201 protein-coding genes are annotated in these 230,686 nt (G+C 40.9%); 128 read left to right on the top strand and 73 right to left on the bottom strand.

Annotation, left to right across the window (positions count from 1 at the left end):
- Positions 1 to 254 precede the first annotated feature (254 nt).
- The 4 genes from JKG61_RS16775 to JKG61_RS16760 all read right to left on the bottom strand — a co-directional run bounded on the left by JKG61_RS16775 (position 255) and on the right by JKG61_RS16760 (position 3,604).
- Positions 255 to 587, bottom strand: coding sequence for a hypothetical protein (locus JKG61_RS16775; RefSeq protein ID WP_202104107.1), 333 nt, complete (start codon positions 585 to 587; stop codon positions 255 to 257).
- A 514-nt stretch (positions 588 to 1,101) separates the two neighbouring features.
- Complete coding sequence (locus JKG61_RS16770) at positions 1,102 to 1,752, bottom strand: HIRAN domain-containing protein (protein ID WP_202104106.1); 651 nt, start codon at positions 1,750 to 1,752, stop codon at positions 1,102 to 1,104.
- On the bottom strand, positions 1,745 to 2,776 hold the full coding sequence (locus JKG61_RS16765) for a HipA domain-containing protein (RefSeq protein ID WP_202104105.1): 1,032 nt from the start codon (positions 2,774 to 2,776) through the stop codon (positions 1,745 to 1,747). The genes JKG61_RS16770 and JKG61_RS16765 overlap by 8 nt, the downstream gene beginning before the upstream one ends.
- A gap of 51 nt (positions 2,777 to 2,827) precedes the next feature.
- On the bottom strand, positions 2,828 to 3,604 hold the full coding sequence (locus tag JKG61_RS16760) for a MarR family transcriptional regulator (RefSeq protein WP_202104104.1): 777 nt from the start codon (positions 3,602 to 3,604) through the stop codon (positions 2,828 to 2,830).
- A gap of 879 nt (positions 3,605 to 4,483) precedes the next feature.
- Here JKG61_RS16760 and JKG61_RS16755 point away from each other — a divergent pair.
- The 3 genes from JKG61_RS16755 (at position 4,484) to JKG61_RS16745 (ending at position 10,837) form a co-directional block, all read left to right on the top strand.
- Positions 4,484 to 7,912 (top strand): SusC/RagA family TonB-linked outer membrane protein, encoded by a 3,429-nt coding sequence (locus tag JKG61_RS16755; RefSeq protein ID WP_202104103.1) that lies wholly within the window; start codon positions 4,484 to 4,486, stop codon positions 7,910 to 7,912.
- 133 nt (positions 7,913 to 8,045) lie between these two features.
- On the top strand, positions 8,046 to 9,368 hold the full coding sequence (locus tag JKG61_RS16750; RefSeq protein WP_202104102.1) for a RagB/SusD family nutrient uptake outer membrane protein: 1,323 nt from the start codon (positions 8,046 to 8,048) through the stop codon (positions 9,366 to 9,368).
- Positions 9,369 to 9,544: 176 nt separating this feature from the next.
- The gene (locus tag JKG61_RS16745) at positions 9,545 to 10,837 is read left to right on the top strand and encodes a TlpA family protein disulfide reductase (RefSeq protein ID WP_202104101.1); all 1,293 of its coding nucleotides are present in this window, start codon (positions 9,545 to 9,547) and stop codon (positions 10,835 to 10,837) included.
- Between the two features lie 57 nt (positions 10,838 to 10,894).
- Here the strand turns inward: JKG61_RS16745 and JKG61_RS16740 are convergent, their stop codons facing one another.
- The 3 genes from JKG61_RS16740 to JKG61_RS16730 form a co-directional block, all read right to left on the bottom strand.
- Positions 10,895 to 11,203, bottom strand: a complete 309-nt coding sequence (locus JKG61_RS16740) for a hypothetical protein (RefSeq protein ID WP_202104100.1) — start codon at positions 11,201 to 11,203, stop codon at positions 10,895 to 10,897.
- Between the two features lie 43 nt (positions 11,204 to 11,246).
- Complete coding sequence (locus JKG61_RS16735; RefSeq protein ID WP_202104099.1) at positions 11,247 to 11,738, bottom strand: MauE/DoxX family redox-associated membrane protein; 492 nt, start codon at positions 11,736 to 11,738, stop codon at positions 11,247 to 11,249.
- Between the two features lie 262 nt (positions 11,739 to 12,000).
- Positions 12,001 to 12,753, bottom strand: a complete 753-nt coding sequence (locus tag JKG61_RS16730; protein WP_202104098.1) for a helix-turn-helix transcriptional regulator — start codon at positions 12,751 to 12,753, stop codon at positions 12,001 to 12,003.
- A 787-nt stretch (positions 12,754 to 13,540) separates the two neighbouring features.
- On the opposite strand from JKG61_RS16730, the gene JKG61_RS16725 reads away from it, so the two are divergent.
- Positions 13,541 to 14,143 carry a hypothetical protein gene (locus tag JKG61_RS16725; RefSeq protein ID WP_202104097.1) on the top strand — a complete coding sequence of 201 codons (603 nt, stop codon included), beginning with the start codon at positions 13,541 to 13,543 and terminating at the stop codon, positions 14,141 to 14,143.
- 44 nt (positions 14,144 to 14,187) lie between these two features.
- Here the strand turns inward: JKG61_RS16725 and JKG61_RS16720 are convergent, their stop codons facing one another.
- Entirely contained in the window at positions 14,188 to 14,385 is a 198-nt protein-coding gene (locus JKG61_RS16720; protein WP_202104096.1) for a hypothetical protein, read from the bottom strand.
- Between the two features lie 291 nt (positions 14,386 to 14,676).
- On the opposite strand from JKG61_RS16720, the gene JKG61_RS16715 reads away from it, so the two are divergent.
- A complete protein-coding gene (locus tag JKG61_RS16715; protein ID WP_202104095.1) occupies positions 14,677 to 15,078 on the top strand; it encodes a hypothetical protein in 402 nt (133 codons plus the stop codon).
- Positions 15,079 to 15,265: 187 nt separating this feature from the next.
- Here the strand turns inward: JKG61_RS16715 and JKG61_RS23195 are convergent, their stop codons facing one another.
- The 6 genes from JKG61_RS23195 to JKG61_RS16685 all read right to left on the bottom strand — a co-directional run bounded on the left by JKG61_RS23195 (position 15,266) and on the right by JKG61_RS16685 (position 24,341).
- Positions 15,266 to 16,408 carry a redoxin domain-containing protein gene (locus tag JKG61_RS23195; RefSeq protein WP_202104094.1) on the bottom strand — a complete coding sequence of 381 codons (1,143 nt, stop codon included), beginning with the start codon at positions 16,406 to 16,408 and terminating at the stop codon, positions 15,266 to 15,268.
- Positions 16,408 to 17,538 (bottom strand): TlpA disulfide reductase family protein, encoded by a 1,131-nt coding sequence (locus tag JKG61_RS16705; RefSeq protein ID WP_202104093.1) that lies wholly within the window; start codon positions 17,536 to 17,538, stop codon positions 16,408 to 16,410. Before JKG61_RS16705 ends, JKG61_RS23195 begins: the two co-directional genes overlap by 1 nt.
- Before the next feature lie 11 nt (positions 17,539 to 17,549).
- Positions 17,550 to 18,953: a RagB/SusD family nutrient uptake outer membrane protein gene (locus tag JKG61_RS16700; protein ID WP_202104092.1), complete on the bottom strand. Its 1,404-nt coding sequence runs from the start codon at positions 18,951 to 18,953 to the stop codon at positions 17,550 to 17,552.
- Between the two features lie 45 nt (positions 18,954 to 18,998).
- On the bottom strand, positions 18,999 to 22,454 hold the full coding sequence (locus tag JKG61_RS16695; RefSeq protein WP_202104091.1) for a TonB-dependent receptor: 3,456 nt from the start codon (positions 22,452 to 22,454) through the stop codon (positions 18,999 to 19,001).
- 37 nt (positions 22,455 to 22,491) lie between these two features.
- Entirely contained in the window at positions 22,492 to 23,685 is a 1,194-nt protein-coding gene (locus JKG61_RS23190; protein WP_202104090.1) for a FecR family protein, read from the bottom strand.
- An 83-nt stretch (positions 23,686 to 23,768) separates the two neighbouring features.
- A complete protein-coding gene (locus tag JKG61_RS16685; RefSeq protein ID WP_202104089.1) occupies positions 23,769 to 24,341 on the bottom strand; it encodes an RNA polymerase sigma factor in 573 nt (190 codons plus the stop codon).
- Between the two features lie 502 nt (positions 24,342 to 24,843).
- Here JKG61_RS16685 and JKG61_RS16680 point away from each other — a divergent pair.
- The 7 genes from JKG61_RS16680 (at position 24,844) to JKG61_RS16650 (ending at position 35,493) form a co-directional block, all read left to right on the top strand.
- Entirely contained in the window at positions 24,844 to 25,398 is a 555-nt protein-coding gene (locus JKG61_RS16680; RefSeq protein ID WP_202104088.1) for an RNA polymerase sigma factor, read from the top strand.
- 77 nt (positions 25,399 to 25,475) lie between these two features.
- A complete protein-coding gene (locus tag JKG61_RS16675) occupies positions 25,476 to 26,555 on the top strand; it encodes a FecR family protein (RefSeq protein ID WP_202104087.1) in 1,080 nt (359 codons plus the stop codon).
- A 25-nt stretch (positions 26,556 to 26,580) separates the two neighbouring features.
- A complete protein-coding gene (locus JKG61_RS16670) occupies positions 26,581 to 29,997 on the top strand; it encodes a SusC/RagA family TonB-linked outer membrane protein (protein WP_237249518.1) in 3,417 nt (1,138 codons plus the stop codon).
- Between the two features lie 12 nt (positions 29,998 to 30,009).
- Positions 30,010 to 31,887, top strand: coding sequence for a RagB/SusD family nutrient uptake outer membrane protein (locus JKG61_RS16665; RefSeq protein WP_202104086.1), 1,878 nt, complete (start codon positions 30,010 to 30,012; stop codon positions 31,885 to 31,887).
- An 86-nt stretch (positions 31,888 to 31,973) separates the two neighbouring features.
- Positions 31,974 to 33,176 carry a DUF5000 domain-containing lipoprotein gene (locus tag JKG61_RS16660; protein WP_202104085.1) on the top strand — a complete coding sequence of 401 codons (1,203 nt, stop codon included), beginning with the start codon at positions 31,974 to 31,976 and terminating at the stop codon, positions 33,174 to 33,176.
- 11 nt (positions 33,177 to 33,187) lie between these two features.
- A complete protein-coding gene (locus JKG61_RS16655; RefSeq protein ID WP_202104084.1) occupies positions 33,188 to 33,883 on the top strand; it encodes a DUF4998 domain-containing protein in 696 nt (231 codons plus the stop codon).
- 2 nt (positions 33,884 to 33,885) lie between these two features.
- A complete protein-coding gene (locus JKG61_RS16650; protein WP_202104083.1) occupies positions 33,886 to 35,493 on the top strand; it encodes an FAD-dependent oxidoreductase in 1,608 nt (535 codons plus the stop codon).
- 88 nt (positions 35,494 to 35,581) lie between these two features.
- On the opposite strand, the gene JKG61_RS16645 is transcribed toward JKG61_RS16650, so the two are convergent.
- Positions 35,582 to 35,971: a hypothetical protein gene (locus JKG61_RS16645; RefSeq protein ID WP_202104082.1), complete on the bottom strand. Its 390-nt coding sequence runs from the start codon at positions 35,969 to 35,971 to the stop codon at positions 35,582 to 35,584.
- Positions 35,972 to 36,014: 43 nt separating this feature from the next.
- Between JKG61_RS16645 and JKG61_RS16640 the strand changes: the two genes are divergently transcribed.
- On the top strand, positions 36,015 to 36,398 hold the full coding sequence (locus JKG61_RS16640; protein ID WP_202104081.1) for a PD-(D/E)XK nuclease family transposase: 384 nt from the start codon (positions 36,015 to 36,017) through the stop codon (positions 36,396 to 36,398).
- Between the two features lie 79 nt (positions 36,399 to 36,477).
- Positions 36,478 to 36,711, top strand: coding sequence for a hypothetical protein (locus JKG61_RS16635; RefSeq protein WP_202104251.1), 234 nt, complete (start codon positions 36,478 to 36,480; stop codon positions 36,709 to 36,711).
- Between the two features lie 206 nt (positions 36,712 to 36,917).
- On the opposite strand, the gene JKG61_RS16630 is transcribed toward JKG61_RS16635, so the two are convergent.
- Complete coding sequence (locus JKG61_RS16630; protein WP_202104080.1) at positions 36,918 to 37,160, bottom strand: DUF1016 N-terminal domain-containing protein; 243 nt, start codon at positions 37,158 to 37,160, stop codon at positions 36,918 to 36,920.
- Between the two features lie 130 nt (positions 37,161 to 37,290).
- Positions 37,291 to 37,854: a hypothetical protein gene (locus JKG61_RS16625; RefSeq protein WP_202104079.1), complete on the bottom strand. Its 564-nt coding sequence runs from the start codon at positions 37,852 to 37,854 to the stop codon at positions 37,291 to 37,293.
- Between the two features lie 860 nt (positions 37,855 to 38,714).
- Between JKG61_RS16625 and JKG61_RS16620 the strand changes: the two genes are divergently transcribed.
- From JKG61_RS16620 to JKG61_RS16610, 3 genes are read left to right on the top strand one after another with little or no spacing between them, the layout of a single operon-like run.
- A complete protein-coding gene (locus JKG61_RS16620; protein ID WP_202104078.1) occupies positions 38,715 to 42,200 on the top strand; it encodes a SusC/RagA family TonB-linked outer membrane protein in 3,486 nt (1,161 codons plus the stop codon).
- 6 nt (positions 42,201 to 42,206) lie between these two features.
- Positions 42,207 to 43,535, top strand: a complete 1,329-nt coding sequence (locus JKG61_RS16615) for a RagB/SusD family nutrient uptake outer membrane protein (RefSeq protein WP_202104077.1) — start codon at positions 42,207 to 42,209, stop codon at positions 43,533 to 43,535.
- Positions 43,536 to 43,538: 3 nt separating this feature from the next.
- Complete coding sequence (locus JKG61_RS16610) at positions 43,539 to 45,035, top strand: TlpA family protein disulfide reductase (protein ID WP_202104076.1); 1,497 nt, start codon at positions 43,539 to 43,541, stop codon at positions 45,033 to 45,035.
- Between the two features lie 61 nt (positions 45,036 to 45,096).
- Here the strand turns inward: JKG61_RS16610 and JKG61_RS16605 are convergent, their stop codons facing one another.
- From JKG61_RS16605 to JKG61_RS16595, 3 genes are all read right to left on the bottom strand, one after another.
- Positions 45,097 to 45,420, bottom strand: coding sequence for a hypothetical protein (locus JKG61_RS16605; RefSeq protein WP_202104075.1), 324 nt, complete (start codon positions 45,418 to 45,420; stop codon positions 45,097 to 45,099).
- 41 nt (positions 45,421 to 45,461) lie between these two features.
- Positions 45,462 to 45,953 (bottom strand): MauE/DoxX family redox-associated membrane protein, encoded by a 492-nt coding sequence (locus tag JKG61_RS16600; protein ID WP_202104074.1) that lies wholly within the window; start codon positions 45,951 to 45,953, stop codon positions 45,462 to 45,464.
- 259 nt (positions 45,954 to 46,212) lie between these two features.
- A complete protein-coding gene (locus JKG61_RS16595) occupies positions 46,213 to 46,818 on the bottom strand; it encodes a Crp/Fnr family transcriptional regulator (protein ID WP_202104073.1) in 606 nt (201 codons plus the stop codon).
- 296 nt (positions 46,819 to 47,114) lie between these two features.
- Between JKG61_RS16595 and JKG61_RS16590 the strand changes: the two genes are divergently transcribed.
- The 7 genes from JKG61_RS16590 (at position 47,115) to JKG61_RS16560 (ending at position 51,290) form a co-directional block, all read left to right on the top strand.
- Complete coding sequence (locus JKG61_RS16590; protein WP_202104072.1) at positions 47,115 to 47,261, top strand: hypothetical protein; 147 nt, start codon at positions 47,115 to 47,117, stop codon at positions 47,259 to 47,261.
- A gap of 63 nt (positions 47,262 to 47,324) precedes the next feature.
- Positions 47,325 to 48,320: a hypothetical protein gene (locus JKG61_RS16585; RefSeq protein WP_202104071.1), complete on the top strand. Its 996-nt coding sequence runs from the start codon at positions 47,325 to 47,327 to the stop codon at positions 48,318 to 48,320.
- A 79-nt stretch (positions 48,321 to 48,399) separates the two neighbouring features.
- Complete coding sequence (locus JKG61_RS16580) at positions 48,400 to 49,488, top strand: LytS family sensor histidine kinase (protein WP_202104070.1); 1,089 nt, start codon at positions 48,400 to 48,402, stop codon at positions 49,486 to 49,488.
- Complete coding sequence (locus JKG61_RS16575) at positions 49,451 to 50,167, top strand: LytR/AlgR family response regulator transcription factor (protein WP_202104069.1); 717 nt, start codon at positions 49,451 to 49,453, stop codon at positions 50,165 to 50,167. The genes JKG61_RS16580 and JKG61_RS16575 overlap by 38 nt, the downstream gene beginning before the upstream one ends.
- Before the next feature lie 66 nt (positions 50,168 to 50,233).
- Positions 50,234 to 50,644 carry a MerR family transcriptional regulator gene (locus tag JKG61_RS16570; RefSeq protein WP_202104068.1) on the top strand — a complete coding sequence of 137 codons (411 nt, stop codon included), beginning with the start codon at positions 50,234 to 50,236 and terminating at the stop codon, positions 50,642 to 50,644.
- A 179-nt stretch (positions 50,645 to 50,823) separates the two neighbouring features.
- Positions 50,824 to 51,015: a hypothetical protein gene (locus tag JKG61_RS16565; RefSeq protein WP_202104067.1), complete on the top strand. Its 192-nt coding sequence runs from the start codon at positions 50,824 to 50,826 to the stop codon at positions 51,013 to 51,015.
- A 2-nt stretch (positions 51,016 to 51,017) separates the two neighbouring features.
- Positions 51,018 to 51,290, top strand: coding sequence for a type II toxin-antitoxin system YafQ family toxin (locus tag JKG61_RS16560; RefSeq protein WP_202104066.1), 273 nt, complete (start codon positions 51,018 to 51,020; stop codon positions 51,288 to 51,290).
- A gap of 91 nt (positions 51,291 to 51,381) precedes the next feature.
- On the opposite strand, the gene JKG61_RS16555 is transcribed toward JKG61_RS16560, so the two are convergent.
- The 12 genes from JKG61_RS16555 to JKG61_RS16500 all read right to left on the bottom strand — a co-directional run bounded on the left by JKG61_RS16555 (position 51,382) and on the right by JKG61_RS16500 (position 64,813).
- On the bottom strand, positions 51,382 to 52,803 hold the full coding sequence (locus tag JKG61_RS16555) for a TlpA disulfide reductase family protein (protein WP_202104065.1): 1,422 nt from the start codon (positions 52,801 to 52,803) through the stop codon (positions 51,382 to 51,384).
- Positions 52,804 to 52,819: 16 nt separating this feature from the next.
- The gene (locus tag JKG61_RS16550) at positions 52,820 to 54,274 is read right to left on the bottom strand and encodes a PKD-like family lipoprotein (protein WP_202104064.1); all 1,455 of its coding nucleotides are present in this window, start codon (positions 54,272 to 54,274) and stop codon (positions 52,820 to 52,822) included.
- Between the two features lie 10 nt (positions 54,275 to 54,284).
- Positions 54,285 to 55,052 carry a DUF4843 domain-containing protein gene (locus JKG61_RS16545; protein ID WP_202104063.1) on the bottom strand — a complete coding sequence of 256 codons (768 nt, stop codon included), beginning with the start codon at positions 55,050 to 55,052 and terminating at the stop codon, positions 54,285 to 54,287.
- A gap of 3 nt (positions 55,053 to 55,055) precedes the next feature.
- Complete coding sequence (locus tag JKG61_RS16540; protein ID WP_202104062.1) at positions 55,056 to 56,480, bottom strand: RagB/SusD family nutrient uptake outer membrane protein; 1,425 nt, start codon at positions 56,478 to 56,480, stop codon at positions 55,056 to 55,058.
- A 29-nt stretch (positions 56,481 to 56,509) separates the two neighbouring features.
- Positions 56,510 to 59,890 (bottom strand): SusC/RagA family TonB-linked outer membrane protein, encoded by a 3,381-nt coding sequence (locus JKG61_RS16535; protein ID WP_202104061.1) that lies wholly within the window; start codon positions 59,888 to 59,890, stop codon positions 56,510 to 56,512.
- Positions 59,891 to 59,942: 52 nt separating this feature from the next.
- On the bottom strand, positions 59,943 to 61,106 hold the full coding sequence (locus JKG61_RS16530) for a FecR family protein (protein WP_202104060.1): 1,164 nt from the start codon (positions 61,104 to 61,106) through the stop codon (positions 59,943 to 59,945).
- A 61-nt stretch (positions 61,107 to 61,167) separates the two neighbouring features.
- Complete coding sequence (locus JKG61_RS16525; RefSeq protein WP_202104059.1) at positions 61,168 to 61,752, bottom strand: RNA polymerase sigma factor; 585 nt, start codon at positions 61,750 to 61,752, stop codon at positions 61,168 to 61,170.
- A 121-nt stretch (positions 61,753 to 61,873) separates the two neighbouring features.
- Positions 61,874 to 63,049 (bottom strand): ATP-binding protein, encoded by a 1,176-nt coding sequence (locus JKG61_RS16520; protein WP_202104058.1) that lies wholly within the window; start codon positions 63,047 to 63,049, stop codon positions 61,874 to 61,876.
- A 301-nt stretch (positions 63,050 to 63,350) separates the two neighbouring features.
- A complete protein-coding gene (locus tag JKG61_RS16515) occupies positions 63,351 to 63,518 on the bottom strand; it encodes a hypothetical protein (protein WP_202104057.1) in 168 nt (55 codons plus the stop codon).
- A complete protein-coding gene (locus JKG61_RS16510; RefSeq protein ID WP_202104056.1) occupies positions 63,502 to 63,678 on the bottom strand; it encodes a hypothetical protein in 177 nt (58 codons plus the stop codon). The genes JKG61_RS16515 and JKG61_RS16510 overlap by 17 nt, the downstream gene beginning before the upstream one ends.
- 23 nt (positions 63,679 to 63,701) lie before the next feature.
- Positions 63,702 to 64,166, bottom strand: a complete 465-nt coding sequence (locus JKG61_RS16505; protein ID WP_202104055.1) for a DUF5675 family protein — start codon at positions 64,164 to 64,166, stop codon at positions 63,702 to 63,704.
- 11 nt (positions 64,167 to 64,177) lie between these two features.
- A complete protein-coding gene (locus JKG61_RS16500; RefSeq protein WP_202104054.1) occupies positions 64,178 to 64,813 on the bottom strand; it encodes a fibronectin type III domain-containing protein in 636 nt (211 codons plus the stop codon).
- Between the two features lie 194 nt (positions 64,814 to 65,007).
- Here JKG61_RS16500 and JKG61_RS16495 point away from each other — a divergent pair, with 194 nt between their 5' ends.
- From JKG61_RS16495 to JKG61_RS16340, 32 genes are all read left to right on the top strand, one after another.
- Positions 65,008 to 65,487, top strand: coding sequence for a hypothetical protein (locus JKG61_RS16495; RefSeq protein ID WP_202104053.1), 480 nt, complete (start codon positions 65,008 to 65,010; stop codon positions 65,485 to 65,487).
- Between the two features lie 3 nt (positions 65,488 to 65,490).
- Positions 65,491 to 65,997 (top strand): helix-turn-helix domain-containing protein, encoded by a 507-nt coding sequence (locus tag JKG61_RS16490; protein ID WP_202104052.1) that lies wholly within the window; start codon positions 65,491 to 65,493, stop codon positions 65,995 to 65,997.
- 176 nt (positions 65,998 to 66,173) lie between these two features.
- On the top strand, positions 66,174 to 66,533 hold the full coding sequence (locus JKG61_RS16485) for a four helix bundle protein (protein ID WP_202104051.1): 360 nt from the start codon (positions 66,174 to 66,176) through the stop codon (positions 66,531 to 66,533).
- Positions 66,534 to 66,595: 62 nt separating this feature from the next.
- The gene (locus tag JKG61_RS16480) at positions 66,596 to 67,093 is read left to right on the top strand and encodes an adenylyltransferase/cytidyltransferase family protein (RefSeq protein WP_202104050.1); all 498 of its coding nucleotides are present in this window, start codon (positions 66,596 to 66,598) and stop codon (positions 67,091 to 67,093) included.
- A 77-nt stretch (positions 67,094 to 67,170) separates the two neighbouring features.
- On the top strand, positions 67,171 to 68,493 hold the full coding sequence (locus JKG61_RS16475) for a nucleotide sugar dehydrogenase (protein ID WP_202104049.1): 1,323 nt from the start codon (positions 67,171 to 67,173) through the stop codon (positions 68,491 to 68,493).
- Positions 68,494 to 68,499: 6 nt separating this feature from the next.
- The gene (lhgO, locus tag JKG61_RS16470) at positions 68,500 to 69,690 is read left to right on the top strand and encodes an L-2-hydroxyglutarate oxidase (RefSeq protein WP_202104048.1); all 1,191 of its coding nucleotides are present in this window, start codon (positions 68,500 to 68,502) and stop codon (positions 69,688 to 69,690) included.
- Between the two features lie 2 nt (positions 69,691 to 69,692).
- Positions 69,693 to 70,820: a DegT/DnrJ/EryC1/StrS family aminotransferase gene (locus JKG61_RS16465; protein ID WP_202104047.1), complete on the top strand. Its 1,128-nt coding sequence runs from the start codon at positions 69,693 to 69,695 to the stop codon at positions 70,818 to 70,820.
- Entirely contained in the window at positions 70,820 to 71,392 is a 573-nt protein-coding gene (locus tag JKG61_RS16460) for an acyltransferase (RefSeq protein WP_202104046.1), read from the top strand. The genes JKG61_RS16465 and JKG61_RS16460 overlap by 1 nt, the downstream gene beginning before the upstream one ends.
- A 2-nt stretch (positions 71,393 to 71,394) precedes the next feature.
- Positions 71,395 to 72,414 (top strand): Gfo/Idh/MocA family protein, encoded by a 1,020-nt coding sequence (locus tag JKG61_RS16455; RefSeq protein ID WP_202104045.1) that lies wholly within the window; start codon positions 71,395 to 71,397, stop codon positions 72,412 to 72,414.
- On the top strand, positions 72,411 to 73,454 hold the full coding sequence (wecB, locus tag JKG61_RS16450) for a non-hydrolyzing UDP-N-acetylglucosamine 2-epimerase (protein WP_202104044.1): 1,044 nt from the start codon (positions 72,411 to 72,413) through the stop codon (positions 73,452 to 73,454). The genes JKG61_RS16455 and wecB (JKG61_RS16450) overlap by 4 nt, the downstream gene beginning before the upstream one ends.
- 4 nt (positions 73,455 to 73,458) lie before the next feature.
- Positions 73,459 to 74,730: a lipopolysaccharide biosynthesis protein gene (locus tag JKG61_RS16445; RefSeq protein ID WP_262896209.1), complete on the top strand. Its 1,272-nt coding sequence runs from the start codon at positions 73,459 to 73,461 to the stop codon at positions 74,728 to 74,730.
- On the top strand, positions 74,727 to 75,344 hold the full coding sequence (gene hisH / locus JKG61_RS16440) for an imidazole glycerol phosphate synthase subunit HisH (protein WP_202104042.1): 618 nt from the start codon (positions 74,727 to 74,729) through the stop codon (positions 75,342 to 75,344). The genes JKG61_RS16445 and hisH (JKG61_RS16440) overlap by 4 nt, the downstream gene beginning before the upstream one ends.
- Positions 75,344 to 76,117, top strand: a complete 774-nt coding sequence (locus JKG61_RS16435; protein ID WP_202104041.1) for an AglZ/HisF2 family acetamidino modification protein — start codon at positions 75,344 to 75,346, stop codon at positions 76,115 to 76,117. The genes hisH (JKG61_RS16440) and JKG61_RS16435 overlap by 1 nt, the downstream gene beginning before the upstream one ends.
- A gap of 19 nt (positions 76,118 to 76,136) precedes the next feature.
- Positions 76,137 to 77,255, top strand: a complete 1,119-nt coding sequence (locus JKG61_RS16430) for an N-acetyl sugar amidotransferase (RefSeq protein ID WP_202104040.1) — start codon at positions 76,137 to 76,139, stop codon at positions 77,253 to 77,255.
- Positions 77,236 to 78,438: a glycosyltransferase family 4 protein gene (locus JKG61_RS16425; protein ID WP_202104039.1), complete on the top strand. Its 1,203-nt coding sequence runs from the start codon at positions 77,236 to 77,238 to the stop codon at positions 78,436 to 78,438. The genes JKG61_RS16430 and JKG61_RS16425 overlap by 20 nt, the downstream gene beginning before the upstream one ends.
- Positions 78,438 to 79,727: an O-antigen ligase family protein gene (locus JKG61_RS16420; protein WP_202104038.1), complete on the top strand. Its 1,290-nt coding sequence runs from the start codon at positions 78,438 to 78,440 to the stop codon at positions 79,725 to 79,727. The genes JKG61_RS16425 and JKG61_RS16420 overlap by 1 nt, the downstream gene beginning before the upstream one ends.
- A gap of 34 nt (positions 79,728 to 79,761) precedes the next feature.
- Positions 79,762 to 80,862, top strand: a complete 1,101-nt coding sequence (locus JKG61_RS16415; protein ID WP_202104037.1) for a glycosyltransferase family 4 protein — start codon at positions 79,762 to 79,764, stop codon at positions 80,860 to 80,862.
- Positions 80,863 to 80,951: 89 nt separating this feature from the next.
- Positions 80,952 to 81,830, top strand: a complete 879-nt coding sequence (locus tag JKG61_RS16410) for a hypothetical protein (protein ID WP_202104036.1) — start codon at positions 80,952 to 80,954, stop codon at positions 81,828 to 81,830.
- A gap of 5 nt (positions 81,831 to 81,835) precedes the next feature.
- A complete protein-coding gene (locus JKG61_RS16405) occupies positions 81,836 to 82,981 on the top strand; it encodes an N-acetyl sugar amidotransferase (RefSeq protein ID WP_262896208.1) in 1,146 nt (381 codons plus the stop codon).
- On the top strand, positions 82,981 to 83,595 hold the full coding sequence (hisH, locus tag JKG61_RS16400) for an imidazole glycerol phosphate synthase subunit HisH (protein ID WP_202104034.1): 615 nt from the start codon (positions 82,981 to 82,983) through the stop codon (positions 83,593 to 83,595). The genes JKG61_RS16405 and hisH (JKG61_RS16400) overlap by 1 nt, the downstream gene beginning before the upstream one ends.
- A gap of 5 nt (positions 83,596 to 83,600) precedes the next feature.
- Entirely contained in the window at positions 83,601 to 84,380 is a 780-nt protein-coding gene (locus JKG61_RS16395; RefSeq protein ID WP_202104033.1) for an AglZ/HisF2 family acetamidino modification protein, read from the top strand.
- Entirely contained in the window at positions 84,370 to 85,404 is a 1,035-nt protein-coding gene (locus tag JKG61_RS16390; protein WP_202104032.1) for a polysaccharide biosynthesis protein, read from the top strand. The genes JKG61_RS16395 and JKG61_RS16390 overlap by 11 nt, the downstream gene beginning before the upstream one ends.
- 59 nt (positions 85,405 to 85,463) lie before the next feature.
- Complete coding sequence (locus JKG61_RS16385; RefSeq protein ID WP_202104031.1) at positions 85,464 to 86,582, top strand: polysaccharide biosynthesis C-terminal domain-containing protein; 1,119 nt, start codon at positions 85,464 to 85,466, stop codon at positions 86,580 to 86,582.
- A 26-nt stretch (positions 86,583 to 86,608) separates the two neighbouring features.
- Entirely contained in the window at positions 86,609 to 86,968 is a 360-nt protein-coding gene (locus JKG61_RS16380; RefSeq protein ID WP_202104030.1) for a four helix bundle protein, read from the top strand.
- On the top strand, positions 86,961 to 88,142 hold the full coding sequence (wecB, locus tag JKG61_RS16375) for a non-hydrolyzing UDP-N-acetylglucosamine 2-epimerase (RefSeq protein ID WP_237249517.1): 1,182 nt from the start codon (positions 86,961 to 86,963) through the stop codon (positions 88,140 to 88,142). The genes JKG61_RS16380 and wecB (JKG61_RS16375) overlap by 8 nt, the downstream gene beginning before the upstream one ends.
- 2 nt (positions 88,143 to 88,144) lie before the next feature.
- Positions 88,145 to 89,398, top strand: a complete 1,254-nt coding sequence (locus tag JKG61_RS16370) for a glycosyltransferase family 4 protein (protein ID WP_202104029.1) — start codon at positions 88,145 to 88,147, stop codon at positions 89,396 to 89,398.
- Positions 89,398 to 90,309 carry an NAD-dependent epimerase/dehydratase family protein gene (locus JKG61_RS16365; protein ID WP_202104028.1) on the top strand — a complete coding sequence of 304 codons (912 nt, stop codon included), beginning with the start codon at positions 89,398 to 89,400 and terminating at the stop codon, positions 90,307 to 90,309. Before JKG61_RS16370 ends, JKG61_RS16365 begins: the two co-directional genes overlap by 1 nt.
- Before the next feature lie 93 nt (positions 90,310 to 90,402).
- Positions 90,403 to 91,359 (top strand): MraY family glycosyltransferase, encoded by a 957-nt coding sequence (locus JKG61_RS16360; RefSeq protein ID WP_202104027.1) that lies wholly within the window; start codon positions 90,403 to 90,405, stop codon positions 91,357 to 91,359.
- Between the two features lie 128 nt (positions 91,360 to 91,487).
- Positions 91,488 to 92,255 (top strand): polysaccharide biosynthesis/export family protein, encoded by a 768-nt coding sequence (locus JKG61_RS16355; protein WP_202104026.1) that lies wholly within the window; start codon positions 91,488 to 91,490, stop codon positions 92,253 to 92,255.
- Positions 92,256 to 92,257: 2 nt separating this feature from the next.
- On the top strand, positions 92,258 to 94,657 hold the full coding sequence (locus JKG61_RS16350; RefSeq protein ID WP_202104025.1) for a GumC family protein: 2,400 nt from the start codon (positions 92,258 to 92,260) through the stop codon (positions 94,655 to 94,657).
- A 263-nt stretch (positions 94,658 to 94,920) separates the two neighbouring features.
- Positions 94,921 to 95,715, top strand: a complete 795-nt coding sequence (locus JKG61_RS16345) for a tyrosine-protein phosphatase (protein WP_237249516.1) — start codon at positions 94,921 to 94,923, stop codon at positions 95,713 to 95,715.
- A 468-nt stretch (positions 95,716 to 96,183) separates the two neighbouring features.
- Positions 96,184 to 96,633 (top strand): WxcM-like domain-containing protein, encoded by a 450-nt coding sequence (locus JKG61_RS16340; protein ID WP_202104024.1) that lies wholly within the window; start codon positions 96,184 to 96,186, stop codon positions 96,631 to 96,633.
- Between the two features lie 314 nt (positions 96,634 to 96,947).
- Here JKG61_RS16340 and JKG61_RS16335 read toward each other — a convergent pair whose 3' ends face one another.
- A complete protein-coding gene (locus tag JKG61_RS16335; protein ID WP_202104023.1) occupies positions 96,948 to 97,586 on the bottom strand; it encodes an HdeD family acid-resistance protein in 639 nt (212 codons plus the stop codon).
- A 317-nt stretch (positions 97,587 to 97,903) separates the two neighbouring features.
- On the opposite strand from JKG61_RS16335, the gene JKG61_RS16330 reads away from it, so the two are divergent.
- Positions 97,904 to 99,847 carry a polysaccharide biosynthesis protein gene (locus tag JKG61_RS16330; RefSeq protein ID WP_202104022.1) on the top strand — a complete coding sequence of 648 codons (1,944 nt, stop codon included), beginning with the start codon at positions 97,904 to 97,906 and terminating at the stop codon, positions 99,845 to 99,847.
- A 10-nt stretch (positions 99,848 to 99,857) separates the two neighbouring features.
- Here the strand turns inward: JKG61_RS16330 and JKG61_RS16325 are convergent, their stop codons facing one another.
- Complete coding sequence (locus tag JKG61_RS16325) at positions 99,858 to 100,457, bottom strand: RNA polymerase sigma factor (protein WP_202104021.1); 600 nt, start codon at positions 100,455 to 100,457, stop codon at positions 99,858 to 99,860.
- 142 nt (positions 100,458 to 100,599) lie between these two features.
- Between JKG61_RS16325 and JKG61_RS16320 the strand changes: the two genes are divergently transcribed.
- The 7 genes from JKG61_RS16320 (at position 100,600) to JKG61_RS16290 (ending at position 110,422) form a co-directional block, all read left to right on the top strand.
- Positions 100,600 to 101,778, top strand: coding sequence for a FecR family protein (locus JKG61_RS16320; RefSeq protein ID WP_202104020.1), 1,179 nt, complete (start codon positions 100,600 to 100,602; stop codon positions 101,776 to 101,778).
- A 147-nt stretch (positions 101,779 to 101,925) separates the two neighbouring features.
- Positions 101,926 to 105,558, top strand: a complete 3,633-nt coding sequence (locus JKG61_RS16315) for a SusC/RagA family TonB-linked outer membrane protein (RefSeq protein ID WP_202104019.1) — start codon at positions 101,926 to 101,928, stop codon at positions 105,556 to 105,558.
- Between the two features lie 11 nt (positions 105,559 to 105,569).
- The gene (locus JKG61_RS16310) at positions 105,570 to 107,027 is read left to right on the top strand and encodes a RagB/SusD family nutrient uptake outer membrane protein (protein ID WP_202104018.1); all 1,458 of its coding nucleotides are present in this window, start codon (positions 105,570 to 105,572) and stop codon (positions 107,025 to 107,027) included.
- Positions 107,028 to 107,034: 7 nt separating this feature from the next.
- Positions 107,035 to 107,904 carry a substrate import-associated zinc metallohydrolase lipoprotein gene (locus tag JKG61_RS16305; protein ID WP_202104017.1) on the top strand — a complete coding sequence of 290 codons (870 nt, stop codon included), beginning with the start codon at positions 107,035 to 107,037 and terminating at the stop codon, positions 107,902 to 107,904.
- Between the two features lie 19 nt (positions 107,905 to 107,923).
- Positions 107,924 to 108,934: a DUF4302 domain-containing protein gene (locus JKG61_RS16300; protein ID WP_202104016.1), complete on the top strand. Its 1,011-nt coding sequence runs from the start codon at positions 107,924 to 107,926 to the stop codon at positions 108,932 to 108,934.
- 71 nt (positions 108,935 to 109,005) lie between these two features.
- Positions 109,006 to 109,830: a hypothetical protein gene (locus JKG61_RS16295; protein WP_202104015.1), complete on the top strand. Its 825-nt coding sequence runs from the start codon at positions 109,006 to 109,008 to the stop codon at positions 109,828 to 109,830.
- 160 nt (positions 109,831 to 109,990) lie between these two features.
- Entirely contained in the window at positions 109,991 to 110,422 is a 432-nt protein-coding gene (locus JKG61_RS16290; protein ID WP_202104014.1) for a hypothetical protein, read from the top strand.
- A 145-nt stretch (positions 110,423 to 110,567) separates the two neighbouring features.
- Here the strand turns inward: JKG61_RS16290 and JKG61_RS16285 are convergent, their stop codons facing one another.
- Positions 110,568 to 112,181 carry a RagB/SusD family nutrient uptake outer membrane protein gene (locus tag JKG61_RS16285; RefSeq protein WP_237249515.1) on the bottom strand — a complete coding sequence of 538 codons (1,614 nt, stop codon included), beginning with the start codon at positions 112,179 to 112,181 and terminating at the stop codon, positions 110,568 to 110,570.
- An 18-nt stretch (positions 112,182 to 112,199) separates the two neighbouring features.
- On the bottom strand, positions 112,200 to 115,133 hold the full coding sequence (locus JKG61_RS16280) for a SusC/RagA family TonB-linked outer membrane protein (protein WP_237249514.1): 2,934 nt from the start codon (positions 115,131 to 115,133) through the stop codon (positions 112,200 to 112,202).
- 335 nt (positions 115,134 to 115,468) lie between these two features.
- Here JKG61_RS16280 and JKG61_RS16275 point away from each other — a divergent pair, with 335 nt between their 5' ends.
- The 8 genes from JKG61_RS16275 (at position 115,469) to JKG61_RS16240 (ending at position 127,898) form a co-directional block, all read left to right on the top strand.
- Positions 115,469 to 116,041 carry an RNA polymerase sigma-70 factor gene (locus tag JKG61_RS16275; protein ID WP_202104012.1) on the top strand — a complete coding sequence of 191 codons (573 nt, stop codon included), beginning with the start codon at positions 115,469 to 115,471 and terminating at the stop codon, positions 116,039 to 116,041.
- Positions 116,042 to 116,126: 85 nt separating this feature from the next.
- Positions 116,127 to 117,308 (top strand): FecR family protein, encoded by a 1,182-nt coding sequence (locus tag JKG61_RS16270; RefSeq protein ID WP_202104011.1) that lies wholly within the window; start codon positions 116,127 to 116,129, stop codon positions 117,306 to 117,308.
- A 170-nt stretch (positions 117,309 to 117,478) separates the two neighbouring features.
- On the top strand, positions 117,479 to 121,009 hold the full coding sequence (locus JKG61_RS16265) for a TonB-dependent receptor (RefSeq protein ID WP_237249513.1): 3,531 nt from the start codon (positions 117,479 to 117,481) through the stop codon (positions 121,007 to 121,009).
- Positions 121,010 to 121,023: 14 nt separating this feature from the next.
- On the top strand, positions 121,024 to 122,808 hold the full coding sequence (locus JKG61_RS16260) for a RagB/SusD family nutrient uptake outer membrane protein (RefSeq protein ID WP_202104010.1): 1,785 nt from the start codon (positions 121,024 to 121,026) through the stop codon (positions 122,806 to 122,808).
- 39 nt (positions 122,809 to 122,847) lie between these two features.
- Entirely contained in the window at positions 122,848 to 124,536 is a 1,689-nt protein-coding gene (locus tag JKG61_RS16255; protein WP_202104009.1) for a BACON domain-containing protein, read from the top strand.
- Between the two features lie 5 nt (positions 124,537 to 124,541).
- A complete protein-coding gene (locus JKG61_RS16250; protein WP_202104008.1) occupies positions 124,542 to 125,693 on the top strand; it encodes a YdcF family protein in 1,152 nt (383 codons plus the stop codon).
- A gap of 21 nt (positions 125,694 to 125,714) precedes the next feature.
- On the top strand, positions 125,715 to 126,590 hold the full coding sequence (locus JKG61_RS16245; RefSeq protein ID WP_202104007.1) for a phosphodiester glycosidase family protein: 876 nt from the start codon (positions 125,715 to 125,717) through the stop codon (positions 126,588 to 126,590).
- Between the two features lie 165 nt (positions 126,591 to 126,755).
- Positions 126,756 to 127,898 (top strand): Sb-PDE family phosphodiesterase, encoded by a 1,143-nt coding sequence (locus JKG61_RS16240; protein ID WP_202104006.1) that lies wholly within the window; start codon positions 126,756 to 126,758, stop codon positions 127,896 to 127,898.
- A gap of 69 nt (positions 127,899 to 127,967) precedes the next feature.
- Here the strand turns inward: JKG61_RS16240 and JKG61_RS16235 are convergent, their stop codons facing one another.
- On the bottom strand, positions 127,968 to 129,107 hold the full coding sequence (locus JKG61_RS16235) for a metallophosphoesterase (protein ID WP_202104005.1): 1,140 nt from the start codon (positions 129,105 to 129,107) through the stop codon (positions 127,968 to 127,970).
- Between the two features lie 690 nt (positions 129,108 to 129,797).
- Between JKG61_RS16235 and JKG61_RS16230 the strand changes: the two genes are divergently transcribed.
- On the top strand, positions 129,798 to 130,217 hold the full coding sequence (locus tag JKG61_RS16230; protein WP_202104004.1) for a nuclear transport factor 2 family protein: 420 nt from the start codon (positions 129,798 to 129,800) through the stop codon (positions 130,215 to 130,217).
- 70 nt (positions 130,218 to 130,287) lie between these two features.
- On the opposite strand, the gene JKG61_RS16225 is transcribed toward JKG61_RS16230, so the two are convergent.
- Complete coding sequence (locus JKG61_RS16225) at positions 130,288 to 132,753, bottom strand: phosphocholine-specific phospholipase C (protein ID WP_202104003.1); 2,466 nt, start codon at positions 132,751 to 132,753, stop codon at positions 130,288 to 130,290.
- A complete protein-coding gene (locus JKG61_RS16220) occupies positions 132,754 to 133,251 on the bottom strand; it encodes a GNAT family N-acetyltransferase (protein ID WP_202104002.1) in 498 nt (165 codons plus the stop codon). It abuts the gene before it with no gap.
- A 401-nt stretch (positions 133,252 to 133,652) separates the two neighbouring features.
- Here JKG61_RS16220 and JKG61_RS16215 point away from each other — a divergent pair, with 401 nt between their 5' ends.
- Positions 133,653 to 134,249 carry a TetR/AcrR family transcriptional regulator gene (locus JKG61_RS16215; RefSeq protein ID WP_202104001.1) on the top strand — a complete coding sequence of 199 codons (597 nt, stop codon included), beginning with the start codon at positions 133,653 to 133,655 and terminating at the stop codon, positions 134,247 to 134,249.
- A gap of 68 nt (positions 134,250 to 134,317) precedes the next feature.
- On the opposite strand, the gene JKG61_RS16210 is transcribed toward JKG61_RS16215, so the two are convergent.
- The 3 genes from JKG61_RS16210 to JKG61_RS16200 form a co-directional block, all read right to left on the bottom strand.
- Positions 134,318 to 134,653 (bottom strand): phosphoribosylpyrophosphate synthetase, encoded by a 336-nt coding sequence (locus JKG61_RS16210; RefSeq protein ID WP_202104000.1) that lies wholly within the window; start codon positions 134,651 to 134,653, stop codon positions 134,318 to 134,320.
- Between the two features lie 148 nt (positions 134,654 to 134,801).
- Complete coding sequence (locus JKG61_RS16205; protein ID WP_202103999.1) at positions 134,802 to 135,188, bottom strand: hypothetical protein; 387 nt, start codon at positions 135,186 to 135,188, stop codon at positions 134,802 to 134,804.
- A 97-nt stretch (positions 135,189 to 135,285) separates the two neighbouring features.
- The gene (locus tag JKG61_RS16200) at positions 135,286 to 136,671 is read right to left on the bottom strand and encodes a nucleotide sugar dehydrogenase (RefSeq protein ID WP_202103998.1); all 1,386 of its coding nucleotides are present in this window, start codon (positions 136,669 to 136,671) and stop codon (positions 135,286 to 135,288) included.
- Positions 136,672 to 136,860: 189 nt separating this feature from the next.
- Here JKG61_RS16200 and JKG61_RS16195 point away from each other — a divergent pair, with 189 nt between their 5' ends.
- The 4 genes from JKG61_RS16195 (at position 136,861) to JKG61_RS16180 (ending at position 140,626) form a co-directional block, all read left to right on the top strand.
- The gene (locus JKG61_RS16195) at positions 136,861 to 137,055 is read left to right on the top strand and encodes a PLDc N-terminal domain-containing protein (RefSeq protein ID WP_202103997.1); all 195 of its coding nucleotides are present in this window, start codon (positions 136,861 to 136,863) and stop codon (positions 137,053 to 137,055) included.
- 32 nt (positions 137,056 to 137,087) lie between these two features.
- A complete protein-coding gene (gene dnaG / locus JKG61_RS16190) occupies positions 137,088 to 139,082 on the top strand; it encodes a DNA primase (protein WP_202103996.1) in 1,995 nt (664 codons plus the stop codon).
- A gap of 69 nt (positions 139,083 to 139,151) precedes the next feature.
- Entirely contained in the window at positions 139,152 to 139,505 is a 354-nt protein-coding gene (locus JKG61_RS16185; protein WP_202103995.1) for a YraN family protein, read from the top strand.
- Positions 139,506 to 139,588: 83 nt separating this feature from the next.
- Positions 139,589 to 140,626 carry a glutaminyl-peptide cyclotransferase gene (locus tag JKG61_RS16180; protein ID WP_202103994.1) on the top strand — a complete coding sequence of 346 codons (1,038 nt, stop codon included), beginning with the start codon at positions 139,589 to 139,591 and terminating at the stop codon, positions 140,624 to 140,626.
- Between the two features lie 16 nt (positions 140,627 to 140,642).
- Here JKG61_RS16180 and def read toward each other — a convergent pair whose 3' ends face one another.
- Positions 140,643 to 141,254, bottom strand: a complete 612-nt coding sequence (def, locus tag JKG61_RS16175) for a peptide deformylase (protein WP_237249512.1) — start codon at positions 141,252 to 141,254, stop codon at positions 140,643 to 140,645.
- 356 nt (positions 141,255 to 141,610) lie between these two features.
- Between def and ruvX the strand changes: the two genes are divergently transcribed.
- Together ruvX and ybeY are read left to right on the top strand one after the other, a co-directional pair.
- On the top strand, positions 141,611 to 142,024 hold the full coding sequence (gene ruvX / locus JKG61_RS16170) for a Holliday junction resolvase RuvX (RefSeq protein ID WP_202103992.1): 414 nt from the start codon (positions 141,611 to 141,613) through the stop codon (positions 142,022 to 142,024).
- Position 142,025: 1 nt separating this feature from the next.
- Complete coding sequence (ybeY, locus tag JKG61_RS16165; protein WP_202103991.1) at positions 142,026 to 142,460, top strand: rRNA maturation RNase YbeY; 435 nt, start codon at positions 142,026 to 142,028, stop codon at positions 142,458 to 142,460.
- 84 nt (positions 142,461 to 142,544) lie between these two features.
- Here the strand turns inward: ybeY and JKG61_RS16160 are convergent, their stop codons facing one another.
- Positions 142,545 to 142,964 (bottom strand): nucleoside-diphosphate kinase, encoded by a 420-nt coding sequence (locus tag JKG61_RS16160; RefSeq protein ID WP_202103990.1) that lies wholly within the window; start codon positions 142,962 to 142,964, stop codon positions 142,545 to 142,547.
- Between the two features lie 172 nt (positions 142,965 to 143,136).
- On the opposite strand from JKG61_RS16160, the gene JKG61_RS16155 reads away from it, so the two are divergent.
- From JKG61_RS16155 to JKG61_RS16145, 3 genes are all read left to right on the top strand, one after another.
- Positions 143,137 to 143,985, top strand: coding sequence for a 4-hydroxy-3-methylbut-2-enyl diphosphate reductase (locus JKG61_RS16155; protein ID WP_202103989.1), 849 nt, complete (start codon positions 143,137 to 143,139; stop codon positions 143,983 to 143,985).
- A 70-nt stretch (positions 143,986 to 144,055) separates the two neighbouring features.
- Positions 144,056 to 145,084 carry a ferrochelatase gene (gene hemH, locus JKG61_RS16150; RefSeq protein ID WP_202103988.1) on the top strand — a complete coding sequence of 343 codons (1,029 nt, stop codon included), beginning with the start codon at positions 144,056 to 144,058 and terminating at the stop codon, positions 145,082 to 145,084.
- Positions 145,085 to 145,092: 8 nt separating this feature from the next.
- Entirely contained in the window at positions 145,093 to 146,349 is a 1,257-nt protein-coding gene (locus JKG61_RS16145) for a metallophosphoesterase (RefSeq protein ID WP_202103987.1), read from the top strand.
- Positions 146,350 to 146,392: 43 nt separating this feature from the next.
- Here JKG61_RS16145 and pfkA read toward each other — a convergent pair whose 3' ends face one another.
- The 4 genes from pfkA to JKG61_RS16125 form a co-directional block, all read right to left on the bottom strand.
- A complete protein-coding gene (gene pfkA / locus JKG61_RS16140) occupies positions 146,393 to 147,367 on the bottom strand; it encodes a 6-phosphofructokinase (protein WP_202103986.1) in 975 nt (324 codons plus the stop codon).
- Positions 147,368 to 147,532: 165 nt separating this feature from the next.
- Positions 147,533 to 149,245 (bottom strand): protein-disulfide reductase DsbD family protein, encoded by a 1,713-nt coding sequence (locus JKG61_RS16135; RefSeq protein ID WP_202103985.1) that lies wholly within the window; start codon positions 149,243 to 149,245, stop codon positions 147,533 to 147,535.
- Between the two features lie 83 nt (positions 149,246 to 149,328).
- Positions 149,329 to 149,778: a protein-disulfide reductase DsbD domain-containing protein gene (locus JKG61_RS16130; RefSeq protein WP_202103984.1), complete on the bottom strand. Its 450-nt coding sequence runs from the start codon at positions 149,776 to 149,778 to the stop codon at positions 149,329 to 149,331.
- A 110-nt stretch (positions 149,779 to 149,888) separates the two neighbouring features.
- Positions 149,889 to 150,662, bottom strand: a complete 774-nt coding sequence (locus JKG61_RS16125; RefSeq protein ID WP_202103983.1) for a biotin--[acetyl-CoA-carboxylase] ligase — start codon at positions 150,660 to 150,662, stop codon at positions 149,889 to 149,891.
- A gap of 47 nt (positions 150,663 to 150,709) precedes the next feature.
- Between JKG61_RS16125 and rsfS the strand changes: the two genes are divergently transcribed.
- From rsfS to JKG61_RS16105, 4 genes are all read left to right on the top strand, one after another.
- The gene (gene rsfS / locus JKG61_RS16120) at positions 150,710 to 151,084 is read left to right on the top strand and encodes a ribosome silencing factor (protein WP_202103982.1); all 375 of its coding nucleotides are present in this window, start codon (positions 150,710 to 150,712) and stop codon (positions 151,082 to 151,084) included.
- A gap of 168 nt (positions 151,085 to 151,252) precedes the next feature.
- Entirely contained in the window at positions 151,253 to 153,331 is a 2,079-nt protein-coding gene (gene ftsH / locus JKG61_RS16115) for an ATP-dependent zinc metalloprotease FtsH (RefSeq protein WP_202103981.1), read from the top strand.
- Positions 153,332 to 153,442: 111 nt separating this feature from the next.
- Positions 153,443 to 154,090 carry a LutC/YkgG family protein gene (locus JKG61_RS16110; RefSeq protein WP_202103980.1) on the top strand — a complete coding sequence of 216 codons (648 nt, stop codon included), beginning with the start codon at positions 153,443 to 153,445 and terminating at the stop codon, positions 154,088 to 154,090.
- 6 nt (positions 154,091 to 154,096) lie between these two features.
- Positions 154,097 to 154,726, top strand: a complete 630-nt coding sequence (locus JKG61_RS16105; RefSeq protein ID WP_202103979.1) for a rhomboid family intramembrane serine protease — start codon at positions 154,097 to 154,099, stop codon at positions 154,724 to 154,726.
- 1 nt (position 154,727) lies between these two features.
- On the opposite strand, the gene JKG61_RS16100 is transcribed toward JKG61_RS16105, so the two are convergent.
- Positions 154,728 to 156,266: a YifB family Mg chelatase-like AAA ATPase gene (locus tag JKG61_RS16100; RefSeq protein ID WP_202103978.1), complete on the bottom strand. Its 1,539-nt coding sequence runs from the start codon at positions 156,264 to 156,266 to the stop codon at positions 154,728 to 154,730.
- Between the two features lie 268 nt (positions 156,267 to 156,534).
- Here JKG61_RS16100 and JKG61_RS16095 point away from each other — a divergent pair, with 268 nt between their 5' ends.
- From JKG61_RS16095 to JKG61_RS16085, 3 genes are all read left to right on the top strand, one after another.
- On the top strand, positions 156,535 to 156,804 hold the full coding sequence (locus JKG61_RS16095) for a YtxH domain-containing protein (protein WP_202103977.1): 270 nt from the start codon (positions 156,535 to 156,537) through the stop codon (positions 156,802 to 156,804).
- A 91-nt stretch (positions 156,805 to 156,895) separates the two neighbouring features.
- Positions 156,896 to 157,366: a phage holin family protein gene (locus JKG61_RS16090; RefSeq protein WP_202103976.1), complete on the top strand. Its 471-nt coding sequence runs from the start codon at positions 156,896 to 156,898 to the stop codon at positions 157,364 to 157,366.
- A complete protein-coding gene (locus JKG61_RS16085; RefSeq protein WP_202103975.1) occupies positions 157,350 to 157,877 on the top strand; it encodes a hypothetical protein in 528 nt (175 codons plus the stop codon). The genes JKG61_RS16090 and JKG61_RS16085 overlap by 17 nt, the downstream gene beginning before the upstream one ends.
- Here the strand turns inward: JKG61_RS16085 and fcl are convergent.
- Positions 157,874 to 158,803: a GDP-L-fucose synthase gene (gene fcl / locus JKG61_RS16080; RefSeq protein ID WP_202103974.1), complete on the bottom strand. Its 930-nt coding sequence runs from the start codon at positions 158,801 to 158,803 to the stop codon at positions 157,874 to 157,876. The genes JKG61_RS16085 and fcl overlap by 4 nt on opposite strands.
- Positions 158,804 to 159,135: 332 nt before the next feature.
- On the opposite strand from fcl, the gene trmB reads away from it, so the two are divergent.
- Positions 159,136 to 159,783: a tRNA (guanosine(46)-N7)-methyltransferase TrmB gene (gene trmB, locus JKG61_RS16075; RefSeq protein ID WP_202103973.1), complete on the top strand. Its 648-nt coding sequence runs from the start codon at positions 159,136 to 159,138 to the stop codon at positions 159,781 to 159,783.
- Between the two features lie 49 nt (positions 159,784 to 159,832).
- On the opposite strand, the gene trhO is transcribed toward trmB, so the two are convergent.
- From trhO to JKG61_RS16055, 4 genes are all read right to left on the bottom strand, one after another.
- Positions 159,833 to 160,816, bottom strand: a complete 984-nt coding sequence (gene trhO, locus JKG61_RS16070; RefSeq protein WP_202103972.1) for an oxygen-dependent tRNA uridine(34) hydroxylase TrhO — start codon at positions 160,814 to 160,816, stop codon at positions 159,833 to 159,835.
- Positions 160,817 to 160,906: 90 nt separating this feature from the next.
- The gene (locus JKG61_RS16065) at positions 160,907 to 161,143 is read right to left on the bottom strand and encodes a DUF3820 family protein (protein ID WP_021069382.1); all 237 of its coding nucleotides are present in this window, start codon (positions 161,141 to 161,143) and stop codon (positions 160,907 to 160,909) included.
- On the bottom strand, positions 161,124 to 161,876 hold the full coding sequence (locus tag JKG61_RS16060) for a glycosyltransferase family 2 protein (RefSeq protein ID WP_202103971.1): 753 nt from the start codon (positions 161,874 to 161,876) through the stop codon (positions 161,124 to 161,126). Before JKG61_RS16060 ends, JKG61_RS16065 begins: the two co-directional genes overlap by 20 nt.
- Before the next feature lie 6 nt (positions 161,877 to 161,882).
- Positions 161,883 to 162,797, bottom strand: a complete 915-nt coding sequence (locus JKG61_RS16055) for a glycosyltransferase family protein (RefSeq protein WP_202103970.1) — start codon at positions 162,795 to 162,797, stop codon at positions 161,883 to 161,885.
- Between the two features lie 194 nt (positions 162,798 to 162,991).
- Here JKG61_RS16055 and JKG61_RS16050 point away from each other — a divergent pair, with 194 nt between their 5' ends.
- Genes JKG61_RS16050 through JKG61_RS16040 form a run of 3 tightly spaced genes read left to right on the top strand, consistent with a single transcriptional unit; the run spans position 162,992 to position 166,897 of the window.
- Entirely contained in the window at positions 162,992 to 164,443 is a 1,452-nt protein-coding gene (locus JKG61_RS16050) for a lipopolysaccharide biosynthesis protein (RefSeq protein WP_202103969.1), read from the top strand.
- Between the two features lie 5 nt (positions 164,444 to 164,448).
- Positions 164,449 to 165,813 (top strand): asparagine synthetase B family protein, encoded by a 1,365-nt coding sequence (locus JKG61_RS16045; protein ID WP_202103968.1) that lies wholly within the window; start codon positions 164,449 to 164,451, stop codon positions 165,811 to 165,813.
- Positions 165,803 to 166,897 (top strand): CapA family protein, encoded by a 1,095-nt coding sequence (locus tag JKG61_RS16040; protein ID WP_202103967.1) that lies wholly within the window; start codon positions 165,803 to 165,805, stop codon positions 166,895 to 166,897. Before JKG61_RS16045 ends, JKG61_RS16040 begins: the two co-directional genes overlap by 11 nt.
- A 199-nt stretch (positions 166,898 to 167,096) precedes the next feature.
- Here the strand turns inward: JKG61_RS16040 and JKG61_RS16035 are convergent, their stop codons facing one another.
- The 5 genes from JKG61_RS16035 to JKG61_RS16015 form a co-directional block, all read right to left on the bottom strand.
- A complete protein-coding gene (locus tag JKG61_RS16035; RefSeq protein ID WP_202103966.1) occupies positions 167,097 to 167,840 on the bottom strand; it encodes a DeoR/GlpR family DNA-binding transcription regulator in 744 nt (247 codons plus the stop codon).
- 36 nt (positions 167,841 to 167,876) lie between these two features.
- Positions 167,877 to 168,821, bottom strand: a complete 945-nt coding sequence (locus tag JKG61_RS16030; RefSeq protein WP_202103965.1) for a hypothetical protein — start codon at positions 168,819 to 168,821, stop codon at positions 167,877 to 167,879.
- 169 nt (positions 168,822 to 168,990) lie between these two features.
- Complete coding sequence (locus JKG61_RS16025) at positions 168,991 to 169,716, bottom strand: YebC/PmpR family DNA-binding transcriptional regulator (protein WP_021069390.1); 726 nt, start codon at positions 169,714 to 169,716, stop codon at positions 168,991 to 168,993.
- A 2-nt stretch (positions 169,717 to 169,718) separates the two neighbouring features.
- Positions 169,719 to 170,669 (bottom strand): NAD-dependent epimerase/dehydratase family protein, encoded by a 951-nt coding sequence (locus JKG61_RS16020; RefSeq protein ID WP_202103964.1) that lies wholly within the window; start codon positions 170,667 to 170,669, stop codon positions 169,719 to 169,721.
- Positions 170,670 to 170,828: 159 nt separating this feature from the next.
- Positions 170,829 to 172,484, bottom strand: coding sequence for a lamin tail domain-containing protein (locus tag JKG61_RS16015; protein WP_202103963.1), 1,656 nt, complete (start codon positions 172,482 to 172,484; stop codon positions 170,829 to 170,831).
- Positions 172,485 to 172,784: 300 nt separating this feature from the next.
- On the opposite strand from JKG61_RS16015, the gene JKG61_RS16010 reads away from it, so the two are divergent.
- Entirely contained in the window at positions 172,785 to 173,774 is a 990-nt protein-coding gene (locus tag JKG61_RS16010) for an aspartate-semialdehyde dehydrogenase (RefSeq protein ID WP_202103962.1), read from the top strand.
- 305 nt (positions 173,775 to 174,079) lie between these two features.
- Here the strand turns inward: JKG61_RS16010 and JKG61_RS16005 are convergent, their stop codons facing one another.
- Both JKG61_RS16005 and JKG61_RS16000 read right to left on the bottom strand, forming a co-directional pair.
- Entirely contained in the window at positions 174,080 to 175,072 is a 993-nt protein-coding gene (locus tag JKG61_RS16005; protein WP_202103961.1) for a Kelch repeat-containing protein, read from the bottom strand.
- 3 nt (positions 175,073 to 175,075) lie between these two features.
- Positions 175,076 to 176,440 carry a DUF4270 family protein gene (locus tag JKG61_RS16000; RefSeq protein ID WP_202103960.1) on the bottom strand — a complete coding sequence of 455 codons (1,365 nt, stop codon included), beginning with the start codon at positions 176,438 to 176,440 and terminating at the stop codon, positions 175,076 to 175,078.
- Between the two features lie 118 nt (positions 176,441 to 176,558).
- On the opposite strand from JKG61_RS16000, the gene JKG61_RS15995 reads away from it, so the two are divergent.
- The 3 genes from JKG61_RS15995 to pncA are packed head-to-tail and all read left to right on the top strand — an operon-like array spanning position 176,559 to position 179,279.
- A complete protein-coding gene (locus tag JKG61_RS15995) occupies positions 176,559 to 177,983 on the top strand; it encodes a sensor histidine kinase (protein ID WP_202103959.1) in 1,425 nt (474 codons plus the stop codon).
- Positions 177,980 to 178,657: a response regulator transcription factor gene (locus tag JKG61_RS15990; RefSeq protein ID WP_202103958.1), complete on the top strand. Its 678-nt coding sequence runs from the start codon at positions 177,980 to 177,982 to the stop codon at positions 178,655 to 178,657. Before JKG61_RS15995 ends, JKG61_RS15990 begins: the two co-directional genes overlap by 4 nt.
- Positions 178,658 to 178,688: 31 nt before the next feature.
- Positions 178,689 to 179,279, top strand: coding sequence for a bifunctional nicotinamidase/pyrazinamidase (pncA, locus tag JKG61_RS15985; protein ID WP_202103957.1), 591 nt, complete (start codon positions 178,689 to 178,691; stop codon positions 179,277 to 179,279).
- Here the strand turns inward: pncA and JKG61_RS15980 are convergent.
- On the bottom strand, positions 179,251 to 182,007 hold the full coding sequence (locus JKG61_RS15980) for an outer membrane beta-barrel protein (RefSeq protein ID WP_202103956.1): 2,757 nt from the start codon (positions 182,005 to 182,007) through the stop codon (positions 179,251 to 179,253). The two genes, pncA and JKG61_RS15980, sit on opposite strands and share 29 nt — an antisense overlap.
- A 306-nt stretch (positions 182,008 to 182,313) precedes the next feature.
- On the opposite strand from JKG61_RS15980, the gene JKG61_RS15975 reads away from it, so the two are divergent.
- The 18 genes from JKG61_RS15975 (at position 182,314) to JKG61_RS23115 (ending at position 207,381) form a co-directional block, all read left to right on the top strand.
- The gene (locus JKG61_RS15975; protein ID WP_202103955.1) at positions 182,314 to 182,856 is read left to right on the top strand and encodes a TetR/AcrR family transcriptional regulator; all 543 of its coding nucleotides are present in this window, start codon (positions 182,314 to 182,316) and stop codon (positions 182,854 to 182,856) included.
- Positions 182,857 to 183,034: 178 nt separating this feature from the next.
- Positions 183,035 to 184,738: a glycoside hydrolase family 3 protein gene (locus tag JKG61_RS15970; protein ID WP_202103954.1), complete on the top strand. Its 1,704-nt coding sequence runs from the start codon at positions 183,035 to 183,037 to the stop codon at positions 184,736 to 184,738.
- Between the two features lie 296 nt (positions 184,739 to 185,034).
- Positions 185,035 to 186,462 carry an L-serine ammonia-lyase gene (locus tag JKG61_RS15965; protein ID WP_202103953.1) on the top strand — a complete coding sequence of 476 codons (1,428 nt, stop codon included), beginning with the start codon at positions 185,035 to 185,037 and terminating at the stop codon, positions 186,460 to 186,462.
- A 38-nt stretch (positions 186,463 to 186,500) separates the two neighbouring features.
- Positions 186,501 to 187,073 (top strand): RNA polymerase sigma factor, encoded by a 573-nt coding sequence (locus tag JKG61_RS15960; protein WP_202103952.1) that lies wholly within the window; start codon positions 186,501 to 186,503, stop codon positions 187,071 to 187,073.
- 125 nt (positions 187,074 to 187,198) lie between these two features.
- On the top strand, positions 187,199 to 188,236 hold the full coding sequence (locus JKG61_RS15955) for a TlpA disulfide reductase family protein (protein WP_202103951.1): 1,038 nt from the start codon (positions 187,199 to 187,201) through the stop codon (positions 188,234 to 188,236).
- A gap of 12 nt (positions 188,237 to 188,248) precedes the next feature.
- Positions 188,249 to 189,394 (top strand): FecR family protein, encoded by a 1,146-nt coding sequence (locus JKG61_RS15950; RefSeq protein ID WP_202103950.1) that lies wholly within the window; start codon positions 188,249 to 188,251, stop codon positions 189,392 to 189,394.
- A 10-nt stretch (positions 189,395 to 189,404) separates the two neighbouring features.
- Entirely contained in the window at positions 189,405 to 192,806 is a 3,402-nt protein-coding gene (locus tag JKG61_RS15945) for a SusC/RagA family TonB-linked outer membrane protein (RefSeq protein ID WP_202103949.1), read from the top strand.
- Positions 192,807 to 192,809: 3 nt separating this feature from the next.
- Positions 192,810 to 194,297 carry a RagB/SusD family nutrient uptake outer membrane protein gene (locus tag JKG61_RS15940; protein WP_202103948.1) on the top strand — a complete coding sequence of 496 codons (1,488 nt, stop codon included), beginning with the start codon at positions 192,810 to 192,812 and terminating at the stop codon, positions 194,295 to 194,297.
- A gap of 5 nt (positions 194,298 to 194,302) precedes the next feature.
- A complete protein-coding gene (locus JKG61_RS15935; RefSeq protein WP_202103947.1) occupies positions 194,303 to 195,076 on the top strand; it encodes a DUF4843 domain-containing protein in 774 nt (257 codons plus the stop codon).
- Between the two features lie 24 nt (positions 195,077 to 195,100).
- Complete coding sequence (locus JKG61_RS15930; RefSeq protein ID WP_202103946.1) at positions 195,101 to 196,567, top strand: PKD-like family lipoprotein; 1,467 nt, start codon at positions 195,101 to 195,103, stop codon at positions 196,565 to 196,567.
- A gap of 314 nt (positions 196,568 to 196,881) precedes the next feature.
- Entirely contained in the window at positions 196,882 to 197,703 is an 822-nt protein-coding gene (locus tag JKG61_RS15925) for an MBL fold metallo-hydrolase (protein WP_202103945.1), read from the top strand.
- 48 nt (positions 197,704 to 197,751) lie between these two features.
- Complete coding sequence (locus JKG61_RS15920; RefSeq protein WP_202103944.1) at positions 197,752 to 199,068, top strand: chloride channel protein; 1,317 nt, start codon at positions 197,752 to 197,754, stop codon at positions 199,066 to 199,068.
- Complete coding sequence (locus JKG61_RS15915) at positions 199,065 to 199,616, top strand: RNA polymerase sigma-70 factor (protein WP_202103943.1); 552 nt, start codon at positions 199,065 to 199,067, stop codon at positions 199,614 to 199,616. Before JKG61_RS15920 ends, JKG61_RS15915 begins: the two co-directional genes overlap by 4 nt.
- Before the next feature lie 52 nt (positions 199,617 to 199,668).
- A complete protein-coding gene (locus tag JKG61_RS15910) occupies positions 199,669 to 200,775 on the top strand; it encodes a FecR family protein (RefSeq protein WP_202103942.1) in 1,107 nt (368 codons plus the stop codon).
- A 125-nt stretch (positions 200,776 to 200,900) separates the two neighbouring features.
- The gene (locus JKG61_RS15905; RefSeq protein ID WP_202103941.1) at positions 200,901 to 204,464 is read left to right on the top strand and encodes a SusC/RagA family TonB-linked outer membrane protein; all 3,564 of its coding nucleotides are present in this window, start codon (positions 200,901 to 200,903) and stop codon (positions 204,462 to 204,464) included.
- Between the two features lie 11 nt (positions 204,465 to 204,475).
- Complete coding sequence (locus tag JKG61_RS15900) at positions 204,476 to 205,795, top strand: RagB/SusD family nutrient uptake outer membrane protein (RefSeq protein WP_202103940.1); 1,320 nt, start codon at positions 204,476 to 204,478, stop codon at positions 205,793 to 205,795.
- A 194-nt stretch (positions 205,796 to 205,989) separates the two neighbouring features.
- Entirely contained in the window at positions 205,990 to 207,177 is a 1,188-nt protein-coding gene (locus JKG61_RS15895; protein ID WP_202103939.1) for a TlpA disulfide reductase family protein, read from the top strand.
- Between the two features lie 75 nt (positions 207,178 to 207,252).
- Positions 207,253 to 207,381 carry a hypothetical protein gene (locus JKG61_RS23115; RefSeq protein WP_262896207.1) on the top strand — a complete coding sequence of 43 codons (129 nt, stop codon included), beginning with the start codon at positions 207,253 to 207,255 and terminating at the stop codon, positions 207,379 to 207,381.
- Positions 207,382 to 207,667: 286 nt separating this feature from the next.
- Here the strand turns inward: JKG61_RS23115 and JKG61_RS15890 are convergent, their stop codons facing one another.
- Genes JKG61_RS15890 through JKG61_RS15875 form a run of 4 tightly spaced genes read right to left on the bottom strand, consistent with a single transcriptional unit; the run spans position 207,668 to position 211,844 of the window.
- Positions 207,668 to 209,374, bottom strand: a complete 1,707-nt coding sequence (locus tag JKG61_RS15890) for a HEPN domain-containing protein (protein ID WP_202103938.1) — start codon at positions 209,372 to 209,374, stop codon at positions 207,668 to 207,670.
- A gap of 11 nt (positions 209,375 to 209,385) precedes the next feature.
- Positions 209,386 to 209,937, bottom strand: coding sequence for a hypothetical protein (locus JKG61_RS15885; protein ID WP_202103937.1), 552 nt, complete (start codon positions 209,935 to 209,937; stop codon positions 209,386 to 209,388).
- 31 nt (positions 209,938 to 209,968) lie between these two features.
- On the bottom strand, positions 209,969 to 210,547 hold the full coding sequence (locus JKG61_RS15880) for a hypothetical protein (RefSeq protein WP_202103936.1): 579 nt from the start codon (positions 210,545 to 210,547) through the stop codon (positions 209,969 to 209,971).
- 22 nt (positions 210,548 to 210,569) lie between these two features.
- Positions 210,570 to 211,844: a hypothetical protein gene (locus JKG61_RS15875; RefSeq protein WP_202103935.1), complete on the bottom strand. Its 1,275-nt coding sequence runs from the start codon at positions 211,842 to 211,844 to the stop codon at positions 210,570 to 210,572.
- 452 nt (positions 211,845 to 212,296) lie between these two features.
- Here JKG61_RS15875 and JKG61_RS15870 point away from each other — a divergent pair, with 452 nt between their 5' ends.
- From JKG61_RS15870 to JKG61_RS15860, 3 genes are read left to right on the top strand one after another with little or no spacing between them, the layout of a single operon-like run.
- The gene (locus JKG61_RS15870) at positions 212,297 to 212,725 is read left to right on the top strand and encodes a hypothetical protein (RefSeq protein ID WP_202103934.1); all 429 of its coding nucleotides are present in this window, start codon (positions 212,297 to 212,299) and stop codon (positions 212,723 to 212,725) included.
- Positions 212,726 to 212,743: 18 nt separating this feature from the next.
- Positions 212,744 to 213,202 carry a hypothetical protein gene (locus JKG61_RS15865; RefSeq protein ID WP_202103933.1) on the top strand — a complete coding sequence of 153 codons (459 nt, stop codon included), beginning with the start codon at positions 212,744 to 212,746 and terminating at the stop codon, positions 213,200 to 213,202.
- 59 nt (positions 213,203 to 213,261) lie between these two features.
- Complete coding sequence (locus tag JKG61_RS15860) at positions 213,262 to 214,461, top strand: SH3 domain-containing protein (protein WP_202103932.1); 1,200 nt, start codon at positions 213,262 to 213,264, stop codon at positions 214,459 to 214,461.
- 22 nt (positions 214,462 to 214,483) lie between these two features.
- On the opposite strand, the gene JKG61_RS15855 is transcribed toward JKG61_RS15860, so the two are convergent.
- On the bottom strand, positions 214,484 to 214,900 hold the full coding sequence (locus tag JKG61_RS15855; RefSeq protein WP_202103931.1) for a type II toxin-antitoxin system VapC family toxin: 417 nt from the start codon (positions 214,898 to 214,900) through the stop codon (positions 214,484 to 214,486).
- Positions 214,900 to 215,151, bottom strand: coding sequence for a DUF6364 family protein (locus JKG61_RS15850; RefSeq protein ID WP_202103930.1), 252 nt, complete (start codon positions 215,149 to 215,151; stop codon positions 214,900 to 214,902). Before JKG61_RS15850 ends, JKG61_RS15855 begins: the two co-directional genes overlap by 1 nt.
- A gap of 170 nt (positions 215,152 to 215,321) precedes the next feature.
- Between JKG61_RS15850 and JKG61_RS15845 the strand changes: the two genes are divergently transcribed.
- The gene (locus tag JKG61_RS15845; RefSeq protein WP_202103929.1) at positions 215,322 to 216,347 is read left to right on the top strand and encodes a hypothetical protein; all 1,026 of its coding nucleotides are present in this window, start codon (positions 215,322 to 215,324) and stop codon (positions 216,345 to 216,347) included.
- 78 nt (positions 216,348 to 216,425) lie between these two features.
- Here JKG61_RS15845 and lipB read toward each other — a convergent pair whose 3' ends face one another.
- From lipB to hflX, 3 genes are all read right to left on the bottom strand, one after another.
- A complete protein-coding gene (lipB, locus tag JKG61_RS15840) occupies positions 216,426 to 217,127 on the bottom strand; it encodes a lipoyl(octanoyl) transferase LipB (RefSeq protein WP_202103928.1) in 702 nt (233 codons plus the stop codon).
- Positions 217,128 to 217,273: 146 nt separating this feature from the next.
- Complete coding sequence (locus tag JKG61_RS15835; protein WP_202103927.1) at positions 217,274 to 217,624, bottom strand: four helix bundle protein; 351 nt, start codon at positions 217,622 to 217,624, stop codon at positions 217,274 to 217,276.
- A 152-nt stretch (positions 217,625 to 217,776) separates the two neighbouring features.
- The gene (gene hflX / locus JKG61_RS15830; protein ID WP_202103926.1) at positions 217,777 to 218,967 is read right to left on the bottom strand and encodes a GTPase HflX; all 1,191 of its coding nucleotides are present in this window, start codon (positions 218,965 to 218,967) and stop codon (positions 217,777 to 217,779) included.
- Between the two features lie 193 nt (positions 218,968 to 219,160).
- Here hflX and JKG61_RS15825 point away from each other — a divergent pair, with 193 nt between their 5' ends.
- Together JKG61_RS15825 and recG are read left to right on the top strand one after the other, a co-directional pair.
- Positions 219,161 to 220,147 (top strand): hypothetical protein, encoded by a 987-nt coding sequence (locus JKG61_RS15825; protein ID WP_202103925.1) that lies wholly within the window; start codon positions 219,161 to 219,163, stop codon positions 220,145 to 220,147.
- Positions 220,148 to 220,259: 112 nt separating this feature from the next.
- Entirely contained in the window at positions 220,260 to 222,365 is a 2,106-nt protein-coding gene (gene recG / locus JKG61_RS15820; RefSeq protein WP_202103924.1) for an ATP-dependent DNA helicase RecG, read from the top strand.
- Here recG and JKG61_RS15815 read toward each other — a convergent pair.
- Complete coding sequence (locus tag JKG61_RS15815) at positions 222,362 to 223,069, bottom strand: hypothetical protein (RefSeq protein WP_202103923.1); 708 nt, start codon at positions 223,067 to 223,069, stop codon at positions 222,362 to 222,364. The genes recG and JKG61_RS15815 overlap by 4 nt on opposite strands.
- A gap of 130 nt (positions 223,070 to 223,199) precedes the next feature.
- Positions 223,200 to 223,586 (bottom strand): RidA family protein, encoded by a 387-nt coding sequence (locus tag JKG61_RS15810; protein WP_021069429.1) that lies wholly within the window; start codon positions 223,584 to 223,586, stop codon positions 223,200 to 223,202.
- Positions 223,587 to 224,316: 730 nt separating this feature from the next.
- Here JKG61_RS15810 and nagA point away from each other — a divergent pair.
- From nagA to JKG61_RS15780, 6 genes are all read left to right on the top strand, one after another.
- The gene (nagA, locus tag JKG61_RS15805; RefSeq protein WP_202103922.1) at positions 224,317 to 225,429 is read left to right on the top strand and encodes an N-acetylglucosamine-6-phosphate deacetylase; all 1,113 of its coding nucleotides are present in this window, start codon (positions 224,317 to 224,319) and stop codon (positions 225,427 to 225,429) included.
- A 31-nt stretch (positions 225,430 to 225,460) separates the two neighbouring features.
- Positions 225,461 to 227,125, top strand: a complete 1,665-nt coding sequence (locus tag JKG61_RS15800; protein ID WP_237249511.1) for a glycoside hydrolase family 10 protein — start codon at positions 225,461 to 225,463, stop codon at positions 227,123 to 227,125.
- 26 nt (positions 227,126 to 227,151) lie between these two features.
- On the top strand, positions 227,152 to 227,859 hold the full coding sequence (locus JKG61_RS15795) for an N-acetylmuramoyl-L-alanine amidase (RefSeq protein ID WP_202103921.1): 708 nt from the start codon (positions 227,152 to 227,154) through the stop codon (positions 227,857 to 227,859).
- Between the two features lie 70 nt (positions 227,860 to 227,929).
- A complete protein-coding gene (locus JKG61_RS15790; RefSeq protein ID WP_202103920.1) occupies positions 227,930 to 228,331 on the top strand; it encodes a hypothetical protein in 402 nt (133 codons plus the stop codon).
- Positions 228,332 to 228,546: 215 nt separating this feature from the next.
- Entirely contained in the window at positions 228,547 to 229,143 is a 597-nt protein-coding gene (locus tag JKG61_RS15785) for an RNA polymerase sigma factor (protein WP_202103919.1), read from the top strand.
- Between the two features lie 152 nt (positions 229,144 to 229,295).
- Positions 229,296 to 230,477: a FecR family protein gene (locus JKG61_RS15780; protein ID WP_202103918.1), complete on the top strand. Its 1,182-nt coding sequence runs from the start codon at positions 229,296 to 229,298 to the stop codon at positions 230,475 to 230,477.
- Positions 230,478 to 230,686 lie beyond the last annotated feature (209 nt).

The following is a 230,686-nucleotide window of genomic DNA, read 5'->3' as shown; positions in this document are numbered from 1 at the left end:
TTCGAAGAGTTGGCTGGGAAGAATTCCTGATATCTTTGCAAGAGCGCATATTCCAAATGCGAATAATTCTTCATTATTCTTGTTGTTTTTTGAATTGCTGAAATGAGTTTTTGTCGCATTAATAGCTTAGCGATTTCATTATATAAATAAAAGTGCCTATATTTGTATACGAGTTCATCTTTCAATGCTTGTTTACATGGCCGAAAGAAGGAAATCGGAAAACGCATAGCCAAGAAGTTATGCGTTTTCTGCTTTTACAAAGTTTCTGACCATCTTCTTTTGTATTTTCGTTCTATTTTATTACGTTGTGCATCTTTTCCTTCTAACTTATAGGCCGAAAGTAGATAATAAGAAATTCCATTTCTTAAAGGCTCTAGTACCACCACATACTCCTCATCTCGATCATAAATGTAAGTTCGGAACCCTTCGGGTTCTTTAACTGTAAAATGCAACATATTTTCTTTCTTTCTAACCTCTAAATGGTGTCGTACCCAGTGTAATCTGACACTTCTACCTCTGTCAAATACTCTTGCAGGTTTATCCGCGTATTCTTTTTTTGTTGTCAAATGGTTAAATAATGTTTCCATTGTCGTTAATCCATCTAGAGGCGTAGGAGTAATGTTTTTTCTGTTAAATGAAGGAGTTTTCTAGGTGGCAGCTTTCATCACAATAAATGTTATAGGTTTTGTTCATATTCTATTTTAATATGGGTTGTTTGTTTGAAAGCATGGATCAGTGTATTTAATAATCTTCTTCCTTTTATTCTAGTTTTAGCCTAAGTACTTCCTTGTCTGCTTCGGTGGTGACGTATCACTCCTTTATCCAATATCCTCCATTTTTTGGAGCGCCCCTGAATTCAATTTTATCTTCCATCTTTAGTTGTTTAAGCCCCTTTGTTTTCATCTGCCGGTGCATCGCCGATATTCACGTAGCTTGTATTAGCATCCCGTTTTCTATTTCTTCCCTTCCGTGTGAAGGGGCAAGTATATAATTAGGATGCTCTAAGCTGCTAGAGCAAGATTAGGCTAATAACCATCGGTATAGATGTAAGACCGACGTGCGTGTAAAAAACAAAGCAGCATTTGTTGAATGCTGCTTTGTTTACGTTGATATCTTTATAAATATTTTCCTAATCACGCCATTTTGTTCGAGAGCTTTTACGGTAAGGTTCAGGTTGTCAGCGTTTTTAAAAATTCTACAGTGCACCTTTTTTATATACCCCAGTTTGGTCCCGTTAAAGCTGACCAATACCGCCTCGGGATCGTATACGTTATCTTTTTCAAGAGCATACTGTAATGAGTCGCCATTTTTTACAAAATCTTTTGGGATCTGGTAATGAGAGAGCCCCGAGAGATCTGTTAAAAAAGAAAGGTCATCACCATCTTGGTACTCCGCTAAGAATTCGAAGTTATCCGTTGCCGTTAACCCTTGCGTTTTACCTAACAGGTAAAATTTATCATCTACTTTTTCAGCAGATACTTCCCAGAAATCCAAAATCCGTTGAGCGTCTGGACGATCCGTTTTTATGAGTCTATGGGCAAATATGGAAAGTACGTTGATATCATATACCTTATCCAAGTTTTGAAATTCCACATAAGGGATAAAACCTTCTGTTGATTTTAAAGTTTTGGCTTCGGGGAGATATCGGAATGTAATATTATTATCGGTGTCTCTTTCCAAAAGTCCAACAATATGCCTACGGGATCCAGATCCCTTACGCCATGCAAGATATATTTTTGAAAACTCACTCATTGATAATAGTTGTTATTGTTTTGTACCGCAAAGTTAGCAATTTTAATATCAACTCTTTCCTAGAGGCGGATAATTTGTAAAACGAATGCTTTTCTGGCAGTACATTGTCTATATTGTTTATAATTTCATCTACTTTCTGCAAGTCCCAGTTGTTTAAGAATACTGTTGTACGTTCAAATTCGTCTTTGTCTACCGATTGTTTAAATTGACGTATTAAATCAAAATGTTGAATCTTACGTTTATCTCCCCCGTGTAGCTCCGAAGTACCTCTGCGAATATAGGCCTCCATCATTTGGTTATCTTTCAACATCTTATTGATTTTATCTTCAGTAAGTTCGCGACCTAATGAGCTCCCGCTATCATAAATCGGTGCCATCTCTCTTATGTTCAACTTTCTTAGTTCAAATTCTCTATTTATTAAAGCTTCATTATATTTGAAATCACCTTCCTTTTGTATTCTTGCGAGCATGGGTTCTATATCAACATCTTCTTCTGAATTGAACGAGTCAGATATGAAAGCCCAGTTCTCTTGATGTCGGTCAGAGTTACCGATTAACGCATCGAAAATCAATGTCTGTATAAAATCCCGTTTATATTTCCCTAAGGCGAAATGCTGTAATGTATTTTCAAGAAGCTGGTAAGTGTATTCATTTCTAGTTTCATTTTTTTCTGGGATAAACTGCGGATTGAAAGTGACCATATATCTCCCTACTTCGACGAGTTGCTCATTGTCCCGTTTTATCATAGACCGACTGATACAGCCTATCTCTCCCTTACTTGTTGCCACATCATATCTTAGCACATTGAGTTTGAGTAGTGTCCCTATTTGATAGGCTATGATTTCAGACCAGAATTCGTCTTTATAATATTTCTCTTGGTTGTTCTTTCCCGCTTTGCGTTCAGAACGTTTGAAGAACCACAGGTCATCGTTTTCATCTTGCAAGATATGTTTTTCGCGTGTCCCCCCACTTTGAAACCAAAAAGTTTCTTGCCAAGACGAAGCGTCAATAAATTTTACATCCATAAGGTTTTTCTAAATTGGCCAATTTTAAATATTATTTACACCGACTTCATATTATTCTTTTTTGCCCTTATCGACCACCTCCCAGTGGCCACCTTTCGTGGGGCCGATGTGTTTTATTAGACCGGCATCTTTTAGCTTCTTTATATTTTTCTGAATGTTAGCGGAATTAATACCGACTGCCGCCGATAGCTTTTCGACAGTCGTGTATTTATTCTTGATGATCTCTTGTAGAATTCTTTCTTGATTAGGAGATAAGTTTATTGTATCTTTTATTGTATCTTTTTGTGGTTGATCTTCTTCTTTCGGGACATATAGCTCTAGTATCTTTAATGCCAGATCATAAGTTGTATGCTTCGCTTCCTCAAAAAAATGTTCAAAAAGAACCAATGGTTCTACGCCGATGGCTACTGCGATTCCGTAAACTTCGTCTGCATATATTTCGTCTAATCTCCCAAGTTTTAATATCCTGCTAAATCTGGTTTTTTCTATGTCTGCCGAAGCGTAAAAGGTTTTTTGTGAGTTTAGAAATGGACTAAGAAGCAGAGTTAATCGATTAGTGGAATCCGTTGAAGATATTATCATTTTAGCTTTAGATGCAATAAAAACACTTTTGCAAAATGAATTTAAGTCAAAACCATACTCTTTGTATAGGTTATAAAATAACTTTCCGAATAAATATTTTTTTCCCTTGAATAACGCTTCAATTTCATCTATTTTTTTAGATACACTACAGACCTCAATATCATTAGCCTTAATGAACTCTATTAATGCTGTAACGAATTTTAAGATGTATTCTTTTTTTCTGGGGTCAATTTCCGGCTCTTTCATTTATTTAAGAGAAATTTGTTGCATATTATTATTTCTATTGTTACCTTTGTTCTAGATCAGTTAATCTGGTCGAGTCTCGGATATGGAAACGACGAAATTTCAATGACGCGAGACGTAGGGTTTGCGAACCCCCATTCTTTTTGTATTTTTACAAAGTGAAGGGGTAAGCCTCCCTATTTGAAACTGCGTCATGGGTTATTCGTCGTACCTCATATTCAGTCGAAGATAGCGGGGCTTACCTCTTTTTATATAGCTCCACTTTTCTTCCTCGAGATTCTTAAAATGTGTAACCAAATTTTATAAACTATGACGACACAAGAGTCTTTCACCCACACTAATGTACAGCATGCGACCCAAGGTCGAGACTGCTACCCAGCGCTACGCGTACTGATAAAGAACAAGCTTTGTCCCCCCGAGTAGTGTTTCAAAACATTAAAAACCAAGAAGGGGTACATAGACTACGGTCTATTTACACAGTACATATTAAGAGCCTGTAAATGGTCAATAATCAGTACTTCTCTTTTGGTTTTTCCGACTTGTACCGATACGAATCCGGCACAGGACAGACGTATTTTCCACACATATGGACTTAAGCAATCTAAAAGTAGGAAAATATAAATGCACTTGCAAGGATACGAATCAAATTAATATAGATTTTCTATAAATAAACAGGTCGGTTTTTATTCATGCGCAGATGAGGCGTCACCAATTATTAGACCCTTATGAGATAACCCAATAATCCTCGTCTGCCTTTCAACATTATTTTATGAACCGTGTGGCTTGGCTAAGGGCTGTATAGTTTTTAGACCCGTTCGACTCCTCTGCGTTCCGCTCAGGGTGACGGGATAATATATAGGTCACATCAAAAATAACCGAAAAATGAACAATTTTTTAAGGGGTGGGAGAGGACTGTCCTATTGGCAGCCCTATGTCCAATCCATAAAACAAAAAAAGAAGCGTGCATTACTTCTGTTTTGCACAATACCTATCATATTCTGTGTGTTGTTTAACAATGCCTTTGCGCAGTCCACTGGGGAGCAGGCTGCCGTAAAGGCGCACCAGGGTGAGCCTGATCTTCGTATTGCAATCCCTGTTTCAGGAATAGTTGTGGACAATGTTACAGGTAAGCCCTTTGCTAAAGAAGACGGAAAACGAATGCCGTCCGTTACGATTATGCCTACGGATGTTTTTTTAGGTGTTAACGATAAAGGAGAGTTCAGTTTTAGAACAGTATATTTAAGTAAGGGATTTATAAGAGTCTTTCGCGAGGGGTATATGATCGAGGAAATACCCTTTGATTTAAAAAATAGAGGCCCTTTTACTGTTCGCCTGAAGCCGCTTGCGGATACATTATCACAAATGGATTCAGTTAGGACCATTGAAGAGGTATCGGTTGTAGAGACTGGTTATTTTCGAGTACCCGAGGAGCGTGCTACTGGTTCCTTTGTGCATATAGATAATAAATTGTTGAACCGTACCGTTGGGTCGAATATCTTGGATCGTTTGAATGGGGTGACTCGTGGATTGATATTCCACCAGAGAAATATGGGAGCAACAACCTTTAATAATGCACCTTCAATGTCTATTAGAGGTTTAAGCACGATCCATGCAAGTAAAGAGCCCTTGATTATTCTAGATAATTTCCCCTTCGAGGGCGATATCAATACCATCAATCCCGAGAATATCGAATCCGTTACCGTACTACAAGATGCCGCTGCCTCGTCCATTTGGGGAGCACGAGCCGGTAATGGAGTCATCGTCCTTACCTCCAAGAAAGGGCGCTTCGAGCAGCCTTTAAAAGTTAGTGTACGCTCGGATATCTCGGTGAGCGAAAAGCCCAATTTGTATTACAACCCTACAATACCTATGAATGAGGTCATCGAGATAGAACGCTTTCTATATAGTGAAGGTGCTTGGAATGGTGCCATCAACCAGGTCTACCCGTATATCACGCCTACGATCGAAGCCCTGTTGGCTTATAGAAATAACCATATCGATACGATCGAGCTGGAGCGACGTATCGCGCAACTCAAGACGCAGGACGTGCGTCATGATCTGAACAAGTATGTGTATCGTCCTGTACAATTGTACAAAGGGGCGATCAATTTTCGAGGAGGTGCCAAGCAACATAACTATTACTTCTCCGCAGGCTATGACAAGAATCTGGGTAACATTTCCGGATATAACGATGAACGTATTACACTACAGGGTAGAAATACTTATAAAATGTTTAAAGACAAGTTAATTCTTGGTGCGCATTTGGAATTTGCTTCTGACATTAATAAAGCTGGAGGTGGAGCTCTTTTTCAGGTTCTTTACGACCGATTTGCAGATGACAATGGTAATCCTTTATCAATAGGTGGCGGGTATTCATCCACAGGATTGAGGCAAAGCTATATTGACACTGTCGGTAATGGGTTGCTTGAAGATTGGAACTATTATCCATTAGACAATATAAATCAGATCAAGGTGTATACTTCTAGGATGACCTATCAGGTACGTCCAAGTATTACTTATAAACCACTTCCATGGTTAGATCTAGTCGCCAATTATCAATATATGCGGCAGTATAGCGAGACCAACAGCTTACGCGAAGTAGAATATTTTGATGTTCGGGATCTCTATAATCGATATAGCAAAATTAATTATGCAACCAATACCGTGGCGCATTCAATGCCTTACGGCGGCATCTTCAATCAATCAAATCAAGGGCTATCTACTCACTTTTTTCGAACGAATTTTACTATAGAAAAGAATTGGAAAGATCTCCATCAGATCAATATTTTAGGAGGTATGGAAGTAAACAGTCGCCATACTCTGAATAGCGACTTCCCAGTTATGGTGGGATACAATTCAGAGACAGAAACTCATGTCCCATTTGATATGAGTAAAAGTTATCCTTATTACCTAACAAAAAGCGATAGGTTATTTTCCGGATTATCTCCACAATATGCAGCACGAAACACTACGCTTAATCGGAATATTCTATACTTTGCAAATGCTTCCTACACCTATGACAAGCGCTATACGGCTACATTTTCTGCACGCAAGGATGAAGCTAATATTTTTGGGGTGGATATCAACAAGCGGGGGCGTCCATTCTGGTCTGCAGGTTTCCGATGGCAGTTGCATGAGGAGGGGTTTTATAAGATAGATTGGCTATCCAAATTGATCATGCGCGCTACCCATGGCTATACCGGAAATGTGAGCAGAGCATCGGCTTATATTACTTCTAGAATAGAACCTTTGCCGTATAATCGGACAGGAAGAATGTATCAAACGATCACGAACCCGCCTAACCCCCAATTGAGCTGGGAGAATGTACGCATGAGCAATCTAGCGCTAGATTTTTCCGCGTTTAATAATCGCTTATCGGGTTCTGTCGAGCATTACCGTAAAAAAGCAACGGATCTTTTGAGCTCGCAGCCTATTAATCCATCTTCCGGCGTTACGAAACTGACTGGCAACTGGTCCTCCCTCAAAGGCTGGGGCTGGGATGTCAATCTGTCGAGTAGGAATATTGTGTCTAAAGATTTTTTTTGGCAGTCGGATTTGATTCTTTCCTATACCAATGAACAGGTGACGGATTATAAATTCAAACCAAGTTCGGACTTAAATTATTTGACCAGCAATTTGGGAGATTATCCTATTGAAGGTAAACCGCTTTATGGTATTTATTCATTTGCCTCGGCAGGTTTGGATGTTAACGGGCAGCCGCAGGGCTATCTGGACGGTGTTTTATCACAAGATTATACGAATATTTATAATAATACCCGATTGGACGATTACGTATATCATGGACGAGCCACGCCTAATCTCTTTGGTTCTATTCGTAATACTTTTCAGTATAAAGCTTTGGAGCTTTCTTTTAATATCTCGGCGCAGTTCGGTTATTACATCCGGCGATCAGGTTTAAATTATGGGACTTTGTATAATATACAATCTTATACCTGGGCTCCCTTTCAGCACGACTACATAAAACGCTGGCGGGAGCCCGGTGATGAAGCGCGTACACATGTGCCCGCGGCAGCCTATCCTGCAATAAGCAATCGAGAATCCTTTTATAATATGACCGAACATCTAGTAGAGCGTGGTGATCATATCCGATTACGGGATATCCGATTGGCGTACACGTTGAAGTTGCCACAGATAGGATTACATTCGGTGCAGATTTATGGCTATGCCAACAATCTGGGGGTGCTATGGGCGGCAAACAAATTGGGTTTTGATCCTGATGCGGTATATGGTAATAGGATGGTGTATCCTGCCGTGCGGACCTATTCTGTTGGGGTTAATATTAATTTTTGATCAAGAAGTGTATTAGTATAGTTCATATATTTTGCTTCGCAGAGCCCTTCGGGGTTCTCCGCTTCGGTTCCCGATAAAAGTTCGGGACATGGCGAAATAACGAAAAAGGGAGACTAGAATTAACAATAAAGAAATGAAAAAACTTATTATATTTTTTATCGTCATGGGCTGTATGTCCTGTGGAGATCAGTTTTTGGATGTCAAACCGAGTTCCGACACAGTGGTGCCGACTACGCTGGAAGATTTCGAGCAGTTAATGAATTATGGTAATCTGGCTTATTCTTATCCTGATATGTTGGATGTGCTGGCTGATGATTATTATTTGGAGGAGACTTATTGGAATTCCATATACAATATTTTACCAAAGAATTCACATATCTGGGCTGATGATATTTTCGAGACTATCGAATCCGATTATCAGAATTGGGAAAAGATGTATGCACAGATTTTCTATGCCAATGTCGTCTTGGAAGGGGTGGAGAAGGTTCAGCTAAGCGATAGAAACAAAAAACAGCATAATCAGGTACAAGGTACGGCGTTATTTTTGCGTAGCTGGGCATTGTACAATTTGGCTCAGTTGTATGCGCCAGCTTATAAAGAAGCTACAGCTACGCAGGATTTGGGGGTACCTATACCCTTATTATCCGATGTCAATGAGAAAGTAAAGCGTAATTCGGTAGCCGAAGTGTATAGTCGGATTTTGACGGATTTAGAAGCTGCTCTGCCGTTGGTGCAGGCCGAGGTAGATTTTGGACGTTCGTCTAAAGCTGCTGTTTATGCACTGCGTGCAAGAGTCTTTCTAGCAATGGGAAGGTATGAAGAGGCATTAGACATGGCTACGAATTCTTTAGCTACGCATGATGCACTGGTGGATTTGAATGTCGGGACATTGGATTATAAGAAGTCGCTTTATATGGGGTTAGAGGCGAGCGGTCCTTTTATTCAATCGAATAATCAGAATATTCAGATCAGACAAGATCTTTTCGAAAGTTATGATTTGAAGGATTTCAGGCGATCATTTTTTAAGCTAAACGCACAAGGGAAGCCCTATTATGTCACTCAGTATAAAATCAGTAATTACTTTTTTCGCGGGCTTGATTCGGATGAGCAGTACCTGATCAAAGCGGAGTGCGAGGCTCGGTTAAATGACAAAGATGAGGCGATGCAAACTTTGAATTATCTGTTGAAGCACATGCATAGCGATTATGTAGACCAAGTTGCTACGAACAAGGAGGATGCTTTAGCGATTATCTTACAGGAGCGTCGCAAGCAATTATTGTTTCGTGGCTTGCGCTGGTCGGACTTAAAGCGCTACAACCGCGATGGCGCAAATATTACTCTGATACGTACATTGGGAAATAAGATTTATAGACTAGAACCCAAAAGTAATAACTGGTTATTTCCTATACCTACTAACGAAATCAAAGCTTCAGGTCTTACTCAAAATCCTCGGTAGCAAACTAATTAGACATGAGATCAACAATATTTATCATATATTTTCTATTTATCAGTTTAACCTGTAGAACGCAGGTTAAACTCACTATTGAGGCGCCTTATCTCCAAAAAACAGATAGCCTCGAACTAAGGCTCTGGGATGATTATATTGGCTATCGGTATAATGTGAACCATCGTATGTTAAAAGCAGGTAATGAAAATGGAAAATATCATTTTGAATTTAGAATAAAGGGATTAAGTTGGTTGGACTTGCATTTGGATTATCAAAAGAGCAATGGCAGTCCTCATAAAGGTCTGATGGAAAACTTTCTGATGGCAGAAAATGATTCTGTACATATAAAACTAGTACCTAGGGAGTCTCCCATACAAAATGCATTAGGGCAGTATGATAATGGAGACCCCATAATACCTGACACTTGGATTGTAACGGCAAGTGGTAAAGGTTCAGATAAATATAATGCGAAACAGTTTTTGGATAGTTTTGTTGACACTACTATTGCTGTTTACAAACGGGGTGACAAATCTGACCTAGCTAATCTCGGCAAGCTTAGTTTCTCTGAAATAACGAAACAGCTTAATGCAATGTCTCTTGGAGATAGTGCATTTTGTAGTGAGCAGGCATCGGGTGTTTTGGTAGCAAATGCTTTGGGAAAGATTAAAATGCGTATGGCTAAAGATTTACGGAATGGAAACTTTACCGATATTCCTGAATATCTAGAAATTGTCGAATTTAGTGAAAAAGACTATACATCAACAGATCTCCTTAAGTTCGCCAAATCACCGATATTTCAACAATATCTTGAGGCTTATTTCTTAATGAAGCTTCAATTTCAACAGCAATCGAAGGATTTAGCAGCTGGGTATTTTTTAATTAAAGAAAATATTAAATATCCGGAACTTCGCGAAAAAGTTATTACAAATTTTCTCATGCATCGATTTCATTTTGATCCATCTGCGAAAATTCTCGAGGATGCTCGCTATTGGATGAATGATACGCTGTGTGTACCTGTTATAATTCGTTTAGGAAATACAATTAAAGGTGAAAATATAGAATTTTCATTGCCAGATTTGGCAGGCAAGATGCATTATAGGAAAGACTATCAGGGTAAAATTGTACTTATTGATTTTTGGTTTATGTCCTGTGCGCCTTGTAAAGCATTTATGAAAAATTATTTGAGACCATTAGCGGAACATTTTAAAGATGATGAACGATTTCAAATTATTACAATTAGTATAGACGATAGACACATTTTTGAGAAATCAGTAAGGCTCGTTGATTTTCTTCCAGTTCCTGGGTTACACTTATATACAAATGGTCTTCGAACAAAACATCCGTTGATAAAGAGTTTAGAAATCCATTCTTATCCACGGCCATTTTTATTAGACAAAGAAGGACGGATAGTGGCAACTAAAAATGACTTTAAAGAATTAGGGTCAATAATAAAACTAGTGGATCAATACTTAAAGTAATAAAGAAGGGGCATTGCCCCTTCTCCATCATAAAGCAATGGCTCTATGATGCTTTAATTACTCTTGGTAGTCGCCGCTACACTTTATCCATCTGCCATTTGGATTGTTTGTATCAGGGGACATATACACGTAATGACATATTTCATCACTCGCTGCGCAATCGAAATCTAAACCAAATGTTTTTGGCGTAGATAATCCTGCTTCGGAAGGATTCAATGGTAATGCCGGTTGAGCATTAGGGCCGCCATAAGTGTAACCCGTATGCCCATCTTGCACGCATATCGGATCATCTTGCATTGTTAATGCTAAGGCGGTTCCTCCGCCGATTATTAAAATTGGAATTAAGAAAATTAAGATCTTTTTCATTTTAGTAAGTATTGTGCAGTGTTTTGAGACTGCGGGTTATGTATCATCGAGACGCTATTACAAAATCAATGAGCCCATTGAGTTGTTTTTCTTCATTATTTTTTTTCATAAGTTTCCGTGTTCTGTAGTGTAGGATAATCATACTCAACGCGAGTATGGCTAGCCCAGCATTCAATATGTAATGATCTGTCCAGGCCAGCCGGTCATGCACGCCCTTGCAGGAGCAGGGAATGAAAAGAGGCAGGTTCAAGACATGATTCACATAGAAGGTGTATACCAGCATCAGGGGTAGGATCAGTTTCCATCCCCACACCTGTACACGGGTTATCGGTACTAGCAGTAGGAGAGCGATGACGATTTCGGCTATGATAACAAGGTATGCGGCATGGTAAGCTATAGGGGCTGATAAAAATTTGACATCGGCGATATGTGCCACATGGGCAGTATAGTCTACTATCTTGCGTACAGCTGTGTAAATAAATAGCAGGCCCAATATATAGCTGAAAAAGTATTGTATGTATATTCCGTATCGCATGGCTCTTCTGTTATGACGGTATGCTTCATGATTTTTTTAGTTTATAATTGCTCGGTACAGCATATCCCCTGCTGCTATCCGATGGTCGTCGCTCGTATACGGCACTGCCGGAATAGAGCGAATTTTCTTTTATGCTGTTCCATACCTTTAATCTTTATAAGCCAAAGGTATAATAGAAAACAAAGCGGCTGTTAGGCCAAAACTGATATTAGATATAGACCAAAACTGATGTTGTGGTTTGTCGTTCAGGTGGTTATCGGAGTTAGCGTAAGTTCTCCCGGTATTGGAATGGCGTGGTGCCTGTTTGCTTTTTGAAAAACTTGGTGAGGCTGTTGGAATCACTGAACCGACAGGTCTCACTGATCTCGGCCAGTGTGCCAGGGGCTGCCAATAGGAGTTTGATCCTGTCGGCGAGTAATTCATCCCGGTAAGTCAGTGGCGTTTTTTGGTGTATATCTTTATGTAGCCTACAGAGATGTTCGAAGCTGGTGTTGAGTTGGCTTGCTATATCTTTTAAGAGGAATGAGGCACCGTCTTGGTCTACACGCTCGGCTATGCGCTGGCGGAACCGTTTGATGAGCTCCTCCGGATCCGATGTGCGCTCGTACTCGTCATATACCTTGGTGCGGGAGAGCTTGATCATATCCATAAACTGCCGGTGCACAAAATCCTCACTGTCAAAATCGCCCATGCGTGCATTTTCCATCAGTTTCCTGATATGCTGCTCGGTCCTGGAGCATACGCTAAAGTCTACACTGGCCAGTGACTTGGTAGACCCTTCCCGCTTGGCCTGTAGCAGCTCGTGCAAAAACCGGAAAGGGCGCTCGCTATTGTTGCGGAATAGTTTCGCACGGAAGAAAAAGCCAAACAGCTGCGTCCTACCTGCCGGTAATTGTAGGGTATAGTGGCGTGCTGGTAGGTAGAAGTAGCGTGCCCGCTTCTGGTATAGGCTGTAGGGAGCAGGCTCTTTGGGGTCGAGGAGCTGTATAGCAGCATGTGCTTGGAGTGAATACATGACGTGCAGTTCGGCTCTGCTGCTCGCAATATCCAAGGCGATTTTTTGGGATAGGTGCAGCTCCAGGTGATAGCAATAGCCCATCAGTCCGTTAAATTCTTGTAGTATCGCTTCGCCAAGGGGGCTTTTCCAGCAGGTGATCAGTTCGGTCTTCATTTTTATGCCAGGCTGCATACGGAGGTTGTCCATAGGGCAGGGTGCCCCGAAGAGTGCGTTCAGTTTAAAATCTAAGGATGCGATCATAGTCTTCAGTAAATAGATAGGCTATACCTCATGGACGACAGCCTGTGGAGCTTGTGTTTGTGCTGTTATATTTCTTTTTACAGATGGGTGTTCCAGTGCCATGGCATACAGAGAGCAGCTTGAGGCTGTATGCCCATGGCCTAGAAGCGCCGGTGCTATAGTCGTAGGTAGTACGGTTTATTATTGATGTTCATCGCATAAAGGTTTAAAAATTGTTTTCCCATTATCAAGATGGCCTGCGCATGGTGCATATCGATGTTGGGTAAACTTGATATAGTTAATAATCTATTGGTATACCTGTACTAAAGATAGGTGCAATGGCAGTTGTTACAAAGGCTTAAAAATCGAATGGCTAAAGGCCAGATGTCGAACCGGCTCTTAACATGCCTTTAAAGTGTTGTTTGCTTACTTTGTTAAAAATGAACACATTATATTTTTTTTCGAACTAAGTTCTGTATCGTTAAACAGCCTGTACAAGGTGGGCTGATGGCCTATTGTTGTTTTTAAAATGTAACTTGAGGATTTAAACTAACAGGTAAACCTTATGGATTCAAAGGAAAAAGCAATGCAATTGAGCGAATTTATGAAAGAATTGGTCGGCTTACTCCGGGGCACGTTCGATTCTCCCATTAGTACCGCAGAGGTAGGGGTGCTGCTCAAAAAACTACAGTTTGTCATGGAAGATACGCCGATCGAAAAGCTTTTGGGCTGCGAGCTTACAGGCTGTCATGAGCTGAATTATTTTAAGCTCATGTATACGCAGCTGGATGATGATATACTTGTGGCCAAGAAAGGCGAAGAGGACGAAAAGATGAAAGTCAAGCTGCGTAATATTCATAGTATGAAGCACTATGACCGTGAGAACACCGGATTTAAGGAAACTATGGTGCGGATGATCAATGGCGAAGAGTATATACTCTGCAAAGATAATCTGAGTACTATACAGCGCAAATATCCAGTCGCCTTTATCACCTACTCCCGCTGGGAGCTGCTCTCTCTGACGGCTACATCCGAGATCCATATTACAGATAAGGAAGGGTATGTGCGCATGCATGGCTGGGGAAATGAACTGTATACTTTTTCGGCAGAAAAGCTGAAGGTTCTCCAGCGGGCAAAGAAACAGTACGACCGTTACCTTAACAATTGACAAATATGCTGGATCCTTTTGACTCCAGCATATTTGTTCTATAGCTACCGCAGCTGGTTATATATATCCTCTACATCTAATCCAAAATAATCGGCAAATTCTTTGAAAGTGAGCTCCTGGTGCGGTAATCGACCTAGAGCGTCCTTAGCCTGATTGTACCTGCGGCTTGCTTGTTTATAGCTCATACTCATGATGATGCTTACATCCTGAGGTCTGATTATTAATCGAGGTTTTCTTTTCATGATGACTGGGGTTGTACAGCACAGCATACCATAGCAGCTGGTGTGCAGACTGTGGGTCCTACCATTGCTTTGACATCGTTGCCAAGAAGCTCCTCTAAGTAGTCTTTATAAAATGACCACATCCTCCTGATGTGCAGCGCGTTAATAAACTTCTCTTAAGATAGCGTTATTTTAAGGTTTTCTGAAATCGGATAGATTGGACATTTTAGGACATTTCTGCCCATTATGGACATTTTGGACAGTCCTTGCTTTTTCTTCTGCCATATTCGTATAAACCTTTAAATTATTATTATGATAGTAGAATCAAAACACCATGGGGGTAAAAAGACGGACTACCTGCTCCTACAGACTGTCATTCAGATCCGTGATCTGTTAGAAATGCTGGTATCGGATAAAGGGGAGAAGCCGGTCGGGCAAATAGTGGAGGTCAGCACTGTTCAGCAGGACGCCGCCATCTCCAAGCGGCGTATTGTACATATCCGCGACCTGGTACTGGCCGAGGGCGACTGGCTGATGGATACCGTCGAGGCGCTCGATGTACTGGGGATATCGCGTGGCACATTGGTGACACACCGGGACGAAGGATTGCTCACCGAAGTGCGTATCGGAGCCAAAGGAGGTGGCGTACGTTTTATCTCCAGCGAGGTAGCGCATCTGCGGGAGTGGTATTCGGTGCCGAAGGGGAAGGTGTAGTTTTTGGGTTATCAAGTGATCAAGTGATCAAGTGATCGAGTTATCTTGTTAACTAGTTAGGGAGTTATGGGGGATTAGAGTTATAGAGTTATCTTGTTAACTGGTGATGGGTGACTCGTGACAAGTCTGATTTAACAAGTCATGCCCGAGGCAGTGTTTCTCGGGCATGTTATGTGGGGCCAAGTCCCTATTTTATGAATTCAAGGAGTGTTTTTTCCAAATGGTCTCCTCTTAGGTTTTTTGCGACAATTTTGCCATCCGGCGATATCAAAAAGTTCTGGGGTACACCTACTATTCCATAGTTTTTGACCGCTTCGGTACCCCATGCTTTCAGGTCTGAAAGATGGACCCAGCTTAGTTGATCGTCCGCTACAGCTTTCAGCCAGGCATCCCGTTGCTTGTCGAGGGATATGCCGATGATTTCAAAGTTTTTGCTTTTATACTTTTTGTAGAGCTCGACCAGAAAGGGGCTTTCTTCTCTACATGGGCCGCACCATGAAGCCCAGAAGTCTACCAGTACATACTTTCCCTTATAGTCTGACAGTCTGACGATACGGCCATCTTGATCCGGCAATGCGATCTCGGTAGCCTCATCACCAACCTGTGCAAGCATTCTGCGATCCAGCTGCTCTTGAAAGGATTTCCCCTGTTTGCTCTGTCTGAGTTCGGGAGACAGTCCGTCAAATAAGGCTTTAGGGATGCTGACGTCTTCATATACATTGATGATCTCGGACAGTGCCCGGAGACTGAAAATAGAATTCGGATTTTCGCGGATGTATTTTTTCTGAAGCTCGATCAGTTCTTGCTCTACTTTGTAATAGGCTATATCTGTCTGGCGGATATACTCAGGGTCATTTTGCTCCTCCGCACTCGCGTGAAAAAATTTTGTATTGATAACTCTGATTTTTTCGATAGTGGGTTGCAGCGGGGCTTTATAGCGCTCATGTTCTCTGTTGATGGCCGAGTTTTCTATAGTCGCCTGCTTAAAAGTAGAGTCACTCGCGAGCATTATGGTTTCGCCATCCAGGTAGAACATCTTTTTGTCCGACTTGGACGAATACTCCTGAAAACCTTGATTGTTGCTGTCCAGCAACAGGGTCGCTAGCTGTGGTCCATCAATGGTGCCTTCAAAACGGAATTTGCCATGTTGTGAATAGAGGGAGTCCAGCACGTCACCCTGTGTAGAATTGTAACTGAAATATATCTTTTGACCATGGGTCTCTTTGCTCAGCTGTCCAATGACCGTAAATTTTTGTTCCTGGGCCTGAGCATCGTTGAGGTGGCAGACGGTGAGTATGCCGATAGCTACGGTAGCTAGTTTGTTTAACATTATTTTTTATTTAGTATACGTTGAAATGCTTTTTCCATACGCTCTCCACGAGCATCATTCTCCACTATGGTACCATCTCTGTCTATGAGAAAAATATGGGGCACCCCACTGATATTATACTCTTTTGTGATCGGTCCCTGCCATGCTTTGAGGTCGCTCAGTGCCAGCCACGGGTAATTTTCTTTGTTCAGATCGGCCTCCCAGGCTTCCTTGTCCTTGTCCAGCGAGATGTAGATAATTTCTAGGCCCATATCCTTATATTTATCATAGGCAGCCTGTAGATAGGGCTTTTGCATTTTGCACCAGTGGCACCATGAAGCACCAAAATCAAGCAATACCATCTTTCCTTTGAAATCGGACAGTTTGTACGATTTGCCATGTCTGTCGCTCAGGGTAAAGTCGGGCGCTTTCTCGCCGATAGCCAGCTCTGCATCTTTTTTTATGTTATGGTACAGAAACTGTACATAGCATGATTCTTTGACTCCGTCATCGAGCAGATCCAGTGTTGCTTTCAGCTTTTCATTGTCCTGCAGGATGGAGCCGATATGGTTATAGACGATAAATGCTGCAGGTATACTTTTGGGGTAAGCCTTGTCTGCAGTAAGGTAATTGATGGTCTCGTCAAGTAGCTTTTTGCGCTCTTCCTGCAAACTGTCCACATCCGCTTGTCTTTGTTCTTTCATCGCCATCGAAATCTTTCCAGACAGCTTTTCAAGGCGGTCGAATAGGTCGGTGCCTTGGTACAGTCGCTCAAATTCGCTATGGTTTTTACTGCCTTTTATCTCAGCTTTCTTGAGGTTCTTAAGGTCAGTCTTAACTTTTATTTTACTGTTTTCCATAAAGATCTGAAAACCATAAGAAGGCAATCGATCGTGGAGCCCTTCAAAATAGAAATAGATCATTTTGGGCATATCGACCTCCCCTTTATAGGTGAACTTGCCATTTTTGACCATTATCGTGTCCATCTTGTACAGATCGTGATCGGGACCGGTAAACATGGTGAGTATCCTTCCGTCTTTCATGTTTGCTACCTCACCTTGGACCTCAAAGCCGCGGGATTTTTTCAGCGAAGTGAACAGTACGGTGCCAAGTAGGCACAGTACTGTTATCATAATGTTTGTTTTGTTCATTGTATGAATTGTTATCGTATATAATAAGGGTTCTGTCTAGCAAGGATATTGTACGAGATCTCGGCGCTGGGGATAGCACATACCCAGCGGTTGGGGTCTGTGATAGCAGGTTTAAACTCGGCTACCTTATTCATGCGGACCATAGCATACCATTCGTGTCCGATTTCAAAGGATAGCTCGTGGAATATTTCGTTCAATAGTTCCTCCTGCATCGTAGATTGGTTGGTTACGGCCACACGGTCGGGGCGGCCTGCTCTTTCGCGCAGGATATTGATCATATCGGCAGCTTCGGAAAGGTTTTGATTGCTGCGGATCAGGGCTTCCGCATAGATCAGGTGCATCTCGGCAAGCCGGATGAATACGGTGCCAAAATCTGCCTTGTCATTCCATGTTTTTAGGGTCTTCATACCATAGAATTTCTCTTCGCCTGTGTAGTAGTCTTCCATGATCGCGCTATCTGTATTGAGCTTATAGCGGGGGTCATCTTTAAGAAGTTGTACTGCTAGGTCAGACAGAACAAGACCCGCGTTCTGGAATGACCATTTTTGATTATCGTATCGTTTGGCTTCTGTATCTAGTTTTCTACCAAAAATCATCTCTTTCGCGGTAAGGTTTTTTTTGAAAACCTCCGCGTAGTTGCTCTCCAAGGCTACACCATCTGTATTGTCCAGTACCGCTTTGGCATATTTTGCAGCTAACTCAAAATTGCCCATATAGAGATGTGTGCGTGCCAGTAGGGCTTTGGCTGCAAGGCGGCTCCCTCTATAATTGTTTTCTGACGCATACTCGGGCGCATGTTCGCTGGCATACATCAGATCCTCGAGGATAAATTCGTACGACTCCTTGACACTCGATCTTTCTTTGGAGAGATCTTTGGTGCTGGAGGCCTCTTTTCGGAGAACAATGCCCAGTGGTGCGTTCATATCCCAGAAATAACCAAAGTAAGTCAGGAGATACAGGTTGGCGTGTGCCCGTAGAAACCGGGCCTCTCCGAGCATCCGTTTTTTTGCTTCTTCCGTTACCGTTTTGTCATCCGCAGTGGCCAGGGCCTTCTCGAAATAATTGACATAGTTTACCGTTTTGGACATCCCTGTCCATAGGTGTCCTGTTTGCGTGGTCGAAGCGGAGATTTCATTCCCCATAAAGCTGTGTTCGCCCACAAAAGACATGTTATCTCTTACGCCCTCTTTAAAGAAGCCTGCGGCACAGGACGGTGCCCACACCAGTGCATCGTTGTAAGCTCTGCCACGCATTTCTGAATAGATTCCAATCAAAAGCTTGTCGGCGCTCTTTTCATCATTAATAACATTTTCTGGCACTAGGGCATGAGGCGGAAGTTCATCCATTACATCCACCAATGAACAGGAAGATACCACTCCTGCCAGCACTATTAGTATATATTTAAAGTAGTTCATATATTTCGTTGTTTGGTAATCCGTGACTTGTGATTCGATTTGTTGTTATAGTTCAGCTTTGATACCAAAGGACCAGGTTTTGGTCATCGGGTAGTCTGTATAATCGATAGATCCGTTGTAAAAGGCCCCATCGTATGACGCCGAGAACCCTTCGGGACTCATACCGGGATATTTGGTAAAAGTGACGATGTTACTCACGCTGGCATGAAGCATGAGATTGCGGGTTTTGAATTTTTTAGCGATGTTCGCAGGTAGCTTGTACGACAGATTGATGTCCTGTATCTTGAAATAGGAGTAATCATGAAGCCAGAATGTAGATACACGTGCGTTGTTAACACGGTCGCCTATCGAGAGCCTCGGAGCGTCATTTGTCGGATTATCTACTGTCCATCTGTCCAACATCAGATGGGATTGATTTTGATCATAGAAGGTATAGGCCGTACGCTTTGCATTCCACAGTTTTTTTCCACCTATGGAAAAGTTGGAATATATATTCAGCGAGAAGTTGTCCAGAAATGTAAAGGTATTCGTCAAACCACCAGTCCATTTTGGAGAACTGTTGCCTATCACTTGCTGATCTTCGAAGTCTACCTTGCCGTCTCCGTTGACATCGACAAAGCGAATATCTCCAGGTGCCGTAAACTGTTCTTGGTAGTAGGCTTTCGGATTGCCCGTTTTTTCCCGTGCGGCCTGGTTGTATTGATCGACCTCGGCCTGTGTCTGGAATATGCCAGCAGCGACATAGCCCCATAGTGTTCCCGCGGGTTCGCCTTCGATAAATCGGTTGTCCTCGTAGTATGAGCCCACATCTTTGCCGTCATTCAGTTTTTCAATTTTCGCAATGTTCTTTGCGGCATTGGCTCCTATGTACCACTTGAACTTGTCCCGTTTGAGTAGGTATCCGTTCAGATCCATCTCAATACCTTTGTTGGAACTCTCCGATACGTTGCGCGTGACTGTATTGAACCCTGTGCTTGTGGCTATGGTCGTACTCTGCAAGAGATCTTTTGAGTATTTAGAATAGACACCGATACTACCATTGAGCTGATAGTCGAATAGTGAAAATTCAAGCCCTGCGTCAAACATGCTCGTGCGTTCCCATTTTAAAGCAGGGTTTTCGAGGTTTTGAGGTATTATCCCAGGTAGCCCAGCATATCCACCGGAGGTATACTTGGTCCGCCATCTATAGGTTCCTAAGCTCGATCCCCCTACGATACCATAGCTCGATCTCAATTTGAGCTGATCTATCCATTCGGTCTGTTTTAGGAAAGATTCTTGATTGATTTTCCAAGCGGCGGCTACGGATGGGAAGAATCCATAGCGATTGTCGCTGCCAAATTTAGACGAACCGTCCAGCCTGGCGGTAAACGTCAATAGATAGCGATCGTCATAGATATAGTTCATCCTGGAGAAATACGACGCTAGTCCTACTTTTTCCTTATCACCGGATACGGCGTAAGCATTTGCTGCACTGGATAGATTATTTAGGACATAGTCATTGGGATACCCTGTGCCGATCCCGGTAAAGAATTGAGCGGTCAGCTGCTCAAAGGACATACCCAACAACGCATTAAAGTCGTGCTTTTCGTTGAAAACGCGGTTGTAATTTAGTGTGTTGTCAAATATCCTATTCAGATTCTCGGAATGGCTTTGTTCGCCTATGCCACCTTCTCGACTGCCTTGTATGGTGGTGGTTGGAAAGTATAACCGGGTTTTGCTCAGATCATAGCTAAACGAAAGGGCACTTTTCAGGAATAAGCCCGGCAGGACCTTCAGTTCTAAATACCCTGACCCGTTAAGGGCTGTCGTAATTGCATTATTGATCTGTGTGCTTGCTGCAAGTGGGTTGTCACTGTTTTCATACGAATAATAGGAGCCATCTGCATTGTATATGGGGAGGTCGGGTCTCCAGGTTATCAGATTGGTGAGCCCACCATTTTTAATGTCTGTATCGGAGCTAGATACGTTTATATTGGCACCCATGCGCAAGTTGGGGTTGATATAGGCATCGAGTTGTGCTTTTCCCGAATTTCGGGTCATCCCACTGCCTTTCAGTACACCGTTGTTTGAATTGTTGGAATAGGAAACATAATACGTAATATTATCAGAACCACCTCTGCTGGAGATATTAAAGTTCTCTGCGGAGGATTTGTTATTGGTCATCAACTTGAGCCAATTGTTGTCTTCTGTTCCAAAATACTCGTCGGGCTTGTCCAAGATAAGCGCCATGTGCGGGTATACCATCGACCACCATCCCTGTAGGCTGGGGCTTCCATTAGTTGCTGCCTCGGTCATGATTTCTCTAAACTCCGCAGTATTTAATGGACGGTATGCGTTATGCATTTTCTGAAATCCATAATCATAGCCTACGTTGATCAATGGTTTCTGTCCCTTGATGCCTTTTCGCGTCGTGATGATGACTACTCCGTTGGCCGCGCGCGACCCATAGATCGCCGAGGCTGATGCATCCTTTAGGACATCGATACTTTCTACATCGGCTATATTGATGTTTAACAGTCCAGATAGATTTTCCCGGATATCTCCGCCTGTAGTCTGGTTGAAAGCATAGTTGCGATCTGTGATCACGGGTATACCATCGACAACATAGAGTGGCTCGGTATTGCCGATCAAGGAAGAATTGCCTCGGATACGTACTTTTACAGCGGCACCAGGCATGCCCGAACTTATCATGACATCGACACCTGCTACTTTTCCCTGTAAAAGTTGATCCACTGAGGAAACGGAAGTATTTTCAATGGTTTCGCGGCCGATAGAACCGATAGCACCAGTCAGGTCTTTCCTTTTGACACTACCATAGCCCATAGCGACTACGGCCTCAATTTCATGATCAGTTTGGATCAAGGTAAAATCATGGTTCTTTTTGTCCTTGGTGAGGTTGATTTGAAATTCTTGCGTGTTATGACCGACGCAGCTTACGATTACTTTATAGTTTCCTGGAGGCATGCGGTCCAGTACGAACGAGCCATCCTTGGCGGAAGAGATATCACGTTTTGTGCCGTTCCCCTCCACGGTGATCGTGCTTCCGGCAATTGGTTTTCCTTCCTTGTTTTTTACCTTACCGGTCAGTGCTATAAGCTCTTGCAAAGGCGTCTCTTTTGCTGTGGGCTTGGTGTTTTCTTTTTGACGGATTACAACCGATTTATTGGTGATACTGTAGGTAATCGGCAGTGATTTGGCAAGCTGATCCATGGTTTCCTGGATACTTGCATTTTTTACATTAATACTCGCTGGCAACGTTCCCAGGTCATTACCTTTCCAAAAAAAACGATAACCACTCTTGTCTTTGATGGTATTCAACAATTCTTCGAGATGAACATTCTTTCTTTCGAGGGTGATTGTTTGTGCCTCAGCGAGCAAAATACTGCTGTTGCTTACGAGCATACTCAATGCTAGTAAGGACATCTTGAGCCTACGGTTTTTGGGTATGCGACACACTAGGGCAATCCCTCCTTTTAAGGATAAGATCAATTTTTGTTTCATGATATTTATTTTAGGTTAGTTAAATAAAGTGCTATAGTTAATGTGGGTTATTCTTATTGCTTACGACAATCGTGTTTTTGCCATCTATCCGAAGGAGCTTGGAGGTAAGTCCACTCTGTTCAAGTATCTGCATGAGTTCTTTTAGGGAGTTGCTGCGTTCGATTTCTCCATTAAATACCTCTTTGAAATTGGCATTTTGATAGATGACTTCGACGTCATACCACCTTTCGATAGTGCTCATCAATTCCTCCAGAGGGGTATTGTTGAAATAAAAGACATTATTTTTCCATGCCGTTATGGCCTTCGTATTGGCTTTTTGCAGTCTTACGATTTGTTGTTTCAGATGATGAATGGCTTCTTGCCCAGGAATCAGCTTTTTGCTGTCGACCAACTGATTGGTGTTTTTGTCCCGTATTGTCAGTGCTATCGATCCTTTTATCAAGGTTGATCTTGTCATGCCCATTTCAGGGTATGCGTTGACGTTAAATGCAGTACCTAATACCCGTATCTCCTGTGTGCCGGAGGTTACAAAGAATGGCTTTGTCTTGTCATGCGCAACTTCAAAATAGAGCTCGCCCTGCATGTTTACCCTGCGCTCATTGCCCCATTTTCTGGGATAGGTAATTTTACTTTTTGCATTTAGCCATACCTTCGTCCCGTCGCTCAGCTGGAGGGTGTAGGTGCTACCTGCCGGAGTGATGACGCTGATGGAGTCGGTCGATAGTAGCGCTTCATCAATTTGTTCGCCGTTAGCATAGCTTATGGACTGTTCGTCGACGATCAACTGTTGATCCTTGCGTAGCGGGATAGACTTATTGTTTGCCAACTGGATATAGGCTGTCCCATTCAATGGGACGACATCGTCCAACGGCTCGACATGGACTAAGGAAGCTGATGTGTGTTGTGCTAAAAACCAGGCGTATCCTGCAAAACCAATGGCGATCAGAATCGCTGCATATTTAATCCAGCCCCATCGTAATTTCCGAACCTTACCGCTGTCGGTGTCCTGCTGGCTGCTGATATATTGATTTAGGTTCGCCTTGACATGTAATAGTGTGTTGTGATCCTCTGCCTGTGTATGGTCTGTGCTGTTTTCCGCTTTGGTTAGCTCATCGTAGATCAGGTTGTTGAGCTCGCTCGTGTCTTCTGTTCCAAATAGAATGAATATCCGAAGTAATTCTTCCTTTGTGCAGGAGTTGGTTATAAATTTATGATACAGTTTTTTATTCACGGATTTCGGCAATTAAAAAAAGATAAATACACCCTATATACGGTTGGGAAACCGTAGGCATCTAGTCCGGTGCGAAAAAAATATTATTTTAGTATAGAGAGCAATAATAAACTCCATATGCCGGAGTTGGAAAGGTATAGTTTTACCTTTTTTGTAGCCGATACAATCTGTGCATTCACCGTAGATTCGGAGATTTGTAGGATCTCGCTGGCTTCTTTGTATGTTTTACCTTCAATTTTGCACAGTTCAAAAATGAGACGCTGCTTAGGAGGGAGTTGCTGTATGGCTAGATCGATATGTTCCTGGACTTCTTTGTGCAATATAGTGTCGTCCTGAAAAGAGAAACCCATGTGCACCGTGATTTCCTCTTGTGCTCTATGATCTAAGGAAACTCGCCGGTAATGGTCATATACTTCGTTCTGAGCGATACGGTATAGATAGGATTTAAAAGATTTGTCTTCTTGTATTTGCGCTCTTCTGTCCCAGATTTTAATAAAAACATCCTGTAATATATCTTGGGCTATGGTATCTATTTTTACCAGACTGCGAATTCTTTGATAAAAGAATAGGCTGTACCTATCATAGAGAATGTTGTAGGCATCAGTATCTCCACTTTTGAGTCTTACCAGGAGTTCTCTTTCAGCGTTCGTCGTCAAAATCGGATAAGTTAGTTGTGTTGAAGGCAAATATAGGGTTTTACTTTTTAATTTGTTGTTGGGGTATCGTGAGTTAGAGAGTTATCCAGTGATCGAGTTATCCTGTTAACTAGTGATGGAGCTAAGGGGTGATGAGTGACGGGAATGTAGATAATAATACATAATAAATCATTGTCTTTGTAATGGCCATTAACTTAATGGCGGTTAAGTTAATGGTTGCTGGATTTTGAGGCAGTAAGGGTGAAAATGAAATTGATATTGTCGCTCTAAACCAATTGGATAGAGTGGCTATATTGGGAGAGGTAAATACGCTATCTAGAAAGTATAAAGTTTATTAATTGTATTCAATTGCTGTTGATTATGCTTGGAATATAAAATTAAGTCGTTAATTTGGATAAACTAATCATGGCGATATAGCAATTCTATAATCTATATTTAACAGTTATTTAATCTCAAACTAGCTATTTTTACAATGTCATACTAATTACAAACGCCTAAAAACATGAGTTGGATAGATTTTATAAAGGGAAATACGAAAGCATTTGAGCTAATCTACAGGCAATACGTGGATGACCTTTATCTATATGGCCAACACTACCATAATGACAAAGAACAGATTTTAGACTGTATTCATGATCTTTTTGCTGACCTATTCAATAATCCGAAGATAGCAACAGAGGTACAGGTTAAATTCTATCTGTTCGCTTCCTTAAAAAGACGTTTATTTAAGCTAAAGGAAAATGTACAAACAAGTGATATTAGTCAGCTGCCTGACGGCTTACTCTGGATAGCTAGTCATGAATTAGAAATGATTAAAAATGAGAATCACGAAATAAACTTAAAACTTCTTCAGCAAAAAATAGAACTGCTTCCTAAAAAACAAAGAGAGGTAATCTTCATGCGCTATTATTTGGATTTTACTTATGAAGAGATCGCATCTATGCTTGATATCTCCGTAGAATCATGCCGTACTACCTCTTATCGGGGCATTAAAGAACTACGTAAAACTTTGCAACCGGCCGAATACCTGATTTTATTCTCAATATTTTGGTATTAAAAGCTAAGTAAAAAGATATTTTATTTTTTGTCTATGCTAAGGTCATTATTTGCTCTACATAATAAAGAGCAATCTAAATGACTAATTATAAAGATAGATTACGTTTGGTATTAGGCCTATTAGAAAAGGATAAGCTTACCAATGAAGAAAAAGATGCACTGTATGCAAGAGCCCTTGATACGGGGTTAAGAGCCAGAAAACATAAAATTAAAAGATTAGTGTTTCAGGTAGCGGCATCCATTGCCCTCTTTGTGGGTGTGGGGATCTATTTTAAAAGCCAAAACAACGATGTCAAGACATTAGATCAGAATACGTGGACAGCTAGCGCTTTAAAATCTGAAGGTTATGGGGCGATACTCACCTTGGCCGATGGTTCAAAAATTGACCTTGCAAAACGCAGTACAGATCTTAACAGAACGGACAATAATAATATTATACTCAGTTCGGACAGTATGCTGCTTTACAAAAAGCCTGATAATACCGCTATCACCGATAATCACATGAATACGCTGGAGGTTCCTAAAAAATACACCTTCAAGGTAATTTTGGCAGATGGAACCAAGGTGTGGCTAAACTCAGATTCGAAGTTACACTATCCTACCCATTTCGTGGGCAACGAACGTAAGGTAGACCTATCTGGGGAAGCTTATTTTGAAGTAGCACCAAATAAACAAAAGCCATTTATTGTACAGACCGATAGGCAACAGATACAGGTGCTAGGTACGCATTTCAATGTGCAAAGTTATCCAAACAAGCCTGTTGTTACATCTCTCTTGGAAGGTATGGTAGCTGTTAATGCACTAGCTAGCAACAAGACTAAAGTGCTGCTACCAGGAGACCAGTCGCGGACCAGTAGTGTAGGGGATATTGATGTAAAGCATATGGACAATATTACGGATTATATCGCCTGGAAAGACGGATATTTCCAATTGAATGCAACCCCTATCGCAGAGATAATGGATCTCTTGTCTAGATGGTATGACTTTGAATACAGTACCGTAGGAATTAAAAAAAGCAACATCAAACTCTATGGAAAGATACACAAATCTGCTACGCTAGACCAGGCCTTGCAGATATTGAGTCAGTTTGATATTGATTATAACATAAACAAAAATAATGCTGGATTGATACAGATCACGCTAAAACCAAGCAAATAGTAACATATACCATTAAAATATAATTATGAAAGGAAACCAATTTTGGAAACTGCTTCTGTTTCTAGGCCTTTTCTTTGTGGCGCACAGTAGCTTTGCCCAGCAGATCAGTGTCAACAGAAACAAGAGCAGCTTAAAAAATGTATTTCAGGACATTATGGATCAGACAGACCATGTATTTGTCTATAACGATCCTAAAATCGAAGAAATATGGATCAGTTTAAAGATATCCAATTCTTCACTGGAGAATGTCCTTAAGCAAATTTCTAAGGCCGTACCCTTGGAGTTTAAAGTAATACAGAAAAATATAACGGTCAAGTATACGCAGGCGATAGTAGAAAAAACACCTATTGTAATCGATAATGCACAACAGCAGCTCATAAGTGGTACGGTTACTGACAGTCTAAATCAACCCATAATCGGGGTTTCTGTAAGTGTCTTGGAGGATAACAGAAAAGCGACTGCAACAGATGTAAACGGTCGATTTGTGATTGAAGCCACTATAGGACAGCGAGTTGTGGTAAGGATGGTCGAGTATAAGGATAAAAATATATCGATCTTGAATGACCGACCTCTCCTTATTCAACTTGAAAACACGTCAGATAATATTGAAGAAGTCGTGGTAGTGGCCTATGGTACTCAGAAAAGGAAGGAGATGGTGGGCGCTATCACTACAATTAGGCCTGAGGAGCTTAAAGTGCCGTCTTCTAATCTTACTACTGCGCTGGCAGGTCGCTTGGCAGGGGTAATTGCCTATCAAAGAAGTGGAGAACCAGGACAGGATAATGCCGAATTCTTCATACGCGGGGTGACGACATTCGGTTATAAAAAAGATCCATTAATATTAATCGATGGTGTAGAATTTACATCAACGGATCTTGCACGTCTCCAACCAGATGATATTGCCTCATTTTCGATTATGAAGGATGCATCGGCCACCGCACTATACGGAGCACGTGGCGCTAATGGGGTCATACTAGTGACTACTAAAGAAGGAAAGGAAGGCCCAGCTAAAATTAGCTTCCGATTGGAAAACTCTCTTTCAACTCCTACGAAGGATGTAGAAATGGCGGATCCAATTAGGTATATGGAGCTGAGCAATGAAGCTATCCGCACACGTGACCCATTGAGCCCTGTGCTATATAGTCAGGAAAAAATAGATATGACGCGCCGTCAGGCTGACCCGATACTGTATCCAGCTACGGATTGGCGGAGCACTTTATTCAAAGACTATACCATGAATCAAAGAGCAAACTTGAATGTATCGGGCGGTGGAAGTGTTGCACGTTATTATTTTGCAGGTACTTTTAATAAAGATAATGGCGTGTTAAAAGTGGATCCTCAAAATAACTTCAACAATAATATTGACCTTAAAAGCTATCTGCTACGCTCCAATGTAAATGTTAATCTCAGCAAAAGTACGGAGGTAGGGGTGCGCATGTACGGTAGCTTTGATGAGTATACGGGGCCTATCAGTGGCGGGAAGGAAATGTACGAAATGGTGATGTTCTCAAACCCAGTCGTGTTTCCCGCTTATTATCCGAAAGATGAAAATAGTAGCCATATACAGCATATCCTTTTTGGGGGATCGGATAAAGGTAATTATGTCAACCCTTATGCGGAGATGGTCAAAGGCTATAGAGATTACTCGCGTTCGGTAATTATGGCTCAATTTGAGTTGAAGCAGAAACTACATTTTTTAACCCAGGGACTTACTTTCCGGGCTATGGGGAATACAAATAAATCCTCGTATCACTCTGTCAGCCGTTTTTATAACCCGTTTTACTACCAGGTACTGAATTACGACAAATTGAACCAGACCTATACGCTAGCAAATATCAACGAAAAAAGTGCCACAGAATATTTGGGGTATAATGAAGGAGATAAGACTATAAAGTCTACTTTTTATCTGGAATCTGCATTGAATTATAGCCGGACGTTCAAAGACAAACATGCCGTCAATGCGATGCTGGTCTATATCATGCAAGAAAGCTTAAATGCTAATGCAGGTAATCTTCAGTTGTCCCTTCCGTCGCGCAACCAAGGGCTGTCCGGTCGCTTTACCTACTCCCTAAACAGTAAATACTTTGCAGAATTCAATTTCGGGTATAATGGCTCGGAGCGCTTCGACAAAAACAATCGGTTTGGATTCTTCCCGTCCGGGGGGATCGGATGGCAGATTTCTGATGAAAAATTCTGGAAGCCTCTGCAAAATTATATCGATGTATTTAAAGTGAGGGGCACCTATGGAATGGTCGGAAATGATGCCATTGGTAGTGCTTCCGATCGGTTCTTCTACCTATCCAATGTCAATATGAATGACGCTGCACGGGCTTCTTCATTCGGTACGGATTTTAATTATACGCTCAATGGGGTCTCTATCAGTCGATATGCCAACCCTGATATCACTTGGGAAGTCGCTTATAAAGCAAATCTAGGGTTTGAGATGACACTCTTTAAGGATATTCAGATCCAGGCAGATGTTTTTTCGGAATACCGAAAAAATATTCTGATGACACGGGCCGCTATTCCGAGTTATTTGGGATTTTCATCGGCCTTACGTGCCAATGTAGGAGAAGCCTCCAGCAGAGGATTGGATATGTCTATTGACTATTCGCATAATTTTGAAAATGGATTATGGCTTTCTGCACGAGGTAACTTTACGTATGCTACGTCAAAATTCGAGATTTACGAAGAGCCTGATTATGATGCCAATAGTAGACTATCACGTGTGGGGTATAATATCAATCAAACCTGGGGATACTTGGCTGAGCGCCTTTTTATCGATGACGAAGAGGTATATAACTCCCCTGAACAAGGATTTGGAGTAGCCGTACGGGGAGGTGATATTAAATACCGGGATGTAAATGGTGATGGGATAATATCTTCACTGGACCGGGTGCCTATTGGAAATCCAACCAGCCCTGAAATAGTATATGGATTTGGTATATCCACAGGTTATAAAAATATTGATTTTTCGATGTTTTTGCAAGGGCTTGCCAATGAATCCTTCTGGATTAACCCGCGATCTACCGCTCCTTTTGTGAGTTACGCTGACGCTTATCCTAGCCGTGATGCGGTGGGTTATGCAGGTAGTAACCAGATGTTGAAAGTGTATGCGGATAATCATTGGTCGGAAGCAAATCCGGACCCACTGGCTCTATGGCCACGGCTCTCGCCCAATATAAATGAAAACAATACGCAGACCAGCACGTGGTTTATGCGTAACGGCTCTTTCCTGCGGTTGAAAAATGTGGAGTTAGGTTATAGCCTTCCGAAAAGGACGATATCTAAGTTGAATATGGAAAAATTACGTTTGTATCTAAACGGAACGAACCTGTTGAATCTAAGTCAATTTAAATTGTGGGATGTAGAAATGGCGGGAAACGGATTGGGCTATCCTGTGCAAAGAGTGTTTAATATCGGTGCACAGGTGTCATTTTAATCAATGTCAATTATGAAAAAGAAACTATTATTAATACTTATGGCAGGCCTCACGCTCCAGGGCTGCAACTACCTAGATGTGGTTCCCGACAATGTTGCCACTATTGAATATGCATTCCGCACACCACTCACTGCCGAAAAATATTTATTCACCTGTTACTCTTGGCTTCCAAATTATGCAGATCCTTTTTCGGGAAATCCTGCTATCGCTGGAGCAGATGAAATATGGTTCGATCAGGTCCAATACAATTACAACTCTGGCCTATACGCACGTGGACAGCAAAATATTCAAAACCCACTCATGGATTTTTGGCAGGGAGATAGGGGTGGGACGCCATTATTCAGAGGTATACACGAATGTAATATATTTTTGGGTAATGTAGATAAGGTACATGGTTTGTCGGATTTTGATAAGGCTAAAATGAAAGCGGAGGCTAAATTTCTAAAAGCCTACTACCATTTCTACCTGCTGCGTATGTATGGTCCCATTCCCATCATGCATGAAAATTATGCGGTATCGACAGAGATAAGCCAAATAAAGGAAATAACCCGCGAACCGGTAGACGATGTATTTCAATACATCGTCAATCAGCTTGATGAAGCCATCGTGGATCTGCCGGAATCGGTACTGTTTGAATCGACAGAACTGGGGCGTATTACCAAGCCGATCGCCATGGCCATCAAAGCAAAAGTATTGCTTACTGCAGCTAGCCCGCTATTCAATGGAAATACGGATTATAGTAATTATAAAAATAGCCGTGGTGAGGTATTGTTCAATCAGACAGCAGATCCTAATAAATGGACACAGGCTGCCGAGGCGGCAAAAGAAGCAATCGAATATTGCGAGTCCTTGGGCTATGCATTGCATAAAAAAGCAGCATATGACAGGCCTGTCTCAGACACGACCAAAATCGAACTTAACCTGCGTACGACTATTACTGAAAAGTGGAATAAAGAACTGATCTGGGGGGCAAGTAACAGTGCAGCAAATTCCATTCAAACGGCTTCTTATCCTCGTATATTTGGCGGTGACGCACTGTATTACGGTGGTTACTTTTCCGTGCCTCTAAATCTTGTGGAACAGTTTTACAGTAAAAACGGCGTGCCGATTAATGAAGACAACACATTTGATTATATGGATCGGTATGGGACAAAGGTGGGCGCTAAACAAGATAAACAGTATATCAAAACGGGCTATACTACCGCGCGGCTCAATTTTGATAGGGAACCCCGCTATTATGCATTTCTGGGGTTTGACGGTGGCAGATGGTATGGACAGGGCTTGTTGAGCGACGACGAAAATTTTTATATTGAAGGGCGGCTCGGAGGAATCTCCTCTGGCCATGCCTTTGCTTTTTCCTTAACGGGATATCTACCTAAGAAGTTGGTCAACTATCAGAATACAGCATTGGCAAAACAGTGGGTGGTACAACGCTATCCCTGGCCGATCGTAAGACTGGCAGACTTGTACCTGATGTATGCCGAAGCGCTGAATGAAGCTAATGGACCGTCGGACGAAATTTTTATCTACTTGGACCGTATCCGAGAACGGGCTGGCCTCAAAGGTGTAAAATATGCTTGGAACAACTTCTCGAATCAACCCGAAAAAATACTGTCTAAAGCGGGGTTGCAAAGTATAATCCGACAGGAGCGGACAATAGAGCTTTGCTTCGAAGGACACCGATTTTGGGATCTACGCCGGTGGAAGGTGGCTCAGGAGGTGTTGAACCAGAATATCACCGGGTGGGATGTGCTTAACGCCGATGCGAAATACTACTATATCCCTAGAACTATAGTACGTCAAAACTTCCAGGTAAGAGATTATTTCTGGCCAATACAGGAGTCGGAATTCATTAAGAACAAAGAAATTATACAAAGCCCTAATTGGTAAACGCAAGCCTTATGAAATACTCACGTTTAGCAAAGCACACACACATGAGTATTCCATATGACCATTAAAGAAAAAATAATACACATATGAAAAATAAAATAATACTATTTGGTCTGCTGGCAATAGGTTGTATATGGAGCTCATGTAGAGAGCAGGATATCATGTCTATCATCGAAACGGATGAGACTATACCTCCTGCTTTGAAAGCGGTTAATGCTAAGGGGCTGCCCGGTAAAATTGAATTGTCCTATACTGTTCCAGCGAACAGTAATATCATGTATGTAGAAGCGGAGTGCACTAAAAATGATGGAAAGCGCATTCAGGCGCAGTCTTCTTATTATAATAATAAGTTGTTGTTAGATGGTTTTGGAGATACCTCGATTTACTCGATTAAACTTTATACCGTAGGTAAAAATCTTAAAAAATCTACACCTATAATGGTCGACGCAAGACCTGCTATGCCTCCTATCTGGAAAATTTATGAATCAATGTCTATTGTGGAAGATTTTGGGGGAATAACGATCAACTTTGAAAATCCTCAAAAGGCGGAAGTATCTATTCCCATCCAACGGAAAAATGTGAAAGGGGATTGGGAGACCGTAGAAACAATCTATACACAGGCTGGTGAGGGACCATTGAGTGTTCGTGGGCTGGAAAATGTGCCTATGCAATTCAGGGTATCGGTACAGGACCGTTGGCTAAATCAGTCGAATTTAATAGACACGATCTTGACGCCTCTTTTCGAAAGGGAACTGGATTATGCGTTATTTAAAGAGCTCAGACTGGTCAATGATCCAAAGCCATTTGGCGCTAATAAAGTCAGTTTTCTCTGGAATAATAATTTGACCTCTACGGGATCAGGAACAGGGGGATGGTATCGGACTGATAATGGTACCGGGGTGCCTAACCAGGTTACAATCGATATGGGGAAAAAAGCAAAATTGAGTCGTATCAAAGTCTTTCAAAGAGGAACCGTCAGCGAACTCAATCTGCTGTATACAGCAGGATCTCCTCGTGAATTTGAAATATGGGGCAGTAACAGTCCTTCTGCTGACGGTTCGTATGATAGCTGGACGCTACTGTATTCCGGCGAAATCAAGAAACCTTCCGGATTGCCGCTTCAAAACAATACAGCAGAAGACATTGAATTCGCCAAAAATGGACATGAATTCAGAATTCCATTAGAAGCGCCTCCGGTACGTTATTTCAGATTCCGGGCGATGTCAACTTTTGGTGTAACTAATTATTTTTGGCTAGGTGAGATTGATTTTTTTGGACAACCTGAATAACACTTGATAACATGAAATATTATTTTTTAAAACATACATACTTTACCAAATTTACCGTATGGACTGCCGTACTCCTTATTGCAGTGACGGCATGTAAAAAACAGGATAGTACCTATAGAGATGTCCTGGAGGGAAAATTTCCTTCATATGCAGGTAGACCGGACTCTATGAATTTCCATCCGGGCAACAATAGGGCGCAGATTAGCTTCCGTATAAAAGATCCTTCGGTGAATAAGGTTATTTTCTATTGGAACAACCGCAAGGATTCAACGGTGTATGCTATAGATCAACCGTCTCTAACTATACATCATGTAAATATTGCACCGCTGGAAGAGAAGTACCACAATATTGATTTTTATACTTTCTACCCCGATGGTACGTCTTCTATTAAGAATACTCAGATGGGAAATGTATACGGGAATGCGTATCAATCCAGTCTATTGAACCGACTAATAGAAAGTACAGTCCTGCGTAATGACAGTCTTTTCATTAATTGGTATAAAGCCTATCCGGATCTGGTAGGCATGGAAGTGCGGTACATTGACATGGTAGGTGATGCCAAAACTATCGTGACCGATGCGGCAGAAGAGGTGATGGCACTTCCTAAATTTCAAAAAGGAGGAGAATTGAAATATAGGTCTATTTATTTGCCGGACTCACTGGCGATAGATAGTTTTTACACGGAATTTAAAAATCTAAAAATATAATTATGACTAAAAAAATGATGCATTTGGTTTTGATAGCCTGGCTATTGCTCTTAAATGTTGATGTACGTGCGCAGCAGAGCCAATCTTATGATATTGTGATCTATGGAGCTACTTCTGCTGGTATAATAGCCGGATATACCGCCTTAAAGATGGGTAAAACTGCCGTGGTAATCGGTACAGATGAGCATATTGGTGGGCTATCGTCGGGCGGATTGGGACAGACAGACATTGGTAACAAGGCGGCTATCGGTGGCTTGTCCCGCCGGTTCTATCAAGACCTAGGTCAATATTACGGCAAAGCGGAATCCTGGACTTTCGAGCCTAAGGTAGCCGGTAGCATGTTTGAAAAATATATACAGGAAGTGCAGTTGCCTATTATCAAAAATCAACGGATCGGTAAGGTAAAAAAGAAAAAAGGTACCATTACCGCTGTATTGCTATATCCTACATACGGTAAGGGAAAAGCTACTCAGGAAATTACGGGTAAGGTGTTTTTGGACTGTACGTATGAGGGCGATCTTATCGCGTTGGCAGGGGTGCCGTTTATGCTTGGGAGAGAGGATAACTCCCAATTTAAGGAGACATTAAATGGTTTTCAGCTTCCTACCTATCAAAAGCAGTCGGGATGGCATCAGTTTCCTGATCATGTATCGCCCTACAAAACCATCGGAGACCCCCAATCTGGCTTGCTTTGGGGGATCTCTAAAGATAAGCCTTCGCGGGTAGGTACCGGCGATAAGCGTATACAAGCGTACAATTTCCGGATTTGTCTAACGGACTCGGCAGAGAATCGGATTCCGATAGAAAGACCGACGAACTATGATCCCCAAAAATATGAGCTGCTAGGACGATTGATAGAGGCTCAGCCTCAATATACGATGGTTAAAAATTATTTTATATGGAGTAAAATGCCTAACCGAAAAACAGATATCAATAACCGTGGGGGCTTTTCGACGGATATGATCGGGGCAAATTACGATTGGGCTACTGCTAGCTTTGATAGACGTAAAGCCATATATAATGAACATCTAGAATATACAATCGGGTATCTGTATTTTATGCAAACCGATCCACGGGTGCCCGAACATATTCGGTCGTATGTAAAAAACTGGGGCCTGCCAAAGGATGAGTATGTAAATAACGGACATTTCACCCCTCAGCTATATATTCGTGAAGGTCGGAGAATGCTGGGAGCCTATGTGATGAGCGAACATAACTGTACAGGAAAAGAAACGGCAATAGACCCGATCGGCTTGGCGGCGTATACTATGGATAGCCATAATACGCAGCGCATTATTGTAGATGGAATGGTCAAAAATGAAGGAAACGTAGAGGTTGGTAAATTCTCACCTTACCAAATCGCATATAATTCTATTACGCCGAAAGAAAGAGATTGCACCAATTTATTGGTGCCTGTGTGTTTGTCCTCTACACATATTGCATTTGGATCCATCAGGATGGAGCCTGTATTCATGATATTGGGTGAAAGTGCTGCTGTAGCTGCTGTACAGGCTATTGAACAAAAGAAATCTGTGCAGAAGATAGACAGGGGGCAACTAAGAGAGGAATTGTTGCGCCGTCAGCAGATCTTGGAGTGGAAGAAAAACTAATTAGGGTGATAAAGGTGACCCGTGACAGAAGGATGGGACGGGGATAAAAATATACGCCTGAAGGGATGTACTTCAGGCGTTCTTAGTTTTAAAATCCTTTTCTCCAGAGGTAATAGATCCCTAGAGATGCTACCGCTAACACCACGATGAGATAAACATACCAGGGGAGCTGCTTTTTGCGAACCACTTTTTGTTCCTTTAGTGCAGCATGCGCTTGCAGGGCGGTGCTGTCCCTATGGCTTATATTGGACTGTAGGAGCTTCTCGTGTATGGACTGCTCCGCCGCATACAGCCAGCCACCTAGTGCCCAGAGGCCTGTGTCCGGGTGGAAGTAGAAAATGGAGTCACTTACAAAGTGCCAGTAGCGTACGGTGCTATCCTGCTGTAGGTACTGTTGCCATTCGTGGGATTCCGAGCGATGTACCTGCCGTGTGGCTATTTGTTCTTCCAGTCTGTACTTGCTGGTACGGCAAGACAAGGTGAGGAGGGTGAGGAGGATGATACTGCGGTAAACCTCACGGTTGATTAATAAGCAGCTTGCCAAAGGGAAGAAAGGGAATGATTATCATCTGCCGGAAGTTTACTTCGTCGGTATTTTAGAATTCGATATGAATGGTGGCTCGAATGTTGCACTGTCCCGAACGACCGATCGCCCGTATTTTTATGATGTTGCGTTATGTGATAAGCATACCCATGAGGTCTTTTACGACAAGCTGGGATATAAGATGGTCTCCCTTCCTGTTTTTAATAAACAACCCGAAGAATTGGATACGGTAATGGATCAATGGCTCTATCTTCTTAAGCATCTGAGTACCATGGACAAGCTGCCTTCATTTTTGGACAAACGGATATTTGGTCGTATGTTTCGTCCAAGAGTTTGTTTTTCAATGGCGGATGAGAATTAACAAAGCTTTCTTTCTTTAAGGAGAAATCTTTGTTAATTTTGCTATAGGTGAGATAGGCAAATTAAAAGAGGAGGATCTGATGTCATACGAAGCAAGTTTAAAACAAAGGCGTGACGCCGAAAGCGTTTTTAATTCAGCTATGCGAGCTGGTGAAGCCAGAGGTGGGGCAAGAGGCCGGGCAGAAGGTTTGGCTGAAGGAGCGCGTAAAAATGCTCTTGAGACAGCCAAGGAGATGAAAAAAGCTGGGTTAAGCATTGAGCAGATTGTAAAATTCACCAAACTGTCTGTAGAAGAAATCGAAAAATTGAAATAGATTCTAAAAATAATTATTGAGGAGCTGTTCTAAATTTATTTTGGAACAGCTTTTTTTGCTTTCCACTGCTAGTGCTTTTATCTCCACCACAAGAATTGTGGCGCCAACAGAGGGTTTTCCACGCGCATTATTGTGCGGTGATGCGTCCAACTCAATTTGCTACGCAGTGCGTAGCATTTTTGAATATCGGGGTACGTCAAGTAAAACTATCTGAAATTCCGCAAGTTAGCAGGCGAGTAACCATTGCCTAGTTTTTCGGAAAGCTTCTTGGATAATGTCTTTAAAAGAGAGTCGCCATAGACGGCTTTCGATTGTCCTTGCTGTTCGTCCTCTACGATCCGTTTGCCAGCTAGCCAATAAGCTTCGATCATAGAAGTATTAATGGCCTGATAGGCTTTTTGGCGGCCCTTTTCTATAATATTGATTATATCGGAGACTACAGATTCCATCGTTGCTTAGTGTTTTTAGTTTATACTTCTTGACCTAGACTAGGCTCTTTCTTACCTATTTTCCTTACATCTCTTCCGCAGGTGGTACCAAACCTATAATAGGGCGATCGAATTTATTTATAATTGTCCTTTACTTTTTATCCTCTTTTGGCTTTCTTCTTGAATTCGCTTCTTTGTTTATGTCTCGCTGTTTTTTTAAGAGCTTTTCGTATTCTTCGTCCGAGTTAAGTTTTACGTGAGAAAAGAACATATCACAATAAAAACCTATTTCTGTACCGCTGGCTATTTCCAACTTTGTTATCTCATCTATTTTGATTGATTCGTAATTCTTTGTTAATATGTAATCAAGCCGGCTTGATACAAGTTTGGTTGCGTCAACTACTTTCTTTTTTGAGAAAACTTCGTAATGATAAGTTTCCTTAAAATAATCTCCCATAGCATTCAAATTATTATCATCTGCAATGGCTTTGACATCTTGAAAGTAATCTTTTCCAAATATTGTGGATAGGAAGTCAATATGTTTCTTTTCTAGCAATAGCTTAAGTAAAATGAATTGTGAGCAAAGGAAGCTCTCATGTAGATTATTCTGCATGTTGCTAATCGTAGTCGTAGAAATTCCTGTGCGAGCGTGTATTTCGATAGCACTAAACTTACATTCTTTTAGAGCTCTAGCTAAATTGGATTTCCAACACATCTTTATTTTTAATTTTGATAATTAATTAAGTGTTTGTATATTTGTTTTAAATCAGTTCACTGATTGAGTCTCGTTAGTAAAAACTAGCAATTTTAAAGGCGCGAGACCACTAGGAGTTTTATCCCAACTTTGCATATATTTGCACTGCGGGATAGGCTCCTGCTGGATGCTGCGTCAGGGTATTGCTAGTACCTTACTAACAGCTGAAAGCAGGAGCCTATCCTTTTTTATTAGCTCCGTTTTTCTGCCAGAGACTCTTTAAAGTGTGTTACCAATTTGATAAACAACATGATAAAGAGAGAGTCATTAACCAACAACAGTGTACAGCATTCGACCCGAGGTCGAGACTGCTACCCCGCATTACGCGTACTAATCAAGAACAAGCTTCGGCCACCAGAATAGTGTATCAAGACATTAAAAACCAAAAGAGGGCTATTTAGACCTTGGTCTATAGCATATGTACATATTAAGGGCCTTGCAGGTCAATAATATGTACGACTTTTATTGGTTTTTCCGACTTGTACAGATACGAATCCGACACAAGGCAGACGTGTTTTCCACACCTTTGGACTTAAGCAACCTAAAAGTAGGAATAATATCAATGTCTTGCAAGGAAACGAATTAAAATGATATAGATTTTCTATATTTTAACAGGTCGGTTTTTTATTCATGCGCAGATGGGGCGTCACCAATTATTAGACCCTTATGAAATAACCGAGCAATACCTCATCTGCCTTTCAACATTATTTTATGAACCGTGTGAGCTAGTTAAAGACTATATAGTTTTTAGACCCGTTCGACTCCTCTGCGTTCCGCTCAGGGTGACGGGGTAAAACTAGGTCACACTCAATGAACCAAAAATGAAACATTTTTTTTGGGGTGGTAATATATTGCCTTATCGGCGAGACAGTGACTGCTCAATAATTAAAAAAAAGAAATTACCATGTAGGCGTGCTTTAAGTCTGCTATATGTGTTTAGCTACCTCCACTTCGGTCGGCATGACGCAACAAAAGTAGGAGGAGTGCTTTTAATAATATTCTGTGTGTTGTTTAACAATGTCTTTGCGCAGTCCGCTGGGGAGCGTGCTGCCGTAAAGGCGCCGGAGATCAGTAAGGTGTATCGGCCGTATCTAAAAGGTAAGGTTGTGTCTTTAGATACGGCTATTTCCTTAAATGCAACGGTTAAAATTGAAGGAACTGATATTTTGACCTATACCGACCATGAGGGAAATTTTAACTTTCGTGGTGTATATGTGGAGTCAGGGTTGCTACGAGTTGGGCATCGTATGATGGATAAACCGATATATGTAGCATTTGACACCATCAATCGTGGACCTTTTACCGTGTATTTACAGAATTCAACAGGCAATGCTAAGCAAGATAAAAAGATTTCTGCACTAGATACCACACAGCAGATAGAAGAGGTGTCAGTAGTAGAAACGGGCTATTTCCGAGTGCCCGAAGAGCGGGCTACCGGCTCCTTTGTGCATATTGACAATAAATTGTTGAGTCGCTCTGTAGGGTCAAATATCTTAGAACGTTTGAATGGGGTGACCCGGGGACTGATATTTAACCAACGTATTATGGGTGCTACCACATTTGCTGGGCAGCCGTCAATGTCCATTCGGGGTATTAGTACGTTGCATGCTAACAAGGAACCCTTAATTATTCTAGACAACTTTCCTTTCGAGGGGGATATCAATGCCATCAACCCCGAAGATATAGAGTCTGTCACGGTGTTACAAGATGCTGCCGCCTCGTCCATTTGGGGTGCTCGGGCAGGTAATGGTGTCATTGTACTCACGTCCAAAAAGGGGAGGTTTGAGCAACCGCTTAAAGTCTCGGTTCGCTCGGACGTATCCGTCAGCGAAAAGCCCAACCTCTATTACAACCCTACAATACCTATGGATGAGTTTATTGAGATCGAGCGCTTTCTATACGGTAATGGCGCTTGGAATGGCGCTATCAATCAGGTATATCCTTATATCACACCTACTATAGAAGCCTTATTGGCTCATAAGAATGGGCATATCGATGAGGCCGAGATGGAGCGACGTATTGCCCAGCTCAAGACACAGGATGTACGTCGAGATCTGACTAAGTATGTGTTTCGGCCTGTACAGTTATATAAAGGAGCTGCCAACTTTCGAGGCGGTGCCAAGCAGCATAATTATTATTTCTCCGCAGGCTACGATAAGAATTTAGGTAATATCTATGGATATAACGATGAGCGTATTACACTACAATCTCGCAATAGTTATCGGATGTTGAATAATAAATTGATTTTTGATACAGATCTACAATTTTCTTCAGACAAAAGTAGAACCGGTGCTGACGCTCCATACCAAGTGCTTTATGATAGAATAGCCGATGAGCATGGGAATCCGCTTTCTATTGGTGGTGGTAGAAGCTCATCTGGCTTGCGGCAGAGTTATATTGATACCGCAGGTATGGGATTGCTGAAAGACTGGAACTTTTATCCGTTGGAGAATATTCATCAATATAACATAGCAGTAACACAGACTAGCTATCAGGTACAGCCCTCCGTTAGTTATCGACCTTTCGACTGGTTGAGTGTGTCGGCCAATTATCGGTATTCGCGAAGTTATTCAGAAACCCAGGGATTGATGGATGAAGATTATTTTGATATGCGTGATCTCTATAATCGTTTTACGCAGATTGACTACGCTACCGGTATTGCTACTTCTTCTATTCCAAAAGGAGGTCGGATGAATCAAACGAATTCGGGGATGAGTACACATTATTTCAGGGGCAGCTTGAATGTGGATAAAACTTGGAGCGTTGTTCATCAATTTCACTTGGTAGGAGGGATTGAAGTGAATAGTCGTACGACCTTATACCGCTCGAGTCCTGTTATGATGGGTTATCAGGAGGCTACTGAGAGTTATGTGCCTTTCGATCCAACTATTCGTCGTAGGCAGTATTTGACAGGTAATTTATCGACGATGACTAATATTACACCCGTTAATATGACGCGTCGTACAACAATCAATCGTAACCGTCTATTTTTTGCAAATGCTTCTTACACCTACGACAAGCGCTATACGGCTACATTTTCTGCACGCAAGGATGAAGCCAATATCTTTGGGGTAGATATTAATAAGCGCGGCCGGCCATTCTGGTCGGCAGGTTTACGTTGGCAATTGCACGAGGAGGATTTTTATAAGGTCGATTGGTTGTCCAAGTTGGTGCTACGTGCCACCCATGGTTACACGGGAAACGTCAGTAATGGATCAGCATATATTACGTCGCGGATTGAGAAAGATCCATATACTCGTACTGGTAGAATTTTTCAAACCATTACCAATCCACCTAATCCGCAGCTTAGCTGGGAGAATGTACGCATGAACAATTTGGCAATAGATTTCTCTGTTTTGAACAATCGCTTATCGGGTTCTATAGAGCATTACCGTAAAAAAGCAATGGATCTTTTAAGCTCGCAACCTATCAATCCTTCTTCGGGGGTGACTAAGCTATCGGGAAACTGGTCTTCGTTGAAAGGTTGGGGTTGGGATGTCAATCTGAATAGCAGGAATATCTTGACTAAAGATTTTTCTTGGCAGTCCGATTTGATCTTGTCCTATACAAACGAAAGGGTGACGGATTACAAATTGAAACCAAGCTCGGATTTAAATTACCTGACTAGTAATCTGGGCGCTTACCCCATAGAGGGAAGGCCATTGTATGGCATCTATTCTTTTGCTTCGGCAGGATTAGATGTTAATGGACAACCACAGGGCTATCTGGACGGTGTTTTATCACAAGATTATACGAATATTTATAATAATACCCGATTGGGTGATTATGTGTATCATGGACGAGCCAACCCTAATTTGTTTGGTTCTATTCGTAATACTTTTCAGTATAAGGCTTTGGAGCTTTCTTTTAATGTATCGGCCCAGTTTGGTTACCATATTCGCAGGACTGGTTTGAACTATGGCACATTATATAGTGTTACATCTTATTATAGTCTACCATTTCAATACGATTATTTGAATCGCTGGCGGCAGGCGGGGGATGAGCTGCGCACCCACGTGCCAGCAGCAGCTTATCCTGTTATAAACAATCGGGAGACCTTTTATAACATGACCGAACATCTGGTTGAGCGAGGCGATCATATCCGTTTGCGGGATATCCGATTGGCGTACACGTTGAAGTTGCCACAGATAGGATTACATTCCGTGCAGGTTTATGGCTATGCCAACAATCTGGGGGTGCTATGGGCAGCAAACAAATTGGGTTTTGATCCTGATGCGGTGTATAGTAATAGGATGGTATATCCTGCAGTACGAACCTATTCTTTTGGGGTAAATGTTAATTTTTAATAAATCATGAAACAACTTATTATATTTTTTATCGTCCTAGGCTGTATGTCCTGTGGGGATCAGTTTTTGGATGTCAAGCCGGGTTCGGATACGGTGGTACCTACTACGTTGGATGATTTCGAACAGTTGATGAATAATGGAGTAATTGTGTATGCTTATCCCGATATGCTGGATGTGCTTTCTGATGATTATTATATTGATTATAGCTATTGGCAATTATATCAGGCTTATAATCCTGTGATTGCTAATGCGCATGTCTGGGCTGATGATATTTTCGAAACCATCGAATCCGATTATCAGAATTGGGAAAAGATGTATGCACAGGTATTCTATGCTAATGTCGTTTTAGAAGGGGTGGAGAAGGTTCAGCTAAGCGATAAAAATAAAATGCAGCACAACCAGGTGCAAGGTACAGCCTTATTCTTGCGTGCTTGGGCATTGTATAATCTAGCACAGTTGTATGCGCCTGCATACAAGGAGTCTACCGCCCATACTGATTTAGGCGTTCCGATACCACTGCTATCCGATGTCAATGAGAAAATAAAGCGTCAATCGGTAGCAGAGGTTTATCAGCAAACTCTGACCGACTTAGAAGCCGCTGTTTATTTGGTGCAGGCCGAGGTCGATTACGCACGCCCTACCAAAGCTGCAGTTTATGCACTTCGTGCAAGAGTCCTTCTAGCGATGGGAAGGTATAAGGAGGCATTAGACATGGCTACGCAGTCTATCGATACGCATGATGCGCTGGTGGATTTAAATGTAGGTGAACTCGATTACAAGAAGACTTTATATATGGGATATGAAACTAATGGCCCTTTTATTCAGTCGAATGATCAGAATATTCAGATCGAACAATATCTTTTTGATAGCTATGAATTGAATGATTGGAGGCGGTCATTTTTTAAATTGAATGAGCAGGGTAACCCCTTTTATCTCAGTCAGTATAAGATCAATTTTTACTTCTTTCGTGGCCTTGATTCGGATGAGCAGTATTTGATTAAAGCAGAATGTGAAGCACGTCTAGGTGATTATGATGAGGCGATGAAGACTTTAAATCATCTTTTGAAGCGTGTACATAGTAATTATGTAGACCAAATTGCAGCGAACAAAGAGGATGCTTTAGCGATTGTCTTACAGGAGCGTCGTAAGCAATTATTGTTTCGTGGCTTGCGCTGGTCGGACTTAAAGCGTTACAATCGGGACGGAGCCAATATCGCCCTGACTCGTGAGCTTGGAGGTCAGGTCTATAAACTGGAACCGAATTCGCCAAAATGGCTCTTCCCGATACCAACTAATGAAATAAAGACGTCTGGTCTACTTCAAAATTTAAGATAAATTATGAAATCTTTTTTTATAACAATATTCTGTATAATCAATCTGGGATTGGTTAGGGCTCAGGATAAAGCATATATTACGGTGTACGCTCCCGTACTAGCACCGAATGATACTTTAGAACTATACATGCAAGATGAACGTATTGGTGAAGCTGTACTTAACCCATCGAAGTTAATCACAGCTCATAATAATGCGGGTTATTTTCACTTTGTCATTTCAGATTTGGTTAAACCAAATTGGATCGGCGTTAATATTTCTTTTCAAAAATCTTCGGCTACACCTATGCCCTACCTTATGCATGATTTTTTAATGGAAGCGGGGGATAGTGTTAGTATCCATCTTTCGCCTCGCATGGGTAAATATCGCTCCTTGCAAGAAGGTTATGATGGCGATATCCCTATAATAATGGAGGGGTGGGATGCAGAATTCTCAGGTAGGGGTGCGGCAAAGTACCAAGTGCTGTGGGATAAAAAGCGTCTGTGTGAAACACAAAGCAAAGAGGCAATCTTAGGATCCTTAGAAAAAAACAACCCACTTAATATTTTATACATGTGGAATATAATTAACCAAAAAGCGATGGCAAAATTGGACGAAACTAGAGCAGAGCTCTCACCACTTGCTTACATGCTTTTGAAGGCACAGATCAAAGGTGAATTTGGTTTGAAATCAGGTAGATCGATTGATGGATTGCTCTATGCTGCTAAAGATAAAAATTGGAAAGCACAAGTAAAGGAAGAATTAAATAAATTTATAACGTCTAGGGAGGCTGAAGTTGTTCGCTTTTCTGATGATTATGCTGACGCTCCTAAATATGTTGATTATCTAGCGCAATACACATGGGTAGCTTTATTAAATACGACACAGAGTAGGGATGTGGAACTATGGTATAGCTTTACCAAAGATCTGTTAAGAGACTCTAAAGTTCGAGATCGTGTGTTAGCTACCTTATTAAAAGAACGGTTTCAGTTTAAATCGAGTCATAAATTACTTAACGACGCATTGAGTATAGTCAGAGATTCACTCGCATATTCTCATATTTCCTTATTACGAAATGCGCTCAAGGGGGAGAAGGCTTTTGCATTTTCGCTACCAGATGTAGAAGGTAAATACCACAAAATGGAAGATTTCAAGGGGAAGGTGGTGTTTATGGATTTCTGGTTTGCATCTTGTACACCCTGTAGGCAGTATATGTTAAATGTGGTAGGGCCAGTAAAAAAGCACTTTAAGAATAATCCTGATGTAGTTTTTATTACAGTGTCTATCGATAAAAAAGAGGTGTTTTCTAAGATGCTAAAACAAGCGGAATTTTTGCCCGAAGGAGGTGTTCATCTTTACACGGACAATCAATATACCAGTCATCCGATCATTACTCATTATCAAATCATGTCTTATCCTTATCCATTGCTTGTGGGCAAAGATGGTAGGTTAATCAATGAAAAGGCTACATTGTCTAGTCAAGAGGAGCTGATTTCTGCTATAGAGGCAGGATTGAGGAAATAAAAGAGCGGGCTTTAGGCCCGCTTCATATACGTGTTTTCAAGAAAAAGTTGTGAAGAATTTCTTAATTTCTTAAGATTCTTCCTTTACATTCTACCCACTTAGCCTCTTCATTTTCCGTTGCTGGAACATACACATAGTGACATGTTTCAGGTATGGGTGTGGTACAGTTGAAGTTTGTTCCAAACTTTCCTTCGTCAACCATACCAGTAGGTAGGGTTGCTTCGGGATCAAATGTTGACGCATCTGGGAGTAATGCATCATCCTCCAATGTATACCCCGTATGCCCATCTTGCTTACATATCGGATCATCTTGCATTGTTAGTGCTAAGGCGGTTCCTCCGCCGATTATTAAAATTGGAATTAAAAATATTAATATCTTTTTCATCTTAAAAAGTATTGTGCAGTGTTTAGACTGCGGGTTATTGATCATCGAGACGCTATGACAACATCAATGAGCTCGTTGAGTTCTTTTTCTTCATTATTTTTTTTCATGAGTTTCCGTATTCTGTAGTGCAGGGTTATCATACTCAGTGCGAGTATAGATAGTCCGGCATTCAATATGTAATGATCTGTCCAGGCCAGCCGGTCATGCACGCCCTTGCAGGAGCAGGGAATGAAAAGAGGCAGGTTCAAGACATGATTCACATAGAAAGTGTATACCAGCATCAGGGGTAGGATCAGTTTCCATCCCCACACCTGTACACGGGTTATCGGTACTAATAGCAGCAGAGCGATGGCCATTTCGGCTAGGATAACGAGGTATGCGGCATGGTAAGCTATAGAGGCTGATAAAAATTTGACGTCGGCGATATGTGCCACATGGGCATTATAATCTATCATCTTGCGTACAGCAGTGTAAATAAATAGCAAGCCCAAGATATAGCTGAAAAAGTATTGTATATATATTCCTATGCGCATGGCTCTTCTGTTATGACGGTATGCTTCATGATTTTTTTAGTTTATAATTGCTCGGTACAACATATCTGGTGCTGTGATCCGATGGTCGTGTCTCGTATACGGCACCGCCGGAATACCGTAAATTTTCTTATATAGTGTTTCATTGTACTCATCTTTCGTGTCCCCAATATTGCTTGTGTTTTTCTATGGTACCAAGTTACATCGGGATACTCCAGCGGTTTCGTGCCATAGATAATGCTAAATCGGCCGACCTAAACCATCATAACAGGTGTTTTTTTGCGAAAGCGACTGTGGCTCTGGATATTTCCAGGTATTCGGCTTGTTCTTTTTGGATGGTGGCTCGGTAGATTTCGGGAAGCAGCTGCGTGAATTTGACAAACCTCTTGGAGGGCGATTCTTGTTGGAGTAACTCGGTATGGATACGCATCTGCTTGAGCTTCTTTTCGCGCAGTACATTGAGGTAGTTTACGAATACGGGATCAGTGTCTTTATAGGGTACCATCTTGCTATGGGGCGTATACAGTAACATACTTCGCTTCAGTGCTACGATATCGCTATTTAAGGGGGTTCTGCTCTCCATGTTGCTGGTGTTGAGTAGCATATTTCCGGGCAGGCAGATCGATATGAGCTTTCGCTTGTTATTTTCCTGTACCGTACTACGGGCCATCAGTCCCTCGATAAGGTAGAATGCAGCTGGTACAAAGTCGTGCAGCACATCCGTTATTTTTTGTCCTTTTTTTAGTTCTAATAGTTCAGCATGTCTCCAGATCCACTCTTCGTGAAATTTTTCTGTAGCAACATACTTGTTCCATTGCGTCATGGCAAAGGTTACCGCTCTGCGGCATTTTGGGCTTTTTCTGTTCATAATCGGTCATTTAAAAAATAACCTAAGTTACCTCGGACATCCTCGTACGACCAACTTTTGGGACATAAACCCCTGTTTTAGGGACGAAATGGAATTTTTTAGGGACGAGTGCCCTTGGTCATAAACTTTGTGTCTTCCTGTCACGGTTTCCCGCCTTTAAGTCCCCCAATGAGGCACAGCTAAAAGTTATTTTTCACCTTCGTTATCGATAGCTATCACCTCTGGCCAGAGGAAACTCAAGGTGGATGTCCTTACCTCGTAAACGGACACAATGGTTTTAGTTAAATGAAAAAATTATGTTACAGCTAATTATAGATTTTGCATCGTCATTTGGATCTTTCGGTGGCGAATATATGGACTCGGATACGATGGGTCAACTATTGAATAATGTAGTAGAGGCACAATCAAAATGTGATTTCAAACCTTTAGATCCACAAAATTAGAATATATCCAACACGATTAAACAGGGGAGGCTTCTTATAGCCTCCTTTCTTAAACCCTTTTTTATGAACGAGCTACCTACTACCCCCGCGCTGGGCGATACCATCTTTGCCCTTTTTTGTGCTAATCTTCAATACTTTTGTCCTCATATTCCTGTTTCAACTTATCGTAATTTTTATACCGATTTTATGCAGTGGAAATCTACTGTGAGTGCCGATCAATTGTTGGATGATATTTCGTCCTATATTCAGCTCAGCCCAGGGCAGCACACACAATTGGAAGCGATGAAACAAAGGCCTGGTATTATTCTTACCTTTCATACAGGAGCTTATCGGGTTTTACCCCGGCTATTGTGTGAATTGGGCTTTAACATTGCTCTTTTGGTCTCGTCCAAGGTACGTGCCGAGCAAATGGGCATGATGCACACACAGCATAGGGGGCTACAACAGCTCGATGCTAAAACCGGTGATTTCATCCTGTTGGATGCCGAACAAGAAAGTAGCCTGCTACAGGTCCGTAAGGCTTTGCGGGATGGATATCATGTATTGGTATATGCAGATGGCAACACCGGCAGCCACTCCCCTCAAAAGGAGAGCAGGCAGAATCTGTGCATTCCTCTTTTCAAAGGACAAATAATACAGCGTACGGCTATGGCGGTATTATCCTACCGTTGGCAGGTACCCATATACCCCATGCTGGTACATAAAGTAAATATGCATTTCAATTGGACTATTGCAGAAGCATTAATGGCCGATTCCGCAGAAGACAACCAACAGTACAGTAAGCGTGTATACAATAAGCTATATGGACTCTTAACACATTCATTGGCAAAATACGGTATGATGTGGGAAGGGTGGGTTTACGCATGGTGCAGAGTAGAGCAGTATACCTCTGCTGGTACTAAGTGGCAGATTTTACGCCACATCCAAAACCTATGGCCAGTTCAGATCGGTAACAGCCATTACCTGATACATAGTCGTTACTTGGATAGCCGATTGTTAAGTAAAAAAGCGTATCAATACATCTGCTTTGCAAAGAGGCTTCATCTTCATTTGGGGTAGTGTAGCCTCCGAACCAAGGGATAATGGTTAAAAAATAATTGTATATTAGCTATTAATCCTAACTGAGACCGGCTACACTATGAATACGAAACCTTTCTACATAGAAAAGTATAAGCATCATTTTACTATACTTTTTTGGACATTAATCTGGATACTTTTATCCTGGGTCAACTTTGATTTTTACTCAGGGATTTCTTTTTTCCTAAGTATTTTTATCGTTTTACTATATGTAGCTTTTGGTTATACGATATCCTATGGAATAGATTGGTTTATAATAAAAAGAAGAGCACTGTGGATACTTGCCTTTATCGGGATTCTATTTCCGATTGCTTTGCTTGTCGTCTACTTTTGGATATATCACATTATGCCAAAATTTGGTCTTTACGCTTTCAAAAGAGGAGCTGCGTTTGATTTTGAAGAATTTCTGACAACCATAGGTACAGAATATGGAAAGTTACTCTTGTTTTACGTAACTCCAATCTGGTTGTTTGGTTCGCTCGTACGTACACTGCATAGTTGGCAATCGTACCGACGGGGCTTTGGCCTATTGAATGAGCAGGTAAAACGTAGCAGAATGTCGATGCACTTGGAGCGCAATACATTAAGCTTTATTCTTTATGTAACCCGTATCGGACAATCCGTGCATACCGCTACCTTGCTGGAAATGTACCTAGATGTCAAAGTTTATATTGAAGAGGTATCACAACTATCGTTGCCTTTCAAACCCATCAAAACCGAAATGGCCTATGTAGAGAAGATGCTTGATTTCTACTGCCTAAGATATCGAAGGCAGGATGCCGTGCGACTTCAGGTAGCTGGGCGGTATTCGGGACAGATTATACCGGCGCTGGTGTTGCTTACCATCATCGAGAATATAGGTACCTATGCCGATCTTACCTGCAGTGCTGCGGTGCGCATTGAACTGGAATTGCACGATGATGGATATACGTTTCGTAGCTGGAATATCAAAAAGACTGGGGCTATAGCTATTACCGAACCTACTGGTAGGGGGATGCAGTTTGTGCACGAACAGTTAGATACACACCTTGCTGGCAAGTATGACCTACAGGTAGAAGACCTAGAAACAACATATCAATTGGAACTAAACGTTAATCTAAATAGTGAACAACATGCTAGAGACAACGAAGAAAGTACTACTGCTGGATGATGAGCCTGCTATATTGGATACACATGCTGATCTGTTTAAATTAATTCTGGGTTATGAAATTAAGACGGAGACCAACAGCATCCGCGCCATTGACTATATCAAAAAAAATCAGGTGGACCTGTTGGTTTTTGATGTGGAAATGCCGGGCCTCAATGGGCTGGAAATGCTTCCGTTGCTAACTCCTAGGCCTAAACTCTTAATGGTGACAGGATATGCAAGCTATGTAGTACCGGGCTATCTGGATGATGTGGATTACTGCTTGACAAAGCCGCTCCTAATACCGCACTTGATAAAAGCGCTGAGCGTAATATTTAAAGAGGAGCCTCAAAGCAGCAAAGTGTTACGCCCCAAGTTGGTAATCAAAGATAAAGAGACTCATGTGGAGCTGATACTCGCCCCGGATGAGATCTCGGTCATCGAATCTGCTCGTAATGATATTTATATTTACCTTATTGACGGCAGCAAATATACACAACGCAAAACCTTGGAAAAAATGTATGATCACCTGCCGAAGGACCGCTTTGTGCGCATACATCGTAGTTTCATTATTCATATCGACAATCTAATAACCTTCAATACCAAATCATATAAAATACAAATGCGTGGGTACCGCGGATCGATAGGTATCACGGATATTTACAGAGAAAGTTTCCTTGCGCTTTATAAACGCTTTCAATGATGTTCTTTGATGATGCCTGTTTTTTTCTATGCTAGTCTAAATCAAACACACTAAATCATTGCAATTATGGATTCGTTAGTAAATAGTAGTAATCAAAATGACCGTTTGTATTTTTTATTGTTAGAATTGTTTATGTGGTTGAAAACACGGTTTTCGCCCAAAGCCAGTTGTCCTGCCTGCCTGTCTCGCTACGGCGCACAGACCATGCATGTGCCCACGTCCGACTGTGAGATTCATGTCGATAAACGCCGTGTCATCCACATCCGTGACCTGGTGCTGGCCGAAGGTGACTGGCTGGTGGATACCGTTGAGGCTTGCGACATGCTGGGCATATCGCGGGTTACGCTGGGCGTACGGCGTCGTGAAGGCTTGCTTACCAAGGTAGAGATCGGCAAGAAGGGGGGCGGTGTGCGCTATATCGCCAGTGAGATCAGGGAGATGCGGCAGTGGTATTCGGTACCAAAAGGAAAGGTTTGAATTGGATTTTAACTTGGAAGCTGGAACCTTTCCCTAGGGAAAGTTCCTAGGCTTCCGCCGTCAAAATCCAATTCTTGTGGGGTCTTGTTAAAAGGGGAAAGTTGCTAATAAAGAGGAGTGTATTTTTATTAAACTTAATTTTTGTAACTTTGATTCAGAGCTAAATAAACTTTACGGATATGGAAATTACTTTAAAACTTGATGAACGAAGTAAACAAGCAAAGGCCCTATACGAGTATCTTAAGACACTTCCTTTTATTGAAATAGAAGAGAAGCGTTATAATAGTACAACTGAAAATGCTATTAAAGAGGCGAAATCTGGTAAAACAAATAAGATATCGCTTGCTGATTTTCGTAAACAACTTGATTAAAGATGTTTTCGCTTGAACAGACCGGTCAATTTAAAAAGGATATAAAATTGGCAAAAAAGCGTGGACTAAATTTCATTTTGCTAAATGAAGTTGTTACCACATTAGTTGAAAGCGGTGAGCTAGGGCCGAGGTATAAAGCTCATAAGTTGATTGGGAATTATAAAGGCTTTTGGGAATGTCATATTCAGCCTGATTGGCTTCTGATTTGGGAACAGAATGATAGCATTAAATTAGTAACATTAATCAGGACGGGCAAACATACTGATCTTTTTTAAAAATATATTTGCCTGAGGTATCAAATCTCAGGCAAATATATTTTATGTAGTTAACTCTTTTTCCCTAGGCTTCCGCCGTCAAAATCCGATTCTAGTTACTTTTTTTAACCATTTCTATTTTATAAGAGATCTCATCTAGAATTTCCTTAACTACTGGCGAGCTTCCTGAAGATTTAAAGCGTACTCGGCCATTTTTGTCAATGATGATTTTTGTTGGTATACCTTTTATGCCATATTTTTCAACCAGCGCATCACTTTCCATGGTGTCAAATACGACATGGAATCGGTAGCCTTTTTCTTGGATAAAGGATTTTACTTTTGTTTTATAGTCAGCACCACGCTCCCAGGTGTTGATAAATAAAAATACTACTTCCGGATCCTCCTTATACTTGTCTACTGCGGCCTGCATGCCAGGGAAAGAGTTCACACAGGGGCCACACCATGTTGCCCAAAAGTCGATAACTATAATTTTTCCTTTGTAGTCGGATGACTTAACACGTTTACCGTCCATATCCACCAAGTCAAAATCAATAGATTCCTCACTGATCATCGCGTTTTTCCACTGCGTTTCATTTTCCTTGGTTTTCTTCTGCTCTATACGCTGTTTGTAAGCCTCCCATTGAGCTGCTGTACTACCAAGATTTTTAAAAAGTGTAGGGCCTTCCTGTTCTTGGATAGGCGATAATGCGGTCATTGCAAATCGGGCATCCAATAGTAAAAAGGCATCAAAGTTACGTCCTGTCTGCATGAGTGCCTGAAACTTGATGTCCTCTAGCGGGATTTTTTGTTCTTCTATAAGGGTTAAAGCCTCTTTCCATTTCTGTTGCTTGCTATAAAGCTGCGCCTGTAGGGTATACAATTGCTGTGCAAAATACTTGTTATTCTCTAGCACGCCCGGGTACTGCTGGATAATCTCTTCAACCAGCCTTACACTAGTGGCCTGATCGCCCTTTTCATAAGCCTGCTTTGCATAATTATACGCGAAGGTTGCTTTTGGTGCTTCCTTCGTTATCCGTGCAGCATACTTCTTAGCAGCAGCAACAGCATCGTTGGCTAATAGTTTATTGCTAATCTTAGCATAGCTTGCATCCGCAAAGGAAGCCTGCTTTAATAGGGTTTTGTATCTCTTTGTCCATGTTGCGATATCCTTATCCAGACTGGACGGCTCCGTATAATTTTTTAATATGTCATCCAGGCTGGCGCTTGCGGCATAGTCACTTTTTGGGAATTGCTTTAACAGGTTCTGGTGGGCCAGATCCACCGATTTGCTATCACCCAAAAAGTTAAATACAGATTTACCATGCTTGATATACTCTTCATTTTTGGATTCTATTAAATGGGAGGCCTCCCATTTAATAGAATCTTTAGCTAGCGGATCTTTGCTTTCCAGCAAGGTGTTGACGCGGTCCTGAATTTCTTTGAAAGTCAGGTTATCTTTTTTAGCAAGCTGGGCATGGGCTGACTGCGATACGAGTACAACTCCCAAACAGATCGTTAGTTTTCTAAAATTCAAACACATATTATATAAATTAATTGTTCGGATTTCTGTAATCAATATCGGCAATCTGACCAAAGCCAGCGTAAGCCTTTAATGGAGTCGGCTCCAATGTGCCATCTGCATGAACAGTATGTATACGAATTTCACCCTTATCTGCCTTATTGATTGCTAAGACGATCTGCTTATTATATTCCGGTTGTTCTATACTTTCCCAAACTTTTTTATGATGTACCTGCACGTCCGCCAGTTTTTCATCCGACGATAGTTGCAATACAAGTTTTGAAGTCGAAGTCCTTAAATCATATAGGTACAATTTATTTTCTGTAGCATAGTATAATAGAGGTCGATCTGTTACAGCCGAATAGTATCGGGCTTTATCAAACTCGGGTACCTGTTGCAGATCAATATCCTGCTTGCCCTTGGCTACTGCTGCGATATATTGATCTATCGTGTAGATACTTAGCTTATTGTTTGTCGGGTCTTTCATGACATAATATACTTCGTTACCCTGTCCAGGGATTGCCGCGATCACTGTTTTTCCTACGTTAGAAGGGTCAAATTGATTAGCTGCATTACTTGTCATTTCTAAAAGATTACGTGTAGAGTAGCCCATCCTTAAGAATTTTTTGCCTTTATTATCATAAAATAGAGATGCATAGGAGGCCGTTGTGGCGACAAATGGAAACATCTCATATTCCTGATCGTAAGATAATGGATCCGAGTATACGCTAGACGATCCGCCAAAGTCAGGGCCAATATTGGCATACGGCTTGCCCGCGTTGATTAAGAATATATCCGTGGGATAGGAATTGGGTATATAATTCATTCCTGCATAAAAATCTGTACCTACCGATATTTTTGAGGGAAACATATTGCCGCTATTCCCATTTGCAAAAAGGTTATCACCGTGTAGGCGGTAGATATTATCTTCCGTTGAAATAAAAATCAAGCGTAAGTTTTTACTGATCGTCGTATATACTTTATTGATCTTAGACTGCAGTTCGATCTTACTAAACCCTTTTTCAACATCATAAAACACTTCACCATCTTTCCTCACAAAACCTAAACTTCCTTTCCCATTCCTATTATATGCTACATAATAGCCATTATACAAGGTGCTGTTTACCGTTAAGGCCATGGTCTTATAGCTTCTGACTTTCGTTTTTTGGTCGGTTGCTGTCAGCAATAACGTATATTTCCCAGGGATGGCATCTATTTTTTCCTCTAAAGTCGCCGCCGTACTCAACACTGACTCTTCCGTCTCCGATAGCAGTTTCCATTCGAAGTCGTATACCGCCGAACCGTCTATGGTAGACGTTAATTTTGGTTGAATTTTTAGTGTTTTTGTCTGCTCTACCTGATACGACTCTGCATCTGTTTCTATTTTTAATGTATTAACATCTTGCTGGTCGTAATTATTGTTGTCTTTGTAGCATGAGCTAAATAAGCATGCTGTTGCAATTGCTACTAGAAATATCTTCTTCATAATAAAATGCTTATCTAAATATAATCTCCTGATTATTTTCATCTTTCTTTCTATACCCATATTTATCTTCAAAAGCATTTAATGCATCGTTTAACTTTTGAGTCATGTTTAGAATATCAGCATAGATAAATTTGCCCCCATACGGTACTGTTCTAAAATCATTAATTCCCAGTACCTCTATCATAAATGCCAGCTTGGCGTTGGAGTACGCTCCAAAGTAATACGTGATATCCGAAGTCCAGGTCGCAGGCATACTCATTTTGGACGTAATATTTAGTTTAAAAGAGTTATAGCTTGTCGCTCCTACTGGGAATGTGTAAGAATCGATTTTAATGTAACGCCCCGCGGCACCTTTGCTAAATGATTCATTTGTAGCAATTGCAATCTTAAGCTGATATACCTGTTTATCCATATTTTCGGTTTTGTACACGATGATGGGATAAAGGTGCGAGACCTTATTTGCCGGAAATTTCATCGGGGTAAAATCATAATGTACGCCTGCTTTGGCTGTCGACATTGGATCTACCTCCAGTACAAATTGCCGTTCCTGATCACTCGGCCAACCCGTTAACAGTAGCGGTATGTATACAGTATCCTTGGTTTTTGGCACCACATTGAGTGCGAAGGTATAATTTAAACTATCCGCCGGAACATCCAATGTCTGATCAAAAGTAAGTCCCGACCCCTCTTCGTATAGAGGAAGTTGATTTTTTTTACAGGCCTGTGTGGTTGTCATGATCAACATGGCAAGACCGCTATATATTAAGAGTTTTTTCATGGTTTAATACGTTGGATTAAATTCTAACTCAGTTAATGGAATATCCACCTTATAATTTTGGGGTTGTATCGCAGCAGAGCGAAAAAGCATGGTTGGCGCCCCGATACGTTTATAATAAAAGAATGTTTGCCCTTCTGCATAAAATTCCTTTTGGTATTCTTTGGTAATCTCTGCGCGCAATAATTCCTTCGTGCTGATGGTCTGCGTGGTGAGATCGGTAATTAAACCACGATTTTTTCTAACGGTATTGAGATAAGAAAGTGATTCCTGTATAGTTGATGCACCTTCAGCCATAATATAATACAATTCAGATAGCCTGAATAGAGGGACCATTTGGTCCAGTCTGTAGCTACCAGAAGCTCCAGCCCAGGTTTGCCAATATTTTGATGGAAAATAAGTGGCTCCATCAACTTCTATCAGGTTTTTAAAACGATAATCCTTCGTTTCGTTGGCTACAGTACTTTCATATAAAGTTCTAAAGTTGGCTATAGACCTCGTCATCCTGTTGCTAGGGTTGGTCCCTTCGTAAAAGTAGACATTATACCCTCCGAGTCCCGTTTTTACCCATCGCTCCATATCATAGACGCGAAGCGCAAAAATCAGTTCATCTGAAAATAGCCTATCTTTTATTTTAACATCCGAAGTCGTAATTACAGCTGGCTTTACAAAGTTAAATTTACCGTCGTTAAGGATCTGCTCGGCCACTGCCTTAGCTTCAAGCGGTTTGTTGATATATTGAAGAATCCGGGCTTTTGTAGCTAGTACCGCATAAAAGTTCATTTTGTTCTTTCTTGCCGCGCTACCATCCTTTATCGGGTCATTTTTTAATAATTCTGTGGCCTCGGCCAGGTCAGCTAGTGCTAGGCTGCAAATTTCATTTGTTGTAAGTGCAGGTTCGGTATTGGTATCAAAATTCTTTCGATACGGGATAGCCTTTTGATTTTCTCCAGTCTCAAAGCGAGGCCCGAATAACCGTAATAAATCAAAATGCAGGTATGCTCTTATCCCTAGCGCTTCGCCTTTGATCAGGTTATAATTGTTGTCGCTAAATACAGATTTAGATTGATCAATATAGCTAAGCATATTGTTTATGGTCGCTATGCTGAAGTAGCCTTTATTCCAAATATCTCTCATATATGCATTGTTTGCATATAGAAAGTTGCTCGTGTTGTAATAGGAATGGAGCGTAGATAGGGAGTAATTTTGAGCCATAGCGCTGAGCACCCCCATCGTTAAATAATCACCATATAGTTGCGGCAAAGCCATATTAACATATACCCCGGTAAGTCCTTGTTTGAATCCTGCTTCATCCGAGTATAAATTCTGGTCTGATACGCTTGATTTTGGTTCTACCTCCAAAAAATTTGAACAGCCACTCAGTATAAATATTGAGGCTATTATGTATATCAAGTAGTTATGCTTTTTCATTTTTATTATTTTAAATAAGATTACCGCGATTAAAAACTAGCCCTTAGCGATAGAGTGTAGTTTCTAAAATAGGGGTTTTCTATACCTCGTTCTATTTGGATCGAACTGAAACGCGCCATATCAGTCGACGTTGCCGTTACTTTAAATGTTCCTAATCCCATCTTTTTTATAAATGGTTGATTTATAAAAGTGTACCCAATAGATGCTGACATCAAATTGAGGGTATTTTCGTCCTGTACAAATCGCGAAGTGGAACGTGTCGGTGAATTGGTATTGTAAATACTTATAAATCTGTATGTACTTTGGTCACCAGGCTTAGTCCATCCGAAATCATAAGCTCTTCTATCCACGTTGTTGCTGACATTTGCATTTTCGATACGGTCGGCCAGTGTTTGGTTATATAGCTGTCCTCCAAATTTATAGTCAAATAGAAGGTTTATATCGAAACCTTTGTAAATGAAATTTGATCCAACTGTACCTCTTAAAATAGGATCAGTTACACCTAAAGCAACTTTATCTGTCGAAGACCATGTGGCGGTCGGGTTTCCGTTGATATCCAAATAAACCTCTCTGCCCGTAGCAGGATCAATTCCTAGCGATCTCACAACATAAATAGCATTCATAGATTCACCTTCTTTAAATTGGATGTTTGGAATCGTTTGCTTCGCATTTTCCGTCGTGCTGGCATTTAGTTTATCATTGGTTATCTTCAATGTATTCGAAATCTCTACTAAAGTATTTTTATTATGAGCTGCATTAGCAAATACACTCCATAGTATTCCCTTTTCTTTTTTGTCTAGTAGCTTGTATCTAGCATTGATTTCATAGCCCTCATTTTTTATTTTTCCAAGGTTATCATAATACGATCCCAAACCTAGAGATGGAGCTAAGGAAATAGGTATTATCGTATGGTTGGTAACTCCACGGTAGTGGTCCAGGCGCACGTCCAGGCGTTCTTTGAATAGGGAAAGATCCAAACCAATATTAAGCTCGCGTTTCTCCTGCCAGCCCAAATTTGGATTTCCTATATTCTGTAGCATGGCCCCCATTTCACCATCATATATGTATTGACCTAAAAAGGAGTATCGGGTTTGAGATGAATAGGCAGGTATGTTTAATGAACCGGTACTACCATAGCTGCTGCGCAATTTAAGACGATCGATAGATTCCATATTTTTTAGGAATTGTTCATGATGCAAATTCCATCCAGCTCCAATAGACCAAAAAGTACCGAAGCGTTCATTTGTGCCAAATTGGGAAGAACCGTCGCGTCTTAAAGAGACATCAAATAAATAACGATTGTCAAAACTATAGTTGGCATTAAATAAATAGCCTAATCTATTTACCAGACTTTCTGCTCCCGTTGGTTTGACATTGGGCTCATACTGTGTACCATATAATAAATGGTCGAGTTTGTCATATGCAAAACCGACTGCTTTCACATGGTATGAATCAAAACGACGACTTGCGAGGTTGGCGCCGATGGTTCCTAAAACAAGGTGTTGCCCAAATCTTTTGTTATAATTAGCCATGAAATTTGCCTCATAAGAGAGGGCTTCGCTACTTGACTTGCTATAAGAACCCTTTAATTTTGGATCGGTAACGAGATCAAAGGAAGTGTGTTGCGCTGGTAAAAATTTATCAGATTTACCTACCTCTTTACCTAAACTAAGTTGCCCTTCAAGAAATAAGCTTGGCATCACATTATAACGCATTTGAAAATTATTTTGAAATCCAAATAGACCTTGCGAGTCGACGGTGTTTAAGGATGAGTTAAAAAGTGGATTCAAACGAGTACTACTGTAATTGTTATCAAATACGATGTTCTCCAAGTAAAACTTTAATTTACCTTCATTGTCATAAGGACTCCAATATGGATTCATTTGAGCATAGGTCATAAAGCTGCCGTAATTAGACTCGTTAGATTTGGTCTCGTACAGGCGGATAGAGTTACTAAACAAGACTTTATTTGTGCGGAATGAAAAGTCAAATTGTCCCGAGTAGTTTTTTCGGTCCTGATTTTTCATAACACCATTCTGAAAGCCAGCAGTAGCGTGAATACCATAGCGGATCACTTCATCCCCGCCAGATAGGTATACGGTTGATCTGTTATTTACACCGGTCTGAATAGGTATTCGCAGCCAATCCGTATTAATGCCACCATTTACGGCTTTTAATCGTTCGTTGTAAATCTGATCCTTTTGAAGCCTACTAATAGGCGAGTCGGCGGTATAAACCATGGCTCTTTGTTCAAATTCCAATTTTTCAGCGGCATTCAAAAAGTTGTAAACAGACAGATCTGGTGTGTTTAAACCAAAGTCATTTGTAAATACTACTCTTAGTTTTCCTTTATCTGGAGATAATGTAGTAACAATCATAACGCCATTTGCTGCTCTAGAACCATATATTGACGTCGCTGATGCATCTTTAAGAATCGTTATTTCAGCAATAAGGTTCATGTCTAGATCGACAATTCGTTCAATACCTACTTCAAATCCGTCTAGGATAAAAAGTGGTTGGTTTGGTTTTTGAGAAATTTCACCACTTAAATTTGGAAAACTATTTTGACCGCGGAGCTGCACTTCGGGTACTTGATTGATATTTCCTCCAATTTTATTATCCAGTACGATTTGAAATGATGGTTCATAAGCGGAGATGGCTTTGAATACATTTGTTGGGCTTACTTTTTTTAGATCTTCACCTTTGATGACGGTTGCTGAACCGGTAAAATTTTCTTTTGGTCTACTAAATATTCCGTTTACCACCACGTCCTCAACCTGGACCGACTTAGGTACCAAGGCTATTTTTAATATATTGGTGTTTTGTACGTTTACTGTTTTACTTTCAAAGCCCATCATCGTGATGGTTATGTTGTCCGGTAGTTCTACAGCGATCTTAAATTGTCCATTTTCATTAGTGCGCGCTACGATATTTGATTTGCTTGCTTTAATGGTCGCATTGCTTATTGGGGTTCCGTCAGCGTCTACAACGGTACCGCTGACTGTGGCTGTCTGTTGGCTTATCGTATTGTTTTCAGTACGTCCGGTACTCCGGTTGCCTTTGGTCAGCACGATCTCCTTCCCTTTAATCTGGTACTCCAGTTGCTGCCCTTTGGTCACTTCCTCCAGCAGCTCAGCGACTGTTCTATTCTTCTTCTGTAGATTAATAGCGGCTGCATTATCCAATAGATCTTTGCGGATAAATACTGAATAGCCGGATTGCTTTTTAATTTCTTCAAGTACCTGCTTGAGCGACATGTTTCTTCCCTCGATTTTGATGACCTGCGCTATGCCCATAGACATAAACATAACAGATGAAATCAGAAGTAGAAATTTTGTTCTAGACAAGAGCCTGCCCGATTTTTGCAAAGCAGAGGCCAGCCCTCTTAGAACTCCTAAATTTTCCTTCATAAAAAAAATTATTAGTTGTTAGTTATTTGTTAGTTATTATTCAGTTGGATAGTCAATAGACTAAAAGCTTGTTTCCTTTAAGTTGTAATTTTACCCCAGAGTTTTCAAAGACTTTCAATACATAAAGTAGTGAGTTCTGCCGACCTATTTCACCATAGAATTCAATATCGGGCACTTCATTTTGGTATTCCACTTTTACGTCATACCAGCGTTCGATCTGGCTCATGATTTCCTCAAATCGTAACCCTTCAAAGTTAAATTTGTTGTTTTTCCAGGCTATGATATTATCGGTGTTTACTGTGCCTACAGTTATTGTAGATCTGTTTTTCCTTTGAGTCGCCTGTTCGTTGGGCTTCAGTGTTACCGTTGTCTTATCTGTGGATACCACTTTTACACTTCCTTCTAGCAGGGTGGTTTTTATCGATGGAAAATCGGAATAACTATTAATATTAAAATGCGTACCCAGTACTTCAACCTGGTGTCCATTACCCAGCTGTACAATAAATTTGGATCCTTGCCTTTTCGCTACCTCAAAATAGACTTCTCCTTCGACGGATACGGTTCGGTTATTATCATCAAATCGTGACGGATAGCTGATTTTGGATTCCGCATTCAGCCATACATGTGTGCCATCAGGCAATAGGACTTGATATTGGCATTTGCGGGGTGTCGCCAGTGTCAGGTTGTAGACCGAATCCTCCAGCGAAAGCACATTCTTGCCACCGTCGTATTTTAGCGCACCTTCCTGGCTTACCAGTTGTTGCTGTGTCGAGTCCAGTACAATCGTCTCTCCATTAGACAAGGTTAAGACTGCATTATTCCCTCCGGGAGCGATATCTTGTACGGTAGCTTGTTGGTTGGTTGTAGCTGGTGTATTTTGGTTTGTTGTTTTAAAGTATTGTATAGCTAGCCCACCGACCAGGATTAGCGAGGCTGCCCACCATACCGCAGGTCGATAGATGCTTCGCGACTTGCCTTTTATTGTCGGGCTGGTTCGTGCCATGATGTTGTTTCTGGCTTTCGATGCGATATCCTTTACCCGTTCCGTGTCCTCCAATAATGTAGGTTGCTTTAGCTCCAACTTTATCTTTTGGATCAGATCATTATCTAGGTTTTGTGTATCGAGAAGAATTAATAACCTACTTAGCTCAGGTTTTGTGATTGAACCATTAGCTAATTTGGCAAATAGATCCTCAAATTCTTGGTTAGTATTCATGCCTAATTACTGCTTGTATAGTAGTAATACACGCATCGATGCAAAAGCAGGTAGATAAATTTTAAGAAAAATGAAAAAAAGTGATTAACAGCAATAAAAGATCTGGGCGGTTAGCAATAAGATCTCTTAAGGTACGGTTAGCTTCCCGTATATGTACGTTGACGGTACCCTCGGCTATCCCCAGTAATCGGCTTACTTCCTGATAGCTTTTGTTCTCCAATTTGCACAGTCGGTATACGGTGGCTTGTTGTGGCGTCAGTTTTGATAATAGGCTATCGACTAATGAGGCATACTCTTTGCGGAATATGCTGTCCATAATAGGGGTGTAGCTTTCTTCAAATGTGGTCAAAAGCTCGTCTCTAACTTTTAAATCAGATACGGACTTTCGGAAAATATTTTTGGTTTTGTTTGCTGCAATCGTATAGAGATAAGGTTGCAACGGCTTTGTGTCGTCGATACGTTCTCGTGTTTCCCACAAGGTTACAAATGTTTCTTGAATGACTTCTTCGGCCAGTTCCGAGGATCTTAATAGTCTTAATACGCTGGCGGTCAGCTGTATTTTATGCGTATCATAAATCTTTTCAAATGCACTATGGTCCCCTTCCCGTATTCGAGTCAATAAATGATATTCCGAATGACTATTCACTTAAGTTAGTAGTGTAATTGTTTATGAATCTGATTTCTGATTCAAACCTACGTAAATTCGACTTTACAAGCAATGCTCTTCATCTATTTGGAATATTTTACAGTTTCTAGGCTATCATTGGTCAATCTGTCTCTTTGGTATCTATCATCTTCCAGGATAGCACCGTCACGCCACTGCGTATAAGATTTTCTTCACCGCCATATACCAAATGTGGATTGACAAGCTGGGGCTCGGCCAGATCTGCAAAATGTTTTAAATTTTTAAATAAGCCAGCACTTAAGGTCTGTGTAGATTTTATCTCGTATACTTCAAATTCATTAGCTGTCTTGAGGAGGAGATCAAGCTCTATCCCGTTGTGATCCTGCCAAAAATAATATTGAAGATGCTGGTACCGATTTTCGTTAAATTTTTGAAAATTAGCAATAACGAAATTCTCAAAAATATTCCCTTTAGCCCGGTTATTGGCCAATTCCTCCTGCTCCCTGATTTGTAATAAATGAGTTAATAGTCCCGCATCGTAAAAATAGAGTTTAGGTGTTTTTACTAAACGCTTATTAAAATTCTCGTGATAAGGGTAGAGTTGGAATACAATATAACTGCTTTCTAAAATGGATAACCATGATTTAGCCGTCGGCTGCGAAATATTACATTCATTGGCCATTGCGCTAAGATTCAATAGCTGTCCGGCTCGTGCAGCGCATAGACCTAAAAATGTCCTAAAGCTATTCAGATCACGGATATTAACTAATTCAGTAACATCCTTTTCAATATAGGTGCGTATATAGTTCGCGTAGAAGTCCGTTGGATTAAGACCTCGATGATAAACAGCAGGGTATCCCCCCTTTATGCAGGATTCTAAATAGTTTGCTGGCAATTTGCCCGCTTGTTCCAGCTCTTGGGTGTCCAAAGGCAATAAGCGAAATAAAGCCACTCTTCCAGCTAAAGATTGGGTAATGTTCTTCATTAAATGAAAATTTTGAGAGCCGGAGAGTATATATTGTCCCATTTTACCTGATTCATCTACAATGGTCTGCAAATAGGAAAAAAGTTCGGGAGCTCGCTGTACTTCATCCAAAATTACGGGACTAGCATATTGAGCGAGAAAGCCATTTGGATCTTCAAGGGCAAATGAGCGGATGTCTGGATTTTCAAGAGAGACATATTTATAGTCTGGAAAAAGCTCTTTCAGCAAGGTTGTTTTTCCTGATTGCCTAGGACCTGTAACAGCTAAAATAGGATATTGATAAATTCTTTCTCTAATCTCCTTTGCTATCGTTCTCGAAATCCAATTTTCCATATTTAACATGTTTTATATTAGACAAATATATTGATTAACTTTGAAATATATGAGCATTAACTTTGAAATATCTGAACATTAACTTTGAAATATCGACTCATAAAATTAATCTCACCTTAAAATATGTTGTTTTTTAAGACGAAGTTACATTAGCCTCAAACGCTGGAATATTTCCCTTGGGAAAGCTCCTAGGCTTCGTCTGCTCAATCTGTCTCTTAAAAAAATACGCCTGAAGTGATGTGCTTCAGGCGTTCTGGTTTTTAATAAGAAAATAGCGCTAGGGGTCTTAGTCAGCCACGGGTTACTTTTTGTTTACTCGGTTCAGTGTCGCGCTGATGGCGTAGGAGACCAATGTCCCTATGGCTGCCATGATCACCGTATGGAGCAGATCACCCCAACTTACCGAAGCCCATACCGAGCAGAGTGTACCGCCTAGGGTTCCTACTTGTAGCTCATTTGTCTTGATCACCGCCCTGCTCTCCTTCTTTCTCCTTGTCCAGCACGGATTCGATAATCCCAAGCCCCAGTGCTACATATTTTATGATATTCAGCACCTTGCCGGGTAGCTTTACCGGCGCTAGTAATACAATCTGCAATGCTGCCTTTGCTTTTTTAATTATTTTGTTCATCCTATTGATTTTTACACTTTTTTTCACGCTACAGTGATCAAATTTGACTTACCCTTCACTTCAATCTCCGCTTCCCCTTTTGCCACTGCTTCAATTACTAACTCGTATAGCATCATGTATGCCTTGGCCGATCCGCGCAACTCGTAGTCTGTACCATCGTACTTGACGGACTTGCCTACCAATAAACAGCCTGCGGTATGCGAAAAATTGTTCCCTACATGGATATACACGTGGCTGTAATTGGGGACGTTCATGATTTGGATCATACCGCGGTGTATAGCAGGGTAGTCCCTTTTATACCTGCCGTTCATCGCCCCGTAGATATTGATGCCCAATTTATACCTCCCTGCGGGAATAGCCGTACTGCCCTTTATTTTGACATCGCGTACCGTGTCTTCCAGCCCATAGCATATCAATCTGCCATCCAGGTATATTTCCGAGAGCGTACTGTTCTCTCCTTTTTTTATACGTTTTACAGTTAGCACCATAGTAGCTTGCTTTAACGTGCGATGAGTGATACGGCGTCCGACCAATTGCCATAGCCAAGCCTATTTTTGCCACGCACCCTTACGTAGTAAAGTGTACCCGGCGTCAGATTGTCCATGTAGTTTTGCGAACTGGTCGTTGTTATTAGCGTTTTGCCCCAGTCAATTTCCTGCCGTACCGTATCCATGGTGCCGATCTGGATTTCATACTCGTAGGTCTCGGGTATTTTATCAAAGTCTGTCCGCATCATTCCGGACACAGGGCCGTCGCGCAGCACTACACGGAGCGTTGTGCCCGGCAAGGAGACAGGTACATGCTGCTTTTGAAGTATCAGTCCTGTGCTGCTCAGTGCTACAGCGTTACCCTTGGCTTCAATGTTGATAGCGTGCGCCATGTCCGAAAGCATATCCAAGAGCTTTGTTTTACTTTCTTTCTTAAGCTGCTTTTCGTGTTTAGATCCCCCGTTTATCGCTACCTCATGTTTTATGCGGTAGTCTTCGGCGGCTGCCAACAGCTCGGCGGCGGTAGGTTTTAAGTCATTACTGAAGTTTGCATTTCCCTCCATCTGTGCAGCTACCTTACCAGCTAGTATGGCTAGTTCGCTCTCTTTTATTTTTGCGTAGTTTGTTATTACTTTATCTCTTCTCATGATTTTTTTAGTATTTTAATTAACCCTTAATAATTAACCACCAATCGTTACCGACGGAGGTCCTCTGATCTGTGTATTTGTTCGTTCCATACCCCTAAATTGGGGTGAATAGCAGGGTGAAAAGATTTATTTTACAACGTTTTACAAGGTTATACAGACGGTTTACACGCGCTTTACAAGCTGGCCTGATTTGGATGGATAGGTTGCAAATTCCTTCCTGTTTTGCAGCAGGGGAGATTAGCGCTGGCTCATGGCAAGAAGGTCGTGGTGCAATGAAAGATAGCATTGTTGCAAGGGAAGTGTCCTACAGTCTGCGGGAGGATGGCGATACCTCAGGTGAGTTTTGTATTGGTGCAAAGGAGCATCCTACCGTCTGTGGGAGAATGGCATTGGCTCAGGAGCAGTTTATTTGGGTGTACGGGAAGTCTTCTGTAGTCTGTGGCCGGATGGCGATGGCTGAGGTGAAGTTTGCATTGGCTCCAGATAGGTCTCCTGCGGCCTGCGGGCGGATGGCGATTGCTCAGAGGAGGGCTATATTGGTGCAAGGGAAGTTGCCTGCATGCTGTGGGAAGACGTCGCTAGGTCATTTCAAGTTGGCGCTGGTTCATAACTATAAGAAACTTTTTTTGTCATTCTTATTTTTATCGAGTACTTTTGTTGCTCAACACTATTAGCCAATGTTGCAATCATTGATCACGTCTAAGACGAGACTTAAGCTTTTAATTAAATTTTTTGTTTCTGCGAGCAATCGCGGGTACCTGCGGGGTATTGCCGATGAATTTAATGAATCGACCAATGCAATCCGCAAGGAGCTCAATCAGTTGACCGAGGCGGGGTATCTTATCCGTGAAGAAGGTGAGCAGAAGGTTTTCTACCGCGCGAATGCCGGGCATACATTATTTGGCTCGCTTCAGGGATTAATCCATAATTTTTTGGGAGTCGACCAGATCGTGGATCAGGTATTGGAGCGGGCGGGCGATGTAGAGCAGGTTGCGCTATTGGGCGACTACGCACAAGGGTTGGATTCGGGACATATCGAGCTGTTGGTGCTGGGCAAGGAATTGGATTCGGCATATTTATTGCAGGCAGCTGGCAAGGCCGAGAAGTTGTTGAATAAAAAAGTGAGCTTATATTTAAAAGCTCCCGATCCACTGAAGTCTAAAATAGTACTATATAGTAAATAGGAAGATTCGCACATACGCAGATAAGCAAATACGCAAATTCGCAGATAGGCAGATACGCAAATTCGCAGATAGGCAGATACGCAAATAGGCAGATTCGCAAATAAGCAAATAGGCAAATTCGCAGATACGCAAATAGGCAGATACGCGAATCCGCAAATAAGCAAATACGCAAAAATATGAGACAATTCTATTTCGAAAAATTGGAAGTATGGCAAGAAGCTCGGGCATTAGTGCGCGAGGTATACAAGCTTACACAGATTTTTCCGGTAGAAGAACGTTTTGGGTTGACATCACAGTTGAGACGAGCGGCTAGCAGTATTGCTGCTAATATTGCCGAAGGAATGGCGAGATCTACAGAAAAAGACAAAGCCAGATTTATTAATCAAGCATTTGGTTCTGCCATCGAAGTTATAAATTTTTTAATTTTAGCAAGCGATTTAGAATTTCTCAGCGACCAAGAGTATATACAGACAAGAGAACGGGTGGAAAAGATAACCAACCAACTCAATAGTTTATATAATAAGTTTAACAAATAAGCAGACATGCGAATAAGCAGATACGCAAATCCGCGAATAGGCAAATAAGCAAATAAGCAATTATGAAAAACAACGAATCAACGAATCAGCAAATCAGCAAATCAGCGAATCCACGCCAAGATTACAATCCTGGACCACGGGTAGGGATTACCTTCTCGACCTTTGATCTGTTACATGCCGGACACATTATGATGTTGGCTGAGGCCAAGCGGCAATGCGATTATTTGATCTGTGGCCTGCAGATGGACCCCACATTGGATAGACCCGAAAAAAATGCGCCAACCCAGACTGTGGTAGAGCGTTATATACAATTGCGCGGTTGTCAATATGTAGATGAGATTGTGCCTTATTCTACCGAGCAGGATCTCGAAGATATCTTACGTTCCTTCAAGTTGGATGTTCGTATTGTTGGTGACGAGTATGAAAATAGAGATTTTACAGGACGCCAGTATTGCGAAGAAAAAGGTATCGAACTGTATTTTAATAGCCGTGATCACCGCTTTTCGAGCTCCGGACTGCGCAAGATTGTAGCGGATAAGGAAAACTCGAAGAATGGATAGGGGTAACAGTTAGGTGTAATTGTTGATATATTAAAATAAGAACTGTTAAAATAATAATAAATAAAAAATCCATTAATATGGGCAAAGCTTTAAACAACAACAATGGCATCGTGAACAATGCGAAAATTGCCGTTATAGGATTGGGATATGTGGGGTTACCTTTAGCAATAGAATTTGCTAAAAAATACGATGTACTAGGTTTTGATATTAATATAGACCGCGTCACAGAGTTAAGTGCAGGCAGAGACCGTACTCAGGAGGCCAATGTTGAGGATCTGAAAAGTGTAATAGAAGTTAAAAAAGACAAACGAACTTCGGGCCTTTCCTTCTCCTCTAATCCAGATGATCTAAAAGCTTATAACACATTTATAGTAACAGTCCCCACACCAATTGATAATTTTAAAGCACCTGATTTACGTCCGTTGCTTAAAGCTTCTGAGATGTTAGGAAGAGTGTTAAATGTTGGTGATGTAGTTATTTATGAGTCAACAGTATACCCGGGCTGTACAGAAGAAGATTGTGTGCCTGTTTTGGAAAGCGTGTCCGGTTTAGTCTTTAATAAAGATTTTTTTGCAGGATATTCCCCTGAACGCATTAATCCAGGAGACAAGATTAATACCCTCACCAAAATAAAGAAGGTGACTTCAGGTTCAACTGTAGAAATTGCTAACCGCGTGGATGATCTCTATCGCTCAATAATTACTGCCGGTACGCATAAGGCTCCTTCAATTAAGGTCGCAGAAGCATCAAAGGCAATCGAAAATGCACAGCGCGATGTGAATATTTCCTTTGTTAATGAATTGTCCTTAATCTTTGATCGTATAGGAATCGATACGAATGACGTGATTGAAGCTGCGGGCACAAAATGGAATTTTCTGAAATATCAACCTGGACTAGTTGGTGGACATTGTATAGGTGTTGATCCTTATTATTTAGCACATAAGGCGCAAGCCTTAGGTTATCATCCTCAAGTTATTTTATCTGGACGACGAGTAAATGATAATATGGGGCCTTTTGTGGCAGATAAAGTGGTGAAGTTGATGATTCAAAAGGATCATAAGATTAAAGGTTCAAAAGCTTTGATTATGGGAATCACTTTTAAAGAAAATTGTCCGGATGTTCGTAATACCCGTGTCGTAGATATTTACCATGAACTAGTTAACTTCGGTTTAGATGTTGAAATTTATGATCCATGGGCTGATGCACAGGAAGTAAAACACGAATATGGGTTAGATATCATCAACAAATTGGATGAATCTGTTGTATATGATGCGGTAATAGTAGCAGTAGCCCACTCTGAATTCCTGAAATTTGATTATAAGAAAATTAAGCGGAATAATGGTGTTATTTTCGACACGAAGGCATGTTTAGACCGCGCTTTAGTAGACGCAAGGTTATAGTTCGTGATGCAGGAATTTGACTTATTAATTATAGGAACCGGTTTGGTTGGGTTAGCGACAGCATATCAAGCCAAATTAAAATCACCTGCTTTAAGGATAGCTGTTTTAGAAAAAGAAGCAGATGTTGCGGTGCACCAATCTGGACATAATAGTGGTGTCCTACACAGTGGAATCTACTACAAGCCTGGCAGTCTAAAAGCAAAAAATTGTATTGAGGGATACACATCAATTGTAAATTTTGCTCAAGAGCATGGAATTGCGTACGATTTATGTGGTAAAATAATAGTTGCTACAAGTAAAGAAGAGCTCCCGCTACTAGAGAATATCTATAAACGTGGTGTAGATAATGGACTTCAGGATCTTAAATATTTAACAAAAGAGGAGTTTGAAGAGATAGAGCCGCATTGTGCGGGGGTACGTGCAATAAGAGTTCCACAGACAGGTATTATAGACTATCCTGCAATTGCAAAAAAAATGCATGAACTTTTTGAAGAGCTGGGGGGTGAGGTTTTCTTTAATCACAAAGTTGTTAATTTGAAGAAAGATGGTCAACGCTGCGTCGTGCTTACGGATAAAAAGGAATTTTTAGCTCGTAAAGTGATTTCTTGTGCGGGATTGCATTCGGATAAGGTAACTAAAATGACCGAACTCAAAAACGATGTTCAGATTATTCCCTTTCGTGGGGAATATTATGAATTAAAGCCCGATCGCGAACACTTAGTAAAGCATTTAATTTACCCCGTGCCCGACCCCAGTTTTCCATTTTTAGGGGTGCATTTCACGAGAATGATTCATGGCGGTGTTGAAGCAGGGCCAAATGCAGTTTTGGCTTTTGGAAAGGAGAGTTATAAGTTTTTTGATATCAATATTGGTGAGTTAGCACAAACCTTATGTTGGCCGGGTTTTCATAAAATTGTTGCAAAATATGGCAAAACTGGAATGGGAGAGATGTACAGATCGTTGTCGAAATCTGCATTTACAAAGGCGCTGCAAAAATTAATACCAGAAATCCAAGAGAGTGACCTAAGAGCGGGAGGAGCAGGAATTCGTGCACAAGCTTGCAGTCGTGACGGTATTTTACTGGATGATTTTGATATCGTTCGCAGCGGACAGATTATCCATGTACGCAATGCCCCTTCGCCTGCAGCAACATCGTGTTTGTCAATAGGTAATACAATTAGTGATTTAGTTTTATAGAAATGAATAATATACAAATGGTTGACCTTAAGCGTCAATATGAAAATATAAAAACGGAGATTGATAAAGGAATTCAAGAAGTAATTGATACTACAACCTTTATAAATGGGCCTCAAGTTAAAATATTTGCAACAAATCTAGGCGCTTATTTAGGGGGAACACATGTCATTCCTTGTGCGAATGGTACTGATGCTTTACAGATTGCACTTATGGCATTAGATCTGCAACCAGGAGATGAGATAATTGTTCCTGCATTTACATATGTAGCTACTGCCGAAGTTATAGGTTTGTTAAAATTAAAGCCTGTGCTCACAGAAGTGGATCCCGAAACGTTTATGATTACTCCCGCCGAAATTGAAAGGGTAGTAACTCCTAGATGTAGGGCTATTGTTCCAGTTCATTTGTACGGACAATGTGCTCCCATGGAGGAAATCCTTGAGGTAGCAAAAAAGCATGACCTGTACGTAATAGAAGATACAGCACAGGCTATCGGTGCAACCTACACTTTTTCGGATGGGCGCAAGGCACAAGCTGGAACTATGGGAGATATAGGATGTACATCCTTCTTTCCATCTAAAAACTTAGGTTGTTATGGTGATGGCGGGGCTATGTATACCAATAACACAGAGCTGGCTGGAAAATTACACATGATCGCTAACCATGGACAAGCTAAAAAGTACCATCACAGTGTGATCGGGTGTAACTCGAGGCTGGATACCATACAGGCAGCAGTTTTGAATGTGAAGTTACAAAATCTTGATACTTATTCTGCTGCCAGAAATACTGTTGCGGATGCATATGATAAATCTTTTGCAAATTTGAGTTGGTTGAAAATTCCAAAGCGTGTTTCTAATTCATCTCATGTCTATCACCAATATACAATACAACTTACGGATGCTACTGATAGAGATAAACTGAAAGCATATTTGCAAGAAAACGGGGTGCCAAGTATGGTGTATTATCCTGTTTCTTTACATTTGCAAGAGGCATTCAAAACGCAAGAATTTGGAGAAGGAGACTTTCCTATATGCGAAGATTTATGCACACGCGTCTTATCCCTCCCTATTCATACTGAAATGGATCAAGAAACACTAACCTATATTATTGAAACTGTTAAAAGCTATAAGTAATGAGTTATTTCGTACACGAAACAGCCATTGTTGATGATGGTTGTCAAATAGGAGAGGGAACAAAAGTCTGGCATTTTTCTCATATCATGCCTAACTGTATTATTGGGGAAAAGTGCAATATCGGTCAGAATGTGGTTGTTTCCCCAGAGGTTGTATTGGGTAATAATGTGAAGGTGCAGAACAATGTTTCTATTTATACCGGGGTGATCTGTGCTGACGACGTGTTTTTAGGACCTTCTATGGTATTTACTAATGTTGTCAATCCCAGGAGTGCTATCAATAGAAGAGATCAGTACACAAGAACACATGTGGGTAAAGGAGCATCTATTGGTGCTAATGCTACCATTGTGTGTGGACATGATATAGGTCAGTATGCTTTTATTGGCGCTGGTGCTGTAGTTACTAAGGCAGTCTCCGACTTTGCTTTAGTGGTAGGAAATCCGGCACGCCAATTAGGATGGGTTGGTGAATATGGGCATAGGTTAGAGTTTAATGAAAATGATGTTGCCATTTGCCCAGAGAGCCAACAAGAATATAGACTAGAGAATAACCAAGTAATTCGTATTAAGTAATCATGGGAGAGAATAAAATAAAATTTGCTGTAGTCGGTTGTGGTCATATTGGAAAGCGACATGCTGAGATGATTTCCCGTAATGAAGAATCAGAGTTAGTGGCATTTATAGATGTTAAAGACAAAGTTCAACTGGGGATTGAATCTTATTCTGTTCCATTATTTTCGAATCTAGAGGATTTTTTTAAATCTGGAATCGAATGTGATGTAGTAAATGTAGCTAGTCCTAATGGATTTCATGCAGAACAAGGAATGAAAATTCTCGATGCTGGAAAGCATTTGGTTATTGAAAAACCCATGTCACTGACTAAGCAGGATTCGGAGTTGTTGATTTTTAAAGGTTTACAGAAGCATAAGCAAGTGTTTTGTGTTATGCAGAATCGTTATTCACCACCCTCTGTCTGGTTAAAAGACTTAATAGAATCAGGTAAGCTTGGAAAGATATTTATGGTGCAGATTAATTGTTATTGGAACCGTGATGATCGATATTATAAACCGGAATCGTGGCATGGTAAGAAAGATCTTGATGGAGGAACCTTATTCACCCAGTTTTCTCATTTTATAGATTTGATGTATTGGTATTTCGGAGATATTACTAATATCCAAGCAAAATTTGCTGATTTTAACCATGGAAACTTAACGGATTTCGAAGACTCTGGCTTTGTATCATTCGATTTTGTAAATGGAGGAATGGGATCTTTAAATTATTCAACCTCAGTTTGGAATAAAAACTTGGAAAGTTCGATTACAGTTATTGCGGAGACTGGATCGCTAAAAGTAGGCGGTCAATACATGAACGAAGTGGAGTATTGTCATATTAAAGATTATGAAATGCCGGATTTGGCGCCGACAAATCCAGGTAATGACTACGGTGCTTATAAAGGATCAGCTGCCAATCATCATTATATTATTGAAAATGTGGTAGATGTTTTAAAGGAAAGAAATGTAATTACTACTAATGCCCTTGAAGGATTAAAAGTCGTAGATATTATTGAAAGAATTTATAGTTTTAAGAATATATGAAAAAAATTATAGCTATTGTAGGAGCGAGACCACAATTTATTAAGCACTTCCCTTTTGAGAAGGCTTGTGAAGATAAGATTGATTTGATTACTATCCATACGGGGCAGCACTACGATGAAAATATGAGCAAAGTCTTTTTTGATCAATTAGGGATGTCCCGACCTCGGTATGTCTTGAATAATGGAGGTGGTAATCACGGCGAACAAACAGCTAAAATGATAATTGAGATTGAACGTATACTTTTGGACGAAAATCCAGAGGCTCTAGTTGTTTATGGGGACACAAATTCAACTTTAGCCGGAGCACTGGTAGCCGCAAAGTTGCATATACCTGTTTATCACATCGAAGCTGGATTGAGAAGTTTTAATAAAAAAATGCCAGAAGAGGTAAATCGAGTATTAACAGATCATATTTCGACCAAGCTTTTTGTTACATCAGAAGTTGCTATAGATAATTTAGAAGATGAGGGTATAACGGAGGGTGTGGTTTTAGTTGGCGACATTATGAAAGATGTTGTTAATATGGTAATTCAAGATGGCCATATTGGTAAAGCAAAGTATGATTTTTCTTATTTCTATACCACTATACACCGACCTTATAATACGGATGATCCCAAAAGACTTATGGCTATTTTTGAGCGGTTAAATACATTGTGTTATAAAGTCGTTATAGCATTGCATCCAAGAACGAAAAAACTATCACTAGATTACGGTATTAATATTGAGCAATATACCAATCTCGTAGTGATAGAACCACAAAGTTACTTTGATAACCTGAGCCTATTGTACCATTCATCGGGATTGATTACTGATAGTGGGGGAATGCAAAAAGAAGCATATTGGCTCAATAAGAAGTGCGTAACCATCAGGACGGAGACAGAGTGGTTAGAAACTGCTGAGTTGAATGGTAATATTCTAATGTTCGATAATCTTGATTCTTTAGAAATGGAACTACTTAAAACTCCAATCGAGTGGGATAATAATTTGTATGGTCAAGGTGATACTGCTCAACGGATTGTTAAAACCATTATAGCAAAATAATCAAATGGGCGTTTTCACGAGATATATAAAGTCAGAGTTCGTAAGAAATGTTGCTGTTGTTATGACAGGAACAGCGGCCTCACAAGCAATTGCTTTGGCTTTAACTCCAATATTGACGCGACACTATTCACCTGAAGATTTTGGGTATTTTACTACATTCATGGCGATTTATGCTGTTCTTGGTGCTTTTGCTACAGGGAAATATGAAAGAGCAATTTTGATACTTCAAGATTTGAAAGATTTAAAGGCAATTTCTACATTGATTTTAGTTATTTCCTTTCTGTTTTCATTACTTGTTTTGTTTAGCTTGTTATTTATTAAGGGGATAGGTTTGTCTACCTCATTGGTTGATAACGGTAATTTGTTTAATTGGTTGTTTTTATTGCCCATCCTAATTTTTGTTACCGCAATAAATACTGTTTTTGTTTCCTATTTAAACTATCAAAAGGAATTTAAAGAATTATCTAGAACAAGGGTTGTAAAAACTATTGTAACAATTGGTTTTTCACTACTTGCAATTTTCTTTTGCAATAATTTAGGAGGATTAATCTTGGGAGAGGTCTTAGGAATGTTATTTTCAACATTATATTTGTTTCCAAAACATCGAATATTATTTGATTTTTCAAAAGAGACAAAAAATAGAATCAAGGTGTTATCTCTGCGATTTAAGAATTTTCCTATGTTTACTATACCAACAGATTTCTTAAATCAACTTTCGTATCAAATTCCTGTTTTTTCGCTTAATCTATTGTATGGTGCGAACATTACGGGACAATATTCCTTAACAAAGAGGTCTTTGGATGCTCCTATGTCGTTGTTGTCTTCTTCTATATTAGAAGTTTTTCGACAAAAATCAGCAGAATTGTTTTTTTCCATAGGAAATTGTAGACCGTTATTTATTAGGACCGCAAAAATATTATTATTATTAGCAGTATTTCCTTTTTTAATTATTTTTTTATGGGGAAGTGATATTTTTAAATTTTTCTTTGGAAGTGAATGGGCGCAAGCGGGAGAATTGGCTAGTATTTTTTCTTTATTTTATTTGTTTCGATTTGTTTCAAGTCCCTTGACTTATATATTTTTTATAGCAGAAAAGCAGAAGGTCGATTTTTTTATTAATCTTTATATGTTATTATCAACGGTTTTGATTTTTATTCTACCGAATTATTTTCAACTTTCTTTAAATGCTATTATGTGGGTTTTTAGTTTAAACCTTGCTTTTATTTATATCGTTTATTTTATTTTTTCATACAAGTTTTCATTAAGAAAGATATGATATTGATTTTTGACTATGGCGTTGGTAATCTCGCCTCAATAGCTAATATGCTGAAAAAAGTAGGAGTCAAAAGTAAAATTTCTAATGACGAGAAAGACTTAGTTGAGGCTGATAAAATTATTTTGCCGGGAGTAGGCTCTTTTGAATATGGAATAAAAAAACTAAGATCTTTATCTTCGTTTCCACGTCTTGAACATGAAGTTATAGTTAATAAGAAACCTCTGTTAGGTATATGTTTAGGGGCTCAGCTTTTGTTTGAAGAAAGCGAAGAAGGTGGTATAGAAGGCTTATCATGGATAAAGGGAAATGTAGTCCGCTTCGAGGAAAGTAAGCTTGTAAATAATGAAAAAGTTCCTCATATGGGCTGGAATTATGTCACAGCATTGAAAGATAGTAAGCTTTTAAATGGACTCGGTGATAAAGCGCGTTTCTATTTTGTACATAGTTATCATTTTAAGGTCTTTAATCTGAATGATAGCCTATTGTTAACAGAATATGGCTATGAATTTGTTGCCGCAGTTGAGAAAGACAATATAATGGGTGTGCAGTTTCACCCTGAAAAAAGTCATAAATTTGGATTAAAATTATTACATAACTTTGTTAAAAATTACTAATGAAGCGTATTATACCAGTGCTTTTGGTTCATGAGGGCGGTTTAGTCAAGTCGATTAAGTTCAAAAATTACAACTATGTTGGGGATCCAATTAATGCCGTGAAAATTTTTAATGAAAAAGGCGTTGACGAAATCGTCATATTGGACATTGCTGCAACAAAAAAAAAGCAATCTCCGGACTTGTCTTTGATAAAAGAAATAGCAAGTGAGGCTTTTATGCCTTTGGCTTACGGTGGAGGTATAACTTCCATCGATCAGGTGAAAGATATTTTATATCAGGGAGTTGAAAAAGTTGTGTTTAATAACAGTGCGCTTCTAACCCCTAGACTGATTGAAGAGACGGCACACAGATTTGGGAGCTCAAGTACTGTGGTTTCGGTTGATGTAAAAAGTAATCTATTTGGACGACAATACGTTTATAGCGATTCAGGTAAAGTAAATGCGAAATTGGATGTAGTAGAATATGTCAAAAATATGGAGAAGTTGGGCGCGGGTGAAATCTTTTTAAATTCTGTTGATAGAGATGGCACATATAAGGGGTACGACTTAGCATTGATAAAAATGGTTAGTGCGGCGGTTTCAATACCTGTAGTTGCTTGTGGTGGAGCTAAAGATGAAAGCGATTTAATAGATGCAATCAACATCGGTGGAGCTTCAGCTAGTGCAGCTGGAAGTTTGTTTGTGTATAAGGGTGTTCATAGGGCGGTATTAATAAATTATCCCGATTGGGAGGATATTCAATCAAAAATAAGTATAAAAGATGGACGAAGTTAAAATCTGTAAGAGATGTGTAATGGATACCACAGATCCGGTAATTCAATTCGATAAGGAAGGACATTGTAATTATTGCAATAGCTATTTATCTCATGATTTTACATACAATGAAGAAAAGGAACTGCAATTGCAAAAAGTCATAGATGAAATTAAAGCGGCAGGAAAAGGAAAGAAATATGACTGTATTATTGGGGTAAGCGGAGGTGTAGATAGTACTTATGTTGCTTATGAAGTCAAGAGAAGAGGTTTACGCCCACTAGCTGTGCATCTTGATAACGGTTGGAATTCGGAACTTGCTGTTTCAAATATTCAAAAGTGTTTAGATAAATTGGAAATCGACTTATTTACATATGTGATTGATTGGAAGGAGTTTAAAGATTTGCAGATTTCTTTTTTAAAGGCTTCTACCCCAGGGATGGAAATACCTACAGATCATGGCATTATATCTATTCTTAATCAGACAGCCATAAAGAATAACATCCGATATATAATAAATGGATCAAATGGCTCATCTGAATTTATCATGTCTCCGAGATGGTCTGAAGGTGATGCACAGCGCGATTGGTTGCTTATTAAAAATGTACATAAGCAATTTGGAAGTGTAAAATTGAAGAGTTTTCCTAGGACAACTATTTTTGACAATTTTAAAAATAAATTAATACATAAATTGTCTACCGTAAATATTTTAAATTATGTTGATTACTCTAAGGAAAAAGGTAAAAAGCTTATTGAAGATGAATTGGGGTGGGTTTACTATGGGGGGAAACACTATGAATCTATTTATACTAGATTTACTCAAGCCTATATTCAACCACAGAAATTTAATTTAGATAAAAGAAAGGCACATCATTCCAATTTGATTTGTGCTGGAGAGATGACTAGAGAAGAAGCTTTGATAGATCTTCAACTCGATCCTTATCCTAATCAGGAAATGAAGGAAGAAGATCGGGTTTACTTTATGAAGAAACTAGGTATGTCTGAGGCTGATTTTCAGGGTATGATGAATGCAGAAGTTAAAAGCTATCTAGACTATAAAGGATATTATAATAGTAGGTTTTATAAGAAACTTTATGATTTTGCTTTTGGTGTTCATAATTGGTTGAAGTCAATTAATTATTATGGGAAAAGAGCAGATTAGAAAGGATGTTTTGTTAGTAACAAACGTTTGGACTGGAGCGGCACCATTCTTTTATGAAGGACAGGAAAAATCCAAAGGAATGCCAGCGTTTAACAACGTATTCTATAAGATACTAGATGATGATAGAATAGGAACGATTCATGTTATTGTGTGGCAACCAGAGTATGTGATCTCTATTCCGCCCAAGTATAATAAAAAAATTCAAATTTATACTGTTGGTGAGAGATCTACTAATTTATTTCAAAAGTTCAAGTTGATTTATACAGCAGTATCTTTAGGAGTGCGTATTGTGCAAAATAATTCGAATATCCAACAGTTAGTTGGATTTGGTTCTTTGGGAGGAGTTACTGCTTTAATTAGCCGTAAAACTTCAGTTCCTGAATTTCGTCGTTTATATGGGACATTTTTAATTAATGAGATTTCAGAACCTAAATGGAAGTTGTTTTTAAAGCATCCACTGGAATATTTAACTTTTAGTATGAAAGGAAAAGGACTCATTATTACAAATGATGGTACCAAAGGGGATATTGTTTTTGAGAAAATAGGCAATAAAGATCTGCCATTACATTTCTTATTGAATGGAGTGGATAAAAATATAGCTACAAATATAAAGAGACCAAAAAATATTTCTTTACCTGATAATTTCATGACGTATGTTGCTCGACTAGATCCTTGGAAAAGTCAACATTTGCTTATTGAAGCTCTTCATTGTATTCATACCAAGGGTTTGGATTTTCCGGTTACCTACATAATTGGCGCAGCTTGGGATAAAGAGTACGTAGCTCGACTATCAATGATGGTAAATAAATTTGGACTAGAAGATAAAATCAAGTTCATTTATGGGTTACCTATTCAGGAAGTTCATTATATGTTGCTGCACTCCGATATTACTTTCTCGTTATATCATACTTCTAATTTAGGAAATGTATTTATTGAAGCAGTACAATTGGGAGTTCCAATGATTGCATTGAATGATACTGGATCATTAGACTTGATAGACTTAAACGCATTCTTCGAAATTAAATCTAATAAAATTGAAGTGATAGAAGATGCAATATTAAATCTGCTCGAAAATGATGAATTAAGGCATCAAATTTCTGAAAATGCAAAAAAATTTGCAAATAGAACGTTTTTATCTTGGGAAGAGCGGGCAAAGCGTGAAATAGATCTTATTATAGAATAATGGGAGTGCCAATAGAGAAAGATGCAGAGACTATTGGAAAGCTAACGGAATGGATGATTGTCCTTTTGTGTTTTGCGTATCCAATCTCCACTATTTTATCCCTGTTTATCGGTATGTCATCTACCGCATTTAACACTGGATATAGAATAATTGGAGTGTGCTTATCTATTTTTATTATTATAAAAAGTGTCAATTTTGCGCCGAATAAATATTCGCAAAATTTATTGTTTTTGTTTTTAATTGTATATTTTTTTAGGATATTAATTGACTTAGGTATTTATGATGTGTTTCATGAAAAAAGTGGATTAGAGGTTTTTGGCTTTTATATTGGAAATATCTTAATTCCTCTTATCGCAATGTCTAGAGGGATAAATTATGTAAATACGGCGTCGTTAGCCAGAAAGTCATTTGTTTGCCTTCTAGTAGTTAACTTGTTTAGCTTAGCGGCATATTTAATTCAAAATAGATTTCAAATATCTTTTGATATACTTTTGCAACGAGCTGAAATTTACGGTGTAGATCAAATTTCTCCGATACTCAATTCAATTTCCTACAGTCTTTATGGAGGATATCTATTGCTTATTTCTTTTAGTGGTTATCTTTTTTTGAAGAATTCATTAAATGGAAAAGGAAGGGCTTGGCTGTTATTTGCTATATGTTTTGGTTTGCTCAATTTAATTCTTGGAGCGTCAAGAGGACCAATGTTAATAACAGTTATTTGTACTATCCTGATACTCTTTATTTATCATACGAAAGTTAGGAAAACATTAGGGTATTTTTTTAGATCTATTCTTTTTTTTACATCAGGCTTTGTAGTTTTTGGTTACCTTATAGATTATATTATTCTAAATAATATCGAAATAGGAGGTGTTACAAGAATTATTAATTTTTCGACTCAAATAAAGGGGGGACAAAAGGAAATTAGAGACTATCTTTTTGAAGAGGCGTGGGAAATGTTTCTTAATAACCCTATAATTGGTGATCAATTCGTTTTACGATCAAATGGTGGATATCCGCATAATATATTTTTAGAGGTTTTAATGGCTCTTGGATTTGTAGGGATTTTTATATTTTGCTTACTCATAATTCGATTGTTTAATAAAATTAAATCCTTTAGAAGTTTTGATATATATTTTATTGTATTTGTTCCTTTATTACTGTTGTCATTTGGTCTGACTCTTACTTCTGGTAATATTTACCAGAATGTTGATTTCTGGAATTTATTTGGCTTAATTTTATTTTATCCTCGAAATAATCAATATGAAAATCGTTCATCTATGTCTTTCTAATTTCTATATAGACAATTATTCATATCAGGAAAACATGTTACCAAAGTATCACCAAAAGCTAGGGCATGAGGTTTCTGTGATAGCTTCATTGGTTTCATTTGATAAGAATGGAAAACCTTGTACTTTACCTAAAGCTAATACTTATTTTTCGACAGATGGTTATAAGGTAATTAGGTTAAATTACAGAAGATGCTGGAAAAAAATTAATTCATTTATTAGAAGATATGAAAATCTTTCCGAATCACTAAAAACAGAGAATCCAGATATTTTATTTATACACGATTATTCGTTTGCGGATATTATTCAAGTAATGAGATATGCAAAAAGAAACAATATACAGGTTTTTATTGACTGCCATACAGATTATATAAATAGCGCAAAGAGCTGGATCTCGAAGCATATTTTTCATCACGTTGTGTGGCGATTTATAGGACGTAAAATTTTACCTTATGTAAGTATGTTTTACGGAGTAACTCCTCTTCGTTGTGATTTTTTACGAAATGCATATAAAATACCTGAGGCTAAAGTCGAGCTACTGTTGATGGGGGTAGATGATGATTTATTACAGCAAAAGTTGAACCTTGGCGCAGGAGAGAGATTAAGAGAAAAGTTATGTTTGTCAAAGGAATTTGTGATTTTGACTGGAGGTAAAATAGATATGTTAAAAAATATACACCTGGTCTTGGAAGCCTTTAGAAATATTGAAAGTTTTTCAAAAGAAGTTACTCTGGTTGTATTTGGTACAATTGCTCCTGAGGCAAAAGAAAAAATTAATGAATTATTAGTGCATTCAAAGATAAAGTTTGTGGGTTGGTTGTCATCAGATGAAATTTTAGATTATTATATTATGAGCGATCTAATAGTATTTCCTGGGACACATTCTGTCTTATGGGAACAAGCTGTTGGTACAGGTACTCCAGCTATTTTTAAATATTGGGAAGGGATTACACATGTCGATGTGGGGGGGAATGCTCTATTTCTTAAACACGATAGTGTAGAAGAGATAGAATCAATTTTAACTCACGTAATAGATAAGGAAGGGGTTTATGAGGAAATGCTCAAATCAGCCCAACAAAAGGGATGTACAGAATTTGCTTACACTAATATTGCCAAAAAATCGCTTGGTTGTGAGTAATCTGTTCTTGATTGGAATTATAAATCTTATTATTTACTAAATAGTAACATATCATGAGCGGGTTGCATCAAAAGTTTATTTTTTTATTGATGTTATTTTTCTTTTCTTTTCTATCACTGATAGCTCAAAAGCAGCAACAGTTGTTTTATTACTTCGACTTTGAAGATGTCAAGTTATCTATATATTTAAAGGATAATGGCATTCAGAAGGTGTTATTTATTGATGAGCATGCATTTGCTACTGGGACTTATTTCGGATTTAATGAGCAGAAGCTTAGGAAGTCTGTAGAAGAGCTATATCCGGATCCATTAGCAACCGGATTTTGTTATATAGATTTAGAAGCACCCTATATTGATGAATTAGTTAATGAGCCGTCAGATACGGAGACGTTTAAGAGGTCGTTGTCATATTATTTACAGATACTAAGATCTGTAAAAAAACTAAGACCCAATGTTAAATGGGGTTATTATGGGATTCCTTTTACTACGTACTGGAATTTGGATGAAAGTGATTGGTTTGTTGAGAATATACAAAAAATTGAGAGTTTGATTATAGAAAGTGATGTGTTATTTCCGTCCATGTATTTCTTTTATTCGGACGAAGAGTCAAATGGATTTCAAAATGATACCTATGTTAAGCAAAATATTGAAAATCTTATAAAAATAAGTGCAAAATATAATAAAATGTTGTTGCCTTTTGTAATGGAGCGATTTCATCCTAGCAATAGAAAATTGGGTTTACAAAAAATTCCAGAACAGCAATTTTTAAGACATATTAGGAATATGTTGGAGGTAACAGTGGAGCAAAGAAGAATAGATGGAATTGTTTGGTGGAATGCAGATAAATATTTCTATAATAACAAAACAACCAAAAACATCGGTTATTCGAAAGATGTAAAAAGATTTTTACAAGATAATTCAAGATCTCATTTGAAATTAATGAAGAAAATATTAGTGCTATTAAAATAAATTAGATGAAAAATAATAGGCCATATCAAATATGTACAAAAACGATAATGGATACGACAGATCCAAATATCATTTTTAATGAAAAGGGAGAAAGTGATTATTATACTAACTATATCGAAAATATAAAGCCAAATTGGCATACAGATCAGAAAGGCTTCGATGAGTTAATGAAAATCGCCGATAAAATCAAAAAAAATAGCCGCAATAAGGACTTTGACTGTATCATAGGTTTAAGTGGGGGGCTAGATAGCTCTTACGCAGCCTATGTAGCAAAAGAAATAATGGGAATACGCCCTCTAATCTTTCATGTGGATGCAGGTTGGAACACGGACAAAGCTGTTGGAAATATTGAAAAATTAATTAACGGCTTAAACTTAGACCTATATACTGAGGTTATCAATTGGGAGGAGATGAAAGATCTACAGGTTGCATTTTTAAAGTCACAGATAGCTGACCAAGACTTACCACAAGATTATGCTTTTTTTTCAGGTTTGTACAAGTTTGCGAAGAAGAATAAAATTAATTACGTGTTAACTGGTGGTAACTTCTCTACCGAATGTTGTCGTGAACCAGAAGAATGGGGTGGATTTCCCGGCATTGATTTAAGGTTGGTAAATGATATTCATGGTAAATTTGGTAAACGTCCATTGAAGACTTTTCCTTTGGTAGATATCTTGTCTTATAAGATATATTATAAGTATGTGTATGCCATGGAAGTTTTTAAACCATTAAATTTAGTTCCATTTGTGAAGACAGATGCAGAGAAGTTATTACAAGATAAATTTGGTTGGCAACCTTTTCAACATAAGCATCATGAATCAAGATTTACTCGTTTTTACGAAGATTATTGGCTGCCACGTAAATTTGGATACGAAAAACGTAGAGCACACTTTTCTTCTTTAATTCTTACAGGACAGATGACAAGAGAGGAAGCTCTAGATCGGATTTCTAGACCAGAATTGTCGGAGGAATTTTTGCAAAAAGAGTTTGAGTATGTGGCACATAAACTTGATTTGACTCGAGAAGATCTTCAAGAGATATTTAATGGGCCGAACAAAACCTACAAAGACTATAAAAATAAAATGGGTATTATTAAACTTGGTGCACAAGTGATGCAAAAATTTGGAATGGAAAAGCGATTATTTAGATAATGATAACAATAATTGATTACGGAGTTGGTAATATTAACGCTTTTGTAAATGTATACAAGAGGGTTGATGTTTCTGTAAAAATCGCAAGGGCCGAAGCGGATCTCGAAGGTGCTGAGAAATTGATTCTTCCTGGCGTAGGACATTTTGATCATGCAATGAAACAGTTAAATAACTCTGGCATGAGAGGGGTATTGGATGAACTGGTATTAGAAAAGGAAGTCCCGGTTATTGGTATTTGTGTTGGTATGCAGATGATGGCCAATAATAGCGATGAGGGCTGCATGGAGGGATTAAAATGGATTAATGCCTCAGTGCGTAAGTTTGATGAAACTAAGATTGATCAGGTTACACGATTACCGCATATGGGGTGGAACGATGTAACTCCGGTGAAAAATATTGCTTTATTTGATGGGTTAGAAAAAGATGCTATTTTTTATTTTTTACATACCTATTACTTTGAATGTAATAATAGCGATGATATAATGGCAACAACAGAGTATGGAGGAGAATTTGCTTCTGCTGCGCATCATGAGAATAAATATGGTATTCAGTTCCATCCCGAAAAAAGTCATCATTATGGTGAAATTTTATTGCATAACTTCGCTAGACTATAATTGATATGCTGAGACCAAGAATTATTCCAAGTTTATTGATACAGGACCATGGATTAGTGAAGACCGTAAACTTTAAGAATGCGAAGTATGTCGGCGACCCGATTAATGCTGTTAAAATATTTAATGAAAAAGCTGTCGATGAATTGGCAATCTTTGATATCGATGCAACTGTTAAAGGATATGAGCCTAATTATAGTTTGATAGAACGTATAGCAAATCAATCTAGAATGCCTTTATGTTATGGAGGGGGCGTAAAAACAGTTGAGCAAGCTCAAAGGATATTTGGATTAGGTATAGAAAAAATAGCGTTATCATCGGCTGTACTGCATAATCCCAATTTGATTACGCAGATTGCGGATAGGGTAGGAGCTCAATCGGTAATTATTGTGCTTGATGTCAAGAAAAAGTTATTTGGTGGCTATGAAGTTTATACACATAACGGTAAAAAAGCTACCGGAATTAACCCTTTTAAATTTATACAAGAAGCTCAAAAGCTAGGAGCAGGAGAGATTGTTATTAATTCGATTGATCAGGATGGTGCTATGAAAGGTTTTGATCATGCGTTGATTGATAAAGCAAGAGAGCAGAGTTCTTTGCCCATGACAGTATTGGGAGGAGCAGGTTCGTTAGATGATATTAAAGATGTAATTGATAAACACAAAATCATTGGTGTCGCTGCAGGAAGTTTATTTGTGTTTAAAGGTGTATATAAAGCAGTGTTGATTAATTATCCTTCAAAAGAACAAAAGGAAAATTTGTTTAAAAAAGTAAAGCATGGAGATTAAAGATAAAGTCCTTTTAATAACAGGCGGTACAGGCTCATTCGGTACAGCCGTGCTTAATCGTTTTTTGACCACAGACCATTTTAAAGAGATACGTATTTTCTCTAGGGACGAAAAGAAGCAGGATGATATGCGTAATCTGTATAAAAATGATAAAATTAAATATTATATAGGAGATGTGCGTGATTATGCTTCTGTCGAGCCTGCTACTAGAGGTGTAGATTATATCTTCCATGCTGCTGCCCTGAAACAGGTCCCCTCATGCGAATTTTTTCCTATGCAGGCGGTTAAGACCAATGTAGAGGGGACGCAGAACGTTATCCGTGCAGCTGCTTCGAATGGGGTTAAGAAAGTGATTTGTTTAAGTACAGACAAAGCTGCTTATCCGATCAATGCGATGGGAATCTCTAAAGCCATGATGGAAAAAGTAGCGGTGGCTGAAGCTCGTAATTTGACGGATACGGTGGTATGTTTGACACGCTATGGGAATGTCATGGCATCCCGTGGTTCGGTAATTCCATTGTTTTTAAATCAGATTCAAAAAGGAGAACCAATCACCGTTACCGATCCCAACATGTCGCGTTTCTTTATGTCTTTGGAAGATGCAGTAGATTTAGTATTATTTGCTTTCAAGCATGCCAATCCTGGTGATTTATTTGTCAATAAAGCACCGGCCGGTACTATTGGTGATCTGGCTCAAGCGTTGATCGAATTGACGGGTAAGGAAGTTCCGGTTAAAGTAATCGGTACACGGCACGGAGAAAAGCTCTATGAAACACTATGTACCCGTGAAGAGATGATAAAAGCGGAGGATATGGGGGACTTCTATCGTGTGCCAGCTGATAACCGTGATCTGAACTACGCGAAGTATTTCTCAGAGGGAGAGCAAGATGTTTCCAAAATAGAAGATTACCATTCGCATAATACAGAACAGCAAGGCGTAGAAGGGTTGAAGAAGTTAGTGTCAACTTTGCCTTTGATTCGTAAAGAGGTATTTGGTGAAGATGTTATGCAATATCCTTATTAAGGGAAATAAGTTTAAAGATAAAAGGGTAAAGTAGAAAAGGTAACGTATATATGCTACATATGAAACGAGTTGGTATTACGGGGCAGAATGGGTTTGTGGGGAGTCATTTATATAATACTTTGGGGTTATTCTCTGAGGAATTTGAACGTATTGATTTTAACAAAGAGTTTTTTGAGTCAGAAAATGACTTAGATGCTTTTGTGGCGTCTTGTGATGTAATAGTACATTTAGCAGCAATGAATCGGCATGAGTCCGAACAAATCATTTATGAAACGAATGTTGGCTTGGTTCAAAAGCTGGTTGATGCATTGAGGAGAACTGGTTCTAAAGCTCATGTGCTGATGTCATCTTCTACGCAAGAAGAACGAGACAACTTGTATGGTCGCTCCAAACGTGAAGGGCGTGAACTTTTGGTTAGCTGGGCACAGGAAGCAGGAGGTAAATTTACAGGCTTAATCATTCCTAATGTTTTTGGTGCTTTTGGCAAGCCCTTTTACAACTCTTTTGTAGCGACCTTCTCCTACCAATTGACACATGGCGAAACGCCCATCGTTAGCAACGATGGGGAGGTGAAATTGATTTATGTACAGGAGCTAGTGGATACTATCATTCAGGAGATTCGATCGGACAAAGGTAATGCGAAGCTTTTAGTTGAACCGACCGCTGTAAAAAAAGTTTCAGAAGTGTTGGATCTGCTAGAAGATTATAAAACTAAATACTTGGAGGGTGGGGAAATCCCTGTTATCAAGGATAGCTTTGAGCATAATCTATTCAATACATATCGTACCTATATCGACCACAAATCACATTATCCGGTAAAATTCGTTCAGCATACTGATCCGCGTGGCGCCTTTGTCGAGGTGATTCGATTGGGCATTGGCGGACAATGTTCTTTTTCTACTACAGTTCCGGGGATTACGCGTGGGAATCATTATCATACACGCAAAATTGAACGTTTTGCCGTTATTAAAGGTAAGGCTCTGATTCAATTGCGTAAGATCGGTACGGATGAGGTATTAGATTTTTATTTAGATGGGACCGAACCTGCTTATGTAGATATGCCTATATGGTATACGCATAATATAAAGAATATCGGTGAAGAAGAATTGTATACTATATTTTGGATCAATGAGCCATTTAATCCCGAAGATGCTGATACGTATTTTGAAGTAGTATAGTAGTTATTTGTAATTGGTGATTAGAAATGAAAACACATAAAAACTTAGATTCTTGGAAATTTAGTGTGGATTTAGTAACAATCATTTACCAATTAACAAGTGCTTTTCCGAAAGAAGAGGTGTTTGGTTTAACGAACCAGATGAGAAGAGCTTCAGTTTCTATTCCCAGTAATATAGCTGAGGGTGCTGCAAGACATTCGAAAAAGGAATTTATACAATTTTTGTATATAGCGTTAGGTAGTCAACAAGAATTAGATACACAGCTACTGATTGCAAAAAATCTCAAATTTATCCTTGATGAGGATTTTGATAGATTGGAGAACGAAATCCAAACAATAGGTAAGTTGTTAAATGGATTAATAAAATATTTAAAAGGAAATGATTAGTAATACACAACAAATAACAGGAAACCAATCACCAATAACCAGATTGAAAGTAATGACGGTGGTTGGTACCCGTCCAGAAATAATACGATTATCACGCGTGTTGTCAGCTCTTGATGCTTCCGAAGCGGTTGAACATATTATCGTCCATACCGGACAAAATTACGATTACGAGTTAAATCAGATTTTCTTTGAGGATCTAGGGTTACGTAAGCCAGACTATTTCTTAGAGGCAGCCGGTAAAACAGCTACAGAAACGGTTGGTAACATCTTAATCAAAATAGACCCTCTGTTGGAAGAGTTGAAACCGGATGCTTTCTTAGTATTGGGAGATACAAACTCTTGTCTTTGTGCTATTCCTGCTAAAAAACGTCATATCCCTATTTTCCACATGGAAGCAGGCAATCGATGTTTTGATCAGCGTGTACCGGAAGAAACAAACCGTAAGATTGTAGATCATACTTCGGATATCAACCTGACCTATTCCGATATAGCAAGAGAGTATTTATTGCGGGAAGGTCTTCCTGCAGATCGTATTATCAAAACAGGATCTCCTATGTACGAGGTGCTAACGCATTACCTGCCGCAGATTGAAGCTTCCAATGTCTTGGAGAAACTGAACTTAAAAAAAGGTGAATTTTATGTGGTATCTGCACATCGGGAGGAAAATATCAATTCCGAAAAGAACTTTAGAGGTTTAATGACTTCATTAAATGCGATTGCTGAAAAGTATCAGTACCCAATTATCGTATCGACGCACCCACGGACAAAAAACATGATCGACAAGATGCAAATTGAAATGCGTCCTGAAGTACAATTCTTAAAGCCGTTAGGATTCCATGATTATAATGCCCTGCAGAAGCATTCTTATGCGGTGCTGTCTGATTCGGGAACAATATCAGAAGAGTCCTCGATCCTAAGTTTTAGAGCTTTAAATATCCGCCAAGCACATGAGCGGCCAGAGGCTATGGAAGAAGCGTCGGTTATGATGGTGGGCTTATCACCAGAGCGTATCATGCAAGGTTTGGTACAGGTACTGCAACAGGAAGTGGGAGAATCCAGAAATTTCCGGCCTGTTGCCGATTATTCTATGCCGAATGTATCGGCGAAAGTGGTGCGGATAATTATTTCTTATACCGATTACATTAAAAGAACCGTTTGGTCGGAAGAGATTTAATAATGATCAAAAAAAAGAAGATTCTAATTCATAGTATTGTTTTCAGTCCGGATGGAGTGTCTACAGCTTACTTGTATAACGATATTGCAAAAGGGTTTAAAGGTATTGGTTATGAGGTTGTTGTTTTGACCACTACACCCCATTATAATGTGGTTAAAGAGGAACTCGAAAAGCAACCCATATCTAAAAGGTGGGGTGGTTTATTTGGAGAAAGTAATTATGAAGGCATTCGGGTTTTACATGTGCCACAGAAGAAATTTAAGTCTTCTTTGCTTCGTATGCTTGGTTTTGTGTACTGGCATATGGTGTCTTTATTATTAGGTCTCCGTGAAAAGAATATTGATGTAATATTATCACCCTCTCCACCATTGACAATTGGATTTATTAATTTAATTATTGGAAAGATTAAGAAATCAAAAGTCGTTTATAACGTCCAGGAGATTTATCCCGATTTTTTAATAGAACAAGGTGGTCTTCAATCAAAATTTATAATTAATGTATTGAAATGGTTGGAGCAATTTGTATACAATCAATCAGATGCGGTGACAACCATTGATGACGTTTTCTATACAACAATAATGGATAGATTTCATAATAAAGCTAAATTGCATGTTATCCCTAACTTTGTAGATACGGAGTTGTATAGGCCATTGTCCACGAACGTGAATTTGGATTCATCGTTATTTATAAACAACGATCATATTAAGTTGATGTATGCCGGAAATATCGGACATGCACAAGATTGGGAGCCATTGTTGCAGACAGCGGTACTGCTCAAAGATGAGCCGTTTGATTTTTATGTAGTCGGCGAGGGAGTGATGAAAGGTTATGTACAGCAAAAAGTACAAGAGTTTGGATTAAGTAACGTTCATATTCTACCTTATCAGCGAAGGGAGTTAATGCCTGAATTATTAGCTTTTGCGGATCTACAGTATATTTTTATGTCCAAGGAAATGGAGAAACATGGGTTCCCTTCAAAAGTGTATACGATAATGGCATGTAGTAAGCCATTGTTGGTATGTTCGGGTGAAGGAACGCCTATTATCAATTTTTTGAAACATCAAGGGTGTTCTAAATTGGTAACCACTATTATTTTTCAGGATAAGGTCAGTGAGCTCGTGAACTTTTTAAAGGGAATTACAAAAGAGGAACTTAAGGCCATGGGGGCAAATGGACTGCAAGAGATTAATAAAAACTATTCTAAAGAAGTCGTGGTAAAGAAATATATTTCCTTAATAGATAGCTTAGTTAATTGATGAAGATTATTATAACAGGAGCGTCTGGTTTTGTTGGACAGAATTTACAGCGACATCTAGAGGGTAGAAAACACGGTACCCAACAACTATCCTTACGTCAGGAAAATTGGACTGATCATATGGAAAAAGAGGGGCTTGCCATTGTGCATTTAGCAGGAAAAGCCCATGACACGTCGAATACTTCTGCAGACGACGAATACTTTAAAGTAAATAAGGATTTAACGATTAAATTATATAAAGAGTTTCTAAAATCCAATATCCGAGATTTCTTTTATTTCTCTTCCGTGAAGGCCGTAGCGGATACGGTAAATGGCGTATTAGACGAAGCTATTGTTGGTACACCCCTAACTCCTTATGGTAAATCGAAGCTGGAAGCTGAACGGTATTTGTTAAGTCAGACTTTACCAAAAGGCAAACGTCTCTTTATAGTGCGTCCGTCCATGATTCATGGTCCAGGTAATAAAGGGAACCTGAATCTATTATATAAAGTAGTGGAAGGGGGGATTCCTTGGCCGTTGGCCTCTTTTTATAACCTACGTTCTTTTCTAAGCATTGATAACCTTAATTTTCTTGTTGAGGGAATGATTGGCAGTGAGGAGCTGCCTTCTGGTGTGTATAATTTTGCGGATGATGAGGCTTTGTCTACCAACGAGCTAGTGGCTTTAATTTCTGAGACATTAGGGAAGAAGCCAAAACTATGGTCTATACCGGCAGGTATGATAAGGATGGTGGTGAAAATTGGAGATATCTTGCCGTTACCGCTTAATTCGGAACGACTAAAGAAGTTGACAGAGTCGTATGTAGTGTCCAATGAGAAGATAAAGAAGGGACTGGGGATAGAGAAATTGCCGCTGACAGCAAAAGAAGGTTTGGAGAAGACGATAAGGAGTTTTGAAAAAGGATTAAATTGACAACAAAAGCTGAAACCTTTTCATTCGAAAAGTTTCTAGGCTTTCTTTTGTCAAATTTGAATCCTTTAGGAGTTAATTGGAAGTAAAGAGAAAATGATATACGCATTAGTTTTTGTAGTTCTGTTTGTACTGGAGCTACTTTATTTTAAGATAGCGGATCGCTTTAACATTATCGATAAGCCGAATGAGCGATCATCGCATACCACGATAACACTACGTGGTGGTGGAATTATTTTCTATTTCGGGGCTCTGGCATTTTTTATCCTCTCGGGATTCCAGTGTCCTTGGTTTTTCTTGGGGCTGACACTAATGACCGTAGTGAGTTTTGCTGATGATGTGATGACCTTGTCGAATAAGGTGCGTCTTTTGATCCACTTTGCTTCGGTGCTGCTCATGGCTTATGAGCTTAACCTCTTTGACATGCCTTGGTATTTTCTGCTGCTCGCGTTCATAATTGTAGTCGGCGTCATCAATGCCTACAACTTTATGGATGGTATCAATGGGATCACGGCCTGTTATAGTTTGGCTGTGGGAGGGTTATTGCTTTGGATGAGTCACTCTATTGATTTCATCAATCCGGATTTGCTGATCTATACCTTATTATCGGTATTGGTTTTTGCGTTTTTTAACTTCCGGACAAAGGCAAAGTGTTTTGCTGGTGATGTAGGCTCTGTTGCGATTGCTTTTATCTTGCTTTTCGCGTTGGTAGCATTGATTATTAAAACACAGAATCTGATTTATATCTTATTCTTGGCGGTCTATGGCATAGATGCCATATGGACTATCATAAGGCGCTTGTCTAAAGGAGAGAATATCTTTAAAGCGCACCGTTCTCACCTCTATCAATACCTCGCTAATGAGGCGGGTGTTAATAAACTATTGGTTTCATTTCTGTATGCTGCCGTGCAGTTCTTGATTGGCGTATTGGTTATTCGGATGGCACAAGAAAATTTAAATATGCAGGTGTTTTTCGCTGTTGGGCTCTTATCGGGAATGTCGCTATGCTATCTGCTAGGAAAGAAGTACCTGATTAAGAAATATGTGAATTAAATAAAAACATACCAAAGGCATAAAGGAATCTGTATTTGTGTTTTATTATTACTATTAATATTTTACTTTTGTGGTTGGTTGATGAAAAATTGGAGTGATTTTTGCCTTTACGACTTAAAATTATTTGCATGAATAAAATTTACCTTGCTTTCGTATTATTACTGCTATTTGCTTCCTGTGCTTCGCGCAAGAATATTGCCTATCTGCAGCCTTCGCACCTCGAATTGGAGAAGACCTATCTGCAATATGCGCCAAAAATACAACAGGAGGATTTATTGACTATTACGGTATCGGCAGCTGATATAAAGGCAACAATGCCTTTTAATCAGCAGAATGTCTATCAAGCTGCGGCAGGTACGGCTACAGATATGGCGTTTAAACCTACGTATCTAGTCGATGCGAAAGGTGAAATAGAATTTCCAGTTTTGGGAAAAGTGAAAGTAGGAGGATTAAGTCGGGTCGAGGCTACGGAGCTATTACGTTCTCAGTTAAAAAAATATATCGTCGAGCCTGGTGTGAATCTAACATTTGCGAATTTTAAGGTTACGGTATTAGGCGAGGTGGCCAAGCCCGGAACCTACACCTTGCCGCAGGAGCGTGTCACCGTATTAGAAGCATTGGGATTAGCTGGAGATATGACGATAAAAGGCCTGCGGAACAATGTCTTATTGATAAGAGAAAAGAATGGAGAAAAGAAAATGGAACGGTTGAACCTTCTGTCCGATTCTATACTGAACTCACCCTATTATTACCTAGCCCAAAATGATGTGATCTATGTGGAGCCAAATGGCTCACAGGTACGAAACTCGAACCTCGGTCAGAATACGAATGTATGGATCTCGGTGAGTTCGATCATCATTTCGATTTTAACTCTAGTTGTAACCAGTAGAAGATAAGAATGACCGATAACCTAAAAAAATATAAAGCTGCTGAGGCAGAGGAGCAAGAGATTGACCTGAAGCAATTGGTCGAACAATATGCCTATTATTGGAAATGGTTTGTTGTTTCGATGATACTAGCCGTGCTAGCCGCATTTCTGTATTTGCGCTACAGTACCGCAGAATATAAGGTCGATGCCAAGATTCTGCTGGAAAAGGAGGATAAGGCAGGAGGCGAATTGTCTGGACTGGCCGAATTATCAAGTTTGACGGGTGGTTCGGGACAGTCGGCCTTTGTGATCGACCAGATCGAAGTTATTAAATCGCGCCGCATACTGCGTAAAGTAATCGAGCAGCACAACTTACAGAATAGTTATTTTGTAAAAGGAAATATTAAGGAGACGGAAGTGCTCCTTAAGAACTCGCCCATTAAGGTGCTGGCTACGAATATTAAAAATCTTCAGAAGACAGGGGATTTTACATTGAAGATACTAGACCATACCACTTTTTCCTTAATCGAGAAAGACGGACTAGACCAAGGCAAAGGAGAGTTCGGAAAGGCTGTCACTACTAATTTTGGTGAGATTATTATTACCCCTAATGTAGACTTTTCCAAGTCTATCGGGCATACGGTAAAAGTGATTATGCAATCCGTAGATAAAACAGTAGATGGATTGCAAAAGGCGCTCCAGATCAATCCTAGCGCAGAGAAGCAGTCTTATATTGTTTCCTTCTCTATGACTGGGCCGATCAAAGAAAAATCAGAGCTTATTATCAATAGCCTCATCGAGCGGTATAATAATGATGTGTCTGATGACAAGAATAAGGTTACTGCGGCGACATCCAAATTTATCTCCGCCCGATTGGAGTTGATTTCGAAAGATCTGGATTCTGCGGACCAAAAGGTAAGAGACTTTAAGTCCAACAATAACCTGACCGATCTGATGGCGGAGGCGGAGCTGAATCTCAAAACCATGTCGGAAGCGGACAAAGATGTGCTCGAAAAACGGACCCAACTGCAACTGGCCGATTATATGAAGGAATCGATCAAATCGAATTCGGATCTGCAGCTGTTGCCATCTAATGTGGGATTGCAGGACTTGTCCATTGAGAGATCGTTGATCGAATATAATAAGATGGTGCTAGAGAGGGAGGATATGTTGAAAAGTTCAACCGCAGATAACCCTGTCGTGAAGAACCTGACGGAGAATATCCGCTCGATGAACCGGAACTTGATGACATCGCTGGACAACTACCAGTCGGTATTGAAACTGTCACTGAATAGTGCCCAAACCAAGAAGAATCAGCTACAGAGTCGTATCTCGGCAGTGCCCCGTCAGGAGCTCGGCTTTAAGGATATTAGCCGGCAGCAGCAGATCGTGGAGTCTATCTATCTTTTCTTGTTGCAAAAGCGGGAGGAGAACGAAATTAAAGCTGCAGCGAGGCCGGATATCCTGAAAGTGATTGATTCAGCTTATGGATCGGATATACCTGTAGCGCCCAAAAGAATGATTATTCTGTTGGGTGCGCTGATTGCTGGGGTTCTCCTTCCTTTTGTAGCTCTATATATCAAGTTCTTGTTGGATAATAAGGTGCAGTCCCGTAAGGATATTGAAGCGGTACTGTCAGCGCCAATTCTCGGAGAGGTACCCACCTCACCGGATCCGATTGTACGCGATAATGACCGCTCTTCGCTGGCAGAGGCTTTCCGTATCCTGCGGACGAATATTTCCTTTATGCTGGGTGCCAAGAAGGATTCGGCAGTGATCTTTATAACCTCTACGACATCGGGTGAAGGAAAATCCTTTGTATCGACGAACTTGGCGCGTATCCTGTCCATGTCGGGCAAGAAGGTATTGCTCGTAGGAGCAGATATACGTTCGCCTAAGGTATTGGATTATCTGGGGCTGTCACATCTACAGCATACCAATGTGGGGATCACGCAGTACTTGATCAATCCGGATATGGATATTGATAATATTATTATTAAACAGCCGGATAATTACCGCTTTGATATTATCTACTCTGGCTATATTGCGCCTAATCCGGCGGAGTTGCTGATGAACGGGCATTTCGATGATATTATAAAGTACGGACAGGAGCACTACGACTATGTACTGGTGGATACAGCTCCGGTGAGCTTGGTCACGGATACCTTATTGATTGCACATAATGCGGACCTGACGGTCTATGTGTCGCGGGCCAATTATCTGGATAAACGCTTGCTCAATGTACCAAAAGAACTTTATGCCGATGGTAAATTGAAAAATATGGCTATAGTAGTGAATGACGTCGACTTTGCCAAAGGCTACGGCTATGGTTATGGCTACGGTTATGGCTATGGCGATATGGGTAATAAGCCCTTGAGAGCCCGATTGCTGTCTAAAGTAAAAGGCTTGTTCGGTAAGAAATCGATATAGCTATTCCTAACTATATATATAGAAGCACTGCCCTGAAGGCGGTGCTTTTTTTGTATAGTAAAAATGATGCAATTTTGATTGAATATTAAGGGAATGTTAATTACCTTTGCGCAATCTAATATTGTATTGTGGTGGTGTGGCATGGGGTTTGTTACAGATCCGCTGAAAAATGTAAGATTCATTTTTTAGATCTATCATTGTAGCGAAAAAACAAAGTATTACGTTTTGATGTTATAATCATAAACTTATTTTTATAGGATATAATGGGAATTTTTTCAAATCTATTCGGTAAGGCTCAACGCGAAACTAAAGTAAGGACACTTGGTAAACTGGCTTTTCTAGAAGTGGATATGCACAATCATCTGTTGCCCGGTATCGATGATGGTAGTCAGTCTGTAGAACAATCTATGGCATTGATTAAAGGTTTGCATGGTATAGGCTTTGAAAAATTTATCTGTACGCCTCATATTATGGAAGGGGTACATCCCAATACGAAATCGACTATAGGTGCTGCGCAGCAGTTGCTGAATAAGGAATTGCGTGCTGTAAATAGCAAGGTGGAAATATTTGCGGCTGCAGAGCATATGATCGACGAGGGATTAGAAGCCTTGCTAAAGAAGGATAATCTCTGTGTAATGCCGGGAGGCTATGTGCTGATCGAAATGTCTTATCTTTCGGAATCCAAGGCCTTGTTTCAAACTATATTGGATATCCAAAATCTAGGCTATAAGCCGATATTGGCCCACCCCGAGCGCTATAATTACTACCACTATAACTTTGATATGTATAAGCGGATCAAAGATGCGGGCTGTCTACTACAATTGAATCTGCTGTCGATAAGCCGCTACTACGGTACGGAGGTAAAGGTCGCGGCACTGACCATGATTAAATCGGGAATGTATGATTTTGTTGGTACGGATACGCATCATGAGAAGCATTTGGCCGCCCTACAGGAGGTGGTGGCAAAATATCCGGTCCGGGATCTCTTAAAAACCTGTCCGGTAAAAAATCCAAGTCTATTGGATCACATGCAGGGTAATACTATAGCTGTGGGGTAGTGGGCAGTATTCAGTGATCAGTAGTCAGTATTCAGTGGACAGTGTATAGGGAGTTAGTAGTCAGTGTATAGGGATTAGTCGGGCAGTGAATAAGTAGTCAGTAATCAGTGGACAGGGATTAGTAGTCCGTGATTATAGCTTTCTTGGGCAGATTTGCAAATCCGCAGATTCGCGATCAGTAGCCTTCAGATTCTGTGGGCTATTTTTTGTGCTCCTTATAGACCTAGATATAACAAGGAAAAGAATAGACCGGCGGCAATAATAAATAAGCCGAAGGCCAGAGCAAAGACACGGGCCTCATTGGGCAGGGTTCTGAATATTAAGGTAAACCTGTTCATAGTAATTTCAAATAAAATAGGTAAAATGTAGAGAATATACTGCAATATCCTTGCCAAACTTTTAAAAAGCAAGAATGGCAAGAAAAATAGTATCTTTATAAGCTAAATAGGGAAACAAAATTAACTAGAAATGATAGGTAGTATTCAAGGAGGCATAGCTTCGGACCATAGGGGAGCCATTCGTTTTGTCAATGATTTTGACATGACACCGATCAAAAGATTTTATATTATACAGAATAAGGACACTGAACTGGTCCGTGGATGGCGTGCCCATCGCATCGAACAGCGCTGGTTCTATGTGTTGTCGGGTGCTTTTACTTTGGATACGGTGAAGATCGATGATTGGGCAAATGCTTCTCCGGATTTAAGGATAGAAAGGCGTGTCATCAAGGCTGAGGATAAGCAGGTGATCCATGTGCCCGTGGGCTACGGTACAGCGTTCCAGGCTATGGAGGAGGGATCGGAGCTGTTGGTATTTGCAGATTATGGGATAGAGCATGCGCCCCACGATGATTATACCTGGCCGTCGGATTTTTTTGTGAAGAGGGAGGGAAGTGAATCAGTAGTCAGTGATCAGTAGTCAGGGGGCAGTGATCAGTAGTCAGTGGATAGTGATTAATTGACAGTTATTGTAGCTTTCTTGGGCAGATTTGCAAATCCGCAGATTCGCCATTAGTAGGGAGTAGTCAGGGGGCAGTGATCAGTAGTCAGGGAATCAGTAGTCAGTGTGTTAGTGATTAATTGACAGTTATTATAGCTTTCTTGGGCAGATTTGCAAATCCGCAGATTCGCGATTAGTAGTCAGTGGGCAATAGTAGTCGGGGATCGGTGGGATATTATGGAAAAGGTCAGCAAGTGGTTAAATAAACTTGCTGACCTTTTTTAATGGAAGAATCAGTCTGTCCTGTGGTTATAGAATTCGTCTTTTAGGCTCTGGTATTTGGCTTTCCATTCCTCAGACATCGCGGAGGTTTTGTTTTTGATCCCTTTGAGCTGGAAGGCTAAGAAACAGGCCGAAAATCCGATGGCGATAATAGCCATACCGGTCCAGATAACTAAGGATAGCCCGGCAAAAGCAGGATTCCATAATAGGATAAAGCTAAAGATCAGGCCCAATACGGCCCATACGGTGATCCACCCCCAGTTCTTGCTACCGTAGCTCTTGAGATCAAACGAAAACGCCATGAGCTGTATGGACCGGAACAGCACGTAAAAACCTACAATAAAAGTTAGAGAGATAGCTGATACCGCCGGATTGCTCCATAGCAGGATGCCGAATAGGGTGTACAGTATACCACCGGTGAGGTACCAGCCCCAGCCCTCGATCTCGTCCTTGTTCTGTATAGCAAAGATGATTTCTAAAAGACCGGAAACAATAAATGACCAGGAGAAAAGAAGTGTCAGTGCTATAAAAGAGGCGACAGGGGTAGTGATGGTGTAGAAGCCCAAAAGGATAAGGAGGATCCCAATGAGGAGTGGAATGTACCAATGTTTGACAGAATTACGGATGGTTTTGAAAAATGAATGTTGCATAATAAAAATATTTAAGGTTATTCGATTTTGTTTTTCTGAAGCGATACCGCGCCTTTCTCCTATAAACAAATTCTATGCCTATAGGTTTTAATTAAATGATCTCGCTCTTTAATACATGGATTTGATGCAAAAACGATTGAATATTTTGTATATCTTGCCTGTTATTCTGCACAGCTAATAAACGTGTACCCGCTTTTTGGTACTCTTTTTGTCTAAGTGTACCATATTAATCGAGAGTGTAGAAAAATTAACCGGAGAGATAGCTCATGGCTTTTTTAGGCTGTAGATGGGATTAATATTTAGTAGGTAATGTATACATGGTGAACATTTGGAGAGAAGGATTACGGATGGATAAGCCGCGTTGGCTAATTCTGTTGGTCGATCTGGTACTGATGTCTGGAGCGTTTGCCTTCAGTTTTGTACTTATTTTTAAGGAGCGTAATGGTCTGGAATTGCCGGATATGGGTGGGGGACAGCTCGACCGGTTGCTCGGGCAGCTGGCTATAGTGGGATCGATCTATCTATTGTGTTTCTGGATATTTCAGACGTATAGGAGTGTTATCCGGCGTACGGGCCTGCGGGATATACAACAGTTGGCTATAGCCATTGGAGTTGCTTTTGCACTGTCGGTACTGGTATCGCATCTTATCCATTGGAAAATTGAGTATTTACCCTATTTCAGAAGTATTATTCCTTTCTCGGATACCCAATTGCTTTTCCATGCCTTTGTCACGGGGTTCTCCATGTCCTTTGCACGTGTACTCTACCGGGCGCTGTACCACGAACTATTATGGAACCGCAAGGACAACCGTATACCGGTCATCTTGTTCGGTGCGGGCAATATGGGGAATACCACTTTTCATTTTATACAATCGACCTCAAGGAATAAATACCGTATAGTCGCTATAATGGACGATAATCCAACAAGGATAGGTAAACGTATCCAGGGATTTAAAGTGCATGATGTGGCTCGGTTGAATAAAGATTTTGTGCAGCAGTACGGCAATCCACACGAGCTGATCATTGCTACGGATAAGCATACTCCCGAGCGTCTGCAGCGGGTAGTAAAGCTGGCGGAGCCGATTCCGCTGATCGTAAAAATAATCCCTGATTCGGCGAGATTGCTCGCCGGTGAGGTGGCTACGCGGCAGATCCGTAGCCTGCGTATCGAGGATCTGCTGGGCAGAAAGGCAATCGATCTGGACAACCCGGCTATACAGGAGGAGATGCGCAACAAGGTGGTGTTAGTCACGGGTGGTGCGGGATCTATAGGGTCTGAATTGGTGCGGCAAATAGCGGCGACAGACTGTAGGCAGCTTATTGTGCTGGATCAGGCAGAATCAGCCCTCTATGAAATACAGCAGGAGATACTGGGGTATCGCAATCCTATGCGTTTTAGATGTGTCGTAGGAAATGTCCGGAATGAGGCCTTTATGCAACGGGTTTTTGAAAAATACAAGCCTGAGTATGTCTTTCATGCCGCGGCGTATAAGCATGTCCCGCTCATGGAGGAAAACCCCTATGAGGCCGTAATGACCAATGTATGGGGGTCCTGTAATGTGGCGTGTCTGGCGGATAAGTACGGGGTAGAGAAATTTGTGATGGTGTCGACGGATAAGGCCGTAAACCCAACCAATGTAATGGGTGCAACCAAACGGGTGGCCGAGATAATCGTCTCCTGTATTAATAAAGAATCAAAAACCAGCTATATCGTGACCCGCTTTGGAAATGTACTGGGCTCCAACGGTTCGGTCATTCCGCTGTTTGAGAAGCAGATGGCTAAGGGCGGTCCATTGACTATTACGCACCCAGATATCACGCGTTATTTCATGACGATACCCGAAGCCTGTCAGCTGGTGCAGGAGGCTGGGGTAATGGGCAGAGGCGGGGAGGTATTTGTCTTTGATATGGGGCAGCCGGTGAAGATCATGGATCTGGCTATACAGATGATACAGCTCAAAGGCTACAGCTATCCGGAGGATATCGGGATCGACATCGTGGGATTGCGGCCGGGAGAAAAGAAATTTGAGGAGCTGCTGGCCAATGACGAGAATACGGAAAAGACGCACCATGAAAAAATCATGATCGCTAAGGTCAGTCCGCAGGATATGCTGGTGAAGAAGGCCAAAATCGAAGAGCTGTGTGACTTAGTAAAGAGCGCTGACCCCGAAGATCATAAAATGGAACTGGTGCGCCTGATAAAAGAAATAGTGCCGGAGTATAAGTCGCAGAACTCGGTCTTTGAGAAGTTGGATAGCTAGGCTTTGAGACCTAGCGCTGTCGGAGCTGCTCTAAGAATAAGCAATACAGCATAATCTCTTTTTGATGCTGGATAACAAATTGCCGTAACGATTTCATCGCCAAAACCAGTTGATTGCTGATCGTAGCGGTCGAAATAGACAGGACTTCGCTCACTTCTTTGTAGCTCTTGCCTTCGATCTTGCAGAGCCTGAAAATCAAACGGCGCTGCGGAGGCAGTTGTTCAATGGCTGATTCTAATATCTGCCACTCTTCTTTACTGATGTAGTTTTCCTCAACCGAGCAGATGCTGTCATCGTCACCGCTACGTCCGATCTTATCGTGTATGGCCTGTGTACGGATGTTTTTGCGCAGCTGATCAATGGACATGCTGTTGGCAGCCTGCATAAAATAGGCGAATAGATTTTTATCCGGATCTATCTGATCATGTGAAGACCAGATCTTGAGAAACAGATTGTGGAGAATCTCGTCCGCCTCATCCGGATCTTTGACCAGGTAAAGGATACGACGGTACAGCGGACGGGAAAAGGCACGATAGATATGCTCAAATGCCTGTCGCTCCCCGCGGATAAAAGCATGTTGTATAGCGCTATTTATAGTGTCCTTGTACATCCTAGTGGTTGGCATAAAAATGGTTATGTGAATTTAATGTATTTAATCAGTTAAAAAAAATATATTTTTTTTTGCGGATGGAATAGTGAGTTTGTGATGGTGGTGCGTATATATACTAAAGACTAGCCAAAAAGAAGCGTATATGACGAACCCAAGGTTAAAAGTTTTAGTAGAGAAATACCTTTCGAATACCCTGACGAGCACAGAACGTACAGCGTTGATGGCTATGCTGGATGAGTTGCCGGATGAGCAGCTCGCGCTGTTGCTGCATAATATAGAGACACCGGATACCTATAGACCGGAGATTCCGGAAAATGAAATCTCGGATCGTTTGGACAGAATCAAAGAAAATTTGTTTGAGCAGTCCCCGGTTAGAATGTTGAATACAGATAAACCTAGGAAGGGAAGTAGCCCGGTCTTGTGGAAAGCCCTCGTGGCAGCCTGTCTATGTGCGGCTATAGGCTGGACACTATATCAGTGGAAAGGGCAGCCGCAGGAGGAGATACAGATCGTAGAAAAAACAGATGTGGATCCGGCAGAGCCTGTAGCATTGATCACACTGGCTACAGGGGAGACCATCCGCGTCGATTCGACCCGTGTCGGATTGATATACAGTAAGAATGGGCTGCATGTATATAAAAGTGAGGAGGGCGAAATTGTATACAAAGATAGTAGCATGGTAGATCAGGAACCGACTTACCTAACTATACATACGCCGAAAGGTGGTTTTACCAAATTGAAATTGGATGATGGAACGCTTGTCGAACTTAATGCGGCTTCCTCTATCCGGTATCCGACGAGTTTTGAAGGGGATAAACGTGATGTATTTGTAGAGGGAGAAGCTTTTTTCAAGGTACAGCATGATAAGGAGCGCCCATTCAGAGTGCATTCGCAGAAGCAGATGATCGAGGTATTGGGCACTTCATTTAACCTGATATCAGATGAAAAGTATGCAAAAACAACCCTGATAGAAGGAAGTGTGAAAGTTGTAGCAGAAGGCAAGGATTATTTTTTGAAGCCCGGACAACAGGCAGTGGTCTCGGATAAGGTGGTGGTTAAAGACGTGAAAGCCTCCAACTCGGTGGCCTGGAAGGACGAGAAATTTGTCTTTGACAACAGTTCGTTTAAAGAAACACTGAAGGAAGTGGAAAACTGGTATGATGTACAGATGGTGTTTTTTGACCCGGATATAGAGAATGTGCAGCTATCGGGGACGGTATCGAGGAATGTAAAGCTGTCTGAACTTTTAAAAGTACTAGAAATGAATACCAATTATAGGTTTGAAATTAGAGAAAGGAGGGTTCTTGTAAGACGATACTAGATACGGTAATAAAACAATACTGGAGGTGTTCCAGCACCCCCAGTAGACGGTTTAAAAACGATGAATGACTAATTACAAAAATTTTTAACCAGTACAAATATAAGGATTGTATACATAACTCCTTATAGATGTGCTTAAATCACAATTATGAAAAGACGAAAAGTGATTGTGTCCGCCTGTGGATTGGAAAATAGGCAGTGGACTATCTTCGCTCTAAGTTACCCAACACTTTTAGCAATGAAATTAACTACAATACTTGTGCTCTTGTTTTGTATACAGGCTTCGGCTAGTAGTTTTGGGCAGCAAGTGACGCTACATTTAAAAAAGCAGCGTCTGGAAGTTGCTCTGAATGAAATTCAGAAACAGACGGGGTATAGCTTTTTGATGAATTCGAGTCATTTTAAGAATGCAAATCCCGTGACAATAGAAGCAAATAAAACGCAGATGCGGAAGGTGCTCGACGAAATATTTGCCGATCAGCCTTTTAATTATATTATCTCGGATAGGATCATCACGGTAAATCCAGCTTCATTAAAAGAGGAAGAAATCCAGCAGCAGGAAATCTCCGGAAGAGTGGTTGATGCGGACGGTAGAGGTATAGCGGGCGTAACCGTTATGGAGGTCGGGACGAATAAGGCCACAAATACCAATGCTGATGGTCACTTTAAGCTTGTGGTAGGTACCGGAAACCTGAGGTTTTCCCTGATTGGACATCGCTCTGTAGAAAAAAGTGCGGTTAACAATATGGTGGTTACGATGGTATTGGACGATAAGGATATCGATGAGGTAGTGGTCACGGGTTTCCAAAGGATTAATAAAGAAAAATTTACCGGCTCGGTAAGTTCGGTGGATAAGAAGAATATCGATCGCTCGGGGGCTATCGACGTATCCCGGATGCTACAGGGAGCGGCCGCAGGGGTGTCGGTACAGAATACCTCGGGTACATTTGGAGCCACCCCTAAAATCCGTATACGGGGTAACTCGTCAATCTCGGCCAATCAGGAACCGCTCTATGTGATCAATGGGGTGGTTATTACCTCGCCATCGAATGTGTCGGTCAATCAGCTGTACAGTGGAGATCCGGCTTCGGTGTTAGGATCGGCTATAGCAGGGTTGAATGCCCAGGACATCGCTGACATACAAATCCTGAAAGATGGGGCAGCGACGGCGCTATATGGTACCCGTGCGGCTAATGGGGTCATCTCGATCACCACAAAGAAGGGCGCGTATAACACCAAAAATATCAATCTAAGTACGGCCCTGTCGGTGGGTGTAAAGCCAAATGTAGGCGAGTTTAACTTGATGAACTCCGCGCAGGAGATGCAACTGTATAAGGAAGTGTATGACCGGGGGTATTTTTCGAATGCCAACTGGCCGACCTTTACAGGCGCATTTACAGAGACCTACAGGCAGCTGGCATTACGGAATATTACGCTGGATGAGGCTTACGAGGAGTTGAATAGATCGGCTAAAGCGAATACAGACTGGTTTGATGTCCTATTCCGGAATAACTTGGTGCAGGAGCATAATTTGTCTTTTTCGGGAGGTGGCGATAAGCATACTTATTATGTGTCGGGAAGTATGGCCGATGATAATGGACAAGCGATCGGATTTGGAACAAAGAGGTATACAGCAGATATGCGTACTACACTCAACTTGACCTCTAAGCTAGACCTAGATATTAACTTGAACTGGAATACACGCGATCAGTCTACACCGGGTACCAATGAGTCTAAACAGTTGGCTTCCAGCAACTTTTTTGAGGTAACACGGGAGTTTGAGATAAACCCGTTCTTGTATGCTATGCGGACGAGTAGGACAAAATACCCGTATAACGCGGATGGATCGTACAGATACTACCTCGAAAATCTGGCTCCTTTTAATATCGTGGAGGAACTGGCGGAGAACTTTAATGATATCAAAGCACAGGAGATAAGGGCTATTATAAAACCGACGTATAAGATTACAAAGAATCTGACCTATAGTGGAACGTTTGCGGTTCGCAAGAATTCAAATCAGATCAGTCATATCGTAACCGAAAGATCAAATATGGCTAATGCATACAGGGTGGATTATAACAATGTCTTAAAAGGCCAAAATTCACTCTTGTATAGAGACCCGAATGACCCTTTTGGCTATAACGAGACCATTCTTCCGGAAGGTGGATTCCGCTATCTGTGGAATAATACGCAGTCTTTCTGGAGTGTGCGTAACCAATTGGCATACAACAAAACGGTGTTGGATCACAAATTTGATGTGTTGGTGGGATCCGAAATTGAAAAGACCTATGTGGATAGGGTGTATTCTAAAGCGTACGGTTATATGTACTATGGCGGAAGGATCGCGTCACCCTCTAAAATGTCGATGATCTATGCGATTAATAGGGATGATCCGACCTATGTGGAGCAGTTTCAGGATAGAAGAAACGTGGGTTTTTATGCGAATCTGCAATATACCTTCAAAGACAGGTATAACTTGGATATCTCGGGAAGACAGGATGGTAGCAATATGTTTGGCCGTATGCAACGGAGTAAGTTCTTGCCAAACTACGGCTTGGGATTCGCTTGGAATATAGACCGGGAGCCATTTTTTGAAAAGATAAACCGAAACCGTACTATCGATTACTTGAAATTTAGAGTGAGTCACGCCTTACGTGGAAATAGCTTCGAAACTTCACCAATGTTGGATGCCTCTATTTTCAACCTGCCACGGCTGGATGCCTCAAACAATGCCAAAGGGATCAATATACTAGCTCCTGAATTACATAACCTCGGGTGGGAGAAGGACTATACCACCAACTTTGGACTAGACGCTTCGCTATTCAATCGCCTCACACTGGCCTTAGAATATTATACCCGAAGAAATGTTGACCTAGTGGTTCCGTTTAATATCTCGCAGGAAGATGGCTTTACCTCCAAAAAAATCAATTTTGGATCCATGACCAATAAAGGGGTGGATATCACAGTGGGCTATAATAATGTGCTTAATAAGCAGGAGTTTAAATGGGATGTAAACCTGATCTATGGCTATGTGAAGAATGAGCTGGTGGATGGCGAGCTGCAGTCGGCGCTACTGGGCGAGATTACTAATCCTCTCGGTTATCCACTAACAGGGTATCCTAAGGAGGCTTTGTATGGGTATAATTTTGCGGGCTTGAATGCGGATGGTAGACCGATGTTTAATGGAGAGAATGGTCCCCAAAATGGACTTGTACGGTCATCGCGTGATAGGTCGTTAATTTCCTATCTGGGAACACGACAGCCCACCGGAACGGGATCTATCGCAAACTCATTCCAATACAAGGGACTGGAACTCCGTGTATTTATGACCTATTCGTATGGGCATAAGGTGTTTACCAGCCCTGTCGCAGAACGAACTTACAATGACTCTGGATCCAAATCTGGCGATCTAAACTACAGATGGCAGACGATCGGTGATGAAAATTATACGAATATACCGGGATTGGTGGGTACGATACAGCGTGTCTATCTGGGCTCTGTCGATAATGTCGATGAAATGGCTTATAACCGCAGCGATTTCCGTGCGGTCAATGCAAGTAATCTCCGGCTGAGCGAAATACTATTGGCCTATGACCTTGGTAAGACGCTGGGCAGACAATATCCATTTGTCAAAAATGCAAGGGTGATGCTATCGGCGAATAACATTTACTACTGGTCCAGCGGCAGGTTAAGAGGTGTGGATCCGGACTTGTACCTGAGTGGTGGTACGGCATTGCCGAACCCGAGGTCTTATACCATGCGTTTAATTTTTGGCTTTTAGAAGGAATGTACATGAAAAATTTTAATAAAATTATACTGTTTACTACACTATTGATAGGATTCAGCTCCTGCGAAAAATTCCTGGATGCCCCTTATGATAATCGTGTAGAACTAAATGATATAGATGATATTGATCTCCTTGTCAATAACGCGTATCCGATGCGTGCAGATTTATTTACAGAGATCATGACCGACAACCTGCACCATTATGCTACCACTATGCAGGCGAGTAACGGGGCGACTTATATTCCGTTATTTAAATGGGAAGATGAGTACTCGGACGCGATCACTACGGCGACTCCGACACACGCTTATTCCCATTATTACAAGAAAATATATGAAGCAAATCTGATTATAGAATCGGTAGCAGGTGTAAATGGTAATGAACTGCATAAAGATGCCTTACTGGGTGAAGCATTGGTGCTACGGGCATACGGTTATTTTTCGTTGGTCAATCTATTCGGGATGCATTATAACGAAGCTACGAATGAGACCAACCTGGGGGTGCCCTTGATTATAGAAGTGCCCAAAGAAAATAGAGGATTGTACGACAGGGCATCTGTAAAAGCGGTGTATGACCAAATCGATAAAGACGTGGAACAGGGACTTGCCTTGATGAAAAAGGGATTCTCGTTCTTGTCCCGTAGTCCATATCGCTTTAGCCTGGCAAGTGTGCATGCTTTTATGTCCCGAATCAATCTGTATAAAGGAAAATGGGAAGAGGCGGCGAAGTATGCCGATCTCGTAGTCGCCGATAGAGGGGTGGTGGTACGTAAGATGGCAGATGACGTATACCGTAAGACGAGTACCACAGAGCAATACTGGGCGCAGGAAATTATGAATCCGAGTATTCACCCGAATTTATTGCTCGTCAATCAGGTGACCTCGACTTTCCTTTGTCGGCCATTTGGCTATCGCTTGGGTGGTTTTTATATTGCGCATGATATTTTCTACAGTACACCGTCTACGGATTACCGAAAAGATCATTTTAGCGCAGGCGGAACGGTAATCGATAGTGTGGCACTGGTCGTCAAATATGGTAACCAACCTAATAACCCGAATGCACTGCAGGTGAGGTACGACTGCTTTACGATGGAAGAGGTGTTGCTGAATCGCGCAGAGGCCAATCTGCGCAAACCAAGCCCGGATATCGCAAAGTCTATGGCGGATATCGAAGCAATCCGTAAACAGCGGTTTTCAGCAACCAACTATAGTCCGTTGCCTACGCCAACGAGTGTAGACGATGCGCTAACAACGGTAATTAAGGAAAGAAAGCTGGAGTTATTGGGGCAGGGGCACCGCTGGTATGATATCAAACGATTGGGTATCGAGGTGGAGCATCGTACGATACGAACGGACGGTAAGACCGCCGTAATACTGAAGCCTAATGATAAGAGGACAGCCATACAAATACCGGTACAGGCGCGTGTAGGTAATCCACTATTGGAAGATCAATTAAACCCTAGATAATACGAAGATGAAAAATATTATTTATTTAATAACGGCGCTATTCCTGGTTACAGGATGTAAAAAGGATAATTATCCATTAGGGGATATCGATGAAACGGTCGATTATTTTTCGAAAAAACAGGTCAAACCGAAATCACAATGGAATGAGTTGGATTACTTATGTGATTCTATACAAAAGGCATACGGTGTAGAGATTATCTATGAGTATACGCCTAGAATAATTGCGGGAACTACATTTTTTATGCCTCCGCAGTATGATAAGGCATTGCCCTATACCAAGGTGATGCTGGACAAATTATGGTTAAATCTTATCAAAGAAAAACATCCGAAGTTCTTTAATAAGGAAACACCTATAGAATTTATTCTGGCGGGAGGGTTTGTGCATTTTAATGACCCAACGACGACAGCAACAGCAGCGGGTGCGGGGATGAATGCTCAATATTACCGACTTGGAATGGGGGGCGTCAATAACTTCTCGACCAGTAAAAGCTGGCTGTGGAATCATATTGTGACCTTATACCACGAACATGCCCATCAGATCGATCATAAGTATGGAAGAGGGGATGATTTTGATCGGGTGTCTCAAGGGAGGTATTATGGGATACCAGGCTATGCATCAGTTAACAATACAAATGCGCGTAAGGATGGCTTTTGGACAGGCTATGGTGGCTACGCACCTGAGGAGGATTTTGCAACAACGGTGGAGTATATGCTGAGACTTACTAAAGCGGAGCATACTGAGGAGATTAGAAAAAGCGGCAGTGCAGACCTAGAGGATAAGTATAAAATGATACACCAACGGTATGTGGATATGGGGGTGGACCTGCACGAGCTACAGGTACAATTGGACTCGGTGGTTTATAAAGTGAATTATTAATACAGTTAGCATAAGTAATATGGAAAAGATTATAAAATTTTTAGTTTTAAGTCTTATGGCTACGGTATTATATAGCTGTGAGAAGGACAACATCACTAACGCCTATTTTGAGGAAAATCCCGAGCGGATGGATAAAGTAGCGCAGGATTTGAAGTCTAAACTGGCATCATCACCGAATGGCTGGGTAATGATGGTGAAAACCTCGCTTAGTGCGGATGTATATACACCTATCGTCTTAAAGTTTGATACGGTCAAGAATAAGGTCGATGTGACGACTGTATATGGTGTTACAGCATCCACGGACTCCTACTTTCGGATAGCGAATGGAACAGGAGCCCCACAGCTTATATTTACCACGGGATCCATTATGTCTACCCTGTACCGCGTGGGGGTACAAGCGTCGGATATAACTGACCATATCTATAATGTAGTCAGTGTATCGGCAGATACCATAGCGATAAGGGGATATCGGAGTGGGGCGGTATATAAGCCTGAAGGAGGAGTGATTTTTAAAATGTTTAAACGACCCGAGGACTGGAAATGGGCTGAAAAGCCGATTACATTCGATTGGACATCGACAGAATTTACAAACAATGTCAATAGTGTGGTGGGAGAAATGAAATTAGAATATCTTAATGATAACACTACACTCACTACGCCATGGCGTTTTTGGAGTTGGGCTGATCCGACGGTGTATCGCATCCGTGACCCCTTCTCGATAGGATATAATATTGGTACAGGTGGATTTACGCCAATGAATTATTTCATTGTAACGGGCATCACTGCAACCGGAATTACGCCGACGACCAATATGACTGTCACTAATGGTCATAATGCAATATCGATGTATCCTATACCCTATAATACGGGCACTAATCAGTCTGTCGTGGCACTTGGTAAGTACTTAAAAACCCATTACCTGATCCTCAAAAACCAAACCCGTACGGGGAATAAGGTGAAAATGGAATTTGAGGCTTATGACAAAAAAGGAAAAGTTATTGTGAAGGCAACGTACGATAATTTGAGATGATTTATTTAATTTAAAAATGTGTTGTGTGAAGGGCCTGATGATCCGTCGTCAGGTCTATTTTAAAAAGTTTTATGCGCGTACTTCAGCTACTATTTATCCTGGTTTTTTGTCATGCCTGTGGTTTTAAAAGTGTAGACACGAAAAAAAGCAGGGAAGTTGTCATTCAGTTGACGGGATTGCCGGTGGACTCCTGTTCGTTCAGGATCAATCATATAATTACAGGGCAGGAGATATTTGTTAAAAAAGATGTCGATCTATCAAAACCGATTATAATTCCAGCACTCGAAGATGATATGTATATCGCTGTGTTTTCATGGCCCAGGACGTTGGTCTCTCATCAGGTTTTTAAGAGTAAGCAATTTGATAGAGACGAGGGCGTGGATATGTTTCAGCTGACGAAACCTTTATATGTAAATCAAGAACAGGGAAGCAGCTACCGTATCGACGTGGCTGGGGAGGTCGAGCTCGATCAACTGGAGCGGCAAGGGGCATCTATATTGCAATTTAAGAACGTCGACTGTAGTGAATGTGATCTCGCAGATCAGTATTGGAAACTGTTTAATGAATTCTTTGATAGGAAAGCCTTGTTAGTAGATAGTCTGAAAAAGGTGTATTATCACCATATCGATAAAAATGACCTGCAAAAAGGGAACAGTGCTTTTTTGGAACTGGAAGAGATGAAGAACCACCTGATGAAGGATGACCTGTTGGATGAAGAGTTAAAACAATTGATAGCTACGCATGTGGAGAGTAAGGTTTCTACCTTTTTTCTCTTTTATCAACTTTATAACTATAGGGAGTTTGATAAGTTTGAAAACGCCTTTCAGCTGTTGAAAAATGATGCCCGACAAAGCAAGTACTATGAGATGGTCAAAAAACAATACGATGCATTATAGCAGTAAGGCGGTAAAACTAAAAATTTGTTTCGTCTGGTTTAAAATGCTGATTTTTAGTCTTGTAATTTGTTTTTTATCTGGAGTCTATCAAGAATGTTTATGGACTGACTAAATATGGTCTAATAATTGTTTAGATACCCACATAAAAAATGAATAAACGATGAAAAGATTGATGAAACGCAACAGCTTATTAGCTGCATTATTTTTTGTATGCGCCGCTGTTCTATTGGCAAGTTGTAGTAAGGACGAAGACAAAGCTCCTGAAGGTGGGAGTATTGACGCTGCTGTAGGTACCTATGTAGGTACAATAGATATGTTGAATGCATCGGGAACGAAGTATTATGATGCGGAGATTATAGTGTCGAAAGTTGATGGTAAACACCTGAAAGTAGAAGCAAAGGCTGGTCAGCCTTATTCCAATATTACTGCAAAGACATTACAGGTGTCGGCGAATGGAAATATATCGGTACAGGCAAATGCTGACCCCAATGGTATATTGATATACACTGTTGCTGAAAAGAATCTTAAAATCGTAACGAAAGATACGAAAGCAGATGATATCGTATACAGCTTCGATGGAAAAAAACAGTAAGAAACTTAGATTTAAATAATGAGAACAGGTCGTGGCTATCTCAGGACCAAAAAGCATCAGCTTTATACTGATGCTTTTTTATTGTGTTATAATGAAATAGAAAGGTTGTATCATTGTGATCTGATATAACCCTAATGTCGAGAATCTAGTAACCGGGATTTTGCTTTAACCCAGGCTCTACTTTTAAGCTGCTCTCATGAAACGGCCATAAGTAGTTGAATGATTTGAACGTGCGGTCTTCGATTTTTAAAGACTCCAATTGTCCGTTTACTAATCTAGTATGTCCATATACAGGCTTATTAAGTACGTCCTCAGCAATTTTCCAGCGGATAATATCATCATAACGTACGCCTTCTCCAGCGAGTTCGATACGGCGTTCGTTGCGAATGAGATCTATCCACTGCTGTTGCGATTTGCCACTTAGTGTTACGTCGGCCACGGTCATATCCAGACCTCCTCTGCGGCGGATGTCATTGATACATTTTTTCGCTAATTCGTCTACATCATTTTGCATTATTTTAGCCTCAGCATAGGTCAAAAGAACTTCTCCATAACGTATGACACCAAACTCCATCTCTCCGGATGCACGGGAGTAATCTGCAGGGTCTACGAATTTTTTAAACCAGTAGCCCGATTTTCCAGCGCGGATTTTTTCGTAAGAGTAGGTACTGTTGGGGTCATAGATGTTGATAACTTCTCCATTGAATGTGTCGCCATTGGAAATAATACTTGCTGCAAATCTGGGATCCCTGTTTAGTTTCGGATTCAACTCGTATTCTTGCTTGGTATGTAGTGGACACTGATCAATGGGTCTACCTTGTAGGGTCCAGTATGAATCAACCAGGGATTTGACGGGAACCAGGTAGGCCTGTCCGGAGCCTGTTTTTGACTGGGGAGCTAGGTTTGTGAAAGAGAAGGTGGCAGCGGACGGATGACTTTCCTTATTGAACCGGAGAATATATTCTTTGTTGATTTTGTCTCCGGAATAATTGAATAAATTGCCATAATTACTGAAGAGCTCATACTTCTTGCTGTCCATAATCTCTTTGGCCAAGCGGGCAGCACGCTCGTAGTCACCATTGTATAAGGCATATCGCATAATAAGAGCTTTGAAGGAATACCTGTTGAACATGTAAGCATTTGTGGTATACGTGTCTTCGGGCAGACTGTTCGCAATTTCTTCAGCCATAGGAAAGAGGGTGCCTAAAATTTCTGCTTTCGATTTAGCAGGTTGCAAAGCAGTAGATAGGTCTGCTGGCTCTAAAAAGAAAGGAACATTGGCGTAACGACTGGTCAATTTGAAATAGTGCCAGCAACGTAGTGCCTCCAGTATCCCCTTGTATTTGACACGTATCGATTCGTCTTCCACAAAAGGCTTGTCAATGTTAGCAATAAAGGTATTCAACCGTCCAAGGTGTTTCATGTGAAGGTTGTAGTAATAACTTACGGTACTGGTATTGGAATTAAGGTTGCCATTGGCGATGGATTGATGATTGTCCCCCGCAGAACGGCTATAGGCATTGTCGGATTTGCCTTCTTCCATATAGAAGAAATTGGAACGAACTGTAGCGTTGTTGGCCGTATTGCTAAATACATCTAAATAACTACTATAGACCACCCGTAGAATATCAGCTTCGGTGCTAAAAAATTCTTCGAAATTAGTTGCTGTAGGATCGGTTTTATCTAGAAATTTATCACAGCTAGTCAAGCTTAGACCAGCTGATGCCATTAGTATATATATAAGTTTTGATGTTTTCATTTTCTTACAGTTCAAAGATTAAAATATAGAAGTCTTGATTCCAAAGGTATAGGTCGCCATACGCGGATAGCTTCCGTTACCGTCATATTTCTCAGGTCCGGTTGTGATTCCTACACGTTCTGGCTCAAGTCCTTCCCATTTGGTGAATGTAATAGCATCTTGAATATTGATATAGAATCTGGTGTTTTTAAAACTCTTGCCGATGTTTTTGACAGTATACCCCAGTTGAATCATTTTAATACGGAAGTACGAAGCATCACTCAGCCAGACGTCGCTGAGGTAGGTGTTGGTACTGGTACCTGTCCAGACACGTGGAAAACGGCTGTTGGGAGTGTCTGGTGTCCAGCGGTTGTCTGCATAGTATTGCATAGGTGCACCTAAGGCATTGGTCGCGTTGTCTACTAATACCGGAAAACCTTCTTGGCCCCGAATCCACCCCAAACGACGGCCTACACCTTGCCCAAGTACCGAAAAATCCCAGTTTTTGTAGCTCAGGTCTAAGCTGATAGAATAATTAAGGTGTGGAAAGGGATCCCCAAGATTGACCCGGTCTGCATCGTTTATGATGCCATCTCCGTTTTGATCAACATATTTGATGTCACCGGGAAGTGTATTGGCCATTTTGGCTGAAGTGTTGTTGACGTCATCGGCGTCACGGAAGAAACCATTGCTTTCGAATCCGTAATAGTTGTCGAGCGTAATGCCTTTATACCATATTTTATCATTGGTATCGCTGAAGATTAAGGTATCGGTGGGGTTGTGCCCTGCTTTAAGTACCTCATTTTTGTTGTCAAAGAATGATCCGCCGATACTGTAATTGACATTACCGATTTTATCACTCCATTTGGCAGATAACTCATACCCTTTATTCCTGACTTCTCCGATATTGACAGCTGTAGTTAAGGTGTGTGAACCGGTAAGTGGAGGCACAGGGAATAGATCGTAGATCAGATCATAAGAGAACTTGTCATAGACCTCGGCAGTGAAGGATAGACGATCTTTTAGCGTGCTGAGATCAAGCCCGATATTCCATTGTTTTTGCTTTTCCCAGGAGAATTCGTAGTTGGGTACCCGCATAGTCCAACCATACTGATTGACGATTTCTTCCCATAGGTATGGATCGACATTCTCATTACCGATAAGGCCATAGGATGCCCGGATTTTTAGATTGGATAGAGCCCCGCTGTTTTTGAGATCAGCTAAAAAAGATTCGTTGTGCGCATTCCACGCTATAGCGGCAGAAGGGAAAAATCCCCATTTGTGTTTGGGAGCAAATTTGCTGCTTCCATCCGCCCGGGCAGTAGCTTCTAAGATATAACGATTATCAAAGGAATAATTAAGCTTACCAAAGAAAGAGGCTTTTGAAACCTCACGATAGTCTGTGTAGGTATAATTCATAACTTCGGTACCCGCAGTAAAATAGATCTTGTCCTGTCCGTCGCGTAAATCATCGGTATAATTGACCAAAGCCCGTGCTGTCAATTGACTCTCACTGACCCCTTGTGAAGCTTCCACAAGGTTAGTCGCTATAGATATGGGTTTGCCTGTAATATCCAGATATTTGAATGTTTTGCGTGCTCTCTTGTTTGCTGATTTGCTGATCATATAGGAAATATTACCTTCAACATTCAGCTTACTGTTGATATTATACCTCGGACGGAGGTTGATGGTGCTCTGGTCACTCATATAGTTTTTTATACCCCCACGATTAATCCGCGCAACCGGGTTCAAATCGTTGTGCAGAATGTAGTGTTCCGGAAGATCGGTGTCGTAATACACTTGCTGGGTGGGATTCATACGCCAGGCAATTTTATATAAACCATGCCCATCGTCATTGTCTAATAAACGGTCATACTGGTATTTTTTTACATAGAAATCCGCTAAAAGAGAGAACTTGTTGGCGATATTGATATTGGTATTGAACCGTGCCGAGTATTTTTGGCTACCTTCAACCGCATTAAGTCCAGTCTCCTGAAGGTGACCGAGCATTAGGTTGAATGTACCTACACCGCCGCCGCCAGAAATATTAGCGCTTTGATTATGTACCATAGATGTTTTTGGCATGACTTCCTTCACCCAATCGACTGTTTTGATCGCTCCAGATACCGCTTTCTGTATGTCTTCGTCGCTGTATAAAGTGTTTTGCCCTTGGTAGGTTCTTCCTTCGTTGTTGAGGCGCATATAGTCGGCTGCATTAACAAATTCGGGTAAATCCACAGGTTTATTGAAACCGGACCAGGCATTGATGTTGACTTTGAATTGGCCCGTAGTACCTCGTTCTGTCTCGATGATAATTACACCATTGGCGCCTCTGGAACCATACATTGCGGCAGAAGCAGCATCCTTCAACACTGTCAGGCTTTTGATTTGATTAGGATCAAGGTCTTCTATGGATTGCTCCATTCCATCGACGATAACCAAAGGATCAGCATTTTGTAAGGTGCTTATTCCCCGGATGTTAATGCCTCCAAAAGTACTGCCCGGTAATGAGGTTCCTTGAAGCATGGTGACACCAGGTATGGTTCCGCTGAAAGCTTGCTGCATTTTTAAAAATGGACGGGTTTTGGCCTGTTCCATATTAAGCTGTGCTACAGAGGAGGCAACGTGTTGCTTGTCTACGCTGTTGTATCCCATGACGATTACTTCATCAATACCTACATTACTCTCGGCTAGGATAATATTCAGTTTCTTGTTCTCTTTGACAGGAACCTCTTGAGTTTCATATCCGACAGCACTGATAATGAGAATAACATTTGATGAGTTTGACTTAATATCGAAATTTCCTCCGGCATCAGTCTCTGCACCGATATTCGTTCCTTTGATTAGGATCGAAGCATTGGGAACTGGACGATTGATGTTGTCCTTGACAATTCCGGTCAAAGTCAAACTGGTCTGCGCATAAGCTCCTATAAATGAGCATACCATCACAAAAAAGAGTAAAAATCCTCTCATAGGTAAATAAATTAGATTAAAATAATTTAGATAATTATGTAACATATATGTTATATATATATTGCATAGATAGTAAAAACAAAGCGTAAAATAACAAAACGGAATATACTTTATTTAAAATTTAAGCTTTCTGATATTTTTTTATTGATTTTTTGCGTGTTTTAGCGAAGTTTACTTGACGTTATGTTTTGATTAAATTTCATTTTGTAACAAAATGAAGGGAGATATAATATTCTCTTAACATTGGTGCTGTATCTTTGGGCAGATTGGATTTTTAGATAAATGTCTATACCTTTATCCAAAATCTAAATTGGCAGCGACAATCGCCAGAACTCATGACTACAGATGCACAAGGTATATTGCTACGGATAAAGCAAGGTGATCGGCTCGCCTTCCGTTCGTTGTATGATGCTTATGCGCCATGGTTGTATGACCTGGGCTTTAAGTTGCTCAAAGATACAGCAGCAGCGGAAGAGTTGGTACAAGACTGTTTTGTGAAACTATGGGCCAATCGGGAGGAAATCCGTGAAGATCGGGATATATGGCCGTGGATTTATGTGATGGCCAAGCGTTTATGTTTTAATCAATTGAGGCATGCCCGTGTAACAAAAAAATATCTGGCACAGGTTGCTGATGTATTGGTCAACGATGTGGAACAGCGGCTGTATGTGCGGGAGCTGGAGAGCCAGTTGGAATATTCGATAGAAAGCCTGCCAGAGCAGCAGAAAAAAGCATTGCGGTTGAGCCGTTTGGAGGGATACAGCCACCAACAGATCGCTACGGAAATGGGCATATCGCCCAATACAGTGAAAAATCATATCACACAAGCACTCAAAAGTCTCAGAAAGACGCTGCCCCAAGCAGACTATAATTATTTGGTGCTTTTATCTCTTCTATTTTTGCACTAGTATCCAGGATCAATAATTTTTTTTACTTACCGACTAGTCGTACCCCACGAGTTAGGTGTACTAGGTATGATTAAGGTTAAGAAAATTGGATAAAAATAGATTACAATTACTTTTTGATAAATACTTGAATGGTACGCTGACCGAAGCAGAGGAGCGGGAATTGGATGTGATGATGGAGGGAATGGAAGAAACCGAGTTTTCTGATTTGGTGGATCGATCACTTGAATTGAATGGTAATAGTGCTTTTCAACAGGATATACTATTTGAGTGTATTATTAGTCGAACGGAAGATTTAGAGCCTGTTGTACGTATACCGTTATACCGCAGATGGAAGCAGCTAAGGCAAGTAGCTGCCGTTATTTTATTGGTGGGGTTGGTTGGAATAGTAGGTTATCAGTTATGGAATGATGGAGAAGAGAAGGGATTGGCAGAGTCTACAGTGCTGCAGCTATCTACAGATATCGAACTACCGAAGGACGATGCGCTGATAACACTAGCGGATGGAAAGCGACTGTCTCTGGCGGATGTTGGGCAGGATACGCTCCATTACAAAGGCTTGGCGCTGTTGCGCAGGGGCGATGGTACGATCATTATGCAGCAGAGCCAGAATAGCGATTTTTTTCAGGCCAATGAGAAACACCGCTTTGTAGCCCCGAAAGGAGTGACGCTACGTCTTATGTTGCCAGACGCATCTGTCGTCAATCTGAATTCAGATTCACAGGTAGAAATCTCTAGTTTATTTGGTAAGAAACAACGCGAGGTGACACTCTCGGGTGAAGCTTTCTTTGAGGTAGCCCACGATAAGGCTTTACCTTTTGTCGTGCATGCCAAGAATGCGGCGGTAACGGTATTGGGGACGCAGTTTAATATGTCGGCCTATAAAGCGGATAAGGGTGTGGCAACAACCTTGGTGTCGGGGTCGGTACAAGTGGATGCTGCACAAAGGCAGGTGCGTATCAAGCCAGGACAACAGGCTATGGTGAGCCACTCGGCGGTCATTGAATTGAATGAAAGAGTAGATATGGGCCAGGTGCTGGCTTGGAAGGAAGGTTACTTCCGATTTAAGGAAGAGTCTATAAAAAATATTATGACCGACTTGGCGAAGTGGTATCCTATTGCGGGAGTTGAGTTTAAAGCAGGGTCTACGGATTTATTTACAGGGAGTTTCAAGCGATCCAAAAAGCTGAGCGAGGTCTTGGCAAATATAGAACAAGTATCTGATTTACGTTTTGATATTCAAGAAGGGAGGGTAGTCGTGATGAAATAAGGACGGTTATCAGAACAGGAGAAGAGGGGATGCGCCAACACCCTCTCTTCGATAGTACCTGGAAATAGCATCAGTTTTGAATTAATAATATTTTACCAAATACCTATCAAATGTATAAAAATATTACCGCAATCGGAGGAGCTCACCGTCGATTGCTAACATGTTTACTCATGATGAAGTTATATTCATTTTTGTTGCTGGGTCTTTTCATGCAGGCAAATGGAAATACCTATGCACAAAAAGTAAGTCTGTCGGTAAAGCGAGCAGAGCTCGCTGATGTACTGACACAGATCCAAGAGCAGACCAATCTTGATTTTTTCTACAATAGCAGCCAACTGAGAGAAGTGGAGAAGATTGATCTGCATGTCAAGGATATGGACCTTAGGAAGGTTTTAGATGCTTGTCTGACGCCAAGGGGATTGTTCTACGTGGTGCAGAACAAGACGGTGTTAATAAAAAAAGCATCGGAGATGGAGGTTGCTAATTCAGAATTGAATGTACAGCAGAAACAGATAAAAGGAAAGGTGATCGATGGCAATGGTGCTCCACTAGCAGGGGCTTCGGTACGTCTACAGCAGAGTAATATTGCCGCAGCGTCACTGGCCGATGGTTCTTTTACGGTACCTGTTATACAGGACGAAGGGCAACTCCTAATTACAGCACTAGGCTTTGAGGACCAAGTTGTCCATTACAGCGTAGGAAAAGTAGTCGAGGTGCGTATGGTAGAGGTAACTAGTGATCTGGATGAGGTAGTCATCGTTGGGTATGGTGTTCAAAAGAAAGCCAATCTGACGGGGGCGGTCGCTCAGGTCAATGCAGAAGATATTGCATTGCGTCCGGATGCTAATATAGCTTCGACATTGCAAGGATTGATGCCCGGTCTGAATATCCAGATTAATAATGGAGACCCTGGGGCAACTCCAGATATCAATGTGAGGGGCTTCAATTCCATCAATGGTGGAAGCCCATTGGTACTGATCGACGGTATTGAGGGAGATATCACACGGGTCAACCCCAATGATATTGAATCGGTGACGGTGCTGAAAGATGCTGCTTCGTCGGCTATTTATGGAGCGAGGGGAGCTTTTGGGGTGATCTTGATCACAACTAAGAGTGGTAAAGCAGGTAAAACTGAAATCAACTATTCTAATAATTTTGCTTGGACAACGCCTGCGGCACGTACGGATTTTATAACGGATCCTTACGTTTATGCGAAGACGGTGGATGCAGCTATTTCGGGTTATAATGGAAGTAGCTATAGCCGGTATAATGAGATGGATTGGGAAGCGATCAAGATGGTGTCGAAAGGAGAAATAGCGCCGTTTTACGAGTTGCAGCCTGACGGAACTAACAAGTTTTTCTACCAGACGGATTGGTGGGATTATCTATTTCGTAAGTACCAAGCCTCTAACTTTCATAACGTATCGATATCAGGTGGTACCGATAAACTGAAAGGTTATCTCTCTGGCCGGGTATACGATAGGCAGAGCATCAATAATATCAATAAAGACGCTGGAATAGCACGCCAAAATATGAAGGCCAACTTGGTGTTTACGCCTTATGATTGGTTGGAAGTCTCCAATAACGTGCAGTTTATCAATGAGAATGATAAAGACTACGGTGGTTTTTCAAACGGGTTTGGTGGACTGTGGAGTACCACGACTTGGTATAACCTGATGCCTTTTTATCCGAATTTTGTCGATGGTATCCCTACGGATATAGGCACAGGCTCTGGCGGACAGGGCGGTAATGCCGGACTGGTATCGGGCAAGAGCTGGAGAAATATCGACACCGAAGAGTTTACCAATACGTTCCGTATCGTAGCGCGGCCACTGAAAGGGTTGGAATTCAACTTTGATTACAGTAATAGGATAGAGAACAAGAACCTGGCGTTGCGCCTGAATCCTTTTACCTATCTGGCTGGAAATAGGCTGACTCCACTCACGGTGGGGTTGAATCGTCTGGAGGAGCAACGTTCAAAGGACAAGTATAATGCGCTCAATTTTTTTGGAACCTATAATAAAACTATAGCGAATCAACACAATCTCCGGTTATTGTTAGGTTTTAACCAAGAAGAATTTGACCGGGATTTTATCAGTGCGAAGGGGGATGATCTGCTTTTAGAGGATCTATCCAACCTGTCGCTGTCTACCGTGATGAATGCGATGACAGGAAGTGCGAAAAATTGGGCCGTCCGTGGTTTCTTTGGCCGTTTTAACTACGATTATGAAGGTAAGTATCTGATGGAAATCAATGCGCGCTATGATGGATCATCGCGGTTCCCTAAAGATAGTCGCTGGGGCTTTTTCCCATCGGTATCTCTAGGATGGCAGATGGACCGCGAAAACTTTTGGCAAGATATAAAACCTTATGTGTCTTCTTTTAAGCTGAGGGGGTCGTATGGTAAACTTGGAAATCAGACGGTAGACGTGAATACATTTAAAGAACTGATGAAAGTGGAACGTGGTGGATGGTTGAATGGGGGGGATAGACTAACCGTTGCACAGATGCCAGGACCACTGCCGAGTGTGGTGACATGGGAGCGTACCAAAAGTTTGAACCTAGGAGCGGATATCGGGGTACTCAATAATAAATTGTTTGTCAATGCAGATTGGTACCGTAAGAATGTAGAGGGGATGTACCTTCCTGGAGAGCCTCTGCCGGGTGTATTCGGTGCTAAGGAACCTCGTGAAAACTATGCAGCACTGCGGAATGATGGATGGGAGGTCGCTGTATCTTACCGTGATAAATTTGACGTGGCGGGAGCACCTCTGCACTTTAACGTAACGGCGAATGTATCCAATTTTAAAGGTACAATCACTAAGTACAACAATACAAAAGGCCTGTTGAGCAGTTATTATGAAGGACAGCGCTTAGGTGAAATCTGGGGATATCGAGTAGCAGGGCAGTTCCAGTCCGACGAGGAGGCTGCGGCTTATCAAAGTCATTTTGATATACCAGGCGGAGCGCAGGCGGCAGTCAATCTGGGGCAGGTATATGACGATATACTAAACGTGATGCAGAATAGCGAATGGAGTCACCTACGAGCTGGAGATATCAAATACCTTGATCTGAACGATGACAGGAAAATTGATAAAGGAGACAATACATTAGACAATCATGGGGATCTGCGCCGTATAGGTAATGCTATGCCTCAATATCTCTTTGGGCTTAATCTGAATGCCAAATGGAAAAGCTTTGATTTTTCAACAGCACTGTCTGGTGTAGGACGTCAGGATTGGTATCCTACCGGTGAGCTGTTCTGGGGTACTTATCAAAGGCCTTACTTATCCTTTATCCGTAAAGATCTGATCGATAATGCATGGACACCAGATAAACCGGAGAACACCTATCCTCAAATCTATAGAGGCTACTCTTCGTTACAAGGTCGACGGTCGTTGTATGAAGTCAATGATTATTATCTGACTAATCTAGGCTTCTTGCGTGTCAAAAATATGACAGTAGGCTATACACTTCCACAGGAATGGACGCAGAAAGCTAAAATTGAGCGACTACGTGTATTTTTCAGTGGTGAAAACATGTTTACCTGGAGTTTTGGCAAATTGACGAAATACATTGATCCCGAGCAGGCAGGAGCAGGTGTAAGTTATTCGGCTCCAAAGGATGCAACACAGCGGGGAGACCAACGGGTATACCCTATGGGGAAAACGTATTCTTTTGGGGTAATGATAGGGTTATAAATAGGAGGAATATCATGAAATTTAAAATAATAATAGTTGGATTAGGAATCGTATTGGGCGGTATGATGGCGTCCTGTAACGATGACTTTTTGGATAGACCATCGGAAGATCAGGTCGAGGCCCCTTATTTTTTTAATACAGCCAAAGATCTGGAGGTTGCTACCAATGATTTTTATCGCGCGTTTTCTAGAAATTCTGACGAGAAAGAATGGACAGATAGTTATACGGACGATGCAGGATCGGATAACCTGATGCCGCTGAATCCATCAGCCAAGGTCCGGGGATCAAGGGTGGTGCCGGTAGCGCGTGGATCCGGCGGCTGGAATTGGGACGATTTACGAAAGATTAATTATTTTTTAGTAAATTATCACAAAGTGAAGGATGAGGCCGCCAAAGCAAAATATGGAGGCATCGCACGTTTCTTTAGAGCATTTTTCTACTATGACAAAGTGAAGACTTTTGGTGATGTACCTTGGTATAGTGGGGTATTGGATGCCAAGGATCCTGAATTATATAAGGGAAGGGACTCGCGTACGCTGGTCATGGACTCGGTGATGGCCGACCTTGACTTTGCCATAGCGAATATTCCGGCAGAGAAACAGGTCAATCTGATAACACGATATACTGCTATGTTGCTGAAAGCTCGCGTAGCCTTATTTGAAGGTACCTTTCGGAAATACCATGGCTTAGATGATGCAGATAAATACTTGACACTGGCGGCAGCGGCAGCGCAGGATTTGATAAGCTCCAATGCCTATACCTTATACACGGAGGGGGGTGTCGAGAATGCATATAGAAACCTTTTTGCACGAAACAACCAAGATAATATCGAAACTATCCTGGCTATAAATTTTGAATTGGGGCTTAAAGTGCACTCTTTGGGATCTTCGTTTACATCGGCCACACAGGGATCCTACGGTATACCGAAGGACCTCGTAAACAGCTATCTGATGCGGGATGGATCTCGATTTACCGACAAAGCCAATTACCGGACAATGGGCTTTCTTGAGGAAATGCAGAACCGGGACCCCCGGTTGACACAGACGACGGCAGGTCCAGATTTTAGAGTGATTGGAGAATCTAAAAATGAACCGGTTAATCTATCGATTACTACCACTGGATACCGATTGATTAAAGCATTGCCTGATCGTAGTCAATGGGCCACATCAGGAGCCTATTTTGATATTATATTATTCCGTTATGCAGAAGCGTTGTTAGTCTTTGCGGAAGCAAAAGCTGAACTTGGAACCTTGACCCAAGGAGACTTGAATATCTCGATCAACAAACTGCGCACCAGATCGGGAATGCCGAATCTGGATATGGCACAGGCAAATGCAAATCCTGATCCTTACTTATTAGCTATGTACCCCAATGTAAAGGGGATGCAGGGTGTAATATTGGAGATCAGACGGGAGCGTCGTGCCGAGTTGTTTAATGAGGGATTTCGTTGGGACGATCTGATGCGGTGGAAAGAAGGACTGAAAGTAAACCAACCTATCGTAGGAGTGTATTTTCCTGGTGTAGGAGCATATGATTTTACAGGCGATGGACAAGCGGATGTTTTCGTCCATACAGGTAGTACTGCAGGAGCACCTTCTTCGGTCACTTCTATGGTGAATATTAAACAACGTACACTATGGGACCCGCTCACGGGACAACAAGGTGCAAGTGCAGGAAACATTGATCCCTTCCCTAATAGAGGTGGGTTTAGAGAAGATAGAGATTATTTTGCACCTATCCCTTCGGAGGAGCTACTGTTGAATCGAAGTTTGGAACAGAATGATAAATGGGACGAATAAACTCAAGCAATACGTAGAAATTATTAAAAGATATGTTAAATGAATAATATAAACTATATACTGCTGTGCGTGCTCCTAGTGTTGGCCAGCTGTAAAAAAGAAAAAGATGACTTTGAAGAAAAACTGTTGATGGATATCGACTATATGGAAGTCAGTAGTAAGACAAATACCTATAATTTTGAGGTATTATCCAATACAACGATAAAGGTAGAAACAGATGCAGATTGGATCGTTTTGGACACCAATGCTTATGAAAAAGGAAAGCGAAGGATTGGATTTGCTACGGTAACCAATGCCGATGATGAACGATCTGGAATCATTTCTGTCCGTATCAATCATGAGGAGTCTAAGCAGGTACTGGTTATACAGGAATCGGGTAAGGTGCCCGTATTCTACGTGACGGTAGATGGTACGGGAGATGGCAAGTCCTGGAGTACACCTACAGATATAAATACAGCCGTAGAAAAGGCAACTACGAATAGTACGATTTATTTGACAGAAGGTGTTTATCGACCGTCCAAAACAATCCGAAACGGAGATGCTAACGAAGATTCGGATAAGACCTTTGAAATATCAAAGAATATCACACTGATCGGCGGCTTTGCCAAAGATGCATTACCAGGAGCTAAACCGAATGCCGCATTGTATAAAACCGTGTTGGATGGCAAACTGGCCTCCGGTAAGGAGGTGTTCCATACGGTGACGATTACGGCCGCATTGGATACGGAATCTAAGGTTCATTTGGAAGGGTTGACTATTCAAGGTGGAAATGCAACCGATAGGGCTACGAATACAACGATCAGTAGTGTAAAGTATAGCCGTGGACATGGTGGAGGCTTATTGATAGCTAATGCTATAGTGTACCTCAAGCAGATCGAAGTGGTGGGAAATAAAGCAACCAATGATAAGGGGACTGCGGGCTTTGCCGCGGGTATGTATGTATTTGCTGGAGCCCGTGTGACCATGGAAGATTCGAAAGTTAATAATAATGCAAATAATAATAACAATGGGGGGGGACTATGGGTGGCCGACGCCACGTTAACAGCATACAGCTGTCAGTTCAACGATAACTATGCAAAAGGTACTGCCGGTGGTGTACATGGATATCCAAATGCGAATATCTACCTGTATGATTCGGAAGTAATGAATAACAATAATACATCGTATGGCGCAGGTGTGTACATGCGGGAAAACTCGAATGCAGTCCTTGTAAACTGCTTGGTGGTTGGAAATAAAAGTACATCGGCCAACGGCGGCGGCGGGGTGATGCAGTACGGGGGTACCAAGGTCGATATCATCAGTTCAACGATCACAGCCAATGAAGTCGTTGGACCTGGTGGAGGTGTGTATCGAAGAGATAAAGTAAATAATCTGACTGTTGTGAATTCGATTATATCCGGCAATAAGCAAGCTGCTACATCAAGAGATATAGATGCCTATACGGATAATGCAAGCATAATCCCGAGTCTTAAGAATTCGATTGGCGGAACGTCTACTTACGGAGATGCCGGTACAATTATGAATGGTGCTATTTTCGCCCCGTCTTCGATGTTGAATACCGAATTTCTACCCATAGGTACCAATAATCCGGCATTGACCTATGGTCTCACAGGGACAAGTCTTGGCGCTGTCGGACAGGGGTACAATCCGCAGTTGGATAAGCGAATTGAGAAAGATATCAATGGTGAATCCAGGGGCGGAACAGTGATGGGAGCGAAAATAAGATAGCGGTTATGAGAAAGCTTGTTGTAATTGTATTGTATTTTGCCTTAGTATTTAAGGGGAATGCTTCTGTAAATCCCAAGACCATTATGTTGGTCTTGGGATCGGCTGATGCCGCCGTTTTAGAAGAACGGGTAGCCATTGCGGTACGGTTGTACCGTACACAGCCGATTCAAAAAATAATCGTAAGTGGTGGCTGTGGTGCACATGGATCGGGTATCTGTGAGGCTACGGCTATGCGAGACGGATTGATCAGGGGAGGAGTGAATGACCAAAAGATATATAAGGAAGAGAATGCGAAAACAACGGTACAGAATTATGTCTTCAGTAGAGTATTAAGGGATGAGTCGGATCAAAAGATTATTCAGCCTGGGGATACTGTTTTTGTTGTTTCTAATCATTGGCATGCGATCGCTGTTGCTGCCCGTCTACAAGAATATGATCGGGTAGTAGGACGCTTTTATATCGAAGGTAGTATCACACCTAAAGCTACGGATAAATTGGATTATGTGGGCATTTTCAATGGTCAGCCTGACAATGATAAATTTGTGCTGCGGGGCTCGTGGTTGACTCCAGAGACTTGTTGGTCTGTCGGTGATAGCCTGTATTATCTTCAAAACAATATGGTCTATGGTACCGATAAAGACAATAGGTCTTTTTCTTCGAAACGAGCGGAAGATGTGTTGCCTTTTTTGAATTTATTGGACGCTTCGCATTCGAGAGCATTTATCGATGGGGGTAAATTTTGGTGGGTGCGCCATGGTGACCGCCTATGGAAAGTAGAAAAGGACTCAAAAAAGGTATCTGATAAACTGGTATGGTCGAATTGGATTACAGGGATGCCTGAGGCTTGGAAGAAGGGAGCCTTTAATACAGGAGTCCTTTGGAACAATACTCTGCTACTGTTTGCTAATGAAAAGATACTGGTGGCTAGGCTTGAAAAGAAGGGATTTGTATTCGTCAAAGAGACAACTGCAGCTGAATATTTCAGAAATTGGCCCTTCGCTTGGGGAAAAAGTAATGTCGCGTCAGCTATGGGGGATCCTTCTACGGGTAATCTGATACTCTATCGAAACATGGAACGTATGGCTATAGATCAGAATTTGCAAGTAATAGCCCCACCCGTTGCTAATAAGTTAAAATGGATTGAAGATCCCAAGTGATAACTTTATAATTTAATAAGAATGAACAAGAATTTTCTATATAGTTTAATGTTGCTTTTCCTCGTTTTTTCATGTAGTAAGAAAGAGGAAGGCACACAGTTGCCTTACGACTACTCGAACGTTGAAAAGGCCGGCCTTAAAGAATTACTGGAAAAGGCCGATTGGAAAAAGAAGGACGTGGCAAATGGCGTGGTTTGGAAATATTACCAGTTTTCACAGATCTTTGATTCGAAACAGTACATCAACATCCTAGAGGTGGATCTGAAGAAAGGACTGCATATAGAAATCCCTTACGTAAAGACCGGTTTTTTGAAAACTAGCTCGGCAGCAGAGACAAATAATGCGCTGGTAGCTTTCAATGGAAGTTATTTCAATACCTCTACCGGGGGATCAACAACTTTTTTTAAGTATGATGGAAATATAGTGAACAATACCGTGTCGGGATTCAGTGCGTACCGAGAGAATGGAGCTGTGGTATTGGACAACAAAGGCGGAGCTAAGGTGATTGCTAAACCTGGTTCTGGTTGGGCTGCAGTAGCAGAGCCTGTTGTATTGGCTGGAGGACCGTTGCTGCTATTGGACGGCAAACAACAGTCTCAGTTGAATGTAGATTTTAATACTGCGAGACACCCCCGGACTGCGTTTGGGGTGACGGCTGACAATAAAATGATTGTTGTCGTGGTGGATGGTCGATCCTCACAATCCCAAGGACTCACGATTGCGCAACTTTCTGAACTGATGGCTGCACTGGGCTGTACGCAAGCACTTAACCTCGACGGAGGGGGATCTTCTACAGCCTGGGTGAAGGGTGAAGGGGTGGTCAACTTTCCCTCAGATAATGGAAAATTCGATCATGAAGGCGAGCGTGGTGTAGCCACTGTCTTTACTGTTAAGTAATATAATCAACCTAACCATTAGACATTCCTGGATATAGCCTAGTCTTATCCAGGAATTGTTGTTATTAGCCCAAGAGGATTTCACTGAAAGACTTTCTTGGTTTAACACAGGCTTAATCTACGCTGTGTATCTTCGTGCCGATCTAAATAAGCAGTATATTATAATATGAACAAAACGTTATTTTTCATTGCCGCAATATGTGCACTTGCTGGTCAGGGTATTGCACAGGAAGATATGGGGATTATGAAGCTCGATGAATTTCGCTACCCAAAACAGCGGAAAATAATTGATATACCCAATGTCAATGGCTTGCAGGTGTTAAAATGTGATTTTCATATGCATACCGTCTTTACGGATGGACATGTATGGCCTAACGTACGGATACAAGAAGCCTGGAAAGAGGGCTTGGATGCGATAGCATTTACGGAGCATGTGGAATATATACCGCACAAAGATGATGTTAAACCTGGGAATTTGCGGCCCCATGAATTAGCGAAAAATCAGGCAGCAGAACAAAATATCCTTCTAATAAAAGGAACGGAAGTAACGCGAAATACACCTCCGGGGCATTTTAATGCTTTGTTTATTCAGGATGACAAGAATCTTGTGGTATCTAGAGATTCGGAGTTAGACAACCAAGCGATACAAGCTGTCGTGGATCAGAAGGCGTTTATATTCTGGAATCACCCTGGATGGAAGGCGGCACAGATCGAGGGTTCATATGAATGGATACCGTTTGTCGATAAGATGTATAAGGACAAAAACCTTCATGGTATAGAGGTAGTCAATGGATTTGGATTTCATAAAAAAGCACTGGACTGGGCGTTGGATAGAGGCCTGACTATTATAGGTAATACAGATATTCATAATCTTATTGCCCATGAGTATGATATTGATCGAAATGGTATTCATCGGACAATGACGCTTGTGATGGCCAAAGATCGTTCGGCAGAAGCTATACGTACAGCTTTGGAAAATGGAAATACAGTAGCTTGGTCAAGTAAATATCTCTTTGGGAAGGAAGAACACGTGCGAAACCTATTCCACGCCTGCGTAAAGTTGATCCCGGTTTTTTACGAAAAAACAAATGCAAAAAAAGCTGCTAGTAGATATTACGAGCTGCAAAATAATTCGGATTTGTATTTTGAATTGAAGTTGGTCAATGGTAAGGCAACAAAAAGTATGATTCTTTATCCAAAGTCTTCGCAGATCCTTATTGCTGATGCTGGACAGGGTAAATTAGTATATGAGGTTGTTTCTACTTATGTACGTAGTGATAAGCATTTGCAAGTAGAATTGAGTTTGTAAGAGAAAGTAAATTGAATGAACGGAATAAAAAGAGGAATGATGCTATTGAGCACGGCATTCCTCTTTTTGCTAGATCCGGTCTTTTTTTTCCGGATTATCATAGATGAGGTAGCGTTTGTTTCCTTTGATCAAGAGTCCGCGACTGGTTCCTTTTTCTCGGTTGGATCGGTTGGCGACGTTGACGCCATAAACTTTTCCATTATAAAAAGTGGTGACCTCCGGAAAAATGGTATGGCCTACAAAAATGTGTTTTACATCATACTGTTTCAGGATCTTCTCCAGGTCGCTGGAAGCTAGCGGATTGTACTTTTCATCTGTCCGTACCATACCACGATACCACAGCGGACCGTTGCTGCCAAATAGAAATCGAGCCGCAGGAGAATGCTCCCGTTCTTCCTTGCTCTGGTGCACATGTGCTCGTGTCGAATCATTGATGGCATTTATGGTCCAGACATCACCGATAATATCGGCACTCAATCCTGCATGGACAAATAGGTGGTCACCAATTTTTTCTATCGTATTTCGACTCAGTAGCCATCGCCCCAGTTCGGATTCCATGCCCCAGAGTTCTTGGTAATTGATGCCCAGCTGTTGGGCCAAGGTTGTATATTTTTCTTTAGCGTATTTGAGATTGCCGCGTAAAGTCATTTCCTCGTGATTGCCCAGTAGAAAATGAACCGTTCCGCCTGCTTGAGCCGCTTCGGCCTCCAGTTTATAAAGTAACCAAAATAGAGGAAGCACGTCTTCGCCCCGATCAAAGATATCACCAATCACAACAAGGTGCTTGTTTCCAAAGGTCCATTGATACTGTTCGCCTATGACTCGGTGAGCTTTCAGTATCGAATGAAAGGAGTCGAAGTCCCCATGTGGATCGGAAAGCACAAGGATGTCGCTGTTGTGTTTGTAGGTCGCTTTAGGAGTTTCTATAGGGTGTAAGGTAACATGAAACCGGTGATCGCCTTTCTCGGAGACAACCTCAAACGTCGGGGCACTCTCTTGCTGCATTTCTAATTGTCCGGCAGTAACGCTTATTAAATTACGCTGCTCGGACGTGTATAGAATATAAGGACCATCATGTTGGGACAACGTGTTTTGCTGGGCAGTAAGGCTGCCGATACTGAATAAGCTAAATAAAAAAGTAATCCATAAGGTATGTCTGCTATAGGTGGAACGAACATACCCTTGGATGATTTGTCGAATAATCATCATTCTGTTTTATGTTTGGGTTGGCATCGATCTCGCCACGAGGGATAGCCATCACAGTCTTAAAATAAGTGCGGTCAAAGGATTTGGACTCTGCCCGAAGTAGGGGAGAGTTATGCTACGCTGCCTTTCGCACTATTTTGATATTGTTGTGCATGGTATCAAATAAGCACTGACTCTCGCCAAAAAGCTCTTTGCGGCACTCTTCCAGAAAGTCTAAAATAGAAAAGTCTTTCTATATTCCCAAACGAAAGCATTAAACTTCGTATCAGATTGATATGGAAGGTGTCGATTAACGCTTTGAATAATGTATCTGAAGAATAGAGTTGGTACCATCCGATCAATATTGAACAGTCCTGTGTTCAATATCGTACAGTTATAGTATTATCTTGTTTTGTATTTGTCAGTAAGTCAGTAGTTTATGTTGTTGGTGTTAAATTTGGTAAAAGTGGCATGACTGGATCGGGAGATGTTATAATGTCGATTATCGGTAAATGCAACACAAGAAAACTGACCGATAGATGAAATAGTTTCACCGAGAAAATTGATGTCCTGGTCTAATCACCGTTTGGGTGCTGACGATATGGATCTACCTTTGGTGTAACAAAACATCTAGGAAATATAAGGACTTAGATACCTATAGTGGATGCAGAACGGATAAATCACAGAAGTAAAAAAATATCAAAAAATAAAACAATGAAAAAGACAATCGCAACAATCGCTATGGCATTTATGATGATGCTATCTTTCAACTCATTTGCAATTGCAAATCCTCTTAAGGATATGAATACCGCTAAAATTATAGTGACATATCTAGAAGCTGCAACTTCGGGAAGTGCAGACTTGAACAAGTATCTATTTGCAGATGACTTTCAGTACATGAATGCAGTGGATCGTAAAAGCTATGGGAAAAGAGAGTATACGACATTTCTAAAAGCTAATAAAGGACTAAAATACGATTGCGAAACAAGCTATGAAATATTGGATGAGTGTGGTAAAGCTTGTGTAGCTAAAGTAACTATGAAATTCAAAACCTTTACTCGTGTCGACTATGTCACCCTAAGTCAGGAGGTGGACAGCTGGAAGGTGAGTAAAGTAGTAACGACCTACCCATAGGAACTGGGTAATTTTTGTTCAAATTGTGTAAGAGCCTGCACCGTAATACGGACAGGCTCTTTTTGTTGGCTTATAAACCCATTAATGGGTCTGTCGTACTAGCTTCTCCGTTTTCTATTCTCCCTGCATAGCGTCTGTTATATGTTGTTAATGGAGAACTGCATTTTATTTCTACATCATACCAGCGCTGTGCTTTCTTTGTACTGATCTTGACGGTGTGTTGGTTAGAAGGTGCAATCTTTATGAACTTATTTTTTTCGTTTTCATAATGGTCGACAAGTTCCAGCGTCAGGTCTTGACGGCTTTTGTTTTTTATGGTAAGTAAAAGCTCGGAGGAGGCAATTGCATAGCTTTGTTCTATCACAATTGTCCGTGATATCTCATCGCCTCGGTATTCTCTGTAGTAACCATTAGGGCCATGTAAGACAAGATGATAGATGTCTTTTTCAAAGTTGTGCAGATGCCAGTCATAAGATACCTTTGTGCCAGCTGATACAGCAAAAGACCAGTTAGCCCGTGCGGCCTTATAACCGTAAGCATATATATTGAAACCTGCGCCAGCAGCTTTTTTTCCAAAGTATGTGTTGCTCGCTTCTAAATCTAAGCAAAAGAGGTGTTTACTGGTTTTTTCTTGCGTATATAGTTCATAGGGGAGTGCATTAGAAGGTTTAGTTCCTTTTTCCTGTTGGGGGAGTAAGTGTTTTCCTGTTCCTTGCTTAATGCTATTGATTTCGCTATCGGTCAGTTTTTTGAAATTATTGGGAGCAGGTTTTTCCCGAGCCTTGTTGATCTGTAAAATTTGTTGGTTGCGGTCTAGAAAGTCAGGCATTGTATTTGAATCCTCATAAAATGTCCTAAATGCAGAAGTCAGGTCTCCTGTAATACCTCGGCGCCAAGAGCTGATATTATCTTCAATAAGGTTAATGTTGAACTTTTTTTGTACAAAATGTTCAATAAATTGAATGGTTGAGGTGATGTCGCAAACTTCAGAGTTGACCCAGCCGCCACGTGACCAAGGGGAAGCTATGACCAAAGGGACGCGATATCCTAAACCTACAGGACCTTCTGTCGCATAACTAGGATCAATACCATAGTTAAGCTCTTGTTCTTTGGTGACGTATTCAGTTGTATAATCGAGATCAGGGCTGCATAGACCTGTTGTGGTATCTCCAGGCTTCGGAGCGACAAAAGGCGGCACGTGGTCAAAGTAACCGTCATTCTCATCATAGTTAAGAAGGAAAATTGTTTTTTTCCATATTTCAGGATTTTCAGTGAGGATCTGTAGAATTTCTGATACATACCAAGCTCCATACATAGGGGCGCTAGGGTGGTCTGAAAAATACTGTGGAGCAACTAGCCAGGATACTGTTGGCAACTGGCCCTTTTTTACATCGGATCTGAACTGATGTAACACATCCCCCTTCGGAACAGTAATCTCTTGTCCTTCGAAATCTATAGTTTGGATTTCGTGATAATTAGGGTCTCCCTCATTGGTCTGGAAAGCACGTTGGTGTATTGATTTGGTAAAGTCATCAAGAGCTTCGAATTTTTCTGCATTATAACTAGCATATTCTCTTTGGAAACTTACTAGCTGTTGTTCTTTCTGTTGGATTTTTTGTTTTAGCTTTTGTTCATTCCGGTTTCCCAGTTCTTTTTTTAATTCTTCTATTTCAGTTGGTAACTCTTGGATACGGCGGTTATAAAAATCTATATGGCTTTTTTTGAAACGTATTTTGTATTGACTGAACCACTCTAGGTTATTGTCTGTAAAGTTACCAAGCCAGCTTTCAGCAGGACCATTTAACGCTGTTTGTATACTGACTTCATTTTGATATACTTTCCAGCTTATTTTGTGTTTTTCAAGCAACTCCGGAAAGGTACGCCACTGGGCCTCTTTGTTGAAGTACACTTCAGAGTTCCTGACGAGAGGTTTTGCTCCTTTCTCTGGAATACATTTACCTGTCCAAAAGAAGTGTCTGTTGGTTGTAGTGCCGGTTATGGATGAGCAAAAATGTTGGTCGCAGATAGTAAAAGCATCTGCAAATGCATAATAGAAAGGAATATCTTCGCGTGTGTAATAACCTAATGTTAAAGGTAGGTCTCGGTAAGCTTTGTTGCCAGAGCGTTTTGACTCCAACCAATTATCGAATCTACCGTGGTTCCATGCGCCAATTTGGTTTTCCCAAGAATGAGGTAGGTCTTGGGTCCAAGCGGCATTTGAATTCTTGATATCTAACCGAGAAGGGCTATAAGTACGACCATCTTTATAAGACTGAAGCCATACCGGATTTCCGTTGGCCAACCTTAACGCTCTTGGGTCATTAAATCCACGGACACCTCGGAGACTCCCGTAGCTGTGGTCGAAAGAACGATTTTCCTGCATGACCATAACAATGTGTTCTGCATCCAGATAGGTGCTTCCGGAAGTCGGATCTATTTTTAATGCAGCCTGTATCGACTGGGGGAGGCTGTTAATGAGCCCAAATGAGCCTGCCAATAGGCCGGCTTTTCTTATAAAATCTCTTCTACTTTCCATCTAAATTGGTTGTTCCATAATAAAATCTTCCATCAAGAAGCCGTCTCCTATGGCAATATCTTGTTCTCCTACAATCTCGAACCCGATCTTTTTATAGAAATGAACGGCGGTATTGTCTCGATTAACATTAAGGGAAAGCGTATGGTTATCATGCTGTAGAGCTATCTGCTTTACCTGGTTGAATAGTTTTTTTCCTAGACCACGTCCCTGCGTTTTGGGTAATAGGTATATTTTGTGAATTTTTGTTTTCCTATCTGATTTATAGTTAATTTCAAAAGAAAGGTAACCTACTGGGCAGTCGTCTTCTTGAGCTAATAGAAATCGATGTCCGTGAGAGGTCATCTGATCTGTGAGAGCTTTATCAGAATACATCATCTCCATCATATAGGAGATTTGATCTTGAGATAGAATCTTATCGAAAGTAATGGGCCATATTTCTGTAGCAAGAGCTTGTATAATTGGGATATGGTTGGGATTTGCTTCTACTATTTTAATCATAGTTCTATTTTTCAATATAATAAAAATAAGACTTTTAAACGGGAAATATTTTTTTGATGAAAAATATAATAAATATGGTATAAGTAACGTTATCATAATGATAAGTCAGAAATTTCATAATTTAGGTTAATAATTGGTTTGTATAGTCTTGAAACGCTAGTTTCAGGACTATCTTTTTTACAAAAGTCATTTTTTTCTGATCGAATGGGCCAAGCATCTGTCAAACAATTACCCTATAATTGAATTTTATTATCCTAAATATAATAAATAATTAGTGCAAATAAGGGAATTGACCTCTTATGAAAATTAACGAATAAATCTTGGTTTAAGGGCAATTGTATACATTTTTGACGAAATCTGAAAGGTGTTGGTAAAAAGATATTTAGTAGTATATTTATGTTATGAAAGTAAATAAAAAGACGCTGCAATCAGAATCAACGAAGCGCAAACTGCTTCAGGCTGTGGAAGATATATTGGCTAATGAAGGCTTCGTCGCTTTGAAAGTCGAAAATATCAGCAAGGTATCTGGAGTAGATAAAAAATTGATTTATTTCCATTTTGGCGATCTGCAGGGCCTTTACAATGCTTTTTTGAGAAGTAAGGACTTTTGGCTCTCGGACGCGTTTGATGATATACCTGAAGAGTTAAATTGGGAAGCCGTTATCGAAGTGTTGAAAAGGCAGTTTTCAGAGATGAAAAGTAATAAACTGTTGACACAGTTACTCATCTGGGAATTGAGTGAAAAAAATAAAATTCTGTCCAAATTGGCAGATGAACGGGATGAAGTCGGTAATGGATTGCTAACTAAAATCGTACAACAGGAAAGTTTTAAAGAAGATGTACAGCCCCTAATAGCTCTTTTGGTTAGTGGTATTTACTATCTCTCCATGCACGCCACTATTAATGGTAGCCTTTTTTGTGGTTTAGACATTAATCAAAAGGAAGATGCAGAGCGCGTAGTGGCTACTTTGGACCGTGTGCTTAGAAATGTTAAATAGTAGAAATCAGCTAACTGAATTATATTACGTTTTTTCTTTGTTGTAGTAAGAGCAAAGGAAAAACGTGATTATTCTCTTGATTTCTTATAAAGATCTTCTACCAATTTTGACGAACGATAACCGAAATCCGCTCCAAAACTGTTGATGACAAGCCCTTTGATAGGGTGCTCTTTTGAGGCTATGGCAAAAACAATGCTCTCATCTCCGGGATCGGTCATTCCTTCGAAGCGATATATTTCGTCAATTTGAAACTCTTCCGGAGAAAGCTCAAGGGAGTTTGCTATACAATAAATGCATTCTTTTTCGTCTGGAATCAGAAAATCGTGCGTATAACCTCTTCTTTGCAGATCGTTGACTGCTTGACTCAATGTGTCATAGGTATATCTTTTTTTATTGCTGTCCATGATAACTAGATTTTAAATATTGTGTTCACTCTTTTGCATTAAACCTACATAAGCCTAGGAAAAGAATCCGTAGCGCTGTTCCGTATAGATTTTATAGAGGAAATATAACAAATTTAGTCCAAAATATCTAAATACGAAATATTTAGGGCTATACGGAAGTCTTGGTTTTGTTGATGTAATTGTTCTTGATTTTGATAAGGTCTTGGCTTTTACTGAGATATTCGACTTTCCTTCCTTTAAATACCATTTTTGAAGCTATACGTTCACTATCTTTGACAAATTGGAGAAAGGTTTTGAAATTCTTTTTTCGTTGTTCTTTATCGGATTGTGTCTCCTCTCCTATAAGCTGTGCGAGTTCTTCGTTTGTGTGAAGTGAGGCGGTATCAGTACCCTCACGCTCGAACCAGATCAGAGGGCTACTGTGATTATCAAGAAAAATACCGAAGCAGACTTCTTGCTTGTCGTTCTCGAAAATAAAACATCGGAAAAGGAAAATTCCTATATGAGAGGAGTCAACAAAAATAATATGCTTCATAAGCACTATTTATTGGTTCGTAAGTCATAAATATACATAATATCATTGTGATATACAATGGTATTATGATAGAATATCTATGCAGCGTACTTTAGATCTACTCGCCTATAGCATAATATATAAAGCCTAGATCTTCCAGTTGTTTTCGATCAAGCAGTTTCCGGCCGTCAAATACAAAAGCAGGACTTTTCATATGACGCTTTATTTTAGACCAGTCGTATTCTTTGAACTCGTCCCATTCCGTAAGGATAGCTACAGCATGAGCATCTTTACAGGCTTCATACGGGTCTTCGCTCACCGATACAAGGCGCCGCGTTTCATCAAGAGGACGGCTATTCAGGTGCTCCAAGTCAACAAATACTTTTTCTGCAGGTACCTTTGGGTCATAGACATGAATATCAGCTTGTTCATTGAGCAGATAGTCTGATACATAGATTGCGGCAGACTCGCGGGTGTCATTTGTGTCTTTCTTAAATGCCCAACCCAAGATTGCTATTTTCTTTCCGTTGACGGTGTTGAACAAGGTCTGGATGATATTGTCCGCAAAACGTTGCTTCTGATGATTGTTCATGACGATCACCTGCTCCCAATAATCCGCTACTTCCTGAAGGTTGTAAGTCCGTGCAATATAAACGAGGTTCAATATATCTTTTTGAAAACAGGAACCACCAAAGCCTACAGAAGCTTTTAAAAATTTAGATCCTATCCTCGAGTCCATCCCTATAGCGCGAGCTACCTCTTGCACATCAGCACCTGTTTTCTCACAGAGCTCAGAAATAGAGTTTATGGAAGAGACCCGTTGTGCAAGGAAAGCGTTGGCGGTCAGTTTTGAAAGTTCGGACGACCACAGATTGGTCGTCAAAATACGGTCTGTCTCTACCCATCTCGAATAGATATCCACGAGTGCTTGGATAGCATCTTTATTTTCTCCCCCGATCAATACGCGGTCTGGATTGAGCAGGTCTTGCACGGCCGTCCCTTCGGCCAAAAACTCAGGATTGGAAAGGATATGGAAGTTTACTGCTGATCCCGTGTTATGTAGAATGCTTTTTAATGCAGCAGCAGTACGGACCGGAAGTGTAGATTTCTCTACGACGATCTTGTCCGATGTGGCAACAGCTGCAATCTGCCGTGCACAGAGTTCAATATATTTTAGATCTGCTGCCATTCCTTTACCTTTACCATAGTTCTTGGTAGGTGTGTTGACAGAAATAAATATCATGTCAGCTTCTTCAATAGCGGCCTCTACATCTGTCGAAAAAAAGAGGTTCCGGCCGCGTGCTTCTTCGACAATGGCAGAGAGACCGGGCTCATAGATAGGAAGCCTGTCCAGATCAGGATCATTCCAGGCTGCAATACGTTCCGCATTCATGTCTACTAGGGTAATCTGTATATCGGGACATTGTTGTGCGATGACCGACATCGTAGGACCACCTACATAACCAGCACCAATACAGCATATTTTTTTTATTGTAAAAGCCATCTCTCACCAAGTTTTAGAAGGACAAAAATAGCTAATTTATTGCGAAATAGTAACGTCCTGAAATCGTAAAGAAGTAAAACCGTTAATTCGCTTCTTTATAACCTTACCTCTTTATGCTTTTACCTCAAATATGAGAGATTCTAAGTTTTAATTTTTAATTTTGATGAGAAGTCACTTTAGTCGTTGAGTATGGATGTACAACAGATTTTTACTTATTTGTTTGGAATAATAGTTGTTCTTGTGCCACTCTTCGCACTGTACAAATGTATGGTGAATGTAAGTATCAAGAATAGAAATAAAGTGCTTTGGATGTTAGGAATTATAATAATTCCGGTATTCGGAGGATTGGTATATCTATTTATGAATGAAGTAAAAGTGGATTAGTCTAGAAGGAACATTAAAAAGGGGGAGGATAGTTGATTACAAAAGAAACCATAGATAAGGTCTTAGACTCTGCACGGATTGAAGAGGTGGTGGGAGAATTTGTCGATCTTAAAAAACGAGGAACTTCACTTATTGGTAATTGCCCCTTTCATAACGAGAAAACACCATCTTTTCACGTATCGGTCGCCAAGGGTATTTACAAATGTTTTGGTTGTGGGGCAGGAGGAGATTCTCTCAAGTTTGTCATGGAGCTGGAAAAGTTTTCCTATCCGGAGGCGATACGCTATCTGGCTGCTAAGTACAGTATAGAGATCGAGGAAGTCGAAAGAACTCCTGCACAGATGGCTGCGCAAGACAAACGTGAAAGTCTCTATGTGTTGAGTCAGTGGGCTGGCAAGTTTTTCAAACAGCACCTTTGGGAGACCGACCTGGGCAAGTCGATAGGTTTGTCTTATTTTAAGGAAAGAGGGTATCGCGAAGACATCATTAAGAAGTTTGACTTAGGCTACTCCCCAGACCAATGGACAGCCTTGGTCGATGCGGCAAAAAAAGATGGATTTCAGGAAGGCTACCTCTCGGATATAGGGCTGGCTATAGAACGCGATGACAAAAGTTTATACGATCGGTTTCGAGGGCGTGTCATTTTTCCGATCCACAATCTGACAGGAAGAATCATCGGCTTCGGAGGACGGACATTAAAAACGGAAAAATCGGTTCCTAAATATGTCAACTCGCCTGAAAGTGAGATCTATCACAAATCAGACGTTCTATACGGGTTGAATCACGCTAAGAAGGCGGTGATGGATGCCGACTTATGTTACTTGGTAGAAGGATACGCTGATGTTATCGCTATGCATCAGGCGGGTGTGGAAAATGTCGTGTCTTCTTCGGGGACCTCATTGACGACAGGGCAGATCAAACTTATATCTCGTTTTACCAAGAATGTCGTAATCCTCTATGATGGGGATGCAGCGGGAATAAAAGCCTCTCTCAGGGGGACGGATATGCTGCTTGAAGAAGGGCTCAATGTAAAAGTGCTCCTATTCCCAGATGGGAATGACCCGGATTCCTATATCAAGCAGGTGGGGTCTACCGCGTTTATGGAATATCTAGCGGCTCATCAAGAGGATTTTATCTTCTATAAGACTCATATTCTGCTCAAAGATGCGCAAGATGATCCGATCAAACGTGCAGAGGTAATCCGAGAAGTGGTGGAGAGTATCGCTTTGATACCGGACGAAATCAAAGTATCTGTCTTTATACGACAGTGTAGCTCTTTGCTGGATATAGAAGAACGGGTGCTGTTGACCGAGCTGAATAAAATCCGGATCAATAGAGCAAAAGCACAAGATAAAAAGGCGGCAGCCGCTAGAGCACCGTCTTCGCAAGGATCATTTGGCCCCGAGGGCGATATGCCTCCGGCAGATTTTTTCTTGACTGAGCAGGAGCGCTCTGATGCAGGGCTGTCTGATGCCGTCGTCGAGGCGGCGATTACGGCAGAGATATTACAGGAAAGAGAAATTGTTCGGATTTTGTTGAACTATGGAAGAGAGCTGGTGAGTTGGGAAGGTAATGGAGATATTCCGGTAGCGCCTTATCTGCTCGGAAGTATAGAAGATCTGACATTTGACGATAAGGCAAGTGCCAAGATTGTCGAAATATTTAAGAAGCAGGCGGAGAAGTTTGAGGTTCCGGAAGCGAAGCTTTTTATTGGGCATGAGGATAGTGACGTGGCCAAACTTGCTGTGGACTGTATTGCTTCGCGCTATGAGATCAGTCCCAATTGGAATGATGATAAGCGAAAGATCTATGTGACCAGGGAGATAGAGCATCTGAAAGAGCTTGTCATACAAGCGATATACCGGATCAAAAAGCGGAAATTTGCCTCCGAGATGCACAAGATCAGGGAAGAATTGAAACAACCTCTAGGGCCTGAAGACATGGAAATAGCACTGCATAAATACCAGAAATTAAAAGAGGGGGAGCAAATGTTGGGAAACCTCTTGGGAAACACCATTGTCAAATAAAATCTTTTCCTAAAATCATTCTTCAAAACAAAGCTTTTTTTCTAAGTTTATACTATGTAAATCTCGAAAATGGCACAGCATCTTGTATCCGGACAACATGGCGAGGGACTAGCGGTCAGTTATATCTGCAAGCAGGGGTATAGCGTATTGCACCGAAATTGGCGATATAAGTACTGGGAGGTAGACATTGTAGCAATGGATGCCGAGACATTGGTGTTTATCGAAGTGAAGAGCCGGACAAATACTTCTTTTGGCGAACCGGCTGAATTTGTCGACTGGAAAAAAAAGCGAAATTTGGTTAAAATCGCCGAGGCCTACTTAAAGATAATGAACTTTGAGGGAGAAATACGCTTTGATATTGCAGCAGTCTATCTAGAGACACAGCAGGTAGAGTTGATTAAAGATGCCTTTTGGAGCAGTTGATATAGGTTAAAAGCAGATAAAAATAGGTTATTCCATCCCGACTGGTCGGGGCAAGTTAATGACCATTAAAGGATAATACACATATGAAAAATAAATCAATACTAGGATTAGTGGTCACGGCGGCACTTATGGCAATGGGCTGTAAAACGCAAAAGGGAAAATTAGAATTCGTCCATCCCGATTCAGGGAAAAGAATTGCCTATGGGGAGGAAGTCAAGTTGACGCTCAACTTTCCGAGTGCTGTGGTTGATTCGGTTGTGTATTCTATTGACGGGAATATTTTAGAGACAAAGCGTGATACGGGTTCGGTGGTATTTGATACCAAAAAATACGGATTAGGAGATCGATCATTGTCGGCGAAAGTGTATGCCGAAGGAAAAGAAGATATCGCTTATAGCAATGTCATGGTGTTGCCTCCGAATGCAAAGAACTACGGGTTTGAGGTGGTGAATACTTTTCCTCACGACGATCAATCATTTACCCAAGGGCTTCAATATCAGGACGGTGTCATGTATGAATCATCGGGTAGGTATGAGAAGTCACAATTGCGGAAAGTGGATCTGAAGACAGGTAAGGTGTTGCAATCTATAGCGTTGGAGGATAAATATTTTGCTGAAGGGATGACAATTGTCGATGATAAGATTGTGCTGTTGACCTGGTTAGAACATGTGGCTCTAATATATGATAAACACAACCTGAAGCAGACGGGGGCTTTCAATTACGGAAGCAGTAAAGAAGGATGGGGATTGACTTACGATGGTGAAAAAATGATTAAGTCTGATGGAACCAACCGTCTTTACTTCCTGAATGCAAAGACCGGAGCGGAAGAGTCATCTATTGCAGTATACGATGAGAATGGCGCTGTTGACAACCTGAATGAACTGGAGTATATCGATGGTAAAGTGTATGCCAATGTATATCAGCAAGAAGTTATTGTGATCATAAATCCAGTGAGTGGAGCGGTTGAGGGCCGTATCAATCTGGTGGGTATGTACAACGAGAATAGAAAGCCTGTTGACAACGAATTGAATGGCATTGCCTACGACCATAAAGCCAAACGGTTATTTGTAACCGGAAAGCTGTGGAGCAGTCTATTTGAAATTAAATTGGTCGAGCGTTAGCCCGACCTTTTTTCGTTTAAGGGATTAGTGTGTTTTTGGGTATAGAAAAAGGAATTTTTTCATTCAGTTCCACCTGTTCGGAATCCTCCTGTTCTACTAAGCGATCTGGGTAGAGAATTCCGTAAAGATGATCCACCTCATGTTGGAATATCACCGCAGTGAATCCTTCAATGTTCTCTTCTACGATTTGCCCTTTTTTATCTTGATACGTAATGCGGATAGCGTAGCTCCGCAATACATCTTCTTTGCGGTCAGGAATAGAAAGACAGCCTTCTATGCCCTGGCGCGTGAGTTTTGATTTCCATATGATTTTGGGATTGATATAGAACTCGAAAGGTTCTCCTTCTTTGTCAAAGCGCTGTACCCATATCAGATTTCTGTTGATTCCTACTTGAGGGGCTGCAATGCCTACCCCAGGGTGGCTGGGGTTTTGCACGGTCTTTAGCATACGTTCTTCAAGAACAGGGAGCAGTGGAACTGCATAGTCTATATCTATAGAGGATTTTTTTAAAACCTTGAGTTCTTTTTTGTCTGTGATTAGATAAACAGGTAGTTCGCTGTCACTTTGTCCACCGAGGATAATGTCTTTTTCGAGTTTGTTAAACCCGCTTGTTTTAGATTTTCCCATTTGATTGTTTTTCATTGTAGATGCTGCAGGCTCTTGCGAAAAAGAAGGCGCTGCGGACGTTGTCAGTGCGAGGCACCAGAGTATTGTATGTATGGTTTTTGCCGTCATCTCAAAAATAAAACGAGACTAAATCTACACTTTTTTTCTGAAAGTAGAGGACGAGATAGTTTACAATCGGTCAGTGATCAGTAGTCAGTTGACAGTGATCAGTAAACGTCACTTCGCCCGCAAAGACGAGTTAGTCTACAATCTGTCATTGGTATCAATAAGTTTTTTAACAAACACAGCGGAGTTTTAATGATAGGAAATTTTCAGTAACCTCAAAAAGGAATTGTACCTTTACCGAAAAAAAGACAATGCGGTTGATGGCTTTTGATTATGGAACCAAGCGGATTGGAATTGCCGTTTCAGACCCGTTGCAGATTATCGCAACGGCCTTGGATACTGTACACCCCGAAAAGGTATGGGACTTTTTAAAAAGCTACCTCGAGACGGAACAGATAGAAACTTTTGTAGTGGGGCAGCCCTTACAGACAGACGGTACGGCATCCGAGTCCGCGCAACATGTCGTGGGTTTCATAAGACGATTGAAACGAACGTACCCAACGATACCTGTTGCCGAAGTGGATGAACGGTTTACGTCAAAGATCGCTTCCGCAGCTATTGCGCAAAGCGGAATAAAAAAACACAAGAAAAGGGATAAAGGATTGATAGATACAATATCTGCAACGCTTATTCTACAGACTTATATGGACACTCAAAAATACTAGTATGGCAATAAAGGATATTTCTTTTTTCTCAGAAGATATAGATTACACATTAAAAGAAAAAGCGAAGGTACGTGAATGGATTAACGCAGCGGTCCTGGGTGAGGGATTCAAAAGAGTGGGTGAGCTCAATTTTATTTTTTGTTCTGATGAATACTTGCTGAATATTAATAAGGAATATCTGAATCACGATACCTACACGGATATCGTAACCTTCGATTCGTCAGAAGACGAGGACGTAATAGCAGGAGATATTTTCATATCGATAGACCGGATTCGGGAGAATGCTGCAAAGTTTGATGTTTCTGAACGGGATGAACTGCATAGGGTCATCATTCATGGCGTAATGCATTTATGTGGTTACCTGGATAAGAAGAAAGAAGAGAAGGAAGGTATGACGGCCAAGGAAAACGAATACCTGCTCAAACGGGCCTTTTAAGGAATAAAGACTTCTGTTGATCGTTGAAAAAGAAACAGCCCGAAGATGCATATCTTCGGGCTGTTTTAATTTTTGCTGATTCGATTAGTATCTTTCGAAATGAGAAAAGAAGAAACTTCCTTCGATAGCTGCATTTTCGTCAGAATCCGAACCATGGATAGCATTCGCATCGATAGATTTCGCGTATTTATTTCTGATAGTACCTGCTTCAGCTTTAGAAGGGTCAGTAGCTCCGATCAATGTACGGAAATCTTCTACAGCGTTATCTTTCTCTAAAATTGCCGCTACGATAGGACCAGAAGTCATAAAGTCAACCAACTCTCCGTAAAAAGGTCTTTCTTTGTGAACAGCATAGAATGCGCCAGCAGTCTCTTTTGAAAGTTGAATGTACTTCATTGCAATGATTTTGAAGCCACCTGCAATAATATCATTCAAAATAGCTCCGATATGTCCATTTGCTACTGCATCTGGCTTAATCATCGTGAATGTTCTGTTTGTTGCCATTGTAATTATAAATTTTTTGCAAACCTACATAAATTCACCATTATACGCAATATTTGATGTTAGTAATCAGTAGTCAGTGATCAGCAGTCAGTGATCAGTAGTCAGTAATTTGTTTTTCTCACAACGCTCTGCTCAATACTTATATCTCAATTCTAATACTTAACTTTGTACTATGTCAAAAAATCTGCAGGTGACCATCGATAAAGATTCCGGCTTTTGCTTCGGAGTCGTTTATGCCATTGATATGGCCGAAGAGATTCTGGAAGAAGAAGGATACCTTTACTGTCTTGGCGACATTGTTCACAATGACGAAGAGGTAGCACGTCTGAAAGCAAAGGGACTCCGTATTATCAATCACGAAGCGCTTCCTGATTTGCAGAACGAAAAAGTATTAATCCGGGCACATGGTGAAGCCCCCGAAACGTATCGTATTGCCTTAGAAAATAACATTACGCTGATTGATGCTTCTTGTCCGGTAGTACTCAAGTTACAAAATAGGATCAAAACCTCTTATGATGACTCGGAGAAAATTCTGATTTTTGGTAAACATGGCCATGCGGAAGTGATTGGACTTCAAGGGCAGACTAACAACGAGGCACTTGTTTTTCAAGACATCGATGAGCTTGATAATATCGAGCTGCCATCATCCTTTACGCTTTATAGCCAGACGACCAAGAGCGTCGATAAATTCTATGAAATCAAGAAGGAGCTTATCGATAGAGGTTATGAAGTCAAAGCCAATGATACGATATGTAGACAGGTGTCTAATCGCTATGAAGATCTGGGCGATTTTGCCAAACAGTATGATCGTGTCGTGTTTGTGTCTGGAAAGAAATCCTCGAATGGGAAAGTCCTATATGATGTCTGTAAGGCAGCCAATCCAAATTCTTATTTTATTTCAGAAGTAGAAGAGCTCGACCTTGCTTTGTTTAGAGATGGAGAAGCTATAGGTATCTGTGGTGCGACTTCTACCCCTATGTGGTTAATGAAAGAGATAAAGGCCGCGCTCGAAAGTCTATAGTAGGTCATGTTACTTTCATATTAAGCCCGCCTTCGCGGGAGAGTCTATTTTTTTGTATAATTTTGTCTTAATGAACAAAAAGGCTAAAAAAGGTGTTTTGTTGGTACAATTAGGTACACCCGACGCACCTGCTACCTCTGACGTGAGAAGATACCTTACAGAATTTCTGATGGATGGACGTGTGATGGATATTCCGTATATGGGACGTACATTATTAGTAAAAGGTGTTATAGTGCCTAGAAGGGCACAAAATTCGGCAACAACCTATAAAACGATATGGGATGAAAATACCGGATCGCCTTTGATGTACTATAGTCTATTACAACGGGATATGCTTCAAGAGCAATTGGGCGAAGACTATCATGTCGAGCTAGCTATGCGCTATCAGAACCCATCGATAGAGTCTGCACTCCGTAAAATGGAGGGTATGTTTCTTGAATCTATAAAAGTAGTGCCTTTGTTTCCGCAATACGCCTCTGCAACTACGGGCTCAGTGATCGAAAAGGTAATGGAGATTATGCGCAAGTGGCAGTATTTCCCCAATGTTTCGTTTGTTAATAGCTATTGCCAAGATGAGGATATGGTGACTGTGTTTGCAGAAAATGGAAAAAAACACAATATAGACGAGTTTGACCATATTTTGTTTAGTTATCATGGACTTCCGGTCCGTCAATTGGGTAAGGTAGATCCTACGGGGCAGTTACAGTGTCCCGACAGCGGATGTGAAACCTGTAAAATAGAGTTGAATTCATTCTGCTACCTTTCGCAATGTTATGCAACGACTAGAGCGATTACCTCAAAATTAGGTCTGGCTACAGATCGATTTACCGTGTGTTTTCAATCTAGATTAGGGAAGACGCCTTGGATACAGCCCTATACGTCGGATGTGTTGCATGATTTAGCCCAGAAAGGTGTTAAAAAACTATTGGTATTCAGCCCTGCATTTGTAGCTGATTGTATAGAGACATTAGATGAGATACAAGTGGAGTATGCCGATGAGTTTAAGGCACTCGGAGGAGAAGAGGTGGTCATGGTGGAAAGCTTAAATGGTAATCCCAAATGGATCAACACCCTCAAAAGACTCGTACTCTCAAATTGATATAAACTATGTTGATTTTCAACGCAATTTTCTTATTCATATTAGATTTTTATATATTCTTTGCACTACGTGGGACTAAAATCTCTTTCGTGCGAAAGAAATGGTTTACCATCGCCTGGTGGTTCTATTCCATTAGCCTGTTGGTTGGTGTATTGGTGGCGTTCAAGTTTAATATACCTCTTATGTATCGCTCCATCATTCTGGTTCTTTTTTTTATGACTGCCGTCAGCAAGTTTATCTATGTAGTGGTTGTCATGATTGATGATATAAGACGTGGAGGGGTCTGGTTATCACGGGTATTTACGTCTAGAAAAGGACAGTCTATCGAGCAGCGTGTGGAGGAGCTGGATAGGCCTCTTCCGGAGAAAACTAAAAACGGGATTACCCGATCTGATTTTCTTTTGAAATCGGGTGTGGTGGTGGCCTCTTTGCCGATATTTCCATTGGCATGGGGTGTCATATCTAGCGCCTACGATTATCGCATTAGAAGGCAGCAATTGGTGCTGCCCAATCTTCCAAAAGCTTTTCATGGATTTAAGATAGCACAGATTTCAGACGTACACTCAGGCTCGTTCTATAATCATAAAGCCGTCTTGGGAGGAGTAGAAATGTTGTTGGGAGAAAAGCCAGATGCTATATTTTTCACAGGCGATCTTGTGAACAATGTGGCGTCCGAAATGCGTGATTACCAAGATATATTTTCCAAATTACACGCTGATTTTGGCGTTTTCTCAACACTGGGTAATCACGATTATGGAGATTATTACTATGGAAAGGAAGACAGTATGGCCAAGCGTAAAAACTTGAAAGATCTGATAGATGTACATAAAGTGATGGGATGGGATCTATTGATGGATGAGAATAGAGTAATAAAAGTAGATAATGAAGAGTTGTCCATAATAGGTGTGCAGAATTGGGGCACAGGACGCTTTCCGAAAAAGGGAGACTTGAGCAAGGCGCTCCTAGGTACGGAAGACAAAGCGGTAAAATTATTGTTGTCCCACGATCCATCGCATTGGCGTGCCCAGGTATTGGATACGGATGTTGATGTCATGTTCGCTGGGCATACCCACGGTATGCAATTTGGTGTCCGTGGCGAACATTTTCAATGGAGTCCGGCAAAGTATATTTATAAGGAATGGGCTGGATTGTATACAGAAGGACAAAAACAACTTTATGTTAATACCGGTTATGGTTTTCTAGGTTATCCCGGAAGAGTTGGGATATTACCAGAGATTACCATATTTGAATTGGTGACATCATAAAAAACAATTAAGCCTGCGGATATCCGCAGGCTTAATTGTTTTGTTATAGGGATAGTATCTCTACAATCCGAGTGAGGTTATCATTGATCTTATCGATATGCTTGATCGCTTTTCCAAATGGAGTGAATTGAATCTGGCCACAGATTAATCCTGCCATTTCACCTCGTCGACCTTCCAATAGGCCCTCGACGGATGCTACGCCTAATCTGCTGGCAAGTACACGATCCATACAAGAGGGTTTACCTCCACGCTGGATGTGTCCTAGAATGGATACACGAACATCATAGTGCGGAAAGCTTTCTTTTATTTTTTCTGCTACGACCAGGCCGCCCTCATTGTCTCCTTCAGCGACAATAATGATACGGGACGATTTGTTTTTTCTCGTTTGATCGAGACGTTTCATGATCGCCTGATAGTCTACGGTTAGTTCTGGAATCAAAACAGCTTCCGCTCCAGTACTAATGCCCGAGCGCAGTGCGATAAGTCCAGAGTCACGCCCCATCACCTCGACAACGAAAAGGCGGTCGTGTGACTCAGCCGTATCTCTGATTTTATCTACAGCATCTACAACTGTGTTGATAGCCGTATCATAGCCGATCGTAAAGTCGGTGCCTGCTAGATCATTATCGATAGTCCCAGGTATACCGACAATGGGGATATCAAATTCTTCGATAAATTTGGATGCCCCAGTAAAGGTACCATCGCCACCAATAACGACCAAGCCATTGATGCCTAGTTTTTTTATGTTTTCGTAAGCTTGTTTACGACCTTCTATCGATTTAAATTCCTCGCTTCTAGCTGTTTTCAGAATAGTGCCGCCACGTTGGATAATATTTGCTACAGACTTAGCATCCATAGGTATAATCTCTCCATTAACAAGACCATCATAACCACGACGTACGCCAAACATATTGGCTCCGTGGTATATACCTGCCCGAATTACAGCACGTATTGCAGCATTCATTCCTGGAGAATCTCCTCCCGATGTTAAAACAGCTATATTTTTAATTTCACTCATATGTCCAAACCTAGATAAATTTATTTTTAAGTGCAAAATAATTGTTAGTGACCTTTAAATAAACGAATGTAACATGCCAGTTCATCTTTACAATCCAGCAGAATACAAAAATAACAACATTTATGTTCAAATGTTGTTATTTTTGTATTAAAAAGTGAGTTCTGTTTACTTTGCTTTGAATGCATCGATTCCGGATTGTAGGAATGCTCCATACTTCTCGATATCGTAGATGGCACCACTGGTCGGAACCAGCATTTCGCCTTCATTATCCAGGATTGCATATAGTGGCTGCGAATTGCTCTGGAACTTGGTGATCTGAAAATCAGCATTTCGCTTACTCACGGTATTGATCTTCTTACCGGTCTGTTTTGAAACATAATGCTCGCTTTCCGGAAGCTCTAGCACCTTGTCATCAACATAAAGTTCGACCAGAATAAATTCATTGTTCAGCATGGCGCGGATTTTAGGGCTGCTCCATACCTCAGCCTCCATCTTACGGCAGTTAACGCAGTTCCATCCCGTAAAGTCGACCAATAATGGCTTTTTCTGTTCCTTGGCTGCTGCCAAAGCTTCATCGTAATCGTAGTAAGGATCCAGTCCCTTGATTGTTGATTTGCTGTGGAAATAGGTATAGTGCTTACGGCTGTTGGCATCCGCTCCGCCTGTATGCGCCGGACCAGCTGCGTTCAATGTCAGGTTATTCAAGTCAAAATCCTGTGTTCCGATCGGAGGAAGGAAGGCCGAAATCGCTTTCAATGGCGCTCCCCATAATCCAGGAACCATGTACACCACAAAAGAGAAGACCAAGATGGCGATCATCGTGCGCGGAATAGACAGAAACTGTAATGGACTATCGTGTGAGAACTGGATCTTGCCGATCAGGTAGAGTCCCAAAAGTCCGAATATAACGATCCACAGAGCCAGGTACACCTCACGGTCCAGGAAGTTCCAGTTGTAAGCCAGATCCACGTTGGAAAGGAATTTAAGTGCTAACGCCAATTCCAGGAATCCCAAAACGACCTTCACACTGTTCAACCAACCGCCCGATTTAGGCATAGACTTCAACATCGACGGAAACATCGCGAACAGGACAAAAGGTACAGCTAGGGCAATGGAAAAACCCAACATACCTATCGCAGGACCAAGACGCTCCCCTCTTGTGGCTGCTTCGACCAATAAAGTACCGATGATCGGTCCTGTACAGGAGAATGATACCACTGCCAGACTCGCCGACATAAAGAACAGTCCGATCAATCCGCCCTTGTCCGACTGTGCATCGATCTTGTTGACAAATGAACTCGGAAGTGTTATCTCAAATGCACCTAAGAAAGATGCCGCAAAAACGACCAAAAGTAGGAAGAAGAAGAAGTTGAAGATACCGTTTGTAGACAGCTCGTTCAGGGCTTCAGGACCAAATGCAATGGTGATCAACATGCCCAATGCGACATAGATCACAATGATAAAGACACCATATAGGAAGGCCTGTGATATCGCCTTGGAGCGTGTGCCGGATTTCTTGGTAAAGAAACTTACGGTAAGTGGTACCATCGGAAAGATACAGGGCATAAAGAATGCTGCAAACCCACCCAGTAGTCCTGCGATAAAGATACCCCACATAGACTTATCATCCGTAGTACCGTCCATAGTTACGTCTGCGGTAGCATTCACTTCTGCAGTACTATCGACGTGGGCAGCACTGTTATCTTGCCCATCGGAGAATACGAGGTCATCAGGGATTTCGGTTCCTTGGGAACTGTCGGAAACACTGCCATCTGTAAATGTCACATCATCAAAGGAAACCAAAGAATCCTGTGTAGAGGCCGTTAGTGTCGTAGCAGAGAAAATGAATAGTAAAAAAGAAAACAGATAAGTCTTCATAAAATTGAAAAAATGTTGTTGAAATATAAAAGTATAAAAAAAGGCAGTAAAATACTGCCTTCTCTATCTGGGTTGTGTAAAATCTATTTTACAGTAACAGTAAAGTTATATTCGTCAGGAGGAAGACACTGTGATTTGTCACACGCTTGCCATTCTACGGAACCTTTAACCGTAGCAGTTCCCTTGTTTAATTTAACTTTTTGTTGGAATACGACCTCATTTGTGAAGTAAGGTACATTCATTTTGAATACCTCTTCGTATTTTGTTTTAGCTGTAGGTTCTGTAGTCTTGCCATTTAAAGTATACTCTTTAGATGATTCGAATTTGAAAGATGTCGGGATTGGACCTCCGTCACCAACATTTTGTGAATAAATGTTCCATCCGTTCTGGATTGTCGCTTTGATGAAGACAACAGCCTCATTTTTACCTGTTTTTTTGTGTGCAACACTCCATTTTACAGGTTGGTGAATCTGTGCAAAAGCACCTGTGACTGTCATTAAGACTGCAACGATTAGTAAGCTAAACTTTTTCATAATAATATTTCTTCTATAACTTGTATTTTGACTTTATGACTCTCCCAAGTGCCATAAAGTTTAATGCTAAGGTACATTTATTCTTATCGTAAGAGCAAGTAAATTTTTTGTTATAACTGATAAATGATACCCTTTAAGTCGTATTTCTGGATTTCATGACCCTGCAATACCGATAATATTCCGTCAGGACCGACACCCTGTATCTGACCGGTAATAGAAGCCCCATTCACAATAAAGTTACTATCTATCCCCCTTAGAAATAGCCTGTTGTTATATAGTTGGAGAAGAGCATCGAAACGGTCTTTCTCAAAGATAGTCTGGTAGTAAAGAAGACGTTTTTGTATTCTTTTTACCAAATCGAGAATTGTTAGGTCTATATCAGGATGTTCTAAAACTAAAGATGTTGTCTTGTGAGCAATCTCTATTGGGAATTCTTGCTGATATACATTAATACCGATGCCGGCAATTACTGTTTTAATGAGCTGTGCCGATATTTTATTTTCTAATAATATACCCGCTATTTTTCTCTTACCTACCATAATGTCATTTGGCCACTTGATAAAAATATCTTTTTGTAAAATTTCTTCAACGACATCATAAACTGCTAAGCTGGAATGTACAGTCAACGCAAATTGTTTGGAAATCGATAAAGAGGGGGGGGCATATATAAAGCTAGCTGTCATGTTTACACCAGCAGGAGTAAGCCATGATGTGCCTCTTTGACCACGCCCATCGAATTGATACTTTGCCATAATGGCAGTAAAGTCTATCTGTGGCTTGAAATTTGCCAATAATTGTTTTGAATAATCATTTGTGGAAGCCACCGCCTCCAAAACAATTATAGGTAGTGGCTGAGAATGTCCGAAAAATGTATTATTTTGCAAAAGGAAAAAGATTTTAAAGTTTTTGAGTAAAACTATAACATTTCTTAATGAGTAAAAAGAAAAATTCAGAATTATCCAACAAACTGGCAGAAGTTGTCGTATTGGGGATGCAAGAGAAGAAAGGTAATGAGATTGTGAAGTTGGATATGCGGGACATCAATGCCACTGTTTCTGACTATTTTGTAATCTGCCATGCTGATAGCAATGTCCAGGTAAATGCGATAGCACAGAGTGTAGAAGAGGAAGTATATAAAGCGTTTGGCCAAGACCCATGGCACAAAGAAGGGCAGGGAAACGGAGAATGGATTTTGCTCGATTTCGTAGATGTTGTTGTTCATATATTTAAGACAGAGACCAGAAGTCGCTACCGTATAGAAGATCTTTGGGGAGATGCCAAAGTCGAATCCTACCAAAGCGCATAATAAGAAATATCTATTTGGCACGGGCTGTACAAACAAGCATGGAATACTTTGAATATTCCATTCCGATAAACCGACGTAAGTAGATCGTCGAAGACAAACGGAACAAGGTAAGCGCCATTAGAGAACAAATTATTTACATTTGAAATTCAAAAGACAGGTAATATTGTAATGAAGAAAATTCCAAGTAAAAAGATAACCCCAACTCCTCCTAAATTTAATATGATGTGGCTCTATATAGCCATGATATTAGGTTTTATAGCATTAAATTTTTTGTATAACAGCAGCAGTACTCAAGAGACTTCTTATGAAAATTTCGAGAAGAATATGCTTCGTACAGGTGATGTCGAAAAACTGATTGCTTATAATAAAGGGAATATTGTTGAAGTGGAAGTCTACATAAAAAGTGACAAGCTTCAAAATGACCCTAAATATAAAGACTTAGCACCGTCTGGAAATAGTCTAAGCTTTTCGGCAAATAAAGGACCTCAGTACGTGTTTTCGGAGGGCTCTGCAGAGATCTTGAATCAAAAATTGATCGAATCTCAAAAAGACATGCCTGAAGATATGCCTAAGATATCTGCTAAATGGGAAGAACGCTCGAATGCATGGGGCGGATTTTTTATCTCCTTTATCCTGCCATTGATTATCATTGTAGCATTATGGATGTTCCTAATGCGCCGTATGGGTGGTGGTGCTGGAGGCGGTGGCGGACAGATTTTCAACATCGGTAAATCCAAAGCACAACTTTTTGATAAAGAGTCGCAGATCAATATCACTTTTAATGATGTTGCAGGCCTAGAAGAAGCGAAAACTGAAGTGATGGAAATAGTGGATTTTTTAAAAAATCCAAAGAAATACACCGATCTAGGAGGTAAGATTCCTAAAGGTGCGCTATTGGTAGGGCCTCCAGGTACAGGTAAAACCTTATTAGCCAAAGCCGTTGCGGGAGAGGCACAGGTTCCTTTCTTCTCGCTGTCAGGTTCTGATTTTGTTGAGATGTTTGTCGGTGTAGGAGCATCACGGGTACGTGACTTATTTAAACAAGCAAAAGAAAAAGCACCATGTATCATTTTTATTGATGAAATTGATGCTATCGGTAGAGCACGCGGCAAGAACTCAGTGATGGGCGGAAATGATGAGCGTGAAAATACATTGAACCAGTTATTGGTAGAGATGGATGGATTCGGAACGAATGTAGGCGTTATTATTCTAGCGGCGACTAACCGTTTGGATGTATTGGATTCGGCATTATTAAGACCGGGACGTTTTGATAGACAGATCTCGATTGACAAGCCAGATTTAATTGGTCGGGAGCAGATATTCAATGTGCATCTTAAGCCGTTGAAACTGGCGGAAGAAGTGGACGCTAAAAAGCTGTCGGCACAGACACCGGGCTTCGCTGGAGCCGAAATTGCTAACGTCTGTAACGAAGCAGCATTAATAGCTGCCCGTAAAAATAAACGGGCTATTGAGATGCAGGATTTCCAGGATGCCATCGATCGTGTGATCGGAGGATTAGAGAAAAAGAATAAGATTATTTCACCCGAGGAGAAGAAGATTGTTGCTTACCACGAAGCAGGTCATGCTATTGCAGGATGGTTCCTTGAGCATGCAGATCCATTGGTCAAGGTCTCTATCGTACCGCGTGGAGTAGCAGCATTAGGTTATGCCCAGTATTTGCCTAAAGAGCAGTTCTTGTATACAACAGAGCAATTGTTAGACAGTATGTGTATGACTATGGGCGGGCGTGTAGCCGAAGATATTACATTTGGTCGGATCAGTACTGGAGCACAAAACGACTTGGAGCGTATCACAAAACTGGCCTACGCAATGACTGCCGTGTACGGTATGAATCACAAGGTTGGGAATGTTTCCTTCCGTGACAGTTCCGGTGAATCCCAGTTCCAAAAGCCATATTCAGATCAGACCGCAGAGTTGATTGATGAAGAAGTAAGGGTATTAGTTGCAGCTGTCTATGAGAGAACGAGACAATTGTTGCTTGACAAACAGGATGGTTTGATCCGTATTGCTGAGAAGCTATTGGAAAAGGAAATCTTATTCCAGGCAGATTTAGAGGAGATTTTAGGCAAGCGCCCTTTCTCTAACCGCACCACTTACGACGAGTTTGTCAATGGAGGCGTAGATGGAGGAGGAGTTCCTCAGACAGAATTGCCCATTCCACCGATACCAGAAGAAACTCAAAATTCGGAGCCATCGGAAAAATTGAACGAAGATAACGTATCATAAAAATAGAGGGGTTAACCCCTCTATTTTATCTTTCAACATGGCCCATATTGAATTTTCGACATGGATTTGTACTAACTTGGGGACACCCATTAGAGGATATACTATTTATAGATGAATATCAGGAATACTACCGCAAAGGAAAAAATGCTTAAAAGGATACGGCAGGCCTTACTTCAAAAACGGGATAACCCACATCCGGATTTTGAAGACTCTGCTTTGTACAAAGACGAAGAGGAATCCTTAGATGTGACTTTTGCACGTGAGTTGACAGATATTGGAGGACAATTTGTGTACTGTGATGGCGAGATTTCCGTTATTGAAAACTTAATTGGACTTGTCGAAGAATTGGGTGTAACCAAAATCTATGCTTGGGAGCCAGCGGTACAAGTCTTATTGAAGCATTATGGATTTCCTTATTTTGCTACTGATAAAGATTTCGAAAATGCAGAAGTGGGTATTACAGCCTGCGAAGCATTGATTGCCCGTAATGGAAGCGTCATGCTGTCCAATGCAAATGCAGGGGGACGTCGACTGAGTATCTATCCGCCGATACATATCGTCTTAGCCAAAGCTTCTCAGCTCGTAATGGATATAAGACATGGTCTAGCACAAATAAAGGATCGCTATCCAACTTACCTCCCTTCTATGATAACAACGATAACAGGGCCTAGCCGTACCGCAGATATTGAGAAAAAAATAGTATTGGGTGCGCACGGACCAAAGCAACTCTACGTTTTTTTGATTGAAGACAGATTCTAAAGACAAATGATTCAACAATATATATTACAGACACCAGTAGCTTCTATCCTATTCGCTGTTACGATAGCCACCAGTATATATGCTTTTTCAAACCCACAATTGTATTCTTCAATGATGCTGCACCCCTATAGCATCCATCGCGATAAGCGCAAGTGGTATACGGTATTTACGAGCGGAATCATACATGCCGATTGGGGCCATCTACTTTTCAATATGATTACCTTTTACTATTTCGGTTTCGCGTTGGAAAGCTTTTTTGTGCAAGTAAGTGGTGATATAGGTCACCTGTATTTTGCGCTTTTGTATATTCTGAGTTTGGTGTTGAGTGATATTCCTACCATCCTACAACAGAAAAACAATCCCGGTTATTACAGTCTAGGAGCCTCTGGGGCTATATCTGCTGCTTTGTTTGGCTATATTCTATTCCAGCCCAAAGCTATGCTTGGTATATTTATGATTATTCCCATGCCAGCATATGTGTTTGCAGTGCTCTACATAGGATACTGTATTTGGGCATCTAAGAATTCCAACGACCGTATTAATCACGATGCTCATTTATTCGGAGCGCTTTCGGGAATACTGATTACGATTCTATTTTATCCTTGGATATTTAGACACTTTATCGATCAGTTCTAAATTAACTCAGCCAAGACTGTCTATCTAAATTGCGGAACTGTATAGCTTCGGCTAGGTGTCGGTTCAGGATATGTGATTCATTGTCCATATCAGCTATTGTACGAGCTACCTTTAGGATTCGATCATATGCCCTAGCTGATAAGTTGAGGCGTTCCATGGCATTCCTTAGTAGATTTTTACCGGATTCATCCAAAATACATAGTTTTTGTACATATTTCGTAGACATTTGTGCATTACAGTGGATTAGCTTTTCGGTCATAAATCGCTGTTCTTGAAGTGTTCGGGCTTGCATAACACGCTGTCTTATCGTTTCGCTTTTTTCTGCTTCATTTCTATCTGTCAATTCATTGAACGCTACCGGGGTAACTTCGATATGTAAATCGATACGGTCCAATAGCGGACCCGAAATTTTACTCAAATAGCGCTGCACGGCGAGCGACCCACAGAGGCACTCCTTGTCAGGATGATTATAATAACCACAAGGGCAGGGGTTCATAGCAGCTACTAGCATGAAACTCGCTGGATAATCGACCGTGAAGCGAGCTCGGGAGATGGTAATACTTCTTGATTCCAACGGTTGGCGCATGACCTCCAGTACAGATCGTTTAAATTCTGGAAGTTCGTCCAGAAATAGCACCCCATTATGTGCCAGTGATATTTCCCCAGGTTGAGGGGTGCTCCCTCCACCGACTAATGCGATATCTGAAATTGTATGGTGCGGAGCACGAAAAGGCCGGGTTGTCATTAATGACTCCTTATGCGATAGATTCCCAGAGACCGAATGGATTTTGGTCGTCTCTAGAGATTCTTCAAATGTCAGAGCGGGAAGTATGGAAGGAAGACGTTTGGCTAACATTGTTTTTCCAGCCCCCGGAGGGCCGATCAAAATAATATTGTGGCCACCAGCGGCGGCAATTTCCAATGCCCTTTTAATGTTCTGCTGACCCTTTACATCCGCAAAATCCAGTTCAGTTGTGACGGAATCTGTGAATGTGTTTACTGCAGAATCTCTTTTTGTTTGCTTTAGCTGCGTCTTTTCATTAAAAAAATCAATAACCTGTTGTATGTGTTCAATACCGAATACATCAATACCGCTGACGACAGCGGCCTCGGCCGCATTAATATGAGGCAATATAATACCTTTGAAACCATCATGTTTTGCTTGTATAGCGATAGGAAGAGCACCTTTTACAGGTTGTACGCTGCCGTCTAAGGATAGTTCGCCTAAGATGATGTAGTCGGCCAATTGTCGTTCCGTAATCTGAGACGAAGCTGCGAGTATGCCGATAGCTATGGCTAGATCATAAGCTGATCCCTCCTTGCGGATATCAGCAGGTGCCAAATTGACAACTATTTTCTGTCTGGGCATACGGCATCCAATTGACAATATGGCGCTTTCTACACGTTGTAAGCTTTCCTTTATAGCATTGTCAGGTAGGCCCACGATATAATATTTAGTGCCAGTAGACACATTTACTTCCACGGAAATAGTTGTAGCTTCTATTCCGTAAACTGCACTACTAAAGGTTTTTACGAGCATAGATTTTTAAATTGGTTACACTAAAGATAATGATAATAACTTAATAGAAGACGTTAGTTTGGACTTGTTTTTGCTGTTTGTTGATAAATGTATTATATTATAACATAAAAGATGCATTTGGCTTATTTATTTTAAACGATTTGGTCTTTTTATTGTTAATATAATAGCGATAGAATGATGATAAAGGTTGTGAAATAGGTAGTTTGGATATTCCATTCCGACAAGTCGGGACAAATAAAAGATAGATAAAAAATAAAATCATATACAAATGAAAGATAGCGGTAAAGTTGTAGCGGCATTGTTCGCGGGATTGGCAGCGGGAGCTGTACTAGGAGTATTATTTGCACCAGAAAAAGGCACAGAGACGAGAGAGAAAATTAATGAGTCATTAGCAGATTTAGGAGATGCACTTAAAGAGCGTGCGGAAGAACAACTTGACCAGCTTAATGACTTTAAAGAGAAAGTCCTGGCAATGGTAAAATCGAAAGTTTCAAAAGCAGAAGATTTTATGGATGAGGAGATAGAAGAGCATGCGTAGTACGGATAGCAATTCATGCTAGGGTATCAAGATTTATAATAGGATATGAAGTGCAAGAAATACCCATTCATATTCGTTTAAATAAAATAAAATGAGTGATCAAAAATTTTCATTTTCAGGAAGTTTCCAAAAAGCGAAAGAATATGTCGATACACAGGTAGAACTGTTGAAATTAAAGGCGATAGCCCGTGGGGGACGCCTTATTGGTACCTTGGTATTAGATGCGACTAAATTGTTGTTGACCCTAATCGTAATATTTTTCTTTTCCCTAGCGCTTGGTTTTTTTCTTGGTGAGCTTTTAGGGAGCTATGCATTAGGTTTTTTGGTGACGGGAGGAGTCTTCTTAGTTATATTACTAATAATTCGTGCATTTGAACCGAAGTTGGAAGCTAAGTTTATGGACTTGACCATACGTAGAGTTCTTGGAAAATGGCAGGAGGATGAAGCCCTGTTCGAGGAAACTCAGCACAGGCAGGCCCCGTACAGCGAAACAAGTGCGTTTGAAGGACAAAATAACCATTCAGAAAACAAAACTACACAGGAAAATGAAATCAAAAATTAACAATATAGGAGATCTCAGATTAGAAATAGCACGGCTTACCCAACTTAAAAAAGAACAAGAAGGATATCTAGTTGACCAGTATCAGCTTCTTAAGCATAAAGTTGAAGCTCCGGTTCGATTTATGAACAGTCTTGCCTCAAGTATACCGGGGGTTGATCTGGTTAAGGGTATCTTTTCTGCTTTCGGAAAATCAGGAGGAGAATCCAATCTAGAAGCTTCTAATCAAAGTAACTGGACAGCACGCATATTACAGTTGGGTCTACCCTTAGTTTTAAATAGAACATTTCTCAAAAATTCAGGATGGCTCAAAAAGGCAATTGTATTGCTTGCATCAGAAGGAGCTGTTTCACAGGTTACACAAGGAAAGGTAAGTTCATTGGTGTCTAAATTAGCAAAGTTTGTGAGACCCAAAAAGTCTAAAAAGAAACATAAAGAAGTGGCCCCGTTAGAAGAACTCGAAAATCAAGATACAGTCAATTTTGGAATTCCACCAGATAGCGAAACCTATTAACAATGTTTCGCTATGAAATCCGCATAAGCAAGGTGTATCCCTTCTTCTAGGCCGATTCGATGCTGCCAGCCCAACTGGTGCAATTTGCTTACATCCATGAGTTTGCGTGGCGTTCCATCAGGCTTATTGCTGTCAAATTTTAACTCCCCTTCATAGCCAACAATCACCTTGATCATAAGAGCGAGGTCTTTGATGCTGATATCTTCGCCGACACCGATATTGATAAATTGCTCTTCATCATAGTTGTTCATCAAGAAGACACAGGCATCAGCAAGATCCGTTGAAAATAAAAACTCTCTTAAAGGAGTTCCGGTACCCCATATCACTACTTCTGGTACATCATTGGTTTTGGCTTCATGAAACCGGCGAATTAAGGCAGGCAGTACATGTGAGTTCTCCGGATGGTAGTTGTCATTATAACCATACAGATTAGTAGGCATTACCGATATAAAATTATCCCCATACTGGCTTCTGTACGCTTCACACATCTTTATACCCGCTATCTTAGCGATAGCATACGGTTCGTTGGTGTGTTCCAACGTACCTGTCAATAGATAATCTTCTTTCATAGGCTGAGGAGCAAGCTTAGGATAGATACAAGAAGAACCGAGAAATAACAGTTTCTGGACTTTGTTGACATGTGCCTGGTGAATGACATTACTTTGTATGGCGATGTTTTCATAGATAAAATCCGCCCTGTAGGTGTTGTTTGCAATGATACCGCCTACTTTGGCAGCAGCCAAGAAGACATACTCAGGCTTTTCTGATGCAAAGAAAGTCGCTACATCATCCTGGTTGCGAAGATCCAATTCCTTAGAAGTTCGAGTAACCATATTGGTATAGCCTTCGCGCTTTAATTTCTCGTATATCGCAGACCCGACCATACCCCTATGGCCGGCTACGTAGATCTTAGCATTTTTTTCCACGTCAATGTATTGAATATTACTGCAAACCTACATAAAATCGGCATCGCACGCAATATAATCCGGTTGTAATATAAAATATCCACCTGCATACATAACGACAGACAACGAAGCCGTATACAGGCCATTTCGCATCAGAAGCCTACATGCTATAATACGAGGCATTCCATACCCATATACGCGCTGTAAGGGCCACATCGAAGACAATAGAGAAAAAGCGAATAGCTGTGGCAAACTAAATTATACACCCATAAATCGATTTTTATACCAGTCCACTTCCAATAATATTTTTTATAGAGAAAATATAAGTTTATTTTTGCGACTTAATATTTGTTATGGGTAAGGATAAACTGAGAAAATTCGCAGAGATAGCGACTTTTAAAAATGTGGTACAATTGGATGCTGGTAAAGCATATAAAGGTAAATGGTCCAGTGCGTTCTTCGGAAATAACAAGCCATTGATCCTCGAATTGGCCTGTGGAAAAGGAGAATATACTGTCAACTTAGCCCAGCTGTTCCCAGAAACGAACTTTATTGGAATCGACTATAAAGGTAACCGTATTTGGAGAGGTGCCAAGACAGCACTGGAAGAAGGGATCGATAATGTTGGTTTTTTACGTATTCAGATCGAAACTATTTTGGAATACTTCGAAGAGAATGAGGTATCCGAGATTTGGATCACTTTTCCCGACCCCCAACCCCAAGACAGCAGAGAGAAAAAACGGTTGACAAACCCAACCTTTCTCAACCGATACAAGATTATTTTGAAAGAAGGAGGTATTATGCACCTAAAAACTGATAATGACGGTTTTTATAACTATACCGTAGAGCAGATACAGCAGCAGAGCCTTCCTGTGCTTAAGGAAACAACAGACCTGTATAAATCAGACCTCGTTGATCAGGTGCTTTCGATAAAGACCTATTACGAGAAAAAATACCTGGCCGTAGATAAAAACATCAACTACGTCGAGTGGAAGTTCTAAAATAGCTCCCGTAAAAAAGCCTTAAGTGTACACTTAAGGCTTTTTTATATTAGTTGCTTTCCACTTTGGGAGCAAAATTCTTGTGCTTGCGCTTCGAGATCTTCTCTATGTTTACAGGTTGTGGAGTTTTTACATAGTAGCCAGTACCATCATATTCTCTCTTGTTGGGACTCTCCATACAAGCTTCTGAGCAACAGCCATCCAGCTTTTCACCACAGGCGTCACACTGGGTGAAATGCTCATTACAGGTAGGATTGGCACAGTTGATCATTTTTGGCGTGGTCTTACCACAGTTCTTGCATGTCGAGATGACGACAGGATTGGTCGAATTGACTTCAACGGTGACACGGTTGTCGAAAACATAGCATTTTCCCTCAAAATCCTTTCCGCCCGCTTCCTTGCCATATTTGATAATACCACCGTGCAATTGGTATACATCTTCAAATCCTTCCTTCAATAACAGTGCAGAGGCTTTCTCACATTTGATTCCACCGGTGCAGTACGTAAGGATCTTTTTACCTTTATATTGTTCGAGTTCTTTTACTTTTTCCGGGAATTCTCTGAAATTCTCGATGTCCAACGTGATCGCATTCTTGAAGCGGCCTACATTATGCTCGTAGTTAGAACGTACATCCAGAATAACAACATCCTCGCGGTCTTTCATCGCCATAAAATCCTTCGGCTCCAGGTGTATGCCTGTCTGCAGATTGGGATCGATCTCCTTGGGATCACGAAGCCCCGAGTGTACAATCTCCGGTTTATAGCGGCAGTGCATTTTAATAAAGGAAGGCTCCTCGACATCGTCAATCTTAAATTCGGTGTGATTGAATCGTCCATCCGCATATATGGCGTCCATATAAGCCTTACAGGCTTCTGGTGTGCCCGATACAGTGCCATTGAGGCCCTCATCGGCAACAATGATCCGTCCGACTAGATCGAGAGATTTACAGAATTCGAGGTGTTCGGAAGCAAATTGCTCCGCATTTTCGATGGGGCTGTAACAGTAATACAGCAACGTTTGATAGTTTGTCATATGTGCATTGATACCGCTGCAAACGGCGTTTAATGTTTCAATTAATGAGGCAAAGTTAACTAAAAAGCAGAAATCAAAAAATGACGAATGTCACTTTTTGACCAAAGGATGTAATAAATATTCAAGACCATTGACTTTGATCTCGTAGAGGGTGGCCAGCAGAATGCCCATCTTGCCCGCTGGAAACCCTTTCTGCTTGTACCAAGCGAGGTATGGTTCGGGAAGTTTATATAGCGTCCACCCTTGGTATTTACCATAGGGCATCTTATTGTTCGCCAATTCGATAAGAAGCTCTGGGTTGAGCATACTATTCTCTTGTTTTGCCATGTTTTAGTCTATGTTTGATCAGTCGCAACGCGATAATACCATGATTGATCCAGTTAGAAAATACACCATAGTGTTTTCGAAATATGGCATAGCGCTCTTTTAGGCTTTGGCGATGCCGTTTTTGAGACATGCCTCCGACAAGATACCGAGCCACATAATGCTGTACATTTTGCGTGGATTTCGCTTTTTTTGCAGCACGTATTACCCAATCGATGTCAGCACTTAACTTATATTGAAGATCATAAGGATCTGCAATCTCCCTTTTGACATAGATAGCCTGATGGCAGATATTCATCCCATAGCGAAAGGACTTCCAGTCAAAATGCGCCGGTGCTTTGTGCCTGCGATCGGCGACAATATGCCGCTGTTCGTCCACCAATTTCGTCTCGCCATAAATGATATCAGCTCCCTTGCCCTTTTCAACAATACACTGGATGGTGTCACGGTCATAAAGCTCATCCCCCGAGTTCAGGAAAAGAACATAATCGCCAGTTGCCAAGGTCAGGCCCTTATTCATCGCATCATAGATGCCTTCATCCTTCTCGGAAATGATCGTCGAGATACGGTCCGCATAACTACGGATGACCTCCATAGTACCATCTGTAGAAGCACCATCTACAATAATATATTCAATATTAGGGTAAGATTGCTCCAATACGGAAGAAATCGTATAGGTAATATCCCTTACATTATTATAGACGATGGTAATTATTGATATTTTGACGTTGTTCACGGTTTTCTAACGTTTGTTCCAATGTTTGCGCAGGTAGCGGACTATGCGCTTGGCAAAGGATCCCTTACGGGTCTTATAAAAATGTTTGATAGCCTCGTAAGCTTCTCTATGCTCTATGATCTCTTTTGGAAAGTCGGATACCTTCTGGTTGGCTAGCGTGATCTGATAGGCTAGATCCGCATCCGAATGCGTGCCCGATCCGTCTGTTCCGATATTCTGAATCATGGACGTTCTTGGATATAAAGCCAATCCGTTCTGATTAAAAATAGACAGGTACCAACGAATAGCCCAGGAATTGATCTTACCGGCTTTAAATTGTTTGACCTGTTTCCAAAAATTCTCACTGTGGTCGATGCTGAAGCGCTTGATGTCGTCTTTTGAGAAGTTAGCCGTCAGTTTATCGATATCGGTTTCGAAGTGCTGCCATGCACGGCTCCATGTAGCCCAGCCCCAGCTGTTGGCTACTCTGAAAAAGAAACTCTCGGGCAGCTGCTCGGCATGGTTTACCGGATACATATAGCCACTGATTTCCATCACCTGTTCATCTTCTTCATAGCAGGTAAGCGCATCATTGAAGTATTGTAATCCGAACTTCGAAATCTCCAGGTCATCTTCCAGCACAATCGCTTTACCATGTTTGGCGATAACTTCCGTGACGCCTTTTATGATATTGTTTGCAAGGCCAAGGTTCTTGGCTCTTTCGATAATATGTATGCTCTTAAATTCCCAGGGTTCGCGAATGAGCGCCCGTACGGTATTGACAGATTCGATTTCTTCTCCACTTTTTGCACCATCCGAATAGATATAGATATCGGTATCAGCTGCACCTATGCTTTTTTCCAAAGCCTGTAGTGTCTTTTTAGTATGTTTGGGCCTGTTATAAACAAATAAGATGACCGGTGCTAAACTACTATCCCTCAAACGAAAAAAATTAAACGGTTGTTGCTAAACTATTTTCCAGCCATAAATTTCGACATAACCTTTCACATTCACAAGTGCGATGGAATAGTACTGCTCCGTTGTCGGGGTGCGACATTACGCCAGATCGGCTTGTGAAGGTTAGTTTGAGGTTGTGTATACAGGTGAATTTATGTAGGTTTGGAATCAGATTACTTATGAGTGAGAATATAAAAAGCTTAACACTAAAGGGCCTGTTTTGGAATGCCTTAGACCGTGTGGGATTCCAGTTGGTCGCCACGGTAGTTGGTATTATTACGGCACGGGTGTTAGATCCAAGTGATTTTGCTGTGATGGCGGGTTTGGGTATTTTCTCTGTTATCGCCACATCGATAGTAGACAGTGGATTAGCAACTTCTTTGGTGAGATCAAAGGTTGTGGCAGATAAGGACTACTCCAGTATGTTTGTTTTTAACTTAGTAGTTTCTGCAGTCATCTATTTAGTGCTTTTTATCGCCGCTCCGTATATTGAAAAGTTTTATGGTGTTGCACAACTTGCACTGTATGCTCGTGTACTCTTCTTACAACTGTTAATCAACGCTTTTGGTATCGTGCAGTATGTTAAGGTGCTCAAGCGTGCGCAGTTTAATATTACGGCGCGTGTCAATGTGTTTTCCGTGATTCTTTCAGGAGGGATAGCGGTGACTTTAGCGTCGACAGGCTTCGGAATCTGGGCATTGATTATGCAGCCTGTGTTGTACACTACCTTTAGGACGACCCTGTTTTGGATATGGGGCGACTGGAAAATTAATTTTTCCTATAGCGCTTCCTCGATAAAAAAACATATGGAGTTCTCATTGTCCTTCATGACCGCTAATCTGCTGGGAAAGACGCTCTCCCAATTGTATGGGAGTGTAATTTTGAAATATTATAATCCCGTACAAGCAGGACATTATTTTCAGGCAAATCGATGGGGAGAGACGCCGAATCTATTGATTTCTTCCATCGTACAGGGAACGACGTTGTCGACTTTAGCCCCTATTCAGGATGACTATGCGAGGTTTTTAAATGCTTGTCGCAAAGCTTTTGCCACCTTAGCTTTTGTGCTGTTCCCGGTGAGCATGCTTGCCATCACCGTAGCTTATCCTGGCTTTATGTATGTCCTGACCGATAAGTATGAGAATGCCGTGGTGTATTTCCAGCTGTTATGTGCTGCCGGTATCTTTATCTCTTTTACGGATATGAACGTCAACTTCATCAATATCAAAGGGAAATCCAGATATGCATTGATTCTAGAGATTATAAAACTAGTTTCGGCTGTGGTTGCATTATTCCTGACGGTAGATCACGGTTTGATGACCATTATCTATGGCCAACTGTTGGTGAGATTATTATGTTATATATTGTCGACCCGTTGGAGCAAAAAGACCTATGGATACAGCTTGTTCCTACAACTTCGGGATCTTGCTCCTTACTTCTTGAATAGTTTGGTAGCGGCATGTATATCCTATCTCCCCTTGTACTTTTCTGTTGTTAATAGTTATCTTGTCCTGCTTATTATACAATCGGTTCTGTTCGTATCTATATATATAGGGCTTAACCACGTGTTTAAGAATCCGATATGGGTAGAAGGTATACAGATGATAAAAGTTAAATTTAAAAAGGCATAGTCTACATGGAAATAGCCAGAGGAAATTGGGTTGGATTTGATACTGTTTTCTATAATGAAAGCACTGGGAAACACAGTTTGTCCATCAATGAGGTGATTGATTTCTCCAATTTAGAGATTGATCCCGAAGGATTAGCGGCCTATCTGGATTTTGGATACTGTGTATTTGGACGTACGCCCGTAAAACATGTCCATTACCTTTTACCCCATCAGGCATTAAAAAAAATCGATGGCAAGTTAGCGGTAGAAGAGGGGACAGACACCACATTGGCTTATCTGGATAAAGAGATCCATGAAGAAGATGTACTGGAGCTGTTGCGTCAGCGCGTGCAGCATTGGGAGTCTTCCTTTACCGAGGATATATTGATTCCCACAAGTGGAGGCTTTGATTCCCGCTTACTCAACCTGTTGGTTGCCGACAAAAGTAGAATTCATGCCTATACCTATGGGACCTCAAATAATCAAGGCCGATCAAGAGAAGTCGTGTATGCAAAAGAACTTGCGACACGCCTAGGGATACATTGGCAACGTGTCGATCTGGGATCATTTAATGGTTATCAAAATGATTGGTTCGATCTATTTGGCTGTTCGGTCGGAGCAGTAGGAACCTATCATATGGAGTTCTTTGATAAGATTCAAAGCCTAGAAAAAGGGAAACCACTCCACATGTTGAGCGGTATTATAGGTGATGCCTGGGCGGGAGCCGTAGCGGTCAGGCCTATTACAGCCCTAGCAGATTATAAGATATTGGGGCATACCCACCAAATGACGGCCGATTCCCAAAGAGCGACCGGAGTGGATTATCGTAATTTGATCGAATCTGTGTATGATAAACAGAAAGATCTCTTGCGCGAACCCAAATACAGGATCATTACGGCGATGCGAACCAAAATGATGCTGTTGAAGTCGCTGATCAGCATACCGCAGCACTTCGGATATCCAGGGTATTCTCCTTTTATAGAAGAAGACATTGCATTAGCCATGCTTAACCTTCCTGAAGACCGTAAAGTCAGTAGGATATGGCAGCGTGATTACTTCAGAAAGAATAATGTTCTTTTTGAAGAAGAGAAACATGCCTATACCTATCAGAATTCCTTAAACTATTATGCACTTACCCAGCATAAGCTGGAGCTATTGGATATTAACGTGCTCAAGGAGGTCATCCACATCGATTATCTCCAATGGATTAACGCCAAGTTGCAGCGAATAGGCAGTTTTCAGCGGATCTATCAAACGTTGATGCATACCCCTAAGGTAAAAGGAGTGATGAAGATGATGGGATTTAAAAACGAACTGATACAAGCCTATTTTGCCTATACAACGTTAAAGCCTATTGAAAAACTTTTAAAGCAGCGGAACTATGGTACATAAGTTCGTCTTTGTTGGTGATGTGGTCATGAATACAAAGCCACAGTTTTCGCCTGATGTTCAAGCGGCGTTACAGGATGCTTCGGTTGTCTCTTGTAATGTGGAAGCCCCATTAAGGGGGTATGGCCAGGCTAGTATCAAGACCGGGCCCCTTGTCGATCAGCATCCCGATGCCGCAGATTGGCTGCTTGGATTAGGATTCAACTTATTTTCCTTAGCGAACAATCATATCGCAGACTTCGGCCCTGAAGCATTATTGGCAACAAAAAATGCCTTTCCAAAGGATACAGTCATAGGTGCGGGATCAGAGGAAGAAGCGTATGCTTTACTGGTAAGAACAATTGACCGTGTTCGATATGGCTTTTTAGCCTATGGAGAAAATGGATATGGCGCGCTGAATGGAGACCGATCGGTCGGACATGCATGGGTCAATAGGCCGGGATTGGATCGGGATATCCGAACTTACAAAGAGCAGGTAGATATCCTAATCGTACAGGTCCACGCCGGTGTAGAGCTACTGGATGTGCCGATTCCCGAGTGGAGAGACCGATTCCGGCAAATTATAGATAGTGGAGCCGATTTACTGGTCGCCCATCACCCACATGTGGTACAGGGGGTCGAATACTATAAGGATAAAGCAATCTGTTACAGCTTGGGTAATTTCTATTTTGACTATCCTAGTAACCATCCCGAATGGAATAAGGGCGCTATATTGACGGTAGATGTGGTAGATAAAAAAATACAGACCATTCATTTCGATATCGTCGAAAAGAAGGGAGAGCATATTGGCTATTGTACAATCGAACAATCGAGCAAGAAGATGAAGGCATTGAATGAAAGATTGTTGGGAGAGGGGTACCAAGACTATGTCGATCAGCAGGCGGTCGTGTTATGGAATCGCTATCATAAAGCTTATTATGCGAAAGTAACGAATGGATTGGTCGACTATTCCCTAAAGGGTATACTCAAACATATTAAAAGAATCCTCTTTAATAGACGAGTAGACTATAATATGCTATGGCACAATCTTTTCATTGAGAGTAATATTTGGTTGGTACAGCGTGCCGGCAATCTACTGAAGAAATAAAAAGAGGTTGTATCAAAAGTAGACTTTATCGTCATTTCGACTGTAGCGTAGCGAAATGGAGAAAACTAAAGGTTTGAAATTTAATTTTTTAGATTTGCTTCGCAGAGCTCTTCGAGGTTTCTCGACTGCACTGCGTTTCGCTCGAAATGACGGGAGAGTTTGGAGTATGATACAACCTTTTTATAGTGACGTATAGTTCTTAGATAACTTTAATACTGCTTGCAAAATCTTTTAGCGATCTGTCATTTGGTGCAAGATCAGTAATAAGGTAAGTTACTTCCTTAAGCGGAACTACCCGCATCTTCTGATTGGAGTTTAATTTCTCTGCAATACTCAGGATAGCGAGGCTCTTGGAGCATTTGATCATAGCCCGTTTGATCTGAACAACTTCCCAGTCCGAATCTGTAATTCCCTCCTCAATAGAGAGACTATTAGTCCCCAATAAGCAAAGGTCTACACGGATATCAGCCAGTTCATTGACTACTTGTGAACCCGTTACGATGTTCGTGTTACGGGACAATTTTCCACCCAGTAAAAAAACATCAATATTGTCCTTTTCTGCTAGTTCCAGAGCTACTAATGGGCTTATAGTGAAAAAAGTACATTGTAGGTCATTGGGTATTAGGCGAGCCAATTCGATCATGGTCGTACCGCCGCCAATCAATACGCTCATCCCATTGACAATCAAAGAAAGTGCCTTGCTGGCTATTTCTTTTTTTCCTTCTTTGGCATATACGTTTCCCTCTTGAAAGGGGAATTGAAAAGATTTTGATAGTGCACCGCCATACACTTTGATAACTTGACCGTTTTCTGCAAGTTCATTCAGGTCGCGGCGTATAGTATCCTCCGATACATTTAATTGTATGCTCAGGTCTGATGATAATACTTTGTTGTGAAGGTTTATTTGATGAACAATATAAGCCTGTCTTTCTTCTTTTAACATAATTTTAGCGAATTATATGAGGTTGCTTGTTTATTGCTATGTGTTGTCAGTAGGAGGGATGTTTTTAGTAACTCCAGCCTTGAACCTGGGTTTGAATCCTGTCGGTTTATTGCTCGGTTCCGGCGTAGTTTCGATATGCTCGGGAGTTTCCTGCTGTACTTTTTGCTCGGTTGCCGCAGCTTCTGTTGGAGCTTTTTTGGTAACTCCAGCCTTGAACCTGGGTTTGAATCCTGCCTTTTTATTACTCGTCTCCGGCGTAGTTTCGACATGTTCGGGAGTTTCCTGCTGTGCTTTTTGATCAGTTGCCTCAGCCTCCGTTGGAGCTGTTTTGATAACTCCGGCCTTGAACCTGGGTTTGAACCCTGTCGGTTTATTGCTCGGCTCCGGCGTAGTTTCGACATGCTCGGGAGTTTTCTCCTGTGCTTTTTGATCAGTTGCCTCAGCCTCCGTTGGAGCTGTTTTGGTAACTCCTGCCTTGAACCTGGGCTTGAATCCTGCCGGTCTATTGCTCGGCTCCGGCGTAGTTTCGACATGCTCGGGAGTTTCCTGCTGTACTTTTTGCTCGGTTGCCTCAGCCTGTGTTGGAGCTGTTTTGGTAACTCCTGCCTTGAACCTCGGCTTAAATCCCGAAGGAGCAGGAGCAGAAATCGACTGGCTTTCCTGCGTTTGTTCCTCGTTTGGTTTAACTAAAGGTTTAGAAATAGATTTTGGTTTGAAACCCAAGGTACTCACCTTGGTTGCCGGTTCCGGTGTTTTAACGGAACTCTCTTCGCGTACAGCAGTAGGCGTAGCAGCTACAGTATCCGTGAGTAAGTAACTTTTTCTGAGTTTGTTGAACCAAAATTTTTTGGTGTGGTCAAAACTCTTTTCACCCATGGAATTATAATGAACCCTAAATTCATTATACAGCTCTTCGTTTGCAGATTTCAATGCAAAAAGATCTATTTTCTTTTTTATAAAAAATTCTTCAAAACTGAGCATATTCAAACTTAAATAAAATGCTTTGCATTCGCACAATCTATCCTTGAAAAAATACCATAACCTGATCGCTGTCAGCAGTTCAATAATTCAAGTACCGTTGGCTAAGTAATTAAAAACCTTCATACGTATACGTATGAAGGTTCATATAATACAATTTTATTGCCTCTGTTTATTCCATATTGTGATACACGGCCTGCACATCATCGTCTTCTTCGATCTTGTCGATAAGTTTTAATACATCGGCTGCTTGTTCCTCGCTGAGTGCGGTATGTGACAGGGAGATACGCTCCAACTTGGCTGATGTTGTCTCTATGCCTTTCTCCTCTAAGAGGCGCTGCATATTACCAAAATCTTCGAAAGAAGTCTGAACGACAAAAACATCATTACCTTCTTCGTCAGACTCTACGTAGAGTTCTTCCAGTCCACCGTCGATAAGTTCAAGTTCCAACTCTTCCTCATTCATCTCATCAGTAGCCAGAAAGCGAAAGATAGATTTACGTTGAAATATAAAATCTAAGGATCCCGTTTTACCCAATGAGCCACCCGATTTAGTGAAATAACTCCGAATGTTTGCAACGGTTCTATTGGTGTTGTCTGTAGCGGTTTCGATCAATACAGGAACACCGTGAGGGCCATACCCCTCATATACATATTCTTCATAACCTTTTGAATCCTTCTCAGAAGCACGTTTTATAGCTGCTTCTACGCGGTCTTTAGGCATATTTACAGCCTTCGCATTTTGGATGGCAGTACGTAAACGTGCGTTGTTTTCAGGGTGAGGGCCTCCTTCTTTTACAGAAATTGCGATTTCTTTCCCTAAGCGTGTAAATTGAACGGCCATTTTGGCCCAACGCTTAAATTTTCTTTCTTTTCTAAATTCAAAAGCTCTACCCATTTTTAATTGTTTGTTTTAAGATTTTTGATCATGTCCTTAGTCATGGCTTCCAGGTCATAAGCTATCTCCCAGTTCCAATCCTTACGGGCATATTCATCGTCAATACTTTGCGGCCAAGAGTCGGCAATAGCTTGGCGAGGATCTCCCGAGCTGTAGGACATCCCAAAATTAGGAAGAATTTTTTTAATTTCTTCGGCAATCATCTCCGGAGTGAAAGAAATACCTGCAAGATTATAACTTGAGCGGATACTCAGATTCTCTGCAGGGGCGTCCATCAGCTGTATGGTGGCGCGTACGGCATCGTCCATGTACATCATTGGGAGTGCTGTCTGTGCAGAGAGAAAACTTTCATAGCTTCCTTTTGCCAATGCTTCAAAAAAGATATGCACAGCGTAGTCTGTAGTACCGCCGCCTGGAGCTGTTTTCCAGGAAATGATACCCGGATAGCGGATGCTGCGTATATCTAGGCCGTACTTCTCATGATAATATTCACAAAGGCGCTCGCCAGCTAATTTACTGATACCGTAGATACTGTTGGGATCCATGACACAATACTGAGGGGTGTTCACCTTTGGAGAGTGTGGACCGAAGACAGCAATGGAGCTCGGCCAAAAGATTTTCTTGATATGCCCCAATTCGACAGCTAGATCCAACACATTCAACAGACCGTTCATATTCAAGTCCCAGGCTTTTTGCGGATATTGTTCGCCTGTCGCGGATAGCATAGCTGCCAAGAGATATACTTGTGTAGGCTTATGTTTCTCAAAAAGTGATTTCAATGCTTCTTTATCAAGAACATTGATCGTCTCGAAATTTTGAATAGGGGATGGCGTCTGAGGCTCTCTAATATCAGTTGTGATAATGTTCTCTGCACCAAATTTACTTCTTAAGGCTTCGGCTAATTCTGTGCCGATCTGACCGTTGGAGCCTAAGATTATAATAGTTTCTTTCATTAAATAAATATTTACGAGAGCATAGCTTTTAGCAGCGTCTATGGTACTCGGTTTTCTTTTTAAAGCAATCTAGATATTAGTGCTGTTTTCTTTTGTTTTCATCCAAATAAAAACACCCTATTCTTGCCTTGCAAAGATAGGTGTTTTATAGCGTTTTTGTTAATATTGATGTGATTTATGAATGATAACAAAAGCGCCCTTGAATATCTCCCTATCCCCATTTTTTCGGTATATTTCTACCCAGTAAATATAGTGGCCAGCAGGCGCTTTTTGCAGCTTTTCGTCCTTACAATCCCATTTGATTTTTCCATTATATCCGCTGCTCTCTTGTCGAATCAACCGGTTGACTAAACTGCCCTTTTCCGTATAGATATTTAGGTTAAACATGTAGCCCGGATCGGTCAGTATATAATTTATTTCGAGCTCATCTTCAAAACCATCGTTGTCTGGCGAAACAGTCTTTGAAGTTAAAAATATCTCGTTTTTTTTATTTGGATTGTCCGTATGTATTGAATTTCGAAAGCCGGGTGTCGATCCACCTGCTATGGTGGCGGCGGATTTAAAGTTTTCCGGAAGGTTGCTGTCTTCTTCATAAGATTGACGCTCTAAAGATACTCCTTTAGGATTTTTGATCAAGGGGGAGTGCATGCCGGCATGATAGTATACAGAGTCTACTAGACCCGCAGGCGAATATAAGGTTACGACCCCCTGTTGGTTTGGGTAGGTAGGTAGACTCGTCATCTCGTGGATACGGTCGGCAAGTGCATTCGGATGGGTATTGATAATTTTTTCCCTTTCTGCGGTTAACACTAGAAACTCCTTAGGTGGTAATACAAGTAATTGTTCTGATATGCTGCGATTGCCCAACTTCCAATTCTGTAGATTGATAGGCAAATCAGTTCTGTTATATAGTTCGACAAAATCACTACCTTCCTTCTGTGGATTGAATAGGACCTCATTGATGACTATGTCATTATAACGGGGCTCCGGTTGATTAAATATTATATATTCCGGAATTTGGAATAAGGTACCACACATGTTGACCTTTCCTACTGCTATTGTATATGTAGTCTGTGGATTTAGCTCGCCATTAAGACTTAGGATCAAACAATCGGCATCATCATCCCATCGCACTGCTTGTGGAATGAGTTCTCCTTGATTGATGTTAAAGTCTTTTTTTTCAAATGGAGGAAGGTATTTCCTCTCGATATTAAAGCTGATATGGATTGCTTTCTCTTTCGATACAGCGGATATTATTTCAACTTTGGGTAAATACCCTCTATTGGCGATAGAGTTGGGCCCTCCGGGAGTGCCTCCTTTGCTGGCAACCGAAGATGACCAGTTGGTCTTGAAATTGCATTTCCAATTTAAATTTATCCGCTCTAAACTCCACCCACCATTTTTTTTTGCACTAGTCTGATGCCAGCTGTCCTGGTACAAGACCTCGTCCACCAAACTGTCCTTCCGATACAATTGAAGCGTAGCACCCAAATTAGTCAAAGTAGGCCAGCTCGGGAACGAAACAACATTGCCGTAAGCTGACAATTTATCTGCTCCATCTTGAGCACATAGAATAACATATTGTTGGGGAGCAAGTAAATAGGAGGGGAACTGCACTTTTTTTTTATTCACAACTAAATAGAACGTTGCTAGATTCTGGACTGATGAGGAATTGTTCATCAGTTCGATATATTCAACATCCGGTAATTGACCATTTTTTGGATTGGCCATTATTTCGTTGATTATAACATCTTGGCTATACGCATTTATCATTGCCACTAGCCATATGCACAGCATATAAAACTTGATTTTCATCTGGTTTATAAATGGTTTTTTCCTATAAAGGCATAACTTCGTTATCCAGCACAATATAAAGAATATATTTTGCTCAAATACAGCCTAGGTATAGCAGATATTCGGCAAAACAGCTGTTTTTATTGATAATTTATTAATTTAATTGCCTTAAATGTTGGTTTTGTGTCAATGTTTGATACTATAAAATAGGAAAAATGTAATTTTTTGTATAAAATACTCCTGTTTATTTATTATGTTTGGCATCGTGAAATTAAAAAAGTAAAATTCACGTGATGTACTAAACAGTAAAATTATACAATAATGAAAGTAGCAGTAGTTGGCGCAACAGGTCTTGTTGGGTCAGAGATTTTGACGGTATTAGCGGAAAGAAACTTCCCCGTAACAGAATTGATTCCTGTAGCCTCTGAAAGAAGTAAGGGCAAGGAGATTGAATTCAAGGGTAAGAAGTTTAAGACGGTAACGCCAGATGAAGCTATTGCCATGCAACCTGATGTCGCATTATTCTCAGCGGGAGGAAGTGTGTCGACCGAATATGCTCCTTTATTTGCATCGGCAGGAATTACTGTGGTCGACAATTCTTCAGCTTGGCGCATGGATCCGTCAAAGAAACTTATCGTACCCGAAGTCAACGGAGAAGTGCTGACTTCCGAGGATAAAATTATAGCGAATCCAAACTGTTCGACGATTCAGATGGTAGTCGTATTAAAACCTCTGCATGAAAAGTATAAGATTAAACGTGTAGTTGTGTCTACTTATCAATCGGTAACAGGTACCGGTGTCAAAGCCGTACAACAATTGAAGGATGAACGGGCAGGTGTAGAAGGAGAGAAGGCTTATCCTTATCAGATCGATTTGAATGTGATCCCACATATTGATGTGTTTCAGGAAAACGGATATACCAAAGAGGAGATGAAGATGATTCAGGAAACCAATAAAATCATGCAGGATGATTCTATTAAGGTTACCGCTACTACCGTGCGTATTCCAGTGATGGGCGGTCATTCCGAGTCTGTCAATATAGAATTCGAAAATGATTTCGATGTACAGGAGCTACGCCATGCGTTAGCGGCTCAGGAAGGCGTAGTCGTAGTGGATGACCCGAGTAGCTTGGCCTATCCAATGCCCAAAGATGCACATGGTAAAGATGAGGTCTTTGTAGGACGTATACGTAGAGATGAGTCGCAGGCCAATACCGTAAATCTTTGGATCGTTGCGGACAACCTGAGAAAAGGTGCGGCCACTAATGCTGTGCAGGTTGCAGAATTATTGAATAAAAAAGGCTTAATATAACGAACTAACCGTAATCATATATATACCCAAAAAACGCTCTCCTAGGAGGGCGTTTTTTTATTGCAGGCAATTGTTGGCAGATCGCTTAGTCTTTTCAAAAGCCTTCCCGTTGCTCAACCTTTGGTGTAAAATGAGGCCGGTTGGGATACCTGCTATATAAATCACATTTGATAATAAAGCCTGGCATTAAGAAAACTTAAGGATACTGTATGCAGACCTAGATATGTATTAGCAAAATCGCATCTTCATAAAAAAAGCGGATACTGCATGCAGTATCCGCTTTTTAAAGAATATTGTAATTTGAACTATCTAACTTGCGTGAATACCCAAGTATCGTCAAACTTCGTAGCACTGTTCATACCAGTTGTAAGATAACCTTTACCACCGATAGAAAATGAAACAGCACCTTCTCTTGCGTTCTGAGGCAATGCCTGGTGTTTACTTTCCCATTTGTTAGCAGCTATATCGTATTTCCACACATTACCCAATACAGATCCTTTTTTGCCACCTACTACATAACCAAAGTTGCCGATCACAAATGTAGAAGCCGATTGACGGGTCAGATCGTAGGTATTAGAAGCATCTTTTAATGGAGCTACTCCTTCGTTCCAGTTTTTTCCGTCAAAAGAATAGAAGTCTTCAGGGAACTGGTTATTATCCATACCACCACCGATATAAGCTTTGCCATTCACTACAAAAGCAAATGCGTTAACCCGTTTGTTTTTCAACGGAGAAGTTACGTTTGCCCAAGTATTTGTTTTAGGGTCGTACTTGTAAAAATCTTTAAGTGTCTTTTGAGTTTTTGTAGCGCCTGTACCTACATAACCAGCACCATCTAATGTAAAGGCAACCGCACCATAGCGAGCTTCACCAGGAAAGTCAGCAACTTTTGTCCACTTATTAGCAGTAGGGTCATACATCCAAAAATCGTTCAAAACATCTGTACCGTTGAATCCTGTACCTACATATCCTTTTCCATCAATACTGAAACCTACAGCACCATTACGTGCTTCGCCTTCAAATTCAGCGATCTCCTCCCATAGATTATTCTTAAAAGACCATGCATCTTTTGTTCTTTCGTTTGTTGATAAGATACCTGTTGCCAAATATCCCACTTCGCCGATCTGGAAAGATGCAGCAGCAGATCTTGGATCTCCGTCAAAAGCAGAGGCTTTTACCCATTCCGTAGGACCTGTATCCGCTCCAGAATCATTATCTTTGCTTTTTTTACATGAGTTGAAAGCAGTTAACGAAAAAACACAGGCCACAACTACAAAAAGCCAATTTTTCTTATTCATAGATTATTTGAATTTAGTATATACAATGTTTAATTTAATTTTCGGTTTGCCGTTTTCTGTCGCAATAATAGTATTATTTACCGTTCCAAACAAGGCCGGTGAAGCAACAGATAACAATAATGAAGTGCCGCGATAATCTGATTGATTAATGTTTTTGGTATAATCGATAAGATTAAAGATATAGCGTCCATTCACACCAGAGTCATTTCCAGGAATAAATGTTGCCTGCTGGACTGTTGTAGAGAATGGCGTCCGTACATAAGAGATAGGAACTCCATTACTATTTGCAATCAAAAGCATCAAAGCATTAGGTACAGGGTAATGCCCAAAGTTGTTACCCTTTGTTTCTACAATCAACTCCACTTTATTTATTGCTAGATCTTCTTCATGCATAAAGTCATTTAACGAAGGGATATTAATTTTCGCTACAAGTCCTGATCCTGCATGCAGCAGTACTTCACCATTCGATGCCGAACTTTTTAGTTCTCTGTCGATCGAGTTTATACTTGCATAGGCTGTACCGGTACGATCATATTCAATATTGTTATATTGGAATGCTTTGTGACTTGAAGTTATCACTTTTGCTCCTTTTTTGATAAAACCATCCGACCCCATATAAGAGTAGTTGATATTCATTTGCAAGGTGTCATTCAATCCCAATATTGCTGTGTTTTGGTTTCCTGGAACTAAAACAAGACCTTTAAGGTACTGTTGGAAAGACTCATTACTTGTTACATTGTAATCATTTGCCTTGACCATGTCATAGATTTCTTGCCCAAAAGCCTGGTCAAGTCTGATATTGATACTATCCAAAGAATTGATTCGAGGGAAAAACGTTTTTTCTCCTAAAGCTGTAGCATCAAAATCAAATTTTTGGTCGTTAAAAATAGTAGGACCAGTCACATAAATCGGTGTGTTATATTGATCTATGCTATTGGTGATGTCTTTTAGAGCGATAGTCTCCATTACACGGTGCACAGCTATGGTCTGAGCCTTCGTCGTGTCGCCATAAAAATACTTGTTGATGCTAGGTCTTAATACCAAATTAACAGAATCAAATACAGCATTTGAAGGAATATCGTTTATCAATGTTTGTAACTGTACTCGAAAATAGGACGATGAAGTTATTGATCCGCTTTCAGGTTGAGTAGATTTACCAACCAGCATAGAGCCTGTACTGGCCGAAGGAAGATGCATCAATTGATAAGTCGAGGTGTTGATAGTCATGGAATCAAGAACGACGACACCTAAATTATCATTGGAATCATCCAAAGAAACACTCATATCTTTATCACAGCTAATGAAAGAAACTGTTGTAGCAAGTAGAGATAAAAAGAAAAGGTATCTAAAACGTAATAATTGCCTCATATATATTCGTTGACATGCAAATGTAAGTAATACGTATTGTTAATATGTGTTATAATTTGTTAAATATGACCCTAAACAATTCGTGGTGCAAATCTAAGAATTTAAATTTGTTTTAATCATGTTAAAAAAGTATAAAATATTGGTTGTGACGATTGTTCTTTCCCTTCTAGGAATAGGAGCGATTGTCGCCGTGTGGCTGTATGGTGGCTACGTCAATAAGCGTGAAATCTTCGTGACGGAAGTAGAACGTAGCCTGTTTAATGCGATACAGTCTTATTATGATGAACACCAAAACATGATCAACGAAAAGCGCGATCAGAACATTTCGAAAGAGGGACGTTTGTTAGCAAAAAGGATAAAGTCAATCTACAGCAATGTTGACGAAGAGCGGGTGCAGGCGCTCTGGGACAGTCTAGTCCAAGAGCGTATGTTGAGATATAGTAAACGTCGGGAGGCAAAGAAGGAAGCCGGAGAGCCAACGGCAATTATGCCTTCTTTTATGCTGCAGAATATTACGTTTAGTGAAGCCACTATTGCCGAGATCAGCTTATTATTGGAAGAAACCCTGACCTCCAAAGGTATAGAGATACCGGTTCATATAGTGGTCAAGAATATAAAAGACGCACATCGTGGACAGGGAAAATACCGGATTAAAGTAGCAACAGATGGAACGATATCGACACGTCCAGTATTGGTCGATCCTGGGGAAGATGAGTACCTCATAGCCAAGTTTGAACAACCTCTTTTTTATCTTTTAAGTAAGATGGCTGTTCAGATCGCAGTATCTGTACTGTTGATTTTAGCATTGATAGGCGCGTTTATATACCTCTTATGGACTATCAATCGGCAGAATAAATTGGCGCTATTGCGCAAATCCTTTGTTAATAACATGACGCACGAATTGAAAACTCCTGTGGCTACGGTAATGGCCGCTGTCGAGTCCATCCAACGCTATGGGGCAAGAGATGACAGAGATAAGATGGAGCAATATCTACGCATTTCACATAGAGAGCTAGAGCATCTAGCAAATATGATCGAAAAAGTACTACAACTGGATATAGACGAAGTGACGGGAGTTAATTTACGAATGACAGAAGTGGATCTCGCCAAACTGTTGGAGGAAGGTGTCGAAATAGCCGAGTTGGGAGCAAAAAAAGAGGTAAGTATTGATTTTGTAGGTCGGTTGCCAAAGTTGTCCCTGATTGCCGATGCGGGACATTTAAAAAATGTGATCAATAATCTCTTTGATAATGCGATAAAGTATTCCCATGATTCCGTTAAGATACAGGTTGGGTTAAAAGAAGAAAATGGAACTGTCGTATTATCTATTGCCGACAATGGACTAGGTATAGATCCAATTTATTTTAAAGATATATTTGAAGTTTTCTTTCGCGTTCCCAGTGGAAACTTACATCCGGTAAAGGGGTTTGGCCTTGGTTTAGCTTATGTAAAGCAAGTCGTCAAACAGCATGGTGGGACTATTAAAGTGGATAGCATTTTAGGAAAGGGGACAGTATTTATTCTAACAATTCCAACACAATGAATAAGGTAAAAATACTATATGTTGAAGACGAACAGAGCTTAGCACTGATTGTTGCCGATAGCTTAGAAGATCATGGTTTTGAAGTGGTGCATCGTGAAAATGGACAAGAAGCATTGAACTATTTTAAAAAGGAGAATGCAGATGTTATTGTTTTGGACGTGATGATGCCTTTGATGGATGGTTTCACGACTGCAACAGAGATTCGTAAGACGAATCCACATGTGCCCATATTATTCCTTTCGGCCCTTACCCATACGGAAGATGTGGTTAAAGGATTTCGTTTAGGAGCAAACGACTACATCCGTAAGCCATTTAAGATAGAAGAACTGATCGTACGCATTGAGGCATTATCTAGGCGGGTAAAACGACCTGTTCACGCCTACTATGAAATAGGAGATTATGTGCTTGATACGAATAAAAATATTTTGAAGCATAATAAGGCCGAGGAAAAACTTTCTTACCGCGAAGTTGAATTGATCCGTAGACTCTTTGAAAATAAGGATAATGTGGTTCCACGTGAAGATATTATCAAGACCTATTGGGGGGATGATACCTATTTCACGGGGCGTAGTCTGGATGTATTCATCAGTAGGATCAGGAAGTACCTATCCTATGACGACCGGATCAAGATAACAAATGTAAGGGGTATTGGTTATGTAATGAATATTGACTAACTTAATGCTGTTAGGATAAAAAATTATACAGATGAAAGCATTACTAATCGTCGATATTCAGAACGATTTTCTTCCGGGAGGATCGTTAGAGGTTCTCAGCGGAGATCAGATTATTCAGGTGATAAATAGTCTCCAATCCAAATACGATTTAGTTATTGCTACACAAGATTGGCATCCCGCCACACATAAAAGTTTTGCTTCACAGCATATAGAACGGCAAGTTTTTGATCGGATAAACTTAAATGGTATAGATCAGATATTGTGGCCCGATCACTGCGTTCAAGGGACAAGAGGAGCGCAGCTGGCAGATGGCTTGGATCAGGCAAGGATCGAAGCTATATTTAGAAAAGGAATAGAGCCGTCTATAGATAGCTACAGTGGTTTTTTTGATAATGATCGGCTTAGGAATACAGGTTTGCACGGCTACCTACGGGACCGCTCAGTTACCGAAGTACATGTGTGCGGTTTAGCCGCAGATTTTTGCGTGCATTTTACAGCGATGGATGCATTGAGCTTGGGGTATAAGACCGTAGTGCTGTCCAAAGCGACAAAAACCATAAACAGAGAGGAATATCTGGCTAAAAAACAAGCCTTTATTCATGCCGGGGGCCTCTTTGTTTAATATCTCTCCCTCCCATTACTTTTCCCCCGAACTGCCGCAGATTATACGTGAATGATAGTAAGAAGTAACGGTTCAATGTATTGGATGTTACATCTGAAATGTTGTTTTCATTTACTCTCCTGTTTACATTCTGAGCATTGTTCAACAGATCGAATCCTTTCAGTGCCAGCTCTCCATTTTTTCGCTTCAGCAGTTTATAACCCACAGAAGCATTCCACAGCGTTGTCTCAATACCTGGTGACCCCATAATACCGCCATTCAGCAGGTACATAAATTGAGAAGATAAAACCAGCTTTTTGAAAAGCTCAACTGTAATGTTGTTGTTTATTCTATGGGTAAAGACTTCATATCGTGGTACCCTGGATATAGGATTGTGGGTATACCTTCCGTTGATGTTATAACTGAGCCCCACTACGTATAGTTTGCTGAAATTTGAATTAATACCGATACTCTGTCCAAAACCATAAGATCTGCTACGGACTAAATTCCCGTTAGTTTCAGCAAGGTCATTGTCAAAGAACAGTCGGGTATTACTATGAATATTAATCTTTAGCGGTTTAATGGGAAGACCATAGCTATTGTTTATACGGAAATTGTAGGCCCCATTCACGTTTATTGGGGCGCTATATTGTCCTCCTGCACCTAAGATAACTTCGCTATCTTTAAAAATTAAAGTAGTATCCTTGTCTGTCATTAATACCGAGTTAATGATCTTGTCATTGATATATTCAAAACTCATGTTTGTCGTTAAGGTACGGCCAGTAAGCTTGTTTACATCTTTATATTGTAGACGTAGTGTATGCGCATATTCCTGATCGAGATTGGGGTTCCCGTTAGTGATACGGAGCTCATTTCCGTCATTGATAAAGTCTTGTAATTGATTGATATTTGGTGTGTTAGTCTGCGTATTGTAATTAAATTCTAGGTTCCGGTCCTTCGAGAATTTGTATACTGTGGTAAATTCCGGAAGCAGGCTGCTAAAGTCTGCCTTCGTTTTTAGATCGATGGGGACGGTACGGTTGTTTATCCGGATACCATGTTGATAATTGAGACCCGCCTGTATACGGAGCACATCTTTTTTGTTGAAAGAATAAGACAATCCGCCGCTATGATAGTTGTAATCATTTCTGAACTCATTGGAAAGCCGATCTTTTAGTTTGCCCAGTTGTCCAGTCTCCGCTAAAAATTCGAAAGTCTCCCTGTTGGAGTAATTTGCTGTGTTTCTAAAGCTGTAATTCGCTTGCAATCGACTATATTCCGATATAGATTCTGTAAAAGACAGCCGGCTATTTAGTCCTGACCCATATCCCTCCGTTAGGCTTTGGTTGTTGTTGGTATCTATACGATTCAGCCCAGAGTTTTTATAATAAGAGGTTGTCGCTAAATTGAGTCCGAGCGCATCATTGCTGCTTTTATTTCCCGTTACGTTTAGCGATAATGACCGACCTTTCTTTTTGAATCTATGCATATAGGTCAGTGCGCCTCCGATGTTGAAATTTTTGCTGTCATTGTCATTGGAGCGGATAGAGTGGTTGATAAGCTCTGTGCGGCCTCTGTTTGTTTCACTATTAGAAGAGTTTGCTCTGACGCCTTGTGTATAACTTATGTTAGGGGAAAAATCAATTCTATTTGTCGAGTCGATGTTCCACTTTATTCGACCGTTAAACTTATGTTCTTTGCTTAGATTGTCTGATAGTTGTTCTTGTGTCCGGAATTGATTGGCCTGTTTCTCATTGAGATATTCAATATTTGATAAGGTATTGGTCACGGTAGACAGCGATTTGAAGTTGTAGTCTGCGCTCACTTCCATCTTCTTGTCCAAGTAGGTATTGGTAAAATTTATTGCCCCAGCATAGGTATCCGAAAGTCCTCGTTCTGTATTATTGTTTCCTCTGCGGCCACCGCCACGCCCCTGTTCTGCAAAGTTAGTTTCATTAATGTTGTTCGCCATGAGGTTGATAGCGTATTTTTTGTCCCCCGCAAAAGCGTTGATTGATGAATTTATTCCAAATTTGTCGCCATCACCTTTTCCGCCGCTCGCCTTCCCGAAATAGCCATGCCGCTTGTCTGCTTTGGTGACGATATTGATGACCTTATTTCGCTTCCCGTCGTCAAACCCAGAAAATCGGGCCTGTTCTGATTTCTCGTCAATCAATTGGATTTTAGCAATAATTTCTGCAGGTAGATTTTTAAGGGCAATACGGGGGTCGGAGCTGAAGAACTCTTTACCATCTACGATAACACGTGTTACTTTTTCACCATGTGCCTCTACATTTCCTTCCTCGTCGATCATCACTCCAGGAATCTGAGCGACCAGCTCGTCTGCGTCAGCATATTCACGTGTAGAAAAATTTTTAGCATCAAATTCCATGGTATCTCCCTTCAGTACAATAGCTGGAGAGGCCATGATTTCGACCTCTTCTATCGCAATTTCCGATGGTTCCAAACGAAAGAACAAGTATACTGGCTTCGATTCCATTGTAATTGCCCGTGACTCCGGTTTAAAACCCAGATAATTGGTGCTGATCGTATAGTCTCCTTTTTTGAGTTCAGCTTGTGAGAAAAGACCGTTGATATTGCTGGATAAAGTGATTGTAGAAGAATCCTTTTTATTCATCAAACGTAAAGTGACTCCAGACAAGGGTTTGGAGGTCGTTTTATCGACAATGTTTCCAGATAATTGATTTTGGGCATAGGTAGCCTGTAGTACGATAAGAAAACTTATCATAACAAAGAGAAAACTTAGTGCGCTTGGTTTCACGGGTTTGGTTCTTGATGTTTTGGTACAATATTAAGTGTTTTATTTGTTAATTACTGTTACAGTGTATTAAACTTGCACTAACTTTTTAAAAAAAAATTCCCGTCCGCTCTCAGATGATTATCGAGACAAGCAAGGTGGTGAGATAGTTAGCAAGCTTGTCATTGGGATAGAGTTAATCTTTTCTTAAAATGGGGTAAAATGACATTTTGGTTAAACCCCGCTATCGTATTCTGGGTCTAAAATCAATATCTTTGTGCTGTTCTAAACTGTAATATGAAGGAAACCACGTTAAGTAGAAAGGAGAAAATTTTGCAGACCGCATTAACGCTGTTTGCAGAAAATGGGTATGCGGCTACTTCTACTAAGGAAATTGCTGCACTTGCAGGTGTTTCAGAAGCCTTGATTTTTAAGCATTTCGGGAACAAGGATACCTTGTTGGCCCACTTGATAAAGTCGGGGTACAGAAGAGTATTGCAACATCATAGAGGGATGATGACCTACAAAAATGCAAAGGATTTTTTAAGAACGATGATATTTCTTCCCAGCAAACTGGTCTCGGATGAACCCCTGTTCTGGAAGTTGCAGGAACGATTATCCCATACGCCATTTTCAAGGCAACAACACGAACAGTTTATGAAGCCAGTGCATCCTATTATACAGCGTGCTTTTGAAGAACTGGGATATACAGAGCCAGAATTAGAAACACAGTTTATGCTTCTTATCATTGATATGTTATGGAAAAAAGAAGCCTGTGGTGATATAACGAATGCCCTAGATCTGGCGATTATGCTAGAACATAAGTATAATCTAATTTAATGCGTTTTTGTGCGCTATTTGGTAAAACTTTTGCAAATTTTGCGCTACTTGTGTATAAAAGTATTATTTTAGAGCCTTAATAAAATAAAGTTATAATGGTGGCAAAGTTTAGCAAAGAATACGCCATAACTTATTAGTACTTTTATAACTTCTATAACTTTTATATAAAACAAATAATATGTTGAAGTCAATTATAACCAGTGCATTTTTGTGCGGTTTAGCAATGGTAGGATTTGCACAGAAAAAACCTGCTTTTGTTCCTTTTATCAATCAGCAGCACCAGTGGGTGGATTCGGTTTTTAATAGTTTAACCCCCAAAGAACGTATTGGACAATTGTTTTTGGTTCGTGCGCATACTAATTTGGGCCAAAAATATATAGACTCTGTAGCAACTGTGATCCAAAAGGAGCAACTTGGTGGATTAGTCGTTTTTCAGGGTGGGCCTGTACGTCACGTGGATATGTTTAATCGATACCAAAAGCTTGCAAAGGTACCTTTGTTGATGACATTTGATGGAGAATGGGGCTTAGGGATGCGTTTGCCGGACTCAACACAATCTTTTCCCTATCAGATGACATTGGGGGCCATTCAGGACAATAGTCTGATCTATGATATGGGCCGTGATGTGGCAAAGGACTTTTTACGTATTGGTATGCATTTCAACTTTGCACCTGTAGTAGACATTAATAATAACCCTAAAAATCCGGTGATCAATTTCCGGTCTTTTGGAGATAATAAAGAAAACGTTGCGCGCAAGTCCAAAGCGTATATGGATGGAATGGTCGATGGCGGTATTATTGCGTCTTTAAAACACTTTCCAGGACATGGGGATACCGATGTGGATTCACATCACGATCTGCCGCAGCTTAATTTTTCTAAGAAGCGCCTAGAAGAACTGGAGATGTATCCATTCAAAGAATTGATCAAGCAAGGAGCTCCAGCAGTAATGGTGGCACATATGAATATTCCTGCATTGGACAACACGCCTAATATGCCTTCTTCGATATCACGTAAAGTCGTTACAGATTTATTACGCAATGAATTAGGATTCAAAGGGCTTGCTGTGACTGATGCAATGGATATGAAAGGGGTGAAGAAATTTTTCCCCAACGGCGAAGCCGATGTAATGGCGATCGAAGCTGGGCATGATTTGTTGGAAGTTTCGGAAAATAGTGCCCGTGCTATTGATCTGGTAGAAAAAGCAATAAAAAGTGGAAGGATTAAACAGGCTGAACTTGATGCCCGTGTAAAGCGCGTGTTGGCTGCCAAATATTGGTTGGGTTTGAATAATTACCGCCCGACAAATCGAAATGGCTTAGTTGAAGATCTGAATAGACCGGCGACAAAGTCGTTGATTCAGCGAATGGCAGACGCTTCAGTAACCGTTTTAAAATCGAACAAACGTATACAGTCCTTTGATCCCCAGCAAGAAACAGCTGTGGTCAGTATCGGAGTAGATAAGGCTCAGGATTTCGAAAAAGGATTAGGTCTGCAATTGACACAAGGGACAAACTATTATATTAAAGGTAGTGAGACACAAGAGGAGTTGGACAGCTTATTAAAAGTAGTCAGAGATCATAAACAGATTATATTAGCGATCCACGACAATCGTTCCCGCCCGCGCAGCGAGTTAGATGTAAAAGAGCCGGTAAAGAAATTTATTGATAAAATAGCCGGTAGACGTACCGTTACTGTTATGTTTACCAATCCATATGCCATCAATTCCGTTGACGTAGCACGTAGTGCATCGATCATTCTAGCTTACCAAAATGATGATTTTATGCAACGTGCGGCATTAAAAGTATTGTTGAAGCAGATCAAATCAACAGGAAAATTGCCCGTTACAGTTAGCAAAGAATTCGCTTACGGAAAAGGTATTTAGATCGTAAAGTCATTAGTTTATGAAACCGTAAAATTGTTAAAAGAATAACAGTTTTACGGTTTTCTTCTTTTACCCCCTAACCTAATCCAACTTCATAACTTGTTAACACGATCACTCGATAACCTCCACAACTCGTTAACATGATAACTTACCTCCCTACCGAAAGAATTCTCAAAGACCAGCTCCAAAAGCACCGTATTGTAAACATTTTCTTCTTTTGCTAGTGCTTCTTTTTATTTCATTCATATTAATGATAACTTTGAACCTGATTTATAAAATAGACTTAAGTTATCGTAATGGCACAAGAGCAAATTTCTGTATTTGATATGTTTAAAATAGGTATCGGCCCGTCGAGTTCGCATACCTTAGGCCCTTGGAGGGCAGCACAGCGTTTTGTACAGAAACTTGTAGATACCGCTGTTTTTGAAAGCGTGCAACAGGTCAATATTCTTCTGTACGGCTCTTTAGCTAAAACAGGAGTAGGGCACGGTACAGACATTGCTGTTTTGCTGGGCCTCAGCGGGGATGATCCGGTGACCTTTGATGTGTCGCAGGTAATGCCCAAAGTGGATCGTATAAAGCGTGAAGGAAAACTGGTCCTAGGCGGTAGCCGTCAAATAGATTTTAGCTATGAAGAACAACTACTTTTCTTATTTGATCAAAGCTTACCCTTCCATCCGAACGCAGTGACATTTCAGGCCTTTTTAAACGATGGTAAAGCGGTTTCAGAGACCTATTATTCGATCGGTGGAGGTTTTGTGGTACAGGAGAATGATTCTGAAACCGTACTGTCCGAAGTCGATCTTGCCTTTCCGATAGAGTCCGCACAACAACTCATGAGTGCCTGTATGCGCACCGGATTGAAGATTTCAGAGATTGTATTGGAAAATGAGTGTGCGTGGCGCTCGGAGGAAGAGACAAAAGCAGGGATTTTACGGATTTTCCAGACTATAAAAGAATGTATCTATAAAGGTTGCCATACTGATGGCGTATTGCCTGGCGGGTTGCATGTGGAACGTCGGGCCGCAAAGATGAATAAGCGTATGCTCAAAGGACGTGAGTACAACAACTATGAGACATGGATAGAGGCTATACGGCAAGGAGGGCGAGACTTTGGCTATATTTTAGATTGTGTAAGCTGTTTTGCATTGGCCGTCAATGAGGAAAATGCATCCTTCGGAAGAGTAGTTACAGCGCCAACAAATGGGGCAGCGGGAGTTATACCAGCGGTATTGCAGTACTACATTACCTTCCATGATGCATTTGCCGATGATAAAGTTATTCAATTCGTCGCTGCAGCATCAGAGATAGGTTCTATTTTTAAAAAGAATGCAACGATATCTGCAGCTATGGGAGGCTGTCAGGCCGAGATAGGCGTGTCATCAGCGATGGCGGCAGGCGCATTGACCGAATGTTTAGGCGGCTCTCAGCGTCAGGTATTGATGGCAGCAGAAATCGCTATGGAACACCATTTGGGGCTTACCTGCGATCCTATCGGCGGATTGGTTCAGATACCATGTATCGAACGTAATACGATGGGTGCTATTAAGGCTATTACGGCTGCACAACTGGCATTACAGTCTAATCCTGATAAAGCCAAAGTAAGCTTGGATGCGGTGGTCAGTGCCATGTGGGAGACAGCACAAGACATGAATGTCAAGTATAAAGAGACTGCAGATGGTGGCCTGGCTGTAAAAGTACCGCTGAGCTTGCCAGAGTGTTAATGTAAAAAAAACTATATTTGCTCCATTGATACAATTATATGTCTAACCTGGAGCATTTATTGGATGAGGAGCTGTACGCTTTAATGTTGGAAGACAAGCGTGCAGCTTTTCATGTTATATACCAGCGCTACAAGGCTGCCATGTTGATATATGCCGCAAAGCGGGTTCCCCTAGAGATAGCCGAAGATCTCGTTCATGATGTTTTTATTCGCATCTGGAACAATCGCAACGAGATCGAAATCAGTGAAAAATTTGCCGGTTATCTTTTTAAGTCGCTGCGACATATGATTATTGATCATATGGCCAAAGACGCTAATGCCCAGAAATATCTGGATGCATTGAGTACATTTGCCGAGACCTATTCCATGGATAGGGCAGACGACAAGTTAAGAGAAGCACTCTTTCTCGAAGGAATCCAATTATTGTTACAGCATTTCAATCCACAGTACCTGGAGATATTCAAATTGCGTATAGAAGGATATAGCAATCCCGAAATTGCAGAAAAACTAGGGCTGTCCGAAAAAACTGTCCGAAACCAGTATTCTATTATTCTAAAGTATCTAAAAGATAAACTGCCGTTCCTGCTTATTTTACTGTTGACAGCCAGATAGTCGTCCTCCAACGACAAAAAAATATTTTCTTTTTTTCGGGACAATCTTTTCGCTGTCCCGTTATAGTATATAGAGCGTTTGGTAAAAACCTCTAAAACTAATCAAATGAAAAAAAACCGTTTATAATGATTCAACTTTGTCGATTTCTACTCCCAGCTGTATTTTGCTCGCTGTTTTTTTGTTCTCAAGGGCAGGTTTTTGCGCCTTTCATCATAAATGGAGTAGGCAAATCGGGAGATGAGAAAGTTTACTTGATGTATTATGCTTTTGACGGAGACAATCAGATGATTGACTCTACAACAGTAACTAATGGTAAGTTTTCATTTCATGGACAGATAGAAGGGCCATGTTATGGAGGCGTATTGTTTGGATCTGATTTTAATACGGCCTCACAAAGATGGGCCGATAAGAAAAATAAATGGTTTACGCTGTTCAAAGGAGAAACGCTTATTTCTTTTGAGGATGGCAAAAATCAAATACTCGGTGCTAATAGAGGTTTGGAATCGGAGCGTGCTTTTGAACAATTAAAGAAGGAGAAGGGAAAACATAATGCCTCTCTGCTGCTAAAGGAATTTATCGCGGAACATCCAGATGATGTGTATAGTTTGTACAAATTTAAAGAGTATGTAGGCCATAGTAAGAATTATGACGAAGCAATTGGTCTGTATAATCTACTGGGAGCAGATCTGCAGCATTCCAATGTAGGAACAAAATTAAGACACCTCGTGGAGACTTTTAAAATAATGCCTGGCGTTACAGCAGAGAACTTCAGCCAAGAAACACCGGACGGTAGATCCATAAGCCTGACCGATTATAGAGGCAAATACGTATTGATTGATTTTTGGGCGTCTTGGTGTGTGCCCTGTCGTAACGAGAACCCTACGCTCGTGAAAGCTTACAATCGATTTAAAGCTAATAATTTCGAAATATTGGGTATTTCGCTGGATAATAAAAAGGAAAATTGGTTGGCAGCTATTGAGCAGGATGGCTTAAGCTGGAAGCATGTTTCCGATTTAAACGGCTGGAAAAACAAAGTAGCGATTCAATATGGAATAAGGGCTGTGCCTTCCAACTTTCTGATTGACCCGACAGGCAAGATTATTGCACAGAACCTAAGAGGAGAAGAGCTGCTCCAATTTTTAGAGAATATATTGAAAAAGTAGATTATCCGCTAGATGAAGATAGATAATGATATTCTGAAAAGATACGCAGAAGGGAAGTGCTCTTCGCGAGAACAGGCATTGGTCGAACAATGGTTTGAACAGTACCAGCGAGAAGGAGCAGGAGAGGTGTCTGGAGAAAAATTCTTGGAAAGACTGACATCGTTAGATCGTCGTACCCATGGTGTCAAAGTCAGATCGCTTTCTTATTGGAAGTGGGAGGCTGCCGCCGCAGCTGTTTTGCTCGTTGGGATGTTGACTATGTTAAAGTTCAATTTTTTTCGAATCGAAGAAGTTCAGTTTTTTGCATTGGAGGAAATTAAAGCCCCTCTCTCGTCCAACGCTATCGTCGTATTGGAGGATGATACCGAATATAGTTTGGACAGTATACGTGTCGGAGATACGCTGTCTGCAAAAGGATATTTGATTACCAAGTTGGCGACTGGAGAATTGCATTATATTACGAATGCAGGGGAGACAGATGCCGTCGTTTACAATACACTGCGGACCAAATCCGGAGGTATTGCCTTTGTCAAACTGTCTGACGGTTCTTTGGTGTGGTTGAATGCCAATTCCGAGTTGGTCTATCCAATAGATTTTAAGGGGAAAGAACGTGAGGTACAACTGAAAGGGGAAGGCTATTTTGAAGTAGCTAAAGTAAACACGGATGCTGGACAGCGAGAGCCATTCTATGTGAGAGGAGATAAGCAGAGTATAAAAGTCTTGGGAACTCGATTTAATGCCAACTTTACGGATGAGCATATAACAGCTTTATTGGAAGGCCATGTGGCTATTGCAGATAAGGGAACTAGCGTCGGTGGAACCAAAGATATTCAATATGCGACCCAATTGAAGGCCAATCAACTCTATCAAAATGGAAAGGTCCGTACCGTGGATCATATCGAAAAGTATATCGACTGGAAGGAGGGGTATTTTGATCTCAATGGGTTGACACTATATGATCTGGCAACAAAGTTATCCAGTTGGTATGGTGTAGAGATAACGGTCGACAGTGGATTGGAAGGTCACCGTCTTTTTGGAGGAATTAACAGGAATAAAGATTTAAAAGAACTATTGGAGTTGGTCGCTCAGACTTCTCCTATAGAGTTTTATTTAAAGAATAATAAGGTATATATCAACAAAGCTAACACTAACAAATAATCTAATCTGAATGAAGAAAAATTTTTACCGCTATAGCCTAAAAAATGGCTGGCGGGAGCTCCAAAAAGACATTGGAAGAGGTACTGCTATGCTTCTGTTTAGTGGGGTTTTTATGGCAAATGTTTTAGGCGGTGCCCTTGCGCAGACTGTTACATTGAAAGAACAGAAAGCATCATTGCATCAGGTTCTGGAGAAAATCCGCAAACAGGCGAATGTCGATTTAATTGGTGACATGACACTCCTACAGGGAGCAAAGCCGCTTAACATTGACATCAGGAATGGAGACCTCAAGGCTGTCCTGAAAGAAATATCGGCAAACCAACCTGTAGAGCTTTCCTTTCAGAACAATACAATCATTGTAAAGAAAAAAGCGACTGCTCCAGCAAAGACTGTCAGCAGTGTAGAGGCTGTACAACAGACAACAGTTCAACAGGAGTATAGCTTAGTAGGTACGGTGACTGATGAGCAAGGCAAGCCACTAAAAGGTGTGTCCGTAAAATTACTCAACTCTAGCAATTGGGCGAGTACCACTGGAGAAGATGGTACATACTCCGTGCGGACAAATAAACAAGCACAGGTACAGTTTTCGATGCTGGGCTATGAACCTCAAACTGTAAAAGTCGATGGACGAAATCATATCAATATCATCCTCAGGCAAAAAGATAACGAAATCGAAGAGACAGTTGTAACAGGGTATACTAAGGTAAGACGAGAAAATTTTACTGGAGCTGCAACAGTGGTGACACGAAAAGAGTTAGAGAAATTTAACTCAAACAATATCTTCACCGTCTTACAGGCGCTTGACCCTTCCTTTAAAGTGGATGAGCGCGTAGATGTAGGATCTAACCCCAATGCATTGCCTCAGATTAATATCCGCGGTGTTTCCAGTGTAGGAGAATATTCGAACAGTAAACCGTTGATTATCATGGATGGGTTTGAGGTACCTATTACTACTTTGTATGATATAGATGTGAACCGTATTGAGTCTATTTCGATTCTGAAGGATGCCAGTTCGACGAGTCTATATGGCTCTAGAGGGGGGAATGGTGTTGTCGTTATCGAAACACGCTTGCCCAAAGATGGGAAGTTTACGGTGACTTATGATATGAAGCCCTCTTTCAGTATGGTTGACCTCTCGGATTATAATTTAATGAATGCCCGGGAAAAACTGGATTATGAAAAATTTGCTGGCCTTTATCGGTCGAAGGGTATAAATCCTGACTTTAATCATATTGAACAGGAGTTCTACGATAACCTCTTGACAACCCGAGAAAGAAACATACAAGAGGGAGTAGATACCTATTGGTTGAAGCAACCCGTCAGAAATACCTTTTCTGTCAATAACAGTTTACGTATGGAAGGTGGTGGTGCTGGAGTGCGCTATAGTCTAGAGGGAAGTTACAACGATTTTAAAGGAGTGATGAAAGAATCTGGAAGGAAGAGAGGTAACGCCGGTTTTACTTTGATATACCGTATTCCAGATGTTATCACTTTTAGAAATGTAGCTACTTATATGAATACCAAGGAGTATAATAGCCCATATGGTAGTTTTGCCGCCTATACGGAGCTCAATCCCTATGAACGAATTTATGATGCAAATGGAGGTTACAATATTCGTTTTGGCGAACTGGGACCTTGGTATAGCTGGGGGGCGACATTATTCAACCCCTTGTACAATGCCAGTCTAGGTTTTAGAAACGTAAATCTAACACAAACACTACAGAATAACACGATGGTGGACTGGTATATTTCACCCAATTTTATTCTACGAGGATCGGCGATGATGTCCCGCGCGACAATCCAAAGAGATAAATACACTTCCCCCTTTCATACCCAATACGCTAACATTGTTGATGCCAGTCAAAAAGGACAGTATGTATTCGGAAATGATGCGCAGACTAAGTTTGAAGGAAAACTCGATATGCAGTACTCTAATATGTTTGGAAAACATCAAATCGTTGCCAATGGTATAGCGGAGCTGCGTACGCAAAATGAGGAAGGTAACTCCGTGACAATGAATGGCTTTATCGATGATCGTTTTATGACACCACAAATGGCCTTGCAGTATGCCGCAGGGTCGCTGCCAGAGTCCACTTCGCGTCCTGTACGTTCGGTAGGGTTCTTGGGGTCACTTTTTTATACCTACGATAATCGGTATAATGTAAGTGGAACTTTACGATCCGATGGAGCATCCATCTATGGTTCGCAAAATCGCTTTGGTACATTCTGGAGTGCAGGTTTTTCTCATAATATGCACAATGAAGAATGGTTTAAAAATGACATTGTTACGCGGTTCAGATGGTATGTCAACACCGGTACTTCCAGTACGATTAATGACTTTAACGTAGGTATGGTCAGTACGTCTTATCGGTTCATAACAGGTAGCAATTATTATAATCAATATGCAGCTATATATTCAGGACAGGGAAATCCGGCGGTGAGATGGCCAGAGCAACAAGAAAAAAGCATCGGTGCAGATATAGGTATATTAGGTGATTTTTTGAAGTTGAATGTTTCCGTCTATAATAAAACCACCAATAGAATGATATCTAAAACCACTGTTGCACCATCTTATGGCTTTGCAGATGATTATTTCTTCCAAAATCTCGGAAAGGTCCAAAATAAAGGAGTGGAAACAATGGCTAATATGAGAGTATTGAATAATACGGTAAAAGATATGAGTTGGTATATATCATTAGGTGTTGCTCAGAATCGCGGAACACTAAAGGAAATTTCCAATGAGTTGAGAATGATGAATGAATCCTTGGTGAAAAAAGATGAAAAAGGAAATGTTATCGCACCGTCTAAATACTATCAAGAAGGAGAATCTTTGAGTATTATCCGAGCAGTCCCATCGCTCGGTATAGATCCGGCAAATGGTAGAGAGCTGTTCTTAGATCGTAATGGTGATGTAACCTATACTTGGCAAGCTAACAATCAAGTGGTCAGTGGAGATGAAGAACCAGATTTATTTGGATCGGTAGGTACGGCTTTTAACTATAAAGGTCTTTCGATACAACTCTATGGCAACTACTCCATAGGGGGCGATACTTTTAATAAAACCTTAATGAACAAGATCGAAAACAACAATCCATATAAAAATGCAGATAAGCGTGTCTTAGAAGAGCGTTGGAAGCAGCCTGGAGATCAAGCACTATACAAGGCTATAGATGACCTTACCGCGACACAACCATCAAGCAGGTTTGTTCAAAAAGAATCGTTTCTAAGACTATCCAGTATTAATATAAACTATTCTTTTAGCAATGTAACCTTACAGAAATATAAATTAGAAAGGCTACGGTTGAATTTTTCCATGAATGATGCCTTTCGTTGGAGTACCGTTCGTATGGAAAGAGGTGTAGACTATCCTTATGCGCGTGAGTTTAATCTTGGTTTAATGATACAATTTTAACTGATGAAGAAAGTATTGATAGCAATCGCTCTGCTTGTAGGTTTAAGTAGTTGCGAAAAGTTTTTAAATGTAAACCCGATTAACAAGGCCTATGAGGAAGACCTATTTAAGGACAGGTCTGGTTTTGAAGCGGCATTGGGTGGTGCTTATGAATCGCTGGCAAGCGATACCTTGTACGGAAGGGATATGAAATATGGTCTCATGGAAACGTTGGTAGGTTCATATTCTTCGTTGAGTGCTGGACATAAATATTACAGACCCTCTAGATACGAATATAATTATGAGGAGTCGAAAAAGTTTATCAAGGAGATATGGTCTAAGTTTTATAAAACTATAAATCAGGTGAATGTAATCCTTAAGAACATTGATCATATTCAATCGGATCCAAGCTATAATCTAGTAAAAGGAGAAGCCATTGGCTTAAGAGCATTTGCGCATTTCCAATTATTGAAACTGTTTGGACCTTCTTTCGCAAATGAAGGAGGCGCAGGTCTGGCAATTCCCTATAAGACGGAGGTTTCTTTTCAAGGTGTAAAGTTTTCTACCGGGAGTGAGGTGATCAGGTTGTTGAAAAAAGATTTGATAGAGGCGCGTGCGTTGCTTGAAAATGATCCGATAAGAACGCAAGGGAGAGGTGAAACGCAGAATCAATTTGACTATGAAAGATATAATAGCTTGATTGATTATAGAGTGATTCGGATGAACTATTATGCGATTATAGCATTACAAGCTATGGTTGCACAGTGGGAGGGGGATCTCGCTGCGGCAGGTACATTTGCTGAAGAATTAATTGCTGAGGTGGATAAATTGAAAAGTATTCGCTTAGCTATAAATACGGATTTTGCATACCTGGGTAACGTCCGATTACCTATGGAAAGTGTTTTTGCATTGTTTACGAATAAGCTGGCAACCTATGTGCCAAAAAGCTTTGTAGCCTTGGAAAGTTCTACAAGTGCCGGCACTAGTCCGTATTTGTTTCCTAATTACAGCTGGTTGAATACTAACCTTTATAATAAGAGTGGATCGGGATCGACTAATGATAATCGGTTGACTAATTGGTTCAGTAGACCAAATACGAGTTATCCTTGGAAGTTGTCCAAATATCTGTTTGACTTTACAAAACCTTATACCGATAAATCGTATAAAATTTTTTATGAGAACAAGGTGATATCGCTGCATACCATATATATGATTGCCGCTGAGAGTTATGCCAGTACAAATCCGACAAAATCTTTTGCGTATTTGAACAAAGTTCGGAACGCAAGAAATATAACGACAGATCTTTCTTACACTTCAAGCACAACAGAGAAAGAGACAAAGGATTTGATTTTTGATGAAATGCGAAAAGAGAATATTGCAGAAGGGTATTTATTTACGGAGTATAAGCGACTCTTTAGAGCCATAGATCGTTCTCCCATAGTGCAGCCCAAGAAGGAAATATTTAACCTTCCTATTCCTGATGATGAATTATTGTTCAATCCTCAAAATTAAATAAGATGAAAAGTAATTTTATAATAATATGCCTTCTGCTGTTGACGATGCTAGCCTGTAAGGATAGCCATAATATGTTAGAATTTGACATAGCCGACAGTTATGTATATTTTGCTTTACCAGACGATAATACAAAATCTGTTGAGAGATATATTGACAGTACCTATTATAGCTTCTCATTAGATGAGAATATTGCGATAACAGAAAAGATATTAAAGATTCCTGTACATATAGGTGGTACCGCTGCAGATAAAGATAGAATGTATGCCTTGGTAGTCGACGGAGCTTCGCAATATGATCCAGATATGATAAAATTGACATCGCCAGTTATCAAAGCGGGTAAATACAACGACACACTTTATGTGACGGTGAAGCGAGATCCGTATCTGTTGACAAATCAAATGGTATTACATCTGGGGCTTCAGGCAAATGATGACTTTAAAGTCGGCAATGTACACAATAGTACGATGAAAATAGTTGTCGATGATATCCTGAGAGAGCCTAAATGGTGGAACACTTGGAAAAATTATTTTGGCCCATTTAAAAAAGAAGTCTTTCAAAAATGGATGCAGCTGTATTATCTTGGAGCGGACCCATCCCCTGAGTTGGGTGGTAATAATCCAGGGCCATTTTATTACTGGGACAATATGCCTTCGTATGCAAATGCGGATTCGTATCCAGTTACCTTTAATTATATAACAATATTAAAGCAGTTTTTTGAGAACAATGTAGTATATCCTAACGGAGATACAACGCAGGAGCGGATCTTATTGCCATAAGTTTTGTCTTTTTTATTAAAATCAATGATGAACAGAAGTAAAGTTACATATATATTGACCGCCCTGCTGCTATTGCTGGGGGGGTGTTCCAAAGATCTTGGTAATTATAATTACCAAGATGTGAATAAGATTGAGATTTCGGGAATATTAGAGGGAGATCACACTACAAATAGGATTTTCGAGATCCCTTATAAGGATACACTGACATTGAATCCTTCGGTGGTCGGTACGTTATCTCAAAATGATATGAGTAATCTGGAATTTAGTTGGATGGTAGATTCGATTAAAGTAGCGGCAAGCAAAGACTTGGTATATGTTGCTGATAAACGGTATGGTAGAATCAATGCAGAATTTTCTGTTTTAGATAAATCAACAGGACTCACTACCAAATATAACTGTTTCTTCAACGTAGTAAACCCTTATAAATGGGGGTACTATGCATTGACAGAAGATAAGGAGTATAACGCAGCTATATATTGTCTGTCGACAATCAGTAAATCACCTAAGTGGGAATCTATATTTATGCCAACCTATCCCGAGCTGGGTAAAAATCCGATAACATTAAGCGGAAGGAAGCAATATGGTTCTTCTGCAAGTGACTTCTATAATATCCTGACGCTAGGAGTTAAGGATGCGGTTAATCCGGTTGTGGTTATCGATTCCAGAGAGTTTACGCCGACATTGTTTTATAGCTCATCCAGTTATTTGGGTACGGGAAGTTTTGTTTTTAAACCAACCCAGGTAGTGACGGACCCGCTTGATAAGATGGTATATGTTGTCAATAATGGCAAGTTCCATGTTTTACAAAAAGGAATCATTCCCATTGGTGCGTTCGAGCAGTCGGATTATGAAATTGCTCCCAATGGTATTGCCACTCCTTTTAGATATGGAAAATACTTTATGAGTATTTACGACCAAAAAAACAAGAAAATCAGGGTTTGGGGCAATGGGATGTCTGGAAATAGCTTTGCATATACCCATGATTATGAAAATATACCAGGCATAAGTCTTCCCGATGGAAAGGAGTTCTTGGCTTGTAGTTTCGCAGGTATACCTTCGATAAATCAAATATACCTGTTTAAAGATGGTAATAACTTAACATCATATCGATTGGATTATGATGCTTCTTATACGCCTAGTCAGTTGGTCATGCAAGCGACTGGATCAATGCCTGCCGCTGGTAATATAGGTTACGTATTCTACGACATTATGACCGATGTTTGGTATATGACAGTAGGTAATACCATTTATTCCGCATCCTATATGGGTGTTCAGTTTCAAAAGTTTTTATCTCTGCCTGTTTCTGAAAAAGGAAGTATTGTTAAGTTTAAGGCTTTCGACGGCAAGATTATGGTCGCGGTCAATGATTCATCTGCTGCAAAGCCGGGATCTATTTATATTTATAATGCAAAAACAATGCAATTAGAGCAATCCTTTCCAAATATCTTGGATAAAATTGTGGATGTGCATCTTGGTATTTTAGAGGATTAATAGGTATAAGGATGATTTGTTAAAGTGAATTTATGCTTTTATAAGCTGCTATTCGGTTATTTCAAGTCGGAACAAAAGCCTTAGCGTAACAAGCTAAGGCTTTTTTCTTTACTTTTGTGGGTATGAAATACTCATGTTTAGCGAAACACAAACACCCATGAGTATTCCGTATGGCCATTAAAGAAAAAATTAAATACATATGAAATATCTATGTAGCAGAACTGCGCAAACACCAATGATGTAATTTGGATATTCCATATGACAGATAAAAGACAAACCGAGCTTGCGAGCTCATCGAAGATAATTAAATACATATGAAATATGCCGCAATAGCTTCAGGGTCGAACGGGAACTGCTACTATGTAGCCAAGGGAGAGGATGTCGTATTGGTCGATATAGGAATCAATACCAAGCATGTGGAGCTACGTATGGCCAAGTTGGGCTTATCTCCTGTTGGGATCAAGGCTATTTTCATTACCCACGAACATGGTGACCATATCCGGGGCCTTTCTGTATTCTGCAAGCGGTACCAAATACCAGTCTATCTGACAGAGGGAACATACAAAGGAACCAAGCTCAGGTTGCCGGAGCATTTGGTACATATCATCCATGCCGATGCGCGAACCGCCGTCGGAGAGCTGACCGTAATCGGTATTCCCAAATATCACGATGCCAAAGAGCCTTGTAGCTTTGTGATTACTGATGGTACGACCAATGTATCCATCTTAACCGACTTAGGGCGAGGTTGTGACAACGTGAAGCATGTCATACAGCACTCGGATGTATTGTTGTTGGAGTCCAACTATGACGAGGAGATGTTGCGTACAGGACGTTATTCTTATTACCTTAAAAATAGGATCAGTTCCGGTTGGGGGCATATATCTAATAGAGAAGCGCTGGAGTTACTGTTAGAAAACAGAAGCCCACGACTCCGGCACCTTATCCTAGGGCATCTGTCCGGAGAGAATAACACCGTGGATATCGTTGAGCAGACCTTTGCACCCCATTGTGAAGAAATTGAACTGTCCATTGCGCTACGGACGGAAGAAACACCGCTGTACGAATACGTGCCGGTCATGCAGACTATATCCAGGTTTGTGTACGTAGAACAGCAGATAACGTTGACACAGTTTTAAAAAAGTCCCTAATAAGTTTTAACTTTGCACGGTCATTTTCAACGCAATATGTTAAAACAACAAACATTTCGGAAGCGTGTCATTCGTTACAACTATTTCAAGCTTTTTCTTTCCGTCGTCCTTGTTAGTCTAATATCCTGTATATTGGCTTTTAGTCTAAAACATCTGACCGAGTTTTTTCAACACTATATCTATCATTATATTCAGGGACAACAGGTCGCTCTATTTATTCTATTGCCGTCAATCGGGATTACAAGCATCTACTTTCTACGCAAGTATGTGTTTCAGAATCGTAAGAACAAAGGGATTAAGGAGATCTATACCACGTTAGAAACGCGAAAAGATCACCTGCCGTTCTTTAAGATCCCGTCTCATTTTATCAATGGTTTTTTGACAGTCATCTTTGGGGGATCGACCGGAGTGGAGGTGTCTACGGTGGTCGCTACCGCGACAGTAGGCAATCAGGCCTATAAGCGGGTACATTCTGCTTGGGCGTTTAAGACCGAGCTGATCTGTGCTGCAGTTACTGCCGGTGTTACCGTACTGTTTGGAAGTGGAATAGGTGGCTTGCTCTTTGCTTTTGAAGTCATCGCACGCCGGTTTAGCAAAACACTTTTATTCAGCGGTATGGTGTCGATGATTTTGGCCTATGCATTCGTCTATTTTTTTGATAGTAAGCCGATCTTGCCTTTTGAGGTGACACACTGGAACCTATCAGCCTTGCCCTATATATTTCTGTTGGCGATATTGGGAGGGATTTTGGCGCTTTATTTCACCAAGTTGGTCATCTATGCCAAGCACTATTTTGGCGCGATCAAAAGCAACTTTATCCGAGTCAACCTAGGGGCGATAACGGTAGGTGCTTTAATCTTCTTCCTACCTCAGCTCTATGGCGACAGTTATGCTGGGCTGCATGAATTGCTCACCTGGGGACAGCTCCATCCGATGAGCCAACTGACATGGCTTCCTTTATTACTATTGCTATTTCTTAAGCCGCTGGCCGCATCATTGACACTGGGTGCTGGTGGAGACGGTGGCGTCTTTGCACCGAGTATCGTTGCGGGAGCCTTCCTTGGGATGTTATTTGCTCAACTGTGCAACCATTGGTTCGGTACAGAGCTGATCCTGCTTAATTTTGCACTGTTTGGTGCTGTGGCGATGCTCTCTGCCGCTATACATGCACCGTTTGCGGCTTTGTTTATCATCATGAGTGTCGTTCCTAACGGTTTACAATTGTTTATCCCTTTGCTGATCGCCAGTATTATTGCTAAAATCTTTGCCAAATGGGTATACCCCTATAATGTATATACCCATAAAGAGGAACATTCCTTATCTTTACCTACTGCATTTCCTCAAAAGCAATGAAAACCTATAGCGGATATAGCGACGAATACTTGTTCTCCTTGGCTCAAAATGGAGACAATGTTGCTTTTGATGTGCTTTACGAACGCTTTTTTCCTATATTATATGTACACGCCCTTCGCAAGGTAGAAGATGCGCAGGAAGCTAAGGATCTGGTCCAGGACACATTTACGGCTTTATATCAGAAAAGAGAGATTATTGGAGAGTTACAGAATTTTTCCGGATACCTATATGTGCTTTTGAAGAACAGGGTCCTTAACTTTTTAGAAAAGAAAAATGTACGCCGTAGCTATTTAGAAAGTCTGGATCAGCAGCAAAGCTACAGCTCCGTTGAGGGCTATCTGTTCGAGAAAGAGTTGAAAGCGCAGATCGAAGAGGGAATAGACCTCCTTCCCGAGAAGATGCGACTGGTATTTGAGATGAGCCGATTTGAACATCTCAGCCATAAAGAAATAGGCGAACAGCTCAATATCTCCGATAAAACTGTAAAAAGACAGATTGTTAATGCCTTGAAAATCATACGATCCAAAATTAATTTACTTTTTTTCTAAAAATATCTACACCCCTTGTCCGAGCTACCTGTCTTATCTCAAAAGACAAGTTATGGACCACAACTTCCAAGATTTACTAAAGCGATATAACGAGGGCAATGTCTCTGAAGAGGAGAGAGAACAAGTAGAACGTTGGTATCTCGCTGTTGGAGAAAAACCTAAGTCAATCGATCAGGATATTTTACAGGACCATTATACGCAGGGACGCGAAGAGATAAAGCAGTTGTATAAGGTCCGAAAACTAACTCCTGTGTGGAAGCAGATTGCCTCTGCCGCTGCGATATTGACCCTTATAGTTGGCGTTTACCTTATGAGGAATACCACTCAAGACACACAGCAGCAATTGGTTTCTATCGATAGCATTCTGCCGGGAGAGGAGACAGCCGTTCTGCGTACAGATAATGGGCAGGAAGTCGATTTGAAGGCTATGCTTGTTGGTGCTAGACTTAATAAAGGAGGAATGGAGATTATAAAGCTGGCTACGGGAGGGATACAGATTCGAGAGCTAGAAAATGGAGGTGAGGAGATCGAGCCCAGTGTGATAAAAACTCCGAGAGGAGCTGAGTTTGAGGTTACGTTGCCGGATGGTTCTTTGGTAAAGCTGAATGCTGATTCCGAGTTGAAATTATTGGCAGGCTACAATAAAAATGAGAGAAAAGTTGATCTTTTTGGGGAAGCCTTTTTTGATGTTCAAAAATCAAATAAACCTTTTATTGTGAGTACGGCGAATCAAAAAGTAACCGTGTTGGGAACACAATTTAACATTAAAGCTTATGCTTCCGAGACGGAGACCACGACCAAATTATTGCGTGGAAGTGTCAAGGTGAGCAATAATGGAACGGGTAAGGAGATTATGATGAAACCAGGAGATCAAGTCGTCAACAAAGGAAATGAACTACTGCTCACATCGAGAGAGAAACAACAGGTCGATTGGGTGAATAAAGAATTCGTGTTCAATGAAAAAACTGCTGAAGAACTGATGAATGATATTGGGCGATGGTACAATCTAGAGGTAGAATTTGAGCGTGAAGATCTAAAAGAAAAACGTTTTACAGGAAGTATCCCACGATATTCAACATTCACTAAGGTTGTAGCGGTATTAGAGGCTACAGATGTTTTAAGTTTTAAAATCGAAGGAAGAAAAATAATTATTAAATAACAATAACTAACCATTGATAGGCAAAAGAAGAGGCCAAATATGCTCGAACATATCTGACCTCGATGGCTGTCAATATTTAATACTATGTCGTGAGAACTAAATAACTAACAAAACCAATCAAATTTATGAATTACAAAAGAGGAATACTAATGAAAATCCATTTAGTATGTGTCCTTATTGGAGCTGCACTTTTGCAGACTAAGGCTGCTGTGTATGGACAGTTGATCAATGTTAGCGCCAAGAATATATCATTTAAGGAGCTGATTCAGAAAATTGAACGACAGTCTAGTTATAGATTCGTTTATGAAGATGAACTCATACGCTCCATGCGGGCTCAAGATGTTAGTTTTGAGCAGAGGGACGTTCGAGAGGTGCTGAGCACATCGATCGGAGACTTACCTATCCAATACGAGATAATCGATAATACCATTATTCTGAAAAGAGGAACAAGTCAACAGCAATCCAAAGAAATTGTTGGATTTGTATTTGACAAAGAAGGAGTTCCGCTACATAATGCCACGGTGCGTGTGAAAGGTACATTTCGGGCTTCTGCCACTAATGAACAGGGGCGGTTTGCTATCGGTGTCCTTCCGGCCGACAAGTATATCGAGGTATCCATGTTGGGGTATCATACCAAAGAATTGAGTGTCAATACTAACCTGACCCATATCGTTCTCCATGATGTACAATACGCGTTGGATGAATCGGTCGTGATCGTACAAACAGGGTACCGCGCATTGACCGATGCCCAATTGACAGGAGCTGTAGCAAATATTAATCGGGAGGATTATGATCAGCGTGTTGCGGTAACGGGCGATTTCCTAGAGAACCTAGAAGGTAAGCTGGCTGGATTGGTTTACAATCCCCAGTCCAATGACCTTTCCATCCGCGGTGTGTCCACATTCGATGCAGTACGCAAACCATTAATTGTATTAGATGGTTTCCCTACCGAGATTGATATACAGAATATTAATCCTAATGATATCGTGTCCGTCAACGTATTAAAGGATGCCGCAGCAGCCTCCATCTATGGTTCACGTGCTTCCAATGGGGTTATTGTAATCGAAACCAAACGTGGTAAGATGGGGGGAGCAAAGTTTAATCTTCGTGCAACCACAGCGATACAGCCACGTCCAGACTTTAGCTATATGAACTATGCTGGTTCAGGAGCATTGGCATCTATCTTAAAGGACAATCTTTTGATTGACAAAACAGCTGTAAGGACGGAATATACCGGAAAGCTAATGGCGTCAACACCTGTGCATGAGGCCGTATTTGATTTCAAGGAAGGTAAGATTACGCAGACCGAAATGGACGCACGGGTAGCTGCTTTGGGCAATTTTGATAATCTACAGCAGTATAAAGAACTATTCTACAGGAATGCATTGACTAATCAAGTCGATTTTGACCTGAGCGGAGGTTCGGACAAGCATACTTATCTCTTAGGTGCTAACTACCTGGGGGAGCGGGGTGATTATATCGAGACGGATAACAAACGTATTTTGCTAAACTTTGCCTCAACACATAGTTTAAACCGATTGATGTATCTGGACTTCAAAGGAACCTATCAAAATCGAAAAAGTAACAGTCCTTATCGGCAGGTGGGGATCAACGATTTCCAATCCTATGAAAGATTAGTGGATGATCGTGGCGATGCATTACCGGTAATATGGGGCGTAAATACCTTCGGTGGCAGTAGCCGGTTTTCGAGTATCATCCCCAGTAATAACGATTTGAACATCGAGAACGGGCTCTACGATCAGCTGTATTACCCCTATGCCGATGTCTTTAGGGCAAATAATAACACCAATACTTCGGCTGTCCGCTTTCAGGCGAGATTGAATACCAAGATTACCTCTTGGTTAGACTTTGATTTTGGAGGAGTCTACGAAGATGAACGTAATTTACTCAATAGCCTGAAGCAGGAGGACTTTTTTGATATGCGACGGTTAATGAATTATAGGGCATCCAAGGACCCTGTTACTGGACGCGCAATATTTGACCAACTCCCAAAGGGGGACCTGCTATCGAGAGACAATGAATCTATCAAAAGCTATACCGTACGGGGACAGTTAAATTTTAACTACAGCAATCCTTCTAAAGACCATCAACTGTCTGGTGTCGTAGGCTCTGAGATGCGTCGGATCGAAAACAGTAACTATCTGACCTCCGTATTCGGATATGATGGACAGACATTGATATATACGCCTATCGACTTTACGGCGTTCAATGCCAGCCAAAAACCTGCTTTCGATACCACATTGCCAAATACTTCGATACCTAGTGTAAGTTACCAAAATTATTTTGGTGAAAATTACGATGACAGACGTTTTGTATCCTTCTATGGCGATGCGACTTATTTATACAAGAACCGTTACGCATTGACGGGGAGTATCCGTACCGACCAATCCAATTTATTTGGGACGGATCCACAATATCGGTACAAACCTTTTTATTCCCTCGGAGCGAATTGGAGTATACATCAGGAGGAGTTTATGAAAGATCTAGATTGGGTTTCATTGTTGAAAATCCGTACGGCTTATGGCGTGAATGGAAATACACCAACATCAGCTAATGGCAAATACCTTATTCTCAATTCAGATATAAACTATACTTATTTTCCGTTCGAAAAATATTACGATGTACTATCACCAGAAAATAGCTCTATGCGTTGGGAGAGAACAGCCACCTACAATGTAGGTTTGGATTTTGCGTTATGGAAATATCGCTTGTCAGGAAGTTTAGATTACTACCGCAAAAACTCTACTGATGTTATTGGTCTATTGAGCTCAGATCCGACTTCTGGATTCAACTCCTACAATGCTAATACGGCGACTATTGTCAATAACGGCTTTGAGATGCAAGTGACATCAACGAATATCCAACATTCTGGTTTCTCGTGGAAGACACAGCTTACAGGCTCTTTCAATTTTAATAATGTGAAAGAGGTAATGACCGCACAGCCTACAGGTATTGAGGCTCAGGTACCTTTGGTATCACAGATTGAATATGTGGCGACTAGGCCTATAGGTGCATTGTTTGCCTATAACTATGTAGGACTAAATGAGAAAGGGCAGCCCGAAATTATAGATAAGAACGGCGATCGCCGTATGGTAAGTACTTCGGCGAGTGGAGGAAATACGGAGATTACTATCGAAGATATGCAGTATATGGGGACTACTGCGCCAAGACATGTGATCGGGTTGAACAACCAGTTTAGTTTAGGACAGTTTGATCTATCTTTTCTGTTAATGTACTACGGTGGCCATGTCATGCGTACGCAGGCTCCAGACCCTTATGTTACCAATAGGTCATTCCTAGAAGAAGGATTGAATTATTGGAAGCAGGCTGGTGATGAGGCTACTACGGATATACCTGGATTTATGGTGGTGGGATCACCCAATTATTTTAATACCTATGCGAAGACAGGGTATACGTATGCCAACAAATTCGTGAAGAAAGCAGATTTTATACGGTTACGGGATATCGTGTTGACCTATCGGCTAAAGGAAGATTTTACAAACAGATTCAAACTGTCTAATACGATGGTTCGTTTTCAGATTCAAAATCCGCTCAAGTATACCTTTAGTGATAATAGTATAGATCCGGATGCCATAAATAGAGCTACCGGGGCTCGCTCATTGCCGAGGCAGGCGATGTACAGTATTTCTTTATACACTAATTTTTAATGGACCAACACATGAACTTTAAATATATATTAGGATTGATTTTCGCAGTAAGCTTGTTCTCAGCCTGCGATAAATATTTGGATGTCGAGCCCAAAGGTATTGTGATACCAAAGCGTTTTGAGGAATTCAATGGGATATTAAATGCAGCAGTCAATACCGATTGTTATCCCGATTATTTGGTATACGCTACGGACGATATCAATGCCTCTTATTCTCCGGTAGCACAGGACCCAATTGCAAACGCTTACTTCTGGAAATCAATTATCGATGTAGATAATGATGCAACACCTGCAATCTGGGGATCGCTATACCGACAGATTTATAACGCCAATATTATTATTAATAATATCATGGCTGTAACCGATGCCAGCGAAGCACAAAAAAAACGTCTATTGGGGGAAGCTCTTGTCGAACGGGCAAATGCACACTTTGTACTTGTTACTGCTTTTACCAAAGCATACGATCCAGTCACAGCAGGTAGCCTGCCGGGTATTCCTTGGGTGACCTATACGGATGTGACTACAAAGACTCCAGATCGTTCGACCTTGCAGGCTACCATGGATAAGATTGTCCATGATCTCAAAGAAGCAGAAGGCTATCTTGATGCGAATCGGCTGAACAAAGTACGGATTAATAAGGCAGTAGCTCAAGCCATATTATCCCGGGTAAATCTGTATATGGGAGATTTTCCTGAAGCAAAAAAATATGCAACACTAGCGCTGCAGGAACCACACGAAATCCTAGATTATAATGCGTATGAGTACCCAAGCCAGGAAGAAGATCCAGAAATGCTTTGGTTGAGGACTGCTACAGATTATACCATGAATTATTATGTGTATTATTCCAATGATCTGCTCCATCTTTTTGAAGGAGATGACCTAAGATTGTTGTTACTAGCGTATGATCTTGGTGATGGTCTTTACATGCGTGGAGAGAACGGTTGGGGAATGTATGGCATACGTTTTTCCGAGTTAAAACTCACCCAGGCGGAAGCGCTGGTACAGGATAATGATCTTGGAGGTGCCTTGGATATCGTTAATGAGCTCAGGGCTTTGCGGATAGCCGACTACGCCTATGAGCCATTGGTGTCGTCCAGCAAAGCTGAGGTCATGAATTGGGTGATTAATGAGCGTAGAAGGGAGTTGGCATTTAGTTCTGCACGTTGGATGGATATGAAACGTCTGGCAAAATTGGGACTAGGATCAAAAGCTACACGACAGTCTTCCGATCATGAAGATCTGTTAAGTATTGATCCGGCGAACTACAGTTTCACGTTCGAAATTCCATCACGTGTATTGATGCTCAATCCGGGGATGCCAAAGAATTTTTAAACTGAAGAGAGTGGTCTACCAAGAAAGTAGACGTCATTCAGACCGTAGTGGAGGAATCTATGGACTAAAAAGAGTTAGCTCCTATAAGTTTTTAGATTTCTCCGCAAGGTCGAAATGACGGTGCAGTTTACAAATTTTTTGCTGCTTTACTTCTTGGACGCCTTTTGATCGAAGAAATAAAAAGAAAAATACAGATGAACAAATTAATAACAGCAGCATTACTTCTATGCAGTATTGCTACCATTGCACAAGAGAAATATACAATTACAGGAACTATCGCGGGAAAAACAGAAGGTAACAAGGTGTATCTGTACAAAAATGATTATGCCGAAGATGTTAAGGTGGATAGCTCAGTGATTAAAAAAGGGAAATTCAAATTTGTGGGTTCTGTGCCTTCGCCCATGTACTACCGTGTCGTGATCGATCGTACCCCAAAAGGAAAAGAATCTTCACCTCGAAATTGGACGAGTACACATTTTTATTTAGAAAATTCGCCAATTACAATAGAAGGACACATTGATAGCATTAGTACCTACTACTATACTCCGCAAAAAAAGGCAGCTATGGTTAGAGGTTCCAAAACGGAAGATGAATACACAGCCTTTAAGGAGTCTTTAAAAGAGAAAAGAGTACAGATAGCCGCTTTAGATAAAGAATATATGGAAAAGTACCACCTGCCAACAATGGATGGTATTTATAATACGGAAGAGGGAATACGCCTTACGAAGGCAATGGAACCTCTTGCAAAGGATATCAAAGCCGCCACTTTCGAATATATACACAGCAATCCAGCCTCGATAGTAGCCTATGACCAAGCGCGAATGAATTTCTTGGGGATGTTTGTGGAATTGACTGAAGAAGAGATAACGGATCTGCAACAAATCATTAAAAAAGGATGGTACGGTACAGAACGCTATACGAGCTTTATGGAACTTTCCGAAAGGGCTAAAATGACGGCTTTGCATACCAAATACCAAGACTTTGAGTTATTAACACCAGAAGGTAATAAAGCAAGTATATCATCTTTGGTACCAAAGGGCGAATATTGTATGCTCGAGTTCTGGGCATCTTGGTGCGGACCATGCCGCGGCGAAATCCCACATCTGGTGAAAATCAATGAGAAATATAAAGACTCTGGTTTTAAAATCATCAGCATTTCTATCGATGAAAAGGATGAGCACTGGAAGAAAGCAATGGAAGAGGAGAAGATGACCTGGACACAGCTCAACGATCCGAACGGATTCAAAGGAGAGATTTCTCAAGCTTATAACATTCAGGGTATTCCTTTTGCAATACTACTGGATCCAGAAGGGCGTATCGTAGATTTCAATATGCGGGGAGCCAAGTTGGATGCAGCATTGTTAGATATTTATGGATTTTAGTCTTGCCATACAAATACAAAGAAATAAGCATATCTGTCATAGCCTTAGATAAAGTATTATCTAAGGCATTTTTTTATGTACTGGTTTACGCTATGCCCTTCTATCCTCGAGGTATTTCGGATACGTGATGGCGAACTGTTGGAGCATACGGTGCGTATAGAGCAATCCACAGATTCTTCCGAAGAGGATTTGGGGGTGGCTTGAGATTGAAAAGTGTATCTTGTATCATATTAATACGTTAGCAATGATTGAAGAATGTCCTAAATACAGCCAAGAGTTCATTGATGCTGTCAATAACGATGTAGGAGTATAGAGAAGGTGATTATGTTACAATAAAAATCCTATCAATGTGTGGGACAGTATAAAGTAAACGTCACCTCGACCTTGTGGAGAGGTCTATGAATTGTATAGGGTAATCTATAAAGCTTCTAGATATCTCCACTTCGGTCGATAGGACGGTGAAGTTGCTAAATTAAGGTAGTCAGGGCGTTTATGCACATTGTTCGATGTTTTCGGTTGTATTGGCTTCTTCAATTTCTTTTTGTTGTTCAAAGTAGGCTTCAACAAAATCATTAGCTTTTTGAATAAATGATTTGGTTAGTTGATAGAGTTCAGGTAGGTATTCCCCTTTTGCTTCGTACGTAGTAGAATGTCTAAACTTCTGCTGTGCTTTTATAAGTTGACGAATTAATGATCTTTGCTCAAGGCGATTTCTTTGAAAATCAGCAGCGACTTCTGGATATATGAGGTCACACAGATCTAGGAGATAATTCAGATTGGTTGATGGAGGGATGTAATTGAAGAATTGTTTTGTCAACCCTAGGCATATTTGTTCGATTGCCAGAACCAACATGTAGGAGCATATTTCATCAAGTGTTTCAAAGTGTGATCCTTCTCCTGACCAAGGGTCAATAAGATGGTGCGCATTTTGGTAACGTCTCGACCAAAGGTATTTTGAATATCCTAAGTTTTTTGAGAGTAACACTTGTCCCTCATTTTTAAGGGAAAGTTCTTTTTTTGTGTGCCAGCATTCTGCTGTGCGTAGGAGATTTGATTGGAAGTTGTCTCCTTTTTTCAGTTTCTTCTCAACCTGCTCCGGCGTCTCTTGGATTAAAGTCACTTTAATCTTCTTCGGTAGTAACTGCATAACACAGTTTTGAAGATCCATAATTGGTCTATTCTGATTGGACATAATAACGAAGAGATAATAATGATGAACCTCATGGTGTGACTGTTGTACATTCAGTAGGTTGCACATGCTGTCCTGACGTGTCACATAGGCAAAACAGTACAGCCCATGTACCTGACCATAGGTTTCCAGCGCATTGTGGATAAGATCGCGGTGGTTGTTGTTGATGTTTGTTGACTTTTCCATATCTATTTTGGTTTTAATAATGTCGGTTTGTTGATAAGGCTCCTGGATGGATGAAATCTTTTCCTCTATTTCTTGCAGTAGCTCCTGTTCGTAGTCCACTATCCAAGTCATTGTACGGTCGGCTATGTCTTTGCAGAACGCGATTTTCTGAAGATCCATCGTAAAGTTGTTCTTGTAGCGGGAGCAGGTATATGACTCCGTTAATTTATGAACCGCGAGTTCCTCTTCTTTGGTACTAAGAAGTCCTTCTAAGATTGGATCGTAAGCTCTGACGAAATCTATATTTTGCTTTATGGAGTGTGAACGATCCTCTACACCTAGTAACAGTTTTTGTACTGTTCGTAGTGATATTTCCAAAGCCTGATGGAGCATAAATGCCGCATTGGGATAGTTCTCCTTGCTATAATAAAGATGGTATCCTTCCATAAAGGCTATAATTTTGTCCTTTTCTCTTTTTATATATGCTCTTGTATGTTGAAGAAGCTCCTCAGAACTAAGCTCAGGAAGGATTACTGTATTTATCGGGTTGGGATTTACATAAATCCGGTTTCTAGGCTGACAGTTGACGTATAAGCGACCAAGTCCATCGTTAATTCTGGACTGCACTTCTTTGGTATTGTAGAAGGTAAAATAGTGGCCTTCCATGGGCTGCAGTGCACGTTGGCATCTTTCCCGTAAGGCGCTACTGCGTTGCTTATTGTGCGTATGTACCTGTACGATGGTCTGTACTATCCCGTTGCGGTTGTAGGTCCATAAGAATATCTCATCGACGGTGAGATGTTTGAAAATGATTTCAAAATTAGATTCCAGTGTTGCTGTCATGTACAATAAGATTAAGGGGTGAAATATGCTACATTGTCTTTGTGGATTTGTAGAAGAGCATCGGGAAGTAGGAGGATGAATTCGCGGGCTATCAGGAGCTCCTGATCAATTTCATAGCCCTGCTTCCTTTTATTGTTGATATCGCTGGATAGAAGTAGCTCATCGAGGAAATTGTACCAACCGCTTAAGCTCATAAAGCCAAAGAAATCGCAGATGATGCGTTGTGCATCTACTTTTTCTTTCTCTAATAGTAATGCGTTTAATTCTCCAATATCTTTATACTGAAACAGTTTTTTCTTTGAAGTCGGTTGCCAATTCCGCATTTTAAGTATGGTATAGGCTGCTTCTATCATCTGTGCGAGATGGAGGTAGGTAAAGCCATAATCGAAGACACGGTTTCTGTCCAACATCGGACACATGGAGTAACTGAATAGAAATCCAAAATTAAGAGACCAATTGGTACCCCAACCGTGGACGATCTCCTTAAGAAATCGATTGGGTTCGCTTGCGTGTTCTGGAGCGAGATACCGAAGCTTTTTGATTTTGTGTGTTTTTGTTTCCATTGTTGTGTGTGGTTTGTGATTGTTATTTGTGCTAGTTTCGGCTGTACAAACTTGGGTGTAAATCGATAGAAGAAATCGTCTTGTCTTGATTCAAGGCGTAAAGTGTGAAAGGAAGTTTTAGCAGGAAGTCCTTTTCAATAATTAAGTCATGAGAATCAATTAAATTTTCGACATGACTTTTGTCTATAGAAAGGGCGAATATTTCATCAATCAACATATTCCATCTACCAATAGTTTTTAAGCCAAAAAATATTCGTAAAAAGTTTAAGCCCTCTTGCCCTTCAAAATATTCTCTTTCACTAAAGAGCATAGATTCTATGTTGAGCTTCTTAAAAGGGTTTTTATATGGTTTTAGGTCTAATGCTATCAGTGTTATATAGGCTATCTCAACATATGTTTTCATAATTTTTATGCTCCATGAAAATGTACTTGTATCGATGTTGAGTCTTTTTTCAGTACTTATAATAAGAAGCATCTTATAAATATCTTCTTGTATGTTTTGGATGTCTCCAAATACAGTGTCAATATTCATTTCAATTGTTCTTCTGAAATTTTTTAAGTCTTTTTTACGCAGATATATGAGGTGTTTATAGCTGATCTTTTTTTCCATTGTTGTGTGTTGTTTATAATTGTTATTCCTGTTGCATTTCTAGTTGCTCTGGTTCAGTGGGGTTTAGGGATTGGATTTTATCTTTGAAGGCGATTAAGTAAGAAAGCTCTATGAGTTTTTGAAGGTCTAATAGAAAGTGGATTGGTAATTTAACATCATAAATTATTTCATCTTTATTCAATGTTAAAAATGTGCGGAAAAGTGCTTCCAAGTTAAGAATCCAATCGTAAGCATCGTAAGATGTATATATTAAGTATAAATAATATTCAGGTGAGCTTAACTCCGATATTGAAAGAAATTGAATGGTTTTATCTTGTATCCAAATTTTATATAAGTCGTCAATATTTGGCCTATTCGACTCCGAGTGTGCGGGATGAATATCATCGATATTTTGGTTTATAACGTCTAGGATTTCTTTTATAACGCTGTAGGATGATAACAATCTTTCTGGATCCGTAAATTCGAAGAGTTCATTCCAGTTCTTACGATTTGTTAGAATATATTGATTTAACTCTCTAAATAGATTTTGCAAATCACTTAAAGATTCAATACAAAATTGGAATTTGATTTTATCAATAATTTCCTTTTTTATCGCTTTGAGTGTATTAAATTTTTTATCAATATTTTTCGTGGGGTTAGGTAATTCAGTACTCAATAAACTATCTACCGTAGTAGTAAGATCGTCTTCGATAACATTTGGTTTTAATAGTTCATTCTTTTTTATCCTCGGTAATTCTCCAAGTTCGTAAATTAGGTTTAAAGCAATGGCTATTCTAGTGAATAGTTCTTTGATGATGACTAGGCGGTCTTCTCCAATGCGTTCGTGTTCTTCGATAACGTCACCTCTATCAATGAGATTGATCCATATGCGGTCAAGTATCTTGTACCATCCTTTTAGGTTTTGAAAGGAAAAAAACAACCTGAGGGTATCGAATATCCACCGTTCGGAATTAGCAGGCTTTTGATTAATAGGTGAATGCAATTGCCGATAATCTACAGGATGAATTTTTAATCTTCCTTTTATCTTTTTCAAATCGTAACCGACAAAAATAGAATAGGCAAATTCTACTTGTTCGATGAGTTTTTTGCAGTGGTATCCCTTCCATTGTTGATGTGCTCCTTTCATTTTAGCGCAGAATGATGTATTCACCATCGTGTTTAAATCATCAAGCCAGCTAGCAAGATTTGTTTCTGACCCGTAGAAGTTATTGATATAACTTGTCGGATTCTCGATGTTTTCCTTACTTAAATACCTAAAATGTTTTGCTTTTGGTTTCTTTTGTGTATTTTTCATCATAATTGTTTGTCATGGAGCTGTATCATAGTTGAAACTGTGCCGTCATTCCGACCGTAGTGGAGGAATCTAAAAGCTTAAAGTCATTAGATTTTTGTTCCGAGAGCCCTTCGGGGTTCTCCATTTCGCGAAACTACAGTCGAAAAGATGATAAAATCTCCTTTTGAGACGATCTCCGTTTGTTTAAAAATTGATTAATTAACAGGCACAATGAACTGATCAGGCAATAGCAGGAATATTTGCCAATGCCAATTACAGAATCATCGCGCGACAATATTTTGTAACCATAAAGCCAATATGACGTCAATGAGGCTTCATGGAGATAAAAACATGTCAAACAATATTTGTGCGTGGGATATGATGAACTCACAAGTTCAGTTTGCGGAGTATTCTTGTTAAGGATACTATTTTATAATTGTTAACCAAACTTAAGATAAATATTTGTCTTAAACAAGATGAAAGAGAAAATAATTTATAATATCAAAGATCGAGTCGTTCGGATAGCACAGGAAAAGGGAATTAATATGCTAGAATTCTTTAGTCAGTTAGGATTGTCTTATGGTAATTTTAAGGGAGTTCAAAAGCAGTCTGCACTTAGTTCTGATGCATTGGCTATGATTTTATCTGTACACAAAGATATTAGCCCAGCTTGGCTGCTTGTTGGCGAGGGAGAGATGTTTAGGAAAACACCGCAAATTGAGGAACGTGCAGAAACCTACTTAAATGCAGAGCTGGAGGGGGTAAGTAATGCGGTTATCCTTTCGATGGAACGTGTCATAACATCTCAAGAAACGACAATCAAATCACAGGAGAAGACAATTGTCTCTTTGGAGAAACAATTAGCGTTATTAGAGCGCGAAATATCGCTGTTAAGAAAAGACTAATTATAAAAACGAAGTTATATGGACAATCTATCACTTACTATTAAAGAGCGTATATTGCTGTTAGCAGGGCACGCGAAGATGAGCAAAATCGAGTTTTTTAAGGACTTAGGAATGTCCTATGCTAATTTTAAAGGTGAGCAGAAGAAATCAGGTTTGAGCTCAGACGCGTTATTAAAAGTATTTTCTAAATATCCTGAAATAAATCCATCATGGTTACTGCTGGGTGAAGGCGAGATGGTACGTAGTCAATCTAGGAAAGACGTTATTGTTGACGGCACGGAATCAGCACGACAGGGGCAAAAAATGATTGATGCCGAAATGTCATTTGTAGGGATACAAACACAACTTATCAAGGAATTTAAAACACTCTTGAATTTAGTTACCGAGCAGACATTATATATTATGGAGCTGGAGAAGAGAGTGGAAATACTCGAGAAGAAGGGAAAGGACGAGAAAAAGAAGAAAAAGAAAAAGTAAAGATCGGCAGGCTCGGCGGGAATCGGATGATGCGTATAAGTAAAAGAATTTTTGCAGGAATGATAACCTGCGTACTGGCTGTGTTTTTAGGAAATGCACAGACTAAAGAATGGAGACCGGTATATACTTCGAAATGGGATCACTTACTGTCTTCACCGGACAATAAAAACTCCATATTAGGTGTCCTTTGTACCGAGGCATCGATTACGGTATTGGATTCGACACGTACGCATTATAAAATCAGGGTCAGTAATGGCGATGTGGGCTATATAGCCAAGCAGCCGCTAGATACGCGGATGTTCAGTAAGAGATCTGCCGGTGAGCCGGCTCAATATTTCTACCGTGGCCCCGAAGGTCAGCAGGGGCCGCACCTCTATGTGCAGGTCGCTGAATTGCGTGTACGTAATCAGCCTTCGACCGAAGGAAAGATTGTACGTAAGGCTAGGCTCAATGAACATACTTCGTTGGATTATTATCCACTGTATAATGATGGGTGGGTATATATAGGTGATCATTTTCATGAACAGCCGGAGTACATACAGGCCAAGTATCTGGGAATGGAACTGACTTACGCAGAACTTTTGAAAGCGTATCTGAAAGTTAAAGATAAGGATATCACAGAAGAACTGAATGCGGCTAGCCGTCTGCGTGAAATCGGATGGTCGAGCAACAAAGCAGATCTATTGCAGGCCCTGCGTTATTACAAAGAATCCTGGGAGCGATCGGGACAGACCAACCCCAAAGTGGATATCGAGTTTGAGCTCCTTCTGGCCTCTAAGCTCCAGAATCTGGACTATGAGGCTTATGAAATGGAAATGCGTAAGCTTTCTATGTACTACCTGATACAGGGCAGAAGGCTTTGGGATGGTAAGATTGCCGAAAGGGAAGCGGCTGATCTGAATCTGAAAAAAGTTAAAGATATTCCGGATTCACCGGAATGCGGTTGGGAGCCTTTGTTTTTCTACAGATCGGCAGATTTGATTCTGGCATTTGAAGAAAATTACCCTGCAAAGAATAAAATGGTGGGTTCGGTGTACTCGATGAACTTTGCGGAGCAGCATGCGGTGGTGCTCGGAAAAGAAATCATAGATGGCAGCTATAGCGAGAGAGCTTTCGTGACTAAATTTGGGCACCTCCTGACGGTAGATTGGGCTGCGAGCCCCCACTATTACCGTATTGCCAATGGGGATGCAGGCTTCTTTGCCATCACCTTCAAAAATGGCGTGCCTGTAGCCTTCGAGTCGGTGTATTATTGTTAGCTGATTCGAAATAGTAGAAGCCTTACCTTCTGCTTTTTAGAAATATTTCGGGTGTCATGATGGATAAAGCGCTTGTTTTATAGTCTTTAGTATTTCTTGTGACAATGATATGGATGCCTTCAGTCTGCTGTGCTGAAAAATTCTGTAAAGCATCTTCAAAATCTTTGAAACCCGACTCCAAGGCTTCTAATATCGTCCGTTTGTCTAAAGTCGCGATGTCAATAATAGTCGTTAACATGCGGAGGCTTTCGATTATCTTTTCATGTTTGGCAGTCTTTCGTAGTATATAATAGATATTGCTGATCATGATCGGAGTGACAAAACCTTGAATGACCTTAGTCTCACATAATCCTAAAATTTGTGAAGCATCATCTGAAAAAGGCTGTCTGTCAAAGAAAAAATCTAAAATGACATCCGCATCGATAAGAATTTTTTCCATTAGCAATGTTTATTTGACAATTGTTCCGTTAGAATCTTTTTATAGTCAGAATTTTTGGGATCTTTAAATGCGCCTTTTAATGATCGGACGATATAGGGTTGTTCGTCTTCTTTCATAACAACGCCCTTCTCTACCAACGATCTCAAGTAGCTCTCAACAATATCAGAAAGGCTTCTTTGGTTATTTCGGGCATATTTCTTTGCCTCTTCGATGAGAGACTGCTCCATTGTTAAAGTCAGTTTCGTTATCATATCGTATTTATTTTTGATACTAATATATAAAAAAAACACGTGTGTTTTACTTTTATTTTACACGTGTTTTTTGAATATGTCTGCTGTAAGAGTTTCCGTTTTTTACAGAGGGGATGGGGTAACAATGTAAGGCTACTGTTGATATCTAACTGAATCAACAATTAAATGACATGAAAAGATTTATACTAAACGCTATTTTACTACTCTTATTGGGGATGGCATCCGTGGGATGCTCTAATGAAGGGGTAGAGCCCGAGCAACCCGCTGATGCGTGTGTGCTGAATAATCTGGTTATGCTCCGCGTGGCTTTTGATGGTAGTTATCAGGCCAGCGTCGCTTACAATAAGTTTGCGGTCAATGGACTTAATCCATCGTCGGGATCGCTCTTGGGTACCGTGGCTACGAATCATAGGCTTACCTTTCAACTTCCCACTAATAGTTCTTTTTACGATAAGGCTACAGGGACACATGGTATGTTGATCTCACGTGCAGAAGCCTATCTTAAATTTGATGTAAATACTGGAGTAGGACAGGCCTACGCGGTACAAACCAACTTTGCTGCACCAGTGCTCAATAACGGAAATGCGTATGTGATAGCCGTAGATCAGAGCTATGCCTCTTCAGGAGTAGGCGAGCATTATATGATCAATAGTTTCAATATGCAGAACGGCACGACAGGTGCTGCACTCCCTATATCGATCGCGGATAGGACTTTTGACAACCATAGTTTCTTCGCGAATGAGAGTATGTCGTCAACCAGTAATGGTGTTGACAAGCTTTATTTCTTATCCGGGACTAACCTGATTACGGTCAATACGGCTACGAATACGGCAAGCCATAGGGATCTATATCCATCGTTTTCACAGGCTAATGATTGGGTGGCTTTTTATGGGGTGAAGTATTCGCAGAGCCTTGGGCTGATCGCCTTAAAAAGGGATGCCAGCGGATTCTCATTGGTAAAGATAAATCCTAATACGGGCACCCATACCACCTTGTTGGCGATCAATGCAGCGATTAATACCGAATTCTATTCGGCGGCTTATCGCGAATGTGATAAGACGTATTATCTGACGAGCATGAATCAGAGCAATCCAACGGTGGAAACGGGTTATTACGAGTTTGATCTCAATAGTAATACGCTGGTGAATACGCAAGTATTGACAGATTATGGTTTTGGGATTGAGATAATACAGTAGTGCGGTATTGAATAATGGTCAACTTTTAAAAATCAATATATTCAACGTCAAAGGCACCGTTACGGGTGCCTTTTTTGTTTAATACTGTAGTTCCATATGGAACAGTGCTGCAATATGTGTTTTGAGTTTATCCTTGACCTCGCTCATGTCGAGTTTGCGTCCCAGCTCTCGCTCCATGGAGGTTACATCCTTGTCATCAATACCGCAGGGGATGATGTTGCCAAAGTATTCGAGATCAGCATTTACATTGAAGGCAAAACCGTGCATAGTCACCCAGCGTGAAGCACGCACGCCCATAGCACATATTTTACGGGCTTTATCATTGTCCGCATCAAGCCATACCCCAGTAAAGCCGTCGTACCTTCCGGCCTGTACTCCATAATCGGCCAACGTCAGTATAATGGCTTCTTCGAGTGTGCGAAGGTATAAGTGGATGTCCGTAAAAAAGTTGTCCAAGTCCAAGATCGGATAACCGACAATCTGCCCAGGACCGTGATAAGTGATATCTCCACCACGGTTGATTTTATAGAATCTAGCGTCTTTCTCCTTTAGGCCCTCTTCATCCAATAAGAGGTATTCCGGATGTCCACTTTTTCCTAGTGTATAGACGTGTGGATGCTCTGTGAATATAAGATGGTTGGGGGTAGGGTGTTTGGTGTCGTTGACCCGATTGTTATGCTTAATAGCCAATGTGTCCGCAAAGATTTTCTCTTGCCTATCCCATGCCTCTTGGTAGTCAACCAAGCCCCAGTCGGTGAATTGAACAGTTTTATTTTGCATTTTGAGTTATCGAGTTATCGAGTTATCGAGTTATCGAGTTATCGAGTTATCGAGTTATCGAGTTATCGAGTTATCGAGTTATCGAGTTATCGAGTTATCGAGTTATCGAGTTATCGAGTTATCGAAATAAGTTTTAATTGGCAAAGTTACGAATTTAGGCTTGCAATTAATTTAAGAATCATTCGCCTAAAGTAAATAAGCTGTTCGATTTCTTTTGTAGGATCGTTAACAAATTCTAGGACTTTAGCTATCTCTAATTGGGTTTCTAGCTCGGATATAGAACCAAGGGCAATATTTAGAAATCGAATCCATTCTTTATTGCCACTCCTACCAGCTCCCTCAGCTATATTAGAAGGAATGGATACCGCTGCACGACGCATCTGGTTTGTAAGCCCAAATCGTTCTTCGGCAGGAAAGTTTGATGTAATAGAATAGATATCCCGAACGAATAAAATGCTGAGTTGCCATATTTTGAGATCTTTGTGGGATTGGATCATAATAAATATAATTAGTTAGTCTATTTTACTAAACTAGCTAATTATATTTGAATTATGTAGGTGCTTGTTAATAGGCTAACAAGTTCACTGTCTTTAGGCCTGCATTATATCGGTTCTCGTTAACTGGATAACAAGATAACAAGTTCACTATCTTAATACAGCAAATTATTATACGGATATCGTTTGTTATGTAAGTCTGAAATGACTTCGTAGAGCTTCTCTTTGAATTCCTCTATATTCGTTTTGTTAGTCGCTGATAGGAAAATCGCAGGATCGGAGTTTTTAGCCATCCAGGAGTTTCTGAAATCATCTAATGTTACTTTGATTTCTTCGCCGTTCTCATCGAATTCTACAGCAGGCTTGAACATATCGATTTTATTGAATACCGTAATCGTTGGTTTGTCCAGAGCATTGATGTCTTTTAATGTCTCATTGACCGCAATAATATGATGCTCAAAGTCGGGGTGTGAGATGTCGACGACATGGATCAGTACATCGGCTTCGCGAACTTCATCTAATGTCGATTTGAAGGATTCTACCAGGTGATGCGGTAGCTTACGGATAAAACCAACCGTATCGGACAGTAAAAAAGGAAGGTTGTCGATGACCACCTTACGCACTGTTGTATCTAGGGTTGCAAAGAGCTTGTTCTCAATCAGCACATCCGCTTTGGATATCATGTTGAGAATAGTCGATTTACCCACGTTGGTATAGCCCACTAACGCCACACGGATCATCTCGCCGCGATTCTTGCGCTGCGTCTCATTCTGTTTATCGATTACTTTTAAGCGCTCCTTTAGCAGAGAGATCTTATTTAGAATAATCCGTCTGTCGGTCTCGATCTGGGATTCACCTGGACCGCGCATACCGATACCACCTCGTTGGCGTTCCAAGTGGGTCCACATCCGTGTAAGACGGGGTAATAGATATTGCAGTTGGGCCAGTTCGACCTGTGTCTTGGCTTGGGCAGTCTGCGCATGCTTAGCAAAGATGTCCAAAATCAGACTGGAACGGTCCAATATTTTACGTTTCAATTCTTTCTCTATATTGCGGAGTTGAGATGGAGATAATTCATCATCAAAAACTACCATATCAATATCTTCAGCTTCCACATACTCTTTTATTTCCTGCAGCTTGCCGGTACCTACAAAGGTAGCATGCTCTGGTTTCGCTAATTTTTGAGTGAATACCCCTTTCGTATCTCCTCCCGCAGTCTCAACCAAAAACTGTAATTCCTCTAAATATTCCTGCGCAGTTTCTTCCGAAATGTCGGGTGTGATGACCGATACCAGTACAGCGGTCTCTTGTTTTATGGCGGTGTCGTATATCTTTGTTTTTCCCATATATATCTTTTGAAGCTTGTCTTACTGTGTACTAAGAACAAGAAAACAAAGATAATGGTTTTTTTGCGGAGCTATTGAATAATTAAAAGGTGAATGTTTTTTATAAAAAAATAAAATAGGGGTAACATTTAGGACGATGTGTGTATATCATTATGTAAACGAATTGAATAATAACATTTAAACTTACAATGATATGAACACAAATTTTACTTCCAGACTATTAGCGGTATTGCTCTCGGTATCTTTTATCGCTACTTCATGTAAAAATGATAGTACTGAACCTGCACCTGTAATCGCGACTCCTTCTGCCTCAGGTTTTCAGGAAATGAGAGCAAAAGTCCTCACGGGGCTAACGCAGAAAAAAGATTTTAAAATTGCTGAGGGTCTTGACTTTACTACAGCTAAAGGGGCTAGGATACAGATCAGTGCCAATTGTCTTCGTGACCAGAGCGGTGCTTTGGCGACAGGCGATGCGACATTGTCATTCGTCGAAATCTATGACCGTGGTAATATGGTTGTAGCCAATAAGCCTGTAATGGGTATCAATGCTGACGGCAAGAAAGAGCCACTGGTGACTGGCGGGCAGTATAACCTCAAAATTACACAGGGGGATAAGGAGCTGACTTCAGGCTGTGTCTTTAGCGTGTCTCTACCTGCTTCACATACCGGAGGATTGGATAATGATATGAAACTTTGGAATGGTATTATCGACCAGGATGGAAACCTGGCCTGGGATGAAATCGAGCCCGGAGATAAAGAAGGCGGTCTGAATATGAATGGTGAGAATATGACTTATTCGATATGGGGCACTGCGTTTGGTTGGACCAATGTGGATCGTTTCTATTCGTATCAGGGTGAAAAAACGAAGATAAAAGTTAAAGTACCAACGAACTACAACAAAAATAACGCTGCAGTTTATTTAGCCTATGAAGATCAGCCCAATTTATTGGCGCAATTAGATACCTGGGAAGAAACAGACCTCTATTTTTCTGAACACTACGGATTTGTTCCGGTAGGGATGACATTACACGTGGTTTTCGTGTCCGAAAGTAATGGTTCCTATGTCTATAGTATTAAGAAGGTAACGATAGCAGCTAACGCTACGATTACTATAACGGATCAGGATTTATCAACCGCAACCATGGGACAGTTGCAGGATAAGATAAACAATTTAAAATAAACCATACCAATACCCTATATCTATCAGTACGCGTTTTTGTCACGGCTTTCATGGTGGGCTGAAATACAGAAACGTTTTAATTTAGTTTTTTGTAAATTAGCCGTTCTTAGGAATGGCTAATTTATCGTTAATAACTCCCATAGAATACCTCAAAGGTGTAGGTCCGCAGAAAGCTGATGTGTTGAAGAAAGAGCTGCTACTCTTTACTATTGGCGATCTGTTGGAGTATTATCCATTCCGTTATATAGACCGTACCCAATTCCATAAGATACGACAGGTACATGCTGATCTGATCGGAGCACAAGTGCTGGGACGTTTGATTTCATTAAAAGAAATGGGCGAACGGCGCGGTAAACGATTGGTCGCCGAGTTTCGGGATGAGACGGGCAGCATGGAGCTGGTGTGGTTTCAGAGTATACCATGGCTCCGGAAAAGCCTCAAAATAGGCAGCCCCTATATTATATATGGTAAGCCGACCGAGTTCAATGGAGCTATTTCGATGACGCACCCCGAGATGGAGCTGTACAGTTCTTCGGAGAGGAAGGTCGGAAATATGACGATGCAACCCGTTTATTCGTCCACCGAAAAATTAAAGAAATTCAATCTGGATACGAAAGGTATTCAAAAACTTCAGCAGACAGCATTGGAAGCTGTATATCATAGTATTGAGGAAACCCTTCCTCCTTATATTCTAGAAAAGCATGGTCTTATGGGGCATAAGGAAGCGTTGTTGGCTATACATTTTCCCCAGCAGGTCAATGATTTGAATGCAGCTATTAGGAGGTTGAAGTTTCAGGAGCTTTTCTTTATACAGTTGCGTCTGTTGCGAAATAAGCAACTCAATACCCAAAGATTTAAGGGACACCGCTTTGATAAGGTGGGCGATCGGTTTAATACTTTCTTTAACGAGCGCTTGCCCTTTCCGCTGACGAATGCACAGAAGAGGGTGATCAAGGAAATCCGTCAGGATACAAATACCGGCGCACAGATGAACCGCTTGGTACAGGGAGATGTAGGTTCTGGTAAAACGGTGGTGGCGCTAATGAGTATGCTTATTGCACTCGATAACGGTTGCCAAGCCTGTATGATGGCGCCAACGGAGATTCTAGCAACGCAGCATTATAACGGTTTGAAAGAGCTTGTCGGTGATGATATCTGTTCCATTAAGCTGCTTACGGGGTCTACGCCTGCCAAAGAACGCCGATTGATACATCAGGGATTAGAAGAAGGGACATTGGATATCCTTATCGGCACCCATGCCTTGATAGAAGATAAGGTGAAGTTTAAGAATATAGGTTTTGTCGTGATCGATGAGCAGCATCGATTTGGTGTGGAACAACGGGCGAAGCTGTGGCGTAAGAATGTGATTCCGCCGCATATGCTGGTCATGACGGCGACTCCTATACCACGCACGCTGGCGATGACGCTGTACGGTGATCTTGATATCTCTATCATTGACGAACTGCCTGCCGGGCGTAAGCCAATTAAGACGGTTCACTTTTTTGAAAACCAGCGCTTGCGTGTATTTGGTTTTATACGGGAAGAGGTGGCAAAAGGCAGACAGGTGTATATCGTATATCCATTGATTAAAGAGAGTGAAAAAATGGATCTGCTTTATCTAGAAGCAGGGCTGGAGGGATTGATGCGGGAATTCCCCCTGCCGCAATATCATATCAGTATCGTGCATGGAAAGATGCCGGTAAAAGATAAGGATTTTGAGATGCAGCGCTTTGTAAAAGGAGAGACTCAGATCATGGTGGCTACGACGGTGATCGAGGTGGGGGTCAATGTACCCAATGCATCGGTTATGATTATTGAAAACTCGGAGCGGTTTGGCCTTTCTCAATTGCACCAGTTGCGCGGACGTGTGGGACGCGGGGCAGAGCAGTCCTTTTGTATTCTCATGTCGGGCAATAAACTGAGTAAGGAGGGACGTAAGCGCTTAGAGACTATGGTACGTACCAATGATGGTTTTGAGATTGCTGAAGTCGATCTGCAGCTTAGGGGACCGGGCGATCTCTCAGGCACACAGCAATCGGGCGTGTTGGAAATGAAAATTGCAGACCTGGCGAAGGATCAGGCTATATTGAGCGAGGCCCGCAGTCGGGTGATTGAAATCTTTAAAGAAGACGCGCAATTGCTGGCATCACAGCACCAGCAATTGGCAGCGTATCTGAATCAACGGGCTCCAGGGATATCCTGGGATAAGATTTCTTAATAAACAAGGATCGCTTTTCCGTCTTTACAAATAACTTCTTTTGCAGGGTTTGCATTGCTGCTTGGACAATCCATTTCTGTGCGGTATTTTTTAACCTGATAAAGGTGGCTGTATTTGGTCGCTAATTCTCTGAAAGCACGAGAATCAGGGGTGTTACTAATGGGAAATTGTATAAATTCACAGTCCTTGAGAATAGTAGCGATAGACCATTTACTGGCATCGGTACAAGGAACATCATTAAAATAGCCAACGACTTGTGGAAATAGTTCATCTAATAATTGGTCAATCTCGGTGAGTTCAAGGTCCGTTGCGTTGGCCACAATCATTTTACCTTCTTTGCAGCGTAATCCAAAGTGGGGAGCCATCTCAGCTGGTGTAGTGTTATATACTAAAGGGTCATTTTTTCCGGGTTTGTAAGCTTTGTATGCCTGCTCGGATAGGTTCCGGTATTCTTTGATAAGGCCGTTGTATTCCTCTTCAAAACTGGGATGTACGGGCACATAACGGTACGATAGCGTGTCTATGCGCCATTCCTCTATCGGTTTACAAGGTTGATTTTCGGCCAATTTGATAGCTTCTTGCAATTTGAGGTCAGCAAGACGAATGAGTTCATGGTATTTGTCGTTATTGTCGTCTTTGTTACAGGCAGCAAATAAGGTGATAATACCCAATAGGCAGCAAAATAAGAGGTTAGTTCTTGCCATTTTTTTTGAATTTATAGTTGTAAAGTAACTAGTACGGTGATCGGTATGAAATCGCTACAGCTATTTTTATAAAAGAAAAGCCCTGTCTGGACAGAGCTAAAATTCGGTTGTAAAGATTGTGGTATTGGAGCTATGCCTTCCAGGCGATAACAGAAATCTCGACATTTACATTACGGGGCAATGTTTTTACTGCTACACACTCACGTGCAGGCTGGTTCTCGTTGAAGTATTGTGCATAGACTTCATTGACTGTAGCGAAGTCATCCATGCTGGATAAGAAGATGGTCGCTTTGCAAACATCTTTGAAATCGTAGCCGGCATGATTTAAGATGGCGCCTACATTTTTTAATACCTGATGGGCTTCATCTGCTACGCCCGTAGTGACCAGCTCCATCGTTTCTGGATTGAAAGGCACTTGTCCAGAGACGTATAATGTTTTGTCAGCTTTGATGGCTTGGTTGTAAGGTCCGATTGCTGCAGGAGCCTTGTCTGTGTTGAAGATTTCTTTTTGTGACATTATTATTTAGCTATAAATATTTTATAAAGGATTCCTAGGACAAAAACCGTAATCGCAATAACATTGATAATGCGCATAGCTTTTATGTTACCGTTTGTAGGCTGTTTTGATTTCTCCATAGTCTGCGGTTTCGTGTGAAACGAAGTTACAAACTTTCTGTATTACTTTTAAACAGATGGTAAATTGATAAGGTCAAAGTTTAAAGAAGGTTTAAAATAGTCCTTGTCAGGACGGGACCTTCATTTTTGTCTTGACACAAAAACGAAGCAAAAAAGTCAAGGCTTGGATATTGTTACGCTAAAAACAGTTCGAAGTCCAGAATGTATTTGAGCCGTTTCACTTCTTAAATCCATTCTCGTTGGATTTCTTCTGTTTTCTTAACGCGACAACATCCTAGGCCGGTTTGGATCCTGTGGATAGCAAAAGGAATAAGCAATCAATAATCTACACGTGAAAAAGACGACCTTGTAACATATGGAGACTAAGGCCGTAAAGCTATCACACAGATTATCGTACATATTGCAGTAACCAAGGATTTCCAGTCTATGGGTGGGGCAGTGTTGTGGCGACCTAGGAAACCGCAAGTATAGCTTTATGTGCCGTGATGAACATAGGTTACACAGTCTTGACTCTTTGCTTCTTTCTCGTTCAAGGAGAAAGAAGAGCCCTGTCGCGGCTCGAGCGACGAGAAGATGTTGATTTTAAACCTTCTTTTTTTTTATATTGCACTATGGAAAGAAAGCTAGCTTTACATAACGGAACAATCTACTCCGGCAATGATACTATACAGGATCAAGCATTACTGATTTCAGGAGATAAAATAATAGGTATTGTACCTGTGGAGGATATTTCTGATGAATTTGAAAAAGTAGATGTGGAAGGTTGTCATATTTGTCCGGGGCTTATCGATTTACAGATTTATGGTGCCGGGGGAAATTTATTCTCTGAAACCTTGAGTGCAGATGCATTGGATTACATCGAGAAGACACTATTAAAACAAGGTTGTACTTCTTTTTATCTGACACTGGCAACCAATACAATTCCTATATTCGATAAGGCAATTCGTGTTTTTAAAGCTGCTTCTCCTCGTATTGCCCTAGGTTTACATTTGGAAGGGCCCTTCCTGAATCCGAAGAAGAGAGGTGCTCACCCTGCAGAATTGATTTTCAAAGCCGACCTGCCTACGTTGCGTCATCTGTTTGAAGATAACGAAGATGTTATCGGAATTATAACTGTTGCTCCCGAATTGTTAGCGCAGGAGTGTCTTGACTATCTGCTGTCGAAAGGCGTTTTGATCAGTGCTGGCCATACGGATGCGACATTTGAAGAAGCTTCGAGAGCATTTGACAAAGGAATTAAGGCGGCTACCCACCTTTGGAATGCGATGTCCCCGTTGCATCATCGGCAGGCGGGTGTACCGGGAGCAATATTTAATCATAAGAATGTGTGTGCTTCGATAGTGGTAGACGGTATCCATGTGGATTATGAAGTTGTCAAGATCAGTAAAGCGCAATTGGGCGAACGTCTGTTCTTGATTACGGATGCTGTTACGTCGTGTAACTCCGGCATCTATCAGCATGTTAGAAATGATGATCACTATGTACTTCCTGATGGAACATTGAGTGGATCTGCATTGACACTATTGGGAGCTATCCGAAATTGTGTTGAAAATGCAGGAATTCCGTTAGATGAAGCCATTCGTATGACTACAATATATCCTGCTCGATTGATTGAAAGAGAGGATATTGGACGTTTGGAGAAGGGAAGTCGAGCTAATGTATTGGTATTTGATAACGGATTTAATGTTAAGAGGGTTTATTTTGAAGGTGAGAAAGTTGATTAGGGCTAACGAAAAAAGTGTAGTTTTGCATACTATGACTTTAAAGACGATTAAAAGCGCAGTAGTTGCTGCATTATTAATTTCGGTATTTATGTTTTCTTGTGCTTCACGTAAGAATAAGAGGGCACAACATACAAAGAAAGCCGAGACAGAAGTGTCAAACACACAGGCAGGAGTGGTGGTACAGAAAGATACCTCCAAAAAAGATTCGAAACCGGCCTTGGTCGCTAAATCTACAGAGATGGCGCCTCCGGTAAAAATTGAAAAAGAAGAATCTCTTATTGTGGATCTGCCGCCAATCCCCCGTGAGTTTCGTGCGGCTTGGGTAGCGACTGTAGCTAATATTAATTGGCCTTCTAAACGTAATCTAACTACGGAGCAACAAAAACAGGAAGCAATAGCTTTATTGGATATGCTCAAAGAGAATAATTTCAATGCGGTTATCTTTCAGGCCCGCCCCTCTGCGGATGCGATGTATAATAGTCAGTTTGAACCTTGGTCTTACTTTCTGACAGGAGAGATTGGCAAACGTCCGGAACCTTATTACGATCCCTTGGAATTTTGGGTACAGGAAGCACATAAACGTGGGCTCGAGTTGCACGTATGGCTGAACCCCTACCGTGCGCACCACTCCAATGGCGGTGTAGTGACTTCGGAGTCTATGGTCAAGCGTACTCCTGATAATGTGGTGAGGCTGCGTAATGGTATGTATTGGTTTGATCCTGCCGATCAGCGTACACAGGATCACGCGGCTAAGGTGGTCAACGACATTGTAAAGCGTTATGATATAGATGGCGTTCACTTTGATGACTATTTTTATCCTTATGCCAGTTACAATGGAGGTGCAGATTTTCCAGATGATAAAACATGGAATGTTTATAAGAGAGAGGGAGGCAATCTATCACGGGGAGATTGGCGTCGAGATAATGTCAACCGCTTTATCAAACGTGTTTATGAAGAGATAAAGGCAGAGAAAAATTTTGTGAAGTTTGGTTTGAGCCCATTTGGAATATGGAAACCGGGCTATCCGGCAGGTATTACTGGATCGTCCCAATATGATGAACTATATGCTGATGCGAAGCTGTGGCTTAATGAGGGATGGATCGACTACTTCACGCCGCAGTTGTATTGGCCTATAGAGCCACAGCGTCAGAGTTTTACGGCGCTGTTAAAATGGTGGCAGTCGGAGAATAGATATAATAGACACCTATGGCCAGGTCTGAATACGGTAGAGGTCAGAGCAGCAGATAAAACAAAGGAGATTGTGAATCAAGTTGCTGCATCTCGGGAGATTGTTCCGAATAGCCCTGGGGCTGTACACTGGAGTATTGCGGGGCTGACGAAAAATCCGGCCATGCTTCCTGCCTTGAAGAATGGCCCTTATAAGGAAAAAGCATTGATCCCTAAAAGTCCATGGTTGAATGCAAATCCATTGCTGCGTCCAACGTTATTGTTGACTAATCAGAAAAATACGGTATTTGCAAAATGGCTTCAAAAACAACCCGATCAAGTTATGCACTGGGTAGTTTATACAAGGTATGGTGAGGTTTGGAGTACAGATATCCTTGATGCTTCCGTAACTTCGCTAGAATTGCCGAAGCAAAAAGATGGAAAAACGCTGTATGATGTTGCGGTACGTGCGATCGACCGCCTTGGTAATGAAAGTGAATATATCGCCAAGAGTGTACAACACAATTAAGAATAGCTTTTTTTAAACAACGATACATGGGAGTAACTTGGATTATTAAGAAGAAGGTACTTTCATGGATAATAACGGCATCGATAGGCTTGGTCTTCGGAAGGGTATTTGAGCTCTCCGCACAGACTAAGCCTATTGTTGTAAAAAGACCAATTCAATGGGATGCTGATCGAGAGCGTCTTTCGTTGGAATACCTGTTAAAGAGACATGGTATCCGTGCAGATACCGCGCTTATCGAGCCACGTATAGTCGTAGTGCACTATACCGAGAATATGAGTGTCAATGCTACTTTTAAAACCTTTAATCCGGTATTTCTTCCTGGGAGGAGAGATTTGCAGACAGCCAGCTCTTTAAATGTTTCTGCACAGTTTATAATTGGGCGGGACGGACGTATCTATCAGCTATTGGAAGAGAATCAGTTTGCACGTCATACCATAGGGCTCAACTATTGTGCGATTGGTATAGAGAATATCGGTACACCAAGAAACCCATTGACAGAAAAACAACTGCAAGCCAATACAAAACTGATCAAATACCTTCGTGAAAAGTATGCTATTGAATATGTCATAGGGCATCACGAATATCAGGCTTTCAAAAAGACACTTTGGTGGAAGGAAACCAACCCTACTTATATGACTTCAAAGCGGGATCCGGGGGATAAGTTTATGCATGCTTTACGCAAAGAATTAGGACTTCCTGCGACGCTGAAAATTGCTCCCCTGCCATCACAATAGTTTGATAAGGTCAAAGTTTAAAGAAGGTTTAAAATAGTCCTTGTCAGGACAGGACCTTCTTTATTCCTTGATGAATAAAGAAGCAAACAAATCAAGACTGTGTAACCTATGTTCATCACGGCACGCTCTACTGCCAAAGCGGTTTCCAAGGTCTCCTTGGCTCTTTCCCAACCCTTCGACTGGAAATCCTTGCTTACTGCAAGATGTACTTCCGTGGGATGGCAGCGTCACGGCCTTTGACTCCATATGTTACAAGGTCGTTTTTAAATACTGTCTATTGATCGCTGGTTTCTTTCTTTTACTCACAGGCTCTAAAACGGCCTTAGCTTATTTGGCAGTGGAAGTAGACATAGTGTATACCAACCCTCACATATTGCATTATCTCCAGCGGATCCCAGTCTTTTCGATGGACTCGAGCGCAGGAGACCTAGGAGCTGCGCTCACACTATGGCGTGACTGGAGCAACAAATAAGATACAGCCTTGATTTTTGGTTCCTTTTTATCAAGAAAAATTGCGCAGCAATCTCCGGAGGAAACGAACATGCCCCGCGCCGGCAGAGAGGCGCATAAAAAGCCTTCATTTAAAACCAACAATAACCTCTTACTCGAATGTTGTGTAGCATAAGTATTTATTAAAACGTTATTAATAAAAAATTTATAATTTTGTTGCGTCAAAAGTAATGTAGCTTGGAAAAGGAAGAATTTGGTGAAGGCAGATGGATCTCTGGTTTAATAGCGGGAGATAGAGAGGCTTTTTCTAAGCTTTATGAGTTGCATTCGCCGTCTTTACTGCATAAATTGAATCAGTTACTCCCTGATGAAGACAGTGTGCTGGAAATCCATCAAATTTCGTTTGTTCGACTGTGGGATATGAGGGAGCGTATTCTACAAGAGCACGGTGTCTGGCCTTTGCTGCATACCATTGCTCGTAATCTGGTGGTGGACTATTTCCGGAAATCAGCTTCTAATGAGGCTGTTCGCAAAGCACTGTTGACACAAGCAACATTGTATTACGAAATGGAGGATGGGAGCGATCATATCGAGTCAATGACGGAAGCGCTGTCCGCAGCTATTGATCGATTGCCGTCCAAGCGTAAGGAAATCTTTTTGTATTGTAAGTTTCAGGGGAAGAGCTATGAAGAGGCTGCTGAGGCTCACGGTGTGTCTGTGGGAACGATCAAAGATCACATGGCCAAAGCAATGCGCTTCCTGAAGAGTGAACTGGGCGAAAAGCTATTTGCCTTATTGGTAGCCTTGGTGGGGCTTTGGGTTAATAATAAATAGGTTTCCCCATCTTCTGAAACGTCCCTTTGGAGGGATATCCCATATCATTTATATTTTTTTTGAAAAAAATAATTTTTAGAGCATAGACTTTGTCGTATCGCTGCGTATATAGATAAATGCGCATCACAGTGCGACACAGGAAAACTGAAGTTATGTATAATAAAAAACAAGTTTTTGAACAATACTTGATGGGCAAATGTACGCCTCAGCAAGCTGCTTGGCTCGTGGATACATTTTCTGATGAGGAGTTCCGTGTCGAACTAGAACAGTATGTTGATGCGGTTTTTGAGGCAAAGGATGAAGAATCGGATCAGATAGCGGGTATTGTGGAGATATCTAGAGAAGAGTATCCTCAAATCGAGGCGATCATTTTTGGCGAAGAGAGACCTGAGAAGATACATTTCTTGAGACCTCTGTGGCGATGGGTAGCGGTGGCAGCAGCAGTGGTGATCGGGTTTGTCGGCTATCAGCGAAATAAAGAGACCGTAACACCAGTAGCGGACGAAGTTAAAATCGCAGCGGAGCTACAAAAGCAAAAACCTGCATCGGATGGTGTGACATTAACATTGCCAAATGGTGAGGTTGTCGAGCTGTCGGATGGTATGGAAACGGCATACACAAGTACAGAGAAAGAAAATGGTGATTCATTCTTTGAGATTAAAAAATTAGACGAAGCTACAGAGCCGATGATTCAAGTGGTAAGCGTACCTGCTGGAAAGATAGGTGCCCTATTGCTGACGGATGGTACGAAAGTGTGGTTGAATGCGAGTTCTAAATTAACCTACGACGTGAACTTCATTGGTGGTATCCGTAAAGTAGAGCTGGAGGGAGAAGCTTATTTTGAAGTAGCCAAAAATAAGGATAAGCCGTTCTTGGTGTTTTCTAACGATCAGAAGGTGCGAGTATTGGGCACACACTTTAATGTGAAGGCTTATGGGGAGAATCGTACGACGACGACATTGATGGAAGGAAGTGTGGAGGTCGCTACAGAGCATAGAGCTTATACGTTAAAGCCTGGTCAGAGCAGTGTGGTCACTTGGGGGGGCGAAAATATTAAGGTCGGTCCCGCTCAGATGGACAAGGTTAATGCTTGGCGCGACAGTGAGTTTGCATTTTTCGATGCTGGTCTTGATCAGATCGGTAATGAATTGTCGAGATGGTATGGTGTAGAGGTACAGGTCGTGACCCGAGGAAAAGGTTATGGATTTACAGGCGCGATCTCTAAAAAGCGAAGTTTAGAAGAAGTATTGGAAATACTCAATAGAACCGGTCAGATTCGATATCATATCGTACCTGTCGGCATAAAAGAAAGGAGGGTAGTCTTGATGGTGTAATTTTACGTGAATTCGAATTCAATCTAACTAACCGCTGCTTTGATGGGAATAAGCAGTCGTATACCGTAAATATTGAAATAATAACCTGAGTTCGATTAATAATTTGGTATAAAAATTTGCAATATAGTGGGCATGGTTATATATTTAAGTATCTTAAATTCAAATATTTAACTGTTTATCCCGCTATGATTGACCTCAATAAAGTTAAC

This window comes from Sphingobacterium faecale, from assembly GCF_016746095.1.
In the GTDB taxonomy this organism is placed as follows: Bacteria; Bacteroidota; Bacteroidia; order Sphingobacteriales; family Sphingobacteriaceae; genus Sphingobacterium; species Sphingobacterium faecale.
This window is presented reverse-complemented; position numbering and strand designations above follow the sequence as displayed.

What these genes read in the sequence shown, in the direction of transcription:
- JKG61_RS15845 (WP_202103929.1), top strand. Translation starts at nt 215,322, where the DNA reads ATGAAAAGATTTATACTAAACGCTATTTTACTACTCTTATTGGGGATG.
- JKG61_RS15990 (WP_202103958.1), top strand. Translation starts at nt 177,980, where the DNA reads ATGAATAAGGTAAAAATACTATATGTTGAAGACGAACAGAGCTTAGCA.
- JKG61_RS15975 (WP_202103955.1), top strand. Translation starts at nt 182,314, where the DNA reads ATGAAGGAAACCACGTTAAGTAGAAAGGAGAAAATTTTGCAGACCGCA.
- JKG61_RS16090 (WP_202103976.1), top strand. Translation starts at nt 156,896, where the DNA reads ATGAGTGATCAAAAATTTTCATTTTCAGGAAGTTTCCAAAAAGCGAAA.
- JKG61_RS16275 (WP_202104012.1), top strand. Translation starts at nt 115,469, where the DNA reads ATGACTACAGATGCACAAGGTATATTGCTACGGATAAAGCAAGGTGAT.
- JKG61_RS16775 (WP_202104107.1), bottom strand. Translation starts at nt 587, where the DNA reads ATGGAAACATTATTTAACCATTTGACAACAAAAAAAGAATACGCGGAT.
- JKG61_RS16420 (WP_202104038.1), top strand. Translation starts at nt 78,438, where the DNA reads ATGGGAGTGCCAATAGAGAAAGATGCAGAGACTATTGGAAAGCTAACG.
- JKG61_RS16575 (WP_202104069.1), top strand. Translation starts at nt 49,451, where the DNA reads ATGCTAGAGACAACGAAGAAAGTACTACTGCTGGATGATGAGCCTGCT.
- JKG61_RS16345 (WP_237249516.1), top strand. Translation starts at nt 94,921, where the DNA reads ATGGGAATTTTTTCAAATCTATTCGGTAAGGCTCAACGCGAAACTAAA.
- JKG61_RS15910 (WP_202103942.1), top strand. Translation starts at nt 199,669, where the DNA reads ATGGACCACAACTTCCAAGATTTACTAAAGCGATATAACGAGGGCAAT.
- JKG61_RS16600 (WP_202104074.1), bottom strand. Translation starts at nt 45,953, where the DNA reads ATGCGCATAGGAATATATATACAATACTTTTTCAGCTATATCTTGGGC.
- JKG61_RS16560 (WP_202104066.1), top strand. Translation starts at nt 51,018, where the DNA reads ATGTTTTCGCTTGAACAGACCGGTCAATTTAAAAAGGATATAAAATTG.
- JKG61_RS15920 (WP_202103944.1), top strand. Translation starts at nt 197,752, where the DNA reads ATGTTAAAACAACAAACATTTCGGAAGCGTGTCATTCGTTACAACTAT.
- JKG61_RS16105 (WP_202103979.1), top strand. Translation starts at nt 154,097, where the DNA reads ATGATTCAACAATATATATTACAGACACCAGTAGCTTCTATCCTATTC.
- JKG61_RS16735 (WP_202104099.1), bottom strand. Translation starts at nt 11,738, where the DNA reads ATGCGATACGGAATATACATACAATACTTTTTCAGCTATATATTGGGC.
- JKG61_RS16185 (WP_202103995.1), top strand. Translation starts at nt 139,152, where the DNA reads ATGGCACAGCATCTTGTATCCGGACAACATGGCGAGGGACTAGCGGTC.
- JKG61_RS16260 (WP_202104010.1), top strand. Translation starts at nt 121,024, where the DNA reads ATGAAATTTAAAATAATAATAGTTGGATTAGGAATCGTATTGGGCGGT.
- JKG61_RS15960 (WP_202103952.1), top strand. Translation starts at nt 186,501, where the DNA reads ATGTCTAACCTGGAGCATTTATTGGATGAGGAGCTGTACGCTTTAATG.
- JKG61_RS15940 (WP_202103948.1), top strand. Translation starts at nt 192,810, where the DNA reads ATGAAGAAAGTATTGATAGCAATCGCTCTGCTTGTAGGTTTAAGTAGT.
- JKG61_RS16205 (WP_202103999.1), bottom strand. Translation starts at nt 135,188, where the DNA reads ATGAAGCATATTATTTTTGTTGACTCCTCTCATATAGGAATTTTCCTT.
- JKG61_RS16725 (WP_202104097.1), top strand. Translation starts at nt 13,541, where the DNA reads ATGGATTCAAAGGAAAAAGCAATGCAATTGAGCGAATTTATGAAAGAA.
- JKG61_RS16065 (WP_021069382.1), bottom strand. Translation starts at nt 161,143, where the DNA reads ATGGCAAAACAAGAGAATAGTATGCTCAACCCAGAGCTTCTTATCGAA.
- JKG61_RS16620 (WP_202104078.1), top strand. Translation starts at nt 38,715, where the DNA reads ATGAAACATTTTTTTTGGGGTGGTAATATATTGCCTTATCGGCGAGAC.
- JKG61_RS16145 (WP_202103987.1), top strand. Translation starts at nt 145,093, where the DNA reads ATGTTGATTTTCAACGCAATTTTCTTATTCATATTAGATTTTTATATA.
- JKG61_RS16385 (WP_202104031.1), top strand. Translation starts at nt 85,464, where the DNA reads ATGAAACGAGTTGGTATTACGGGGCAGAATGGGTTTGTGGGGAGTCAT.
- hflX (WP_202103926.1), bottom strand. Translation starts at nt 218,967, where the DNA reads ATGGGAAAAACAAAGATATACGACACCGCCATAAAACAAGAGACCGCT.
- JKG61_RS16350 (WP_202104025.1), top strand. Translation starts at nt 92,258, where the DNA reads ATGACCGATAACCTAAAAAAATATAAAGCTGCTGAGGCAGAGGAGCAA.
- JKG61_RS16395 (WP_202104033.1), top strand. Translation starts at nt 83,601, where the DNA reads ATGCTGAGACCAAGAATTATTCCAAGTTTATTGATACAGGACCATGGA.
- JKG61_RS16630 (WP_202104080.1), bottom strand. Translation starts at nt 37,160, where the DNA reads ATGGAATCTGTAGTCTCCGATATAATCAATATTATAGAAAAGGGCCGC.
- def (WP_237249512.1), bottom strand. Translation starts at nt 141,254, where the DNA reads ATGGGAAAATCTAAAACAAGCGGGTTTAACAAACTCGAAAAAGACATT.
- JKG61_RS23195 (WP_202104094.1), bottom strand. Translation starts at nt 16,408, where the DNA reads ATGTTAAACAAACTAGCTACCGTAGCTATCGGCATACTCACCGTCTGC.
- JKG61_RS16040 (WP_202103967.1), top strand. Translation starts at nt 165,803, where the DNA reads ATGGTACATAAGTTCGTCTTTGTTGGTGATGTGGTCATGAATACAAAG.
- JKG61_RS16550 (WP_202104064.1), bottom strand. Translation starts at nt 54,274, where the DNA reads ATGAAGAAGATATTTCTAGTAGCAATTGCAACAGCATGCTTATTTAGC.
- JKG61_RS16390 (WP_202104032.1), top strand. Translation starts at nt 84,370, where the DNA reads ATGGAGATTAAAGATAAAGTCCTTTTAATAACAGGCGGTACAGGCTCA.
- JKG61_RS16020 (WP_202103964.1), bottom strand. Translation starts at nt 170,669, where the DNA reads ATGAAAGAAACTATTATAATCTTAGGCTCCAACGGTCAGATCGGCACA.
- JKG61_RS16300 (WP_202104016.1), top strand. Translation starts at nt 107,924, where the DNA reads ATGGAAAAGATTATAAAATTTTTAGTTTTAAGTCTTATGGCTACGGTA.
- JKG61_RS15965 (WP_202103953.1), top strand. Translation starts at nt 185,035, where the DNA reads ATGGCACAAGAGCAAATTTCTGTATTTGATATGTTTAAAATAGGTATC.
- rsfS (WP_202103982.1), top strand. Translation starts at nt 150,710, where the DNA reads ATGAGTAAAAAGAAAAATTCAGAATTATCCAACAAACTGGCAGAAGTT.
- JKG61_RS16530 (WP_202104060.1), bottom strand. Translation starts at nt 61,106, where the DNA reads ATGAATACTAACCAAGAATTTGAGGATCTATTTGCCAAATTAGCTAAT.
- JKG61_RS16180 (WP_202103994.1), top strand. Translation starts at nt 139,589, where the DNA reads ATGAAAAATAAATCAATACTAGGATTAGTGGTCACGGCGGCACTTATG.
- JKG61_RS16665 (WP_202104086.1), top strand. Translation starts at nt 30,010, where the DNA reads ATGAAAAAGAAACTATTATTAATACTTATGGCAGGCCTCACGCTCCAG.
- JKG61_RS16740 (WP_202104100.1), bottom strand. Translation starts at nt 11,203, where the DNA reads ATGAAAAAGATCTTAATTTTCTTAATTCCAATTTTAATAATCGGCGGA.
- JKG61_RS15850 (WP_202103930.1), bottom strand. Translation starts at nt 215,151, where the DNA reads ATGATAACGAAACTGACTTTAACAATGGAGCAGTCTCTCATCGAAGAG.
- trmB (WP_202103973.1), top strand. Translation starts at nt 159,136, where the DNA reads ATGGGTAAGGATAAACTGAGAAAATTCGCAGAGATAGCGACTTTTAAA.
- JKG61_RS15955 (WP_202103951.1), top strand. Translation starts at nt 187,199, where the DNA reads ATGATTCAACTTTGTCGATTTCTACTCCCAGCTGTATTTTGCTCGCTG.
- JKG61_RS15885 (WP_202103937.1), bottom strand. Translation starts at nt 209,937, where the DNA reads ATGGAAACAAAAACACACAAAATCAAAAAGCTTCGGTATCTCGCTCCA.
- JKG61_RS16650 (WP_202104083.1), top strand. Translation starts at nt 33,886, where the DNA reads ATGACTAAAAAAATGATGCATTTGGTTTTGATAGCCTGGCTATTGCTC.
- lhgO (WP_202104048.1), top strand. Translation starts at nt 68,500, where the DNA reads ATGCAGGAATTTGACTTATTAATTATAGGAACCGGTTTGGTTGGGTTA.
- JKG61_RS16590 (WP_202104072.1), top strand. Translation starts at nt 47,115, where the DNA reads ATGTTACAGCTAATTATAGATTTTGCATCGTCATTTGGATCTTTCGGT.
- JKG61_RS15865 (WP_202103933.1), top strand. Translation starts at nt 212,744, where the DNA reads ATGGACAATCTATCACTTACTATTAAAGAGCGTATATTGCTGTTAGCA.
- JKG61_RS16445 (WP_262896209.1), top strand. Translation starts at nt 73,459, where the DNA reads ATGGGCGTTTTCACGAGATATATAAAGTCAGAGTTCGTAAGAAATGTT.
- JKG61_RS15825 (WP_202103925.1), top strand. Translation starts at nt 219,161, where the DNA reads ATGAACACAAATTTTACTTCCAGACTATTAGCGGTATTGCTCTCGGTA.
- JKG61_RS15950 (WP_202103950.1), top strand. Translation starts at nt 188,249, where the DNA reads ATGAAGATAGATAATGATATTCTGAAAAGATACGCAGAAGGGAAGTGC.
- JKG61_RS16535 (WP_202104061.1), bottom strand. Translation starts at nt 59,890, where the DNA reads ATGAAGGAAAATTTAGGAGTTCTAAGAGGGCTGGCCTCTGCTTTGCAA.
- JKG61_RS16635 (WP_202104251.1), top strand. Translation starts at nt 36,478, where the DNA reads ATGTCATACGAAGCAAGTTTAAAACAAAGGCGTGACGCCGAAAGCGTT.
- JKG61_RS15970 (WP_202103954.1), top strand. Translation starts at nt 183,035, where the DNA reads ATGTTGAAGTCAATTATAACCAGTGCATTTTTGTGCGGTTTAGCAATG.
- JKG61_RS16215 (WP_202104001.1), top strand. Translation starts at nt 133,653, where the DNA reads ATGAAAGTAAATAAAAAGACGCTGCAATCAGAATCAACGAAGCGCAAA.
- ybeY (WP_202103991.1), top strand. Translation starts at nt 142,026, where the DNA reads ATGGCAATAAAGGATATTTCTTTTTTCTCAGAAGATATAGATTACACA.
- JKG61_RS15930 (WP_202103946.1), top strand. Translation starts at nt 195,101, where the DNA reads ATGATGAACAGAAGTAAAGTTACATATATATTGACCGCCCTGCTGCTA.
- JKG61_RS16485 (WP_202104051.1), top strand. Translation starts at nt 66,174, where the DNA reads ATGAGACAATTCTATTTCGAAAAATTGGAAGTATGGCAAGAAGCTCGG.
- JKG61_RS16480 (WP_202104050.1), top strand. Translation starts at nt 66,596, where the DNA reads ATGAAAAACAACGAATCAACGAATCAGCAAATCAGCAAATCAGCGAAT.
- JKG61_RS15980 (WP_202103956.1), bottom strand. Translation starts at nt 182,007, where the DNA reads ATGATAAGTTTTCTTATCGTACTACAGGCTACCTATGCCCAAAATCAA.
- JKG61_RS16660 (WP_202104085.1), top strand. Translation starts at nt 31,974, where the DNA reads ATGAAAAATAAAATAATACTATTTGGTCTGCTGGCAATAGGTTGTATA.
- JKG61_RS16460 (WP_202104046.1), top strand. Translation starts at nt 70,820, where the DNA reads ATGAGTTATTTCGTACACGAAACAGCCATTGTTGATGATGGTTGTCAA.
- JKG61_RS16290 (WP_202104014.1), top strand. Translation starts at nt 109,991, where the DNA reads ATGAAAAGATTGATGAAACGCAACAGCTTATTAGCTGCATTATTTTTT.
- JKG61_RS16755 (WP_202104103.1), top strand. Translation starts at nt 4,484, where the DNA reads ATGAACAATTTTTTAAGGGGTGGGAGAGGACTGTCCTATTGGCAGCCC.
- JKG61_RS16155 (WP_202103989.1), top strand. Translation starts at nt 143,137, where the DNA reads ATGTCAAAAAATCTGCAGGTGACCATCGATAAAGATTCCGGCTTTTGC.
- ftsH (WP_202103981.1), top strand. Translation starts at nt 151,253, where the DNA reads ATGAAGAAAATTCCAAGTAAAAAGATAACCCCAACTCCTCCTAAATTT.
- JKG61_RS16585 (WP_202104071.1), top strand. Translation starts at nt 47,325, where the DNA reads ATGAACGAGCTACCTACTACCCCCGCGCTGGGCGATACCATCTTTGCC.
- JKG61_RS16675 (WP_202104087.1), top strand. Translation starts at nt 25,476, where the DNA reads ATGACTAATTATAAAGATAGATTACGTTTGGTATTAGGCCTATTAGAA.
- JKG61_RS15925 (WP_202103945.1), top strand. Translation starts at nt 196,882, where the DNA reads ATGAAATATGCCGCAATAGCTTCAGGGTCGAACGGGAACTGCTACTAT.
- JKG61_RS15835 (WP_202103927.1), bottom strand. Translation starts at nt 217,624, where the DNA reads ATGATCCAATCCCACAAAGATCTCAAAATATGGCAACTCAGCATTTTA.
- JKG61_RS16370 (WP_202104029.1), top strand. Translation starts at nt 88,145, where the DNA reads ATGATCAAAAAAAAGAAGATTCTAATTCATAGTATTGTTTTCAGTCCG.
- JKG61_RS16310 (WP_202104018.1), top strand. Translation starts at nt 105,570, where the DNA reads ATGAAAAATTTTAATAAAATTATACTGTTTACTACACTATTGATAGGA.
- JKG61_RS16435 (WP_202104041.1), top strand. Translation starts at nt 75,344, where the DNA reads ATGAAGCGTATTATACCAGTGCTTTTGGTTCATGAGGGCGGTTTAGTC.
- JKG61_RS16000 (WP_202103960.1), bottom strand. Translation starts at nt 176,440, where the DNA reads ATGAGGCAATTATTACGTTTTAGATACCTTTTCTTTTTATCTCTACTT.
- JKG61_RS16380 (WP_202104030.1), top strand. Translation starts at nt 86,609, where the DNA reads ATGAAAACACATAAAAACTTAGATTCTTGGAAATTTAGTGTGGATTTA.
- JKG61_RS15800 (WP_237249511.1), top strand. Translation starts at nt 225,461, where the DNA reads ATGACTTTAAAGACGATTAAAAGCGCAGTAGTTGCTGCATTATTAATT.
- JKG61_RS16410 (WP_202104036.1), top strand. Translation starts at nt 80,952, where the DNA reads ATGTTATTTTTCTTTTCTTTTCTATCACTGATAGCTCAAAAGCAGCAA.
- JKG61_RS16520 (WP_202104058.1), bottom strand. Translation starts at nt 63,049, where the DNA reads ATGGAAAATTGGATTTCGAGAACGATAGCAAAGGAGATTAGAGAAAGA.
- JKG61_RS16500 (WP_202104054.1), bottom strand. Translation starts at nt 64,813, where the DNA reads ATGAGAAGAGATAAAGTAATAACAAACTACGCAAAAATAAAAGAGAGC.
- JKG61_RS16605 (WP_202104075.1), bottom strand. Translation starts at nt 45,420, where the DNA reads ATGAAAAAGATATTAATATTTTTAATTCCAATTTTAATAATCGGCGGA.
- JKG61_RS15900 (WP_202103940.1), top strand. Translation starts at nt 204,476, where the DNA reads ATGAACTTTAAATATATATTAGGATTGATTTTCGCAGTAAGCTTGTTC.
- JKG61_RS16670 (WP_237249518.1), top strand. Translation starts at nt 26,581, where the DNA reads ATGAAAGGAAACCAATTTTGGAAACTGCTTCTGTTTCTAGGCCTTTTC.
- JKG61_RS16325 (WP_202104021.1), bottom strand. Translation starts at nt 100,457, where the DNA reads ATGTACAAGGACACTATAAATAGCGCTATACAACATGCTTTTATCCGC.
- JKG61_RS16355 (WP_202104026.1), top strand. Translation starts at nt 91,488, where the DNA reads ATGAATAAAATTTACCTTGCTTTCGTATTATTACTGCTATTTGCTTCC.
- JKG61_RS15945 (WP_202103949.1), top strand. Translation starts at nt 189,405, where the DNA reads ATGAAGAAAAATTTTTACCGCTATAGCCTAAAAAATGGCTGGCGGGAG.
- JKG61_RS15935 (WP_202103947.1), top strand. Translation starts at nt 194,303, where the DNA reads ATGAAAAGTAATTTTATAATAATATGCCTTCTGCTGTTGACGATGCTA.
- JKG61_RS16025 (WP_021069390.1), bottom strand. Translation starts at nt 169,716, where the DNA reads ATGGGTAGAGCTTTTGAATTTAGAAAAGAAAGAAAATTTAAGCGTTGG.
- JKG61_RS15995 (WP_202103959.1), top strand. Translation starts at nt 176,559, where the DNA reads ATGTTAAAAAAGTATAAAATATTGGTTGTGACGATTGTTCTTTCCCTT.
- JKG61_RS16095 (WP_202103977.1), top strand. Translation starts at nt 156,535, where the DNA reads ATGAAAGATAGCGGTAAAGTTGTAGCGGCATTGTTCGCGGGATTGGCA.
- JKG61_RS16085 (WP_202103975.1), top strand. Translation starts at nt 157,350, where the DNA reads ATGAAATCAAAAATTAACAATATAGGAGATCTCAGATTAGAAATAGCA.
- JKG61_RS16625 (WP_202104079.1), bottom strand. Translation starts at nt 37,854, where the DNA reads ATGTGTTGGAAATCCAATTTAGCTAGAGCTCTAAAAGAATGTAAGTTT.
- pncA (WP_202103957.1), top strand. Translation starts at nt 178,689, where the DNA reads ATGAAAGCATTACTAATCGTCGATATTCAGAACGATTTTCTTCCGGGA.
- JKG61_RS16655 (WP_202104084.1), top strand. Translation starts at nt 33,188, where the DNA reads ATGAAATATTATTTTTTAAAACATACATACTTTACCAAATTTACCGTA.
- JKG61_RS16135 (WP_202103985.1), bottom strand. Translation starts at nt 149,245, where the DNA reads ATGAAGACTTATCTGTTTTCTTTTTTACTATTCATTTTCTCTGCTACG.
- JKG61_RS16770 (WP_202104106.1), bottom strand. Translation starts at nt 1,752, where the DNA reads ATGAGTGAGTTTTCAAAAATATATCTTGCATGGCGTAAGGGATCTGGA.
- JKG61_RS16615 (WP_202104077.1), top strand. Translation starts at nt 42,207, where the DNA reads ATGAAACAACTTATTATATTTTTTATCGTCCTAGGCTGTATGTCCTGT.
- JKG61_RS16210 (WP_202104000.1), bottom strand. Translation starts at nt 134,653, where the DNA reads ATGGACAGCAATAAAAAAAGATATACCTATGACACATTGAGTCAAGCA.
- JKG61_RS16705 (WP_202104093.1), bottom strand. Translation starts at nt 17,538, where the DNA reads ATGAACAAAACAAACATTATGATAACAGTACTGTGCCTACTTGGCACC.
- JKG61_RS16405 (WP_262896208.1), top strand. Translation starts at nt 81,836, where the DNA reads ATGAAAAATAATAGGCCATATCAAATATGTACAAAAACGATAATGGAT.
- JKG61_RS15880 (WP_202103936.1), bottom strand. Translation starts at nt 210,547, where the DNA reads ATGGAAAAAAAGATCAGCTATAAACACCTCATATATCTGCGTAAAAAA.
- JKG61_RS15860 (WP_202103932.1), top strand. Translation starts at nt 213,262, where the DNA reads ATGATAACCTGCGTACTGGCTGTGTTTTTAGGAAATGCACAGACTAAA.
- JKG61_RS16505 (WP_202104055.1), bottom strand. Translation starts at nt 64,166, where the DNA reads ATGGTGCTAACTGTAAAACGTATAAAAAAAGGAGAGAACAGTACGCTC.
- JKG61_RS16695 (WP_202104091.1), bottom strand. Translation starts at nt 22,454, where the DNA reads ATGAAACAAAAATTGATCTTATCCTTAAAAGGAGGGATTGCCCTAGTG.
- JKG61_RS16280 (WP_237249514.1), bottom strand. Translation starts at nt 115,133, where the DNA reads ATGAGAGGATTTTTACTCTTTTTTGTGATGGTATGCTCATTTATAGGA.
- JKG61_RS16130 (WP_202103984.1), bottom strand. Translation starts at nt 149,778, where the DNA reads ATGAAAAAGTTTAGCTTACTAATCGTTGCAGTCTTAATGACAGTCACA.
- JKG61_RS16010 (WP_202103962.1), top strand. Translation starts at nt 172,785, where the DNA reads ATGAAAGTAGCAGTAGTTGGCGCAACAGGTCTTGTTGGGTCAGAGATT.
- JKG61_RS16455 (WP_202104045.1), top strand. Translation starts at nt 71,395, where the DNA reads ATGGGAGAGAATAAAATAAAATTTGCTGTAGTCGGTTGTGGTCATATT.
- JKG61_RS16305 (WP_202104017.1), top strand. Translation starts at nt 107,035, where the DNA reads ATGAAAAATATTATTTATTTAATAACGGCGCTATTCCTGGTTACAGGA.
- JKG61_RS16015 (WP_202103963.1), bottom strand. Translation starts at nt 172,484, where the DNA reads ATGAAAATCAAGTTTTATATGCTGTGCATATGGCTAGTGGCAATGATA.
- JKG61_RS16295 (WP_202104015.1), top strand. Translation starts at nt 109,006, where the DNA reads ATGCGCGTACTTCAGCTACTATTTATCCTGGTTTTTTGTCATGCCTGT.
- JKG61_RS16415 (WP_202104037.1), top strand. Translation starts at nt 79,762, where the DNA reads ATGTTACCAAAGTATCACCAAAAGCTAGGGCATGAGGTTTCTGTGATA.
- JKG61_RS16035 (WP_202103966.1), bottom strand. Translation starts at nt 167,840, where the DNA reads ATGTTAAAAGAAGAAAGACAGGCTTATATTGTTCATCAAATAAACCTT.
- JKG61_RS16490 (WP_202104052.1), top strand. Translation starts at nt 65,491, where the DNA reads ATGTTGCAATCATTGATCACGTCTAAGACGAGACTTAAGCTTTTAATT.
- JKG61_RS16565 (WP_202104067.1), top strand. Translation starts at nt 50,824, where the DNA reads ATGGAAATTACTTTAAAACTTGATGAACGAAGTAAACAAGCAAAGGCC.
- hemH (WP_202103988.1), top strand. Translation starts at nt 144,056, where the DNA reads ATGAACAAAAAGGCTAAAAAAGGTGTTTTGTTGGTACAATTAGGTACA.
- wecB (WP_237249517.1), top strand. Translation starts at nt 86,961, where the DNA reads ATGATTAGTAATACACAACAAATAACAGGAAACCAATCACCAATAACC.
- JKG61_RS16715 (WP_202104095.1), top strand. Translation starts at nt 14,677, where the DNA reads ATGATAGTAGAATCAAAACACCATGGGGGTAAAAAGACGGACTACCTG.
- JKG61_RS16510 (WP_202104056.1), bottom strand. Translation starts at nt 63,678, where the DNA reads ATGAACAAAATAATTAAAAAAGCAAAGGCAGCATTGCAGATTGTATTA.
- nagA (WP_202103922.1), top strand. Translation starts at nt 224,317, where the DNA reads ATGGAAAGAAAGCTAGCTTTACATAACGGAACAATCTACTCCGGCAAT.
- JKG61_RS16730 (WP_202104098.1), bottom strand. Translation starts at nt 12,753, where the DNA reads ATGTATTCACTCCAAGCACATGCTGCTATACAGCTCCTCGACCCCAAA.
- ruvX (WP_202103992.1), top strand. Translation starts at nt 141,611, where the DNA reads ATGCGGTTGATGGCTTTTGATTATGGAACCAAGCGGATTGGAATTGCC.
- JKG61_RS16700 (WP_202104092.1), bottom strand. Translation starts at nt 18,953, where the DNA reads ATGAACTACTTTAAATATATACTAATAGTGCTGGCAGGAGTGGTATCT.
- JKG61_RS16245 (WP_202104007.1), top strand. Translation starts at nt 125,715, where the DNA reads ATGAACAAGAATTTTCTATATAGTTTAATGTTGCTTTTCCTCGTTTTT.
- recG (WP_202103924.1), top strand. Translation starts at nt 220,260, where the DNA reads ATGGCTAATTTATCGTTAATAACTCCCATAGAATACCTCAAAGGTGTA.
- JKG61_RS23115 (WP_262896207.1), top strand. Translation starts at nt 207,253, where the DNA reads ATGTACTGGTTTACGCTATGCCCTTCTATCCTCGAGGTATTTCGGATA.
- JKG61_RS16285 (WP_237249515.1), bottom strand. Translation starts at nt 112,181, where the DNA reads ATGAAAACATCAAAACTTATATATATACTAATGGCATCAGCTGGTCTA.
- JKG61_RS15890 (WP_202103938.1), bottom strand. Translation starts at nt 209,374, where the DNA reads ATGACAGCAACACTGGAATCTAATTTTGAAATCATTTTCAAACATCTC.
- JKG61_RS16225 (WP_202104003.1), bottom strand. Translation starts at nt 132,753, where the DNA reads ATGGAAAGTAGAAGAGATTTTATAAGAAAAGCCGGCCTATTGGCAGGC.
- JKG61_RS16110 (WP_202103980.1), top strand. Translation starts at nt 153,443, where the DNA reads ATGAATATCAGGAATACTACCGCAAAGGAAAAAATGCTTAAAAGGATA.
- JKG61_RS16265 (WP_237249513.1), top strand. Translation starts at nt 117,479, where the DNA reads ATGATGAAGTTATATTCATTTTTGTTGCTGGGTCTTTTCATGCAGGCA.
- JKG61_RS15810 (WP_021069429.1), bottom strand. Translation starts at nt 223,586, where the DNA reads ATGTCACAAAAAGAAATCTTCAACACAGACAAGGCTCCTGCAGCAATC.
- JKG61_RS16610 (WP_202104076.1), top strand. Translation starts at nt 43,539, where the DNA reads ATGAAATCTTTTTTTATAACAATATTCTGTATAATCAATCTGGGATTG.
- JKG61_RS16220 (WP_202104002.1), bottom strand. Translation starts at nt 133,251, where the DNA reads ATGATTAAAATAGTAGAAGCAAATCCCAACCATATCCCAATTATACAA.
- JKG61_RS16475 (WP_202104049.1), top strand. Translation starts at nt 67,171, where the DNA reads ATGGGCAAAGCTTTAAACAACAACAATGGCATCGTGAACAATGCGAAA.
- JKG61_RS16760 (WP_202104104.1), bottom strand. Translation starts at nt 3,604, where the DNA reads ATGAAAGAGCCGGAAATTGACCCCAGAAAAAAAGAATACATCTTAAAA.
- JKG61_RS15895 (WP_202103939.1), top strand. Translation starts at nt 205,990, where the DNA reads ATGAACAAATTAATAACAGCAGCATTACTTCTATGCAGTATTGCTACC.
- JKG61_RS15915 (WP_202103943.1), top strand. Translation starts at nt 199,065, where the DNA reads ATGAAAACCTATAGCGGATATAGCGACGAATACTTGTTCTCCTTGGCT.
- JKG61_RS16720 (WP_202104096.1), bottom strand. Translation starts at nt 14,385, where the DNA reads ATGAAAAGAAAACCTCGATTAATAATCAGACCTCAGGATGTAAGCATC.
- JKG61_RS16360 (WP_202104027.1), top strand. Translation starts at nt 90,403, where the DNA reads ATGATATACGCATTAGTTTTTGTAGTTCTGTTTGTACTGGAGCTACTT.
- JKG61_RS15870 (WP_202103934.1), top strand. Translation starts at nt 212,297, where the DNA reads ATGAAAGAGAAAATAATTTATAATATCAAAGATCGAGTCGTTCGGATA.
- JKG61_RS15815 (WP_202103923.1), bottom strand. Translation starts at nt 223,069, where the DNA reads ATGGCAAGAACTAACCTCTTATTTTGCTGCCTATTGGGTATTATCACC.
- JKG61_RS16570 (WP_202104068.1), top strand. Translation starts at nt 50,234, where the DNA reads ATGGATTCGTTAGTAAATAGTAGTAATCAAAATGACCGTTTGTATTTT.
- JKG61_RS16750 (WP_202104102.1), top strand. Translation starts at nt 8,046, where the DNA reads ATGAAAAAACTTATTATATTTTTTATCGTCATGGGCTGTATGTCCTGT.
- pfkA (WP_202103986.1), bottom strand. Translation starts at nt 147,367, where the DNA reads ATGAGTGAAATTAAAAATATAGCTGTTTTAACATCGGGAGGAGATTCT.
- JKG61_RS16315 (WP_202104019.1), top strand. Translation starts at nt 101,926, where the DNA reads ATGAAAAGACGAAAAGTGATTGTGTCCGCCTGTGGATTGGAAAATAGG.
- JKG61_RS16235 (WP_202104005.1), bottom strand. Translation starts at nt 129,107, where the DNA reads ATGATGATTATTCGACAAATCATCCAAGGGTATGTTCGTTCCACCTAT.
- JKG61_RS16255 (WP_202104009.1), top strand. Translation starts at nt 122,848, where the DNA reads ATGAATAATATAAACTATATACTGCTGTGCGTGCTCCTAGTGTTGGCC.
- JKG61_RS16545 (WP_202104063.1), bottom strand. Translation starts at nt 55,052, where the DNA reads ATGAAAAAACTCTTAATATATAGCGGTCTTGCCATGTTGATCATGACA.
- JKG61_RS16050 (WP_202103969.1), top strand. Translation starts at nt 162,992, where the DNA reads ATGAGTGAGAATATAAAAAGCTTAACACTAAAGGGCCTGTTTTGGAAT.
- JKG61_RS16765 (WP_202104105.1), bottom strand. Translation starts at nt 2,776, where the DNA reads ATGGATGTAAAATTTATTGACGCTTCGTCTTGGCAAGAAACTTTTTGG.
- JKG61_RS16430 (WP_202104040.1), top strand. Translation starts at nt 76,137, where the DNA reads ATGGATACCACAGATCCGGTAATTCAATTCGATAAGGAAGGACATTGT.
- JKG61_RS15790 (WP_202103920.1), top strand. Translation starts at nt 227,930, where the DNA reads ATGAATAAAGAAGCAAACAAATCAAGACTGTGTAACCTATGTTCATCA.
- JKG61_RS16230 (WP_202104004.1), top strand. Translation starts at nt 129,798, where the DNA reads ATGAAAAAGACAATCGCAACAATCGCTATGGCATTTATGATGATGCTA.
- JKG61_RS16745 (WP_202104101.1), top strand. Translation starts at nt 9,545, where the DNA reads ATGTTAAAAGCAGGTAATGAAAATGGAAAATATCATTTTGAATTTAGA.
- JKG61_RS16465 (WP_202104047.1), top strand. Translation starts at nt 69,693, where the DNA reads ATGAATAATATACAAATGGTTGACCTTAAGCGTCAATATGAAAATATA.
- lipB (WP_202103928.1), bottom strand. Translation starts at nt 217,127, where the DNA reads ATGCAAAATAAAACTGTTCAATTCACCGACTGGGGCTTGGTTGACTAC.
- JKG61_RS16495 (WP_202104053.1), top strand. Translation starts at nt 65,008, where the DNA reads ATGGATAGGTTGCAAATTCCTTCCTGTTTTGCAGCAGGGGAGATTAGC.
- JKG61_RS16540 (WP_202104062.1), bottom strand. Translation starts at nt 56,480, where the DNA reads ATGAAAAAGCATAACTACTTGATATACATAATAGCCTCAATATTTATA.
- wecB (WP_202104044.1), top strand. Translation starts at nt 72,411, where the DNA reads ATGAAAAAAATTATAGCTATTGTAGGAGCGAGACCACAATTTATTAAG.
- JKG61_RS15905 (WP_202103941.1), top strand. Translation starts at nt 200,901, where the DNA reads ATGAATTACAAAAGAGGAATACTAATGAAAATCCATTTAGTATGTGTC.
- JKG61_RS16320 (WP_202104020.1), top strand. Translation starts at nt 100,600, where the DNA reads ATGACGAACCCAAGGTTAAAAGTTTTAGTAGAGAAATACCTTTCGAAT.
- JKG61_RS16240 (WP_202104006.1), top strand. Translation starts at nt 126,756, where the DNA reads ATGAACAAAACGTTATTTTTCATTGCCGCAATATGTGCACTTGCTGGT.
- JKG61_RS16680 (WP_202104088.1), top strand. Translation starts at nt 24,844, where the DNA reads ATGAGTTGGATAGATTTTATAAAGGGAAATACGAAAGCATTTGAGCTA.
- trhO (WP_202103972.1), bottom strand. Translation starts at nt 160,816, where the DNA reads ATGACAAACTATCAAACGTTGCTGTATTACTGTTACAGCCCCATCGAA.
- hisH (WP_202104034.1), top strand. Translation starts at nt 82,981, where the DNA reads ATGATAACAATAATTGATTACGGAGTTGGTAATATTAACGCTTTTGTA.
- JKG61_RS16045 (WP_202103968.1), top strand. Translation starts at nt 164,449, where the DNA reads ATGGAAATAGCCAGAGGAAATTGGGTTGGATTTGATACTGTTTTCTAT.
- JKG61_RS16425 (WP_202104039.1), top strand. Translation starts at nt 77,236, where the DNA reads ATGGGAAAAGAGCAGATTAGAAAGGATGTTTTGTTAGTAACAAACGTT.
- JKG61_RS16195 (WP_202103997.1), top strand. Translation starts at nt 136,861, where the DNA reads ATGGATGTACAACAGATTTTTACTTATTTGTTTGGAATAATAGTTGTT.
- hisH (WP_202104042.1), top strand. Translation starts at nt 74,727, where the DNA reads ATGATATTGATTTTTGACTATGGCGTTGGTAATCTCGCCTCAATAGCT.
- JKG61_RS16160 (WP_202103990.1), bottom strand. Translation starts at nt 142,964, where the DNA reads ATGGCAACAAACAGAACATTCACGATGATTAAGCCAGATGCAGTAGCA.
- JKG61_RS16030 (WP_202103965.1), bottom strand. Translation starts at nt 168,821, where the DNA reads ATGCTCAGTTTTGAAGAATTTTTTATAAAAAAGAAAATAGATCTTTTT.
- JKG61_RS16005 (WP_202103961.1), bottom strand. Translation starts at nt 175,072, where the DNA reads ATGAATAAGAAAAATTGGCTTTTTGTAGTTGTGGCCTGTGTTTTTTCG.
- JKG61_RS16365 (WP_202104028.1), top strand. Translation starts at nt 89,398, where the DNA reads ATGAAGATTATTATAACAGGAGCGTCTGGTTTTGTTGGACAGAATTTA.
- JKG61_RS16100 (WP_202103978.1), bottom strand. Translation starts at nt 156,266, where the DNA reads ATGCTCGTAAAAACCTTTAGTAGTGCAGTTTACGGAATAGAAGCTACA.
- JKG61_RS15780 (WP_202103918.1), top strand. Translation starts at nt 229,296, where the DNA reads ATGTATAATAAAAAACAAGTTTTTGAACAATACTTGATGGGCAAATGT.
- JKG61_RS16580 (WP_202104070.1), top strand. Translation starts at nt 48,400, where the DNA reads ATGAATACGAAACCTTTCTACATAGAAAAGTATAAGCATCATTTTACT.
- JKG61_RS16595 (WP_202104073.1), bottom strand. Translation starts at nt 46,818, where the DNA reads ATGAACAGAAAAAGCCCAAAATGCCGCAGAGCGGTAACCTTTGCCATG.
- JKG61_RS16335 (WP_202104023.1), bottom strand. Translation starts at nt 97,586, where the DNA reads ATGCAACATTCATTTTTCAAAACCATCCGTAATTCTGTCAAACATTGG.
- JKG61_RS16250 (WP_202104008.1), top strand. Translation starts at nt 124,542, where the DNA reads ATGAGAAAGCTTGTTGTAATTGTATTGTATTTTGCCTTAGTATTTAAG.
- JKG61_RS15855 (WP_202103931.1), bottom strand. Translation starts at nt 214,900, where the DNA reads ATGGAAAAAATTCTTATCGATGCGGATGTCATTTTAGATTTTTTCTTT.
- JKG61_RS16330 (WP_202104022.1), top strand. Translation starts at nt 97,904, where the DNA reads ATGGTGAACATTTGGAGAGAAGGATTACGGATGGATAAGCCGCGTTGG.
- JKG61_RS16200 (WP_202103998.1), bottom strand. Translation starts at nt 136,671, where the DNA reads ATGGCTTTTACAATAAAAAAAATATGCTGTATTGGTGCTGGTTATGTA.
- JKG61_RS15795 (WP_202103921.1), top strand. Translation starts at nt 227,152, where the DNA reads ATGGGAGTAACTTGGATTATTAAGAAGAAGGTACTTTCATGGATAATA.
- JKG61_RS15875 (WP_202103935.1), bottom strand. Translation starts at nt 211,844, where the DNA reads ATGATGAAAAATACACAAAAGAAACCAAAAGCAAAACATTTTAGGTAT.
- JKG61_RS16340 (WP_202104024.1), top strand. Translation starts at nt 96,184, where the DNA reads ATGATAGGTAGTATTCAAGGAGGCATAGCTTCGGACCATAGGGGAGCC.